Annotated in this window: 221 protein-coding genes, 1 other RNA gene and 4 pseudogenes (1 of these 226 running past the window's edge); 103 read left to right on the top strand and 123 right to left on the bottom strand. The window is 61.2% G+C overall.

All coding sequences use genetic code 11. From position 1 onward, the window contains the following. On the top strand, nt 1–819 hold the 3' portion of the coding sequence (locus tag HU762_RS05970) for a LysR substrate-binding domain-containing protein (protein WP_186634135.1). 96 nt of this gene lie to the left of the window's left edge; only the last 819 of its 915 coding nucleotides appear in the window; its start codon lies beyond the left edge, outside the window; the stop codon is at nt 817–819. A 52-nt stretch (nt 820–871) separates the two neighbouring features. Here the strand turns inward: HU762_RS05970 and madM are convergent, their stop codons facing one another. The 9 genes from madM to mdcA form a co-directional block, all read right to left on the bottom strand. Continuing rightward, nucleotides 872–1636 (bottom strand): malonate transporter subunit MadM, encoded by a 765-nt coding sequence (gene madM, locus HU762_RS05965; RefSeq protein WP_186634132.1) that lies wholly within the window; start codon nt 1634–1636, stop codon nt 872–874. Between the two features lie 5 nt (nt 1637–1641). Then, complete coding sequence (madL, locus tag HU762_RS05960) at nt 1642–2034, bottom strand: malonate transporter subunit MadL (protein WP_186612042.1); 393 nt, start codon at nt 2032–2034, stop codon at nt 1642–1644. 66 nt (nt 2035–2100) lie between these two features. Continuing rightward, nucleotides 2101–3021, bottom strand: a complete 921-nt coding sequence (mdcH, locus tag HU762_RS05955; RefSeq protein ID WP_186634129.1) for a malonate decarboxylase subunit epsilon — start codon at nt 3019–3021, stop codon at nt 2101–2103. Then, a complete protein-coding gene (locus HU762_RS05950; RefSeq protein WP_186634127.1) occupies nt 3018–3641 on the bottom strand; it encodes a malonate decarboxylase holo-ACP synthase in 624 nt (207 codons plus the stop codon). The genes mdcH and HU762_RS05950 overlap by 4 nt, the downstream gene beginning before the upstream one ends. Continuing rightward, complete coding sequence (gene mdcE / locus HU762_RS05945) at nt 3635–4438, bottom strand: biotin-independent malonate decarboxylase subunit gamma (RefSeq protein ID WP_186634124.1); 804 nt, start codon at nt 4436–4438, stop codon at nt 3635–3637. Before mdcE ends, HU762_RS05950 begins: the two co-directional genes overlap by 7 nt. Next, nucleotides 4435–5286, bottom strand: a complete 852-nt coding sequence (locus tag HU762_RS05940) for a biotin-independent malonate decarboxylase subunit beta (RefSeq protein ID WP_186634121.1) — start codon at nt 5284–5286, stop codon at nt 4435–4437. The genes mdcE and HU762_RS05940 overlap by 4 nt, the downstream gene beginning before the upstream one ends. Then, the gene (locus HU762_RS05935) at nt 5279–5578 is read right to left on the bottom strand and encodes a malonate decarboxylase subunit delta (RefSeq protein WP_186634118.1); all 300 of its coding nucleotides are present in this window, start codon (nt 5576–5578) and stop codon (nt 5279–5281) included. Before HU762_RS05935 ends, HU762_RS05940 begins: the two co-directional genes overlap by 8 nt. Beyond that, entirely contained in the window at nt 5578–6453 is an 876-nt protein-coding gene (locus HU762_RS05930) for a triphosphoribosyl-dephospho-CoA synthase (RefSeq protein ID WP_186634115.1), read from the bottom strand. Before HU762_RS05930 ends, HU762_RS05935 begins: the two co-directional genes overlap by 1 nt. After that, nucleotides 6454–8124, bottom strand: a complete 1671-nt coding sequence (mdcA, locus tag HU762_RS05925; RefSeq protein WP_095962440.1) for a malonate decarboxylase subunit alpha — start codon at nt 8122–8124, stop codon at nt 6454–6456. Between the two features lie 237 nt (nt 8125–8361). Here mdcA and HU762_RS05920 point away from each other — a divergent pair, with 237 nt between their 5' ends. Beyond that, entirely contained in the window at nt 8362–8850 is a 489-nt protein-coding gene (locus HU762_RS05920; protein ID WP_186634112.1) for a hypothetical protein, read from the top strand. A 63-nt stretch (nt 8851–8913) separates the two neighbouring features. Here HU762_RS05920 and HU762_RS05915 read toward each other — a convergent pair whose 3' ends face one another. The 6 genes from HU762_RS05915 to HU762_RS05890 all read right to left on the bottom strand — a co-directional run bounded on the left by HU762_RS05915 (nt 8914) and on the right by HU762_RS05890 (nt 18989). Beyond that, a complete protein-coding gene (locus tag HU762_RS05915) occupies nt 8914–9384 on the bottom strand; it encodes a chemotaxis protein CheW (protein WP_186634110.1) in 471 nt (156 codons plus the stop codon). Next, entirely contained in the window at nt 9377–15304 is a 5928-nt protein-coding gene (locus HU762_RS05910) for an Hpt domain-containing protein (RefSeq protein WP_186634107.1), read from the bottom strand. The genes HU762_RS05915 and HU762_RS05910 overlap by 8 nt, the downstream gene beginning before the upstream one ends. Nucleotides 15305–15489: 185 nt before the next feature. Next, a complete protein-coding gene (locus tag HU762_RS05905; RefSeq protein ID WP_186634104.1) occupies nt 15490–17550 on the bottom strand; it encodes a methyl-accepting chemotaxis protein in 2061 nt (686 codons plus the stop codon). 49 nt (nt 17551–17599) lie between these two features. After that, nucleotides 17600–18139 carry a chemotaxis protein CheW gene (locus HU762_RS05900; protein WP_186634101.1) on the bottom strand — a complete coding sequence of 180 codons (540 nt, stop codon included), beginning with the start codon at nt 18137–18139 and terminating at the stop codon, nt 17600–17602. Nucleotides 18140–18149: 10 nt separating this feature from the next. Continuing rightward, nucleotides 18150–18515: a twitching motility response regulator PilH gene (gene pilH, locus HU762_RS05895; protein WP_186634098.1), complete on the bottom strand. Its 366-nt coding sequence runs from the start codon at nt 18513–18515 to the stop codon at nt 18150–18152. A 45-nt stretch (nt 18516–18560) separates the two neighbouring features. After that, nucleotides 18561–18989, bottom strand: coding sequence for a response regulator (locus tag HU762_RS05890; protein WP_186612057.1), 429 nt, complete (start codon nt 18987–18989; stop codon nt 18561–18563). 224 nt (nt 18990–19213) lie between these two features. Between HU762_RS05890 and gshB the strand changes: the two genes are divergently transcribed. From gshB to HU762_RS05855, 7 genes are all read left to right on the top strand, one after another. After that, entirely contained in the window at nt 19214–20185 is a 972-nt protein-coding gene (gene gshB, locus HU762_RS05885) for a glutathione synthase (RefSeq protein ID WP_186634095.1), read from the top strand. 96 nt (nt 20186–20281) lie between these two features. After that, nucleotides 20282–21178 (top strand): energy transducer TonB, encoded by an 897-nt coding sequence (locus tag HU762_RS05880; protein WP_186634092.1) that lies wholly within the window; start codon nt 20282–20284, stop codon nt 21176–21178. 88 nt (nt 21179–21266) lie between these two features. Next, nucleotides 21267–21836, top strand: coding sequence for a YqgE/AlgH family protein (locus tag HU762_RS05875; RefSeq protein ID WP_186612059.1), 570 nt, complete (start codon nt 21267–21269; stop codon nt 21834–21836). Beyond that, nucleotides 21836–22273, top strand: coding sequence for a Holliday junction resolvase RuvX (gene ruvX, locus HU762_RS05870; RefSeq protein WP_003177497.1), 438 nt, complete (start codon nt 21836–21838; stop codon nt 22271–22273). Before HU762_RS05875 ends, ruvX begins: the two co-directional genes overlap by 1 nt. An 83-nt stretch (nt 22274–22356) precedes the next feature. Beyond that, a complete protein-coding gene (pyrR, locus tag HU762_RS05865) occupies nt 22357–22863 on the top strand; it encodes a bifunctional pyr operon transcriptional regulator/uracil phosphoribosyltransferase PyrR (protein ID WP_186612060.1) in 507 nt (168 codons plus the stop codon). 24 nt (nt 22864–22887) lie between these two features. After that, the gene (locus HU762_RS05860) at nt 22888–23892 is read left to right on the top strand and encodes an aspartate carbamoyltransferase catalytic subunit (protein ID WP_186634089.1); all 1005 of its coding nucleotides are present in this window, start codon (nt 22888–22890) and stop codon (nt 23890–23892) included. Further along, the gene (locus HU762_RS05855; protein WP_186634087.1) at nt 23889–25160 is read left to right on the top strand and encodes a dihydroorotase; all 1272 of its coding nucleotides are present in this window, start codon (nt 23889–23891) and stop codon (nt 25158–25160) included. The genes HU762_RS05860 and HU762_RS05855 overlap by 4 nt, the downstream gene beginning before the upstream one ends. A gap of 51 nt (nt 25161–25211) precedes the next feature. Here the strand turns inward: HU762_RS05855 and HU762_RS05850 are convergent, their stop codons facing one another. Continuing rightward, nucleotides 25212–25640 (bottom strand): TM2 domain-containing protein, encoded by a 429-nt coding sequence (locus HU762_RS05850; RefSeq protein WP_186634084.1) that lies wholly within the window; start codon nt 25638–25640, stop codon nt 25212–25214. 248 nt (nt 25641–25888) lie between these two features. Between HU762_RS05850 and HU762_RS05845 the strand changes: the two genes are divergently transcribed. Then, complete coding sequence (locus HU762_RS05845) at nt 25889–26500, top strand: C40 family peptidase (protein WP_186634081.1); 612 nt, start codon at nt 25889–25891, stop codon at nt 26498–26500. Nucleotides 26501–26639: 139 nt separating this feature from the next. Here the strand turns inward: HU762_RS05845 and HU762_RS05840 are convergent, their stop codons facing one another. Next, complete coding sequence (locus tag HU762_RS05840) at nt 26640–27674, bottom strand: type IV pilus twitching motility protein PilT (protein ID WP_186634078.1); 1035 nt, start codon at nt 27672–27674, stop codon at nt 26640–26642. A gap of 55 nt (nt 27675–27729) precedes the next feature. On the opposite strand from HU762_RS05840, the gene HU762_RS05835 reads away from it, so the two are divergent. The 9 genes from HU762_RS05835 (at nt 27730) to HU762_RS05795 (ending at nt 34424) form a co-directional block, all read left to right on the top strand. Further along, nucleotides 27730–28422 carry a YggS family pyridoxal phosphate-dependent enzyme gene (locus tag HU762_RS05835; protein WP_186634075.1) on the top strand — a complete coding sequence of 231 codons (693 nt, stop codon included), beginning with the start codon at nt 27730–27732 and terminating at the stop codon, nt 28420–28422. A 28-nt stretch (nt 28423–28450) separates the two neighbouring features. After that, nucleotides 28451–29269 carry a pyrroline-5-carboxylate reductase gene (proC, locus tag HU762_RS05830; protein WP_186634072.1) on the top strand — a complete coding sequence of 273 codons (819 nt, stop codon included), beginning with the start codon at nt 28451–28453 and terminating at the stop codon, nt 29267–29269. Between the two features lie 10 nt (nt 29270–29279). Continuing rightward, nucleotides 29280–29870 (top strand): YggT family protein, encoded by a 591-nt coding sequence (locus HU762_RS05825; protein WP_186634069.1) that lies wholly within the window; start codon nt 29280–29282, stop codon nt 29868–29870. A 196-nt stretch (nt 29871–30066) separates the two neighbouring features. Beyond that, entirely contained in the window at nt 30067–31206 is a 1140-nt protein-coding gene (locus HU762_RS05820) for a homoserine O-acetyltransferase (protein ID WP_186634066.1), read from the top strand. A gap of 7 nt (nt 31207–31213) precedes the next feature. Beyond that, a complete protein-coding gene (metW, locus tag HU762_RS05815) occupies nt 31214–31834 on the top strand; it encodes a methionine biosynthesis protein MetW (RefSeq protein ID WP_186634064.1) in 621 nt (206 codons plus the stop codon). A 25-nt stretch (nt 31835–31859) separates the two neighbouring features. Continuing rightward, entirely contained in the window at nt 31860–32294 is a 435-nt protein-coding gene (locus HU762_RS05810) for a DUF4426 domain-containing protein (protein WP_186634061.1), read from the top strand. Continuing rightward, nucleotides 32291–32887, top strand: a complete 597-nt coding sequence (gene rdgB / locus HU762_RS05805; RefSeq protein ID WP_186634058.1) for an RdgB/HAM1 family non-canonical purine NTP pyrophosphatase — start codon at nt 32291–32293, stop codon at nt 32885–32887. Before HU762_RS05810 ends, rdgB begins: the two co-directional genes overlap by 4 nt. Then, the gene (gene hemW, locus HU762_RS05800; RefSeq protein ID WP_238340353.1) at nt 32884–34083 is read left to right on the top strand and encodes a radical SAM family heme chaperone HemW; all 1200 of its coding nucleotides are present in this window, start codon (nt 32884–32886) and stop codon (nt 34081–34083) included. Before rdgB ends, hemW begins: the two co-directional genes overlap by 4 nt. Nucleotides 34084–34100: 17 nt before the next feature. Beyond that, the gene (locus HU762_RS05795; protein ID WP_014340681.1) at nt 34101–34424 is read left to right on the top strand and encodes a DUF3392 domain-containing protein; all 324 of its coding nucleotides are present in this window, start codon (nt 34101–34103) and stop codon (nt 34422–34424) included. Nucleotides 34425–34480: 56 nt separating this feature from the next. On the opposite strand, the gene trmB is transcribed toward HU762_RS05795, so the two are convergent. The 3 genes from trmB to thiS are packed head-to-tail and all read right to left on the bottom strand — an operon-like array spanning nt 34481 to nt 36265. After that, nucleotides 34481–35206, bottom strand: coding sequence for a tRNA (guanosine(46)-N7)-methyltransferase TrmB (gene trmB, locus HU762_RS05790; protein WP_186634055.1), 726 nt, complete (start codon nt 35204–35206; stop codon nt 34481–34483). Between the two features lie 9 nt (nt 35207–35215). Beyond that, nucleotides 35216–36010, bottom strand: coding sequence for a thiazole synthase (locus HU762_RS05785; RefSeq protein WP_003177480.1), 795 nt, complete (start codon nt 36008–36010; stop codon nt 35216–35218). Between the two features lie 54 nt (nt 36011–36064). Next, the gene (gene thiS, locus HU762_RS05780) at nt 36065–36265 is read right to left on the bottom strand and encodes a sulfur carrier protein ThiS (protein ID WP_186634052.1); all 201 of its coding nucleotides are present in this window, start codon (nt 36263–36265) and stop codon (nt 36065–36067) included. Nucleotides 36266–36526: 261 nt separating this feature from the next. On the opposite strand from thiS, the gene HU762_RS05775 reads away from it, so the two are divergent. Next, the gene (locus HU762_RS05775; protein ID WP_186634456.1) at nt 36527–38497 is read left to right on the top strand and encodes an acyltransferase family protein; all 1971 of its coding nucleotides are present in this window, start codon (nt 36527–36529) and stop codon (nt 38495–38497) included. A gap of 3 nt (nt 38498–38500) precedes the next feature. Here HU762_RS05775 and HU762_RS05770 read toward each other — a convergent pair whose 3' ends face one another. Beyond that, nucleotides 38501–38872: a DUF423 domain-containing protein gene (locus tag HU762_RS05770; protein WP_186634050.1), complete on the bottom strand. Its 372-nt coding sequence runs from the start codon at nt 38870–38872 to the stop codon at nt 38501–38503. Between the two features lie 73 nt (nt 38873–38945). Between HU762_RS05770 and mtgA the strand changes: the two genes are divergently transcribed. Further along, nucleotides 38946–39668, top strand: a complete 723-nt coding sequence (gene mtgA, locus HU762_RS05765) for a monofunctional biosynthetic peptidoglycan transglycosylase (protein WP_186634047.1) — start codon at nt 38946–38948, stop codon at nt 39666–39668. Nucleotides 39669–39794: 126 nt separating this feature from the next. On the opposite strand, the gene rpoH is transcribed toward mtgA, so the two are convergent. The 4 genes from rpoH to ftsY form a co-directional block, all read right to left on the bottom strand. Further along, the gene (gene rpoH, locus HU762_RS05760; protein WP_092395442.1) at nt 39795–40649 is read right to left on the bottom strand and encodes an RNA polymerase sigma factor RpoH; all 855 of its coding nucleotides are present in this window, start codon (nt 40647–40649) and stop codon (nt 39795–39797) included. Between the two features lie 112 nt (nt 40650–40761). Continuing rightward, a complete protein-coding gene (gene ftsX / locus HU762_RS05755) occupies nt 40762–41784 on the bottom strand; it encodes a permease-like cell division protein FtsX (protein ID WP_186634044.1) in 1023 nt (340 codons plus the stop codon). Next, nucleotides 41781–42452 carry a cell division ATP-binding protein FtsE gene (gene ftsE, locus HU762_RS05750; protein ID WP_025215982.1) on the bottom strand — a complete coding sequence of 224 codons (672 nt, stop codon included), beginning with the start codon at nt 42450–42452 and terminating at the stop codon, nt 41781–41783. Before ftsE ends, ftsX begins: the two co-directional genes overlap by 4 nt. Further along, on the bottom strand, nt 42449–43879 hold the full coding sequence (gene ftsY, locus HU762_RS05745) for a signal recognition particle-docking protein FtsY (protein WP_186634041.1): 1431 nt from the start codon (nt 43877–43879) through the stop codon (nt 42449–42451). The genes ftsE and ftsY overlap by 4 nt, the downstream gene beginning before the upstream one ends. Nucleotides 43880–44222: 343 nt before the next feature. On the opposite strand from ftsY, the gene HU762_RS05735 reads away from it, so the two are divergent. The 6 genes from HU762_RS05735 to HU762_RS05710 all read left to right on the top strand — a co-directional run bounded on the left by HU762_RS05735 (nt 44223) and on the right by HU762_RS05710 (nt 51696). After that, entirely contained in the window at nt 44223–45578 is a 1356-nt protein-coding gene (locus HU762_RS05735) for a pitrilysin family protein (protein ID WP_186634035.1), read from the top strand. After that, the gene (locus tag HU762_RS05730; protein ID WP_186634032.1) at nt 45571–47064 is read left to right on the top strand and encodes a pitrilysin family protein; all 1494 of its coding nucleotides are present in this window, start codon (nt 45571–45573) and stop codon (nt 47062–47064) included. The genes HU762_RS05735 and HU762_RS05730 overlap by 8 nt, the downstream gene beginning before the upstream one ends. Continuing rightward, complete coding sequence (gene rsmD, locus HU762_RS05725; protein WP_186612081.1) at nt 47064–47681, top strand: 16S rRNA (guanine(966)-N(2))-methyltransferase RsmD; 618 nt, start codon at nt 47064–47066, stop codon at nt 47679–47681. Before HU762_RS05730 ends, rsmD begins: the two co-directional genes overlap by 1 nt. 107 nt (nt 47682–47788) lie before the next feature. Next, on the top strand, nt 47789–49126 hold the full coding sequence (locus HU762_RS05720; protein WP_186634029.1) for a pitrilysin family protein: 1338 nt from the start codon (nt 47789–47791) through the stop codon (nt 49124–49126). After that, nucleotides 49119–50585 carry a pitrilysin family protein gene (locus HU762_RS05715; protein WP_186634026.1) on the top strand — a complete coding sequence of 489 codons (1467 nt, stop codon included), beginning with the start codon at nt 49119–49121 and terminating at the stop codon, nt 50583–50585. The genes HU762_RS05720 and HU762_RS05715 overlap by 8 nt, the downstream gene beginning before the upstream one ends. 79 nt (nt 50586–50664) lie before the next feature. Next, nucleotides 50665–51696, top strand: a complete 1032-nt coding sequence (locus HU762_RS05710) for a hydrolase (protein ID WP_186634023.1) — start codon at nt 50665–50667, stop codon at nt 51694–51696. On the opposite strand, the gene HU762_RS05705 is transcribed toward HU762_RS05710, so the two are convergent. Both HU762_RS05705 and HU762_RS05700 read right to left on the bottom strand, forming a co-directional pair. Then, nucleotides 51659–52513 (bottom strand): sulfurtransferase, encoded by an 855-nt coding sequence (locus HU762_RS05705; protein WP_186634020.1) that lies wholly within the window; start codon nt 52511–52513, stop codon nt 51659–51661. The genes HU762_RS05710 and HU762_RS05705 overlap by 38 nt on opposite strands. A 35-nt stretch (nt 52514–52548) precedes the next feature. Further along, complete coding sequence (locus HU762_RS05700) at nt 52549–53220, bottom strand: TetR/AcrR family transcriptional regulator (protein WP_186634454.1); 672 nt, start codon at nt 53218–53220, stop codon at nt 52549–52551. Between the two features lie 148 nt (nt 53221–53368). On the opposite strand from HU762_RS05700, the gene HU762_RS05695 reads away from it, so the two are divergent. From HU762_RS05695 to HU762_RS05675, 5 genes are all read left to right on the top strand, one after another. After that, nucleotides 53369–54799 (top strand): coniferyl aldehyde dehydrogenase, encoded by a 1431-nt coding sequence (locus HU762_RS05695; protein WP_186634017.1) that lies wholly within the window; start codon nt 53369–53371, stop codon nt 54797–54799. A gap of 26 nt (nt 54800–54825) precedes the next feature. Continuing rightward, nucleotides 54826–55371 carry a twin-arginine translocation pathway signal protein gene (locus tag HU762_RS05690; protein WP_186634014.1) on the top strand — a complete coding sequence of 182 codons (546 nt, stop codon included), beginning with the start codon at nt 54826–54828 and terminating at the stop codon, nt 55369–55371. A 69-nt stretch (nt 55372–55440) separates the two neighbouring features. Further along, complete coding sequence (locus HU762_RS05685) at nt 55441–57036, top strand: GMC family oxidoreductase (RefSeq protein ID WP_186634011.1); 1596 nt, start codon at nt 55441–55443, stop codon at nt 57034–57036. Nucleotides 57037–57151: 115 nt separating this feature from the next. Then, on the top strand, nt 57152–57631 hold the full coding sequence (coaD, locus tag HU762_RS05680) for a pantetheine-phosphate adenylyltransferase (protein ID WP_007897855.1): 480 nt from the start codon (nt 57152–57154) through the stop codon (nt 57629–57631). A gap of 145 nt (nt 57632–57776) precedes the next feature. Next, complete coding sequence (locus tag HU762_RS05675; RefSeq protein ID WP_003206534.1) at nt 57777–58028, top strand: YfhL family 4Fe-4S dicluster ferredoxin; 252 nt, start codon at nt 57777–57779, stop codon at nt 58026–58028. Nucleotides 58029–58051: 23 nt separating this feature from the next. On the opposite strand, the gene HU762_RS05670 is transcribed toward HU762_RS05675, so the two are convergent. Genes HU762_RS05670 through HU762_RS05660 form a run of 3 tightly spaced genes read right to left on the bottom strand, consistent with a single transcriptional unit; the run spans nt 58052 to nt 60082 of the window. Beyond that, a complete protein-coding gene (locus HU762_RS05670; protein WP_186634008.1) occupies nt 58052–58372 on the bottom strand; it encodes a multidrug transporter in 321 nt (106 codons plus the stop codon). 55 nt (nt 58373–58427) lie between these two features. Continuing rightward, on the bottom strand, nt 58428–59240 hold the full coding sequence (gene mutM / locus HU762_RS05665; RefSeq protein ID WP_186634005.1) for a bifunctional DNA-formamidopyrimidine glycosylase/DNA-(apurinic or apyrimidinic site) lyase: 813 nt from the start codon (nt 59238–59240) through the stop codon (nt 58428–58430). A 26-nt stretch (nt 59241–59266) separates the two neighbouring features. Further along, nucleotides 59267–60082, bottom strand: coding sequence for an HDOD domain-containing protein (locus tag HU762_RS05660; protein ID WP_186634451.1), 816 nt, complete (start codon nt 60080–60082; stop codon nt 59267–59269). A gap of 191 nt (nt 60083–60273) precedes the next feature. Here HU762_RS05660 and HU762_RS05655 point away from each other — a divergent pair, with 191 nt between their 5' ends. The 3 genes from HU762_RS05655 to ilvD all read left to right on the top strand — a co-directional run bounded on the left by HU762_RS05655 (nt 60274) and on the right by ilvD (nt 64991). Beyond that, nucleotides 60274–61470 carry a class I SAM-dependent rRNA methyltransferase gene (locus HU762_RS05655; RefSeq protein ID WP_186634002.1) on the top strand — a complete coding sequence of 399 codons (1197 nt, stop codon included), beginning with the start codon at nt 60274–60276 and terminating at the stop codon, nt 61468–61470. A 206-nt stretch (nt 61471–61676) separates the two neighbouring features. Beyond that, complete coding sequence (locus tag HU762_RS05650) at nt 61677–62882, top strand: MFS transporter (protein WP_186633999.1); 1206 nt, start codon at nt 61677–61679, stop codon at nt 62880–62882. Between the two features lie 267 nt (nt 62883–63149). After that, the gene (ilvD, locus tag HU762_RS05645) at nt 63150–64991 is read left to right on the top strand and encodes a dihydroxy-acid dehydratase (protein WP_186633994.1); all 1842 of its coding nucleotides are present in this window, start codon (nt 63150–63152) and stop codon (nt 64989–64991) included. Between the two features lie 163 nt (nt 64992–65154). Here the strand turns inward: ilvD and HU762_RS05640 are convergent, their stop codons facing one another. Further along, the gene (locus tag HU762_RS05640; protein ID WP_186633992.1) at nt 65155–66210 is read right to left on the bottom strand and encodes a haloacid dehalogenase-like hydrolase; all 1056 of its coding nucleotides are present in this window, start codon (nt 66208–66210) and stop codon (nt 65155–65157) included. 241 nt (nt 66211–66451) lie between these two features. Here HU762_RS05640 and HU762_RS05635 point away from each other — a divergent pair, with 241 nt between their 5' ends. Then, the gene (locus HU762_RS05635; RefSeq protein ID WP_186633989.1) at nt 66452–67843 is read left to right on the top strand and encodes an L-cystine transporter; all 1392 of its coding nucleotides are present in this window, start codon (nt 66452–66454) and stop codon (nt 67841–67843) included. A 136-nt stretch (nt 67844–67979) separates the two neighbouring features. Here HU762_RS05635 and HU762_RS05630 read toward each other — a convergent pair whose 3' ends face one another. Beyond that, nucleotides 67980–68492: a dihydrofolate reductase gene (locus HU762_RS05630; protein ID WP_186633986.1), complete on the bottom strand. Its 513-nt coding sequence runs from the start codon at nt 68490–68492 to the stop codon at nt 67980–67982. A gap of 77 nt (nt 68493–68569) precedes the next feature. Here HU762_RS05630 and HU762_RS05625 point away from each other — a divergent pair, with 77 nt between their 5' ends. Further along, on the top strand, nt 68570–69937 hold the full coding sequence (locus HU762_RS05625) for a DUF2868 domain-containing protein (RefSeq protein WP_186633983.1): 1368 nt from the start codon (nt 68570–68572) through the stop codon (nt 69935–69937). Beyond that, nucleotides 69930–71303, top strand: coding sequence for a GTPase/DUF3482 domain-containing protein (locus HU762_RS05620; RefSeq protein ID WP_186633980.1), 1374 nt, complete (start codon nt 69930–69932; stop codon nt 71301–71303). The genes HU762_RS05625 and HU762_RS05620 overlap by 8 nt, the downstream gene beginning before the upstream one ends. Before the next feature lie 155 nt (nt 71304–71458). On the opposite strand, the gene HU762_RS05615 is transcribed toward HU762_RS05620, so the two are convergent. Together HU762_RS05615 and HU762_RS05610 are read right to left on the bottom strand one after the other, a co-directional pair. After that, entirely contained in the window at nt 71459–71950 is a 492-nt protein-coding gene (locus HU762_RS05615) for a DUF523 domain-containing protein (RefSeq protein ID WP_186633976.1), read from the bottom strand. Between the two features lie 2 nt (nt 71951–71952). Next, complete coding sequence (locus HU762_RS05610) at nt 71953–72585, bottom strand: 2OG-Fe(II) oxygenase (protein WP_186633973.1); 633 nt, start codon at nt 72583–72585, stop codon at nt 71953–71955. Between the two features lie 140 nt (nt 72586–72725). Between HU762_RS05610 and HU762_RS05605 the strand changes: the two genes are divergently transcribed. Beyond that, nucleotides 72726–73469, top strand: coding sequence for a DUF2059 domain-containing protein (locus HU762_RS05605; protein ID WP_186633970.1), 744 nt, complete (start codon nt 72726–72728; stop codon nt 73467–73469). Nucleotides 73470–73473: 4 nt separating this feature from the next. On the opposite strand, the gene HU762_RS05600 is transcribed toward HU762_RS05605, so the two are convergent. Continuing rightward, nucleotides 73474–74424 (bottom strand): alpha/beta hydrolase, encoded by a 951-nt coding sequence (locus tag HU762_RS05600; protein WP_186633967.1) that lies wholly within the window; start codon nt 74422–74424, stop codon nt 73474–73476. A gap of 108 nt (nt 74425–74532) precedes the next feature. Between HU762_RS05600 and HU762_RS05595 the strand changes: the two genes are divergently transcribed. Beyond that, nucleotides 74533–75111: a DUF6436 domain-containing protein gene (locus HU762_RS05595; RefSeq protein WP_186633964.1), complete on the top strand. Its 579-nt coding sequence runs from the start codon at nt 74533–74535 to the stop codon at nt 75109–75111. Between the two features lie 43 nt (nt 75112–75154). On the opposite strand, the gene serS is transcribed toward HU762_RS05595, so the two are convergent. Next, entirely contained in the window at nt 75155–76456 is a 1302-nt protein-coding gene (gene serS / locus HU762_RS05590) for a serine--tRNA ligase (protein ID WP_186633961.1), read from the bottom strand. Nucleotides 76457–76719: 263 nt separating this feature from the next. Between serS and HU762_RS05585 the strand changes: the two genes are divergently transcribed. Next, nucleotides 76720–79125, top strand: a complete 2406-nt coding sequence (locus HU762_RS05585) for a penicillin acylase family protein (protein WP_186633958.1) — start codon at nt 76720–76722, stop codon at nt 79123–79125. Nucleotides 79126–79212: 87 nt separating this feature from the next. After that, nucleotides 79213–79554 carry a carboxymuconolactone decarboxylase family protein gene (locus tag HU762_RS05580; protein ID WP_186633955.1) on the top strand — a complete coding sequence of 114 codons (342 nt, stop codon included), beginning with the start codon at nt 79213–79215 and terminating at the stop codon, nt 79552–79554. Between the two features lie 66 nt (nt 79555–79620). Here the strand turns inward: HU762_RS05580 and HU762_RS05575 are convergent, their stop codons facing one another. The 8 genes from HU762_RS05575 to HU762_RS05540 form a co-directional block, all read right to left on the bottom strand. After that, nucleotides 79621–80508 (bottom strand): ABC transporter permease subunit, encoded by an 888-nt coding sequence (locus HU762_RS05575; RefSeq protein WP_186633952.1) that lies wholly within the window; start codon nt 80506–80508, stop codon nt 79621–79623. Further along, nucleotides 80505–81425 (bottom strand): ABC transporter permease subunit, encoded by a 921-nt coding sequence (locus HU762_RS05570; protein WP_186633949.1) that lies wholly within the window; start codon nt 81423–81425, stop codon nt 80505–80507. Before HU762_RS05570 ends, HU762_RS05575 begins: the two co-directional genes overlap by 4 nt. Then, a complete protein-coding gene (potA, locus tag HU762_RS05565; protein WP_186633947.1) occupies nt 81422–82564 on the bottom strand; it encodes a polyamine ABC transporter ATP-binding protein in 1143 nt (380 codons plus the stop codon). Before potA ends, HU762_RS05570 begins: the two co-directional genes overlap by 4 nt. 70 nt (nt 82565–82634) lie before the next feature. Continuing rightward, nucleotides 82635–83732: a polyamine ABC transporter substrate-binding protein gene (locus HU762_RS05560; protein WP_186633944.1), complete on the bottom strand. Its 1098-nt coding sequence runs from the start codon at nt 83730–83732 to the stop codon at nt 82635–82637. Nucleotides 83733–83916: 184 nt separating this feature from the next. Beyond that, the gene (locus tag HU762_RS05555; protein WP_186633941.1) at nt 83917–85029 is read right to left on the bottom strand and encodes a polyamine ABC transporter substrate-binding protein; all 1113 of its coding nucleotides are present in this window, start codon (nt 85027–85029) and stop codon (nt 83917–83919) included. A gap of 165 nt (nt 85030–85194) precedes the next feature. After that, nucleotides 85195–86559 (bottom strand): aspartate aminotransferase family protein, encoded by a 1365-nt coding sequence (locus tag HU762_RS05550; protein ID WP_186633939.1) that lies wholly within the window; start codon nt 86557–86559, stop codon nt 85195–85197. Between the two features lie 57 nt (nt 86560–86616). Next, nucleotides 86617–87975 (bottom strand): glutamine synthetase family protein, encoded by a 1359-nt coding sequence (locus HU762_RS05545; protein ID WP_186612110.1) that lies wholly within the window; start codon nt 87973–87975, stop codon nt 86617–86619. A 40-nt stretch (nt 87976–88015) separates the two neighbouring features. After that, a complete protein-coding gene (locus HU762_RS05540) occupies nt 88016–88792 on the bottom strand; it encodes a gamma-glutamyl-gamma-aminobutyrate hydrolase family protein (RefSeq protein ID WP_186633936.1) in 777 nt (258 codons plus the stop codon). 278 nt (nt 88793–89070) lie between these two features. Here HU762_RS05540 and HU762_RS05535 point away from each other — a divergent pair, with 278 nt between their 5' ends. Together HU762_RS05535 and HU762_RS05530 are read left to right on the top strand one after the other, a co-directional pair. After that, on the top strand, nt 89071–90447 hold the full coding sequence (locus tag HU762_RS05535) for a glutamine synthetase family protein (protein ID WP_186633933.1): 1377 nt from the start codon (nt 89071–89073) through the stop codon (nt 90445–90447). A 140-nt stretch (nt 90448–90587) separates the two neighbouring features. Next, on the top strand, nt 90588–91220 hold the full coding sequence (locus HU762_RS05530) for a TetR/AcrR family transcriptional regulator (protein ID WP_186633930.1): 633 nt from the start codon (nt 90588–90590) through the stop codon (nt 91218–91220). Between the two features lie 119 nt (nt 91221–91339). Here HU762_RS05530 and HU762_RS05525 read toward each other — a convergent pair whose 3' ends face one another. The 10 genes and pseudogenes from HU762_RS05525 to argE all read right to left on the bottom strand — a co-directional run bounded on the left by HU762_RS05525 (nt 91340) and on the right by argE (nt 101646). Then, nucleotides 91340–91555: a TOBE domain-containing protein gene (locus HU762_RS05525; protein ID WP_003177394.1), complete on the bottom strand. Its 216-nt coding sequence runs from the start codon at nt 91553–91555 to the stop codon at nt 91340–91342. Nucleotides 91556–91580: 25 nt separating this feature from the next. Continuing rightward, complete coding sequence (gene ssuB / locus HU762_RS05520; protein WP_186633927.1) at nt 91581–92387, bottom strand: aliphatic sulfonates ABC transporter ATP-binding protein; 807 nt, start codon at nt 92385–92387, stop codon at nt 91581–91583. Continuing rightward, nucleotides 92384–93166 carry an aliphatic sulfonate ABC transporter permease SsuC gene (ssuC, locus tag HU762_RS05515; RefSeq protein ID WP_186633924.1) on the bottom strand — a complete coding sequence of 261 codons (783 nt, stop codon included), beginning with the start codon at nt 93164–93166 and terminating at the stop codon, nt 92384–92386. Before ssuC ends, ssuB begins: the two co-directional genes overlap by 4 nt. A gap of 7 nt (nt 93167–93173) precedes the next feature. After that, a complete protein-coding gene (gene ssuD / locus HU762_RS05510) occupies nt 93174–94322 on the bottom strand; it encodes an FMNH2-dependent alkanesulfonate monooxygenase (protein ID WP_186633922.1) in 1149 nt (382 codons plus the stop codon). A 24-nt stretch (nt 94323–94346) separates the two neighbouring features. Next, the gene (locus tag HU762_RS05505) at nt 94347–95312 is read right to left on the bottom strand and encodes a sulfonate ABC transporter substrate-binding protein (protein ID WP_186633919.1); all 966 of its coding nucleotides are present in this window, start codon (nt 95310–95312) and stop codon (nt 94347–94349) included. A 91-nt stretch (nt 95313–95403) separates the two neighbouring features. Further along, nucleotides 95404–95997 carry an NADPH-dependent FMN reductase gene (gene ssuE, locus HU762_RS05500; protein ID WP_186633916.1) on the bottom strand — a complete coding sequence of 198 codons (594 nt, stop codon included), beginning with the start codon at nt 95995–95997 and terminating at the stop codon, nt 95404–95406. 337 nt (nt 95998–96334) lie between these two features. Further along, nucleotides 96335–96972: pseudogene (locus tag HU762_RS05495) on the bottom strand (peroxiredoxin). 279 nt (nt 96973–97251) lie between these two features. Beyond that, entirely contained in the window at nt 97252–98580 is a 1329-nt protein-coding gene (locus HU762_RS05490) for an OprD family outer membrane porin (RefSeq protein ID WP_186633913.1), read from the bottom strand. A 470-nt stretch (nt 98581–99050) separates the two neighbouring features. After that, nucleotides 99051–100349: an amino-acid N-acetyltransferase gene (argA, locus tag HU762_RS05485; protein ID WP_186633910.1), complete on the bottom strand. Its 1299-nt coding sequence runs from the start codon at nt 100347–100349 to the stop codon at nt 99051–99053. 139 nt (nt 100350–100488) lie between these two features. Next, complete coding sequence (gene argE, locus HU762_RS05480) at nt 100489–101646, bottom strand: acetylornithine deacetylase (RefSeq protein WP_186633907.1); 1158 nt, start codon at nt 101644–101646, stop codon at nt 100489–100491. Between the two features lie 160 nt (nt 101647–101806). On the opposite strand from argE, the gene HU762_RS05475 reads away from it, so the two are divergent. Further along, nucleotides 101807–103174 carry a CYTH domain-containing protein gene (locus HU762_RS05475; protein ID WP_186633904.1) on the top strand — a complete coding sequence of 456 codons (1368 nt, stop codon included), beginning with the start codon at nt 101807–101809 and terminating at the stop codon, nt 103172–103174. Nucleotides 103175–103227: 53 nt separating this feature from the next. Here HU762_RS05475 and HU762_RS05470 read toward each other — a convergent pair whose 3' ends face one another. Then, on the bottom strand, nt 103228–103698 hold the full coding sequence (locus HU762_RS05470) for an Lrp/AsnC family transcriptional regulator (RefSeq protein WP_186633901.1): 471 nt from the start codon (nt 103696–103698) through the stop codon (nt 103228–103230). 126 nt (nt 103699–103824) lie between these two features. Here HU762_RS05470 and HU762_RS05465 point away from each other — a divergent pair, with 126 nt between their 5' ends. The 5 genes from HU762_RS05465 (at nt 103825) to HU762_RS05445 (ending at nt 107988) form a co-directional block, all read left to right on the top strand. Then, on the top strand, nt 103825–104163 hold the full coding sequence (locus HU762_RS05465) for a hypothetical protein (RefSeq protein WP_186633898.1): 339 nt from the start codon (nt 103825–103827) through the stop codon (nt 104161–104163). A 150-nt stretch (nt 104164–104313) separates the two neighbouring features. After that, nucleotides 104314–106098, top strand: coding sequence for a GspE/PulE family protein (locus HU762_RS05460; RefSeq protein ID WP_186633895.1), 1785 nt, complete (start codon nt 104314–104316; stop codon nt 106096–106098). Nucleotides 106099–106222: 124 nt separating this feature from the next. Next, nucleotides 106223–107143 carry an SPFH domain-containing protein gene (locus tag HU762_RS05455; protein ID WP_186612132.1) on the top strand — a complete coding sequence of 307 codons (921 nt, stop codon included), beginning with the start codon at nt 106223–106225 and terminating at the stop codon, nt 107141–107143. Nucleotides 107144–107152: 9 nt separating this feature from the next. Continuing rightward, nucleotides 107153–107602 (top strand): NfeD family protein, encoded by a 450-nt coding sequence (locus HU762_RS05450; RefSeq protein ID WP_186633892.1) that lies wholly within the window; start codon nt 107153–107155, stop codon nt 107600–107602. Nucleotides 107603–107670: 68 nt separating this feature from the next. Next, nucleotides 107671–107988, top strand: a complete 318-nt coding sequence (locus HU762_RS05445) for a DUF2388 domain-containing protein (RefSeq protein WP_186633889.1) — start codon at nt 107671–107673, stop codon at nt 107986–107988. 87 nt (nt 107989–108075) lie between these two features. Here the strand turns inward: HU762_RS05445 and gcvH are convergent, their stop codons facing one another. The 8 genes from gcvH to HU762_RS05405 form a co-directional block, all read right to left on the bottom strand. Next, nucleotides 108076–108459, bottom strand: a complete 384-nt coding sequence (gcvH, locus tag HU762_RS05440) for a glycine cleavage system protein GcvH (protein WP_186633887.1) — start codon at nt 108457–108459, stop codon at nt 108076–108078. A gap of 52 nt (nt 108460–108511) precedes the next feature. Next, entirely contained in the window at nt 108512–109594 is a 1083-nt protein-coding gene (gcvT, locus tag HU762_RS05435) for a glycine cleavage system aminomethyltransferase GcvT (protein ID WP_186633884.1), read from the bottom strand. Nucleotides 109595–109764: 170 nt separating this feature from the next. Then, entirely contained in the window at nt 109765–111387 is a 1623-nt protein-coding gene (locus HU762_RS05430) for an iron ABC transporter permease (protein WP_186633881.1), read from the bottom strand. Between the two features lie 100 nt (nt 111388–111487). After that, nucleotides 111488–112492, bottom strand: coding sequence for an extracellular solute-binding protein (locus tag HU762_RS05425; RefSeq protein WP_186612812.1), 1005 nt, complete (start codon nt 112490–112492; stop codon nt 111488–111490). Nucleotides 112493–112605: 113 nt separating this feature from the next. After that, nucleotides 112606–113823 (bottom strand): 2-octaprenyl-3-methyl-6-methoxy-1,4-benzoquinol hydroxylase, encoded by a 1218-nt coding sequence (locus HU762_RS05420; protein ID WP_186634448.1) that lies wholly within the window; start codon nt 113821–113823, stop codon nt 112606–112608. Nucleotides 113824–113884: 61 nt separating this feature from the next. Continuing rightward, a complete protein-coding gene (gene ubiH, locus HU762_RS05415) occupies nt 113885–115072 on the bottom strand; it encodes a 2-octaprenyl-6-methoxyphenyl hydroxylase (protein WP_186633878.1) in 1188 nt (395 codons plus the stop codon). After that, a complete protein-coding gene (pepP, locus tag HU762_RS05410) occupies nt 115069–116403 on the bottom strand; it encodes a Xaa-Pro aminopeptidase (RefSeq protein WP_186633875.1) in 1335 nt (444 codons plus the stop codon). The genes ubiH and pepP overlap by 4 nt, the downstream gene beginning before the upstream one ends. Nucleotides 116404–116428: 25 nt before the next feature. Then, on the bottom strand, nt 116429–116983 hold the full coding sequence (locus tag HU762_RS05405; protein ID WP_058542287.1) for a YecA family protein: 555 nt from the start codon (nt 116981–116983) through the stop codon (nt 116429–116431). A gap of 129 nt (nt 116984–117112) precedes the next feature. Between HU762_RS05405 and HU762_RS05400 the strand changes: the two genes are divergently transcribed. From HU762_RS05400 to HU762_RS05385, 4 genes are all read left to right on the top strand, one after another. Next, a complete protein-coding gene (locus HU762_RS05400; RefSeq protein WP_003177365.1) occupies nt 117113–117322 on the top strand; it encodes a TIGR02449 family protein in 210 nt (69 codons plus the stop codon). Continuing rightward, nucleotides 117319–117636, top strand: a complete 318-nt coding sequence (locus tag HU762_RS05395) for a cell division protein ZapA (RefSeq protein ID WP_039590276.1) — start codon at nt 117319–117321, stop codon at nt 117634–117636. The genes HU762_RS05400 and HU762_RS05395 overlap by 4 nt, the downstream gene beginning before the upstream one ends. Before the next feature lie 30 nt (nt 117637–117666). Continuing rightward, nucleotides 117667–117846, top strand: a non-coding RNA gene (gene ssrS, locus HU762_RS05390) — 6S RNA. A gap of 118 nt (nt 117847–117964) precedes the next feature. Next, entirely contained in the window at nt 117965–118585 is a 621-nt protein-coding gene (locus HU762_RS05385) for a 5-formyltetrahydrofolate cyclo-ligase (protein ID WP_186633872.1), read from the top strand. A gap of 20 nt (nt 118586–118605) precedes the next feature. On the opposite strand, the gene HU762_RS05380 is transcribed toward HU762_RS05385, so the two are convergent. Then, entirely contained in the window at nt 118606–118752 is a 147-nt protein-coding gene (locus tag HU762_RS05380) for a hypothetical protein (RefSeq protein WP_186633869.1), read from the bottom strand. Between the two features lie 196 nt (nt 118753–118948). On the opposite strand from HU762_RS05380, the gene HU762_RS05375 reads away from it, so the two are divergent. Then, nucleotides 118949–119401, top strand: coding sequence for an EVE domain-containing protein (locus HU762_RS05375; protein ID WP_186633866.1), 453 nt, complete (start codon nt 118949–118951; stop codon nt 119399–119401). A gap of 30 nt (nt 119402–119431) precedes the next feature. Here the strand turns inward: HU762_RS05375 and HU762_RS05370 are convergent, their stop codons facing one another. Then, nucleotides 119432–119842 carry a flagellar basal body-associated protein FliL gene (locus HU762_RS05370; RefSeq protein ID WP_186612798.1) on the bottom strand — a complete coding sequence of 137 codons (411 nt, stop codon included), beginning with the start codon at nt 119840–119842 and terminating at the stop codon, nt 119432–119434. 150 nt (nt 119843–119992) lie between these two features. Here HU762_RS05370 and HU762_RS05365 point away from each other — a divergent pair, with 150 nt between their 5' ends. Together HU762_RS05365 and glpT are read left to right on the top strand one after the other, a co-directional pair. Next, on the top strand, nt 119993–120970 hold the full coding sequence (locus HU762_RS05365) for an NADPH:quinone oxidoreductase family protein (protein ID WP_186633864.1): 978 nt from the start codon (nt 119993–119995) through the stop codon (nt 120968–120970). A 227-nt stretch (nt 120971–121197) separates the two neighbouring features. After that, nucleotides 121198–122547 (top strand): glycerol-3-phosphate transporter, encoded by a 1350-nt coding sequence (glpT, locus tag HU762_RS05360; protein WP_186633861.1) that lies wholly within the window; start codon nt 121198–121200, stop codon nt 122545–122547. Here glpT and HU762_RS05355 read toward each other — a convergent pair. From HU762_RS05355 to HU762_RS05330, 6 genes are all read right to left on the bottom strand, one after another. Next, entirely contained in the window at nt 122523–123191 is a 669-nt protein-coding gene (locus HU762_RS05355; protein WP_186633857.1) for a gamma-glutamylcyclotransferase, read from the bottom strand. The genes glpT and HU762_RS05355 overlap by 25 nt on opposite strands. 355 nt (nt 123192–123546) lie before the next feature. After that, a complete protein-coding gene (locus tag HU762_RS05350; RefSeq protein ID WP_186633854.1) occupies nt 123547–124515 on the bottom strand; it encodes a CDP-6-deoxy-delta-3,4-glucoseen reductase in 969 nt (322 codons plus the stop codon). Further along, nucleotides 124515–125981 (bottom strand): 4-hydroxy-3-polyprenylbenzoate decarboxylase, encoded by a 1467-nt coding sequence (ubiD, locus tag HU762_RS05345; RefSeq protein WP_186612786.1) that lies wholly within the window; start codon nt 125979–125981, stop codon nt 124515–124517. Before ubiD ends, HU762_RS05350 begins: the two co-directional genes overlap by 1 nt. Before the next feature lie 120 nt (nt 125982–126101). Further along, nucleotides 126102–127361, bottom strand: a complete 1260-nt coding sequence (gene rho / locus HU762_RS05340) for a transcription termination factor Rho (RefSeq protein ID WP_017845130.1) — start codon at nt 127359–127361, stop codon at nt 126102–126104. Nucleotides 127362–127602: 241 nt separating this feature from the next. Then, nucleotides 127603–127932 (bottom strand): thioredoxin TrxA, encoded by a 330-nt coding sequence (gene trxA, locus HU762_RS05335; protein ID WP_003206727.1) that lies wholly within the window; start codon nt 127930–127932, stop codon nt 127603–127605. Between the two features lie 121 nt (nt 127933–128053). Further along, entirely contained in the window at nt 128054–128761 is a 708-nt protein-coding gene (locus HU762_RS05330; protein WP_186633852.1) for an FCD domain-containing protein, read from the bottom strand. Between the two features lie 253 nt (nt 128762–129014). Between HU762_RS05330 and HU762_RS05325 the strand changes: the two genes are divergently transcribed. The 5 genes from HU762_RS05325 (at nt 129015) to ppx (ending at nt 133544) form a co-directional block, all read left to right on the top strand. After that, on the top strand, nt 129015–129800 hold the full coding sequence (locus tag HU762_RS05325; RefSeq protein ID WP_186633849.1) for a transporter substrate-binding domain-containing protein: 786 nt from the start codon (nt 129015–129017) through the stop codon (nt 129798–129800). 21 nt (nt 129801–129821) lie between these two features. Continuing rightward, the gene (locus tag HU762_RS05320; protein ID WP_186633846.1) at nt 129822–130490 is read left to right on the top strand and encodes an amino acid ABC transporter permease; all 669 of its coding nucleotides are present in this window, start codon (nt 129822–129824) and stop codon (nt 130488–130490) included. Then, nucleotides 130487–131137, top strand: a complete 651-nt coding sequence (locus tag HU762_RS05315; protein WP_186633843.1) for an amino acid ABC transporter permease — start codon at nt 130487–130489, stop codon at nt 131135–131137. The genes HU762_RS05320 and HU762_RS05315 overlap by 4 nt, the downstream gene beginning before the upstream one ends. Further along, the gene (locus HU762_RS05310; protein WP_030138144.1) at nt 131124–131858 is read left to right on the top strand and encodes an amino acid ABC transporter ATP-binding protein; all 735 of its coding nucleotides are present in this window, start codon (nt 131124–131126) and stop codon (nt 131856–131858) included. Before HU762_RS05315 ends, HU762_RS05310 begins: the two co-directional genes overlap by 14 nt. A 183-nt stretch (nt 131859–132041) precedes the next feature. Then, a complete protein-coding gene (gene ppx, locus HU762_RS05305) occupies nt 132042–133544 on the top strand; it encodes an exopolyphosphatase (RefSeq protein ID WP_186633840.1) in 1503 nt (500 codons plus the stop codon). A gap of 225 nt (nt 133545–133769) precedes the next feature. Here ppx and ppk1 read toward each other — a convergent pair whose 3' ends face one another. Together ppk1 and hemB are read right to left on the bottom strand one after the other, a co-directional pair. Beyond that, nucleotides 133770–135986 (bottom strand): polyphosphate kinase 1, encoded by a 2217-nt coding sequence (gene ppk1, locus HU762_RS05300; RefSeq protein ID WP_186633836.1) that lies wholly within the window; start codon nt 135984–135986, stop codon nt 133770–133772. A gap of 17 nt (nt 135987–136003) precedes the next feature. Further along, nucleotides 136004–137017, bottom strand: a complete 1014-nt coding sequence (gene hemB / locus HU762_RS05295; RefSeq protein WP_186633833.1) for a porphobilinogen synthase — start codon at nt 137015–137017, stop codon at nt 136004–136006. A gap of 204 nt (nt 137018–137221) precedes the next feature. On the opposite strand from hemB, the gene HU762_RS05290 reads away from it, so the two are divergent. Then, nucleotides 137222–137845, top strand: a complete 624-nt coding sequence (locus tag HU762_RS05290) for a DedA family protein (protein ID WP_186633830.1) — start codon at nt 137222–137224, stop codon at nt 137843–137845. Here HU762_RS05290 and HU762_RS05285 read toward each other — a convergent pair. Further along, nucleotides 137826–139061, bottom strand: a complete 1236-nt coding sequence (locus HU762_RS05285; RefSeq protein ID WP_186633827.1) for a sterol desaturase family protein — start codon at nt 139059–139061, stop codon at nt 137826–137828. The genes HU762_RS05290 and HU762_RS05285 overlap by 20 nt on opposite strands. Before the next feature lie 122 nt (nt 139062–139183). On the opposite strand from HU762_RS05285, the gene elbB reads away from it, so the two are divergent. Further along, entirely contained in the window at nt 139184–139852 is a 669-nt protein-coding gene (elbB, locus tag HU762_RS05280; protein ID WP_186612767.1) for an isoprenoid biosynthesis glyoxalase ElbB, read from the top strand. A 24-nt stretch (nt 139853–139876) separates the two neighbouring features. Here elbB and HU762_RS05275 read toward each other — a convergent pair whose 3' ends face one another. Both HU762_RS05275 and HU762_RS05270 read right to left on the bottom strand, forming a co-directional pair. Further along, nucleotides 139877–140332, bottom strand: a complete 456-nt coding sequence (locus HU762_RS05275) for a YaiI/YqxD family protein (protein ID WP_186633824.1) — start codon at nt 140330–140332, stop codon at nt 139877–139879. A 24-nt stretch (nt 140333–140356) separates the two neighbouring features. Further along, the gene (locus HU762_RS05270) at nt 140357–142255 is read right to left on the bottom strand and encodes an FTR1 family protein (protein WP_186633821.1); all 1899 of its coding nucleotides are present in this window, start codon (nt 142253–142255) and stop codon (nt 140357–140359) included. A gap of 312 nt (nt 142256–142567) precedes the next feature. Between HU762_RS05270 and HU762_RS05265 the strand changes: the two genes are divergently transcribed. From HU762_RS05265 to HU762_RS05250, 4 genes are read left to right on the top strand one after another with little or no spacing between them, the layout of a single operon-like run. Beyond that, nucleotides 142568–143962: a hypothetical protein gene (locus tag HU762_RS05265; RefSeq protein WP_186633818.1), complete on the top strand. Its 1395-nt coding sequence runs from the start codon at nt 142568–142570 to the stop codon at nt 143960–143962. A gap of 18 nt (nt 143963–143980) precedes the next feature. Beyond that, nucleotides 143981–144349 carry a YcfL family protein gene (locus tag HU762_RS05260; RefSeq protein ID WP_186633815.1) on the top strand — a complete coding sequence of 123 codons (369 nt, stop codon included), beginning with the start codon at nt 143981–143983 and terminating at the stop codon, nt 144347–144349. Between the two features lie 48 nt (nt 144350–144397). Further along, entirely contained in the window at nt 144398–144985 is a 588-nt protein-coding gene (gene lpoB / locus HU762_RS05255; RefSeq protein ID WP_186612758.1) for a penicillin-binding protein activator LpoB, read from the top strand. A gap of 3 nt (nt 144986–144988) precedes the next feature. After that, complete coding sequence (locus HU762_RS05250; RefSeq protein ID WP_186633812.1) at nt 144989–145732, top strand: penicillin-binding protein activator LpoB; 744 nt, start codon at nt 144989–144991, stop codon at nt 145730–145732. Between the two features lie 160 nt (nt 145733–145892). On the opposite strand, the gene HU762_RS05245 is transcribed toward HU762_RS05250, so the two are convergent. From HU762_RS05245 to HU762_RS05235, 3 genes are all read right to left on the bottom strand, one after another. Then, nucleotides 145893–146525 (bottom strand): LysE family transporter, encoded by a 633-nt coding sequence (locus HU762_RS05245; RefSeq protein WP_186633809.1) that lies wholly within the window; start codon nt 146523–146525, stop codon nt 145893–145895. Between the two features lie 93 nt (nt 146526–146618). Continuing rightward, nucleotides 146619–147200, bottom strand: coding sequence for a mechanosensitive ion channel family protein (locus tag HU762_RS05240; protein ID WP_186633808.1), 582 nt, complete (start codon nt 147198–147200; stop codon nt 146619–146621). Beyond that, nucleotides 147200–149110: an ATP-binding cassette domain-containing protein gene (locus HU762_RS05235; protein WP_186633805.1), complete on the bottom strand. Its 1911-nt coding sequence runs from the start codon at nt 149108–149110 to the stop codon at nt 147200–147202. Before HU762_RS05235 ends, HU762_RS05240 begins: the two co-directional genes overlap by 1 nt. 50 nt (nt 149111–149160) lie before the next feature. On the opposite strand from HU762_RS05235, the gene HU762_RS05230 reads away from it, so the two are divergent. Continuing rightward, nucleotides 149161–149625, top strand: a complete 465-nt coding sequence (locus tag HU762_RS05230) for a TIGR02444 family protein (RefSeq protein WP_186633802.1) — start codon at nt 149161–149163, stop codon at nt 149623–149625. On the opposite strand, the gene HU762_RS05225 is transcribed toward HU762_RS05230, so the two are convergent. Further along, complete coding sequence (locus HU762_RS05225) at nt 149622–150788, bottom strand: AlgP family protein (protein ID WP_186633799.1); 1167 nt, start codon at nt 150786–150788, stop codon at nt 149622–149624. The genes HU762_RS05230 and HU762_RS05225 overlap by 4 nt on opposite strands. Nucleotides 150789–150981: 193 nt before the next feature. Between HU762_RS05225 and HU762_RS05220 the strand changes: the two genes are divergently transcribed. Continuing rightward, a complete protein-coding gene (locus HU762_RS05220; protein ID WP_186633796.1) occupies nt 150982–151647 on the top strand; it encodes an FKBP-type peptidyl-prolyl cis-trans isomerase in 666 nt (221 codons plus the stop codon). 56 nt (nt 151648–151703) lie between these two features. Here the strand turns inward: HU762_RS05220 and HU762_RS05215 are convergent, their stop codons facing one another. From HU762_RS05215 to HU762_RS26685, 8 genes and pseudogenes are all read right to left on the bottom strand, one after another. Next, the gene (locus tag HU762_RS05215; protein WP_039590209.1) at nt 151704–152162 is read right to left on the bottom strand and encodes an Rsd/AlgQ family anti-sigma factor; all 459 of its coding nucleotides are present in this window, start codon (nt 152160–152162) and stop codon (nt 151704–151706) included. 176 nt (nt 152163–152338) lie between these two features. Continuing rightward, on the bottom strand, nt 152339–152881 hold the full coding sequence (locus HU762_RS05210; RefSeq protein ID WP_186633794.1) for a disulfide bond formation protein B: 543 nt from the start codon (nt 152879–152881) through the stop codon (nt 152339–152341). A gap of 237 nt (nt 152882–153118) precedes the next feature. Continuing rightward, nucleotides 153119–154366 (bottom strand): heme biosynthesis protein HemY, encoded by a 1248-nt coding sequence (locus HU762_RS05205; RefSeq protein WP_186633791.1) that lies wholly within the window; start codon nt 154364–154366, stop codon nt 153119–153121. Then, entirely contained in the window at nt 154363–155493 is a 1131-nt protein-coding gene (locus HU762_RS26695; RefSeq protein ID WP_346656837.1) for a uroporphyrinogen-III C-methyltransferase, read from the bottom strand. The genes HU762_RS05205 and HU762_RS26695 overlap by 4 nt, the downstream gene beginning before the upstream one ends. Before the next feature lie 36 nt (nt 155494–155529). After that, nucleotides 155530–156276 (bottom strand): annotated as a pseudogene (locus HU762_RS26690) (uroporphyrinogen-III synthase); the annotation flags it as partial. Then, nucleotides 156273–157214 carry a hydroxymethylbilane synthase gene (gene hemC / locus HU762_RS05195; RefSeq protein WP_186633784.1) on the bottom strand — a complete coding sequence of 314 codons (942 nt, stop codon included), beginning with the start codon at nt 157212–157214 and terminating at the stop codon, nt 156273–156275. The gene hemC and the pseudogene HU762_RS26690, both read right to left, overlap by 4 nt. A gap of 125 nt (nt 157215–157339) precedes the next feature. Further along, a complete protein-coding gene (locus HU762_RS05190; protein ID WP_186612734.1) occupies nt 157340–158086 on the bottom strand; it encodes a LytTR family DNA-binding domain-containing protein in 747 nt (248 codons plus the stop codon). Next, nucleotides 158083–158250 (bottom strand): annotated as a pseudogene (locus HU762_RS26685) (sensor histidine kinase); the annotation flags it as partial. The pseudogene HU762_RS26685 and the gene HU762_RS05190, both read right to left, overlap by 4 nt. Nucleotides 158251–158541: 291 nt before the next feature. Here HU762_RS26685 and argH point away from each other — a divergent pair. Beyond that, a complete protein-coding gene (gene argH / locus HU762_RS05185; protein ID WP_186633781.1) occupies nt 158542–159936 on the top strand; it encodes an argininosuccinate lyase in 1395 nt (464 codons plus the stop codon). Between the two features lie 106 nt (nt 159937–160042). Here argH and HU762_RS05180 read toward each other — a convergent pair whose 3' ends face one another. Then, nucleotides 160043–160702 carry a glutathione S-transferase gene (locus tag HU762_RS05180; protein WP_186633778.1) on the bottom strand — a complete coding sequence of 220 codons (660 nt, stop codon included), beginning with the start codon at nt 160700–160702 and terminating at the stop codon, nt 160043–160045. A gap of 124 nt (nt 160703–160826) precedes the next feature. On the opposite strand from HU762_RS05180, the gene HU762_RS05175 reads away from it, so the two are divergent. The 3 genes from HU762_RS05175 to HU762_RS05165 all read left to right on the top strand — a co-directional run bounded on the left by HU762_RS05175 (nt 160827) and on the right by HU762_RS05165 (nt 164651). Beyond that, nucleotides 160827–161111, top strand: coding sequence for a hypothetical protein (locus HU762_RS05175; protein ID WP_186633775.1), 285 nt, complete (start codon nt 160827–160829; stop codon nt 161109–161111). A 270-nt stretch (nt 161112–161381) separates the two neighbouring features. After that, nucleotides 161382–161627, top strand: coding sequence for a TIGR02647 family protein (locus HU762_RS05170; RefSeq protein WP_150724924.1), 246 nt, complete (start codon nt 161382–161384; stop codon nt 161625–161627). A 180-nt stretch (nt 161628–161807) separates the two neighbouring features. Further along, a complete protein-coding gene (locus HU762_RS05165; RefSeq protein ID WP_186633772.1) occupies nt 161808–164651 on the top strand; it encodes a class I adenylate cyclase in 2844 nt (947 codons plus the stop codon). Between the two features lie 7 nt (nt 164652–164658). Here the strand turns inward: HU762_RS05165 and rnk are convergent, their stop codons facing one another. The 3 genes from rnk to cyaY form a co-directional block, all read right to left on the bottom strand. After that, on the bottom strand, nt 164659–165069 hold the full coding sequence (rnk, locus tag HU762_RS05160; protein ID WP_186633769.1) for a nucleoside diphosphate kinase regulator: 411 nt from the start codon (nt 165067–165069) through the stop codon (nt 164659–164661). Between the two features lie 110 nt (nt 165070–165179). Beyond that, nucleotides 165180–165410 carry a DUF1289 domain-containing protein gene (locus tag HU762_RS05155; protein WP_186633765.1) on the bottom strand — a complete coding sequence of 77 codons (231 nt, stop codon included), beginning with the start codon at nt 165408–165410 and terminating at the stop codon, nt 165180–165182. 4 nt (nt 165411–165414) lie between these two features. Next, a complete protein-coding gene (gene cyaY / locus HU762_RS05150) occupies nt 165415–165747 on the bottom strand; it encodes an iron donor protein CyaY (protein WP_186633762.1) in 333 nt (110 codons plus the stop codon). Between the two features lie 184 nt (nt 165748–165931). Here cyaY and HU762_RS05145 point away from each other — a divergent pair, with 184 nt between their 5' ends. Genes HU762_RS05145 through HU762_RS05120 form a run of 6 tightly spaced genes read left to right on the top strand, consistent with a single transcriptional unit; the run spans nt 165932 to nt 170544 of the window. Further along, nucleotides 165932–166111 carry a lipoprotein gene (locus HU762_RS05145; RefSeq protein ID WP_186612719.1) on the top strand — a complete coding sequence of 60 codons (180 nt, stop codon included), beginning with the start codon at nt 165932–165934 and terminating at the stop codon, nt 166109–166111. Between the two features lie 9 nt (nt 166112–166120). Next, nucleotides 166121–167368: a diaminopimelate decarboxylase gene (gene lysA, locus HU762_RS05140; RefSeq protein ID WP_186633759.1), complete on the top strand. Its 1248-nt coding sequence runs from the start codon at nt 166121–166123 to the stop codon at nt 167366–167368. A gap of 4 nt (nt 167369–167372) precedes the next feature. Further along, a complete protein-coding gene (dapF, locus tag HU762_RS05135; protein WP_186633756.1) occupies nt 167373–168203 on the top strand; it encodes a diaminopimelate epimerase in 831 nt (276 codons plus the stop codon). A gap of 13 nt (nt 168204–168216) precedes the next feature. Beyond that, nucleotides 168217–168942 carry a DUF484 family protein gene (locus HU762_RS05130; protein WP_186633754.1) on the top strand — a complete coding sequence of 242 codons (726 nt, stop codon included), beginning with the start codon at nt 168217–168219 and terminating at the stop codon, nt 168940–168942. A 1-nt stretch (nt 168943) separates the two neighbouring features. After that, nucleotides 168944–169843 (top strand): tyrosine recombinase XerC, encoded by a 900-nt coding sequence (gene xerC / locus HU762_RS05125; RefSeq protein ID WP_186633750.1) that lies wholly within the window; start codon nt 168944–168946, stop codon nt 169841–169843. Then, nucleotides 169840–170544: an HAD-IA family hydrolase gene (locus HU762_RS05120; protein WP_186633747.1), complete on the top strand. Its 705-nt coding sequence runs from the start codon at nt 169840–169842 to the stop codon at nt 170542–170544. Before xerC ends, HU762_RS05120 begins: the two co-directional genes overlap by 4 nt. Nucleotides 170545–170645: 101 nt before the next feature. Here the strand turns inward: HU762_RS05120 and sutA are convergent, their stop codons facing one another. From sutA to glnK, 4 genes are all read right to left on the bottom strand, one after another. After that, the gene (gene sutA, locus HU762_RS05115; RefSeq protein WP_186612706.1) at nt 170646–170969 is read right to left on the bottom strand and encodes a transcriptional regulator SutA; all 324 of its coding nucleotides are present in this window, start codon (nt 170967–170969) and stop codon (nt 170646–170648) included. 101 nt (nt 170970–171070) lie between these two features. Continuing rightward, on the bottom strand, nt 171071–171496 hold the full coding sequence (locus HU762_RS05110) for a secondary thiamine-phosphate synthase enzyme YjbQ (RefSeq protein WP_030138180.1): 426 nt from the start codon (nt 171494–171496) through the stop codon (nt 171071–171073). A gap of 212 nt (nt 171497–171708) precedes the next feature. Then, a complete protein-coding gene (locus HU762_RS05105; protein ID WP_186633744.1) occupies nt 171709–173043 on the bottom strand; it encodes an ammonium transporter in 1335 nt (444 codons plus the stop codon). Between the two features lie 33 nt (nt 173044–173076). Further along, a complete protein-coding gene (gene glnK, locus HU762_RS05100; RefSeq protein ID WP_002555808.1) occupies nt 173077–173415 on the bottom strand; it encodes a P-II family nitrogen regulator in 339 nt (112 codons plus the stop codon). 414 nt (nt 173416–173829) lie between these two features. Between glnK and HU762_RS05095 the strand changes: the two genes are divergently transcribed. Further along, nucleotides 173830–174090, top strand: coding sequence for an accessory factor UbiK family protein (locus HU762_RS05095; protein ID WP_186633741.1), 261 nt, complete (start codon nt 173830–173832; stop codon nt 174088–174090). A gap of 94 nt (nt 174091–174184) precedes the next feature. Here HU762_RS05095 and HU762_RS05090 read toward each other — a convergent pair whose 3' ends face one another. Both HU762_RS05090 and HU762_RS05085 read right to left on the bottom strand, forming a co-directional pair. Further along, the gene (locus tag HU762_RS05090; protein WP_186633738.1) at nt 174185–174490 is read right to left on the bottom strand and encodes a HigA family addiction module antitoxin; all 306 of its coding nucleotides are present in this window, start codon (nt 174488–174490) and stop codon (nt 174185–174187) included. An 8-nt stretch (nt 174491–174498) separates the two neighbouring features. Then, entirely contained in the window at nt 174499–174777 is a 279-nt protein-coding gene (locus HU762_RS05085) for a type II toxin-antitoxin system RelE/ParE family toxin (protein ID WP_186633735.1), read from the bottom strand. Nucleotides 174778–175118: 341 nt separating this feature from the next. On the opposite strand from HU762_RS05085, the gene HU762_RS05080 reads away from it, so the two are divergent. Beyond that, the gene (locus tag HU762_RS05080; protein WP_186633732.1) at nt 175119–176612 is read left to right on the top strand and encodes a YifB family Mg chelatase-like AAA ATPase; all 1494 of its coding nucleotides are present in this window, start codon (nt 175119–175121) and stop codon (nt 176610–176612) included. A gap of 6 nt (nt 176613–176618) precedes the next feature. Here HU762_RS05080 and HU762_RS05075 read toward each other — a convergent pair whose 3' ends face one another. From HU762_RS05075 to HU762_RS05065, 3 genes are all read right to left on the bottom strand, one after another. Beyond that, entirely contained in the window at nt 176619–177833 is a 1215-nt protein-coding gene (locus HU762_RS05075; RefSeq protein WP_186633729.1) for an aldose 1-epimerase family protein, read from the bottom strand. A 241-nt stretch (nt 177834–178074) separates the two neighbouring features. After that, nucleotides 178075–180051, bottom strand: a complete 1977-nt coding sequence (locus tag HU762_RS05070) for a methyl-accepting chemotaxis protein (protein WP_186633725.1) — start codon at nt 180049–180051, stop codon at nt 178075–178077. 189 nt (nt 180052–180240) lie between these two features. Further along, nucleotides 180241–181161, bottom strand: coding sequence for a LysR substrate-binding domain-containing protein (locus HU762_RS05065; protein WP_186633722.1), 921 nt, complete (start codon nt 181159–181161; stop codon nt 180241–180243). A gap of 158 nt (nt 181162–181319) precedes the next feature. On the opposite strand from HU762_RS05065, the gene HU762_RS05060 reads away from it, so the two are divergent. Then, a complete protein-coding gene (locus HU762_RS05060; protein ID WP_186634445.1) occupies nt 181320–182714 on the top strand; it encodes a NorM family multidrug efflux MATE transporter in 1395 nt (464 codons plus the stop codon). Between the two features lie 18 nt (nt 182715–182732). Here the strand turns inward: HU762_RS05060 and HU762_RS05055 are convergent, their stop codons facing one another. Continuing rightward, a complete protein-coding gene (locus HU762_RS05055; protein WP_186633719.1) occupies nt 182733–184403 on the bottom strand; it encodes a bifunctional diguanylate cyclase/phosphodiesterase in 1671 nt (556 codons plus the stop codon). 275 nt (nt 184404–184678) lie between these two features. On the opposite strand from HU762_RS05055, the gene rep reads away from it, so the two are divergent. Both rep and HU762_RS05045 read left to right on the top strand, forming a co-directional pair. Then, nucleotides 184679–186688: a DNA helicase Rep gene (gene rep, locus HU762_RS05050; protein WP_186633716.1), complete on the top strand. Its 2010-nt coding sequence runs from the start codon at nt 184679–184681 to the stop codon at nt 186686–186688. A gap of 54 nt (nt 186689–186742) precedes the next feature. Beyond that, a complete protein-coding gene (locus HU762_RS05045) occupies nt 186743–187315 on the top strand; it encodes a xanthine phosphoribosyltransferase (RefSeq protein ID WP_186612685.1) in 573 nt (190 codons plus the stop codon). Here the strand turns inward: HU762_RS05045 and HU762_RS05040 are convergent. The 6 genes from HU762_RS05040 to dadA all read right to left on the bottom strand — a co-directional run bounded on the left by HU762_RS05040 (nt 187305) and on the right by dadA (nt 193456). Continuing rightward, nucleotides 187305–189245, bottom strand: coding sequence for an acetyl-CoA hydrolase/transferase family protein (locus HU762_RS05040; protein WP_186633713.1), 1941 nt, complete (start codon nt 189243–189245; stop codon nt 187305–187307). The two genes, HU762_RS05045 and HU762_RS05040, sit on opposite strands and share 11 nt — an antisense overlap. Nucleotides 189246–189382: 137 nt before the next feature. Next, entirely contained in the window at nt 189383–189796 is a 414-nt protein-coding gene (locus HU762_RS05035; protein WP_186634442.1) for a c-type cytochrome, read from the bottom strand. Between the two features lie 183 nt (nt 189797–189979). Beyond that, on the bottom strand, nt 189980–190528 hold the full coding sequence (locus HU762_RS05030) for a cupin domain-containing protein (protein WP_047226150.1): 549 nt from the start codon (nt 190526–190528) through the stop codon (nt 189980–189982). Nucleotides 190529–190656: 128 nt separating this feature from the next. After that, the gene (alr, locus tag HU762_RS05025; protein ID WP_186634439.1) at nt 190657–191730 is read right to left on the bottom strand and encodes an alanine racemase; all 1074 of its coding nucleotides are present in this window, start codon (nt 191728–191730) and stop codon (nt 190657–190659) included. A gap of 96 nt (nt 191731–191826) precedes the next feature. Beyond that, nucleotides 191827–192180 (bottom strand): RidA family protein, encoded by a 354-nt coding sequence (locus HU762_RS05020; RefSeq protein WP_186633710.1) that lies wholly within the window; start codon nt 192178–192180, stop codon nt 191827–191829. Next, nucleotides 192152–193456, bottom strand: coding sequence for a D-amino acid dehydrogenase (dadA, locus tag HU762_RS05015; protein WP_186633708.1), 1305 nt, complete (start codon nt 193454–193456; stop codon nt 192152–192154). Before dadA ends, HU762_RS05020 begins: the two co-directional genes overlap by 29 nt. A 155-nt stretch (nt 193457–193611) precedes the next feature. Between dadA and HU762_RS05010 the strand changes: the two genes are divergently transcribed. Then, nucleotides 193612–194100: an Lrp/AsnC ligand binding domain-containing protein gene (locus tag HU762_RS05010; RefSeq protein ID WP_003206849.1), complete on the top strand. Its 489-nt coding sequence runs from the start codon at nt 193612–193614 to the stop codon at nt 194098–194100. Between the two features lie 6 nt (nt 194101–194106). On the opposite strand, the gene HU762_RS05005 is transcribed toward HU762_RS05010, so the two are convergent. Further along, nucleotides 194107–194460 (bottom strand): YkgJ family cysteine cluster protein, encoded by a 354-nt coding sequence (locus HU762_RS05005; protein WP_186612826.1) that lies wholly within the window; start codon nt 194458–194460, stop codon nt 194107–194109. A 145-nt stretch (nt 194461–194605) separates the two neighbouring features. Between HU762_RS05005 and HU762_RS05000 the strand changes: the two genes are divergently transcribed. After that, nucleotides 194606–195919, top strand: a complete 1314-nt coding sequence (locus tag HU762_RS05000; RefSeq protein WP_186633705.1) for an FAD-binding oxidoreductase — start codon at nt 194606–194608, stop codon at nt 195917–195919. Nucleotides 195920–195986: 67 nt separating this feature from the next. Here HU762_RS05000 and HU762_RS04995 read toward each other — a convergent pair whose 3' ends face one another. Beyond that, entirely contained in the window at nt 195987–196232 is a 246-nt protein-coding gene (locus HU762_RS04995; protein ID WP_186612674.1) for a DUF1127 domain-containing protein, read from the bottom strand. Between the two features lie 179 nt (nt 196233–196411). Here HU762_RS04995 and HU762_RS04990 point away from each other — a divergent pair, with 179 nt between their 5' ends. Next, nucleotides 196412–197842 (top strand): PLP-dependent aminotransferase family protein, encoded by a 1431-nt coding sequence (locus tag HU762_RS04990; RefSeq protein WP_186612672.1) that lies wholly within the window; start codon nt 196412–196414, stop codon nt 197840–197842. Between the two features lie 37 nt (nt 197843–197879). Here HU762_RS04990 and HU762_RS04985 read toward each other — a convergent pair whose 3' ends face one another. The 3 genes from HU762_RS04985 to HU762_RS04975 all read right to left on the bottom strand — a co-directional run bounded on the left by HU762_RS04985 (nt 197880) and on the right by HU762_RS04975 (nt 201786). After that, on the bottom strand, nt 197880–200279 hold the full coding sequence (locus HU762_RS04985) for a fimbria/pilus outer membrane usher protein (RefSeq protein ID WP_238340352.1): 2400 nt from the start codon (nt 200277–200279) through the stop codon (nt 197880–197882). 17 nt (nt 200280–200296) lie between these two features. Next, nucleotides 200297–201001, bottom strand: a complete 705-nt coding sequence (locus HU762_RS04980; protein WP_238340351.1) for a fimbria/pilus chaperone family protein — start codon at nt 200999–201001, stop codon at nt 200297–200299. 137 nt (nt 201002–201138) lie between these two features. Beyond that, nucleotides 201139–201786: a DUF1120 domain-containing protein gene (locus tag HU762_RS04975; RefSeq protein ID WP_186633702.1), complete on the bottom strand. Its 648-nt coding sequence runs from the start codon at nt 201784–201786 to the stop codon at nt 201139–201141. A gap of 308 nt (nt 201787–202094) precedes the next feature. Here HU762_RS04975 and HU762_RS04970 point away from each other — a divergent pair, with 308 nt between their 5' ends. Next, a complete protein-coding gene (locus HU762_RS04970; protein ID WP_186634430.1) occupies nt 202095–203621 on the top strand; it encodes a phospholipase D family protein in 1527 nt (508 codons plus the stop codon). Nucleotides 203622–203649: 28 nt separating this feature from the next. Here the strand turns inward: HU762_RS04970 and HU762_RS04965 are convergent, their stop codons facing one another. Continuing rightward, complete coding sequence (locus HU762_RS04965; RefSeq protein WP_186633699.1) at nt 203650–204798, bottom strand: MFS transporter; 1149 nt, start codon at nt 204796–204798, stop codon at nt 203650–203652. Nucleotides 204799–204947: 149 nt separating this feature from the next. Continuing rightward, nucleotides 204948–206441: an aldehyde dehydrogenase gene (locus HU762_RS04960; RefSeq protein ID WP_186633695.1), complete on the bottom strand. Its 1494-nt coding sequence runs from the start codon at nt 206439–206441 to the stop codon at nt 204948–204950. 226 nt (nt 206442–206667) lie between these two features. On the opposite strand from HU762_RS04960, the gene HU762_RS04955 reads away from it, so the two are divergent. Next, the gene (locus HU762_RS04955) at nt 206668–207030 is read left to right on the top strand and encodes a cupin domain-containing protein (protein ID WP_186633691.1); all 363 of its coding nucleotides are present in this window, start codon (nt 206668–206670) and stop codon (nt 207028–207030) included. 77 nt (nt 207031–207107) lie between these two features. On the opposite strand, the gene rpmG is transcribed toward HU762_RS04955, so the two are convergent. Further along, nucleotides 207108–207263, bottom strand: coding sequence for a 50S ribosomal protein L33 (rpmG, locus tag HU762_RS04950; protein ID WP_007894709.1), 156 nt, complete (start codon nt 207261–207263; stop codon nt 207108–207110). Nucleotides 207264–207274: 11 nt separating this feature from the next. Then, complete coding sequence (gene rpmB, locus HU762_RS04945; protein ID WP_003177273.1) at nt 207275–207508, bottom strand: 50S ribosomal protein L28; 234 nt, start codon at nt 207506–207508, stop codon at nt 207275–207277. Between the two features lie 447 nt (nt 207509–207955). Between rpmB and HU762_RS04940 the strand changes: the two genes are divergently transcribed. Beyond that, nucleotides 207956–209545, top strand: a complete 1590-nt coding sequence (locus HU762_RS04940) for an ABC transporter substrate-binding protein (protein ID WP_186633688.1) — start codon at nt 207956–207958, stop codon at nt 209543–209545. Between the two features lie 6 nt (nt 209546–209551). On the opposite strand, the gene radC is transcribed toward HU762_RS04940, so the two are convergent. Continuing rightward, complete coding sequence (radC, locus tag HU762_RS04935; protein ID WP_186633685.1) at nt 209552–210226, bottom strand: DNA repair protein RadC; 675 nt, start codon at nt 210224–210226, stop codon at nt 209552–209554. Nucleotides 210227–210371: 145 nt separating this feature from the next. On the opposite strand from radC, the gene coaBC reads away from it, so the two are divergent. The 4 genes and pseudogenes from coaBC to argB all read left to right on the top strand — a co-directional run bounded on the left by coaBC (nt 210372) and on the right by argB (nt 214620). Beyond that, the gene (coaBC, locus tag HU762_RS04930) at nt 210372–211580 is read left to right on the top strand and encodes a bifunctional phosphopantothenoylcysteine decarboxylase/phosphopantothenate--cysteine ligase CoaBC (protein WP_186633682.1); all 1209 of its coding nucleotides are present in this window, start codon (nt 210372–210374) and stop codon (nt 211578–211580) included. Between the two features lie 4 nt (nt 211581–211584). Beyond that, the gene (gene dut / locus HU762_RS04925) at nt 211585–212040 is read left to right on the top strand and encodes a dUTP diphosphatase (RefSeq protein WP_186633679.1); all 456 of its coding nucleotides are present in this window, start codon (nt 211585–211587) and stop codon (nt 212038–212040) included. A gap of 251 nt (nt 212041–212291) precedes the next feature. Then, nucleotides 212292–213695, top strand: a pseudogene (locus tag HU762_RS04920) (phosphomannomutase/phosphoglucomutase); the annotation flags it as partial. Nucleotides 213696–213714: 19 nt separating this feature from the next. Further along, the gene (gene argB, locus HU762_RS04915; protein WP_123426174.1) at nt 213715–214620 is read left to right on the top strand and encodes an acetylglutamate kinase; all 906 of its coding nucleotides are present in this window, start codon (nt 213715–213717) and stop codon (nt 214618–214620) included. Nucleotides 214621–214812: 192 nt separating this feature from the next. Here argB and pyrE read toward each other — a convergent pair whose 3' ends face one another. Continuing rightward, the gene (pyrE, locus tag HU762_RS04910; protein ID WP_186612653.1) at nt 214813–215457 is read right to left on the bottom strand and encodes an orotate phosphoribosyltransferase; all 645 of its coding nucleotides are present in this window, start codon (nt 215455–215457) and stop codon (nt 214813–214815) included. Between the two features lie 82 nt (nt 215458–215539). Between pyrE and HU762_RS04905 the strand changes: the two genes are divergently transcribed. Beyond that, the gene (locus HU762_RS04905; RefSeq protein ID WP_003177265.1) at nt 215540–216319 is read left to right on the top strand and encodes an exodeoxyribonuclease III; all 780 of its coding nucleotides are present in this window, start codon (nt 215540–215542) and stop codon (nt 216317–216319) included. 109 nt (nt 216320–216428) lie between these two features. Here HU762_RS04905 and HU762_RS04900 read toward each other — a convergent pair whose 3' ends face one another. Together HU762_RS04900 and rph are read right to left on the bottom strand one after the other, a co-directional pair. Further along, nucleotides 216429–216797 (bottom strand): DUF4870 domain-containing protein, encoded by a 369-nt coding sequence (locus HU762_RS04900; RefSeq protein WP_186615200.1) that lies wholly within the window; start codon nt 216795–216797, stop codon nt 216429–216431. Between the two features lie 30 nt (nt 216798–216827). Beyond that, the gene (rph, locus tag HU762_RS04895) at nt 216828–217550 is read right to left on the bottom strand and encodes a ribonuclease PH (protein ID WP_186633673.1); all 723 of its coding nucleotides are present in this window, start codon (nt 217548–217550) and stop codon (nt 216828–216830) included. Between the two features lie 269 nt (nt 217551–217819). Between rph and HU762_RS04890 the strand changes: the two genes are divergently transcribed. From HU762_RS04890 to HU762_RS04865, 6 genes are all read left to right on the top strand, one after another. Next, complete coding sequence (locus HU762_RS04890) at nt 217820–218683, top strand: YicC/YloC family endoribonuclease (RefSeq protein ID WP_186633670.1); 864 nt, start codon at nt 217820–217822, stop codon at nt 218681–218683. Between the two features lie 12 nt (nt 218684–218695). Then, nucleotides 218696–219316, top strand: a complete 621-nt coding sequence (gene gmk, locus HU762_RS04885; RefSeq protein WP_047735756.1) for a guanylate kinase — start codon at nt 218696–218698, stop codon at nt 219314–219316. Nucleotides 219317–219482: 166 nt separating this feature from the next. After that, entirely contained in the window at nt 219483–219746 is a 264-nt protein-coding gene (rpoZ, locus tag HU762_RS04880; protein WP_003177259.1) for a DNA-directed RNA polymerase subunit omega, read from the top strand. A gap of 60 nt (nt 219747–219806) precedes the next feature. Then, nucleotides 219807–221912 carry a bifunctional GTP diphosphokinase/guanosine-3',5'-bis pyrophosphate 3'-pyrophosphohydrolase gene (spoT, locus tag HU762_RS04875; protein WP_186615195.1) on the top strand — a complete coding sequence of 702 codons (2106 nt, stop codon included), beginning with the start codon at nt 219807–219809 and terminating at the stop codon, nt 221910–221912. A gap of 36 nt (nt 221913–221948) precedes the next feature. Then, entirely contained in the window at nt 221949–222329 is a 381-nt protein-coding gene (locus HU762_RS04870; RefSeq protein ID WP_085685905.1) for a RidA family protein, read from the top strand. A 56-nt stretch (nt 222330–222385) separates the two neighbouring features. Further along, nucleotides 222386–223126 (top strand): hypothetical protein, encoded by a 741-nt coding sequence (locus tag HU762_RS04865; RefSeq protein WP_186633667.1) that lies wholly within the window; start codon nt 222386–222388, stop codon nt 223124–223126. A gap of 220 nt (nt 223127–223346) precedes the next feature. Here HU762_RS04865 and HU762_RS04860 read toward each other — a convergent pair whose 3' ends face one another. Continuing rightward, nucleotides 223347–224042: a DUF1963 domain-containing protein gene (locus HU762_RS04860; protein WP_186633664.1), complete on the bottom strand. Its 696-nt coding sequence runs from the start codon at nt 224040–224042 to the stop codon at nt 223347–223349. A gap of 399 nt (nt 224043–224441) precedes the next feature. Between HU762_RS04860 and HU762_RS04855 the strand changes: the two genes are divergently transcribed. Continuing rightward, on the top strand, nt 224442–224807 hold the full coding sequence (locus tag HU762_RS04855; protein ID WP_072390746.1) for a hypothetical protein: 366 nt from the start codon (nt 224442–224444) through the stop codon (nt 224805–224807). Between the two features lie 74 nt (nt 224808–224881). Here the strand turns inward: HU762_RS04855 and HU762_RS04850 are convergent, their stop codons facing one another. Next, nucleotides 224882–225739, bottom strand: coding sequence for an NAD-dependent epimerase/dehydratase family protein (locus HU762_RS04850; protein ID WP_186633661.1), 858 nt, complete (start codon nt 225737–225739; stop codon nt 224882–224884). Nucleotides 225740–225809: the final 70 nt, after the last annotated feature.

Below are 225809 nucleotides of genomic sequence, written 5' to 3'. Positions count from 1 at the left end.
ACCAGCAACGTCAGCGTGCACCGGGCCATTCATTCGCTGGAGAGCGCCCTGCGTTGCCCGCTGTTCAAGCACGAAGGCCGCAACCTCACGCCGCTGGAGAGCGCCTATGTGTTGGAAGAGCGCGCGCAGAAGCTGATCCAGGACGTGGTCGAAAGCGTGCGCCTGACCCGCGAGGCGGCCGGGTTTTCCGCCGAGCGTTTCAAACTGGGCTCGCTGTATTCGTTGACGGTCAAGACCGTGCCACAACTGATCATGGGCCTGAAGATCCGCCGCAGCGAACTCAATATCGACCTGATCATGGGCTCCAACATCGACCTGTTGTACAAGCTCAAGAACATGGAAGTCGATGCGATCCTGGTGTCCCTGGACGACAGCGTCAACGATCCGGATTGCGAGCAGATCGCGCTGTTTTCCGATGATATTTTCCTGGCCACTCCAGCCGACTCGCCGTTTGCCCAACGCAGGGAAGTGGATCTCGCCGAAGTGCGCAACGAAACCTTCATTACCTTGACCCAGGGCTTCGCCACGCATCAGGACGGTAACCGGGTGTTCAAGCAAGCGGGGTTCGAGCCGAAGGTGGCGATGCAGGTCAACGACATTTTCACCCTGCTGAGCATGGTCAGCTCAGGGGTGGGCTACGCCCTCCTGCCAGGCAGGATTGCGGCGGTGTATGAGAACCGGGTGAAGCTGATCCCGTTGCAGGAAAAGTACCGGTTGCAGCAGCACATCGGCGTGGTCTTCCTGAAGGCCAAGGAGCGTGATCCAAACTTGCTGGCGCTATTGGCTGAATGCCGGATGTACGCCAACCGCCAGGCCTGAAACCGAGCCTGTCATGATCGTTCCCACGTTCGTGGGAACGATCACTCAAGCCTTAGCCCATCAATCCCCGCATGATCAGAAACAACAACGAAGGCCCGAGCAAACAGCCCAGCGCGGTGTAGAACGCCGCCGTCAGGCAGCCATAGGGCACCAACTTCGGATCGGTCGCCGCAAGGCCGCCAGCCACACCGCTGGATGTGCCCATCAATCCACCGAAGATCACTGCGCTGCGGGGATTATTGAGGCCGATATAGGGCGCCACGAACGGTGTCGCCACCATCACCAGAATCGCCTTGATCAACCCCGCGGCAATCGACAACGCCATGACCTCGGAGGTGGCGCCAATCGCCGCGCCAGTCACCGGACCGACGATATAAGTCACGGCACCGGCACCAATCGTCGTCAGGCTCACCACGTCGGTATACCCGAAGGCCATCGCGACCCCGACCCCGGCGATGAACGACGTTCCGACCCCAACGAACAATGCCAGCACCCCAACAAAACCAGCACGCTTGAGCTCATCGACGCTGACGCCAAATGCCGTGGCGACAATGGCAAAATCCCGCAGCATGGCACCGCCGAGCAAACCGATGCCGGAGAGCAGCGGGATGTCCACGACGCCTTTCTGCCCACCGGTCATCGCACCGCCAATGTACGAGAGCACCAGCCCCAGCAGAATCGCAATGGCCGAGCCGTGCAACCGCCCCTTGGTGAACGTGTCGCTGATCCAGTACGACACCCACATGGTGATGCCGACGATGGCAAAACCACTGATCAGGCCGTAGCCGGTAATCACCTTCATCATCGATTCGTACATGGCGATCACCCTACGGTCTTGGCGGAAACATCGGCTTCAGGCGTCTTGTTGCCGATGCGCACCAGCACCGGAACGAGCGCAAAAGCGATAACCACCGCCAAGGTCCCGGCCAGGATCGCCATCGGCCCGCCCTTGAGCGCACCGTAGACGTTTTGCTGGGCGGCCATCGCAACTACGATGGGGATGTAGATCGCGCTCCAAAACTCCACGCCGGCCTCGGACTTGCCCTTGAACAGGCCGCGCTTGTTCAGGTAACTGCCCAAGCCAATCAACAGTAGCATCGCAATACCGACGCCGCCGACGTTGGCCGGAACGCCTATCAGTTTGCCCAGCAGCTCACCGATGAAAATACCCGCCAGGGTACAAAAAGCCAGAAACGCCACACCGTAAATAATCATTGTTGTCATCCTCAAATTGCATCGTCGAAGTTGTTGTTTTTGTGCTTCGCCAGCTTGAGTCGGTGTCTAGGGTTGGCGGCGTCCCTCCTCATGCAACAGCGCTTGCAGGGTATCGGGTCGCGCGCCATCAAACGCCATGACCGTACCCTGCTCGAATACACGGCGCGCCAGCCCGGTCAGCACCGCGCCGGGCGGCAATTCGATCTGCAAACGCACGCCTCGCTCGTAGGCGCTTTGCACCGTGCCACGCCAATCGACCACGCGGCACATGTTGAACGCCAGGTCATCGCGCAAGGCATCGGTCTTGATGATCGGTCGAGCGCGGCTGCCGCTGAGATAGCCCAAGGTTGGCGCTTTCAACGGTACAGCGGTAAACGCCTCGACCAATGTCCGGGCCGGTGCCTCCAGCAGCGGGCAATGAGACGGCACGCTGACCGCCAATCGGCAGGCCTTGCCAGCGCCCTGGCTGCGAGCTTTTTCGGCGACAAGCCCCATGGCTTGGTCGCTGCCGGCGATGACCACTTGGTTGTCGGCGTTGATATTGGCCAGGTAGACCGGTGTGGTTTCGCTGTGCATCTGGGCCAGCAAAGCTTCCACCGCCGCGAGATCCAGGCCGATGATCGCCGTCATGCCGTAGCCTTGCGGATACGCCTGCTGCATCAACTCGCCGCGCAGGCTGACCAGTCGCAACGCATCCTCGAACGCCAGCGCCCCGGCCACCACCGCCGCCGGATACGCGCCGATGGACAGCCCCGCCACGTAGTCCGGCGCGGGGGCTTGTTCCAGCAGCCGACGAGAAGCCGCCACGCCAGCGATCAGCAAACACAGTTGCACCGCACGAGTCGATCGCAGCGCCACGGCAGTGTCCAGTTGCAAGACATCTTCACCGAGTACCTCGCCCGCTTCGTCCAGGGTCTGCTGCGCCAAGCCATGGAGCATGCCCACGCGCTGCGCACCCTGGCCGGGAAAGACGAAGAGGCTGCTCACGCGACCTGCTCCAGTGAAGGCTGCCAAGGGTCGCTCACCAGCCGGGCCTGAACGTTATCCTTGAGCAACACCCGAGGCGACGAGCCCGCCCATTCGCGCAGCGCGACGGCGCCCAAAGGCGTCTGCAACTGCATATCGACGACGCACATCGAGGCATCCAGTTGCGCCAACAGCTCCCTGGCCTGGAGACGGTCCAAAAAGCGCGGCGTGCGCAGAATCAAATCCAGATCGCTGCCCTCATGCAGCGCCTCGACGCCTGTGGCGAGTTCGAACCCGGCGCTACCGCTCACGCCCCAGGTCCAGCCGCTGGCGTCGAGGATCGGGCGCAGGCGGGACAGCGCTTGCAGGGCTGGCAAATCGCGCCTCGACAGGACGTGACAAAGCGCTTCCGGCCTGACGCGACGGGAAATCGCCGCGACCGCCATCGACGTTGCGTAACGCTGCTCACGCAAGCGTCCACGCACTCCTACGGCGATTTGATCCGGTGCCGTCAGTGAACGCCGAACCACCACGGGTTGACCGCCGGCAATCGATTCGACAACCCATGCCGGCGCACCTGCTGGCAGCTGCTGCGGGGTCATCCCCCAAAGCAGATCATGAGCGAGGAACCCGTTCACCACTGCGCTCTCAACAATTGGCGAACCGTACTGGAGGCCGCCCGGTGGGTCGCACCGAGGCGCCCGCTTAAATCCCGAGACGCCCCGGCCACGTCATTGATCGCCTGTTGCAGACAATCAGTGATCCGAGCCAGGTCCGTGGCCGTAGGTTGCTCGATCCGTTCCACCGACAAGGACTCCCACAGCAGCCCCAGGCTGGCGAAACTGTCGATGTCATAAGCCATCGGCGGCACACTCGCGGCCAAGGCTTCAAGCTCTTCGACACTGCGCAAGGTCACCCGGGCCGCCGAGGCCTTGCCCATGGCATGGACCATGACGCCCGGATCGCGCAGGGCGATCAGTCGGTTGGCCTGGTAGCCGTGGGCCAGGAATGCGCCGGACATGGCCTTGCCCACCAACAAGCCGATCACCGGGTGCCCGGCCAATCGTGCGCGGGCGTAACTGTCCGCTGCGCCGGCCAGTGCCTGGTGAATGCCGAGGGCTTCTTCGCGCCGGCCGTAAGCCTGGCTAGGCACATCGACGATGGCGATCAACGCTCGCTTGGCCGCGGCATTGCGGTCGGCCTCGATGGCGTCGTCCACGGCTTTGGCCAGGCCCCACCCTTCGAGCAACCCGACTTCGCCGTTGCGAGCCCGAGGAAAACGGTTGGCCGAATCGGCCACGACGGCCAGCAGCCGCGCCGGCTGCCCGCCCAGTTGGACATCGGCGACTTTCAGCGAAGCGGGCAAGCCGTCCAACGGCGCGGCACCGCCGCTCAGGGCCTCGAACCAACGCAAGCCCCTCAACGAATACGCACTCATGGACGTTCTCCCTGATACAACTGGCGAACCGTCGCCGGTTCGATTTGCACATCGGTATCCAAGCGAGCCAGGCGCTGGAGGAACAGCTCGGCCTGAGCGCTGCGGTGCTCGGTGGGCACGCCCAGGTGCAGCAGTTCGGCGACCTGTTGGCGAATCCGTGCCACGTCATCGGCGACGTAACGGTCCACCAGCCCAGTGGCGAAACGCTGTTCGCCGCCAGTCAGGCTCCAGATGAAAGGGCGGTCGCGGGAATCGTATTCATCGATACCGGCCTCCTGCTCGATCACCTGCGGGCCGTTCAGCCCCAGTCGCGCCTCTTGGGTGACCAGCAAATAACTGCACAACCCGGCGGCGATCGACATGCCGCCAAAGCAGCCGACGCTGCCGGCCACCACGCCGACTACCGGTTGGTACTGGCGCAGGTCGACAATCGCCGAATGAATCTCGGCAATCGCCGCGAGCCCGAGGTTGGCTTCCTGCAACCGCACGCCACCGGTTTCCAGCAGCAGCACGGCGCGGGTGGGAGTGCCGTTGCGATTGTCTTCGGCGGCCAACTCCAGCGCACCGGCAATCTTTGCCCCGCCGACTTCGCCAAGGCTGCCGCCCTGGAATGCGCCTTCGATAGCCGCCACAACGACCGGCAAACCATCGAGGGTGCCCTTGGCGATCACCACGCCGTCATCGCTTTGCGGCACCACGCCCTGGCGCAGCAGCCAGGGCGACATGACACGCTGGAACGGGTCGAGCAATTCGCGGAACGTACCCTCATCGAGCAGGGCCTTGGCCCGCTGCCGGGCACCGAGTTCGACGAAGCTATGCTTGTTGAGCAACGCGGCGCTGTCAGTCATGGCCGATCTCCTCGAAGCCTTGTTCCAGGCGCAAGCGCACCACGCCGGGGGTGGCGCCAAAATCGTGGATATCGATGATCATCGCAGGCGGCGTCTGGCCGTCGAACATGCGCGCGAACAGATGCCGCCAGCGTTGCTCGCTGCCATTGACCGACGTCTGCACTTGAATCGCAAGCGTGCCCGCCAAGCCTGGTTCGATCAGCACTTCCAGGTCGCCCGAGCCGACGCAGCCCACCAGCGCCCGGCCCCGTGGCGGCTGCCCGGCGGGAAATTCAAAGGATAAGGTTTCCATCAGCACACTCCAGGGACGAGGCCATCGCCGCGTTCGAGACGGTCGAGGAACAGGCAGGCGGCAAGCAGGTCGGCAGCGCCGCCGGGCGAGGCGTTCAAGGCAATCAGTTGTTGGTCCAGCGCGTGCAATTGGCGGCGACCCGCCAAAGTCGCGCTGCCACCGGCAGCCAGCACGGCTTGGGCGCCTTGCTGCATGGCGTGCAGACCCGCTTCGCCGGCGCGGTAGAGCACGCAGGTGTCGGCCAGGGTCGTCATGATCGCCAGCAAGGCATCGAGCCGGGCGTTCTGTTCGCCCGCGTCCGCCGCGCGACTGCGCTTGAGTTGCGGCAGGCCCAGGCCGGTGATGGCCGGGAACGCCAGTTGCGCTTCCTCCCGGGCACCGCGCGCACCGTAGCGCTGGGCGACTTGGGCGCCGTGGCTCAAGGGTTGGGGCGCATAACGGTCGTTGAGCAAGGCCAGGCGGGCAGCACGCAGGGTGACGGCGCCGGCGACGTTGGATTCAGGTTCCAGCGCCGCCGCCGCCACGAGCAGGCCCAAGGCCCAGATCGCACCCCGGTGGGTATTCACCCCGCCCGTGGTCGCCAGCATCGCGGCTTCGCCTTCACGACCGATCCGACCGAGGGCTTCGCGCAGCGGCAGGCTGATCTCGCCGCAGACCAACGCGGCTTCGGCCATCTCCTTGAAGGCCGGCCACAACGACAATGCCGAAGCGTGCATCAGGCCCAGGTGCAAATCGGTGTGGGCACCGCTGCCGCGACGGTCTACCAGGGCCGGCTTGGGCGACAAGTCGGCTTCGTCGATCAGCGCGTCCACCGCCAGGTCGGCCAAGCGCTCAGCGAGGGGTAATGTTTGGGGTTGCAGGTTTAGGGCGCGCATTTACCAGCTCCTGAACTTGGCGGGCGGGTTGTAGAGGCCACCGGACCACTCCACCAGGTCAGCGACGCTCTTGGCCGCGAGCAGCTCGCGGGTGGCGTCGGTACGGCGGATGCCGAGGTCTTCGGGCAAGGCAATCAACCCTTCGCGGCGCATGCGCGCGGTGTCTTTCGGGTCATGGCGCAAGCCGATGGCGGTGACCCCGGCCACGGCGGCGATCATCGCCTGGCGCTCTTCCAGCGAGCGGGCCTTGTACAGGTAGGCGATGCCCTCTTCGGTGAGCAGATGGGTGACGTCATCGCCGTAGATCATGATCGGCGCCAGGGGCATGCCGGCTTTCTTTGCCACGTCCACCGCGTCGAGGGTCTCGACGAAAGTGGGTTTGCCGCCCTCCTGGAACGTCTCGACCATCTGCACCACCAGTTTCTTGCCGCGCTCGAGCAACGGCGCCTCGCCATCGCCGTGGCGCATGTCGAGCCACGCCGGCGTACCGTGACGGCGACCGCGCGGGTCATGGCCCATGTTCGGCGCTCCGCCGAAACCGGCCAAGCGGCCCCGCGTCACGGTGGAGGAATGGCCGTCGCCGTCCACTTGCAGGGTGGCGCCGATGAACAGGTCCACCGCGTACTGCCCGGCCAGTTGGCAGACCATGCGATTGGAGCGCAGCGAGCCGTCGTGCCCGGTAAAGAACACGTCGGGGCGGGCGGCGATGTAGTTTTCCATGCCCAGCTCGGTGCCGAAGCAATGCACACTTTCGACCCATCCACTTTCGATGGCGGGGATCAGGGTCGGGTGCGGATTGAGGGTCCAGTTGCGGCAGATCTTGCCCTTCAAACCAAGGGATTCGCCGTAGGTCGGCAGGATCAATTCGATGGCGGCGGTGTTGAAGCCAATGCCGTGATTGAGGGATTGGACGTTGTGTTTTTCGTAGATCCCACGGATCGCCATCATCGCCATCAGCACATGCACCGGCTTGATGTGGCGCGGATCGCGGGTGAACAGCGGCTCGATGTAGAACGGCTTGTCGGCCACCACCACGAAATCGACCCAGGACGCCGGGATATCCACCCGCGGCAGGTCGCTGACGTCGTCTACCAATTGATTGACCTGGACGATGACGATGCCATCGCTGAACGCCGCCGGTTCGATCAGCGCCGGGGTGTCTTCGGTGCTGGGGCCGGTGTAGATATTGCCGGCGCGGTCGGCCATGAAACCGGCCGAGAGCACCACGTTGGGGATCAGGTCCACCACCAGCCGGGCATAGAGTTCGATGTAGGTGTGGATCGCGCCGATTTCCAGCAAGCCATCTTCAAGCAGTTGGCTGATACGCAGGCTCTGGGTGCCGGCGAAGGAGAAATCGAGCTTGCGGGCGATGCCGCGCTCAAACAGGTCCAAGTGCTCGGACCGGCCAACGCTGGGCATGATCATGTGCAGATCGTGCAGTTTTGAAGGGTCGACTTTCGCCAGCGACCGCGACAGGAAATCCGCCTGCTTCTGGTTATTGCCCTCCAGCACCACACGGTCGCCGGGCAGGATCAACGCCTCCAGCGCGGCAATGATCTTGTCGGTGGGCAGCACCACACCGTCGGCCAGCCCCTTCACCAGCCCGAGACGCCGCTGCTTTTCGCTGCGCCGCCGCGTCCAGCGCGAGTCGGGGGATATTGTTGTTGTCATGATCACTCCACGGTTTCGCTGTCGTGGGGGTCACATTAGGAGGGTTGGGGCGAGGGTATCAATCAAGCTGGGTGGCGGATCGTTACGGTTGGGGTAATGGTTCGGCGCACCCAATGTCCACCTGTCGGTTAAAGACACCGACCTGTCAACTCTGACAGTAGCAAATGTGCCGGTTGCAGAGCCAAATCAACCGACCGCGTTCTTGGAACGCTGTCACTCGATGGACAGGAGAGCATCATGAGTTATCAGCCTTGCACAACATTTGAGGGCGCTACCGAAGTAATTAAGCGAAATGGATGGGAGAACGGACCCGGAGCATCAAAAGGTGAACTGAAGACAGATGGGAAAAATGGGTATTGGTCTGGTCAGGCAAACATGTACGTCGCCGAAAAAGTCATGCCAGCTCTTCACAAAGTATTCGACATGGTCCCCGGCACGCCCTATTGGTTTTCTTTTGACTATCGTATCGTTAGCGCCCCGTCGGAATTTTTCTATATCAAAGTCACAGATCCCAATAGATGGGTTATGGCCTCTACGCCAGTAGAGACTAATACGCCGGTCAATCAATGGCTAACAGGACGTGAATTTGGCTCCAACATGGTCCCCAGTGCGGAACTTTGGATTGGGCTCAGCGGGCCTCGCCATTTGGAACCGTTTTTAATTGAGTTTGACAATATTTGTGTCAGAGAAAGACCCATGGACTCTTGGCCTACTGCCACCCGATAGTGAGCACGCTCTCATCCACGATCGTACCCACACGGGTACGATCAACCTGATATCGGACTCGATTCAACTGACGAAGTGCTGAACCAGCCCAGCAGCAACCACCAACTCTTCCAACGCCAACAAATCCGGCACTTTCGCCACATGTTCCCCCACTTGCACCGCCGCTTGTTCCAGCCCGCACAGCGGCACGTCGACGTAGCTCAACTGGGTGTCGAGCTTGCAGGAGCGCGGAATGCCTTGCACCAGCAGCGCGATGAAGCGCAGCTGCGGCCGACCGCCCAGGGCGTTGAGCACGACGATGCGCACGCGCTCGCCCATCACGGTTTTCTGGCCGCAGGCCGACTCGAAGCTCAGCAGCGGGATTTGCCGTTCACGCCAGCTCACCCAGCCCAGGAACCACGGCGGGGTGTCCAGATCGAACGCGCTGCTCTGGTAACCGATCAGTTCGGCCACCGCCACGTTGGGCAGGATCAGGTGCCGGTCCGCCAAGGGCAGCAATAGCCCAGTGAGATGACTGGCGCGAGAGTCATGCATGGTTTTTGCTCCAGTACGCAATGCTGTCGAGCAACACCGACTCTTGGTAAGGCTTGCCCAGGTAGTCGTTGACACCGATTGCCGTGGCGCGGTCGCGGTGTTTCTGGCCGGTGCGGGAGGTGATCATGATGATCGGCAGATGTGCCAGGCGCGGATCGTTGCGCACTTGCGCCGCCACTTCGAAGCCATCCATGCGCGGCATCTCGATGTCCAGCAGCATCAGGTCCGGAGAGTGCTCGGCCAGCAACGCCATGGCGTCCACACCGTCCTTGGCGGTGAGCACGTGCATGCCATGGCGCTCCAGCAGGCGGCTGGTGACCTTGCGCACGGTCACAGAGTCGTCCACCACCAAAACCAACAGCGGACGTTGAGGTTCACTCTCGCCTTGCGCGCGTCCATCGCGACGCGGGACCTGGTGTGGCAAAGCGCGGATCGGCGCCAGCAGGTCAAGGATCAGTACCACCCGGCCGTCCCCCAGGATCGTCGCTCCCGACAGGCCCCGGACCGCCGAAAATTGCGGACCAAGGCTCTTGACCACGATTTCCCGGGTCCCGGTGGTGGCGTCCACCTGCACGGCAATATGCCGCTCATTGCACTGCACCAGCAGCACCGGCAAGGGTTGGCTCTGGCCCAGCAATTTCGGGCGAGCGCCGGTTTTCAGCAGCTCGCCGAGGTAGCACAACTCATAACGCTGCCCGGCATAGGTGTAGACCGGCGGGTCGAGCTGGTAATAGCCGTCCAGCTCGGCGGGCAGCACCCGGACGATGCTTTCAATGGTGTTCAGCGGAATGGCGTACTGGTCTTCGTAACACTGCACCATCAAGGCCCGGTTAACCGCCACGGTGAATGGCAGGCGAATGCGAAAATGCACGCCCTGCCCCGGCGTGGAGTCGATGGCCATGCTGCCGCCCAACTGCCGCACCTCTTCATGGACAACGTCCATGCCGACGCCACGCCCGGATATCTGGGTGATTTTTTCGGCGGTGGAGAACCCGGGTTGCAAGATGAATTGCAACACGTCGCGATCGCTCATGTCGCTGTCTGGCGACAGCAAGCCACGCTTGATCGCCTTGCGCCGCACCGCGTCCAGCGGCACCCCGGCACCGTCGTCACGTATGTCGAAAATGATGTCGCCGCCCTCCCGGGACAGGTCGAGGCTGATTCGTCCCCGGGCGGGTTTGCCCGCGGCGATCCGCACATCGGCCGGCTCGAGGCCATGGTCAACAGCGTTACGCAGCATATGCTCCAGCGGTGCGGCCATGCGCTCGAGCACGTTACGGTCCATCTCGCCCTCGGCGTTGCCGACCACGAACTCAACGTCCTTGCCCAGCTCCTGCGCCACTTGCCGCACGATGCGTTTGAGGCGCGGCAGCATTCGCTCGAACGGCACCATGCGCGTACGCATAAGGCCCTCTTGGAGTTCGGTGTTGATGCGCCCTTGCTGTTGCAACAGGTTTTCCGCGTCGTGGTTGCTGCGATCAAGGGTTTCCTTGAGGTCAACCAGGTCCGAGGCGGACTCGAACAGCGCCCGGGACAATTGCTGCAACTGGGAGTGGCGATCCATTTCCAGCGGGTCGAACTCTTCGTAGCCCAACCGTTCGGCTTCCACCTGTTGGCGACTGAGAATCCGCCCCTGGGTTTCGGTATCCAGGCGGCGCAACTGGTCGCGCATGCGCTCGATGGTGGTTTCCATCTCGCTCAGGGCGGTGCGGGCATCGTTGACCTGCTGTTCGATGCGGCCACGGAAAATCGAGGTTTCACCGGCCAGATTCACCAGATCGTCGAGCAATTCGGCGGAGACCTTGACCATGTCCGCACTGTCGCTTGACGCGACGGGCTCGGCTCGCGTCAGCAAAGGCGCCGGGGCCTGGAGCAACGCCGGCTCCGCAGCCGCAACGGTCGCGGGGGCCTCGCCGCCCTGCGGATGGTTCACGGCCTGGATCCGCGCAATCAATCGATCGCCCGGCGGACACGGCTGGCCGGCGCGAACCGCGTCGAGCATTTGCGCCAGCCGGTCATGGCTGCCCTGCAGCAAGCTGAAGAGCGCCGGGCTTGGCTGCAACAGGCCTGCCGACAAACCTTCATAAAGGTTTTCAAGCTCGTGGGCGAGATCGCCGATGGGCGCGATTTCCACCATCCGCGCTCCACCCTTGAGCGTGTGCAAATCTCGCAGCAGTGTTTCCACGGCCTGGCGGTTCGCCGGATCTTCCTGCCAACGCAGCAACGCCGCGCCGGAACTCTCGAGGATGTCGAACCCCTCCTCAAGGAAGATTTCCAGCAGCTCCGGATCGTGCCCGGCCGCATCGCTCAAACCCGAGCCTGGCGTCTCGATGGCGTTAGGCCTGTCCTGACGGAACCGGTGGATCGCGTCGATCAGCGCAACCGGATCCCCCAACGGCTGACCTTGCTGCAACTGCCCAAGCAACAGATCGAGGCGTTCGTGGCTGCTGTTGAGCAACTGCGCCAGCTCCGCGCTGTAGCTGTAGCGGCGGTCCACCAGCCCTTCGTAGAGATTCTCCAGCTCTTGGGCGAGGTCGCTTACCGGCCGGATATCCGCCATGCGCGCGCCACCCTTGAGGGTATGCAAGTCGCGTTGCAGCGATGACAACGGTGCGCCGTTGTCCGGGTCGGCGAGCCAGCGCTGCAAGGCTTGAGCGGCACTTTCGAGAATATCCTGGGCCTCTTCGAGAAAAATAGCCGCGATGTCATCGTCCACCGAAGTGTCGGCGGGGGCGCTGCGCTCCATTTCGGCCGTCGCGTGGCTCAGTTCGCGGATGCTCAGGGTGCGACTGCCATCGCTGCGGATCAGTCCCGTGGCGGCCGGGTCGAGACTCTCTTCAAGCAGGCTGCGCAGGGCCTGGACGCGTGCGGGTTGCGGATTCACATTCTGCCCGGCCGCCAGCTCATCAAGCATGTCGATCAGCGCTTCATGGGCCCGTTGCGCCTCTTGAAAAAAGGCCTCGCTGACCGCCAGGCTGCTTTCCTCCACCGCACCATAGAGATCGAGCAAGGCTTCGCAGAGCTCGTCCACCGGGTGCAGGTCGGCCAGGTGCGCGCCTTCGCCAAGGGTGGTCAGCTCATCGAGCAGCGCACTCAATTCCTGGCTTTCGGCGGGGTGTTGCTGCCACCGCTGCAGCAGGCTTTCGGCGTCCAGCAGGATGTCCATGCCTTGGGCGAGGAAGTTATTGATCAACTGCGTATCGCGCTTGGTTCGCACGCCTTGGTCCGGCGAGCCGTGGGCCGCCTGCAGGCGCTCGGCCAATAGCGCCCGGGCGCGCTGGATCAGGTCGACGGCACCGGGGATCGGCGCCAGCGGTTCGCTGTGCAACTGGCGCAGGCCACGTCGCAGCAGCCCTTCGCCTTCCAGCAACAGCTCAACCTCGTCCAGGTCGAGGGCCAACAGATGCGCCCTGTATTCCCGGGCCATTTCGTCCATCACCCCGGCGAGCTCGGCGATCGGCGCTACACCGGCCATCGATGCGCTGCCCTTGAGCGTATGCAAGGCCCGTTGCAGTTCGTCGCCGGCTTGCAACGGCAACTGCTCGGCGGCTTGGTCGAGAAAGCGATTGAGCGTGGCGAGGTGGGCCTGGGCTTCATTGTCGAAAATTTTCAGCAGCAAAGGATCGAGCGCAGCCACGTCCTGTTCGTCGTCATCCTCTTCATCACTGCCTTTGGCAAGCGCATGGGCACGGGCGGCCAAGCGGTCGACATCGTCGCGCTGGCGTTGGTGAGAGGCCGCGAAATCGGCGACCAGCTCAGGCAGCAATTGCACCGTTTCTTCAACCAACTGCCGGACCGAAGTACCCGGCTCGACGCTACGTTCCAATACGCGATTGAGCAGGTTCTCCACAGCCCAGGCCAGCTCGCCCAGGATCAGCGCCCGGACCATCCGACCGCTGCCCTTGAGGGTGTGGAAGGCTCGGCGCAGTTCAGTCAGGGCAACGTGGTCATCCGAGTGAGCAGCCCAGCGCGGCAGGTACTCATGCAGGACTTCCAGGACCTCGGCGGTTTCCTCGAGGAACACTTCGCGCAGCTCGTCGTCCACCGGGCTTTCATCCAGCGGCGGCGGCAGCAGGCTGGCCGGCATGTTCCTCGCCGGCGGGTTGAGCGCCGAGACCGGGCTGGCCAGGACTTCGGCGAGCGATTGCACGGTTTGCGGATCGTCCAGTTCCTGCAAGTCCTGCATGACCTGGGCCTCGTTGGGGCTCAGCACATCATCGAGCACCGGCACGCGGGCTTCGTCTGGGGAATAGCCCAGGGCGCCGAGGCTGCGTTCGACCTCATCCAGCAGACCTTCAGCGGGCTTATGGGGGTCTTCGCTCAAACGCTCCAGGTAATATTCCAGGCCAGTAATCACATCGGCCAGATGATCGAGTTCTTCCCAGCCCGGCTGGGCATGATCGAGCAGCAGATGCTCGTGGATGGAACCGTTGCAAGCCTCCACGAGACTGGCGGCACGGCTCAACGGAATCATCGCCAGCGCGCCACGCACCTGGGTCAGCAACCCCGGCAACGCCTCGAGCTGCTCGCTGTTCCAGTCGGCGTCGATGTAATCGACGATCATGTCCTTGGCCTGTTGCAGGCAGGTGTGGGCTTCCTTGATGACGATCTGGTGGATCTGGGTCAGGTCAGTCGTTGGCAGAGGATTGTCGTCGCGGCTTTCAGGCTCGACGGTGCCGACCATGCCGGCCAGCGTTGCCTCGACATAGAGCAAGGCCCCCGCGACATCCATGAGCGTCGCGTCATCCGGGTCGCGTTGACCCTGGGCGAGGCTCAGCACTACCGCCAATTGGTCGATGATCACTTTGCGCGGCTGGCCGAAACCGAGCACCGCCAAGGTGTCGGCGATCTGCCGCAGGGGCGCCAACAGGCTGTCCAGTTCCGAGGCGTGCTGGCGGTCGCTGCGCACGAACAGGTCCAGGCGCTCCTTGACCCGCACCAATTCTTCGCAAAGCGCCGCCAGCACCGAGCGCATGGCATCGCGGTCGGGCCCGGCCAGCCGCGCCCGTTCTTCATCGACCATCGCGCCGTCGGGCAGCGCGTCGTCCAGTGAGTAGCGTTCTTTCATGATCTGCATCTGCCCGCTGGGGTGTTCGGCCTTGGCAATATAGAACAACAAGCTTTTGACCAAGTGAGGTGGGGCCGGTTGATTGATGCCGGCGATGCCCTGCTCCAGCAGGCGCTTGAGTTCTTTGTCGGCGTCCTTGAACAGGCTGCGCAGCGCCGGGCTGTTGCCGATGCGTGCGTCGCGCATGCCTTCGACCAGCGCCGAAGCGACTTGCCACAGCACGTTGAGCGGCGCGCCGGCACACAAGGTTTCCAAACGGTGAAAGACTTTGGCCAGGTAACCGAGATGGGTGGCGTCGTCCTGTTCGCGCAACAGCCCCACCAGGGCCACTTGCAGGGTCTGGCGCAACTTGCGCAAGGTGCCTGGCAGGTCGGCCGGCTCGAGCCGTTTCAAGGCGTCCTCGCCGAGCGGGGCGATATCGGGTAATTGCGGACTGAAAAGGCTGGTCTCCGACAACAGGCTCTCGCCCCGGGCACTGCGCAAGTCATTGATCAATGGCAGCACCACTAACGGCAGGTCGCGACGAGCGCCCTGGACCCGATCAAGATAGATCGGCAACTGGCCCAAGGCTTGGCGCAACAGGCTGATGGCCTCGTCGCGATGGGCGATTCGATCGCTCTGCAAGGCGCCGCACAGCTGCTCCATTTCCTCGGCCAGCAACGCCGCGCCGTAGAACTCGACCATCTGCAGGCTGCCATGGACCTGATGGATGCAGGCCAGGCATTGGGCAAGGGCATCCGACGCCTGCGGGTCGTCCACCAGGCGATTAAGGGCCAGGTGGGCCTGCTTCAGCGTTTCGGCAATCTCGCCCTTGACCCATTCCAGGGCCACGTAGTCGTGCCGATCACCCATAACCACTCCAAATCAACAGGCGCATGCCTGTGGTACGGCCGAGGACTCCGTGGCGAGGGAGCTTGCTCCCGCTTGAGTGCGCAGCGCTCACAAAATCTTTGGGGCGGCTACGCCCCCCAGCGGGAGCAAGCTCCCTCGCCACAAAAGCGTCCTTGTCTCAGGTACAGCCCCTCCCAGCACGTTAATCACGCCTTGCCCTCGTCCGCCACAGGCGCCGCCGGCAAGGTGAACCCCGACACCGAGCGGCGCAGCTGGCTGGCCATTTTCGCCAGGTTGCCAATGCTCTCGGCGGTGGCAGTGGAGCCGGACGAGGTCTGGCTGGTGATCTGCTGGATCACGTTCATGGTCAAGGATATCTGCCCCGCCGAGGTGGTCTGTTGCTGCGCCGCGTTGGAAATGCTCTGGATCAGCGCCGCCAAGGTCTTGGAAACCCCTTCGATTTCTTCCAGCGCGACCCCGGCATCCTGTGCCAGCCGGGCGCCGCGGACCACTTCGGTGGTGGTCTGCTCCATGGAGATCACCGCTTCGTTGGTGTCGGCCTGGATCGCTCGCACCAGCGTCTCGATCTGCCGGGTCGCCGCCGAGGAGCGTTCCGCCAACCGCTGCACTTCATCGGCCACCACCGCAAAGCCACGACCGGCATCGCCCGCCATGGACGCCTGGATCGCCGCGTTGAGCGCGAGGATGTTGGTCTGGTCGGCAATATCGTCGATCAGGCTGACGATATCGCCGATTTCCTGGGACGACTCCCCCAGGCGCTTGATGCGCTTGGCAGTGTCCTGGATCTGTTCGCGAATGTTGTCCATGCCATGAATGGTGTTGTGCACCACCTCGTTGCCCTTGTTGGCGATTTCCACGGAACGCTCGGCCACGGCCGACGACTCGGCGGCATTGGCGGACACCTGGTCGATGGACTGGGCCATTTCATTGATTGAAGTCGAAGCTTCGCTGATCTGCTGGGCCTGGTGCTCGGACGCCTGGGCCAGATGCATGGCGGTGGCCTGGGTTTCCTGCACGGCGGCAGCCACCTGGCCGGCGGTCAGGTTGATCGTCGCCACCAGGTCGCGCAGTTGATCCACCGAATAGTTGATCGAGTCGGCGATGGTCCCGGTGAAGTCTTCGGTGACCGAAGCCGTCACGGTCAGGTCGCCGTCGGCCAGATCCTCGATTTCATCCAGCAGACGCATGATCGCGTTCTGGTTGCGCTCGTTCTTTTCCGCGGTTTCACGCAACTGGCGATTGGTCTCGCGGACCATCACCAGCCCGATCAGGATGATCGACATCAGCGCCAGCAGGCCCAACACATAACCGCCGATGCTGTTCACGGAACGCCCGCCGGCCAGGTTTTCGAAAGCCGTGGCCAGGTGCGAGGCCTCGTCGAGCAAGGTCTGCGACAGGTTGAAGATGTTGCCCGCCGACTCGCGGACCTTGAACAGCTCCGGAGAAGTTTCGAGAATTTCATCCACCGAGCCTGAGACAAATTCGAACAGCTCACTGATTTCAGTCAGGCGCGCACGGGCATCGCGGTCCTGTACCTGGGAAATTTTCAAGGTCGCGTCGCCCTGCAACATGCCGTTGAGCACCTGGCCGAAGCGCGCGGCGTCGCGGCCAAACGTGTCAGCCGCCTGGCTGGCGTTCTCGTCGCCGGCCAACACCGTATTCACCGCGCCAAGAATCCGCTCGGCCAGCAATGACTGGCGCTGGGCCATGGCCACTTGGGCGGCCGGCGCGCCGCGTTGCAGGAGGATTTCAACGACTTTCTCGTATTCGACCTGCAGTTGCGGCACGGTTTCGGCCAGGGTCGCCGCGACCTGATGCAACGACAGGACGGTCTGCTCGCTGGACAGGATGGCATCGGTGTTCTTCAGCAGGCGCTCCCAGTCCAGTTGCACAGCGCGCATCTGCGGGCGCAGGGTGGCAGGCGCCGGCGGCAAGCCAGTCACCGGGTCGCCTTGTTTCAGATAGCCCCAGCGCTGGGCGAAATCGTTGCGCGCATCGCTCAGCAGCTTGAAGGCTGCGGCTTTGCCGGCCGCGGCCTCGGTGGCGTTCTTGGCGATGCGCTGGGACAACACTCGCAACTCACCGGCATGGCCGATGTACTGCTTGTCGTACGTAGACTGGGTGTTGAGGTAAGCGAAGTTGGCAAATAACAGCATGATGAAGACGATCAGCGCGACGAACAGCACGATGATCTGCGAACGACTGCGCGACGCCTCCAGTGTCTTGCCTGTTTGAGTTTTGATCATCGGTCCTCGCCTGTCCTGCTCGCTTCCACAGGGGCCGCGCTAAGTCTCGTTAAACCGCCACATCCATGAATCCTGGCGAGCGCGCCAGTGCAAACGGGCTGAACACCAGCCATTGCCGCTCTGCGCCAAAACGGCCCTGGACGAAGGCCGATTCCGGGCCATCGAGGTCGTTCGTCAAAATCGATTCGAGGCTGCCCTGGGGGAAATGCTGCAACCCCTGGACCTCGTCCACCAGCAAGCCGGCAAACACCTCGTCATGATCCACCACCAGCACCCGCCGCTGCTTGCGCACGCTGGACAGTTCATGGCCGAAGAAACCGCACAGGTCCATCAATGGCAACAAACGCCCGCGCAGGTTAGCCACGCCGCGAACCCATGGCTTGACCCCGGGCAAAGGCGTGTGGCGCGGCTCGTGCAGCACCTCGCTGACTTCGCCCATGGGCGCCACGTACCAATGATCGCCCAGGCGAAAGCCGATGCCGCTCCAGCTATCGCGGTGGATCGGTTGGGACGGCAAGTCCGCGCCCAATAGCCGACAGCGCCGATCGATCTGCAGCAACAGCTCGAATGCGGTCAGGGATTGGCTCATGGCCGCGCTTTCAACCCGCCAGTACTTTGTTCAGGGTCGCGATCAGGGTTTCCTCGTCCACCGGCTTGGTCAGGTAGTCCTTCGCCCCTTGACGCGTCCCCCAGACCTTGTCGGTTTCCTGGTCCTTGGTGGTGATGATGATGACCGGGATACGACCGGTGTCCGGGTCCTTGGTCAGTTGGCGCGTGGCCTGGAACCCGTTGAGGCCGGGCATGACGATGTCCATCAACACCGCGTCGGGCTTTTCCTGGCGCGCCAGTGCCACACCATCGGCGCCGTTCTCGGCCTTCAGGACCTGATGGCCATGCTTTTCCAGCATGCCGGTCAACTTGTACATTTCAGTCGGCGAATCATCGACGATCAGAACTCGTGCCATGGTATTCCCCATTCTTCTAGACCTCAGGCCCGAGGCCGAGCGTCATTAATGTGCCTGGTGCAACTGGGCTGCGGCAAAACCCGGGACATGGGCCTGTATCGCACCCAGCAACTCTTCCTTGCTGAAAGGCTTGGTCAGAAACTGATCGGAACCGACGATGCGTCCCTTGGCCTTGTCGAACAAACCATCGCGGGACGACAGCATGATCACTGGCGTGGCCTTGAAAGCGCTGTTGTTCTTGATCAGGGCGCACGTCTGGTAACCGTCCAGGCGCGGCATCATGATGTCGACAAAGATAATGCCTGGGTGATGGTCGACGATCTTGGCCAGGGCATCGAAGCCGTCGATCGCCGTGATCACCTCGCAACCGGCGTTGCGCAGCAAGGTTTCGGCGGTGCGGCGGATGGTCTTCGAGTCGTCGATGACCATGACCTTCAAGGCGCTGGGTTGCTGCTGCGTAAGATGCTCTGCCATTGCCACTGCAAACCGGTTTTTTAACGCATAAGAGTGATCGACAGCGCAAACCCTTGATGTTCAAGGCCCGCACGTCACATGGCAGCCTTTTTAGCACAGTCTCCAGCGCCGATCTATCAGCCGCTCGGTACGGCGGTTTTTCCTTGACCGCCAATCTTGGGGGCGCCACTCTGACGCCACTTTTTCACGCCCTTCGTGCCCACCCAATTTCGAGGAACCAAGCCATGAGCGTACGCGTCGGCATTGTCATGGACCCTATCGCCAGCATTTCCTATAAGAAGGATAGCTCGCTGGCCATGTTGCTGGCCGCTCAGAAGCGCGGCTGGGAGCTGTTCTATATGGAACAGCGCGATCTCTACCAGGCGCAAGGCCAGGCCCGGGCGCGGATGAAGCCGCTGAAGGTCTTCGCCAATCCCGAGAAGTGGTTCGAACTGGGCGAGGAAAGCGATGCGCTGCTCAGCGACCTGGACGTGATCCTGATGCGCAAGGATCCGCCGTTCGACATGGAATTCGTTTACTCCACTTATCTGCTGGAACAGGCTGAAAGCGCTGGCGTACTGGTGGTCAACAAGCCGCAGAGCCTGCGCGATTGCAACGAAAAGCTCTTCGCCACGCTGTTCCCGCAGTGCACGCCGCCGACCATCGTCAGCCGTCGCCCGGACGTGTTGCGCGAGTTCGCCGACCATCACGGCGACGTGATCCTCAAGCCCCTGGACGGCATGGGCGGTTCCTCGATCTTCCGTCATACCGCCGGTCACCCGAACCTGTCGGTGATCCTTGAAACCCTGACCTTGCACGGCAAGCAGCAGATCATGATCCAGGGTTACCTGCCGGCCATCGTCGATGGCGACAAACGCATCCTGATGATCGACGGCGAACCCGTCGATTATTGCCTGGCGCGTATCCCGGCCGCTGGTGAAACCCGGGGCAACCTGGCGGCCGGCGGTCGCGGCGAAGCCCGCCCGCTGACCGAGAAGGATCGGTGGATCGCCGCCCAGATCGGCCCGACCCTGCGCGAGAAAGGCCTGCTGTTCGTCGGCCTGGATGTGATCGGCGAGCACCTGACGGAGATCAACGTCACCAGCCCGACCTGTATCCGCGAAATCGACAATGCCTTCGGTACGGACATCGGCGGGATGTTGATGGAGGCCATCGAGAAGCAGCTACAAGCGGCAAGCTTCAAGCGGCAAGTTTGATGCAGCTTGTCGCTTGCAGCTTGAGGCTTGAAGCAAAAAACCAACATTGCGTTATCATGCCCGGCCTGTGAAACCCACGATGTTGGTTTTTTTGTCATGACACGCCCGCCCGATCTGCCCCAAGAGCTCGCCCATCGCGGTGTGCGCCCGGCTGATCGTCTCGGTTTTACCTTGTTCCTGGCGGCATTGATCCACTTGGCCGTGCTGCTGGGCGTTGGCTTTGCCACGGTCGAACCCAAGCAGATCAGCCAGACCCTGGAAATTACCCTGGCCACCTTCAAGAGTGAAACCAAGCCACAGAAGGCGGACTTCCTGGCCCAGGAAAACCAGCAAGGCAGCGGTACCCTGGAAAAGAAAGCGATTCCCAAGACCACCGAGATCGCGCCGTTCCAGGACAACAAGGTACAAAAGATCACCCCGCCGCCGGCCGCCAAGCCGGAGGTGCAGGAAACAGCGCCAAAAGCCGCCGTTACTACTACGGCACCGAAGCCCAAAAAGGCCCCGGTCAAGGAAGAGGTCAAGCCTGATCCGAAACCCAAGGCCCCCGAGCCAACCTTCGACAGCTCGCAGCTGTCCAGCGACATCGCCAGCCTGGAAGCCGAATTGGCCCAGGAGCAGCAGTTGTACGCCAAGCGTCCGCGCATCCATCGCCTGAGCGCTGCGTCGACCATGCGCGACAAGGGCGCCTGGTACAAGGACGAGTGGCGCAAGAAGGTCGAGCGCATCGGCAACCTCAACTACCCCGAGGAAGCCCGGCGCAAGCAGATTTACGGCAATCTGCGATTGATGGTCTCGATCAACCGCGACGGTTCGCTGTATGAGGTGCTGGTACTGGAATCCTCCGGCCAGCCCTTGCTGGACCAGGCGGCCCAGCGAATCGTGCGCCTGGCCGCGCCGTTCGCGCCGTTCACCGGGGATCTGTCGGACATCGACCGCCTGGAAATCATCCGTACCTGGAAGTTTGCCCGCGGCGATCGGCTTTCCAGCAACTGAGCCTGCCGTGGATGAAGGTGGCTGTGATCAGCGCTTCCTGCACATCCCCGGCTTGTCAGTTCGCGCCTGCGCCGCCACACTAGCGCCTATGAAAAACGTCAGCCCCACCTACCTCAAGCATCACTTCCTGATTGCCATGCCGCACATGGCTGATCCGAATTTTGCCCACACCTTGACCTACATCGTCGAGCACACGGCCAATGGGGCCATGGGACTGGTGGTCAATCGTCCGCAGGAACTGAACCTGGCGGATATCCTTGAGCAACTGCGTCCCGAGGTCGAGCCGCCACTCTTGTGCCAGCACGTACCGATTTTCATCGGCGGCCCGGTGCAGACCGACCGGGGTTTCGTACTTCATCCGTCGGGTCCAAAATTCCAGGCCACCGTCGACCTGAATGGCGTGTCGCTGTCCACCTCCCAGGATGTGTTATTCGCTATCGCCGACGGCGTCGGCCCGGAGAAAAGCCTGATCGCCCTCGGCTACGCCGGTTGGGAACCGGGGCAACTGGAAGCCGAACTGGCCGACAACGCCTGGCTGACCTGCCCATTCGACGCCGATATCCTGTTCAACACCAGCAGCGAACTGCGCCTGGAAGCGGCGGCCAGCCGGCTGGGTGTCAACCTCAGCCTGCTCACCAGCCAGGCAGGACACGCCTGATGGCGCTGCGCTTGCTGCTGGGCTTCGATTACGGCACCAAACAGATCGGCGTCGCGGTCGGCCAGGTCATTACCGGCCAGGCCCGCGAGTTGTGCACACTGAAGGCACAGAACGGCGTCCCGGACTGGAACCAGGTCGAAGCGCTGATCAAGGAGTGGAAACCCGACGCCGTGGTGGTCGGCCTGCCGCTGAACATGGACGGCACGCCCAGCGACATGTGCCTGCGCGCCGAAAAATTCGCGCGCCGGCTCAACGGCCGCTACAACCTGCCCTTCTATACCCATGACGAGCGCCTGACCACCTTCGAGGCCAAGGGCGAGCGCCTGGTACGCGGCGGGCAGAAAGGCAGTTACCGCGACAACCCGGTGGACGCCATCGCCGCCGCCCTGCTGTTGCAAGGCTGGCTCGACGCCAACGCCGCCCTGTTCGAAACCTGATTTTTTGAAAGCGCCGCCAAGGCGCTTTCTTTTAGCGATAAACCGAGTCAAAAGCACCGACCCGGGAACCTGAAGGAGCCAGCATGAGCCTGCCCAATCCTGCCGAACTGATCAGCCAGATGGCGATCCGTCTCACGGCGCACCTGGAACAACGCGGCATCAGCGAGCCGCGCTATATCGGCATTCGCACCGGCGGCGTCTGGGTCGCCCAGGCCTTGCTCGATGAACTGGGCAGCGACTCGCCGCTGGGCACCCTGGACGTATCTTTCTACCGTGATGATTTCAGCCAGAACGGCCTGCACCCGCAAGTACGCCCCTCGGCGCTGCCGTTCGAGATCGAAGGCCAGCACCTGGTGTTGATCGATGACGTGCTGATGAGCGGCCGGACCATCCGCGCCGCCATGAACGAACTGTTCGACTACGGTCGCCCGGCCAGCGTGACCCTGGTGTGCCTGCTGGACCTGGATGCCGCCGAGCTGCCGATCCGACCGAACGTGGTCGGCGCGACGCTGACACTGGCCGCCGATGAGCGAGTCAAGCTCTCCGGCCCGTCGCCGCTGCAACTCGAACTGCAAGACCTTGCCCTTTAACTGCCCTTGTAAGAGTCCATCGCGATGACGCCTCTCGAAACCAAGCGCCCGCTGCAGCTCAACGATCAGGGCCAACTGCGGCATTTCCTGTCCCTCGATGGCCTGCGCCGCGAGCTGCTGACGGAAATCCTCGACACCGCCGACTCCTTCCTTGAAGTCGGTGCCCGGGCTGTGAAGAAAGTCCCGTTGCTGCGCGGCAAGACCGTGTGCAACGTGTTCTTCGAAAACTCCACCCGCACCCGCACCACCTTCGAACTGGCGGCCCAGCGACTCTCGGCGGACGTGATCACGTTGAACGTGTCCACGTCCTCGGCGAGCAAGGGCGAAACCCTGCTCGACACCCTGCGCAACCTCGAAGCCATGGCCGCTGACATGTTCGTCGTCCGTCACGGTGATTCCGGGGCGGCGCACTTCATTGCCGAACACGTCTGCCCCCAGGTGGCGATCATCAACGGCGGCGACGGCCGTCACGCGCACCCGACCCAGGGCATGCTCGACATGCTGACCATCCGTCGGCACAAGGGCAGCTTCGAAAACCTGTCGGTGGCCATCGTCGGCGACATCCTGCATTCGCGAGTGGCCCGCTCCAACATGCTGGCACTCAAGACCCTCGGCTGCCCGGACATCCGCGTGATCGCGCCGAAAACCCTGCTGCCCATCGGCGTCGAGCAATACGGCGTGAAGGTCTACACCGACATGACCGAAGGCCTCAAGGATGTCGACGTGGTGATCATGCTGCGCCTGCAACGCGAGCGGATGACCGGCGGCCTGCTGCCCAGCGAAGGCGAGTTCTACCGCTTGTTCGGCCTGACCACGGCGCGCCTGTCCGGGGCCAAGCCGGACGCCATCGTCATGCACCCGGGGCCGATCAACCGCGGCGTGGAAATCGAATCGGCGGTGGCCGACGGACCGCATTCGGTGATCCTCAATCAAGTGACCTACGGCATCGCCATCCGCATGGCGGTGCTGTCCATGGCCATGAGCGGGCAAACGGCCCAGCGCCAATTCGACCAGGAGAACGCCCAGTGAAGCTCAGCATTCTCGGCGCACGCGTGATCGATCCAGCCAGTGGCCTGGATCAAGTGACTGACATCCATATAGATGCCTGCAAGATCGTCGCCCTTGGCGCGGCGCCGGTCGGTTTCGTCGCGGTCGAGATCCTCGACGCCCAAGGCCTGGTGGCCGCTCCCGGCCTGGTGGACCTGAACGTCGCCTTGCGCGAGCCCGGCTACAGCCGCAAAGGCAGCATTATCAGCGAGACCCGGGCCGCCGCCGCTGGTGGCGTAACCAGCCTGTGTTGCCCGCCGCAGACCAAGCCGGTGCTGGACACTTCGGCGGTGGCCGAACTGATCCTCGACCGCGCCCGGGAAGCCGGCAACACCAAGGTCTTCCCGATCGGGGCGTTGAGCAAAGGCCTGGAGGGCGAGCAACTGGCTGAGTTGATCGCCTTGCGCGACGCCGGTTGCGTGGCGTTCGGCAACGGCTTGAACAGTTTCCGCAACGCCCGCACCCTCTGCCGTGCACTGGAGTACGCCGCGACGTTCGGGCTGACAGTGGTTTTCAACTCACAGGATCATGACTTGGCCGAAGGTGGCCTGGCCCACGAGGGCCCGACCGCCAGCTTCCTGGGCCTGCCGGGAATTCCGGAAACCGCCGAGACCGTGGCCCTGGCCCGCGACCTGCTGCTGGTGGAGCAAAGCGGCGTGCGTGCCCATTTCAGCCAACTGACCAGTGCCCGCGGCGCGGCGTTGATCGCCCAGGCCCAGGCCCGCGGCTTGCCGGTGACCGCCGATGTGGCGCTGTACCAGTTGATCCTGACCGACGAAGCGCTGATCGATTTCAACAGCGTCTACCATGTCCAGCCGCCACTGCGCACCCGCGCCGACCGCGATGGCTTGCGCGAGGCGGTGAAGTCCGGCGTCATCTCGGCCATCTCCAGCCATCACCAGCCCCACGAGCGCGATGCCAAGCTGGCCCCGTTCGGCGCCACCGAGCCGGGCATCAGCAGCGTCGAACTGCTGCTGCCGCTGGCCCTGACGCTGGTGGAAGACGGCTTGCTCGACCTGCCAACCCTGCTGGCACGCCTGAGCGCCGGCCCGGCCCAGGCGCTGCAACTTCCAGCCGGGAAACTGGCCGTGGGCGCGCCGGCGGATCTGGTGCTGTTCGACCCTGCCACCTCCACCGTGGCCGGTGAAGCCTGGCGTTCCAAGGGCGACAACTGCCCGTTCCTCGGCCACAGCCTGCCGGGTGTGGTGCGCTACACCCTGATGGATGGGCGGATCACCCACCAAGCCTGAAAAAAAATCGAGTCGCCTGCTGCGCGAATGCAGGCGACTCGATCTGCCGTCTTACTGGAAAGCCCCGCGTTTCTGAGCATTGCGGATCGAAACCTGATCGTTCAGCGTCCAGAAGTCATACAGCACGCCCAGGAAAAACACCCCGCCGGTCAGCAGATAGAGGATGCCGCTGAGCCATTTGCCCTGATACATGCGATGCACGCCCAGCACCCCGAGAAACGTCAGCAGTATCCACGCCACGCTGTACTCGATCGGACCCGGGGTAAAACGCAGGTCCGCTTCGCGGTCCATGGCTGGAATCAGGAACAAGTCGATCAGCCAACCGATGCCCAGCAGCCCGAAGGTGAAGAACCAGATCGTGCCGGTTACCGGCTTGCCGTAATAGAAGCGGTGAGCACCGGTAAAACCCAAAATCCACAGCAGATACCCGATGACTTTGCTGTGGGTATCGCGGATTGCATCCTGCTGATAGCTGTTCATTAATGCCTCTTTTGCCTCGATAGAAAAATTTGTTCGGACTTTTTGTGACTTTTTTGTGTCTCGCCGACAAGCGGTCCTGAGCGACTCGCGTCGCGCAAAAGCCCGTGATACGGGGGCTCTGTCGGACAATCGGGTCAAATTGTCGCAATTTTGCCGGGTTTACGCTGGGTTTCGAATCGACAAACGGCCTCGGAATGGCGAAAAAAGCTGTTATAAAGTTGCGCGCTAACCTTCAAGAGCCCTGCCTAATGCGTCCATTTTTCAAGACATGGCTAACCATTTGCCTATTATTGCCACTGGCCGCCCACGCCACCAATCGTGAGCAACGTCTTCCCAACGTCAACGGCTATACCCCTAAATCCCATGTTTCTGCTCCTTCGAGCAAGAACAAGCAAAGCGTCCAGCGTGTGAGCACCGCCCACAGCCGACTGGTGCCACCCATGGCGACCAAGACGACCAGCAATGTCCTGAGCCGCGCCGTGAATGTACTCGGCACACCTTACCGTTGGGGCGGAAGCAGCCCAAGCAAAGGTTTCGATTGCAGTGGTTTGGTGAAGTACGCTTTCAATGACGCCACGTTCGACCTCCCACGCACCTCCAACGCCATGGCAGCCGGCCACGGCGAGAAAGTCGAGCGCAAGGACCTCAAGCCTGGCGATCTGATTTTCTTCAAGCTCAAGAGCCGCCGCGTCAACCACGTGGCCATCTACCTGGGCAACGACCGGTTTATCCACGCTCCGCGCCGAGGCAAGTCGGTGACCATCGACACGCTGAACAAGCCGTATTGGAACACCCACTACGTGGTTGCCAAGCGCGTGCTGCCGAAAGAACCGGGGGCGATGCGCGTGGTTCAGCGCTGATCCAGCATGATCGTTCCCACGCTCCGCGTGGGAATGTCTCTACGGACGCTCTGCGTTCGGCTTTTGAGGGGACGCAGAGCGTCCCGAGCTGCATTCCCACGCAGAGCGTGGGAACGATCAGCCTCCTAGCTGCACATCTCTAAAAATTATCCGGCGTACGCGCCCGCTCCCGGGCATGCTCGCGGCTGATCAGCCCCTTGGTCACCAAGTCTTTCAAGCACATGTCCAGCGTTTGCATCCCCAGCGAGCCGCCAGTCTGGATCGACGAATACATCTGCGCGATCTTGTCTTCCCGAATGAGGTTTCGGATCGCCGAGGTTCCCAGCATGATTTCGTGGGCCGCGACCCGGCCGCCGCCGATCTTCTTGACCAGCGTCTGGGAGATCACCGCCTGCAACGACTCCGACAACATCGAACGAACCATCGACTTTTCATCGCCCGGGAACACGTCCACAACCCGGTCAATGGTCTTGGCCGCCGACGTGGTGTGCAGGGTGCCGAACACCAGGTGCCCGGTTTCGGCGGCAGTCAGCGCCAGGCGGATGGTCTCCAGGTCGCGCATTTCCCCCACCAGGATCACGTCCGGGTCTTCTCGCAGCGCCGAGCGCAGGGCCGTGGAGAAACTTTGAGTGTCGCGGTGCACCTCGCGCTGGTTGATCAGGCATTTGCGCGGTTCATGGACGAATTCGATCGGGTCTTCGATGGTGAGGATGTGATGGTGCTTGTGGCTGTTCAAGTAATCGATCATCGCCGCCAGGGTGGTGGACTTGCCTGAACCGGTCGGCCCGGTCACCAGCACCAGCCCACGAGGGGCCTCGGTCACTTTGCGAAACACCTCGCCCATCCCGAGGTCTTCCATGGTCAGGACTTTCGACGGAATGGTCCGGAATACTGCCCCCGCGCCACGATTCTGGTTGAAGGCATTGACCCGAAACCGCGCCACGCCGGGCACATCGAAGGAAAAATCGGTTTCCAGGAACTTCTCGTAATCCACTCGCTGGCGGTCGTTCATGATGTCGAAGATCAGCTCATGAACCTGCTTGTGGTCCAGTGCCGGCAGGTTGATCCGCCGCACGTCGCCATCAACACGGATCATCGGCGGCAGCCCGGCGGACAGGTGCAGGTCCGATGCGCCCTGTTTGGCGCTGAACGCCAGTAATTCAGTGATATCCATAGCGCTCCTCAATTCCAGTAGAATGCCGCGAACCTCAGACCGCTGGCCTTTCTTTATGACCACGATAGCAGACAACATTGCTCAGGTTAGATCGCGCATCCATGCCGCGGAACAGGCCGCCCAACGCGCCGGACACAGCGTCCAGCTATTGGCGGTGAGCAAGACCAAGCCCGCCCAGGCCCTTCGCGAGGCCTATGCCGCCGGCCTGCGGGACTTCGGCGAGAATTACCTGCAAGAAGCGCTGGGCAAACAGGCCGAACTCACCGACCTGCCCTTGATCTGGCACTTCATCGGCCCCATTCAATCGAACAAGACGCGCGCTATCGCCGAACATTTCGACTGGGTGCACTCCGTGGATCGCCTGAAAATTGCCCAACGCCTGTCCGAGCAGCGCCCGGCCGACCTGCCGCCGCTGAATATCTGCATCCAGGTCAACGTCAGCGGCGAAGCCAGCAAATCCGGCTGCACGCCAGCGGACCTGCCCGCCCTCGCCAGCGCCATCAATGCGTTGCCACGCCTCAAGTTACGCGGGCTGATGGCCATTCCCGAGCCAACCGACGATCGCGCCGAACAGGATGCAGCTTTTGCCGCCGTCCAGCGTTTGCAAGCCAGCCTGGACCTGCCGCTGGACACATTGTCCATGGGCATGAGCCATGACCTCGAATCCGCCATCGCCCAAGGCGCCACCTGGGTGCGCATCGGCACGGCCCTGTTTGGGGCTCGCGACTATGGTCAATCGCCCAGCTGACTCACTCATCTCTTTATAAGGACCCGTCATGAGCAACACGCGTATTGCCTTTATCGGCGCCGGCAACATGGCCGCCAGCCTGATCGGCGGCCTTCGGGCCAAGGGCCTGGATGCTTCTTGGATTCGCGCCAGCGATCCGGGTGAAGAGACCCGCAAGCGGGTGAGCACCGAGCACGGCATCGAAACCTTCGCCGACAACGCCCAGGCCATCGACGGCGTGGACGTCATCGTCCTGGCGGTCAAGCCGCAAGCGATGAAAGTCGTGTGCGAGGCGCTTCGTCCGGCCCTCAAGCCCCATCAACTGGTGGTGTCGATTGCCGCGGGTATTACTTGCGCGAGCATGAATAAATGGCTCGGCGCCCAGCCGATCGTGCGCTGCATGCCCAACACCCCCGCGCTGCTGCGCCAGGGCGTCAGCGGCCTGTTCGCCACCGAACAGGTGACCGCCGAGCAACGCCAGCAGGCGCAAGAGCTGCTATCGGCCGTCGGCCTTGCGCTGTGGCTGGACACCGAGCAGCAACTGGACGCGGTCACTGCGGTCTCAGGCTCGGGCCCGGCGTATTTCTTCCTGCTGATCGAAGCCATGACGGCCGCAGGCGAGAAGCTCGGCCTGCCCCGCGAAGTCGCCGCCCAGCTGACGCTGCAGACCGCTCTCGGCGCCGCGCACATGGCGGTGTCCAGCGATGTCGATGCCGCTGAGTTGCGTCGTCGCGTAACCTCTCCGGCCGGTACCACTGAAGCCGCCATCAAATCGTTCCAGGCCGGGGGCTTCGAAGCCCTGGTGGAAAAAGCACTCGGCGCCGCCGCGCACCGCTCGGCCGAAATGGCCGAACAACTGGGCCAATAAGGAGCCATTCATGATTGGATTGAACACTGCAGCGGTCTACGTACTGCAAACCCTTGGTAGCTTGTACCTGCTGATCGTGCTGATGCGTTTCGTGCTGCAACTGGTGCGCGCCAACTTCTACAACCCGCTGTGTCAGTTCATCGTCAAGGCGACCCAGCCACTGCTCAAGCCGCTGCGCCGGATAATCCCTAGCCTGTTCGGCCTGGACATGTCGTCGCTGGTCCTGGCGATCCTTATTCAACTGGCGCTGATGGCCCTGACCCTGCTGCTGACCTACGGCACCACCGGCAACCCACTGCAACTGCTGATCTGGTCGCTCATTGGCGTGACCGCGCTGTTCCTGAAGATATTCTTCTTCGCCCTGATCATCAGCGTGATCCTGTCGTGGGTCGCGCCGAGCAGCCACAACCCGGGCGCCGAGCTGGTGAACCAGATCTGCGAGCCGGCCCTGGCACCGTTCCGCCGCATCGTGCCGAACCTCGGCGGCCTGGATATCTCGCCGATCCTGGCGTTCATGGTGCTCAAGCTGATCGACATGCTGGTGATCAACAACCTGGCGGCGATGACCATGATGCCGGAGATTCTGCGGTTGCTGATCTAAAGCAAGCTGCAGCTTGATCGTTCCCACGCTCCGCGTGGGAATGCATCCCGTGACGCTCCGCGTCACCTCCAAAGCGGAACGCGGAGCGTCCCAGGCAGCGTTACTACGCAGAGCGTGGGAACGATCGCCGCCCTTTGCTTGCCGCTTGCCACAGCGGTCTTTAGACTTACGCCTCATTTCAACGAGAGCAGGGTCGATGCCAGCTGCCTTTCCCCCCGATTCCGTTGGTCTGGTGACGCCGCAAATGGCGCATTTCAGCGAGCCCCTGGCCCTGGCCTGCGGTCGTTCGCTGCCAGCCTATGACCTGATCTACGAAACCTACGGCACCCTCAATGCCACGGCGAGCAACGCCGTGCTGATTTGCCACGCCCTGTCCGGGCACCACCACGCCGCCGGCTACCATAGCGCCGACGACCGCAAGCCCGGTTGGTGGGACAGTTGCATCGGCCCCGGCAAGCCCATCGACACCAGCAAGTTCTTCGTGGTCAGCCTGAACAACCTCGGCGGCTGCAACGGCTCTACCGGCCCCAGCAGCCTCAATCTGGACACCGGCAAGCCGTTCGGCGCCGATTTCCCGGTGCTGACCGTGGAAGACTGGGTGCACAGCCAGGCACACCTGGCCGACCGCCTCGGCATTGGCCAGTGGGCAGCGGTGATCGGCGGCAGCCTCGGCGGCATGCAAGCGCTGCAATGGACCATCACCTACCCGGACCGCGTGCGCCACTGCCTGGCAATCGCCTCGGCCCCCAAGCTGTCGGCACAGAACATCGCCTTCAACGAAGTGGCGCGCCAGGCCATCCTCACCGACCCGGAGTTCCATGGCGGTTCGTTCCAGGAACACGGCGTGATCCCCAAGCGCGGGCTGATGCTGGCGCGGATGGTTGGGCACATCACCTACCTGTCCGACGATTCCATGGGCGAAAAATTCGGCCGTGGCCTCAAGAGCGAAAAGCTCAACTACGACTTCCACAGCGTCGAGTTCCAGGTCGAGAGCTACCTGCGTTATCAAGGTGAAGAGTTCTCCGGGCGTTTCGACGCTAACACCTACCTGCTGATGACCAAGGCGCTCGACTACTTCGACCCGGCGGCGAATTTCGACGATAACCTGGCGAAAACCTTCGCCAATGCCACGGCCAAATTCTGCGTGATGTCATTCACCACCGACTGGCGCTTCTCTCCGGCCCGCTCCCGGGAACTGGTGGATGCGCTGATGGCCGCGCGCAAAGACGTCTGCTACCTGGAAATCGACGCGCCCCAAGGCCACGACGCCTTCCTGATTCCGATCCCGCGTTATTTGCAGGCGTTCGGCAACTATATGAACCGTATTACGCTGTGAGGACGCCATGAGAGCCGATCTGGACATCATCCAGGAATGGATCCCCGCCGGCAGCCGCGTGCTCGACCTGGGCTGCGGCAACGGCGAATTGCTGACCTGGCTGCGGGACAACAAGCAAGTGACCGGCTACGGCCTGGAAAACGACCCGGACAACATCGCCGAATGCGTGGCCAAGGGCATCAACGTCATCGAACAGGACCTGGACAAGGGCCTGGGCAATTTCGCCAGCAACAGCTTCGACATCGTGGTCATGACCCAGGCCCTGCAAGCCGTGCATTACCCCGATAAAATTCTCGACGAAATGCTGCGGGTCGGCCGCCAGTGCATCATCACCTTCCCCAACTTCGGGCATTGGCGCTGCCGTTGGTACCTGGCGAGCAAAGGGCGCATGCCTGTCTCGGAATTCCTGCCCTATACCTGGTACAACACGCCGAACATCCACTTCTGCACCTTCGAGGATTTCGAAGCGCTGTGCCGTGAGCGCGAAGCCCGGGTCATCAATCGCCTGGCGGTGGACCAGCAGCACCGGCACGGGTGGGCAAGCAAGCTATGGCCTAATCTGTTAGGTGAAATTGGCATCTATCGAGTCAGCAGCCCAGGCCTGGCCGATCATCAGGTCGCCGTCTGAACACCGGCCTTTTCAGGAGCACGACATGAAACGCTTAGCGTTGTTCTTAATCACCGCCTGCCTGAGCGCGGGCGCCATGGCGGCCGACGTCATCAAGGCCGAGCGCAAGGAAGTGTTCGGTGACGTCACCGTGCACTACAACACATTCAATTCCACCTTCCTGACGCCCGACATCGCCAACGCCGCCGAGCTGATCCGCAGCAAGAACCAAGGCGTGATCAATGTCACGGTGATCAAGGGCGGCAAGCCATTGATGGCCCAGGTCAGCGGCACGGTGAAGGACCTGACCAGCAAGACAGTCACCCTCACCTTCCGTCAGGTCACTGAACCAGGCGCGATCTATTACATCGCCCAGTACCCGGTGGACCAGCAGGAAACCCGCACCTTTGAAATCAAGGTGCAGACGGGCGACAAGATCAACACGATCAACTTCAACCAGGAACTCTTCCCGGGGCAATGATGAACCTCACCCAACTCGTGCTCGCCAGCCACAACGCCGGCAAACTCAAGGAACTCCAGGCCATGCTTGGCGGGTCGGTGCAACTGCGCTCGATCGGCGAATTCAGCCAGGTGGAGCCGGAAGAGACCGGCCTGTCGTTCGTCGAGAACGCCATTCTCAAAGCTCGCAATGCCGCGCGTATCTCGGGTTTGCCGGCGCTGGCCGACGATTCCGGGCTGGCCGTGGATTTCCTTGGCGGCGCGCCGGGCATTTACTCGGCCCGTTACGCTGATGGCAAAGGTGACGCGGCGAACAACGCCAAGCTGCTCGAAGCTCTCAAGGACGTGCCCGAAGCCGAGCGCGGGGCGCAGTTCGTGTGTGTCCTGGCCTTGGTGCGGCATGTCGACGATCCGCTACCGATCCTCTGCGAAGGCTTGTGGCACGGGCGCATCCTCACCGAAGCCAGCGGAGAACACGGTTTCGGCTACGACCCGCTGTTCTGGGTGCCGGAACGCAATTGCTCCAGCGCTGAGTTGGGCCCCGTGGAAAAGAATCAACTGAGCCACCGCGCCCGCGCCATGGCCCTGCTGCGTCAACGCCTGGGCCTGCAATGATCGATGACGCTCCCGCACCGCTGATCCATGGCGGTGCCCAAACGCCTCGGGCACCACTGCCGGTGCTGCCGCCCCTGGCGTTGTACGTCCACATCCCGTGGTGCGTGCGCAAATGCCCGTATTGCGACTTCAACTCCCACACCGCCAGCCCGCAGTTGCCGGAAGAGGAATACGTCGATGCCCTGCTGGCCGACCTCGACCAGGATCTGCATGCGGTTTATGGTCGCCCGCTGAGCTCGATCTTTTTCGGTGGCGGCACCCCGAGCCTGTTCAGCGCCCAGGCCTTGGGCCGCTTGCTCAAGGGTGTCGAGGCGCGGATACCGTTCGCCCAGGACATTGAAATCACCCTGGAAGCCAACCCCGGCACGTTCGAGCAGGAAAAATTCGTCGCCTACCGGGCCTTGGGCATCAATCGCCTGTCCATCGGCATCCAGAGTTTCCAGCAGGCCAAGCTCGAAGCCTTGGGCCGGATCCACAATGGCGACGAAGCGGTACGCGCCGCCGGCATGGCCCGCCAGGCCGGGTTCGACAACTTCAACCTGGACCTGATGCACGGCCTGCCGGATCAGTCCCTGGACGATGCCTTGAGCGACTTGCGCCAGGCCATCGCCTTGAAGCCGACGCATTTGTCCTGGTACCAGCTGACGCTGGAGCCGAACACGGTGTTCTGGAACCAGCCGCCGACCTTGCCGGAAGACGACACCTTGTGGGATATCCAGGAGGCCGGGCAAGCGCTGCTCGCCGAACACGGCTACGCCCAGTACGAAGTCTCGGCGTATGCCCAGCCTGGGCGCGCGGCACGGCACAATCTCAACTATTGGAGTTTCGGCGATTTCATCGGCATCGGCGCCGGCGCCCACGGCAAGCTCAGTCATCCGGACGGGCGCATCGTGCGAACCTGGAAGACCCGTTTGCCCAAGGACTATCTCAACCCGGCCAAACGTTTCCTCGCCGGTGAAAAACAGCTCGCCAACGAAGAGCTGCCCTTCGAGTTCCTGATGAACGCGCTGCGCCTCACCGATGGCGTCGACGCGCAGCTTTATCCGCAACGCACCGGGCTGTTCCTGGACACCTTGGCCGAAGGCCGGCGCGAGGCCGAACAAAGTGGCCTGTTGCAGGTCGAACCGTCACGTCTGGCGGCGACCGAGCGCGGACAACTGTTTCTCAATGACTTGCTGCAAAAATTTCTGAGCTGATCAAACAAGGAAAACGAATGGATCTGGTACTCGACCTGCTCGCCACCGTGTCCCGCTGGAGCCGCAGCAATCTGTCGGAAATATCCCTGGCACTGGTTGGCTGCCTGCTGGTGCTGTTTGGTGCTGACATCAAGGGCTGGGTCGAGCAACGCTTGGGCAGCATCGCCGGCGCCTTGCGCGTCCCGCTGATCGCCCTGTTGTGCATGATCGGCAGCGGCGCCGCACTGATCTACGCCACGCCGTGGATCGTCCGAGGCTTGAGCCAGTTCAACAACTACAGCCTGGCGCCGGTATTGCTGGTGGTGCTGGTGCTGATTGGCGTGGTGGCGGACCGTCGATAGACCGTGAAACGAAATGTGGGAGCACACCGGCTCCCACATTGTTTAACGCGCGATGCTTACGCCAACTTCTCGAACTTCAAATCCCAAACCCCATGCCCGAGCCGTTCGCCACGGCGTTCGAACTTGGTGATCGGCCGTTCGGCCGGGCGCGGTACGCACTTGCCGTCTTCGGCCAGGTTGCGGTAGCCCGGCGCGACATTCATGACTTCCAGCATGTACTCGGCATAAGGTTCCCAGTCGGTGGCCATGTGCAGCACACCGCCGATCTTCAACTTGCTGCGCACCAACTCAGCGAACGACGCCTGGACGATACGGCGCTTGTGGTGACGACTCTTGTGCCACGGATCCGGGAAGAACAGCATCAACCGATCGAGGCTGTTGTCGGCCACGCAGCGGTTGAGCACTTCGATGGCGTCGCAATCGTAGACCCGCAGGTTGGTCAGCCCTTGGGTCAACACACCGTTAAGCAGCGCGCCCACGCCCGGACGATGGACTTCCACACCGATGAAATCCTGTTCCGGCGAAGCAGCGGCCATTTCCAGCAGTGAGTGGCCCATGCCGAAGCCAATCTCCAACGAGCGCGGCGCCGAGCGGCCGAACACCTGGTCGAAATCCACCGGCGCATCGGCCAGCGGCAGGACATAAAGCGGCGCGCCCTGCTCCAGGCCGCGTTGCTGGCCTTCAGTCATGCGCCCGGCGCGCATCACGAAACTCTTGATGCGGCGGTGTTGGCGCTCTTCGCCTTCTTCCGGCAGGACTGGCGTGTCGTTCGATTCAGTCATCAATGGCTCTTACTTGATCAGACCATCCAGCGGCGAGGACGCGCTGGCGTAGAGTTTTTTCGGCATGCGGCCGGCGAGGTAAGCGAGGCGACCGGCGACAATCGCGTGCTTCATCGCTTCGGCCATCAGGATCGGCTGCTGGGCGTGGGCGATGGCGGAGTTCATCAACACCGCTTCGCAACCCAGCTCCATGGCGATGGTGGCGTCGGACGCAGTGCCGACACCAGCATCTACCAACACCGGGATCTTGGCTTCTTCCAGGATGATCTGCAGGTTGTACGGGTTGCAGATCCCCAGGCCGGTGCCGATCAAGCCGGCCAGCGGCATGACCGCAATGCAGCCGATTTCCGCCAACTGACGGGCGATGATCGGGTCATCGCTGGTGTAGACCATCACGTCGAAACCTTCCTTGACCAGGGTCTCGGCGGCCTTGAGGGTTTCGATCACGTTGGGAAACAGGGTTTTCTGGTCCGCCAGCACTTCCAGCTTCACCAGGTTGTGGCCGTCGAGCAGCTCACGGGCCAGGCGGCAGGTGCGCACGGCTTCGATGGCGTCGAAGCAACCGGCAGTGTTCGGCAAAATGGTGTAGCGATCCGGTGGCAGGATATCCAGCAGGTTCGGTTCACCCGGGTTCTGGCCGATATTGGTCCGGCGCACGGCGACGGTCACGATCTCGGCGCCCGAGGCTTCGATGGCCAGGCGGGTTTCTTCCATGTCGCGGTATTTGCCGGTGCCTACCAGCAAACGCGACTGGTAGGTACGACCGGCCAGGACGAAGGGCTTGTCGCTACGAACGATGCTCATGGGAAATCCTCTGTTGGGGTGAGGTTCTTGCGAAATGCTGCGAAACCGAGACGACTAGCCGCCGCCAATGGCGTGGACCACTTCGACCAAATCACCGTCGTTCAACGTGGTTTCGGCGTGCTGGCTGCGCGGGACGATATCCAGATTGAGCTCCACCGCGACGCGGCGTCCGGTGAGTTCCAGACGGGTCAGCAGGGCCGCAACGGTTTCACCGTCGGGCAGTTCAAGGGATTCGCCGTTCAACTGAATGCGCATGCCGGATGCCGCCATCATTTTTAGGGGCTGGCATTCTAGCCCGATCAGTCTGGGTGACCCAAGCCATTCGTCATGAAATGGACCAGCCGGTCAGCCCGGCCGCCAGGCGGCGTCCGCGAAAAGGCTCCGGGGCATTTGGATGCCTCGGACTGATCCTGCAACAAATGCAACGCCCAAGCAGCACCGGCCCCGTCTATATTTCTGGTCCCGCATGGACGCATCTATCAAGCACAAGGAGGACCTGTGTCCAGCGTCCATGCAATGCCAAACATCCCTGCCATCGATGGCCTGCGCGCCGTCGCCGTCCTGAGCGTGATCATTTTCCACGCCGACTTCCTGAACATGCTGCCCGGCGGCTTCACTGGGGTCGACATGTTCTTCGTCATCTCGGGCTACGTCATCAGCCAGTCGCTGTACACCCGCTCCGACATGAGCTTTACGGCGTACCTGGCGGATTTTTACCGTCGACGATTCCTGCGCATCGTGCCTGCCCTGCTATTGGTTCTCCTGGCCTGTGCCCTGGTCTCGGCGATGTTCGTACCACAGGCCTGGCTCAGCATGCAGAATGATCGAACCGGACTGGCGGCCTACTTCGGCCTGAGCAACTTCATGCTGGCCTGGAACACCGACACCTACTTCTCGCCTTCCACCCAGCTCAATCCCTATACCCACACCTGGACGCTGGCCGTAGAAGAGCAGTTCTACCTGGTTTTTCCCCTCGTCTACTTCATCTGGCTGCGCTTTCGACAACGGCATCGCCTCGCCTGGGCCTTGCTGCCCCTTCTGGCGCTGGCGTCATTGGTATCCAGCGTTGTGCAAACACAGCAAAGCCCTCTCGAAACGTTTTATCTGTTACCCAGTCGATTCTGGGAGCTGGCATCCGGGGCGATCCTCTTCCAGCTCGTGGCGACAAAACGCCTGGTGCTGCCCTCTGCGGTGACCCCAGCCGTACTGTTCGGTGGATTCGCATTGGTGTCGGGCGGGTTGATTTTCGCCGACGCGAAGCACTTTCCGTTTCCCTGGGCCCTCTTGACCGTATCTGGCACCCTGTTGATCCTGGCTGCCGTGATACAGAAGACCGATACCCCGTCGCCGCTCCTGCGTCTTCTGCGTTCATCACCGGCCACCTATGTCGGCCGATTGTCCTACTCGCTTTACCTCTGGCATTGGCCAGTGCTGGTATTCCTGCGCTGGACCACCGGCCTGGAGCAATTCGCCATACAGCTGGCCTACCCGGTGATCGTCGCGGCGCTCGCTGCTGCCTCCTATCACTGGATCGAGACACCGCTGCGCACCGGCCGGTCGCATTTTCAACGCCACGCCTGGGTCGCCATCGCCGCATGCCTTGCGGCGGTCGGCCTGTCTTGGTCAGGGGCTCGCTGGGTGAGTGAAAACCCTGAGGCCCTGTCGCTGAGCCAGACCAGCGACGCCTACATCTGGTTTTCCCGCAGGCTGCCGCAAGGTCCGGCAAACGAGCCAATCGGCGACCTATCGCTGCAGGGCCGCCAATTGTTCGTGTTCGGCGATTCGCATGCCGCGGCCTATCGCACTCTGCTGAGCCTCGTCTCGCGACGGCTGGGTATCAGTGTTGTGGAACATGAGCGCGGCGGCTGCGCGGTGGCCAGCCTTATAGCGCCCGACCCGCAAGGCGCCTGCACCCAAGCCAGGAACGAAGCTCTGCGTGATATCGAGGCGCGGGCAAAACCCGGTGATATCGTTTTCCTCGCCTCTCTGCGAATGCCGGAGCTTGCAGGCCGCGATTGGGTGCGTGGCGATGAAACCGTGCTCAACGAGGCCCTCGCCGAATTGAATCCCGAGCAGCTCGATGGAGCCTGCAGTAGCGCAGAAGCAACACTGACGCGGCTGATGAACGCCAAGGTGCGGGTGCTGATCGATGCCCCCATGCCACTGTTCAAGGCGCCAGCGTACCGCTGCTCAGATTGGTTCAACCGGATGAACCCGATCTGCGCGCCTGGCTTCACCGTGGAGCGGGATCAAATCGAGCAGCTGCGAGCGCCACAAATGGCATTGCTGGAGCATTTAACCCAGGAGTACCCGATGCTTCGCGTTTGGGATCCGCTACCGCTGCTGTGCCCAGGCTCCACTTGCTCGGCCTATGACGACGGCAAACCGCTTTTTCGCGACGGCGATCACCTGAGCGGATACGGCAACCGCCTCCTCACGCCATCGTTCATCCAGGTTCTGCTCAACGGTTGGAGGCGCACTTCGTGACCGTCAGGCCAGACGCCAGGCCGCGAGCCCCAGGCAGAGCCAGCCAATCAGAAACGCCAGGCCACCGAACGGGGTGATGATGCCGAGTTTGCCGATACCGGTCATGGTCAGTAAGTAAAGGCTGCCGGAAAACAGAATGATGCCGATCACAAAGGAAATGCCGGCCCACGTCACGATGCGCCCGGGAATGTGCGTGGCCAGCAACGCAACACACAGCAATGCCAGGGTGTGGACCAGTTGGTAGGTCACGCCGGTGTGGAATATCGCCAGGTAATCGGCACTCAGGCGGTTTTTCAGGCCATGGGCGGCGAATGCCCCCAGCGCCACGCCCGTGAAGCCGAAAAACGCCGCCAGCATCAGAAAGCTACGCAACATGGGAACTCCAATCAGACTCGGTGGACAGGGTCTGTATAATGGCCCGCTCGACGGGTTCGGCCAAGCCATCTCTATGCTGCGTACATTGTTTCGACGATTCGTTAAAACCCTGCTCTGGTTCGCCGTCGGCAGCGTTGTGCTGGTGCTGCTGTTTCGCGTGGTGCCGCCACCGTTCACCGCGCTGATGATCGAGCGCAAGGTTGAATCCTGGTTCGGCGGCGAGCCGATCGACCTGCAGCGTGACTGGCAGCCTTGGGACCAGATTTCCGACAGTCTCAAAGTGGCGGTGATTGCCGGTGAGGACCAGAAATTCCCTGAGCACTGGGGCTTCGACATCAGCGCGATCCAGGCCGCATTTGCCCATAACGGGCGCGGCGGTTCGATCCGTGGCGCGAGCACCCTCAGCCAGCAAGTGTCCAAGAACCTGTTCCTGTGGTCGGGACGCAGCTGGCTGCGAAAAGGCCTGGAAGCCTGGTTCACCGCGCTGATCGAGGTGTTTTGGCCCAAGCAGCGGATCCTTGAGGTGTACCTCAACAGCGTCGAGTGGGACGACGGTGTGTTTGGGGCGGAAGCGGCCGCGCGGCATCACTTCCGTGTAAGCGCCGACGCCTTGTCCCGTCAACAGGCCAGCCTGCTGGCGGCAGTGCTGCCCAACCCGCGGGTATGGAACGCCAGCCGACCGAGCCCGTATGTACTGCGGCGAGCGAGCTGGATTCGCCAGCAGATGAGTCAGTTGGGCGGCGACAGCTATTTGCTGGGGCTCGATCATGCACGGCGGGCGCCTTGGGCGCAGTAACTAGACGCTGAAGCCTCTCCCTATATGATCGAGCGAGGGAACGATCAGAGCAGGGGTTTGCATCGCACAAACAAAAACGCCCCGATCATCACTGATCGGGGCGTTTTTTATTGCCGCTGTCGCAGGTCAAGCTGCGATGGACGTCTTGAGCTTGTTCATCGCGCTTTTCTCGAGCTGACGAATCCGCTCGGCCGACACGTTGTACTTCTGCGCCAGGTCGTGCAGCGTGGCTTTTTCCTCGGCCAGCCAGCGCTGGTAAAGGATGTCGCGGCTACGTTCGTCCAGCACTTCCAACGCTTCGTGCAGGTTGGTGTTGGAGTTGTCGCTCCAGTCGGCATCTTCCAGTTGACGGGCCGGGTCGTACCGGTGGTCTTCCAGATAGTTGGCCGGCGATTGGAAAGCGCTGTCGTCGTCCGCTTCGGCGGCCGGGTCGAAAGCCATGTCATGGCCGGTCAGGCGGCTTTCCATCTCGCGAACTTCCCGAGGCTCCACGCCGAGGCTTTCCGCCACGCGGTGGACTTCTTCATTGTTCAGCCAGGCCAGACGCTTTTTCTGGCTGCGCAGGTTGAAGAACAGCTTGCGCTGGGCCTTGGTGGTCGCGACTTTCACGATGCGCCAGTTGCGCAGGATGAACTCGTGGATTTCCGCCTTGATCCAGTGCACCGCAAAGGACACCAGGCGTACACCCATTTCCGGGTTGAAACGCTTGACCGCCTTCATCAGGCCAACGTTGCCTTCCTGGATCAGGTCGGCCTGGGCCAGCCCGTAGCCGGAATAGCTGCGGGCGATATGTACGACAAAACGCAGGTGGGCGAGCACCATCTGCCGAGCCGCCTCAAGATCCTGCTCATAATAGAGACTCTCGGCCAGTTCACGCTCCTGCTCGGGCGTCAGCAATGGAATGCTGTTCACCGTGTGCACATAGGCCTCGAGGTTCGCACCCGGGACCAGGGCATAAGCAGGTTGCAAAGAAGTGGTCATACGAAAAAACCTCCGACTCACATAACTCGTGCAGTTCAGCACTGCGAAAATTGACCGGGAACCGTAGGACAAGTTCCCACAAAAACTGAAAGGTCAATACGCGCAAAAAACACTATTTTGGAGCAAGCTCACGCAGGTGGCGTGCTACCGCAATCCATGCACCGATATAACCCAACAGCACCGCGCCAAGCAAGAGCGACAGACCGTCGGCGACTGGCACACCGGCCAGTGCGAAATCACTGCCGTACAAACCGGCCAGTCCCACAACCGCATCATTCAGCCAATCCAGGCCGAACGCCAATACACCCCAGGACAGAATGCCGGCACCGAAGCCATACAGCGCCCCCATGTAAAGAAAGGGCCTGCGTACATAACTGTCCGTACCGCCGACGAGTTTAATCACTTCTATCTCGGTGCGGCGGTTTTCAATATGAAGACGAATGGTATTACCTATCACCAAAAGTAATGCAGACACCAGAAGCACCGTCAGACCGAAGACAAACCGGTCGCCGAGCTTGAGTATCGCCGCCAGACGCTCGACCCAGACTAGATCAAGTTGCGCCTGCTGTACCTTCGGCAACTCGGAAAGTCTTTGTCTTAATGCTTCAAGAGTGGGCTTGTCGACCTCATTCGGCGTCACCAGCACCACGCCCGGCAATGGGTTCTCCGGCAGTTCCTTGAGGGCTTCGCCCAGGCCGGACTGTTGCTGGAACTCTTCAAGCGCCTGCTCGCGCCCCACGTATTCGGCATCGGCTACGCCCGGCATGGCCTTGATCTGTTCGCGCAATGCATGGCCTTCGCCCGATGTCGCGTCCAGTTGCAAATAAAGGGAAATCTGCGCCGCACGCTGCCAGGAACCACCAAGCCGCTCGACGTTATTCAGCAGAAGTGACAGGCCCATCGGCAAGCTCAACGCCACCGCCATGACCATGCATGTAAAAAAGCTGCCGATGGGCTGCTTGCCCAGGCGCCGCAGGCTGTCGAGCAGGCTGGCGCGATGGCTTTCTACCCAGGCGCGCAACAGCGTGGCGAAATCCGGGCCGTCGTCATCGTCGCGCTTTTTTTTCTGCGGCTGCGGATCGGTGCCCTTGGGGGCCACGCGTTCGGCCACTTTCGGGCTGCGAGTCGCACTCATACGCCGGCCTCCCCATCACCGATCAATCGACCGCGCTGCAAGGTGAGCATTCGGTGACGCATACGTGCGATCAATGCCAGGTCATGACTGGCGATCAGCACACTGGTGCCTAAGCGGTTGATGTCTTCGAATACGCCCATGATTTCCGCCGCCAATCGCGGGTCGAGGTTACCGGTGGGTTCATCCGCCAACAGCAAGGCCGGGCGGTGGACAATGGCGCGGGCGATGCCGACGCGTTGTTGCTGGCCGGTGGACAGATCGCCCGGGTACAGGTCGGTCTTGTCCGACAGGGCCACGCGCTCCAGGGCCGAATCCACGCGCTTGACGATCTCGGCCTTGGACAGGCCAAGGATCTGCAGCGGCAACGCCACGTTGTTGAACACCGTGCGATCGAACAACAACTGGTGGTTCTGGAACACCACGCCGATCTGACGCCGCAGATAGGGGATCTGCGCGTTGCTGATGGTGCTCAGGTCCTGCCCGGCCAGCAGCAGTTTTCCGGTGGAAGGCCGCTCCATCGCCAGCAGCAGGCGTAGCAAGGTACTTTTACCGGCGCCGGAATGGCCGGTGACAAATAGAAACTCGCCCCGACGGACCCGAAAGCTCAGCTCATGCAAGCCGACGTGACCGTTCGGATAGCGCTTACCGACCTGTTCGAAACGAATCATGAATGCTCCCGCTCGGCAAACAACGCCTGGACAAAGGGCTCGGCTTCAAAGGTGCGCAAGTCATCGATGCCCTCGCCCACGCCAATGTATCGAATAGGCAGGCCAAACTGCTTGGCCAGCGCAAAGATCACCCCGCCCTTGGCGGTGCCGTCGAGCTTGGTCAGGGCCAGTCCCGTCAGCTCGACGGTCTGGTTGAACTGCTTGGCCTGGTTGATGGCGTTCTGGCCAGTACCGGCGTCCAGCACCAGCAGGACTTCGTGAGGCGCGTCGGCGTCGAGCTTGCCGATCACCCGGCGGACCTTCTTCAGTTCTTCCATCAGATTGTCTTTGGTGTGCAAGCGACCGGCCGTGTCGGCGATCAGCACGTCGATGCCGCGAGCCTTGGCCGCTTGTACGGCGTCGAAGATCACCGAAGCGGAGTCGGCGCCGGTGTGCTGGGCGATCACCGGGATCTTGTTGCGCTCGCCCCATACTTGCAGTTGTTCGACCGCGGCGGCGCGGAAGGTGTCGCCCGCGGCGAGCATGACTTTCTTGCCTTCGAGCTGCAGCTTCTTGGCCAGTTTGCCGATGGTGGTGGTCTTGCCGGCGCCGTTGACGCCGACAACCAGGATCACGAACGGTTTGTTCTGGGAGGCGATCACCAGCGGTTTTTCCACTGGCTTGAGCAGGCTGGTCAGCTCGCCTTGCAAGGATTTGTACAGGGCATCGGCGTCAGTCAGCTGTTTACGCGCAACCTTCTGGGTCAGGCTCTGGATGATCACCGAAGTGGCCTCGACGCCAACATCGGCGGTCAGCAGGCGGGTCTCGATGTCTTCCAGCAATTCGTCATCGATGACTTTCTTGCCCAGGAACAGACTGGCCATGCCTTCGCCAATGCTGGCGCTGGTCTTGGACAGGCCTTGCTTGAGACGGGCGAAAAAGCCGACTTTGTTCTCTTCGGCGCGGGGCTCAGGCTCGGCCGGGGTTTGCTCCTCAGCCAGTGCAGGCGCTGGGGCGATCTCGGCCGGAGCAGGCGCAATGACGACCGGCGGTGCCTCGGCAGTCGGTGCCTCGACCGGCTGCGTCGAGGCCGGAATCGGTGGCGTGACCTGCGCGGCCTGGGCATCCTCGACCAGCGCGACGGGCTCCTCCGCGACCGGCAAGGCCGGCCAGAGTGTCTGTCCGGCGGGCGGGGTCAACGGTTGCTCGGCCACCGGTTCGGCTTCAGACGCGGATTCAGGCGCGGATTCAGGCTGGGCCGGTTGCAGCACCGGCTCGGCGATCGGCAGGACAATGGGCGCAGCCTCTTCAACCACCGACTCGTCGGCAGACTCAGGTTGCGGCTGTTCGACAACGGGTTCCTGCGGCTTCTTGCGCAGCCATCCGAACAGGCTTTTTTTCTCGCCAGCCTCAGCTGGGGTCTTCTTGTCGTCGTTGGAACCAAACATGGAGGACGGCTATCTCACGGTAGCGACGCGCCTTGAGGGCGCCTCGGTGATAAATATTCGATGCTGAACAGACTGCGTTTCATCCAGCTTGTTCACGCGCAACAGATTGTCGAAATGTCTCCAGGACACTTCAACCTCGATTTTTCGAAGGACTGGCAAGACATAATCGGCGAAAACGCGGGCATCCCCGAACAAACCCAACGCTTTTGCACGGAACTCAAACAACCCTGGGCCGATAAAAGACCCGATAGGCGTGGCCGCCAGTAAAACGGACCGTTATCCTAGCACCTCCTCGCCTGCTGAGGCTAAGACCCGGCAGGCAGCCCAACAGGTTTAAACACGAATGAATGCTCTTGCCCGCTGCGCCGCAGGCCTGCTGCTCTGCACGGTTTGTCTGCCCTTTCCAGTCTTGGCTGCCGATCCCCAACCCACCCACGAATTTACCCTCGATAACGGCCTCAAGGTCGTGGTGCGTGAAGACCATCGCGCACCGGTGGTCGTTTCCCAGGTCTGGTACAAGGTCGGATCCAGCTACGAAACGCCGGGCCAGACCGGTTTGTCCCATGCGCTGGAACACATGATGTTCAAGGGCAGCGACAAGATCGGCCCCGGCGAGGCATCGCTGATCCTGCGTGACCTCGGCGCGGAGGAAAACGCCTTCACCAGCGACGACTTCACTGCTTATTACCAAGTGCTGGCCCGGGATCGCCTGGCCGTGGCCTTCGAACTGGAAGCCGACCGCATGGCGAGCCTGCGCCTGCCGCCAGAGGAGTTCAGCCGCGAGATCGAGGTAATCAAGGAAGAGCGCCGCATGCGCACCGACGACAAGCCCATGTCCAAGGCCTATGAGCGCTTCAAGGCCATGGCTTATCCGGCCAGCGGCTACCACACGCCCACCATCGGCTGGATGGCCGACCTGGAGCGGATGAAGGTCGAGGAACTGCGCCACTGGTACGAATCCTGGTACGTCCCGAACAACGCCACCCTGGTGGTGGTCGGCGACGTGACGCCGGAAGAGATCAAGACCCTGGCCCAGCGCTACTTCGGCCCGATTGCCCGGCGCGCCGTGCCGTCGGCGAAGATTCCCCTGGAGCTGGCCGAGCCTGGCGAGCGCAAGATCACCCTGCATGTGCAGACCCAACTGCCGAGTGTCATGCTCGCCTTCAATGTGCCAAGCATCGCCACCGCCACGGACAAGGCTTCGGTCAACGCGCTGCGGCTGATCTCGGCCCTGTTGGACGGCGGCTACAGCGGACGGATTCCGGCACAGCTGGAGCGTGGCGAAGAGCTGGTCTCCGGCGGCTCGTCGAATTACGACGCCTTCACCCGTGGCGATACGCTGTTCACCTTGTCGGCAACGCCCAACACCCAGAAGAACAAGACCCTGGCCCAGGCCGAAGCCGGTTTGTGGCGCTTGCTCGAACAATTGAAAACCACCGCCCCGACCGCCGCAGAACTGGAGCGCGTGCGCGCCCAGGTCATCGCCGGCCTGGTGTACGAGCGTGATTCGATCACCAGCCAGGCCACTGCCATCGGCCAGCTGGAAACAGTCGGTCTGTCCTGGAAGCTGATGGACACCGAACTCGCCGAACTGCAAAGCGTGACCCCGCAGGATATCCAGAAGGCAGCCCAGCTGTATTTCACCCGCTCGCGCCTGAGCGTCGCGCACGTCCTGCCCGAGGAGAAAACTCATGAATGAGCGCAATTTATCGCGCCGGGGACCACTGATCGCCCTGGTATTCATCGCGGTGGCTGGAGCGCTGGCGTTCTATCTGCTGCCGGCCACTGACGTCACCGCCAGCCAGGCCTTGGACAACGCCAAGTCCGGTAAAAAGCTGCAATCACTGGCCGAGCTGGACGGCAAGGCGCCCAGCCGTCGCCAGCTCAACGTACAAACCTGGAAAACCGCTGACGGCGCCAAGGTGCTGTTCGTCGAGGCCCGCGAGTTGCCGATGTTCGACCTGCGGCTGACCTTCGCCGCCGGCAGCAGCCAGGACGGCGACGTTCCCGGGCTGGCGCAATTGACCAACGCCATGCTCAACGAAGGCGTGGCTGGCAAGGACGTCAGCGCCATCGCCGAAGGGTTCGAAAGCCTTGGCGCGGATTTTGGCAACGGTGCCTTTCGGGACATGGCCGTGGCCTCGCTGCGCAGCCTCAGCGCGGCGGACAAGCGTGAGCCGGCGTTGAAACTGTTTGCCGAAGTGGTCGGCAAGCCGACTTTCCCCGCCGATTCCTTCGCGCGTATCAAGAACCAGATGCTCGCCGGCTTCGAGTACCAGAAGCAGAACCCCGGCAAACTGGCGGGCCTGGAATTGATGAAGCGCTTGTATGGCGATCATCCCTACGCCCACTCCAGCGACGGCACCGCGCAAAGCATTCCGCCGATCACCCTGGCCCAGGCCCGGGCTTTCCACGCCAGGGCCTACGCGGCTGGCAACGCCGTGATCGCGTTGGTGGGGGACCTGTCCCGTGCCGAGGCCGAAGCCATTGCCAACCAGGTGTCCGGCGCGCTGCCCAAGGGCCCCGCCCTGGCGAAAACACCACCACCGGTGGAGCCGAAAGCGAGCGTCCACCACATCGAGTTCCCATCCAAGCAGACCAACCTGATGCTCGCGCAACTGGGCATCGATCGGGACGATCCAGACTATGCAGCCGTGTCCCTGGGCAACCAGATCCTCGGTGGCGGCGGATTCGGTACGCGGTTGATGACCGAAGTTCGTGAAAAACGCGGCCTGACCTATGGCGTCTATTCCGGCTTCACCGCCATGCAGGCCCGCGGCCCGTTCATGATCAATCTGCAAACCCGTGCGCAGATGAGCGAAGGCACGCTCAAGCTGGTGCAGGACGTATTCGCCGATTACCTCGAGAACGGCCCGACCCAAAAGGAACTCGACGATGCCAAGCGCGAGCTGGCCGGCAGCTTTCCGTTATCCACCGCCAGTAACGCCGACATCGTTGGCCAGCTCGGCGCCATGGGTTTCTACGATTTGCCGCTGAGCTACCTGGAAGATTTCATGCGCCAGTCGCAGGAGCTGACCGTCGAGCAAGTCAAGGCCGCACTGAACAAACACCTGAGCACGGACAAGATGGTCATCGTCACCGCTGGCCCGACCGTGCCGCAAGAGCCGTTGCCGGCCCCCACTGACAAACCTGCCGAGCAGCCGCTCGGGGTCCCGGAGCACTAATGGCCCGTCCATCCAATTCCAGCAAGAAACCCGTGCACAACGGTGTGAACCAACTGCGCATCATCGGCGGCGAATGGCGCAGCCGACGCTTGAGCTTCCCGGATGCCCCAGGCTTGCGCCCGACCCCGGACCGGGTTCGCGAAACCTTGTTCAACTGGCTCGCGCCCTACGTAGCAGGTGCCAGGGTGCTCGACCCTTTCGCCGGCAGCGGCGCGCTGTTTCTCGAGGCGCTGTCCCGTGGCGCCGCCATGGGCCAGGCGCTGGACGCCAGCAGCCTGGCGGTGTCCAGCCTGAAAGAACACCTGGGTACCCTGCGTTGCACCGTCGGCCAAGTGCAGACGGCCGATGCGCTGCGCTATCTGGAAGGTCAACCGTCGACGCCCTTCGACCTCGTCTTCCTCGATCCGCCCTTCAATCAGAATCTGTTGCCTGCCGTGTGCGCCTTGCTTGAAGACCGACAATGGCTGGCGGACGACGCATGGGTCTACACCGAAAGCGAAACAGCGCCCTCGACACTCGGTATGCCGAGCAACTGGCGCCTGCATCGCGAGCAGAAATCCGGCCGGGTCTTCTACGCGCTCTGGCAACGCACCGCTGGAGCAGTCGCACCTGCGTGAACCGAAAAACGCTTGGAAGGTGCGGTACTTATTTACCGCACGCCGCCATCCTGGAAACGCCACAGTGAGTGACACAATTTTGTGAACCACTGAGGACGATTTTACCCATGGACGTTTTTCGCAGCAGGATGCTGCTTTTCTTCTGGTTGGCACCGCTAGTGGCGGTAGCCGATTCTCCCCCCACCCACGAGTTCACCCTGGACAATGGCCTGAAAGTGGTCGTGCGCGAAGATCATCGTGCCCCACTGGTCAGCTCGCAACTCTGGTTCAAAGTCGGTTCGGCCGACGAAGCGCCGAGCCGCTCAGGACTGTCTCACGCGCTGGAACATATGGTTTACAAAGGTAGCCACAAGAGTTGTGCGGGCGAGGCCATGAAAACCCTGGATACCCTGGGCGCCCAATACAATGCCTTTACCGGGGAAGATTTCACCGTACATCATCAAACCCTTGAGCCTCGTCACTTGGGTGTCGCGTTCGAACTGATGGCAGACCTCATGTCGACCGCTCACCTGCGCGCCGAAGACTGGTTGCCGGAAATTGCCGTCATCCAGGAAGAACGGCGCGAGAACCAGGACCACCCCGGAGAGCTGGCCCTGGAACGTTTTCTTAGCCTGGCCCATCTTTCAAGTGGCTACCGCACGCCCACCATCGGCTGGATGCACGACCTGCAGCGACTCGACATTGCTGACTTGCGCGACTGGTATCAAACCCGCTATGCGCCCGGCAATGCCGTGTTGGTCGTGGTTGGCGATGTCACGCTTGAGCAGGTCAAGCTGCTGGCACAAACTTACTTTGGGCCGGTAGCCGCCCGTCCTTTCACCGTGTCGCGGGCACCGCTGGAGCTGGACCGACCCGGCGAACGCAGGCTCATCCTTGACGTACCCGACTCCGCTACGCAATTTCTCATGGCATTCAATGTCCCGGTGCTGGTGACCGCCGAGCCTCCTCGGACCGTGTACGCCTTGCGCTTGCTCCAAATGCTACTGGCAGGCTCAAGCAGCGCCCGACTGCAATCGCAGCTTCAATTCAAGACGCCGCTGTTCTCCGCCCTATCCTCCGATTACAACTGGCTGGGACGTGGCGACGCTCTTCTGTTGATCGACGGCCGTATCTCCAATGCCTACACCGGCTCGCTCAATGACGTCGAGGCGCGCGTGTGGCAAGAACTTGACAAGCTACGAACCGATCCCCCCGCGCCTGATGAGCTGGAACGTGCCCGCACGCAACTGATCGCACAAAACATTTACGGCCAGGACTCAATAGAGGGCCAGGGCCATTTCCTCGGCTCCTTGGTGAGCAACGGGCTGTCCTGGCGATTGATGAACGACGAAATTGCCGAGCTGAAAAAAGTAACCCCGGATGACATCCGACAAGCCGCCGCGACCTATCTGACCCGTGATCGCCTGACCATAGCGCACATCCAAGGGGAGCAAACCCATGAATAAATCAGCTCAGGCTGGCTGTCTTGCGATGTTGGGGATCGCACTGTTGGGTTGCTGCGCGCAAGCCTTGGCCGATACCGTTTCGAATGGCTCCACGGTGCGCCTGCAATCGCTGCTTGAGCCAGACATCGTCGCACCAAAGCCGCGCCCCCTGGCCGTCAAGGGCTGGAAGACAACAGCTGGCAGCAAGGTCTTGTTCGTCCGTACGACGGCATCGCCGATGTTCGATGTCCATGTCAGCTTCGAGGCGGGAAGCGCCCGGAGCAATATCCCCGGCCTCGCCGGCGTAACCTACAGCATGCTCAACGAAGGCGTGCCAGGCATGGAAAGCCATCAAGCGATCATCGACACCTTTCAGAGCCTGGGGGCAAGGCTCGGCATGGGGATAGATCCGCAACGCAGCGCATTTTCCTTGCGCAGTTTGAGCGAAATGGAAAAGCGCACCCCAGCCCTACGGTTGTTTTCGCAAATATTGGGCAACCCATTGCTCAGTGATGAAGCATTGGCAAGGGTGAAAAACGAGGCGAAAGACATACTTCTGCGTGACCGACAGAACCCGACGGACATCGCGCACCAACACCTCAAGGACCAACTGGCCCCCAAGCACCCCTATGCCCAACCGATGTTCGGCACGAACGAGGCGCTGGACGCTCTGACACGCCAAGCGGTACAGGACTTCCATCGGCAAGCCTACTCGGCTGCGACGGCGCAGATCACCTTGGTCGGCGACCTCACGCTCGAACAGGCCCAACTGATCAGCCAACAGATCAGCAGCGCCTTGCCCGGCACCAGCCAGGCCGCTAGTCCCGACGATCCCTCCTCGGTTGGCACGCCAACGAACAGCCATCTGGAACGGGCGCAGCAACAAACCCAACTTCTGCTCGCCCAGCCCAGCGTGCCGCGCACGCATGCCGACTATCTTGCGCTGGATGCGGCGAACCGGATTTTCAAGAACCGGTTAATGACGGAGCTGAGGGAAAAGCGCGGCCTGGTGTATGGCACCAGGATCCTGCACTGGGACTGGGCCGATGGCGCCCTGGCGATTATGTCGCTTCGGACCAGTCCACACTTCAACCAAGGCACTCTGGCGTTGGTGCGTTCGATGTTCACCGACTATCTGCGCGACGGGCCAACGCAACAGGAAGTTGACCAACTGAAAGGCCGGATGCGGAGTTCGATTGCTCATGACAGCGCCAACAATGCACAGATTCTCGATCAATTGGTCAGGATAAATCGAGATGACCTGCCGCTTGACCTGGACTACACCGTCCAACAGATGCAGACACTGACCCCCAGGCAAATAAAGGACACACTGAACCGCCATTTCGAAGCCGACGCCTGGCACGTTGTGACGGTGGGTCCCACGGTCGAGCAGCAACCCTTGCCAGCGCCAGTGGCACCGTCGACCGATGCCCTTGCACAGGACAGATGTCGCGCCGCGCAGGCCTTTATGGCAATTTAAAGCTGCCGCGCCAGGCGCACCTCCACGCCTGGCGCCTATGCTTGAAATGACGAGACCCGACGTGCCTGTAGACTCCCCTATGTCCAGCCAACGATTTACACCGGCCTTCGGCCTGGCTAATCCACACCTGCAGACGCTATGGGGACCGCTTTGGCGCAAGACTGTCCACATCGAACGCGAGCGCGAACGGCTGTGGCTCGAAGACGGTGACTTCCTGGATCTCGACTGGCACGGCCCGCACAGTGCCGATGCACCATTAGTGTTGGTACTGCATGGGCTGACCGGCTCTTCCAACTCACCCTATGTGGCCGGCCTGCAGCGAGCGCTCGACGCTAAGGGTTGGGCCAGCGTCGCCTTGAACTGGCGCGGGTGCTCGGGAGAACCCAACCTGTTGCCCCGTAGCTATCATTCGGGCGTCAGCGAAGACCTGGCCGCCGCTATCGCTCACCTTCGGGCCCGGCGGCCGTTGGCACCGTTGTTCGCGGTGGGTTATTCACTCGGCGGCAACGTGTTGCTCAAGCACTTGGGGGAAACCGGCAGCGACAGCCAATTGCAGGGAGCAGTGGCGGTTTCAGTGCCGTTCCGCCTGGATCAATGCGCCGACCGCATCGGGCAAGGGTTCTCCAGGTTCTACCAGGCCCATTTCATGCGCGAAATGCTCGCCTATGTGCGCAACAAACAGCGTCAATTCCAGCATGACGGGCGTCATGACGGGCTTGCCGCCCTGGCCGCGCTGGGCTCGCTGGACAACATGCGCACGCTCTGGGATTTCGATGGCCGGGTGACCGCGCCGCTGCACGGTTACTCGGATGCGGCCGATTATTATCGTCGCGCCTCCAGCCGCTATTTCATCACCGGGATAAGAACCCCAACCCTGCTTATCCAGGCCGCCGACGATCCGTTCGTGTTTCCCCACAGCTTGCCCGAACCGGCGGAGCTGTCAGGCTCCACCCAACTCGAATTGCATGCCCAGGGCGGCCATGTCGGGTTTGTCGACGGAACATTGCGGCGCCCGGGCTACTATCTCGAACGACGCGTACCCGAATGGCTGGCCAGCTTGGCCTCGCATGGCATTACTCGCCCTTCGCCACGCCCCGCTGCGGATCATTGATCCACTCGCTCCAGGATCCCGCATATAACTTGCCCAACGGATGCCCCGCCAAGCACAAGGCAAACAGGTTATGGCAGGCCGTCACGCCGGAGCCGCAATAGGCCACCAGCCCGCTCGGCGGGCGATCGCCCAACTTTTCAGCGAAGCGCAGCTTGAGCTGGCCTGCAGGCAGGAATCGTCCATCGGCGCCCAGGTTGTCGGTGAAAGCTGCGCACTGCGCGCCAGGGATGTGCCCGGCCACCGGGTCGATCGGCTCGACATCGCCCTTGAAACGGGGCAATGCCCGCGCATCCAGCAACGTCATGTCCGACTGGCCGAGGCGCTGTTGCAACGTTTCGGCGTCGAGCAGCAGATTCGCGTCCGCCGAACCGCTGAACGTCCCAGGCTGATGTGCAGGTGGATCGAGACTCAGCGGCAAGCCCGCCGAGTGCCAGGCCTTGAGACCACCATCCAGGATGTAGACACCGTCACGCTTGCCCAGCCACACCAGCAGCCACCAAGCCCGGGCGGCATAGGCGCCGGGACCATCGTCGTACAGCACGATGGTGCTGTCGTTGCCGATGCCCCAGGCATGCAGGCGCGCGATCAAGGCCTCCGGATCGGGCAGCGGATGGCGCCCGGTCACACCCTTGATCACCGGCCCGCTCAGATCCCGCTCAAGGTCCGCGAACGACGCTCCGGCAATATGGCCTTCGGCGTAGCTGCGTTGGCCGTAGTCCGGATCCTCCAAGGCAAAACGACAATCAAGAATCACCAGCCCGGGATCTGTTCGCCTCTGTTCAAGGCCTTGGGGACTGATGAGTTGAGCGATGGGCATGGTGAGCTCCTGTAACGGGTTCAGGGGGTCCGATCCTACTGCCCTTCCTCCAGGGTCTGGGCCAGGGGGACATAATATTCTTTGAACAGTGCATTCACCGCTTCGCGGGCTTGATCGGTGACGAAACCCGCCTCCAGCACGAGCACTTGATACACGCCACGCTTGATGGCCTGTTCGCTCAGATGGCTGGAGTTTTCCCGCGTAGTGCAGAGGAACCGTACCCAGGAGGTCAGGATGATCCAGGCGTTGAGCGTCAGCGACTCGATCTGCACACGGTCCATCTCCAGGATGCCGGCGGCAACAAAGCCCTCATAGATAGCGGTGCCATGGATCAGGCAGCGCTGGGAAAACCGTCGGTAGCGCGCCGCAAGTTCCGGGTCACTGTCGAGCAGATGTTCCAGATCTCGATGCAGGAAGCGGTAGCGCCACATTGCCGATAGCAATTCCTGCAGGTAGAAACGCTTGTCGTCCACCGTGGCTGGCCGCCCCTGAGGCGGGCGCAGGAAGCTGTCCACCAGGTTTTCGTATTCACTGAACAGCACGGCGATAATCGCCTGCTTGTTGGGGAAGTGGTAATAGAGATTCCCCGGGGACATGTCCATGTGGGCGGCGATGTGATTGGTGCTGATGCTGCGCTCGCCCTGCCGGTTGAACAACTCCAGGCTGTTCTGCACGATGCGCTCGCTGGTTTTTATTCGTGGGGCCATGGCTTGGGCTTTAATGAAAAAGTAATTGAAGGGCATCTTACGACCTATCGGTCACAGGATAAAACCCAAGCCATTTTCCACCGCTCATTTGACTTTTTAGAGCATAAGCTCTAGAAAGCATCGACTATAACAATTATCCGGTGCCGCCATGCCTGCCGACGTTGCTTATTTGCACGAGTCCCAACAGCAGCTGGACGAACTCCAGGCACTCTTTGCCGCCCAGCGCCAAGCCTACGCCGCTCACCCGATGCCGCCGGCCGAACAGCGCCTGCAATGGCTCAAGGCATTGCGTGAACTGTTGAGCAACGAACGACAGGCGCTGATCAATGCCATCAGCGACGATTTCAGCCACCGCAGCGCAGACGAAACGTTGCTGGCCGAGCTGATGCCGAGCCTGCACGGCATTCATTACGCCAGCCGACACCTCAAGGGTTGGATGAAGCCTTCCCGGCGCAAGGTCGGCATCGCCTTCCAGCCGGCGTCGGCGAAAGTGGTCTATCAGCCGCTGGGCGTGGTCGGGGTCATCGTGCCGTGGAACTATCCGCTTTTCCTGGCCATCGGTCCCTTGGTGGGGGCGTTGTCGGCGGGTAACCGGGTGATGCTCAAACTCAGCGAATCGACCCCCACCACTGGTTTGTTGCTCAAGCAATTGCTGGCGCGGATCTTTCCTCAGGATCTGGTGTGCGTCGTGCTTGGCGAGGCGGATGTCGGCGTCGCGTTCTCCAGGTTGCCGTTCGATCACCTGCTGTTCACCGGCGCCACCAGCATCGGCAAGCACGTGATGCGTGCCGCCGCTGAAAACCTGACCCCCGTCACCCTTGAGCTCGGCGGCAAATCTCCCGCCATCGTTTCAGACGACGTACCACTCAAGGACGCCGCCGAGCGCATCGCCTTCGGCAAGACCCTCAATGCCGGGCAAACCTGTGTGGCGCCGGATTATGTGCTGGTCCCCCAGAATCGGGTCGGGGCGTTCGTCGAGGCATATCGCGAGGCCGTGCGCGGGTTCTATCCGACGCTGAGCGACAATCCGGACTACACCGCGATTATCAATGAACGACAACTGGCGCGACTCAACGGCTATATCAGCGATGCCACCAGCAAGGGCGCGCTGTTGATCGAGTTGTTCGACCAGGGCCAGGGCCGACGCATGGCCCACAGCCTTTTGCTTAACGTCACCGATGACATGACCGTCATGCAGGACGAAATCTTCGGGCCACTGCTACCCATCGTGCCTTACGAGCACCTCGACCAGGCGTTTGCCTACATTAACCAGCGGCCACGTCCGCTGGCGCTCTATTACTTCGGCTACAACAAGGCTGAACAGAATCGCGTGCTCGAACAAACCCATTCCGGCGGCGTATGCCTGAATGACACCTTGTTGCACGTGGCCCAGGACGACATGCCGTTTGGCGGCATTGGCGCCTCGGGGATGGGGCACTATCACGGCCACGAGGGATTCCTGACCTTCAGCAAGGCCAAGAGCGTGCTGACCAAACAACGATTCAACGCCGCAAAGCTGATTTATCCGCCCTATGGCAAGCCGCTGCAGACGCTGATCCAAAAGCTGTTTATCCGCTAACGATGGTCTCCCGGGTAATAACAATAATGAACCCAAGCCTGACCGATACGCCCGCCCTGTCACGACGCGGCCTGCTGCAATTGAGCCTGGGCGCCAGCGTTTTTTTGGCAACCGTTGGTGTGGGCGCCAGCCTGAGCGGTTGCTCGTCCAGTCAACCGGCCAATGGATTGTTGGCGCTACGCGATAGCGACCTGCCATTTTTGCACGCCGTCATTCCGGTGATGCTGAACGCCGCCGTGGCGGGTGAAACAATCCCCGCCGCCGCTGGTGCCACGCTGCAAAGCCTGGATCGTGGCCTGGCGCATCTGTCGCCGTCCATGCTCAAGCTCACGCGCCAGTTGTTCGACGTGCTCACGCTGGGAGTAACCCGCGGACCGCTGACTGGAGTCTGGGGCGCGTGGGAAAACGCCAGCGCCCATGACATCCAAGAGTTTCTGTCGCGCTGGGAAAACAGCTCGCTGAGCCTGCTGCGCCAAGGCCACAGCTCGTTGCTGCAAATGGTCATGATGGCCTGGTACAGCCGGCCCGAGTCCTGGGCCCATTGCGGGTATCCGGGGCCGCCAGCGATCTGAAAGCCAGGCACGCCCCTCCTGAAAGTACCCCATCGCAACCCCATGCCACCAAGAGAAGAGAGCCCGAGCATGCCCGTACTCGACCCGTTCCGCGAAGGCCTCGCCCGTGGCTGGACCACCTACAACGGCGCGCAATTGTCCGAGGACCTGACGCTGGAAGCGGACGTGGCAATTATCGGCAGCGGCGCCGGCGGTGGCACCACGGCGGAAATTCTCAGCGCCGCCGGCTTCAACGTTTTGCTGATCGAGGAAGGCCCGCTCAAGACCAGCCATGACTTCACGCTGCTCGAAGACCAGGCCTATACCAGCCTGTACCAAGAAGGCCTCGGGCGCATGAGCAAGGACGGCGCCATTACCATTCTCCAAGGCCGGGCGGTGGGCGGCACGACGTTGATCAACTGGACTTCCAGCTTTCGCACGCCGGCGCAAACCCTCGACCACTGGGCGGCCGAGCACAACGTCAAGGGGCACGACCCGGCCCAGATGGCGCCCTGGTTCGAGCGGATGGAACAGCGCCTCGGCGTGGCGCCGTGGTTGATCCCGCCCAACGCCAACAACGACGTGATCCGCAAAGGCTGCGAACGCTTGGGCTATAGCTGGCACGTCATCCCGCGCAACGTGCGCGGCTGCTGGAACCTGGGTTACTGCGGCATGGGCTGCCCGACCAACGCCAAGCAATCAATGCTTGTCACCACCATACCCGCCACGCTGGACAAGGGCGGCGCGCTGCTTTACCTGGCGCGGGCTGAGCGCCTCGTCATCAAGAACAATGCGATCGCCAGCCTGGAGTGCCAAGCCATGGACGGGCGCTGCGTAGCGCCCACCGGGCGGCGCATCACCGTCAGGGCCAGGCATTACGTACTGGCCGGCGGTGGCATCAACAGCCCGGCCCTGCTGCTGCGCTCCGATGCGCCGGACCCGCACAAATGCCTTGGCAAACGCACCTTCCTGCATCTGGTGAACATGTCCGCCGGGCAATTCGACGAAGTCATCAACCCGTTCTACGGCGCGCCGCAGTCGATTTACTCGGATCATTTCCAATGGCAGGACGGCGTCTCCGGCAAAATGTCCTACAAGCTCGAAGTCCCACCCCTGCACCCGGCCCTTGCCGCCACGCTGCTGGGCGGGTTCGGCGGCGAGAACGCCCTGCACATGGCGCAACTGCCTCATACCCATGCCATGCTGGCGCTGCTGCGCGATGGTTTTCATCCGGACAGCACTGGCGGCAGCGTCGAATTGCGCAGCGACGGCACGCCTGTGCTCGACTACCACGTTTCGCCGTATGCCTGGGACGGCTTGCGCCGGGCATTCCACAGCATGGCCGAAATCCAGTTCGCCGGCGGGGCCCGGGCAGTCATGCCAATGCACAGCGATGCGCGGTATGTGAAAACCCTGGCCGAAGCTCGCACGCAGATCGACCAACTCGACCTTGCCTTGTACCGCACCCGCCTGGGCAGCGCCCATGTCATGGGCGGGTGCGCAATGGGCGAAGATCCAAAGACCGCTGTGACCGACAGCCTCGGACGTCATCATCAACTGGACAATCTTTCGATCCACGACGGCTCGCTGTTCCCCACCAGCATTGGCGCCAATCCGCAGTTGTCGGTCTATGGATTGACCGCGCAACTGGCGACTGCCCTGGCCGAACGTTTGGGAAAAACATGAAAATATCGAATATTCGCAACGTCTATAGTGCGTTCTTACCCAACAGCCGACTTGGCCGACCGAGAAGGCTGCGATACCATCCGACTCCCCAACGGACTCCCGCCAGGACGACGCGATGAACCGAGTGTTGTACCCAGGTACCTTCGACCCTATTACCAAGGGCCATGGCGATCTGGTCGAACGCGCCTCGCGCCTGTTCGACCATGTGATCATTGCCGTCGCCGCCAGCCCGAAGAAAAACCCGCTGTTCCCGTTGGAACAACGTGTGGAGCTGGCTCGTGAGGTCACCAAGCATCTGCCCAACGTGGAAGTGGTTGGCTTTTCGACGCTGCTGGCGCATTTCGCCAAGGAAAAGAACGCGAACGTGTTCCTGCGGGGCCTGCGCGCGGTATCGGACTTCGAATATGAATTCCAACTGGCCAACATGAACCGACAGTTGGCGCCGGACGTCGAGAGTCTGTTCCTGACGCCGTCGGAGCGTTATTCCTTCATTTCTTCGACCCTGGTGCGTGAAATCGCGGCCTTGGGCGGCGACATCACCAAGTTCGTGCACCCAGCGGTGGCCGATGCGCTGACCCTGCGCTTCAAGAAATAGCCCTCTCTGGTCGCGACTCACTTCGCGGCCAGACCGCCAAGCAGGCGCAGTCCATCGCGCCCGCGTGCACTGCGCTCTTGATTGCGGCACAATTGCGCCTATTCGTTTTCAACTGCCCGGGCCCAACGCCCCGGCCGGAGTCTGCATGTCCCTGATCATCACCGACGACTGCATCAATTGCGACGTCTGCGAACCCGAGTGCCCGAACGAAGCCATTTCCCAGGGCGAAGAAATCTACGTCATCGACCCGAACCTGTGCACCCAGTGCGTCGGCCATTACGACGAACCCCAGTGCCAGCAAGTCTGCCCGGTGGATTGCATCCCGCTGGACGAGGCTCATCCGGAGACTGAAGAACAGTTGATGGCGAAATACCGCAAGATTACCGGCAAGGCTTGAGTTTTCGGGCGAGCCTCCAGGCCTCACTCCTGCCGCTCAAACCCTTCCCCAATACACCCCAGGCAGCGCACGAAGGTGGCTTTCGCCGGGTCGACCACCAACGCCTTCCCCGCGTCGCCTACACCGCCCCCCAACGCGGTGAACGGCAACGATACGACGAACGCCCCGGCACCGATCACGGTGGCCGCGAGTAGCAACGGACGGGCAATCAGCAAGTCGCCGATCATGGCGAAGGCAGGCGGATTCTGGATGGTATAGCGCGGGTCACCGCTCTCAGTGTTTGCCAGGACAGGCAAACCGACACTCAGCGAGAGTGCCAGAACAAAAGGTCGAAGCTGATTCATGGGGGCGATCCTTCGGCTAGGCAGTATGACTACTGACTATAGACCGTAGGACGAATCAGCTCTGGCAGCGTGGGCACCAGACGCTCGCACGCTGGCCCAGACGGATTTCCCGCAGCCCCGTGCCGCAAACCTTGCACGATTGTCCGCCCCGCCCGTACACGAACAATTCCTGCTGGAAATAACCGGGCTGGCCATCGCCGCCAATGAAGTCCCGCAACGTGGTCCCGCCACGCTCGATGGCATGGGCGAGGATGCGTTTGATCTCGATCGCCAACTTCAGGTAACGCGCCCGAGAGATGCCGCCCGCCTCGCGACGCGGGTCGATCCCGGCAGCAAACAGCGCTTCTGTCGCATAGATGTTGCCGACGCCAACCACCACCGCGTTGTCCATGATGAACGGCTTGACCGCCATCGAACGCCCACGGGAGAGTTGGAAAAGCCGTTCGCCGTCAAAAAGATCGGTCAGCGGCTCCGGCCCCAGGCGAATCAGCAATTGGTGATTGAGCGGATCGAGGCTCCAGAGCATCGCCCCAAAGCGCCGAGGGTCGGTGTAGCGCAAGGCCAGGCCGGACTCCAACTCGATGTCGACATGCTCATGCTTGGCGGCGGGCATGCCGATTTCAACCAGCCGAAGGTTGCCGGACATGCCCAGGTGACTGATCAGCGTGCCGACCTCGGCATTGATCAACAGGTACTTCGCGCGCCGCTCCACCTGAACGATGCGCTGCCCCGAAAGCCGCACGTCGAGATCTTCCGGAATAGGCCAGCGCAAGCGGCCGTCGCGCACCAGCACGCGGCTGACCCGCTGCCCCTCAAGGTGCGGTGCAATTCCGCGACGGGTGGTTTCGACTTCCGGCAGTTCTGGCATGGGGTTCTCGAATCAGGCGACGGCACTCAACGAGTGGCCAGGTCGCGAATTTCCTGTTTCTGGGTCTGGAAGTCGTACTCCGACAACCCTATGTAATCGAGCACCAGCGGCCCGACGCACTGCCACTCGCGGTCTTCGGCCTGATTGCCCAATACCCGATGGGACGCGCAGATGTTTTCGGACATCTTCAGGATCGCCAAGAGGTTCTTCAGCGGGCTGTTATTGCGCGAAGACTCGTCACTGAAAATCGCCAGCGCATTGTGATGATTGGCGATGGCCTGGCTGACATGATCCGGCAGGCGCCAGGACTTGGATGTGTAATAGCCGACCACCGCATGGTTGGTGTTGAACACACGGTTTTCGGTATCCACCACGCGGCATTCGGCGCTGGCGTTGGCATAGGCCTCCTCCAGCACGCCCATGTACGTGGGGAACTGCTTGAGCATCAGTGGCACGCCGCAATCGTGGAACAACCCCAGCGCGTAGGCTTCGTCACCGTTCTGCAGACCGACGCGCTTGGCGAGGGTCAGGCAGGTCATGGCCACGTCCTGGGCGGTGTCCCAAAAGCGATTCAGGACCACGATCGCGTCATCGTGCAACGCGCCCTTGATCGATTGCGCGTTGATCAGGTTGATGATCGAGCGGCTGCCCAGCAGGTTCACGGCGCGCTGGATCGAGGTGATCTTGTTGCTCAAGCCGTAATAGGGTGAATTGACGATCTTGAGCAAGGCACCCGAGAGTCCCGGGTCCTGGGAAATCAGCTTGGCGATGGTCTCCAGGTCCGGATCGGGCATGTACTGCTCCATTTGCAAATCCACCATGATTTGCGGCTGGGGCGGCACACTGATGCCTTGAAGGGACTGTTGGATCTGTTCGGCGGTAAGCTCTTTGGACATGGGTACGCACTCTGGGCCAGGCAGGGATTCTAACCCTTAAAGATGGATCCGATACACCGCCAGGCCACCGATCGTCCTCTAAGCCCGCCAATCCCCGCAACACGGTATACTCCCGCTCTTTTTTCCGGAGCGACGTCATGTCCCTGCCTAGCCTGCGCCTCAAAGCCAACGCCGACCGTCGCCTGCGCGCCGGCCACCTGTGGGTCTACAGTAACGAAATCGACGTGGCCGCCACCCCGCTGCACGGCTTCAAGGCCGGCGACCAGGCAATCCTCGAGGCCGCAGGCGGCAAGCCGCTGGGCATCGTTGCGATGAGCCCCAACAACCTGATCTGCGCGCGCCTGCTGTCACGCGATGTGAAGCTGCCACTGGACAAGTCGCTGCTGGTGCATCGTATCAACGTAGCGTTGTCCCTGCGCGAGCGGCTGTTCGACAAGCCATTCTATCGCCTGGTCTATGGTGATTCCGACCTGCTGCCGGGCCTGGTGGTCGACCGTTTCGGCGACATCCTGGTAGTGCAGATCGCCTCCGCGACCATGGAAGCCCATAAGGACGACGTGATCGCCGCCCTCACCCAGGTGCTGAAACCCAGCGGCATCCTGTTCAAGAACGACTCCGCTGCCCGTGACGCCGAAGGCCTGAACCGCTACGTCGAGACCGTGTTCGGCCTCGTGCCGGAGTGGGTGGCGCTGGAAGAGAACGGGGTGAAATTCGAAGCGCCGGTCATGGAAGGCCAGAAGACCGGCTGGTTCTACGATCACCGCATGAACCGCGCACGCCTGGCGCCGTATGCCAAGGGCAAGCGCGTACTGGATCTGTTCAGCTACATCGGCGGCTGGGGCGTGCAAGCCGCGGCATTCGGTGCCAGTGAAGTATTCTGTGTCGATGCTTCAGCCTTCGCCCTCGACGGCGTTGAGCGCAACGCCGCGTTGAACGGCTTCGCCGAGAAGCTGACCTGCATCGAAGGCGACGTGTTCGAGGCCCTGAAGGAACTCAAGGCCAGCGAAGAACGTTTCGATGTCATCGTTGCCGACCCACCCGCCTTCATCAAGCGCAAGAAAGACCTGAAGAACGGCGAAGGCGCCTACCGCCGCCTCAACGAGCAGGCCATGCGCCTGCTCAGCAAGGACGGCATCCTGATCAGCGCGTCGTGCTCGATGCACCTCCCCGAAGATGATCTGCAGAACATCCTGCTGACCAGCGCCCGTCACCTGGACCGCAACATCCAACTGCTCGAACGCGGCGGCCAGGGACCAGACCATCCGGTGCACCCGGCAATCGCCGAAACCCGCTACATCAAGAGCATCACTTGCCGGTTGTTGCCTAACAGCTGAGGCCGGGCGGGGCCAGTGCCGTAGCGCTGTGCCCCCGACTGGCAACCAGATCGCAGCCTTGGCTGCGATTTTTTTGCGCGTCTGAACAAGTGTGTAGGAACGCCCCCACGCGATTATCAGAACCGTCCTACTCAATCTCCCCGTAACTGGCGGCCATGACGCATTAGGATTGAAAGCGACCCTCAGGTACGCCCTTGGAACGCCTCATGACTGATCCGCAAAACCGCCTGGCGGCCCGCAAACCGGCCACCGTCGGCTTGTTGCTGACGCTGACGCTGCTCGGTGTCTTTCCAATCGATGTCGTGCTGCCCTCGTTCCCCGCCCTGTCCGGGCATTTCGAACGTCCATCATCGGACATTGCCCTGTCCGTCAGCCTGTTCGCGGTGGGTATCGCCCTTTCGCAACTGCTGGTCGGGCCGCTTTCCGACGTCATGGGACGAAAAAACCTGCTGCTGATCGGGATTACCGTTTCAGCCGTTGGAGCAACAGGTTGCGTGCTTGCCGACGGTTACTGGTCTTTTTTGCTGTCGCGTATTGTCCAGGCCTTGGGGTGTGGCTTTTTCGTGCTGTCCCAAGCGCTGATCCAGGACCTGTTCACCGGTCAGGAACAGCAGCGACTGCGGATCTTCCTGGTCACCTGCGGGGGGATTTTCATTTCCGTTTCGCCACTGGCCGGCACCGGGTTGCAAAGCTGGATGGGCTGGCGTGGCAGCTTCCTGGTGTTCATCGCCCTGGCAATTGGTGCATTCATCGGCGCCAGTCGTCTACTTCAACACGGCGTGGCGGGCAGCCAACCCAGGCGCCTGGATTTCATCGCCGCCTATCGAAAGGTCTGCGGCGACTTCAGCTTCATGGCCTATTGGCTAACCTCGGCCCTGGCGTTTTCCTGTCATTTCTCGTTCATCGTCATTTCACCGCTGGTCCTGATCGACCAGTTGCACCTCTCTCCCGAGGCTTTTTCGTTGGCCCTGCTGGGCTATGGGCTGGCCTATATCGGCGGCGGCGCCGTCGCGACCGTGCTGAGCCATCGAATCGATCCACAGGCACAAATCATTACGGGCCTGGGCCTGATTCTCGGCGCAGGCCTGCTGATGCTGGGGCTCACCCACTCCCTGGGCTTGTCAGTCACCACGCTGTTAGTGCCCATGATCGTCTGCACCACCGGAACGACCATTGCCCGCGCCGCCGCCCATACCCAAGCCATGAATCGATTTCCCGGGCAGGCCGGCACATCCGCTTCGGCCGGCAGCGTAATGATATTCACCGTCGGCGGGCTGACCAGCGCCGCGATCAGCCTCACCCCGCTGGACTTGCAGCTCACCCTGGCCCTCTGCCTGGTCCTGCTCAGCCTGCTGGGGCTGGCCCTCAATGCCCTGGTCCGCCAGCATGGCAAGGGATTGTTGGCTGGCTGAACCCTGCCAGTCGTCATCCCGCGCACGACATTGGCGCCCGATCAGCGCTTTGCGTCATTTCATCCTGGCGCCAGCGGTGTAGAATCACGGCATTCATCGCCATTCATCCCCGGCGGGTTTATGAGCTCATGCTGAGGCGCGCAGCGATCCTGCACAGTTGTCGGCCACTTCCGGACACACCGCCAATCCCGAGTGTTCCGGACGTCAACAGAAGCTCACTTCCCATTGATACCTGATAAGTACCTGATTAGCCGCCCGGAGTGCTCCATGCCTGATTACCGCTCGAAAACATCCACCCATGGCCGCAACATGGCCGGCGCCCGTGCCTTGTGGCGCGCCACGGGGATGAAGGATGACGACTTCAAGAAGCCGATCATCGCCATTGCCAACTCCTTCACCCAGTTCGTACCGGGCCACGTGCATCTCAAGGATCTGGGACAGCTGGTCGCCCGTGAAATCGAACGCGCCGGCGGCGTCGCCAAGGAATTCAACACCATCGCCGTGGACGACGGCATCGCCATGGGCCACGACGGCATGCTGTATTCGTTGCCGAGCCGCGAGATCATCGCCGACTCGGTCGAATACATGGTCAACGCCCATTGCGCCGACGCCATTGTCTGCATTTCCAACTGCGACAAGATCACCCCCGGCATGCTCATGGCTGCGCTGCGCCTGAATATCCCGGTGATCTTCGTCTCTGGCGGCCCGATGGAAGCCGGCAAGACCAAGCTCGCCAGCCATGGCCTGGACCTGGTCGACGCCATGGTAATCGCCGCCGACTCCAGCGCCTCTGACGAGAAGGTCGCCGAGTACGAGCGCAGCGCCTGCCCGACCTGCGGTTCGTGCTCCGGCATGTTCACCGCCAACTCGATGAACTGCCTGACCGAGGCCCTGGGCCTGGCGTTGCCGGGCAACGGTTCGACACTGGCCACCCACAGCGATCGCGAACAGTTGTTCCTGCAGGCTGGCCGGACCATCGTCGAATTGTGCAAGCGCTACTACGGCGAGAACGATGAGTCGGTATTGCCGCGCAATGTCGCCAATTTCAAGGCGTTTGAAAACGCCATGACCCTGGACATCGCCATGGGCGGTTCCACCAACACTATCCTGCACCTGCTGGCCGCCGCCCAGGAAGCCGAGATCGATTTCGACCTGCGCGACATCGATCGCTTGTCTCGCAGCGTGCCGCAATTGTGCAAGGTCGCGCCGAACATCCAGAAGTACCACATGGAAGACGTGCACCGCGCTGGCGGGATCTTCAGCATCCTCGGGTCGCTGGCCCGTGGCGGCCTGTTGCATACAGACCTGCCGACCGTGCACAGCAAGACCATGGCCGAAGCCATCGCCAAGTGGGACATCACGCAGACCACCGACGAGGCCGTGCATCACTTCTTCAAGGCCGGCCCGGCGGGCATCCCGACGCAAACCGCATTCAGCCAGTCGACCCGCTGGGAGACCCTGGACGACGACCGTGAAAACGGCTGCATCCGCAGCGTCGAGCACGCGTACTCCAAGGAAGGCGGCTTGGCCGTGCTGTACGGCAACATCGCCCTGGACGGCTGCGTGGTGAAGACCGCCGGCGTCGACGAGTCGATCCATGTGTTCGAAGGCAACGCCAAGATCTTTGAAAGCCAGGACAGCGCCGTGCGCGGCATCCTCGCCGATGAAGTGAAGGCTGGCGATATCGTGATCATCCGCTACGAAGGCCCGAAGGGCGGCCCGGGCATGCAGGAAATGCTCTACCCGACCTCCTACCTGAAGTCCAAGGGCTTGGGCAAAGACTGCGCATTGCTCACCGACGGCCGTTTCTCCGGTGGCACGTCGGGCCTGTCCATCGGCCACGCCTCGCCGGAAGCCGCTGCGGGCGGCGCCATTGGCCTCGTGCGCGATGGTGACAAGGTGCTGATCGACATTCCGAACCGTTCGATCAACCTGTTGATCAGCGATGAAGAACTGGCCGAACGCCGGGCCGAGCAGGACAAGAAAGGCTGGAAGCCGGTGGAAGTGCGTCCGCGCAAAGTCACCACCGCCCTCAAGGCCTATGCCCTGCTCGCCACCAGCGCCGACAAAGGCGCGGTGCGCAACAAGGCGATGCTCGACGGGCTGTAAGCGTCGACAGCGACAATAAAAATGCCCCGCCAAGTGCGGGGCATTTTTTTTGATCGTTCCCACGCTCCGCGTGGAAATGCCTCAAGGGACGCTTCGCGTCCAGTGACGCGGAGCGTCACGGCATGCGTTCCCACGCAGAGCGTGGGAACGATCATTGCCAGGCTTACTGGATATCTTCAGGCTTGACGATCACCCAGTTCTTGTCCGCCGTCACCGGCAACCCTTCCTTGGCCTGGGCGGCCGCGTGCTTGGCCATCATGCCGTTTATCTGCGTCATGTATTTATCCTTGCGATTGACCCACAAGTGGATGCCGCCCTTGGCCACGTCCACATCGTGGAACAGCATGTAGCCGTCGCTGCTCGGCGTGTCGCCAGCCACCAGCACTGGTTTTTTCCATTCGTCGATGTAGGTCAGGATCGCCGCGTGCTTGCCGGCCATCCACGTCGCCGGGGTCCACAGGTAAGGCGTGTATTCCAGGCCAAGATTGGCCTTTTCGTCATATTTGCCGTTGGTGATTTGCTTGCGGGCGGTGGTCAGCTCGCCAGTCTTGCGGTCCTTGAGCAGCGTGGTCACGCCGATCACGTTCTGCGGCTTGAGGTTGTAGCCATACTTGGGATCCGAAGCGACCATGCGCACCAGTTCCTCGGAAGCGGCGGTCATGACATAGACCTCGATGCCGTTTTCCATCAGTTTGTTGTATAGCTCGGCCTGGCCGGTGAAGATTTTCGGCGGGTTGACGTTGTACTGGACCACCTTGTCGCCATCGTAATAGGTGGTCGGCACCGGTTTGCCGGAGGCCATCAACTCATCGACATAGCCCTTGAGTTCCTTGAGCGTGAAGCCTGAGAACACTTGGGCTACCCACGGGTAGCAGACCATGTCGTCCACTTCGCACAAACGGTAGTAATAGCTAAACAGGCTTTCCTTGTGGTCGGCCGTGTCCTTGAACGGCATCAACTTCAAGGACGGGTCCAAGGTCTCCCGGGTGATGAGGCCCTTGTTTTCCATGAACGGCAACAACGACTCTTCAAGGTCGTAGCGATAGCTGGTGTTGTCCATGTCGAACACCGCGTAGTTACCCTTGTTGGCATTGGCCGCGATCATCGCGTCCAAAGCCTTGGCCTGCTCCGCCGGCCAGTGCTTGAGTTCGGTGGCGAGGACCTGGCCGGCGAGGCCAAGACTCAAGACGACAGCGAGAAAACGAGGTGCGCGCTTCATCGGCATTTCTCCCAGGTTCAAAGACTCGACGCTAACAAATGCGTGTGACAGTCCTCGCCCAGCCGCGACCGCTTGCGTCCTGATCACGCCAGCGGCATACCCGCAAACGCCAAGTCCTTATTCCATAAACGACAATCAACATGCCTTTTTAGTATTAATTCATTAGATATCAGGCTGTTAGGCTTCCCGGCTCACAGTCGCGGCTTCGGGCGACTGGCACGTCTTATCGGAGTCTCTTTTGATGAATCTGCCGCTGATCCTCAATCTGCTGGTGTTCCTCGCCTTGCTGTTCGGCCTGGCGCAAACCCGTCACCGCACCTGGAGCCTGGCCAGGAAAGTGCTGTTGGCCCTGGTGCTGGGCGTGGTGTTCGGTATCGCCCTGCACACGATCTATGGCGCCGGCAACCCGGTGCTCAAGGCCTCGATCGGCTGGTTCGACCTGGTGGGCAACGGCTACGTGCAGTTACTGCAAATGATCGTAATCCCGCTGGTCTTCGCCTCGATCCTCAGCGCCGTGGCCCGCCTGCATAACGCTTCGTCCCTGGGCAAGATCAGCTTCCTGACCATTGGCACGCTGCTGTTCACTACCGCCATCGCCGCGTTGATCGGCATCGGCCTGACCAACCTGTTCGGCCTCACCGCCGAGGGCCTGGTGGCCGGCACCCAGGAACTGGCGCGCCTGCAAGTGATCCAGAGCGAGTACGCCGGCAAGGTCGCCGACCTGAACATCCCGCAATTGCTGCTTTCGTTCATTCCGCAAAACCCCTTTGCCGACCTGGCTCGGGCCAAGCCGACGTCGATCATCAGCGTAGTGATTTTCGCCGCGTTCCTCGGTGTCGCGGCGTTGCAACTGCTCAAGGATGACGCCGAGAAAGGCCAGAAAGTGATCAACGCCATCGACACCTTGCAAAGCTGGGTGACGCGCCTGGTGCGTCTGGTGATGAAGCTGACCCCGTACGGCGTGCTCGCGCTGATGACTAAAGTGGTGGCCGGTTCCAACCTGCAGGACATCATTAAGCTTGGCAGCTTCGTTGTGGTCTCGTATCTGGGACTGGGCTTGATGTTCGTGGTCCATGGCTTGCTGGTGTCCGCCGCCGGGATCAACCCGCTGCGTTTCTTCCGCAAGATCTGGCCGGTGCTGACCTTCGCCTTCACCAGCCGCTCCAGTGCCGCGACCATTCCCCTGAGCATCGAAGCCCAGACCAGCCGCCTCGGCATTCCCAGGGCGATTGCCAGCTTCAGCGCATCGTTCGGCGCCACCATCGGCCAGAACGGTTGCGCCGGGCTCTATCCGGCGATGCTGGCGGTGATGGTCGCGCCGACCGTGGGCATCAACCCCTTGGACCCGGTATGGATCGCGACGCTGGTTGCCATCGTGACCTTGAGCTCGGCTGGGGTGGCCGGTGTCGGCGGCGGCGCGACGTTTGCCGCGCTGATCGTGCTGCCGGCCATGGGCCTGCCGGTCTCGCTGGTGGCGCTGCTGATTTCAGTCGAGCCGCTGATCGATATGGGTCGCACGGCGTTGAACGTCAGCGGTTCGATCACCGCCGGGGCGATTACCAGCCAGGTGATGCAGCAGACCGACAAGGCGCTGTTGGACGCCGATGCGCATGGAGAGCTGGTGCACGCTTGACCGGCGGCACCGGAGATTGATCGTTCCCACGCTCTGCGTGGAAATGCCTCAAGGGACGCTCCGCGTCCAGTGACGCGGAGCGTCACGGGCTGCATTCCCACGCAGAGCGTGGGAACGATCCACATCTACGCTTGAATCAGAATTTTTCCCACACTTCAAAGCTATAGGCCGGCTTGTCTCCATCGGCCGGGTTCGGCTGGTTCGAGACCAGTCTCCACTGGCTCGGATCGAACTCCGGAAACCATGCGTCCCCTTCCGGGCTCAGCGCCACGCGAGTCAGGTAAAGCCGATCCGCCTGTGCCAATGCCTGCCCGTAGAGTTGGGCACCGCCGATCAGCATCAGCTCATCGGCGCCCTGTTCCCGCGCCCAGGCTTCGGCCCGCGCCACCGCTGCCTCCAGCGTGGAAAACACTTCCGCCCCCTCAAGCATCAGGTCCGGCTGGCGGCTGACTACGATGTTCAAGCGCCCCGGCAACGGTCGGCCAAGGGAATCCCAGGTCTTGCGTCCCATGATGATCGGCTTGCCCAAGGTGGTGGCCTTGAAGTATTTGAAGTCCCCCGGCAAGTGCCAGGGCATGCTGTTGTCGATGCCGATCACCCGGTTATTACCGAGGGCTGCGATCAGGCTTAAGGGAAGAGTTTTTTTCATGACGGCGAGAATACCAGAGGCCCGGACAAGCGCCACAGCGGTTATGCTGATTCCTCATTCGAGCAACGGAAGCCCTCGTGACTGAACTGCAAAACCTCTGGTTGACCGAGACGATACGCCTGCGTGAAGAACACGCCGGCCCGCTTGAGGACCAGGAAGCCAATCGCCTGGCCCGCGCGGCGGGAGGCGATCTGTCCACCCGTATCCACCACCGCGCGCACTCGCTGGCCGAACGCGATGGCCTCACCCAAGCCTTGCGCCACTGGCTGCAAGGCGCGCGCCTGGCCCTAGTGGTGCTGGCGGTGCTCGCCACGGTCAGCGGCGCCGGCCTGGGGTTCGCAGCCCTTGGCGATGGACGCGCGCCGGTCAACGTGTTCTGGGCCCTCGGCAGTCTGTTGGGATTGAATCTGATCCTGCTCATCGGTTGGGTGCTGGGCCTGATATTCGCGGGGGAACAAGGTGCTGCGCTGGGGCGCCTGTGGTTGTGGCTCAGCGAAAAACTCGCCCGCGACGCCAAGGCTGCCCAACTGGCGCCGGCCCTGCTGCTGTTGCTGCAACGGCACAAACTCAATCGCTGGGCGCTCGGTGTGTTGGTCAACGGTTTGTGGTTGCTGGCCATGGTCAGCGCAATGGTGATCGTCTTGATGTTGATGGCGACCCGGCGTTACGGCTTCGTCTGGGAAACCACCCTTCTGGGCGGCGAAACCTTCATCGTCCTGACCCAGTCCCTCGGAGCGCTGCCTGCCCTCCTTGGGTTCAGCGTGCCGACCGTCGAGATGATCCGCGCCAGTGGCGACGCCGCGTTGAACATCGAGAGCGCCCGCCAGGCCTGGGCTGCGTGGCTGGTCGGCATTCTGCTGGTCTACGGCGTGCTGCCGCGCCTGTGCCTGGCCCTGCTGTGCCTGTGGCGCTGGCGCTGTGGTCGCGCCGGGCTGCGCCTGGACCTGAACCTGCCGGGCTACGCTCAGTTGCGCGAGCGACTGATGCCCAGCAGCGAACGCCTGGGGGTCAATGACGCCGCACCCGCGCAATTGCATCAGGTCGAGCGCACAGTCGATGCGATGGAGAGCGACGGCGCATTGCTGGTGGCCATAGAGCTGGACGAACGCCCGTGGCCGCCGAAGCTGCCCGACTCGGTGAAAAACGCCGGTATTCTCGACAGCCGCGAGTCTCGCCACAAACTCCTCGAACAACTGTCGCGTTTTCCCCCCGCGCGCCTGGCGATTGCCTGTGATCCCCGGCGCTCGCCTGACCGCGGCAGCCTGGCGTTGATCGCCGAACTGGCTCGCAGCGCCAGCGCCACCCGCGTCTGGCTGCTGCAGGCGCCGCCCGGCGAAGCGCTGGATGGCGAGCGCCTGGGGGACTGGCACAACGCGCTGCAACAATTGCAATTGCCGTTCGCCGACTGTGCGCCGTTGAACTGGCTGGAGACTGGCCATGACTGACTCCATCAAGCCATTGAAACTCGCCGTCGTCGGCCACACCAATGTCGGCAAGACGTCCCTGCTGCGAACCTTGACGCGGGACGTTGGCTTCGGCGAGGTGTCCCACCGGCCGAGCACGACCCGGCACGTCGAAGGGGCTCGCTTGTCAGTGGACGGCCAAGCGTTGCTGGAACTGTACGACACGCCGGGGCTGGAAGACGCCATCGCCCTGCTTGATTACCTCGAACGCCTGGAGCGGCCGGGTGAGCGCTTGGATGGCCCGGCGCGCCTGGCGCGTTTCCTTGAGGGCAGCGAGGCGCGGCAGCGCTTCGAGCAGGAAGCCAAGGTCCTGCGGCAACTGCTCGCCAGCGATGCCGGGCTCTACGTGATCGATGCCCGCGAGCCTGTGCTGGCCAAATATCGCGATGAATTGGAAGTCCTCGCCAGTTGCGGCAAACCGTTACTGCCGGTGCTCAACTTCGTCAGCAGCGCCCACCACCGCGAACCCGACTGGCGCGAAGCCCTGGCACGGTTGGGCCTGCATGCGCTGGTGCGCTTCGACAGCGTAGCCCCGCCGGAGGACGGCGAACGCCGGCTCTATGAAAGCCTCGCGCTGCTGCTGGAAAGCGCCCGCGAACCCTTGGAGCGCCTGATCGTCGATCAACAGGCCCAGCGCCTGGCTCGCCAGCAGAGCGCGAAGCGATTGATCGCCGAACTGCTGATCGACTGCGCCGCCTGCCGACGTAGCGTCGCCAGCGAAGCCGACCTGGAACGCGAGGCCATCGGTCAATTGCGCAACGCCGTGCGTCAGCGGGAGCAGCGCTGCGTCGAGGCCTTGCTCAAGCTCTATGCCTTCCGCCCGCAAGATGCAGCCGCCAGCGATTTACCGCTGCTGGACGGCCGCTGGGGCGATGATCTATTCAATCCCGACACGCTCAAGCAGTTGGGCGTGCGGGTCGGTGGCGGGATCGCGGCGGGCGCGGCGGCGGGTGCTGGCGTGGACTTGCTGGTCGGTGGCCTGACCCTTGGCGCCGCCGCCCTGGCCGGGGCGATTGCCGGCGGCGCGCTGCAAACGGCCCGCAGCTATGGCAACCGATTGATGGGCAAGCTCAAGGGCCAGCGGGAGTTGACGGTGGACGACAACGTGCTGCGCCTGCTGGCCTTGCGTCAGCGGCAATTGCTGCAAGCGATCAATCAGCGCGGCCATGCGGCGATGGACAGCATCCGCATCGACGCGCCCCAGGACAAGACCTGGCGCGAAGGCAAGCTGCCCGAGGCGTTGAGCAAGGCTCGGGCGTATCCGCAATGGTCGTCGCTCAATCCCCAGCCAAAATTGAGCCAGGCTGAACGGCAGGAGCAGATCGAGCAATTGGCCGAGGAGTTATAGACGCCACAAATCCTGTGGCGAGGGAGCTTGCTCCCGCTGGGCTGCGCAGCAGCCCCAAACCAGGCACTGCGGTGGGTCAGGATAAAATGCTGGGGGCCACTGCGTGGCCCAGCGGGAGCAAGCTCCCTCGCCACGAAGAGCGGTCGTGCGCGCCTTTACGTTTTGCTCAACGCATCGAGCGCCAACGCCGCGTCAACCAACTCCAACTCGCTGAACACCTGGACGCCATGGCGCCTTAGCAACGCCGCCGTCACGCCCTCGCCATGCACTTTCACACCACTGAACGTCCCGTCATAGGTCAGCTGGTTTCCGCACGACGGACTGTTGGCCTTGAGCACGGCGATCCGGATGCCGTGTTCCCGCACCAGGTCCAACGCCTGATGCGCACCCGAGAGAAACTGCGCGCTGACATCCTCGCCGTCGGTCGTGATCACCGCCGCATCGCCATCAAGCACCTCCGCGCCCTGTCCGCCGGGAATCTCCGCCGCCGCCCGAGGCGTGGGCAAGCCGCCGGCGACTTCCGGGCACAGCGGCACGACCCGGCCTTCGTCGAGCCATTGCTGGAGCCGGTCGAACGGGCCACTGGCGCCACCGTCGTAGCGCACGCGGTGGCCGAGCAGGCAGCGACTGACGAGAATCTTTTCCATGTTCAGAACAGCTCGTTGCCGCGGCGTCGGAACCAACCGGTCAAAGACAGGCGGTCACGCGTGGCCGGCAGGACTTCATGGGGGATGTCCCCCGACAGGAACACCACCAGGCAGCCGCCCGTGGGCACCACGTCATGTTCCACACCTTCGTCCAGGTACATGCGCAATTGGCCGCCATGCTCCGGCAGCCAAGCGTCATTGAGGTAGAGCACCGCCGAGACCATGCGTCGATCATCGTCACGGAAGCGGTCGACGTGCTTGAGATAAAACGCTCCCGGTGGATACAGGGCAAAGTGGCTTTCAAAATCCTCCAGGCCCAGGAACAGCCCACGGTTCAAGGCCTCACGCAGGCTGTCCATCAGCGCCAAGTAACGATCGCAGGCTTGCACCTGGCCGGGCTCGATCCATTGGATGCGATCGCCCCGGATTCCTTCACGGATCTCCAAAAACGGCCCGCGCCCAACGGCGGCTGGCGCCAGTTCGCCCTCGGCGGCGCGCTGACGGCACTCGGCCGCCAGGGCGCGCGTCAGCGCATCGGGCAGGAAGATATTCTGCTGCGACCAACCGTGCTCGGCCAGGTCGTCGACGATACGTAACAGCAACGGATGATCAGAAGGTATTTGCATGGCGCGCATAGTATTCCTGTGCCTGAAAAACCGACAGCGCCGCGCAGCAGGTTGGCCGACCGAAGTAGCACCGCCGTACGAACTTGATACGAATTCTCGACAAGTTCCCGCCCCCCACGGAGAATAGTCGGCTGCTGACAGGAGTCCCTATGCGCCGTTTGCTTTTCTCACTGTTGATGTTCTGCGTGTTGCCCGCCTGGGCAGACAGCTACGACCAGTTGTACAAGGTCGCCGGCTGGCCGGAACAACGGGCGCATTTCAATGACGCCTTGAACGCCGCGCAGCAGCGATACCAGAGCAGCCTGCCGCCCGCCGTCTTCCAGGCGCTGGTGAACAACAGCAATCAACGTTTCGCCCCCCAGGCCATGGATCAACGGGCCGAGGCTCAGTTGCGCAAGAACCTATCCGACCCGAACCCGGCCCTGACCTTTTTCCAGTCACCGCTGGGTCGCAAGGTTGTCGCGGCCGAACTGCTCGCCACCCGCCGCGATCAATTGGCGAAGAACGCCAAGGGCCTGCCCAAGATGCAGGCCAGCGACAATCGCTTGCTGATCATCGGCCATTTGGCCCAGGCCCTGCCCGCCCGCGAAGCCGGCGCCGAGGTCAGCCTGGCCATCGCCGGTGTGGCGGCCGACAGCCTGAGCTCGATGATTCCCGGCCTGCTCGGCGGCGGCCAGGCCCAAGGCATGTTGAATGGCCAACGCCAGCGCCTGATGGACCAGATCGGCACGGACCTGAACAACACGCTGCTGTACGTCTACCGCGACTTGAGCGATACCGAGCTGGAAGAGTTCGCGACCTTCGCCGAATCGGCTGAGGGCCAGGCTTATTACAAAGCGGCCCTGGAGGCGATTCGGGCGGGGTTGGCGGTGGGGCAAAGCCTGGGGCAGTAGAACTTCAGCTTCGCCCGTTCACACTCATCCGCTGGGTCAAGAACCCGAACATCTCTTCGCGCATCGCCAGCGTTTCATTTGCCAGGTGATGCCGCCCCTCAGGCAACATCATGACCTGTGGCCGATCAAACTTGCCGCGCAGCACTTGCAGGTTATGCCGCCAATCCACCGTCATGTCAGCCTGCCCCTGCACGATCAAGGGCTGGCGCGAACTGCTCGGCGCTGCCTCGATGCGCTTGATCCATTGCCCTAGCGCACCGACCCACGCGGTGGGCAAGCGCAGCGGTTGCAGCGGATCGGCCTGCAGGAACGGCAGGAAATCCGGATCGCTGGAGTTCTCGCTGAAACGCCGGGCGATGCCAGTCACAAAAGGCTTGAGCAAGTAATAGCTCAGGCGCGACCAGCCCCAGGCTCGTGGCCGAACCAGCGGCGACAGCAGGATGACCTGACCCTGGGCCGGACTGTCCACGCCATGGTTGAGGACATGGTCCACCACGATGGCTCCGCCGGTGCTCTGTCCGCACAGGTGCCAGGGTTGCGGCAAACCCAGTGTCTGGGCTTCACTCAGCAGACCTTGCAACGTCGCTTGGTAATCAGCGAAATCGCCGATGCTGGCGCGTTCGCCGCTGGACAGGCCATGCCCTGGCAAATCGCAGCTGATCACCACAAACTGCTGTTCCAGCGCCCATTCGATCAGGTGCCGATACAGTCCCATGTGATCGTAGTAACCATGAAAGACGAACAACGTCGCCACGGCCTTTTCCGGCCACCAGACCTGGCTAACCAGCTCGAATCCCGGTATTTCGAAACGGCCCAGGCCCCTGCGCAAGGTGCGCGTCGCAAAGTCGAGTCCATAGAAATGCTGGTAGGCCTGCGCTTGTGCAGACAACGGCTGCCAATGCGCCAAGGGTTGCAGGCTGGCGCGCAGGTAATCAGGGTCGAAAGAGGCGGGCATCAATAGTCCAGGCAAATGCGCATCGCGCGAAAACAGGCTTTATAGGTGTGTGATATTCATCTGTCGCGCCGGGCATGGCAAGCTACGCGGCTTCAGAGGATCGACTCCATGCGCCCGTCCCACCGCCCGACCTTGCTTGCCTGCTTCCTCGCCCTAGGGTGCGCCGTCATGCTGTGGTTCGCCTACGACTGGTTCCAGGGACGTTTCCTGCGGGCGTTCAGCCAACATACGGCGGTCTTTTCCGGTGACCCTCTAAGCCTGCCCGCCGACCTGGCCGGCCCGGGCGCGATCCGCCTGGTGCATTTCTGGGATCCGGCCTGTCCATGCAATGTCGGCAACCAGCAACACCTGTCCGAACTGGTCGACAAATATGCACCGCAAGGCGTCGAGTTTTATACGGTACAAAAAACGGGCAGCCAAGGTCGGCTGCCCGCCACGTTGAGCAACTTGAAAACCCTCCCGGCGCTTCCCGGATCGAGCCAGATTCCCGCCAGCCCGGCCGTAGCAATCTGGGACCGCAGCGGCAAGCTGGCGTATTTCGGTCCTTACAGCGAAGGCCTGACTTGCAACTCCAGCAACAGCTTTATCGAACCGATTCTCGAAGCCCTTAGCGTCGGCCGGGCGGTCGATGCGACGCACACGATGGCGGTGGGTTGTTATTGTCCTTGGGCTGAGTCGAGCAAATGAGCAAACCCACCTCAAGTAAAAGATGGGTTTGCTCCGCCCAGGCTTATGCTCTATGGGAGTCGTTGACCACTGGCGCAATCTGGTCAAAGTCAAGGTAACGCTTCAGCGCTTCAGGCATTTTCACCGAACCATCAGCACACTGATAATTTTCTAAAATGGCCACCATCGTTCTGCCCAACGCAGATGCAGTACCGTTAAGAGTATGAACATACCGATTAGTTTTTGAAGCAGAATCTCTGTACTTGATATTCAGTCGCCGAGCCTGATAGTCGGTACAGTTACTGGCGGAAGTAATCTCACCGTACTCCCCGGCGATACCTTTCCCTGGCATCCAAGCTTCAATATCATACTTTTTATATGCTGGCGCCCCTAAATCTCCAGTGCAGTTTATTACGACCTTATAGGGAATACCCAATTCACCATAGATCTCCTCTTGCAGCTCAAGAATCTTGTCATGATATTTAGCACTGTCCTCCGGCTTACATATGACAAACAGCTCCAACTTCTCAAACTGATGGACTCTATAAAGCCCTTTACTTAATCTCCCGGAAGCGCCAGCTTCACGCCTAAAACAATGACTTTCAGCGATGTAGAGCAGAGGCAATCTAGATTCGTCAATAATCTCCCCTGCATGCATCCCGGCAACGCAAATCTCAGCAGTAGCAATAAGACTTTTATCCAGGCCTTCAAGACCATAAGTATTACTTTCGTCACCTTTTGGAGCGAAGCCAACACCTTCCAAAATATGATTAAAAGAGACATCCGGAGTTTGCAATGGCGTGAATCCAGCTCTCAATGCCTTATTAAAAATAAAACTCTTAAGTGCGTGCTGGAGAAATACAGCCTGATTCTTCAAAAAATAAAACTTTGAACCAGCTACTTTCGTACCCGAATCAAAATCGATTAGATCTAATTCCTGACCTAACTGAACATGGTTCTTATGAGAAAAATCGAATCCTGGAATCTGCCCCTTATATTTGATGGTTAAATTATCATCATCAGTTTTCCCCACAGGTACGTCTGGGGAGGTCCAATTGGGCAGTTGCCGCGAAAGCAAATCAAACTCCTCAATTAGCAAGTTATAAGACTCCTTGGCGCGCAGGATATAGCCCTTCAGTACTGACGCGTCGGAGAGCATCGACTGAGAGTCATCCTTCCATAGACCATCTTTTATAATCTTAGAAACTGCATTCAGCTTGCACTGCATTTCCTCTAGCTTCTGTTTATGCGACTTCACATCGTCATACAAAGAAAGAAACCGATCCAAATCAAAGCTTAGCCCCCTTGCGGATAAGTTAGCCTTCATTCTTCCTACGTCTTCCCTTATCTCTTTGACACTTATCATCTGACTTCCACCACTATCACTAACCTGCGCCCCAAATCGCCGACCAGAATGCATTGAAAAACCATTTATCTTTTATAGATTAGATATGAAAGCACCGGCAACACTATTCTTGTAGTGCAATTCCGATAGACATGCGGGATGCTTCCTAAGACAAGTTTTGCTCTTGTAGGAATCTAGTCACTTAACGGGCTATTGTTTGTTTTAGATCAATGCTCTACGGTTGTTTATCGAGAACCTTCGGCAATTAGGAAATGGAATTTTTCATGAAACGCACCCTCATCGCCTTCCTGTCATTGCTCGTCACCGCGATCATCGTCGCGGGCGGCTACCTCTACAGCAAGCAGCCCACCCGCCAGGGCACGGTACAACTGCAGGGGCTGCAGGGCTCGGTGACGGTGCGCTACGACGAGCGCGGCGTGCCGCATATCCGCGCCGAGAACGAAACTGACCTGTATCGCGCCCTCGGTTATGTCCATGCCCAGGACCGGCTGTTCCAGATGGAAATCATGCGTCGCCTCGCCCGCGGTGAACTGGCGGAGATCCTCGGGCCGAAGCTGCTCGACACCGACAAGCTGATGCGCAGCCTGCGCATTCGTGAGCGCGCCGCCAGCTACGTTGCCGAGCAGGATCGCCAGTCCCCGGCCTGGATCGCGACCCAGGCGTACCTGGACGGCATCAACACTTATCAGCAAACCCATGCCCGGCCGCTGGAGTTCGATGTACTGGGCATTCCCAAGCGCCCGTTCACCGCTGAAGATACCGCCAGCATCGTCGGCTACATGGCGTACAGCTTTGCCGCCGCCTTTCGCACCGAACCCCTGCTGACTTACGTGCGCGACAAGCTCGGCGCCGACTACCTGAATATTTTCGACCTCGACTGGCAGCCCAACGGCGTGCTCGCCCCTGACGCGCAAACCGCTCCGTCGTTGTCCGCTTCCGACTGGACAGGCCTCAACGCCCTGGCGCGCCTGAGCGAGCAAGCCTTGGCCGATAATGGGCTGCCGCAGTTCGAGGGCAGCAATGCCTGGGCGGTCTCCGGCAGCCGCACCCACAGCGCCAAGCCCTTGTTGGCCGGCGACCCGCACATCCGTTTTTCCGCCCCGTCGGTGTGGTACGAAGCGCACCTGTCGGCGCCGGGCTTTGAACTCTACGGCCAGTATCAGGCGCTGATGCCGTTTGCCTCGTTGGGCATGAACAAGGATTTCGGCTGGAGCATCACCATGTTCCAGAACGACGACCTGGACCTGATCGCCGAGAAGATCAACCCCGACAACCCAGAGCAAGTCTGGTACCGCGATCAATGGGTAGACATGACCCGCAGCGAACAGCAGATCGCCGTCAAGGGCCAGGCCCCCGTAACCTTGGTGCTGCGCCAGTCGCCCCATGGCCCGATCGTCAATGACGCCCTCGGCGCGAATGCCGGCAAGACGCCGATTGCCATGTGGTGGGGGTTCCTGGAAAGCCGCAATCCGATCCTCGAAGCGTTCTACGAGCTCAACCGCGCCGACACCCTCGCCAAGGCCCGCGGCGCATCGGCCAAGATCCATGCGCCGGGGCTGAATGTGGTCTGGGCCAATGCCAAGGGCGATATCGGCTGGTGGGCCGCGGCGCAATTGCCCAAGCGCCAGGCTGGCGTGAAGCCCGGTTTCATCCTCGGTGGCAGCGGCGCAGAAGCGGAAAAAGACGGTTTCCATCCTTTCAGCAGCAATCCCCAGGAAGAAAATCCGGCCCGAGGCTACGTTCTCTCGGCGAATTTCCAGCCGGTGCCGGCCAGCGGGATCGAGATTCCGGGTTACTACAATCTTCCCGACCGTGGCCAGCAACTTGACCAGCAGTTGGGCGACAAGCAGGCCAAGTGGGATCTCCAGACCACCCAAAAACTGCAACTGGGCACCACCACCGCCTATGGCCCGCGCCTGCTCGCGCCATTGTTGCCGATCCTGCGCGAAACCGTCAGCGACCCGCAGGAACGTAAATGGCTTGAACAACTGGGTGCATGGAAAGGCAATTACCCGCTGGACTCCATCAGCGCCACGCTGTTCAACCAGTTCCTGTTCGAGCTGGCCAACGCTGCGCTGCGCGATGAGCTGGGCGATGGTTTCTTCGAAACCGCGCTGTCGACTCGCGTGATCGACGCCGCGTTGCCACGCTTGGCTGAGGCGAAGGATTCGCCGTGGTGGGACGACCGTTCGACATTGGGCACCGAAACCCGCGCCGACACGGTGATCAAGGCCTGGACCAAGACCCTGGTACACCTGAAGGCCACATTGGGCGAAGACGCCAGCCAATGGCAGTGGGGCAAGGCCCACACCCTGGCCCACGGCCATCCATTGGGCCAGCAAAAACCCCTGGACCGGATCTTCAATGTCGGCCCGTTCGCGGCGCCCGGCACCCATGAAGTGCCCAACAACCTTTCGGCCAAGATCGGCCCGGCGCCCTGGCCAGTGACCTACGGCCCGTCCACGCGACGCATCATCGACTTCGGCGACCCGACCCACAGCCTCACCATCAACCCTGTCGGCCAGAGCGGCGTGCCGTTCGACAAGCATTACGAGGACCAGGCCGAAGCCTACATCGAGGGTTTGTATCACCAGGCGCACCTGGCCGAGGAAGAAGTCACGGCCAATAGCCGCGGCACTTTGAAACTGCTACCCGCCGGGGCGCAGTGAATCTTTTGACCATCAACCGGCTCGCTCGCCATTGATGGTCAAGACTACGAGGGCCCAAGCCCTTTCATCGCAATGGAGTCCACCGCAATGTTCAATAACTGGTCCGAGCTGCTCCCCACCATCAAAAGCGCGTTTGGCGCCTTGGGCAAAAGCAATCCGAAAATGGTCAAGGCCTACATGGCCCTGGATGAAGCCGCCGCCGATAACAACGTGCTCGATGCCAAGACCCGCGAGCTGATCTCCATCGCCGTCGCGATTACCACCCGCTGCGACGGCTGCATTGGCGTGCACACCGACGCCGCCATCAAGGCCGGCGCTACCCGCGAAGAAATTGCCGCGACCCTGGCCACCGCGGTTTCGCTGAACGCCGGGGCGGCCTATATCTATTCCTTGCGGGCGCTGGAGGCTCATGATGCGCTGAAGAAGTGAAGGTGGGAATGATCGAACAGACCACTGCGGGAGCAAGTCCGCTCCCACAGTAAGTCCTACGCCGGGTCAGACCGGCGCGGTATCGGCCCGGCGCGCCTGCGGTTGTTTCCAGGAATCGGCAGCGCTTTCCTCGATGGCTTGCTGGATCGCCCGCTTGCGGTTCTCTTCGGCGCGACGGCTGAAGTACCAGACCAGGAAGGTCACCAGGGAAACCGCCAGCAGGATCAGGCTCGCCACGGCGTTGATTTCCGGTTTCACACCCAGGCGCACCGCCGAGAACACTTCCATCGGCAAGGTCGTCGACCCAGGACCGGAAACGAAGCTCGCCAGCACCAGGTCGTCCAGGGACAACGCGAACGACATCATGCCGCCCGCTGCCAGTGACGGCGCGATCATCGGGATGGTGATCAGGAAGAACACCTTCCACGGCCGCGCCCCGAGGTCCATCGCCGCCTCTTCGATGGACAGGTCCAGCTCACGCAAGCGCGCCGAGACCACCACCGCCACATAAGCCGCGCAGAACGTCGTGTGGGCGATCCAGATCGTGACGATGCCACGTTCCTGCGGCCAGCCGATCATCTGCGCCATGGCCACGAACAGCAGCAACAGCGACAGACCGGTGATCACTTCCGGCATCACCAGCGGCGCGGTGACCAGGCCACCGAACAGCGTGCGCCCCTTGAAGTGGGTGATGCGGGTCAGCACGAAGGCCGCCAGCGTCCCCAGGGCCACCGCGGCAATCGCCGTGTAGCAGGCGATTTCCAGCGAGCGCATCACCGAGCCCATCAACTGGCTGTTGTCCAGCAGGCCGACGTACCATTTGATCGACCAGCCGCCCCACACCGTCACCAGCTTCGAGGCGTTGAACGAGTAGATCACCAGGATCAGCATCGGTGCGTAGATGAACAGCAAACCCAGCACCAGCATCAGGCTTGAAAAACGGAAGCGCTTCATTCCTTGCCCTCCATTTCTTTGGCCTGGCTACGGTTGAACAGGATGATGGGCACGATCAGGATCGCCAGCATCACCACCGCCAGGGCGGACGCCACCGGCCAGTCTCGGTTATTGAAGAATTCCTGCCACAGCACTTTGCCGATCATCAGGGTTTCCGGGCCACCCAGCAGTTCCGGGATCACGAACTCGCCCACCACGGGGATGAACACCAGCATGCAGCCCGCGATAATGCCGTTCTTGGACAGCGGCACGGTGATTTTCCAGAAGCTGTTGAAGGTACTCGAACCCAGGTCCGACGCGGCTTCCAACAGGCTGGCGTCATGCTTCACCAGGTTGGCGTACAACGGCAGGATCATGAACGGCAAATAGGAATAGACGACGCCTATGTACACCGCCAGGTTGGTGTTGAGGATCTGCAAGGGTTCGCTGATCCAGCCCATGCTCATCAGGAAGCCATTGAGCAAACCGTTGTTGCTGAGGATGCCCATCCACGCGTAGACGCGGATCAGGATCGCGGTCCAGGTCGGCATCATGATCAGCAACACCAGCACCGTCTGCATCTCTTTACGGGCGTTGGCGATGGCGTAGGCCATCGGGTAGCCGATCAACAGGCAAAGCACCGTGCTGATCAGGGCCATTTTCAGCGAGCCGAGGTAGGCGGCGATGTACAGCTCGTCCTCGCTGAGCATCACATAGTTGCCGAGGTTGAGCAGCACCTGCAGCTTCTGGTCGATGTAGCTGTAGATCTCGGTGTACGGCGGGATGGCGACATCGGCTTCGGCGAAACTGATCTTCAATACGATGAAGAACGGCAACATGAAGAACAGGAACAGCCAGATGAAGGGCACCCCGATGACCAATTGACGGCCACCGGGCGTTATTCGGGCGAGTCGGCGTTTGAGTTTGCGCATGTTCATGAGCGAAGCACCACGCCGCTGTCGTCTTCCCACCAGACGAACACCTGGTCGCCCCAGGTCGGACGCTGGCCACGTCGCTCGGCGTTGGCGACGAACGACTGCACCAGTTTGCCGCTCGGCAATTCGACGTAGAACACTGAGTGACCGCCCAGGTAGGCGATGTCGTGGACCTTGCCGCTGGACCAGTTGTGCTCACAGGTCGGCTGCTCTGGGGTGACCAGGAGTTTTTCCGGGCGGATGGCGTAGGTCACGGACTTGTCCTGCACCGAGGTGCTGATGCCGTGGCCCACGTAGATGTTGCGGTCCAGGTCCTTGCAGGTCAGCACCGCATGGCCCTCGGCGTCTTCCACCACTTCGGTCTCGAAGATGTTGACGTTGCCGATGAACTCGCAGACCAGCCGGCTGGTCGGGGTCTCGTAGATGTCGATCGGGCTGCCGATCTGGGCGATCCAACCCAGGTGCATGATCGCGATGCGCTCGGCCATGGTCATGGCCTCTTCCTGGTCGTGGGTCACCATGACGCAGGTCACGCCCACGCGCTCGATGATCTCCACCAGCTCAAGCTGCATTTGCGAGCGCAGCTTCTTGTCCAGGGCGCCCATCGGCTCGTCGAGCAGTAGAAGTTTCGGTCGTTTGGCCAAGGAACGGGCCAGGGCCACGCGCTGGCGCTGGCCACCGGAGAGCTGGTGCGGCTTGCGCTTGGCATACTGGCTCATCTGCACCAGCTTGAGCATTTCGGCCACGCGGGCGTCGATCTCGGATTTCGAGATCTTGTCCTGTTGCAGACCGAAGGCGATGTTCTGCGCCACGGTCATGTGGGGAAACAAGGCGTAGGACTGGAACATCATGTTGATCGGCCGCTCATAGGGCGGCAGGTCGGTGATGTCCACGCCATCGAGGAAAATTCGCCCCTCCGTGGGCCGCTCGAAACCTGCCAGCATGCGCAGCAAAGTGGATTTGCCCGATCCCGAACCGCCGAGCAAGGCGAAAATTTCACCTTTCTTGATTTCCAGGGACACGTCGTCCACGGCAATCGTCTCGTCGAACTTCTTCGTGACCCGGTCGATCTTGACCAACACCTGCTTGGGTGTCTGGTCGCCCTCGAGGGCTTTCTTATAGGCGCCGGAGGCAACTGCCATTTACGAAACTCCCACAGAATTTGCAGCCCGCCCCATGCGGACGAGCTTGGAATAGTTAGAGCGCTAAACGCTATTTACCCGACTTGACCTTGGTCCAGCTGCGGGTCATGAGTCGTTGGATCTTGGGCGGCAACTCGGAGTTGACGTAGAGCTTGTCGACGACCGCTTGCGGTGGATAGACCGCCTCGTCGGTGCGTACTTCCTGGTTCATCAGTTCACCCGCCTTGGGATTCGGGTTGGCGTAACCGACGTAGTCGCTGACCTGGGCGATGACCTCAGGCTTGAGCAGGTAGTTGATGAACGCGTGGGCCTCCTTGACGTTGGTGGCGTCGCGCGGGATCGCCAGCATGTCGAACCAGAGGTTGCCGCCTTCCTTGGGAATCACGTAGGCGATATCGACGCCCTTGCCGGCCTCGCTGGCACGTTCGCGGGCCTGGAAAATGTCGCCGGAGAAACCGGCAGCCACGCAGATCTCGCCGTTGGCCAGGTCGGAGATGTACTTGGAAGAATTGAAATAGGTCACGTAAGGCCGGATCTTGAGCAACTGGGCCTCGGCCTTCTTGTAGTCATCAGGGTTCTGGCTGTTGGGGTCCAGGCCCAGGTAGTTGAGCATCGCCGGGATCATCTCATCGCCCGAGTCGAGGAACGACACACCGCAACTGGACAGCTTCTTGATGTTTTCCGGCTCGAACAGCATGGCCCACGAATCGATTTTATCGACGCCCAGGACGGCCTTGATCTTCTCGACGTTGTAGCCGATGCCGTTGGTACCCCACAGGTAAGGCACGGCGTACTGGTTGCCCGGGTCGTTCTTGTCCAGGCGCTTGAGCAGCGCAGGGTCGAGGTTGGCATAGTTGGACAACTGTGCCTTGTCGAGTTTCTGGAACGCCCCGGCCTTGATCTGCTTGCCGAGGAAGTGGTTGGACGGCACCACCACGTCGTAACCGGTACGACCGGCCAGCAACTTGCCTTCCAGGGTTTCGTTGGAATCGAACACGTCGTAGACCGGCTTGATCCCGGTAGTTTTCTCGAAATCCGCCAGGGTGGATTCGCCGATGTAGTCCGACCAGTTATAAATATGCACGGTGGAAGCCGCCTGGACACTGACAGCGAGGGTCAGGCCGGCACCGACCAGCAAGGCGTTGCGTAACAAAGAAAAGACAGGCACGTGGAGGTCCTCTTAAATAGTTGGGCCCAAGTTGCCCCCGTTACCGGACCACGATGTGCCCTGCAACAAAACCGGCGCGCAACTTACCCTCGATAAACCGATCCAGCAAAACTTTTAGTTATTTAATTGCTCCCGTTGCCGCCGTCGCGATGACCGCGACAACGGGAGACTGCTTCAAGCCGGCTTATTTACCGGATTTGATCTTGGTCCAGCTGCGGGTCAGCAGCCGTTGGGTCGCCGACGGCAGGTCAGCGATGGCGTACAGCTTGGCCTTCACTTCGTCCGACGGATAAATGCTCGGGTCACCCGAAATTTCCTTGTCCACCAAAGGCGTGGCGGCCTTGTTGCCGTTAGGGAAACGTACGTTGTCGGTGATCTCAGCCATGATTTCCGGCTGCATGATGAAGTTCATCCACTTATAAGCGGCCTCGACATTTTCGGCATCCTTGGGAATGGCGACCATGTCGTAGAACGAACCGGCACCTTCCTTCGGAATGGTGTAGGCCACTTTCACCTTGCCACCCGCTTCGGCAGCACGGCTCTTGGATTGTTCGATATCACCCGAGTAGCCCACGGCGACGCAGATGTTGCCGTTGGCCAGGTCCGAAATGTATTTGGAGGAGTGGAAGTAACCGATCGACGGACGCAGCTTGAGGAACAGCGCTTCGGCCTCGGCCAGTTGCTTCTTGTCCTGGCTGTCGGTCGGGTAGCCGAGGTAGTGCAACGCCACCGGAATCATTTCGGTCGGCGAATCGAGGAAGCTCACACCGCAGCCCTTGAGCTTGGCGATGTTCTCGGGCTTGAGCAGGGTGTCCCAGGAATCGATCTTGTCGACACCCAGTGCAGCCTTGACCTTCTCCGGGTTGTAGCCGATGCCGATGGTGCCCCACATGTAGGGGAAGGCATGCTTGTTGCCCTGGTCGCTGGCATCGCCAACGGCCTTGAGCAGGTCAGTGTCGAGGTTCTTCCAGTTAGGCAGCTTGGACTTGTCCAGCTCCTGATAGACGCCGGCCTTGATCTGCTTGGCCAGGAAATTGTTCGACGGCACCACTACGTCATAGCCGGACTTGCCCGCCAGCAGCTTGGCCTCGAGAGTCTCGTTGCTGTCGAAGACGTCGTAGACGACCTTGATCCCCGTCTCCTTCTCGAACTTGGCGACCGTGTCCGGCGCAATGTAGTCGGACCAGTTGTAGACGTGCAGCACTTTGTCGTCCGCCTGGACGGCGCCCGCCATCATGCCCATCAGGGACATGGCGAGGAGGGTCTTGCCAGCTATCTTCATACCTAATGCCTTCATGGATGATGCTCCAGTTATTCTTTTTAGCCACGTTCAGTAGCCGGCTCGCGGGCAACTTGAACAGTCGGTAGTCTGGCAAGTTACAGGGCAGGCTTTCAACCAAAGCCCAGCCTTTTGTTTCCACCGGGCGAGGCCCATGCCGGCACCTCGCTCAGAGCCTAGCACTTAGCCCTGCAAAGCACTGAGGGTCAGGTCCAGGCATTGCCGCGCCTTGGCCACCAGCTCATCGATCTCGGCCTTGCTGATCACCAGCGGCGGCGCAATGATCATGGTGTCGCCCACCGCGCGCATGATCAGCCCGTTATCGAAGCAGAACTGCCGGCAGATCATGCCCACGCCCTTGCCTTCGTAGCGTTTGCGCGTGGCCTTGTCCTGGACCAGTTCGATCGCCCCCAGCAAACCGACGCCGCGCACTTCACCTACCAACGGATGATCGTTCAGTTCCCGCAAGCGTTGCTGCAAATAGGGTGCCGTTTCGCTGTGGACACGCTCGATGATCTTCTCGTCGCGCAGGATGCGGATGTTTTCCAAGGCCACCGCCGCGGCCACCGGGTGACCCGAGTAGGTGAACCCATGGTTGAAGTCGCCGCCTTCGTTGAGCACCGCGACCACGTCGTCGCGAACGATCAGGCCGCCCATGGGGATGTAGCCCGAGGTCAGGCCCTTGGCGATGGTCATCATGTGCGGTTTCAACCCGTAATGGTCGGTACCGAACCACTCACCGGTGCGCCCGAAACCGCAGATCACTTCGTCGGCCACGAACAGGATGTCGTACTTGGCGAGGATTTCCTTCATGCGCGGCCAGTAACTGTCCGGCGGCACGATCACGCCGCCGGCGCCCTGGATCGGCTCGGCAATAAAAGCGCCGACGTTGTCCACGCCGATCTCGAGGATCTTTTCTTCCAGTTGGTTGGCGGCCCAGATTCCGAACGCTTCGGGGCTCATGTCGCCGCCTTCGCCGAACCAGTATGGCTGGGCGATGTGGACGATGCCCGGGATCGGCAGGTCGCCTTGCTCGTGCATGTAGGTCATGCCGCCCAGGCTCGCGCCGGCCACGGTTGAGCCGTGATAGCCATTCTTGCGGCTGATAATGACTTTCTTGTTCGGCTGGCCCTTGATCGCCCAGTAGTGGCGGACCATGCGCAACATGGTGTCGTTGCCTTCGGAGCCGGAGCCGGTGAAGAACACGTGGTTCATGCCTTCCGGGGCGATGTCGGCGATGGCCTTCGACAGTTCCAGTACCGGCGGGTGGGCGGTCTGGAAAAACAGGTTGTAATAGGGCAGTTCGCGCATCTGTTGGCTGGCGGCGTCCGCCAGTTCATCGCGACCGTAGCCGACGGCCACGCACCAGAGGCCGGCCATGCCGTCGAGGATCTTGTTGCCTTCGCTGTCCCAGAGGTACACGCCCTTAGCGTGGGTGATGATGCGCGGGCCTTTCTCTTTGAGCTGCTTGAAGTCGCTGAACGGTGCCAGGTGATGATCGCTGCTCAGGGCCTGCCATTCACGGGTTTGCGGATTGTTGCGAGTCATGCGAATTCTCCTTTTATTCCATTGGGGGCGGGGCCCATGGCAGCCCCGCCCGGCGCATCAGACGGCAAAGAGCAGGAATTCCCGCTCCCACGAACTGATGACGCGCTTGAAGTTTTCATGCTCGGCCCGCTTGACCGCGACGTAGCCCGTGATGAATTTCTTGCCCAGGTACTTCTCGATGGTGGTGCTGTTTTCCATGCGCTCCAAGGCATCTTCAATGGTCAGCGGCAGGCGCAGGTTGCGGCGCTCGTAGCCGCGGCCCACCACCGGCGCGCTCGGGTTGATGCCTTCGACCATGCCGATGTAGCCGCACAGCAGGCTGGCGGCAATCGCCAGGTACGGGTTGGCGTCGGCGCCCGGCAAGCGGTTTTCCACCCGGCGGTTCTGCGGCCCGGCATCCGGCACGCGCAGGCCCACGGTGCGGTTCTCTTCACCCCATTCCACGTTCACCGGCGCCGAGGTGTCGGGGAGGAAGCGGCGGAACGAATTGACGTTCGGCGCGAACAGCGGCAACAACTCGGGGATGAACTTCTGCAAGCCACCGATGTGGTTCAGGAACAGTTCGCTCATGGTTCCGTCTTCATTGGAAAAGACGTTCTTGCCAGTGTCCTTGTCGATGATGCTCTGGTGCAGGTGCATGGCGCTGCCCGGCTCGCCAGTCATGGGCTTGGCCATGAAGGTGGCGGCCACGTCGTGCTTGAGCGCCGCTTCGCGCATGGTGCGCTTGAACACCAGGATCTGGTCGGCCAGGGACAGCGCGTCACCGTGACGGAAGTTGATTTCCATCTGCGCGGTGCCGTCCTCGTGGATCAAGGTATCGAGGTCCAGTTCCTGCAATTCGCACCAGTCGTACACGTCTTCGAACAGCGGGTCGAATTCGTTGGCGGCTTCGATGGAGAACGACTGGCGACCCGTTTCCGGCCGGCCGGAGCGGCCGATGGGTGGCTGCAGAGGGAAATCGGGGTCGTCGCTGCGCTTGGTCAGGTAGAACTCCATTTCCGGCGCGACAATCGGCTGCCAGCCCTTGTCCGCATAGAGCTTGAGCACCTTCTTGAGCACGTTGCGCGGCGACAGCTCGATGGGGTTGCCTTGCTTGTCGTAGGAGTCATGGATGACCTGGGCGGTGGGCTCGATGGCCCAGGGCACAAGGAACACGGCGTTCTCATCCGGGCGACAGATCATGTCGATGTCGGCCGGGTCGAGCAGTTCGTAATAGATGTCGTCTTCGACATAGTCGCCCGTCACGGTCTGGAGCAGAACGCTCTCGGGCAGGCGCATGCCTTTTTCGGCAATGAACTTGTTGGTCGGCGAGATCTTGCCCCGGGTAATGCCGGTGAGGTCGCCAATCATGCATTCGACTTCTGTGATCTTGTGGTCTTTCAACCAATCGGTGAGCTGGTCGAGGTTGTTACTCATAAATGCCTCTAGGCGTGAGTTTCCTGGCTGCTATTAGTAGTCAGGCGTTGTTTGACGCATCGGCGTCGCGTTGTGTTGCCCTTGCTCGGCAGGCATCGCCAAATGCCTGGAAAATCGCAAGGTAGTACGGATTAGCGCCTACCGCCCATTCAGGATGCCATTGCACACCCAAAGCAAAAGCCTTGCCTTGTGCAACCGAGAGCGCCTCGATCAGGCCATCCGGCGCCAGTGCTTCGGCCCGCAGCCCCGGTGCCAAACGCTCGATGCCCTGGCTGTGGATCGAGTTGACATCGATCATCGGCGGCAAGCCCAGGCCCGCGAGAACGCCGCCGGGCTGGATATGCACAGCATGGGCAGGACCATACTGGACCTCAACTGGCTGGGTGTCGTCTTCACGATGATCGATAAAGGTTCCGACTTCATGAACTTTCTGATGCAGGCTGCCGCCAAAGGCAACGTTCATTTCCTGGAAACCGCGGCAGATGCCGAGCACCGGGACGCCCGCATCGACAGCGGCACGGATCAACGGCAGGGTGATGGCGTCCCGTGCAGGATCATGAGCAGTGCCTGGCGCGCTGGCCGGGCCCTGATAGTGAAAAGGTTCTACATTGGAAGGGGAGCCGGTAAAGAGAATACCGTCCAGGGCGTCCAGAATATCGGACGGTGAAAACAGGTCTGCCATCGAGGGGATCAGCACGGGCAGGCCCTTGGCGGCCGTTGCCACGGCCCGGGCATATTTGTCGCCGGTGGTGTGATACGCATGCAAACCAATCTGCTTGGAACAGGTGGTGACGCCGATTAACGGCAGGCGAGACATGAAGCACCCCGGTATTATTGCTGTTATGGGTTTGAATCGAGCTTAGCCTTGTTCATTTTTTTACACAACACCCCCGTAAAAAATACAACACGGCCCGCTCAAGCCTGCGGGCGGCAAGCCGCTTGAAGGGCAAAAAACGCCCCAAATTGCCCCAAAAAACCCCTACAGGTGCTTTTTTAGGGCAAAAACGGCCCCGCTTGACTTCGGCATGCCGTTCGGGTTGACTGGCTTTCAAAGCAATCAATGATTGATATTTTTAACAACAAAGGTGTTGCATCATGTCGGTACCCCCGCGTGCCGTTCAGCTTAACGAAGCGAACGCGTTCCTTAAGGAACATCCTGAGGTTCTGTACGTTGACCTTCTGATTGCGGATATGAATGGTGTGGTGCGCGGCAAGCGCATCGAACGCACCAGCCTCCACAAGGTTTACGAGAAAGGCATCAACCTGCCGGCCTCTTTATTTGCCCTGGATATCAATGGCTCTACGGTGGAAAGCACCGGCCTGGGCCTGGACATCGGCGATGCCGACCGGATCTGTTATCCAATCCCTGACACCCTGTGCAACGAGCCTTGGCAGAAGCGCCCGACTGCGCAACTGTTGATGACCATGCACGAACTCGAAGGCGAACCTTTCTTCGCCGACCCGCGTGAAGTGCTACGCCAGGTCGTGGCCAAGTTCGATGAGATGGGCCTGACCATCTGCGCGGCGTTCGAGCTGGAGTTCTACCTGATCGACCAGGAGAACGTGAATGGCCGCCCGCAACCGCCTCGCTCGCCGATCTCCGGCAAGCGCCCGCATTCGACCCAGGTCTACCTGATCGACGACCTCGACGAATACGTCGATTGCCTCCAGGACATCCTCGAAGGTGCCAAGGAGCAAGGCATTCCCGCCGACGCCATCGTCAAGGAAAGTGCCCCGGCGCAGTTCGAAGTGAACCTGCACCACGTCGCCGACCCGATCAAGGCCTGCGACTACGCGGTCCTGCTCAAGCGCCTGATCAAGAACATCGCCTACGACCATGAAATGGACACCACCTTCATGGCCAAGCCGTATCCGGGCCAGGCGGGCAACGGTCTGCACGTCCACATCTCGATCCTGGACAAAGAAGGCAACAATATCTTTGCCAGCGAGGATCCCGAGCAGAACGCCGCGCTGCGTCACGCGATCGGCGGTGTGCTCGAGACCCTGCCCGCGCAGATGGCTTTCCTCTGCCCGAACGTCAACTCCTACCGTCGTTTCGGTGCACAGTTCTATGTGCCGAACTCGCCGACCTGGGGCCTGGACAACCGCACCGTGGCCCTGCGCGTACCCACCGGTTCTTCCGATGCCGTGCGCCTGGAACACCGTGTCGCCGGCGCCGACGCCAACCCTTATCTGCTGATGGCGGCGGTATTGGCGGGCGTGCACCATGGCCTGGTCAACAAGATCGAGCCCGGCGCGCCGGTGGAAGGCAACAGCTACGAGCAGAACGAGCAAAGCCTGCCGAACAACCTGCGCGATGCCCTGCGCGAGCTGGACGACAGCGAAGTCATGGCCAAGTACATCGATCCGAAATACATCGATATCTTCGTGGCCTGCAAGGAAAGCGAGCTGGAGGAATTCGAACACTCCATCTCCGACCTTGAATACAACTGGTACCTGCATACCGTGTAAGTGGTTGCAGTAAAAAGAAACGCCGCAGGCCTTCGGGACTGCGGCGTTTTTTTTGGCTGCACAGAAAATCCTTTCAGCACAAGATATGGACCAGCCTCCCGCTCTGCGTACAATGCCCGGCAGCCCCGCAGGAGACCTCCATGACGCGCATCGCCACCCCTCGCAAACCTCGCGCCCGCAGCCAGGCCCGGATCGACTCGATTCTCGACGCCGCCCGTACGCTGCTCGCCGCCGAAGGCGTGGCCAGCCTGTCGATCTACAGCGTCGCCGAGCGCGCCGGGATCCCGCCCTCCTCCGTGTATCACTTTTTCGCCAGCGTCCCGGCCCTGCTCGAAGCCCTCACCGCCGATGTACACGCAGCCTTCCGCGCCTGCCTGCAAGCGCCGATCGACCACGCCGCGCTGAACCACTGGCACGACTTGTCGCGGCTGGTGGAGCAGCGGATGCTGATGATCTACAGCGACGACGCCGCCGCGCGGCAGTTGATCCTGGCCCAGCATGGCCTGACCGAAGTCACCCAGGCCGACCGTCAGCACGACCTCGAGCTGAGCGACTTGATGCATAAGCTTTTCGACCGCCACTTCGCATTGCCGGCCCTGCCCGACGACGTCGATGTGTTCGCCCTGGCGATGGAACTGGGCGACCGCGTCTACGCCCGCTCGGTGCAGCAACACGGGCAGATCACCCCGCGCATGGCCGAGGAAGGCATGCGCGTGTTCGATGCGTACCTGGGGCTGTATCTGCCACCGTATTTGCCCAAGCGCTCTGAATGATCGTTAGCACGCGCCCAAGAACCGAACGCGGAGCGTCCGTAGAGGCGTTACCACGCAGAGCGTGGGAACGATCAGCCCCGAAGGGCTCACGCCGTCCGGGGCTGTGGGAGAAGCATCGCTTACAACTTGGCGATAGACACCTCGGTGGATTTGACGAAGGCAATCACTTCGCTGCCAATCGCCAGTTCCAGCTCCTTGACCGAGCGGGTGGTGATGACCGAGGTAACGATGCCCGAAGCGGTCTGCACGTCGATTTCCGACAACACATCGCCTTCGACGATTTCCTTGATGGTGCCTTTGAACTGGTTGCGTACGTTGATGGCTTTGATAGTCATGGTGTCGATTCCTGTCTGGATGAAGTTATTGCGCCCAACGCAACTGCGTGGGCAAGGGTGAAACGGGTTCGGGCTCCGGCGGTTGGCCGGGCAAGGACAACACGCGATTGAGCACTTCGGTTTCCAGGCTCGCCAGCCGATGGGAGCCGCGAGCACGTGGCCGTGGCAGGTCAATGGCCAAGTCGAGGCTGATCTGGCCGTCTTCGATCAGGATCACCCGGTCGGCAATTGCCACCGCTTCACTGACGTCATGAGTCACCAGCAGTACGGTGAAACCGTGTTGCTGCCACAGGCGTTCGATCAATTGCTGCATCTCGATCCGAGTCAGCGCATCGAGCGCGCCCAAGGGCTCATCGAGCAGCAACAGGCGCGGTTGATGGATAAGCGCGCGGGCCAAGGCCACCCGCTGCTTCTGCCCGCCGGACAACGCCGCCGGCCACTCATGGGCGCGATCAGCCAACCCTACGGCCTCCAGCGCCTGCAAGGCTTGCGGCCGCCAGTTGCCTTTGAGCCCAAGGCCAACGTTATCGATGATCTTTTTCCACGGCAGCAGACGCGCTTCCTGGAACATCAGCCGCGTGTCCTGCCGTGCAGCATCCAGCGACGCCGAACCGGCCAACAGCTGGCCGCCCGTTGGTTGATCGAGGCCTGCCAGCAATCGCAGTAACGTACTCTTGCCGCAGCCGCTGCGACCGACCACCGCGACGAACTGCCCAGCCGGAACGTGCAAATCAATGTCACGCAGCACTTGGCGCGAGCCAAACGTCTTCTGCAGATTGCGCACCGCCAGCGGAATACCCCGCAGCAGGCGCGGCGGTTGTTGGGCGGTCATGCGACACCTCCCTTGTTCACTTGGTACGCCGGGTGCCAGCGCAGCCAGACCCGTTCGAGGCCACGGGCAGCAAGGTCGGCCAATTTGCCGAGTACGGCGTACAGGAGAATCGCCAGCACCACCACGTCGGTCTGCAGGAATTCCCGGGCATTCATCGCCAGATAGCCGATGCCGGAACTGGCCGAGATGGTTTCCGCCACGATCAACGTCAGCCACATGAAACCCAGGGCAAACCGCACGCCCACCAGGATCGAAGGCAAGGCGCCCGGCAGGATCACTTGGCGAAACAGACTGAAGCCGGACAAGCCGTAGCTGCGCGACATCTCCACCAGCGCCGGATCGACGTTACGGATGCCGTGGTAAGTGTTGAGGTAGATGGGGAACAGCGTGCCCAGCGCGACCAGGAAAATCTTCGCTGACTCATCGATGCCGAACCACAGGATCACCAGTGGAATCAGCGCCAGGTGCGGGACATTCCGGACCATCTGCACGGAGCTGTCCAACAGTCGTTCGCCCCATTTCGACAGGCCGGTGATAAAGCCCAGCGCCAAGCCGAGGCCGCCGCCAATCAAAAAGCCGACTGTGGCTCGCCAGCCGCTGATTGCCAGGTGCGTCCAGATTTCGCCGCTGCGCACCAGGCTCGCTCCGGCCTCGATCACCGCTGACGGCGCCGGCAGGATTCGCGTGGATAACCAGCCCGCCGATACCGACAATTGCCACACCGCCAGCAACAGGAGCGGCACCACCCAGGGCGCGAGGTTGTGGATGATTTTCTTCATGGCCGCCTCAGCTCTGGGACGCGGCTTTGGGCAGGATGTCGTTGGCGACCATTTCACCGAACGGGCTCACGTAGCCTTGGCTCTTTGGCAGCTCGGGACGCTCGACGTCCAGGTGCGGGAACAGCAGCTCCGCCACCCGATAGGATTCTTCCAGATGTGGATAACCGGAGAAGATGAAGGTGTCGATGCCCAGGTCCGCGTACTCCTTGACCCGCGCGGCCACGGTCGGGCCATCGCCCACCAGCGCCGTGCCGGCACCGCCGCGAACCAGGCCGACGCCGGCCCACAGGTTGGGGCTGACTTCCAATTTGTCGCGCCGGCCACCGTGCAGCGCGGCCATGCGTTGCTGGCCCACCGAGTCGAAACGCGCCAGGGACGCTTGGGCGCGGGCGATGGTTTCGTCGTCCAGGTGAGAGATCAACCGATCCGCCGCTTGCCAGGCTTCGGCGTTGGTTTCACGCACGATCACATGCAGGCGGATGCCGAAGCGCACGGTGCGCCCCAGCTTCGCCGCCTTCGCTCGCACCTGGGCAATTTTTTCCGCGACGGCGGCCGGTGGCTCGCCCCAGGTAAGGGCCATTTCCACCTGCTCGGCGGCCAGGTCCTGGGCAGCTTCGGACGAGCCGCCAAAATACAGCGGCGGACGCGGTTGCTGGATCGGCGGATAGAGCAATTTTGCGCCCTTCACACTGATGTGCTCACCGTCGTAGTCCACGGTCTCGCCTTCCAGCACTCTCCGCCAGATGCGGGTGAATTCCACCGATGCCTGATAGCGCTGTTCGTGATCAAGGAAAAGCCCATCGCCGGCCAGTTCGTCCGGGTCGCCACCGGTGACCAGGTTGAACAGCGCCCGCCCGCCGGACAACCGGTCGAGGGTCGCGGCCTGCCGCGCCGCTACCGTCGGGGAAATGATCCCGGGGCGCAGGGCAACGAGGAACTTCAGGCGCTGGGTCACCGGGATCAACGAAGCGGCCACCAGCCAGGAGTCTTCGCAGGAACGACCAGTGGGGATCAATACTCCGCCGAAACCCAGCCGATCCGCCGCTTGGGCGATTTGTTGCAGATAACCGTGATCAACAGCGCGAGCGCCTTCAGCGGTGCCAAGGTAATGGCCATCGCCGTGGGTGGGCAGGAACCAGAAAATATTGAGGCTCATGGAGTGGTCTCCTAAGGGATCGAATTACTGCGCGTTCGCAACGGCTGCTGGCGGCGTCCAGATCACGTCCTTGATGTTCAAGGGCTTGGGAATCAATTTGAGCTGGTAGAAGCTGTCGGCGATTTTCTGTTGCGCCGCCACCACCTCCGGGGTGAGAAACAGCGCCCCGTAGCCTTGGCGCTTGACGGAAGTGAGCGTGATGTCGGCAGGCAGGCCGAGCAGCGGCGAGACCTGCTGGGTCACCTCTTCAGGATTGGCCTGGGACCACTCCCCCACCGCGCGCACTTCTTCCACCAGCGTCGTGATCACCTGGGGATTTTTCTGCGCATAGAGTTTGGTGGCCAGGTAGAACTGGTGGTTGTCGACGATGCCCTTGCCGTCGCGCAGGGTGCGCGCTTGCAACTGTTGTTCGGCGGCAGCCTGGTACGGATCCCAGATGACCCAGGCGTCCACGCTGCCGCGCTCGAACGCGGCACGGGCGTCGGCCGGCGGCAGGAAAACGGTCTGGATATCGGTGTACTTGAGGCCGGCATCTTCGAGTGCACGAACCAGCAGGTAATGCACGTTGGAGCCTTTGTTCAGCGCGACTTTCTTGCCTTTGAGGTCCTGCACCGACTGGATGGGCGAACCCTTTGGCACCAGGATCGCCTCGCTGTTTGGCGCCGGGGGCTCGTAAGCGACATAGAGCAGGTCGGCGCCCGCGGCCTGGGCGAACACCGGCGGGGTTTCGCCGGTCACGCCAAAATCGATGGAGCCGACGTTCAAGCCTTCAAGCAGCTGCGGACCGCCGGGAAACTCGGTCCATTGCACATCTACGCCAAGGGCTGTGAGGCGTTTTTCCAATGAACCCTTGGCCTTGAGCAGCACCAGCGTGCCGTATTTCTGGTAACCGATCCGCAAGGTCTCGGCTTGAGCCTGGGTGATGACGCCGAGGGACACAGCCGCAGCAAACAGAGCGACCAGCCCGCGACGCAAAATGACAGTGCGCATGGCGCCTCTCCTTTTTGCTGTGGGGTTTTGGCTGCACCTGCTTGGCCGTTGACGGCTGAGTAAGGTGAGTTGAATCAGGGGTGTTTCGGGTTCAAATGCTCCAGCGAGCACTCCGCAAACGTTCGTTCAATACATGCGGGTCCAACGGCCTGGGCCGACGGGCCATGGCGCTGAAAAACTGTTCCAGTGCCTCATCCAAGCGCTGTTGCAGGGCCGGCGCCAATTGCGCCTGGGCACTGCCTTCGCCGTAAGCGATCTGACTGTCTTCGGCAAAAATCCCGTGAAGCATTTCCTGGGCCTTGAGCGCTGACAACACCGGCTTGAGGGCGTAATCCACCGCCAGCATGTGGGCGATGCTACCGCCCGTGGCCATGGGCAATACCACCTTATGGGCCAGGGCCCGTTCTGGCAGAAGGTCCAGCACCGTCTTCAATGCGCCGGAAAAAGATGCCTTGTAAACCGGCGTTGCGATCAACAGCCCATCGGCGTTTTCAATCTGGGCAAGCAGGTCCACCACCTTGGGGCTGTCGAAGCGGGCATGGAGCAGATCTTCGGCCGGAAAATCCCGCACCTGGTAGCTCACCACCTCCACACCCTGCTGCTGCAACCAACGTTGCGAGCGCTCCAACAGCACACCTGAACGGGAGCGCTGGCTGGGACTGCCACCGAGCGAGACAACCAACATGCCAATCCTTCCTTAAATCTCACTTGCGATTCGCGGTGGGCGATCTCGCTGTATGGAGCAAACCATAACAGTGGATTTATATATCTTTAAATCATATTTATTCATTTGGTTATGCGATTTGGAGCTATGCGGTTTACTTCCTTGATGCAATAAAAAAGGCCGTAGAAACGGCCAAAACCCTTGGTGCACAGTAAAGATCAAACTGCTGTGATCGTCCCCACTCTCTGCGTGGGAATGCAGCCAGGGACGCTCTGCGTCCCAAAGCCGAACGCGGAGCGTCCGTTGAGGCGTTCCCACGCAGAGCGTTGGAACGATCATCATCGGGGAATCCGAAGCTCTACTTGTTGGGCTGCGGTGTGAGACGCAGGTAAGGCTTCACGGCGCGATAGCCCTTGGGAAAGCGCCGCTTGAGTTCTTCTTCATCCTTGAGCGACGGCACGATTACCACTTCGTCGCCGTCCTGCCAGTTGGCCGGCGTGGCAACTTTGTAGTTGTCAGTCAGTTGCAAGGAGTCGATCACGCGCAGGATTTCATTGAAGTTGCGGCCGGTGCTGGCCGGGTAGGTGATGGTCAGCCGAATTTTCTTGTTCGGGTCGATCACGAACAGCGAACGCACGGTCAACGTGTCACTGGCGTTGGGGTGGATCAGGTCGTACAGGTCCGACACCTTGCGGTCGGCATCGGCCAGGATCGGAAAATTGACCACGGCATTCTGAGTTTCGTTGATGTCGTCGATCCACTTGTGGTGCGAGTCCACCGGGTCTACCGAGAGAGCGATGGCCTTGACCCCACGCTTGGCGAATTCGTCCTTGAGCTTGGCGGTCAGGCCCAGTTCGGTGGTGCACACCGGCGTGAAGTCCGCCGGATGGGAAAACAGCACGCCCCAGCTGTCGCCAAGCCATTCGTGGAAGCGAATCGTGCCGGCGCTGGAATCCTGTTCGAATCGGGGGCGATGTCGCCAAGTCTGAGGCTCATGGTTCGGCTCCTGGTTGGTTTTGTGAGCCCAACTGTGCACCGGTTTTGATTTTTTGAAAAAGAATGAATACTCAGTTCTTTATACTTTTAGCGAATATAAAAAACTGTTCACTGGCGTCATTGCGCATAGCAGCCGAAGATCACCCCGAGGTTCGAGAAGGCCTCGAGTTGCTGAAAAGAGGAGAAGGTTCGGGGAAGGCTACAGGGGTGGGCCAGACCCGAAACGCAAAAGCCCCGCCCGGCGTGATGCCGGGCGGGGCTTTTTTACTTCGCTACGTCTTACATGAAGTTGTAAGTGTAGTTGAAGATCAGGCGGGTCTGATCCTGGTCGTCAATACCGGTGCTGCTGCCACGGTAAGAGCCATGACGCAGGGTAGCGCCGAAGCCCTTGAGCGAACCTTGCTGGACAACGTAGTCCAGACGCATGTCGCGTTCCCACTCGGAAGTTTCGCTTCCGCCGGTGGCGGACTTGATGTCATCGCCGTGCAGATAGGCAATCGCTGCCTTCAGGCCAGGAACGCCCAAGCCAGTGAAGTCGTACGAGTACTGACCAAACGTGGTGTTCTCACCTGCACGAACGAACTGATGGATCATGCTGTCGGTGAACAGGTAGAAGCTTGAACCACCCGCGCCTTCGTTGCGACCGTTGTCGTTAAGCAGGCTGCCTTGGTTCATGTAGACGAAGCCACCGTCATCGCCCACTTGCTGGTGACCCAACAGGAACGCGCTACCGCCCAGGGTGTACGTGAACATGGCGCTCCAGGTCTTGTTATCGACCTCGCCCGGGGTCTTGGCATAGCCACCGTTGTTGTTGAAGCTGTAGCCCGCGTCGCCGTTGCGGCCGTCCGAGCTGCTGTCGAAGTAACGCAGGTCAGTCTTGAACGACTGGCCTTCGCTGATCGGGAACACGTGTACTGCGCCCAGGAAGTGTTGCTTGTAGTAATCCTGCAGGTTGGCGTAGTAGTACTGCAGGGTCAGGTCTTTGGTGACCTTCCAATCAGCACCGGCATAACGGAACTGGTTACTTTCTTCAGTACCACCGTTGACCGCCAAGCCGGTGCTGTTAGTCCCGGCACGGCCAACGGCGTGTTCCAGTTGACCGGCATTGAACGTCACGTTGTCCAAGTCCTTGGAGGTGATGGTGCCACCTTCAAAGGTTTGCGGCAGCAGGCGGCCATCGTTGGCGACCAGGATCGGCAGGTTAGGCTGCAGAGCCCCCCCCAGGTGTGCCTCGGTCTTGGAGAAGAGCGCCTTCACATTGCCCGACGCACGGCTCCAGCTGTGTTCCGCCGAACCGTCGGAATCGCTAGGCGAGAAAGAGTTGTTGTCTGCTGGGCGCTGGCCTTTACCGCCATCCAAGTGAAGACCAACCAACGCTTGGGCATCGATACCAAAACCAACGACACCTTGAGTGAAGCCGGACTTGTAATCGAACTTCAGGCCGGTCGCCGCCTCACGCTGATCTTCGGCGCCTTCACGGTTATCGTTGTCAAAATACATGGTACGAGAACTAACAGACGCCTTGCTGTCTTCGATAAAACCGGCGGCGCCTGCTTGCTGCGCCAATACCCCAACGGCCACTGCCATGGCCAAGGTGGACTTCTTCATGTTTCGCTCCTCTCGTTTTCTAATTCTTGTGTGTCGTTGGTTCCGGTTCGAACGCCCGGAATCCGCGGATGCGCGATTAGCGCCAGACCGTGACTGGCAAGTCAACCGCAACCCTTTCGGACTACGACCATGGTCTAACCCCGCGACACCGGCCCGAAGAATAATGGATTCTTTATAAATCCAAAAAGAATTGTTTCAACAGTTTTCAGCTCGTTTCGACATATGGATGCCATCAAAGCGTCATCAAGCCGTGACAAGGCTTATCGGCGACGTCGAGGAATACTGAATGGTGTTTTATGGGCATTTGCGAGGTCCGCGAATCCTGGCGGCGAGATAGGCTCCGACGCCTCCAATGGCGCCGATCAGGATCACGACGGCTCGGCATGCCGCGATCTTGACGTGTTCCAGACTAGCTGCTCATTGTCTGAAATCAAGAAGACCGCGGCTGCACGCAAGTTTGGGACGATCGGCTACAGGGTTTTTTCGAAGATTTTCGAGTTGCGCTGGTAGTTGTAAAGCGACGCTCGCGCCGCTGGCAGGCGCTCGACGCTACTGGGTTCAAAGCCCCGCTCACGGAACCAGTGGGCGGTTCGGGTCGTGAGTACGAACAGGGTCTTGAGCCCCTTGGCACGGGCCCGGGTTTCGATCCGCTCCAGCAATTCATCGCCCCGGCCACCGTGGCGGTATTCCGGGTTCACCGCCAGGCAGGCCAACTCCCCGGCGTCAGAATCGGCGATCTGGTACAGCGCCGCGCAGGCGATGATCATGCCTTCGCGCTCGACCACGCTGAACTGTTCGATTTCACGCTCCAGCACTTCGCGAGAGCGACGCACCAGGATTCCTTGCTCCTCCAGCGGGCTGATCAGGTCGAGCAAGCCGCCGACGTCCTCGATGGCCGCTTCGCGCACCACTTCGAATTGCTCTTGGGCAACCAGCGTGCCGCTACCGTCCCGAGTGAACAGCTCAGCCAGCAACGCGCCGTTTTCGGCATAGCTGACGATATGGCTGCGCGCGACACCGCCACGGCAAGACTGGGCGGCCGCGTCCAGCAGTTCGGCCTGATAGTCGCTGCCCAGGCGCTGCATGTGGGCCGGGACCTGCTGCGGCCGTAACTCGCGAACCAGCCGGCCATCTTCACCGATCAATCCCTGTTCGGCACCGAACAGCAGCAGTTTATCGGCCGCCAGATCAATGGCCGCCCGGGTGGCGACGTCTTCGCAGGCCAGATTGAAGATTTCGCCGGTGGGCGAATAGCCCAACGGCGACAGCAGCACGATGGAGCGCTCGTCCAGCAGGCGATTGATGCCCTTGCGGTCGACCCGACGCACCTCGCCGGTGTGGTGATAATCCACCCCTTCAAGCACGCCGATCGGCCGCGCGGTGACCAGGTTGCCGCTGGCGACCCGCAGCCGCGATCCCTGCATCGGCGAGGACGCCATGTCCATGGACAAGCGCGCCTCGATAGCAATGCGCAACTGCCCGACTGCGTCGATCACGCACTCCAGCGTGGCGGCATCGGTGATGCGCATGCCGTGATGATAATGCGGTGTCAGGCCCCGGGCAGCGAGGCGGGTTTCGATCTGCGGGCGCGAACCATGAACCAGCACCAGGCGTACGCCGAGGCTGTGCAGCAGCACCAGGTCATGGACAATGTTGCCGAAGTTGGGATGCTCCACCCCATCGCCGGGCAGCATGACGATGAAGGTGCAATCGCGGTGGGCATTGATATAGGGCGAAGCGTGACGAAGCCAATTGACGTATTCGGGCATGAACCTGGGCCTGTAATAAATAACAGCCGAAATAAAGACGAAGCGGAACGCACAGCGGGCTGGTGGTTATCGTCGGAACAGGCTTGGCGACACGCGCGCTCTCCTCATGAGATGAAATACGGGCCCGCAGGCGGGCAATTTAATCGGCCGTGGCCGGTGTCAGGCAATAATGCCCGATCAACTGGCGCAACAACTCTACGGTAGGTTGCAAACGTGACATTTCAAGGTATTCGCCGGGCTGGTGGGCACAGGCAATATCGCCGGGACCCAACACCAGGGTTTCGCAGCCAAGACGGTGAAGATAAGGCGCTTCGGTAGCGAACGCCACTGCTTCGGCGCGATAACCGGTGAGCCGTTCGGCGACCCGGACCAATTCCGCATCCTCGGCCTGCTCGAATGGCGGCACTTCGGGAAACAGCGGCGCATAGTCGATCCTGACCTTGTGACGCTCGGCAATCGGATCGAGCTTCTGCTGGATCGCCGCCCGTAGAACTTGCGGGTCCATGCCCGGCAAGGGCCGCAGGTCGAATTCCATGGAGCACTGGCCGCAAATCCGATTGGGGTTGTCACCGCCGTGGATGCAGCCGAAATTCAGGGTCGGCTGTGGCACGGTGAACTGAGGGTTACGGAATTCCCGCTGCCATTGCAGGCGCAAACCGCGCAGCTCGCCCATGGCGTCGTGCATCGCTTCGAGGGCGCTATGGCCCAGGCTCGGGTCGGAGGAATGGCCGCTGCGCCCGAGGATGTCGATGCGCTCCATCATCACCCCCTTGTGCAGGCGGATTGGCCTGAGACCCGTGGGCTCGCCGATCACCGCCGCGCGCCCCAGCGGGCGTCCTGCGTCGGCCAGGGCACGGGCGCCAGCCATGGAGCTTTCTTCGTCGCATGTGGCAAGGATCAGCAACGGTTGCTTGAACGGTTGATCCAGCAAAGGCCTGACCGCTTCGATGGCCAAGGCAAAGAAGCCCTTCATGTCGCAACTGCCCAGGCCCACCCAACGCCCATCGACCTCGGTGAGCTTCAAGGGATCGGTCTGCCACAGCGCGCCATCGAACGGCACCGTGTCGCTGTGCCCGGCCAACACCAGCCCGCCGGGGCCGGTACCGAAACTGGCCAGGAGATTGAACTTGCCGGGGCTGACCTGCTGGATATCACAGGAAAATCCAAGCTCGGTGAGCCAGCCCGCCAACAGTTCGATCACGGCAGCATTGGACTGGTCCAGCGCTGGCTGGGTACAACTGACCGAAGGCGCGGCGATCAGGGCAGCGAACTGATCTTTCATGGATGGCAAAGGCATCGCTGGCTCCGGGGCATACCAATTTGACGTCCATCATAGAACCATCGGGAGTCAGGAAGGAACCGTCGCGGCGCGTAGGACGGACGAGTCCTGTACACTGCACGACCTTGGCAGCCACACCTTCCCCCGGCTGCGCACCTGATCCCTGGATTTTCCGGCCATGCAGAAAGAAACCGAAATCAAACTCCGCGTCAGCCGCGAGACCCTGGCAGCGCTGCGCGAGCATCCGCTGCTGAAAAAGCGCAACAAGAGTGGCTGGGAACGCCACGAACTGATGAACCAGTACTTCGACACGCCGGAGCGTGAGCTGGCCCGGGCCAAAGTCGCCCTGCGCCTGCGTCGCGACGGCGAAGAGGTGATCCAGACCCTCAAGACCCGCGGCCAGAGCATCGCCGGCCTGTCCGAGCGTAACGAATACGACTGGCACCTGCCCAAGGCCAAGCTCGACATCAAGAAGCTGGAAGGCGAATGCTGGCCAGAGGCGCTGGCCGAACTGGACAAGAAGACCCTCAAGCCGATCTTCACCACGGATTTCGTCCGCGAACGCGCCGAGATCGCCTGGGGCCGTGGCAAAAGCAAAGTCGTCATCGAAGCCGCGCTGGACCTGGGTCACGTCGTAGTCGGCAAGCAAAAGGAAGAAATCTGCGAGCTTGAGCTGGAATTGCGCGAAGGTGAGCCGGCTGCCCTGCTGGAACTCGCCGCCGAGCTGGCCGCCACCCTGCCCTTGATGCCTTGCGACATCAGCAAGGCCGAACGTGGCTATCGCCTGCATGACGCCAGCAGTTACGCCCTGAGCCTGCCTGCCCCGCAACTGGCCGGCGAGACACCGCTGGACGACGCCTTCGCCGCGTTGAGCTGGCATTTGCTCGGCAGCAGCCAGCGCCTGGCCGAGCAATATCGCTTCAACGGCCATTGGCGACTGTTGCAGGACTGGGTGGAGAACCTCGCCGAACTGCGCGCCTTGCTCAGCAGCCTTGGCCAGGCCGCGCCGCGCCAATCGACCCACGACTTGCGCGTCGCCCTGGATGCGCTGTTGGAAGATTGGCGTCCGCTGGTCCAGGCTGGGCTGGATGACGAAGACGTGCGCAAGGCAGCGCCGGAACAGTTCCTCGAAGAGCTGCAAGACCCACGTTGGGGCCTCTTTTCGCTGAACGCTTCACGCTGGCTGCTGGCCCGTAGCTGGACCACCGGCCGCAACACCCGTGGCGATCGCCAGGGCGCCGCGCAACTGGCCAGCTGGCTGCCACGCCTGCTGAGCGAGGAGGCCTCGTCGCTGCAACTGCAACGTTACCAGCAGCAACCGGAAGACCTCGCGGAGCAATTGCCACGCATCGAGCGCATCCAGGCCTGGCTTCACCATGCTCGCCAAGTGTTGGAAATCCCGGAGATGGACCGCCTCTATGGCGAACTGAACAAATTGGCGCAACTGGCCAACGAGCCGATCACCGACGAAACCCTGGATGCGCGCAAGCAGCAGGCTATTGCGGTGTATCAGAATCGGGCCTGGAAGACTTTGTTGCGCCTGTGATGCGCTGAAACTGCGGCGAGGGAGCGTGCTTCCCTCGCCACAAAAACGGCCGGTCAGCGCATAACCGGCAAGCTCGTCGTCGATTTGATCTCCGACAGCGCCACGATCGAATTCACTTCCTGAATCCCCGGCACCATCGACAGTTTCTCGAAAAAGAATCGCTCATAGGCCTCGATATCCGCCGTGACAATTCTTAGCAGGAAATCCACCGATCCCATCAGCACGTAGCATTCCAGCACCTCGGGAAAGCCACGGATCGCCTCGGTGAACTCGGTGAAATTCGAGCGGCCATGGGCGTTGAGCTTGATCTCGGCGAAAATCTGCGTGTTCAGGCCAATTTTCTTGCGATCCAGAAGCGTCACTTGCCCACGTATGACCCCCTCCTCCTTCATCCGCTGAATCCGCCGCCAACAAGGTGATTGGGACAAACCTACCTGCTCGGCGATCTGCGCGCTGGACAGGGATGCATCCTCTTGCAGCAGCGCCAATATCCTGCGGTCGTAGGCGTCCAGCTCAATTTGCATAGATAAACCCGTAATTATCCAACTATGGACTTGGCCAATTCATAATTTTAGGAATCTTACGCATCTTAGATAAGAAATACCCCGCCGCGCATGTAAACATTTCTTCCGCACTTCAGGAGATCGCACATGCCTTCATTCGAAACCGTCGCAACAGCCCCGACCCGCGCCGATGTCTGGCACACCGCCAACGCGCATTGTCGCGTTCAATTTCAGCTGCAGGGCGAAGCCGAGCCGGACTTGCCGTGCCGGGTGCTAAACCTGTTTGCCTTGCAGGGCCTGACGCTTGAGGCTGCGCAGATCCAGCGTCACGACGACTTGCTGTCCATGGAAGTTCTTCTGGGCGGCCTGAGCTGGCACCGTGCCCAAGTGCTGGCTGAAAAATTGCGTAACTTAATCAGCATCTGTTCGGTGGACGTACAAGACGCCGAGATTGCGCTGGGCGGACCGGTTCAAGCGGTCGGTTGAGGGCCTCGGGGCAAAAATTGGAAACGCATTGGTCGGGTAGTGGCCCAACGGTCCATAGGGTCGGGACTATTCTTTTGCAGAACAAGCCGGAATGCCGAAGCGTCTGCTTCGCGGCTTTGCTGCAATTGTCCAATAGGAACTCGAACGCTCATGTCCACCAAACACGCCACTCAGGATCGCTGGCTGGACCTCAACGATCTGCTGCGCCAACTGGTCGCCCAGGGCATCATCAGCCAGGATTCAGCCGAAACAGCGCTTAACGCCCGCCGGCGCCATAACGCCAACAGCCAGTTGCACCCGTTAGAATTCATTGCCAACCAGCACCTCGACGACCTTAGTCGCCCCGGTAAGCGCCTGGACCTGGAAAACCTGACCCTGTGGCTGGCCCAGCAGGCCGACCAGCCCTACATGCGCATCGATCCGTTGAAAATCAACGTGGCGGCCGTTACGCCGCTGATGTCCTATGCCTTTGCGCAACGTCACAAGATCCTCGCCGTGGCGGTCGATCGCGACGCCGTCACCGTCGCCAGTGCCCAGCCCTATGTCAGCAGTTGGGAATCGGACCTGACCCACGTGCTCAAGCTACCGGTCAAGCGGGTGGTCGCCAACCCGGTGGATATCCAGCGCCTGAGCGTAGAGTTCTATCGCCTGGCCAAATCGGTCAGCGGCGCCACCACGGTCGACCAGCAACCGAGCAACCTGAGCAATTTCGAACAGTTGCTCAACCTGGGCGCCAGCGATCAGGAGCCGGACGCCAACGACGCGCATATCGTCAATATCGTCGACTGGCTGTTCCAGTACGCCTTCCAGCAACGCGCCAGCGATATCCACATCGAACCGCGCCGCGAGCAAGGCACCGTGCGCTTTCGCATCGACGGGGTGCTGCACACTGTCTACCAGTTCCCGCCACAGGTGACGATGGCCATCATCAGCCGACTCAAGAGCCTGGGCCGAATGAACGTCGCTGAGAAACGCAAGCCGCAGGACGGCCGCGTCAAGACCAAGACCCCGGACGGCGGTGAAGTGGAGTTGCGACTGTCGACCCTGCCGACAGCGTTCGGCGAGAAAATGGTCATGCGGATTTTCGATCCGGAAGTGCTGCTCAAGGATTTCGACCAGTTGGGTTTTTCCGCCGACGACCTGCGGCGCTGGCAGGACATGACCCGCCAGCCCAACGGCATCATCCTGGTAACGGGCCCCACCGGGTCCGGCAAGACCACCACTCTCTACACCACGCTGAAGAAACTGGCGACGCCGGAGGTGAATCTCTGCACCATCGAAGATCCGATTGAAATGGTCGAGTCGTCCTTCAACCAGATGCAGGTGCAGCACAATATCGAGTTGTCCTTTGCCGCGGGCGTGCGCGCGCTGATGCGACAAGACCCGGACATCATCATGATCGGTGAGATTCGTGACCTCGAAACCGCGGAAATGGCGATCCAGGCAGCACTCACCGGGCACCTCGTGCTATCGACGTTGCACACCAACGATGCGCCGAGTGCCATAAGCCGCCTGCTGGAGCTCGGCGTGCCGCATTACCTGATCAAGGCCACGGTGCTCGGGGTCATGGCCCAGCGCCTGGTCCGCACCTTGTGCCCGCATTGCAAGTCGCCCTTGACCCTGGACGAAGACGACTGGCAAACCCTGACGCGTCCCTGGCAGGCTCCCCTGCCCACCAACGCCCATCAAGCCGTCGGTTGTTCGGAATGTCGCGACACCGGCTATCGCGGGCGCGCCGGGGTGTACGAAATCATGCAACTGACAGACAGCGTCAAAGGTTTGATCCACCCCGACACCGACCTGCTGGCCGTGCGCCGCCAGGCATTCAAGGAAGGCATGCGCAGCCTGCGACTTTCAGGGGCGCAAAAAGTCGCGGCGGGCTTGACCACCGTCGAGGAAGTGTTGCGGGTAACGCCGCAGAGCGAGCAGAAGTAGGCACCGTCCGGCGAAGGAACGGAAAGGTCCCACAAACAAACCGGAAAGGACCATGGCAAAGATAATGGCTGTTTGCCCTACACTGGGAGCTTCGCAGGTCCATTAATTCGCACAGGGAACAGTCATGCAAATCGGTAGCGTACTTCTACTTTTTATCGGCCTCGTGGTCGCCATCCTGTTCATGGGATTCAAGGTCGTGCCGCAAGGCTACCAATGGACAGTCGAGCGGTTCGGCCGCTACACCAACACGCTCAAGCCCGGCCTGAACATCATCATTCCCGTGATGGATCGCATCGGTCGCAAGATCAACGTCATGGAAAGCGTGCTGGACATCCCGCCACAAGAAGTCATCACCGCCGACAACGCCACGGTACAGATCGACGCCGTGTGCTTTTTCCAGGTGGTCAATACGGCTCAGGCCGCCTACGAGGTCAACAACCTCGAACACGCCATCCGCAACCTGCTGCAAACCAATATTCGCACGGTGCTCGGATCCATGGAGCTGGATGCCATGCTGAGCCAACGCGACGGTATCAATGAAAAACTGCTGCGCACCGTCGATGAAGCCACGGCGCCGTGGGGCATCAAGATCACGCGTATCGAGATCAAGGACATCAGCCCACCGGCCGACCTGATGGCCGCCATGTCCGGGCAGATGAAAGCCGAACGGATCAAGCGCGCCCAGATCCTCGAAGCCGAGGGCTTGCGAGCGGCGGCGATTCTGACCGCCGAAGGCAAGAAGCAGGCGCAGATCCTCGAGGCAGAGGGCAGCCGCCAGGCTGCGTTCCTTGAGTCGGAAGCCCGCGAACGCCAGGCGCAAGCCGAAGCCCTGGCCACCCAGGTGGTGTCCCAGGCCATCGCCGACGGTAACGTCCAGGCGGTGAATTACTTCGTCGCGCAAAAATACATCGACGCCTTGGGCCGCCTGGCCTCGGCCAACAACAGCAAGGTGATCCTGATGCCACTGGAAGCCAGCCAGGTCATCGGCGCAGTGGGCGGCATCGGCGAAATCGTCAGGGCCACTTTCGACAGCAAGAAAGCCTGAGGCGCGCGTATGTGGGTATTCCTGCAGCAAATGTCGTACTGGGACTGGCTGGCGCTGGGCGTCATCCTGCTGATCCTGGAAGTGTTTGGCGCCGGCGGTTACCTGCTGTGGATCGGCATGGCAGCCGCCGCCGTCGGGGTGCTCACGTTCGTCCTGCCGCAGCTGCCCTGGGAAATGCAATTCCTGCTGTTCGGCCTGTTCGCCATCGCGACAGCCTTGTACTGGTGGCGACGCCAGCGCAGCGCTGTTCGTCAAAGCGATCAGCCGCACCTGAACCTGCGTGGCCAGGAACTCATCGGCAAGGCCTTCCTGGTGCATGAAGCGATTGTCGACGGCCGCGGCAAGATCAAGGTGGCCGACGGCGTCTGGCTGGCCAAGGGGCCCGATTCGCCCGTTGGCGCCCGGGTCAAGGTAATTGCCCAGGAAGGCGCGATATTGACAGTCGAACGGACGGACTGACATGTCACGGAACTGAATCAGTGCGTGGGTAATCCAACGTCATAGTTAACCCTGTGGAGTCACCTATCATGCGTCTCAAACTTGCTGTCGCGACCCTGGCCTTGCTTTCTCTTCCCGTTGGCTCGGCAATGGCCGACACGTTTTGGCGTAACGTCATCTCGTCCGGTGCGACCACCGGTTCCACCTACCTGACCTTCAAGGATAACAAGCTGATCGTTGCCGCCCAGGACGACGCCGGCAGCTTCGTCGCCAGCGACGGCGGTATTCGTGGCCCTTATCTGGAAGCCGCGATGCAGAAAGTCCGTGCCGACAACCCAGGCCTGCAGGCCACCGACATGGAACTGGCCAACGCGATCCTGGCGAAAAACGCCATCGCCCAGGAGTGATTCCAGGTCGATGAAAAATGCCGCTCGGTTGAGCGGCATTTTTTTGCCTGAAGATATTCCAAGGCTGAGCTGAATAACCTGTGTGGGTTATTCGCCGATAGCAGCCTTGTAGCCTGCCGCATCGAGTAACTTGTCCAGCTCGGCCTTGTCGCTTGGCTTGAGCTTGAAGATCCAGGCGCCGTAGGGATCGGAGTTCAGCTGTTCCGGCGAACCACCCAAGTCTTCGTTGATCGCGGTCACTTCGCCTGAAATCGGCGAATAGATATCAGAAGCCGCTTTAACCGATTCGACCACACCGGCCTGATCGCCCGCAGCAAAAACCTTACCGACTTCAGTCAACTCGACAAACACCACATCGCCCAAGGCTTCCTGCGCATGATCGCTGATGCCCACGGTGACAGTACCGTCGGCTTCCAGGCGCGCCCACTCATGGCTTTCGGCAAAACGCAGTTCGGCAGGGATATCACTCATATTCTGTGTCCTCAAGAGAAAGTGTCAGCGGCCAGCGGCCCGCCGCAAAAGGTTAGATCAAGGTTTTGCCATGGCGGACGAAGGTCGGCTTGACCACTCGTACCGGGTACCACTTGCCACGAATTTCCACCTCGGCACGGTCGGCGGTAGCCATCGGAACACGTGCCAAGGCAATCGACTTGCTAAGCGTAGGAGAAAAACTACCACTGGTGATCTCCCCTTCGCCAATATCGGCGATGCGGACCACTTGATGGGCGCGTAGAACACCGCGCTCCTCAAGCACCAACCCGACCAGTTTGTGCTGCACGCCGGCAGCGAGCTCTGCTTCCAGGGCGCTGCGGCCGATGAACTGGCGGCTTGCAGGTTCCCACGCGATGCTCCAGGCCATGTTCGATGCCAAGGGTGAAACATCCTGGTGAATGTCCTGGCCGTAGAGGTTCATGCCAGCTTCCAGGCGCAAGGTATCCCGGGCGCCGAGACCGATGGGCGGAATGCCGGCGCCCACCAGATCGTTGAAAAAACTCGGGGCTTCATGGGCCGGCAGAACGATTTCCAAACCGTCTTCACCGGTATAGCCGGTACGGGCGATGAACCAGTCACCGTCGGCGCGGCCTTCGAAGGGTTTGAGCTGCTGGATCAACTGGCCGCGTGATTGGGTAACCAGTTCGGCAATCTTGTGCCGGGCTTGCGGCCCCTGGATGGCCAGCATCGCCAATTCGGGGCGCTCGTGCAGTTGCACGGCGTACTCGCCAAGTTGCGCCTGCATCCAGGCCAGATCCTGGTCGCGGGTGGAAGCATTGAACACCAGCCGGTAACCCTCCTCGACCCGGTAGATGATCATGTCGTCGACGATTCCGCCACGCTCGTTGAGCATAGTGCTGTACAACGCGCGGCCAGTGTCCTGCAAGCGATCGACATCATTGGCCAGCAAGCGCTGCAACCAGGCCTTGGCCTGGGGACCGGCAACGTCGATCACGGTCATGTGGGATACATCGAACACGCCGCAGTCACGACGCACCTGATGGTGCTCCTCAACCTGCGAGCCGTAGTGCAAGGGCATATCCCAACCGCCAAAATCGACCATCTTCGCGCCAAGGGCGAGATGAAGGTCATACAGAGGCGTACGCTGTCCCATGGGTTTCTCCTTCCGGGCTTGGCGAAGGTGCGGACGGGTACAACCACAGCCCAAACGTCTGAAAAAGATTTTTCTGACGTTCTTGGCTACCCGATCCGACAGACGGACCGCACCGAATGCCGCGCATTGTATCCGCATGCTGTTGGACTGACACCTAGGCGTGCTCTCAATTAGTTGAGAACGCGTCGATGGGCCGAACGCCGTATCAATCCGATGACCGGCAACAGCCCCACCAGCACCAAGGTCAGCGCCGGCAGTGCAGCCCGCGCCCATTCCCCTTCGCTGGTCATTTCAAAGATCCGTACCGCCAGCGTGTCCCAGCCGAACGGGCGCATCAGTAGCGTCGCCGGCATTTCCTTGAGTACATCGACGAACACCAGCAGTGCCGCGCTCAACGTGCCGGGCAGCAGCAACGGCAGATACACGTTGAAAAACAGTCGCGGCCCACTGACCCCGAGACTACGTGCTGCTTCGGGCAATGACGGGCGAATACGCGCCAAGCTGCTTTCTAAAGGACCGTAGGCCACGGCCAGGAAACGCACCAGATACGCCAACAACAGCGCTGACAGGCTGCCCAGCAGCAACGGCTTGCCTGCGCCGCCGAGCAGGACCGACAGGGGAATGACCAGCTCACGGTCCAGATAGCTGAACGCAAGCATGATCGACACCGCCAGCACCGATCCGGGCAAGGCATAGCCCAGGTTCGCCAGGCCGACACCCGCGCGGATGGGCCGGCTTGGCGCCAGACGTCGAGCGAAAGCCAGCAATAATGCGACACAAACGGTGACCAGGGCCGCGAGGGCGCCCAGGTAGAGGGTGTGAATGATCAAGCCGGCATAACGCTCGTCCAGGTCGAAACGACCGCGCTGCCAGAACCACACCACCAACTGCAGCACCGGAATGACAAACGCGCAGGCGAATACCAAAAGACACCAGCCGCTGGCAGCCACCGCCTTGAGCCCTCGCAAATGATACAGCGCCTTGGCCCGCGGTCGCTCGTTGCCGGCCCGTTGGGCGCCCCGGGCGCGACGTTCGCCGTAAAGCACCACCATGACCGCCAGCAGCAGGAGGCTGGCCAGTTGGGCAGCGCTGGAGAGGCTGAAAAAGCCGTACCAGGTTTTGTAGATGGCCGTGGTAAAGGTGTCGAAATTGAACACCGACACCGCCCCGAAATCTGCCAGGGTCTCCATCAAGGCCAGGGCCACGCCGGCACCGATTGCCGGCCTGGCCATCGGCAGCGCCACTCGCCAGAACGCCTGCCATGGCGATTGGCCGAGCACCCGGGCGGCTTCCATCAAGCCCTTGCCCTGGGCCAGGAAAGCACTGCGCGCAAGCAAGTAGACGTACGGGTAGAAAACCAGCACCAACACCAGGATCACACCGCCGGTCGAACGTACCCGGGGCAGGCGCAAGCCGCTGCCGAACCACTCACGCATCAGCGTTTGTACCGGGCCGGCAAAATCCAACAGGCCAACGAAGACAAACGCCAGCACATAGGCGGGAATCGCGAACGGCAGCATCAGCGCCCAGTCCAGCCAACGGCGGCCGGGGAATTCGCACAGGCTGGTGAGCCAGGCGAGGCTGACACCCAACATTGTCACGCCGATGCCGACGCCTACGATCAGCGTCAACGTGTTGCCCAACAGACGCGGCATTTGCGTATCCCACAGGTGGGACCATATCTGCTGGTCGACGCTCTGCCAGGAAAGCAGCAAGACACTCAGGGGCAACAGGACCAGCCCGGCAACGGCGAAGACCAGGGGATACCAACGGCGTTGGGCGGGGTGGGTCAAGGAGAGTTCTCGGTTGAAGGTCGTCGCTGACAAATGGCTTATGTGGCGAGGGAGCAGGCCCCCTCGCCACATATCATCAACGAACTGAAGCGGACTTGTATCAGTTCCAGCCAGCGCGATCCATCAGGCGAATGGCTTCGGCCTGGCGTTTGCCCGCCACTTCCACCGGCAGGGAATCGGCCTTGAACTTGCCCCACGCCGCGACTTCCTTGGACGGCTCCACTTTCGGGTTAGCGGGGAATTCCTGGTTCACGTCGGCGAAGATATTCTGCGCTTCTGGGGTGGTCATCCATTCCACCAGTTTCTTCGCGGCTTCCGGATGCGGGGCATGCTTGGTCAGGCCGATGCCCGAGAGGTTGATGTGCACGCCTCGGTCGGCCTGGTTAGGCCAGAACAGCTTAACTTTCAAGTCTGGCTTCTGCTGGTGCAGGCGACCGTAGTAATAGGTATTGATGATGCCAACGTCGCATTGGCCGGCGTTGATCGCTTCAAGCAATGCGGTGTCGTCGGAAAACACATCGGTGGATAGGTTCTTGACCCAGCCCTTGATGATTTCCTCGGTTTTTTCCGCGCCATGCGTTTCGATCAGGGTGGCGGTCAGCGACTGGTTGTAGACCTTTTTCGAGGTGCGCAGGCACAAGCGGCCTTCCCACTCTTTACCGGCAAGCGCCTCGTAGGTGGTCAGTTCGCCCGGCTTGACCCGGTCGGTCGAGTAGGCAATGGTCCGCGCCCGCAGGCTCAGGCCGGTCCAGGCGTGGGAAGAGGCGCGGTACTGAGGCGGGATGTTGGCATCGATCACCGGGGAGGTGAACGGCTGGAGAATGCCCATCTGCTCAGCCTGCCAGAGGTTGCCGGCATCGACGGTCAGCAGCAGGTCGGCAGTGGCGTTGGCGCCTTCAGCCTTGATCCGCTGCATCAATGGCGCTTCCTTGTCGGTGATGAACTTCACCGATACGCCGGTCTTCTTGGTGTAGGCGTCAAAAACCGGTTTGATCAGTTCATCGATGCGCGAGGAATAAACCACTACCTCATCGGCGGCCTGAGCGACAGAAGTGCCAATCAGGGTCAGTGCGAGGGCGGACAGCAGGCGTCTGGTTGCCAACATGGTAGCGGTCTCTCGATTGTGAACGAGCGCAAATGATAAGGACTCACATTTAGCACCACAATCGAACAGTGGGCAGACACATTTCCAAATGTTGCAAGAGTGGAGATCCGGACTTAAACCTTGGCCAGATCCGGCAAGTCTCCAGTCAACCCCAGCGCCTCGCGCACGAACAAGGCCTTGGCCTCGGGCATGCGGTTTACCAGCTTCAGACCAGTGTTACGCAGCCAGCGCACCGGCAATGGGTCGGCCTGGAACAATCGCTCGAAGCCTTCCATTGCCGCCATCAATGCGAGGTTATGCGGCATGCGCCGCCGCTCGTAGCGACTCAGTACCTTGGCGTCCGCCAGGCGCTCGCCGCGCCCGGATGCTTGCAACAGCACCTCGGCCAACACCGCGGCATCGAGAAACCCCAGGTTCACGCCCTGCCCGGCCAGCGGATGGATGGTGTGGGCCGCATCGCCGATCAGCGCCAGCCCTTCGGCCACGTAACGCTTGGCATGACGTTGCCGCAGCGGTACGCACAGACGCGGGTCGGCATTCAAGACAGTGCCTAGCTGGCCCTCGAAAGCCCGCTCCAGTTCGGCACAGAAACTGCCGTCATCAAGCGCCATCAAGCGCTGCGCTTGACCCGGTGTCGTCGACCAGACGATCGAGCACCAGTCGTGTTGACCGTCGCGTTCCAGCGGCAGGAATGCCAGCGGACCGTCGTCGGTAAAGCGTTGCCACGCGGTGTGACGATGAGGCCGGGCGCTGCGTACGCTGGTGACGATAGCGTGGTGCAAGTAATCCCACTCACGCGTGGCGATCCCCGTCAGTCGACGCACGGCGGAATTCGCCCCGTCGGCGGCAATCACCAGGGGCGCGCGCAAGGTGCGGCCATCGGCCAGGGTCAGCAGCCAATCATCGCCGGAGCGACGCATCTGCTCCAGCCGCGCATTGGCCAGCAGGCCCAGGTCGCAATCGTGCAATCGGTCCAGCAAGGCGTCCTGCACGACACGGTTTTCAACGATATGCCCCAGGACTTCGGCATGCAGGCTGGCGGCTGAAAAGTGAATCTGCCCAGTGCCGCTGCCGTCCCACACATGCATGTCGGAGTAAGGGCTCGCACGTCGGGCGGTGATGCCGTCCCAGACGCCCAGACGCTCGAGGATCCGCTGGCTGGCGGCCGACAAGGCACTTACCCGGGGCTCGAACGCCGCATGGGGATCAAAGGGCTTGACGCTCATCGGACTGCCGTCGAGCAACAGCACTTGCAAGCCACTGCCCTGCAACGCCAGCGCCAGGGCGCTGCCGACCATACCGGCACCGACAATCAGCAGATCTGCACGCAATTCCATGCTTTAAGCCTGTGTTGCTGGCGACATCGGTCGCCCGTGAAAAGAATGAGCCGGATCACGCATCGGGACGCGTCCCCAATCCCATGGCCTGGCGGGCGAACCAGCGCTTGGCCGGTGGCAGCAGGTCAAGCCCCAGCAGACCGAGGTTGCGCCCGAGGGAGACCAGGGGCAGGTCGCTGCTGAACAGGCGCGTCACTTGGTCGGAGAAGCCCACGGTGAGGGCCTGGTCCAGCCGCTGACGCTCGCGGTAGGCTTGCAATACAGCAAAATCGCCTGGCGCGCTGTCACTCTCGAGCAATGCATCGGCCAAGGCCTGCGCATCACGCAAGGACAGGTTGAATCCCTGCCCGGCAATCGGGTGCAGGCTGTGGGCCGCATTGCCGAGGATCGCCAGGTGCGATCGGACTTGCTCCTCGGCCTCCACCAGCGCCAGCGGATACAGATGCCGCGCGCCCACTTGTTTCAACGTGCCCAGCCGGTAGCCGAACACATGCTGCAATTCAGCGAGGAAGCTGCGCTCGTCGAGGGAGGCCAGCCGTTGCGCGTCCATGCCTTGGCGCGTCCAGACCAATGCACAACGATTTTCCGGCAATGGCAACAAGGCCATCGGGCCGTCATCGGTGAAGCGCTCGAACGCCACGCCGTTGTGGGCCTCACCAGGCGTGACGTTGGCAATCAAGGCGCTCTGGTCGTAGGGTCGATTTCGCACACCGACGCCCAACTGCTCTCGCAATCCGGAGCGACCGCCATCGGCCAATACCGCAAGTTCGCATTCCACGGTGGTTTCGTCGTCGAGGGTCAGTCGATACCCAGCGACTTGCGGCTCCATTCGGGTGACTTGCGCCGGACACCGCCAACTGACAACGTCTTTATCCAGGCCTTGCCACAGGCACTGGCCGAGCCAAGCGTTTTCCACCACGTAGCCCAGGGCCGGCACGCCCTCCTCCATGGCGGACAACCGCGCCGTGGAAAACCGCCCACGGTCGGAGACGTGAATCTGCTTGATCGGCTCGGCGCGACGGGAAATTTCCTGCCACAGGCCCAAGCGTTGATAAATTTGCCGCGCGCCGAATGAGAGCGCCGATGAACGCGCATCGTAGCTTGGCTGCCAGGCATCACCAGGCGCAAAGGGCTCGATCAGCATGATCGTCCAGCCCCGGGCCTTGGCCCCGGCCTGCAAGGCCAGCGCCAGGCTTGCGCCAACCAGGCCGCCCCCGATGATTGCCACATTGACCCGGCTCATGCCGCCTGGGTCCGCGCATCGGCCATCAGGGCCTCGATTTCGGCGACCGTTTTCGGCACGCCACGGGTCAGGATTTCACAACCGGTCTTGGTTACCACCACGTCATCCTCGATGCGCACGCCAATGCCGCGCCATTTTTTCGCGACGCGGCGGTCGTTCGGGCCGATGTAGATGCCCGGTTCCACCGTCAGGGTCATCCCGACCTCCAGCACTCGCCACTCGCCGCCGACCCGGTATTCGCCCACGTCGTGCACGTCCATGCCCAGCCAATGACCGGCGCGGTGCATGTAGAACGCCCGGTACGCTTCACTGGCGATCAATTCATCCACCTCGCCCTCCAACAGCCCGAGCTGCACCAGACCTTCGGTAATGACCCTGACTGTTGCTTCGTGGGCCTGGTTCCAGTGTTTCTCCGGCGCGATTTCGGCGAATGCGGCTTCCTGGGCGGCCAGCACTATTTCGTAGATCGCCTTCTGCTCGGGCGAGAACTTGCCGCTGACCGGCCAGGTCCGGGTGATGTCGCTGGCGTAGCAGTCAATTTCACAACCGGCATCGATCAGCACCAGGTCACCGTCCTTGAGCAGCGCATCGTTCTGCTGGTAATGCAGCACGCAGCTGTTGCGCCCGGCCGCGACGATGGAACCGTAGGCCGGCATTTTTGCGCCGCCCTTGCGAAACTCATAGTCTAGCTCCGCTTCCAGGCTGTATTCGTAAAGACCCGGACGCGCCGCTTGCATAGCGCGGATGTGCGCCTGGGCGGAAATCCGCGCCGCTTCGCGCATGACTTTTATTTCCGCCGCCGTTTTATACAGGCGCATGTCGTGCAGCAAATGATCCAGGGCAACGAATTCGTTCGGCGGCTGGGCGCCAAGGTGGGCCTTGGACCGGATCACGTTGATCCATTCCATCAGGTGCCGGTCGAACTCCGGGTTACTGCCCATGGCCGAGTACACCCGGTCGCGGCCTTCGATCAGGCCCGGCAGGATGTCGTCGATGTCAGTGATGGGAAAGGCGTCGTCGGCACCGTAGTCATGGATCGCACCTTCCTGGCCCGCGCGCAGGCCGTCCCACAACTCTCGTTCGGCGTTGCGCTCGCGACAAAAGAGGATGTATTCGCCATGGGCGCGGCCGGGCATCAGCACCAGCACCGCTTGCGGCTCGGGAAAGCCGCTGAGGTATTGGAAGTCACTGTCCTGGCGGTAGACGTGCTCGACGTCGCGGTTGCGGATCGCAACGGCGGCGGCGGGCAGGATTGCGATGCTGTTGGGTTCCATCTGCGCCATCAGGGCCTTGCGGCGACGGCTGTATTCCGATTTCGGGATATGAATCATGGGCAGACGGGGTTCCCTCTAAAAATTAATGCAAGGACGGCTTGGGGGCCGCTGCATCGGTTTTCTTGGTCTCGGTGAACAGCAGCAATGGCGCGACCCGCAGGTACTCCATCACTTCCATGTAGTCGCTTTCGCCGTCATCGGACTCTTCCAGGGCATCCTGGACCTGGGAGATCGCGGCCAAGTCCTGCAACACTTCCTTCGCTTCTTCGCTCAGCGCGTATTCGCGGCGGGTCAGGCCGAAACCGGCGAGGAAGCCCTGGCACCACTGGCCCAGCGCCGCGGCGCGTTCGGCCAAGGGGGCGTCGTCAGTGGGCAATAGCAGGACGACGGTCATGTCGTCGCTGGTCAACTCGCCCTTGACCATTTCCTGCAGGCCGATCAACGCGTTACGGACGTTGTCCGCCGGCTCGCCTTCCAGCAGCTCGGCGGCGTCGGCCAACCAGCCGTCGGCTTCGAAACCGGCGCCGGCGCAACTGCGACCGAGCAACAAGCCATGCAGCTCTGCAGGCGAGACAGGATGACCGCTGGTGCTCAGCAGGGTGGCGAACGCTTGGTACGGGGAATTCTGAATGGGCATGGGCAGCTAGGCGCCAGACGGCGCTATGTCTAGAATGGAGGCCTTGTATCCTACATCGACAGACTCGCCAAGACCATTAAAGGCTGTGCGACCCTTATCCCCCATCAGACACAATCTTCAGTGGACACAATGGAAGACACCGACCTGCAAGCGCTGATGGCCAGACTCGAGTTGCTAATTGACCGGGTCGAGCAACTTAAGAGCCAAAACGGACTCCTATTAGCTCAGGAAAAAACCTGGCGCGAGGAACGCGCGCACCTCATTGAAAAAAACGAAATCGCCCGGCGTAAGGTCGAATCGATGATTTCGCGCCTCAAGGCCCTGGAGCAAGACTCATGAGTTCAAGCAATAGCGTTACCGTGCAGATCCTCGATAAAGAGTATTCGATCATCTGTCCCCAGGAAGAGCGCAGCAACCTGGTGAGCGCCGCCCGTTACCTGGATGGCAAGATGCGCGAGATCCGCAGCAGCGGCAAAGTCATCGGCGCTGATCGCATCGCCGTGATGGCCGCCTTGAACATCACCCACGACCTGCTGCATCGCCAGGATACGCCGGACGTACAGGTCAGTGGCTCGACCCGTGAACAGGTTCGCGACCTGCTTGATCGGGTGGATCTGGTACTCGCCACCGATCCGGACGTCAGCAAGGGCTGATTCGCGCGACTGCCTGGGGTATACTGACGTCACTCCCTGGGGTGCTTGCCAGTTGGTGATGTCCCTGAGCCGATACGCACAACCACGGGGGTTGCACGTTGGGGCCGGTGTGCATGTCCGCTTGACGGAAAGCCTTAACGCCTCCTGCAACTTCCACCTTGAACTTTCGGGTTCAAGGGCTAAGCCGACAGCGGTTCATCCGGGGAGCCTGATTCTCGAAACAATGCCAGTCATTCATGACTGGCATTGTCGTTTCTGGCGTTTGGCATTTCTGGTCGCATCGTTTGCGGTTACGCTGTCCGATGTCGCCGACTCGTGAAGCATCGATATGACTGAACCTGCGCTGCTGTCTCGCCCGCAACTTCGACGCCTGCTGCGCCAGGCCCGTCGCGCCCTGACACCTGCCCAACAGCGGCAAGCCGCTCACGGGCTTTATCGGCAACTGGCCCAGCATCCGCTGTTTCGCCGCGCCAGACACATCGCCCTGTACCTGCCCAACGACGGCGAGATCGATCCGCGCCTGCTACTGCGCGCTGCCCAACGCCGGGGCAAGGCCGTCTACCTGCCGGTACTCAGCCCATGGCCGCAAACCAAGATGGTCTTCCAGCGAATCCATCCCGGCGAGAAAATGCAGCCCAATCGCTTTCGTATCCCTGAACCGCGCAAGAATATCGCCCGGCAACGCAAGGTCTGGACACTGGACTTGGTATTGTTGCCGCTGGTCGGATTTGACGACGCGGGAGGTCGGCTAGGCATGGGTGGCGGCTTTTATGACCGCAGCCTGGCGTACCTGTCGCGACGCAGACAATGGCGTAAGCCGACATTGCTGGGCTTGGCCCACGAGTGTCAGAAAGTCGAACGATTGGCACAGGCAAGTTGGGATGTACCGCTACAGGGAACGGTCAGCGACAGGCGTTGGTACTTTGCACGAGAGACGCCGCGAGAATAGCGGCGTCTTGGAAAACAAGCTCAGCGCTTGAGCGAAGGCGCTGGTTGGGTGATTTCTACCGGAGCATCGGTCTTGTTGCTCCATAAACTCTGGGCGTAACCCGTGGTTACGACCCCGAGGCCGAACAGGATGACCAGTATCCACAACAAATCCGGTTTGCGTTTCATCGATTGCCCCCCTCAAGGCAGATCACACACGATGACAGCAGCGGTTTTCTTATTGGCCGTGCAGCAGCGTCAAGCTTGGAAGGCCGGCATTTTGCGGCAACCTGAACCCACACGCAAACTCTGGCGTCAACCGACTGTCGGTTTGTCATAAAATCGCTGAACTTTTTTAACTCAACACCCCCCAGGAGTAGAAATCATGGCCTATTGGCTGATGAAATCCGAGCCCGACGAATTGTCCATCCAGGGCCTGGAAAAGCTCGGCCAAGCGCGCTGGGACGGGGTTCGCAACTATCAGGCGCGCAACTTTCTGCGAACCATGACAGTCGGCGACTCATTTTTTTTCTACCACTCCAGCTGCCCCGAGCCCGGCATCGCCGGGATCGGCAAAATCATCAAGGCCGCCTATCCCGACCCAACGGCCCTGGAACCTGACGGCCATTACTTCGACGCCAAGGCCAGCCTGGAGAAAAATCCCTGGACCGCGATCGACGTGGCCCATGTCGAGACGTTCTCACGCGTCCTGAAGCTCGACTATCTAAAACAGCAGGCCGCCCTGGCCGAGATGCCGCTGGTGCAAAAAGGCTCACGGTTGTCGGTGATGCCGGTGACGGCCGAACAGTGGGCGGCGGTCATTGCATTGAAATCTTGAACGATAGGCGGCTGACCCGCTTGATCGGGCTTACTGGATGATCAGGTTGTTGAACAACAGATCTTCAACCATCGGCTTGCCGGTCTCGTCGTTCATGACCTGCTGGGTCTGCTTCAACGCTTCCTGACGGAGCTTTTCCTTGGCTTCGAGGTTATTCATGGTCTCGCTGGTCTGCTGGGCAAACAGCGCCACCAATTGATTGCGAATCAACGGCTCGTTTGCCTTCACCGCTGCAGCGGCGGCATCGCCGGTCACGCGCAAGGCAACGTCGGCCTTGTAGACCTTCAGCTTCGTCGTACCGTCCAGCCCATAATTGCCCACGAACGGTGGGCTCAGGGTGATGTAGCTGACCTTCGGCGGCGCCTCGCCCTCTTTGGCTTCTTCGGCCATCGCAGCCACAGGCAACGACAGGGCCAGCAACAACATGATCCACGCTTTCACATTCCACTCCTCATCCGATTTGCGGCCCAGCATACCGACCCGCCGTCCAAGCACAAGCTTATGAACAGCTATCAGGGCGGGGCATGCTCGTTGACCCCTTGACTCTCACACCTACACTTATCGGCCATCACTCCCAAAGGAATAGCCCTGATGAAAGCCGTGCTGTGCAAAGAGTTCGGTCCCGCCGAATCGCTGGTGCTGGAAGACGTCGCCAGTCCAGTCATAAAGAAGAATGAAGTGCTGCTGGACGTGCACGCCGCCGGGGTGAATTTTCCTGACACCTTGATCATCGAGGGCAAATACCAGTTCAAGCCACCCTTCCCGTTTTCCCCGGGCGGCGAAGCGGCGGGCGTCGTCCGTGAAGTGGGAGAAAAGGTCAGCCACCTGAAAGTCGGCGACCGGGTCATGGCGCTCACCGGTTGGGGCAGCTTCGCCGAGCAGGTGGCGGTACCGGGCTACAACGTATTGTCGATTCCTTCGACCATGGACTTCAACACCGCTGCCGCCTTCAGCATGACCTACGGCACCTCGATGCACGCCCTCAAGCAGCGAGCCAACTTGCAGCCCGGTGAAACCCTGCTGGTGCTCGGCGCCTCCGGCGGAGTCGGCCTGGCGGCGGTGGAAATCGGCAAGGCCATGGGCGCCAGGGTCATTGCCGCCGCCAGCAGCGCGGAGAAACTCGCCGTGGCCAAGGCCGCCGGTGCCGACGAATTGATCAACTACAGCGAAAACAGCCTCAAGGATGAAATCAAGCGCCTGACCGACGGCCAGGGCGCCGATGTGATCTACGATCCGGTGGGCGGAGACCTGTTCGACCAGGCCATCCGCGCCATCGCCTGGAACGGCCGGTTGCTGGTCGTCGGCTTCGCCAGCGGACGCATCCCCGAACTGCCGGTGAACCTGGCCCTGCTCAAGGGCGCCGCCGTAGTCGGCGTGTTCTGGGGCTCATTTGCCCAGCGCCAGCCCCAAGACAACGCTGCCAACTTCCAGCAATTGTTCGGCTGGTTCGCCGAAGGAAAGCTGAAGCCGCTGGTATCGCAAGTGTACCCACTGAGCAACGCCGCCCAGGCGATCAATGACCTTGGGCAGCGCAAGGCTGTGGGGAAGGTGGTTGTGCAGGTGCGTTGAAACCAGACGGACAAAAAAGGCCAGAACCGCTGATAAGGCGGTTCTGGCCTTTTTTTCTGCGTACGACGATTCCCACAGCGCCGTCAGTTTATACGCACGCGACATGTTCGCTTAAGAACATGATCAATCGAATTTTCCACTATTTATGCGACAACGAGCGGTGCTATTTTCGGTAACGAAACTGTAACATTCGCATCCGCCGTTATAACAAGAACTGGAGCACTTGAATGTTTGCCTTCTTCCGACCAGCCGTACACCAGGCAGTCCTGCCTGAAGAAAAAATAGACAGCACCTACCGACGCCTTCGCTGGCAGATTTTCGCCGGGATTTTCATTGGCTATGCGGGTTACTACCTGCTGCGCAAAAACTTCTCCCTGGCCATGCCATACCTCATCGACGAGGGTTACACCCGCGGCCAATTGGGCTTGGCCATGTCGGCCATTGCCATTGCCTACGGATTGTCGAAATTCTTGATGGGCCTGGTGTCCGATCGCTCCAATCCACGCTACTTCCTGCCATTTGGCTTGTTGGTGTCAGCCGGTGTGATGTTCGTTTTCGGTTTTGCGCCGTGGGCAACGTCCAGCGTAACCATCATGTTCATCCTCCTGTTCATCAACGGCTGGGCCCAAGGCATGGGCTGGCCGCCGAGCGGACGGACCATGGTGCACTGGTGGTCGCAGAAGGAACGTGGCGGCGTGGTGTCGGTGTGGAACGTGGCGCACAACGTCGGCGGCGGCCTGATCGGCCCGCTGTTCCTGCTGGGCATGGCCTGGTTCAATGATTGGCACGCGGCATTCTATGTGCCGGCCACGGTGGCGCTGTTCGTCGCGGTATTTGCCTTCGCGACCATGCGCGACACCCCGCAATCGGTGGGCCTGCCGCCAATCGAGAAATACAAGAACGACTACCCTGAAGGCTACGACGCCAGCCACGAGAACGAATTCAGCGCCAAGGAAATTTTCGTCAAGTACGTGCTGCGCAACAAGATGCTGTGGTACATCGCCATGGCCAACGTCTTCGTCTACTTGTTGCGCTACGGCGTGCTGGACTGGGCGCCGACCTACCTCAAGGAAGCCAAGGGCTTCACGGTGGACAAGAGCTCCTGGGCTTACTTCTTCTACGAATGGGCAGGTATTCCGGGCACGCTGTTGTGTGGCTGGATGTCCGACAAGATCTTCCGTGGCAATCGTGGCCTGACCGGCATGGTATTCATGGCGTTGGTAACCGTGGCGACCCTGGTGTACTGGCTGAACCCGGCCGGCAACCCGACCGTCGACATGATCGCCCTGGTTTCCATCGGCTTCCTGATCTACGGCCCGGTCATGCTGATCGGCTTGCAAGCGCTTGAGCTGGCGCCGAAGAAAGCCGCCGGTACCGCCGCGGGCTTCACTGGGTTATTCGGTTACCTGGGCGGCTCGGTCGCGGCCAGCGCCGCCATGGGCTACACCGTGGACCACTTCGGCTGGGACGGCGGCTTCGTACTGTTGATCGGTGCCTGCCTATTGGCAATGGCATTCCTCGCGCCCACCCTGTGGCACAAGCAAATCGCCAGTCAGAGCCGCGAAGCGGTCGTCTGATCCAGCGTTGATTTGCAGCGCCTGAGCCGCGCCTCCAGATTCCGGTCTGGCATGGCGTGGCTGCGCAGGGCGTGGATGGTCTGCTCGACATAATCGCGAGTCGTGCCATAACGCCCGCAGGCACTTTCGAACACTTGGCTCAGCACATGATCCGGCAGGTTGCCGGCATAGCTGGGCAAGTGTCGCTCCAACACGAAACCCAAGGCTTGAACCCGGTTGCCATCCTCAAGACGGCACGTGAGCCAGTGCGGGCGGTAGGACGGGACCGGCATTTCGCGCTGCCACAGGGCAAACAACGAATCCTCAAGGTTCTCTTGTGGCAATCGGTAAGCGAAACCGCTGCAAGAGCCGCCGCGATCCAGCCCGAACACCAAGCCCGGCAGTTCCGGCGTACCGCGATGCTCATGGGACCATAGATACAATCCACGATGATAACCGTGGACCCGACCGCGCAATCGCTCCGCTGCCGTGCACTCCGGCCGCCAGATCAACGAGCCGTAGGCGAACAACCAGACCGGGCCGCCTTGATGAAGACTCATGGTCGACTGCATGGAGGCGAGCAATTGTTCGCGGGTCAGCTGTGGACCCAACTCGAGTCGTGGCGGGTACAGGGCGCAGGTTATGGCGGATTCGATAGCGGTCATGGCCGGTAGCGGTTGGCTCCTCGCGGGGCGAAAAGTGGTCGGTGTGCCGTCATGGCATTGACGGTCAGGGGAATTCAGGCAAGTTAAATGCCATTGCGTACCCTATATACGTTATCGGTATCTAGCCCCGAGACTAAATATCGAAACGAAATATATAAAGTTATATCGACGGGAAGGTAGTACCCATTCCTGTGGCGAGGGGATTTATCCCCGCTGGGCTGCGCAGCAACCCTAATACAGTGAACTCAATCTTCCTGGCAGACTGAGGTGCCTGGTTTGGGGCTGCTTCACAGCCCAGCGGGGATAAATCCCCTCGCCACAAAAAGCTCATTGAACCCAGGTTGATGAACGCGGTTCAAGCCCGCGGCGCATACGCAAACACATCGGCACGCATCTGATGAGCGTCCATTCCAGCGCCCACGAGCGCATCGAGCGTGGCGTAGATCATCGCCGGCGAACCGCTGGCGTAGACATAGACCCCCGAAAGATCAGCGATATCCTCGCAGACGGCTTCGTGGAGCATGCCGCAGCGCCCTTCCCAGCCGCACAAATCGCTGACGACTTTGTGCAGGTACAGATTGGGCAGCGACTTCCATTCGTCCCAATGCTCGATCTCATAGAAATCTTCCGGACGCCGCACACCCCAATACAGATGCACCGGGTGCTTGAACCCCTGCGCGCGGCAGTGCTCGATCAGGCTGTGCATCTGCGCCATGCCGGTCCCGGCAGCGATCAAGACCAGCGGGCCATCCGGCAGCTCGGACAGATGCGTGTCACCAAAAGGCATCTCGATGCGCACGTTGGGGTTGCGCTGCAGCTGGTCCAAAAGGCTCTGCGCACTGCTTTCGCGCACCAATACATGCAATTGCAGGTCGCGCCCCGAATGCGGTGCAGAAGCCAGGGAGAACGCTGACTTCTCACCGTTCTCCCGCTCAATCATCAAATACTGCCCCGCGTGGTAGCGCGGCGGCTTGCCCGCTGGCGCACGCAGGCGTACCCGCCAGACATCGCCGCCCACTTCGGCGCACTCGGTAACCTGGCATGCCAGGCTGCGTACCGGCAACTCACCCGGCGCCAGCACGCCATCCCATAGCAGCACGCAATCCTCCAAGGGCTCGGCGATGCACGTAAAGATCTCACCGTGATCACGCACCTCTCCGGCCTGCTCCACGCGGCCCTCCACCAGCAACGCGCCACACACGTGACAGTTGCCATTGCGGCAGCTTTGCGGGCATTCGTAGCCCAGGCGCCGGGCGCCATCGAGAATCCGCTCGGCCGGCTGTATCTCCAGCACCGCGCCGGAAGGCTGCAACGTTACACGCATCAATCTATTCCTAACTGATTCCAGATGGCATCGATCCGTTGGGTAACGGCTTCATCCTTGACGATAACCCGGCCCCATTCACGCGTGGTCTCACCGGGCCATTTATGCGTGGCATCGAGCCCCATCTTCGACCCCAGGCCGGACACCGGCGAGGCGAAGTCGAGATAATCGATCGGTGTGTTCTCGATCATTACCGTGTCGCGCTTGGGGTCCATGCGCGTGGTGATGGCCCAGATCACATCGTTCCAGTCTCGTGCGTTGATATCGTCGTCAGTGACAATAACGAACTTGGTATACATGAATTGTCGTAAAAACGACCAAACGCCCAACATGACTCGCTTGGCATGCCCTGGATACGACTTCTTCATGGTCACCACGGCCATGCGATACGAGCAGCCTTCCGGTGGCAGGTAGAAATCGGTGATCTCCGGGAATTGCTTCTGCAGGATCGGCACGAACACTTCGTTCAGCGCCAGGCCGAGGATCGCCGGCTCATCGGGTGGACGACCCGTGTAGGTGCTGTGATAAATCGGCTTGATCCGGTGGGTGATGCGCTCGACGGTGAACACCGGGAAGCTGTCGACTTCGTTGTAATAGCCGGTGTGATCGCCGTAAGGACCTTCGTCAGCCATTTCGCCCGGGTGGATCACGCCCTCGAGAATGATCTCGGCCGTGGCCGGTACTTGCAGATCGTTGCCACGGCATTTCACCAGTTCGGTGCGATTGCCCCGCAGCAGGCCGGCGAATGCATATTCGGAGAGGCTGTCGGGCACGGGCGTGACGGCGCCAAGAATGGTCGCCGGGTCTGCACCCAGGGCCACCGATACCGGGAAGGGCTGGCCGGGGTGCTTTTCGCACCATTCGCGGTAATCCAGCGCACCACCGCGGTGACTCAGCCAACGCATGATGACCTTGTTGCGGCCAATCACTTGCTGACGGTAGATACCGAGATTCTGGCGGTCCTTGTTTGGCCCCTTGGTGACGGTCAGGCCCCAGGTGATCAGCGGCCCGACGTCGCCCGGCCAGCAGGTCTGCACCGGAAGCATGGCCAGGTCGACATCGTCGCCTTCGATTACCACTTCCTGGCAGATTGCGTCCTTGACGACTTTCGGCGCCATGGAAATGATCTTGCGGAAAATCGGCAGCTTCGACCAGGCGTCCTTCAGCCCCTTCGGCGGCTCGGGTTCCTTGAGGAATGCCAACAGCTTGCCGATTTCGCGCAATTCGCTGACCGCCTCGGCGCCCATGCCCAGGGCCACGCGCTCCGGCGTGCCAAACAGGTTGCCCAATACTGGAATGTCGTAGCCGGTCGGGTTCTCGAACAGCAGCGCCGGGCCTTTTGCGCGCAAGGTGCGGTCGCAGACCTCGGTCATTTCCAGCACAGGGGACACGGGCACCTGGATGCGCTTGAGCTCGCCGCGCTGTTCCAGACCGCTGATAAAGTCGCGCAAGTCGCGATACTGCATGCAAAGCCTCATGGTGACCGTGACGTTCGGGGGCCCCGAGTTTAACGCCGCCCGTTCAGAATAGTGAATGCACAGATAGCAAAAAGCCGGGTTTCCCCGGCTCTTGCTGGCCTGTTCGACTTACTTGCGTTTCATCGACAGGAAGAACTCATCGTTGGTCTTGGTCGTCTTCAGCTTGTCGATCAAGAACTCGATGGCTGCCACCTCATCCATTGGATGCAGCAGCTTGCGCAAGATCCACATGCGCTGCAACTCGTCATCGGCGGTCAGCAATTCTTCGCGACGGGTGCCGGAACGGTTGATGTTGATGGCCGGGAACACACGTTTCTCGGCGATGCGACGGTCCAGGGGCAGTTCCATGTTGCCGGTACCCTTGAACTCCTCGTAGATCACTTCGTCCATCTTCGAGCCGGTTTCAACCAGCGCGGTGGCGATGATGGTCAACGAGCCGCCTTCTTCGATGTTCCGCGCGGCACCGAAGAAACGCTTCGGTTTCTCCAGGGCATGGGCATCGACACCACCGGTCAGCACTTTGCCGGAGCTCGGGATCACAGTGTTGTAGGCACGGGCCAGACGAGTGATGGAGTCGAGCAGGATCACCACGTCCTTCTTGTGCTCGACCAGGCGCTTGGCCTTCTCGATCACCATCTCAGCTACCTGCACGTGGCGGGTCGGCGGCTCGTCGAAGGTCGAGGCAACCACTTCGCCGCGCACGGTGCGCTGCATCTCGGTCACTTCTTCCGGACGTTCGTCGATCAGCAGCACGATCAGGTGAACTTCAGGGTTGTTACGGGCAATGTTGGCTGCGATGTTCTGCAGCATGATCGTCTTGCCCGCTTTCGGCGGTGCCACGATCAGGCCGCGCTGGCCTTTGCCGATGGGTGCGCACAGGTCGATGACACGACCGGTGAGGTCTTCAGTGGAACCGTTGCCGGCTTCCATCTTCATGCGCACGGTCGGGAACAGCGGCGTCAGGTTCTCGAAGAGAATCTTGTTCTTTGCGTTTTCCGGACGGTCGAAGTTGATCGTGTCGACCTTGAGCAGGGCGAAATAACGCTCGCCTTCCTTCGGAGGTCGGATCTTGCCAACGATGGTGTCACCGGTGCGCAAGTTGAAGCGACGGATCTGGCTCGGCGAGACGTAGATATCGTCTGGGCCGGCAAGGTAGGAAGCGTCTGCGGAGCGGAGAAAGCCGAAGCCGTCCTGGAGAATCTCCAGCACGCCATCACCGGAGATTTCCTCGCCGCTTTTCGCGTGCTTCTTGAGCAGGGAGAAAATCACGTCCTGCTTGCGCGAACGGGCCATATTTTCTATGCCCATCTGTTCGGCCAATTCGAGCAGTTCGGTAATCGGCTTTTGCTTGAGTTCAGTCAGATTCATATAGGAATGACGTAATCATTTATGGAGGGGGGAAATTAAGCTTTTGGCTTAATGAGGCCGCGCCGCGGAGAAGGCGACAGGATCGCGTACTTATTCGAAAGGAGAGCGTCGGCGACGGCTTGCAGGGGGCACTGGAGAAACCAGTGCGGGGCCGAATGTACCACCTGGGTTTGCCAGCGTCTAGCCCCGGATAACGAAAAAGCCCCGCGATTTGCGGGGCTTTTCCAGTGGCATTCGGCGCTTAGATGTTGGCGTCGAGGAAAGCAGCCAGTTGTGACTTCGACAGCGCGCCGACCTTGGTGGCCTCGACGTTGCCGTTCTTGAACAGCATCAGCGTCGGGATACCGCGCACGCCGTGCTTGGCCGGGGTTTCCTGGTTCTCGTCGATGTTCAGCTTGGCAACGGTCAGCTTGCCTTTGTAGGTCTCGGCAATCTCGTCCAGGACCGGAGCGATCATTTTGCAAGGACCGCACCACTCAGCCCAATAGTCGACCAGTACCGCGCCTTCGGCCTTGAGTACGTCAGCTTCGAAGCTAGCGTCGCTAACGTGTTTGATCAGATCGCTGCTCATGGAAATCTCCGGGGTCATCAGCAAAAAAACGTGGCCCATCATAGCTGCCCTTCCCGGGTTCAGGAAGCCGCAGTTGATTGAGTCTCGCTATGACGCTTGATGGCTTTAGGTATGGCTCGCCTCACGAAGCGGCAGGCGCAACGAAAGAAATACCGGTACGCAGGGCAGCGTTACGTACATGTTCCTGCATGGCTTTTTGCGCGGCGCCCGAAGCGCGACGAGCCAGGGCGCGAAGGATCTTGCGATGCTCCTGCCAGGTCTCCATCGCCCGCTCCGCCCTGATGAACGGTAGCTTCTGACTTTCCAGGAAGATCTCGGCGCTGGCGGTAAGAATGCTCAGCATCGCCTGATTGCCACTGGCCAGGAGGATCTGTCGATGAAAGTCGAAATCCAGCCGCGCTGCGGCGTCGAAGTCCCCCGCCTTCAACTCCCGGCGCATGGCTTGGAGATTGTCATCCAGCGTATCGAGGTCATCGGCGCTCAACGTCACCGCCGCCAAACCGGCCGCAAACCCCTCCAGGGCATAACGCAGTTGGAAGATATCCACAGGCGAAACCTGGGACGCGAACGGCCAGCCAGGCGCCGAGTTACTGACGAGCACCGTTGCCGGTGATTGCACGAACACCCCTTTGCCCGGTTGGACACTGATCATCCCCAGCGCACTCAACGACGAAAGCGCCTCGCGCAACGACGCTCGACTCACGCCCAACTGCAGCGCCAGGTCCCGTTGCGAAGGCAGCGAATCCCCCGGACCGAAGCCTTGGTCGGCGATCAATTTGCGAATGGCTTGCAGCGCCACTTCAGGAACGGCACGGGAGATGGAATTCATGTTTTTCAGACGAACCAGGCCAGTGAGCGGCTAGTTGTAAAGCTATTCACAGCGCCCGGCAAGTCGTGCCCCAGCGGGGTTCGGCGGTCAATACCAACGCCCGATAAAGGTGCAAAACCCTGCGCAACTGTTCAGACCAGTAAGACCGCGCCCCACCAGCAAACTCGTGGCTTTTGGAGGACAAACGGCTGCTTGGCATGGCCTGTGCTCTGTCCGAACGCAGAAATCACATCACCGATTGCGGAGATTCGCCATGATTCAGCGTTGCAGCGTTCTGCTCACTGCCCTGTTTGCCAGCCTGATGCTCACCCAGCTGCCTGCCCACGCCGATGGCCTGGAGGACGTGGTCAAGCGCGGCACGCTCAAGGTCGCGGTGCCGCAGGACTTCCCGCCATTCGGCTCCGTAGGGCCGGACATGAAGCCCCGCGGCCTGGACATCGACACCGCTAAATTGCTGGCCGACCAACTCAAGGTCAAGCTTGAACTGACCCCGGTCAACAGCACCAACCGCATTCCGTTCCTGACCACTGGCAAAGTCGACCTGGTGATATCCAGCCTGGGCAAGAACCCGGAGCGAGAAAAAGTCATCGACTTCTCCAGCGCCTATGCGCCGTTCTACCTGGCTGTGTTCGGCCCGCCTGATGCCGCAATCAATGGCCTGGATGACCTCAAGGGCAAGACCATCAGCGTCACCCGTGGCGCCATCGAAGACATCGAGCTGAGCAAAGTCGCCCCCGAAGGCACCACCATCAAGCGCTTCGAAGACAACAACTCGACCATCGCCGCCTACCTGGCCGGTCAGGTGGACCTGATCGCCAGCGGCAACGTGGTCATGGTCGCGATCAGCGAACGCAACCCCAAGCGCGTCCCGGCGTTGAAAGTCAAACTCAAGGATTCACCGGTGTACGTGGGCGTGAACAAGAACGAGCCGGCGCTGTTGGACAAGGTCAACCAGATCCTCGCCACCGCCAAGACCGATGGCAGCCTGGAGAAAAATTCCCAGACCTGGCTCAAGCAGCCGCTGCCGGCCGACCTTTGATCGTCGCTTGAGAGGCTGAGCATGGCTTATCAGTTCGATTTCCTGCCGGTGGTGCAAAACACCGAGCTGCTGTTGCGCGGCGCGCTGTTCACCCTGGAGCTGACGGCCATCGGCGCGTTGCTCGGGGTCGGCCTGGGCATCGTCGGGGCGGTGGTGCGGGCCTGGAATATCCGTCCGTTCGCGGCGATCTTCGGCGCGTACGTGGAATTGATCCGCAACACGCCATTCCTGGTTCAACTGTTTTTCATCTTCTTCGGCTTGCCGTCCCTGGGCTTGCAGATTTCCGAATGGCAGGCCGCGGTGTTGGCGATGGTAATCAACCTTGGCGCGTATTCCACCGAGATCATCCGCGCCGGCATCCAGGCCATCCCACGGGGTCAACTGGAGGCCGCGGCAGCCTTGGCGATGAGCCGCTTCGAAGCCTTTCGCCACGTAGTCCTGTTGCCGGCGCTGGGCAAGGTCTGGCCCGCGTTGAGCAGCCAGATCATCATCGTGATGCTCGGCTCCGCCGTCTGCTCGCAGATCGCCACCGAAGAGTTGAGCTTTGCCGCCAACTTCATTCAATCGCGCAATTTCCGCGCCTTTGAAACCTATGCGCTGACGACGCTGATCTACCTGTGCATGGCGCTGCTGATCCGCCAGTTCCTCAATTGGGTCGGGCGTCGCTACATCGCCAGGAGCAACCAATGAGCGATTTCACTTTCTGGGACGTGGTGCGCAACCTGCTCACCGGCCTGCAATGGACCCTGGCGCTGTCGCTGGTGGCGTTTATCGGCGGTGGCGTGATCGGCTTGCTGGTGATGGTGATGCGCATCTCCAAGCGCGCCCTGCCCCGTAATATCGCTCGTACCTACATCGAGCTGTTCCAAGGCACACCGCTGTTGATGCAGCTGTTCCTGGTGTTCTTCGGCGTGGCGCTGGCCGGGGTGGAAATTTCACCGTGGATGGCGGCGGCCATCGCCTTGACGCTGTTTACCAGCGCCTACCTGGCTGAGATCTGGCGCGGTTGTGTTGACTCGATTGCCAACGGCCAGTGGGAAGCCTCCGCGAGCCTGGCCCTCAACCCACTGGAGCAGTTGCGCTACGTAATCCTGCCTCAAGCCCTGCGTATCGCGGTGGCGCCGACCGTGGGCTTTTCCGTGCAAGTGGTCAAAGGCACGGCGGTGACGTCGATCATCGGCTTTACCGAGCTGACCAAGACCGGCGGCATGTTGGCCAACGCCACGTTCGAACCGTTCATGGTCTATGGCCTGGTCGCCCTCGGTTACTTCCTGCTCTGCTACCCCTTGTCCCTCAGTGCGCGCTACCTGGAAAGGAGACTGCATGCCTCTGCTTAGAATTACCGCCCTGCATAAATACTACGGCGATCATCACGTACTCAAAGGCATCGACCTGAGCGTCGAGGAAGGTCAGGTGGTGGCGATCATCGGCCGCAGCGGCTCGGGCAAATCCACCTTGCTGCGCACTCTCAATGGGCTGGAATCGATCAACGACGGCGTGATCGAAGTCGACGGCGAATACCTCGATGCCGCCCGCGCCGATTTGCGCAGCCTGCGGCAGAAAGTCGGGATGGTGTTCCAGCAGTTCAACCTGTTCCCGCACCTGACGGTCGGCGAAAACGTCATGCTGGCGCCGCAGGTTGTGCAAAAAGTGCCCAAGGCCAAGGCGGCCGAGCTGGCGCGGCAGATGCTGGAACGGGTCGGGCTCGGCGAGAAATTCGATGCCTTCCCGGACCGCTTGTCCGGCGGCCAGCAGCAACGGGTGGCGATTGCCCGCGCCCTGGCGATGTCGCCGAAGGTGCTGTTGTGTGACGAAATCACCTCCGCCCTGGACCCGGAACTGGTCAACGAAGTCCTCAGCGTCGTGCGACAGCTGGCCAAGGAAGGCATGACGCTGATCATGGTCACCCACGAAATGCGTTTCGCCCGGGAAGTCGGCGACAAACTGGTGTTCATGCATCAGGGCAAGGTGCACGAGGTGGGCGATCCCAAGGTGCTGTTCGCCGATCCGCAGACGGCGGAACTGGCGAACTTTATCGGAACGGTCGAGCCTGCCTGATCTCGAGGCCAAGCGCGGATTGAATGGATTTTGGGGCTGCTGCGCAGCCCAGCGGGAGCAAGCTCCCTCGCCACTGGGAGGCCACGCCAGCACTGCTCTGGCTCAAGGGTTTGGATCAGGTGCGTTGGCGTAAGCGGTCGATCGTGGCAGGATGGCAAGGTTATCGACCGAGACTTTTTGACCATGCCGCCATCCCAAGCCAAGAATCTGTCCCTGATTGCCGCCATCGACCTGGGTTCCAACAGCTTTCACATGGTCGTCGCCAAGGCCCAGAACGGGGAAATCCGCATTCTTGAGCGACTCGGCGAGAAGGTCCAGCTGGCCGCCGGCATCGATGAAGAGCGAAAGCTCAGCGAAGAATCGATGCAGCGCGGGCTTGATTGCCTGAAACGATTCGCCCAACTGATCAACGGCATGCCCCTGGGCGCGGTGCGGATCGTTGGCACCAACGCCCTGCGCGAGGCGCGCAACCGTGGCGAGTTCATCCGTCGCGCCGAGGAAATCCTCGGCCATCCAGTTGAAGTCATTTCCGGCCGTGAAGAAGCCCGCCTGATCTACCTGGGCGTTTCCCACACGCTGGCGGACACCCCGGGCAAGCGCCTGGTGGCGGATATCGGCGGCGGCAGTACCGAGTTCATCATCGGCCAGCGCTTCGAGCCGCTGCTGCGCGAAAGCCTGCAGATGGGCTGCGTCAGCTACACCCAGCGCTACTTCCGCGACGGCAAGATCACCCCGGCCCGCTATGCACAGGCTTATACAGCGGCGCGCCTGGAGATCATGAGCATCGAACACGCCCTGCACCGCCTTACCTGGGATGAAGCCATAGGCTCGTCAGGGACCATCCGCGCCATCGGCCTGGCGCTCAAGGCGGGCGGGCATGGTTCCGGCGAGGTCAATGCCGAGGGGCTGGCCTGGCTCAAGCGCAAGGTGTTCAAGCTCGGTGATGCGGACAAAATCGATTTCGAAGGCATCAAGCCCGACCGCAGGGCGATCTTCCCGGCGGGCCTGGCGATTCTCGAGGCGATTTTCGATGCCCTCGAACTGCAACGCATGGACCATTGCGAAGGCGCCCTGCGTGAAGGCGTGCTGTATGACCTGCTGGGCCGCCATCATCACGAAGACGTCCGCGAGCGCACCTTGGGCTCGCTCATGGAGCGTTATCACGTCGATCAGGAACAGGCAGCCCGAGTCGAGCGCAAGGCGCTGCATGCCTTCGACCAGGTGGCCGAGGACTGGGACCTGAACGACGGCATCTGGCGCGAGTTGCTGGGTTGGGCCGCCAAGGTCCATGAGGTGGGCCTCGATATCGCCCACTATCACTACCACAAACACGGCGCGTACCTGATCGAGCACTCGGACCTGGCGGGTTTCTCCCGGGAAGACCAGCAAATGCTCGCGTTATTGGTTCGCGGTCACCGGCGCAATATTCCCAAGGATAAATTTGCCGAGTTCGGCGATGACGGCATCAAGCTGATTCGCCTGTGCGTGTTGCTGCGCTTCGCAATCCTGTTCCACCACATCCGCGGTACTCAGGAAATGCCTCAGGTGGTCCTGCGGGCCGATGGCGATGAACTGGACGTGCTGTTTCCTGAAGGCTGGCTGGAAGAGAACCAACTGACCCAGGCCGACTTCGCCCAGGAGGCGGAATGGCTGACCCGGGTTGGGATTGGGCTGAACATTCACTGATTGCTCGCTGGAATCGTGGCTTAGCTGCAATCCATTGTGGCGAGGGGATTTAGCGAAACGTCGCACCGCCCCGCTGGGCTGCGAAGCAGCCCTAAAACCTGGCAGCGCGGTGCATCAGATCCACTGAGCCCAACCTCTCAGGGGCTGCTGCGCAGCCCAGCGGGGATAAATCCCCTCGCCACAGCAAGCTCCCTCGCCACAAAAGCCAAGCGCGTCTCCGAGCGTTTAACGAACCGCCAACACCGGGCTGCTCAGGCGATCCAGCAAGGTCGCCTGGGCGCTGCGCGGGTTCTGGTTGCCGGTCGGCGTGTTGCGGATGTAGCGGCCATCCGACTGCAGGCTCCAGCTGTGGGTATTGTCGGTGAGGTAGCTTTCCAACTCTTTCTTGACCCGCAGGATCAGCTTCTTGCCTTCCACCGGGAAGCAGGTCTCGACACGCTTGTCGAGGTTGCGCTCCATCCAGTCGGCGCTTGAGAGGAACATCTGCTCCTCGCCGCCGTTGAGGAAGTAGAACACCCGCGTATGCTCCAGGAATCGCCCGATGATCGAGCGCACGTGGATGTTGTGGGAAACCCCTGGGATGCCCGGTCGCAGGCAGCACATGCCGCGCACCACCAAATCGATACGCACGCCCGACTGGCTGGCCTTGTACAACGCACGGATGATCTTCGGATCGGTCAGCGAATTGAACTTGGCGATGATGTGCGCCGGCTTGCCCTCCAGGGCGAACTGCGTCTCCCGGGCGATCATGTCGAGCATGCCTTTTTTCAGGGTGAACGGTGCGTGCAGCAGCTTCTTCATACGCAAGGTCTTGCCCATGCCAATCAACTGGCTGAACAACTTGCCGACGTCTTCGCACAAGGCATCGTCGGAGGTCAGCAGGCTGTAGTCGGTGTACAGGCGGGCGTTGGCGGCGTGGTAGTTGCCGGTGCCCAAGTGGGCGTAACGCACGATTTCACCGGCTTCACGGCGCAGGATGAGCATCATCTTGGCATGGGTCTTGTAGCCGACCACGCCATAGATCACCACCGCACCGGCCGCTTGCAGACGGCTGGCCAGCTGCAGATTGGATTCCTCGTCGAAGCGCGCCCGCAATTCGATCACCGCCGTGACTTCCTTGCCGTTTCGCGCGGCGTCCACCAGGGCATCGACGATTTCCGAATTGGCGCCGCTGCGGTACAGGGTCTGGCGCACCGCCAACACATGGGGATCCTTGGCGGCCTGGCGCAGCAAGTCGACCACGGGCGTGAACGACTCGAAAGGGTGCAGCAGCAGAATGTCCTGCTTGCTGATCACGCTGAAAATGTTTTCGCTGTTCTGCAGCAGTTTCGGGATCTGCGGCGTGAACGGCAGGTATTGCAGTTCCGGATGGCTGTCCAGGCCGGTGATGCTGAACAGTCGGGTCAGGTTGACCGGGCCGTTGACCTGGTACAACTCGGTTTCATGCAGGTTGAACTGCTTGAGCAGATAGTCGGACAGGTGTTTCGGGCAGGTGTCGGCCACTTCCAGGCGCACCGCATCGCCGTAGCGACGGGAGAACAGCTCGCCGCGCAGGGCGCGGGCCAGGTCTTCGACGTCCTCGGTGTCCACCGACAGGTCGGCGTTTCGGGTCAGGCGGAACTGATAGCAACCCTTGACCTTCATGCCTTGGAACAGGTCATCGGCATGGGCATGGATCATTGACGACAGGAACACATAATTGTCGCCTGGGCCGCCGACGTCTTCCGGCACGCGGATGATGCGCGGCAGCAGGCGCGGCGCTGGAATGATCGCCAGGCCGGAATCGCGACCAAAGGCGTCGATGCCTTCCAGCTCGACGATGAAGTTCAGGCTCTTGTTGACCAGCAACGGGAACGGGTGCGTCGGGTCGAGACCGATCGGGGTGATGATCGGCGCGATCTCGTCGCGGAAATAACGGCGCACCCAAGTCTTGATCTTGGTATTCCAGTTGCGGCGACGGATGAAGCGCACCTGATGCTTTTCCAGCTCCGGCAACAGGATGTCATTGAGAATCGCGTACTGCCGGTCCACATGACCATGGACCAGTTCGCTGATGCGCGCCAAGGCCTGATGCGGTTGCAGGCCGTCGGCGCCGGCCTGTTCACGGGCGAAGGTGATCTGCTTCTTCAGGCCGGCGACGCGGATTTCGAAGAACTCGTCCAGGTTGCTGGAAAAAATCAGCAGGAACTTCAGCCGCTCCAGCAACGGATAGGACTCATCCAGCGCCTGCTCCAGCACACGGATGTTGAATTGCAGTTGCGACAGCTCGCGATGGATGTACAGGCTGCTGTCATCCAGGTTCGGGATGGCAATCGCCGGTGCCGGGGCCGGCTCGGTGACGGCCGGGGGAGCGGGCTCCAGCTCCGGCGGGGTCTCGGCGATCTGCTCGACCACGGGTTGAGCGTCTTTTACGGCAACTTCAGAGAGTCCTTCGGTATTCATCGCAAGTTCCTGGGAGGCTATTTCTGCTCTCGTAACAATTGGGCGGCGCGCACGGCAAAGTAAGTCAGGATGCCATCAGCACCGGCGCGTTTGAAAGCGGTCAGGGATTCGAGAATCACCCCTTCGCTCAACCAGCCGTTCTGGATCGCCGCCATGTGCATGGCGTACTCGCCGCTGACCTGATAAACAAAGGTCGGCACTTTGAATTCTTCTTTGACCCGGCAAAGAATGTCGAGGTAAGGCATGCCAGGCTTGACCATGACCATGTCTGCCCCTTCTGACAAGTCAGCGGCCACTTCGTGCAGGGCTTCATGGGCATTGGCCGGGTCCATCTGATAAGAGGCCTTGTTGGCCTTGCCCAGGTTCAGGGCCGAGCCCACCGCGTCGCGGAACGGGCCGTAATAGGCACTGGCGTACTTGGCCGAGTAGGCCATGATGCGCACGTTGACGTGGCCTGCGACTTCCAGGGCCTCGCGGATCGCCTGGATGCGCCCGTCCATCATGTCCGACGGCGCCACCACCTGAGCACCGGCCTCGGCGTGGGACAGCGCCTGCCTGGCCAGTGCATCGACGGTGATGTCGTTCTGCACGTAGCCTTCTTCGTCGAGGATGCCGTCCTGTCCGTGGGTGGTGAACGGGTCCAGCGCCACGTCGGTGATCACGCCCAGTTCCGGGAAGCGCTCGCGCAGGGCACGGGTCGCGCGCTGGGCAATACCTTCCGGATTCCAGGCTTCGGCGGCGTCCAGCGACTTGAGGCCCGGCGGCGTGACCGGGAACAGCGCCAGCGCCGGGATACCCAGCTCGACCCACTCGGCCGCCGCTTCGAGCAGCAGGTCGATCGTCAGGCGCTCGACGCCGGGCATCGAGGCCACCGCTTCGCGACGATTCTCCCCGTCGAGCACAAATACCGGCAGGATCAGGTCATCGGTAGTCAGCACGTTTTCACGCACCAGCCGACGAGAGAACTCATCACGACGGTTGCGACGCAGCCGGGTGGCGGGGAACAGACGATTGGCGGGGGTAAAGCTCACGGCAGACTCCTGAGCCCGCAAACGGGCGAGCGTGACAGTTATAGGCGCACATTATGACGAACGTATGACAGTTGTGCTAAAGCGCGACCGGTAGTCGCAGGCATTGTCTTCTGTAGGAAATGTTCACGTCGAGACACATTTCGATACTTTCCTGAATGTGTCCGAAGGGTTAGGCTGCGCGTTCATTTCGCCAGCACCCAGACGATGCTCCAACAATTTCTGCATGACTTCGGCTACTTTGCCCTTTTTATCGGGACGTTCTTCGAAGGCGAAACCATCCTTGTGCTCGCAGGTTTCCTGGCGTTCCGTGGCTACATGGACATCAACCTTGTAGTGGTCGTGGCGTTTTGCGGCAGCTACGCGGGCGATCAGCTGTGGTATTTCCTGGGCCGCAAGCATGGGCGCAAGTTGTTGGCACGCAAGCCGCGCTGGCAACTGATGGGTGATCGCGCTCTGGAGCACATCCGCAAGCATCCGGACATCTGGGTCCTGAGCTTTCGCTTCGTCTATGGTTTGCGCACGGTGATGCCGGTTGCGATCGGCCTATCGGGCTATCCGCCGGGCCGCTACCTGCTGCTTAACGGCATCGGCGCGGCAATCTGGGCGACAGCGCTGGCCGCCGCTGCCTATCACTTCGGCGCGGTGCTCGAAGGCATGCTGGGCAGCATCAAGAAATACGAGCTGTGGGTTTTGGGTGCCTTGTTGTTGCTGGGCTTGGGCTTGTGGCTGCGTCGGCGCATCAAGAATGCGCGATTGGCCAAGAAAGTCCTTGAGGCCGAGCGCCTCGAACAAGCCAAGGCCGGCGAACCTACGACGCCAATCGAGTAAACCGGCTGCGGCAGCAGTACAGCCCGATGCCACTCACCAGGCTATAGCTAAGCAGCCCGACCCAAGCCACCGGGCTGGCCGGCCATAACCCGGCCAGCGGCGCCAGCCACACCAGTGGCAGGGCCAAAGCCAACCGCAGCAGCTCCAGCTTCAGTGCCCACGGGCGATTCTCCAGGGCCACGCCCAACACGAACAGACCGAACGCCACCGCGCCCCAACCCAGCACCAGGGCGCTGGCCGGCAGGCTGTTTTCCAGGTTCATCAAGTAACTGCCCAGGGCAATGTAGACGCAAAACTGCAGCGCTACGTACCACTGCTGACGCCCGTCCAAAGGCACGTCGAATTTGCGGAACTGGCTCAGGTCGGGCTTGTTCAGCGGGTACCTGGCCGCCACGTCCGCTGGCCGCCAGCCGGTGGGCATGAACCAGATCCGCAGCTTGTCCCACCAGCGTTCGGCGCGACGGGCATCGGCCCATAACTGCGCATAGAACTGCAGGTTTGCCCATAGAGGGTTCCAGCTCGCCAGCGGCGTGGTCACGCCAAAAATCACCGGCTCGCGATCGTCTTCTTCCTGAAAGGTACCGAACAGACGGTCCCAAATAATGAACACACCGCCGTAGTTGCGATCCATGTAGAGAGGGTTCTGTGCATGGTGGGCACGATGATTGGACGGCGTGACAAAGCACCACTCCAGCCAGCCGAGCTTGGGAATGTGCTGGGTGTGAACCCAGAACTGGTACAGCAGGTTCAGCGCGGCGACGCTGACGAACACCGTCAGCGGCACGCCCAGCACCGCCAGCGGCAGGTAGAAAATCCAGCTCAGCAAAAAACCGGTGCTGGTCTGGCGCAATGCGGTGGAGAGGTTGTAGTCCTCGCTCTGGTGGTGCACCGAATGAGCCGCCCAGAGAACGTTGCGCTCGTGGCCCAGGCGATGCAGCCAGTAATAGCAAAAGTCGTAGAACACAAAGGCGAAAACCCAGGCCCAGGCCTGATCGGGCGGCAACTCAAGGATCGCCAGGTGCTCCAAGGCAAAGGCGTAGGTCACCAGTCCCAGGCCTTTGGTCAGCAAGCCCGTGGTAGTCGACAGCACACCGGTGCTGAGGCTGTTGATGGCATCCGCTACGCGATAGTGACTCATGCCACGCCAGCGGTCGGCCAGCCACTCGACGGCGATCAACACGAAGAAAAACGGCACGGCATACAGGATGAAATTCATGATGCGACCCGGGCATGCACAGCAAGGAGAGAGTGGCAGATTAGGTGTAGCTGCCAGATCCACCTATGGCAACGAGTGACAAATTAGTGGACATTTAACGCCATGAATCTGGAGAAAAGCCCATGAGCAAAAAAGTAGCAGTGATCCTTTCCGGCTGTGGCGTGTATGACGGCGCCGAGATCCACGAAAGCGTGATTACCCTGCTGCGCCTCGACCAGCGTGGCGCGCAGGTCCAGTGCTTCGCCCCCAACATTGCCCAACTGCACGTGATCAATCACCTGACCGGCGAAGAGATGCCCGAGAGCCGCAACGTCTTGGTGGAGTCGGCGCGTATCGCCCGGGGCAACGTGAAAGACCTGCGCGAAGCCAGGGTCGAGGATTTTGATGCGCTGATCGTGCCCGGCGGCTTTGGCTCGGCAAAGAACCTGTCCAATTTCGCCGTCGAAGGCGCTGGATGCAGCGTCCAACCAGAAGTCCTGGCACTGACCGAGGCCTTTGCCGAGGCCGGGAAGCCGGTGGGGCTGATCTGCATTTCACCCGCCCTGGCGGCAAAGATCTATGGCCCGGGAGTAACCTGCACCATCGGCACGGATGCCGACACAGCCGCGGCCGTGACCAAGATGGGCGGAACGCACGAGGAATGCCTGGTCACCGACATCGTTGAAGACACCGCGCGCAAACTGGTCAGCACGCCCGCCTACATGTTGGCGCAGAACATCAGCGAAGCTGCTTCAGGCATCAACAAGCTGGTGGACCGGGTGTTGGAACTGACGCACGAAAACGACGCCTGACACCATCCGACCCGGTGGGGAGACTCAGGACAAGCGGGCCAAACGCGTCAGTATCCGGTCCAGCGCATTGGCAAACCCCTGCTTGTCCCGTTCGCTGTAAGCCGCCGGGCCGCCGCCCATATGGCCTTGTTCACGCAGATCGGTGAACAGGTTGCGCACCGCCAGTCGATCGCCCATGTTCTGCGCGTCGAACTCCTTGCCGCGAGGATCCAGGGCAGCGACGCCGTTCTTCACGAGACGGTCGGCCAGCGGCACGTCGCTGCAAATCACCAGTTCGCCAGGCACGGCATGTTCCACCAGATAGTCATCCGCCGCGTCAGGACCACTGGGCACCACGATCAGCTTCACCAGCGCCAGGCCCGGCTTGGTCTGCGGTTGCCCGGCGACCAGCACCACCTCGAACTGGCGCTTCAAGGCGAACTTGACCACCAGCTCCTTCGCCGCCTTCGGGCAGGCATCGGCGTCGATCCATACACGCATTGTGTTGTTTCCTCATGTTGATGTTCAGGAAACCTGAACTCGACGCTTCTCCGCCACCCAGCTACGCCCGTACAACACAATGATGGCCGTGATCGCCACGGCCTGGGCCGCCAGTGAATATGCATCGGCATGGATGCCCAGCCAATCGAAGTCGAAAAAGGCCACCGGGTGCGTGCCGAAGATCCCGGCTTCCTGCAAGGCCTTCACCCCATGCCCGGCGAACACCACCGACAACGCGCATAGCAATGCAGCGTTGATGCTGAAGAACAGCGCCAGCGGCAGTTTCGCCGAACCTCGCAAAATCACCCAGGCCAACCCTACCAGCAGGACCAGCGCCGTCGCGCCGCCCGCCAGCACGGCGTCATGCCCGGCAGGACCTGCCTGCAGCCATAGGGTTTCGTAAAACAGGATCACTTCGAACAGCTCCCGATAGACCGAGAAGAACGCCAGGATCGCAAAACCGAAACGGCCACCGCCGCCCACCAGGCTGCTCTTGATGTAATCCTGCCAGGCCGCCGCGTGGCGCCGGTCGTGCATCCACACGCCCAGCCACAGCACCATCACACTGGCGAACAACGCGGTTGCACCTTCAAGCAGCTCCCGCTGCGCGCCGCTGACGTCGATCACATACGCGGCCAGCCCCCAGGTCGCCAGGCCGGCAAGCAGTGCCAGGCCCCAACCAACGTTGACGCTGCGAACCGCCGATTGCTGCCCGGTGTTGCGCAGGAACGCCAGGATAGCCGCCAGAACCAGAATCGCCTCCAGGCCTTCGCGCAACAAGATCAGCAAGCCCGAGATGTAGCTCAGCGACCAGCTCAAGCCATCGCCACCCAGCAGGCCCGCGGATTCCTTCAACTTGGCCTTGGCCATGTCCAGACGCTGTTCGGCCTGCTCGATTGGCAAGCCATCCTGCAAGGACTGACGGAACGCCATCAAGGCCTTTTCGGTGTCCTTGCGCACGTTGGCGTCGACGTTATCCAGGGAGCTTTCCACCAGCTCGAAGCCTTCCAGATACGCCGCTACCGATAAGTCGTAGGCTTGGTCATGATCACCGGCACGATACGCCGCGATGCTTTTATCCAATGTCGCGGCGGTATAGTCGAGCAACTGCGCCGGACCGCGCTGCACTTGTGGTGGCTGGGCCCGCTGGGCCCGGAATGTCGCCGCTGCCGCAGGCCCCTGGGCGGCGAGGATTTCGGCCGGGGTCTGGCGGGCCAGATCGGCAAGGTTGAAGGTCTGCTCGCCCTTGGCTGCAGCCGGGTCGGCGCTGAAGCTGGCAATGTAGGTCGCCAGGTCCCAGCGCTGACGGTCATCGAGCTGGTCGGCGAAGGCCGGCATGTCGGTGCCTTCGACGCCCATGCCCAATGTGTTGTAGATCGCATAGAGGCTCAGCCGATCCAGGCGTTGACCGTCGCGCAGGTTCGCGGGCGGCGGCTCCAGGCCGACGCCCGCCGGGCCGTCGCCGGCGCCGGTGTCACCATGGCAGACCGAGCAGTGCTGGGCGTACAGCGGCGCACCGCGGGTCGGATCCGGGGTGATGATCGGCGCCTGGCTGACTTCATACGCCACGGCCAGCCTTGCGCCCAACTGCCGCGCCAGGTGGGAAACGTCAACGCCGTCCTGGCGCTCGGTGATCGCCTTGCGCAAGGAATTGATGCCTTGACTCAACTCGGCCTTTTCCGGCTTGGCCGGCAGTGCGCCGACCAGCCCTTCCAACGCCCCGGTAAATTCAAGTTGCTCACGGTACTCAGCCTCGTCGATGACCTTTCCGGCCTCGACAGTCGCCGGGTAATCCGCCCCGATGTAATCCAACAAATGCAGGGCCTGAGGCGCACCTTCAACAGGGTCAGCCAGCAAGTTGGCACTGCACAGCGCAAGCAAGGGCAACGCCAACCAGGCCAGAAAACGAAACGGGGCAGTCATGAATGACTCTCGATCGGAAATAAGAAGTAACACATTGTTCACTTCCAATGCGCTTGGCTCAAGCACCGATGTGTTTTGCCCAAGCATTTTCATCGGATCTTCATGCTTTGAAGATGACATCACAAAAACATCATTTAGAAATCAAAAAGCCACTACGCAAACAAATCCACTGCTTATAATGCGCCGCCTTCTTATTAGAAGACGGCATAACAGCTCCTCTGGATTTGAGGAACCGACGGCGCACAAGCGCCTGTCCGTGGATCGCCCCAGCCCGACCCGCACACCCGGCTGATACTCAGGGAAGAAGTGTTCATGGCATCCCGTGCCCTTTTCTCGGTCGCCCTCGGCGCGATCACCTTGCTGTCCGGCTGCTCGGCGTTTCGCAACTACGACAGCGAACTGGCCCAGACCAATCAGCAACTTGCCTCTGGCAACGTCGACGCGGCGTTGACCCTGCTGGAAAAAAACAACACCAGCAAAGACAAAGACCTGCTCTATTTCTTCGAAAAGGGTGAGCTGCTGCGCGCCAAGGGCGACCTCTCTGGCAGCCAGGCCGCCTGGGGCAGCGCCGACCAGCAAGTCGGGCAGTGGGAAGACGCCGTCAAGCTCGATACCGCCAAGTACCTGGCGCAGTTCGGCAGTTTTCTGGTCAACGACAAAGTCCGGCGCTACGAGGGCTACGACTATGAAAAAGTCATGCTCACCACGCAGATGGCCTTGAACTTGCTGGCCGTGAACGATTTCGACGGCGCCCGGACGCAGATCAAGAAGACCCACGAGCGCGAAGCCGTGATCGCCGACTTGCGCGACAAGGAATATCTCAAGCGCGAGGAGGACGCCGAGAAGCAAGGGGTCAGGACCGAATACAAGGACCTGCGAGGTTATCCAGTGGCGAGCCTGGACGCCCCGGAAGTGGTGAGCCTGAAAAACAGTTATCAGAGCGCGTTCAGCCACTACCTGGCCGGTTTCGTCTACGAAGCCCTGGGTGAAAAAGACCTGGCCGCCCCAGGTTATCGCAAAGCCGCCGAACTGCGCCCCAACACACCGCTGCTGGAGCAGGCGCTGCTCAACCTCGACAAGCCTGCCGCCAAGGACGACGACAGCGATATTCTGATCGTGGTGCAGAGCGGCCTGGCGCCGTCCCGGGATTCAATCCGCATCCCGCTGCCCTTGCCCATCAGTGGAAATCTGGTCATCACGCCGTTGTCGTTCCCGCTGATCAAGCCAGACACGTCCACCGCTACCTTTACCCAGATCGGCGTCGACGGTCGCCAGCTGGACCTGACCCAGCTCAACAGCACCACCGCCATGTCGCGCCGGGCCCTGCGCGATGACATGCCGGGGATCATCCTGCGCACTTCCGTGCGGGCGATTACCCGTGGCGTGGCGCAAAAACAGATCAACGAAACCAACCCCCTGGCCGGCCTGGCCGTGGGCATTACCTCGGCCGTGCTCGAAGGCGCCGACACCCGGACCTGGCGCACCCTGCCGGATTACACCCAAGTGGTGCGCCTGCGCCTGAAGAGGGGCGAGCACCAAGTCACCCTGCCCAGTGCGGTAGGCGGCTCGGTGGTCAAGGTCAAGATCGACCAGCGTTACCAAGTCATCAGCCTGCGGGCGGTGGGCAACCAGGTCTTCGCCGGCGGCCTCGCGGCCCAGGTGATCCCCAGCGCCAACCCGACCGCCATCGCTCTCAAGCAACCTTAAGAACGGAGTCTTGTTCACATGCGTTTAAAACTGATCGCCGTCGGCATCCTGGCCTTGCTGGCCGGTTGCGCCACCCCGCCGCCGGAACCCGGCAGCGCCGCCAGCAAGGTCGTGGCGATGGGCAAGACCAAGAATATCGTGGTCGGCGCCATGCGCGTGGCCCGGGAAAACGGCTACATGACCGTCAACGTGCAGTTGAGCAACACCAGCTACAACAACAAGACCCTGTACTACCGCTTTGCCTGGCTGGGGCCGGAAGGGTTCCCGATCGCTGAAGAGGAAAGCTGGAAAACCCTGACGCTATACGGTGAACAGACGCGCTTCTTGCCGGCCATCGCGCCAACACCCAAGGCGGTGGATTTCCGTTTGGAAATCAATACCCCGTAAGGCTTGCCGGACAAAAAACCTTTTTTGCAGTTATTTGAGAGCACCCACATGTTTGTACGCATTTCATCCCTTGCCCTCGTCGCCCTGCTCGTTAGCGGCTGCGCCAACAATTCACCGGTCCTGGGCAACAAGAACATCAGCTATGGCGACACCAAGGCCGTGGAAACCGTCACCAACGAGTTCGGCTCCACCGACCTGCAGATGATCGCCGAATCCATGACCCGCTCCCTCGCCCAGTCCGGCGTCTTGCAGGGCCGTCCGGTGGTCCAGGTCTATGACGTGAAGAACAAGACCAGCGAGTACATCGATACCCGCGAAATCACAACCAGCATCAAGACCCAACTGATGAAGACCGGCGCCGCACGCTTTGCCAGCGACAACAACGCCATGGACAGCCAGGTCGACCAGCTCAAGCTGCAAAACCAGAGCGGCCTGTACAAGAAGAGCACCGTGGCCAAGACCGGCAACATGATCGCCGCCAAATATCGCATCGAGGGTTCCATCAGCTCGATCGTCAAGCGCAGCGAAGACTACAAGGACGTCTTCTACAAATTCAGCCTGCAATTGATCGACGTTGAAAGCGGTCTGGCCGAATGGATGGACGAGAAAGAAATCCGCAAGACGACGGAGCGCTAAGCCATGCGCACATGGATCGGCATAATGGCCCTGGCTTGCGCATTCAGCGCGCAGGCGGCCCCAAAAGTGGCGGTGACTGACCTGGCGTATCAGGAACGCGTGGAGGAATACATCCATACGGTTTCGGCCCAGAGCAATTTCCAGGCGAACGGCTACAGCGCCAGCGCTTCGTCGAGCTACGACGAGATGGAAGCCACCAGCAGCTACATCGAGCAAGGTGAACTGCGCAAGTTTACCGGTGACATCAAGGGTGAAATCCTGCGCAGCGGGATGTTTCAGCTGGTGCAGGGCACGCCGTATACCGCATCGTCCAAGGGCGACGTCTACGACGTGATCAAGCGAATCAAGGCGGGTAACTTCAAGGGCGCCGACTACGTGCTGTTCGGCACCGTGTCGGACATCGACTTCACCCGTGACATCAACGAACTCGGCACTGCAGACAGTTACTCGGCTGTGCTTGCGCTGACGCTGGTGGCCGATTTCAGCTTGATCAATACCAAGACCTTTGAAATCACCTCGGCTTTCACCGCCATGGGCGAAGGCCAGGACACCAAGCTGTTGAACCATCGGGACGTGCGCATAAGCCTCAATCGTCCGCGGGTGGTACGTGAGGCGTCCAAGGCCCTGGGAGAGGACGTGGCGCGGCAGATGAGCGAGCAGCTCGGCGGCCCGAGCCATGAACAGGCTGGCGAGCCGGTGCAGCGTAATAACCTGCCGAGGGATACCGTTCCGGTGATCCTGCGCTGAATCGCATTGCCAGATAACTGCTTTTCGTGGCGAGGGAGCTTGCTCCCGCTGGGCTGGTCCGACGCCTCGGGCGACGCAGCCCCAAGATCTTGCGAGCGCTGCGCACTCGAGCGGGGATAAATCCCCTCGCCACAAGGCGCTCTCGCCACAGTTGGTTGGTCTACACCGAAGCCTTGCGAATCGTCGCCAGCAGACCCGCTGCGCCGATGAACAGTCCGGCAAAGGTTCGGTTCATCCGCCGTTGCTGTTTCGGCGTGCGCAACAGGCGCAGGACCTTGGACGCCAGTCCGGTGTACCCGGCCATGACGACGAGGTCGACGCAGATCATGGTCAGGCCCAGGATCAGGTATTGCTTGATCAAGGGTACGTGGGGATCGATGAACTGCGGCAGCACCGCAAGCATGAACACCAAGGCCTTGGGGTTGCTGATGTTCACCAGGAAGCCTCGGAACACCAGCGCCAGCGGCTTGCCGATGGGCCGCACGGCCGCATCGTCGCTGAGGTCAGCGGGAATGGCCCGCCACTGCTTGACGCCCAGATAGACCAAGTACGCAACGCCAAACCATTTGATCGCGTAGAACGCGGTGGCGGACGCGGTGAGGATCGCGCCAACACCCGCCGCGACGATCACGATTTGCAGCGCCAGGCCCAATTGCAAGCCCAGGGCGTTCCAGTATCCGCGCCAGAAGCCGTATTGCAGGCCGCTGGACATCGATGCAATCGCACCCGCGCCCGGCGAAAGGCTGATAACCCAACAAGCGGCGAAGAACGCCAGCCACGTTTCCAGCAACATCGCACACCTCGGCTCAGACTCGTCGAAACGAATAAGCTAATGCGCCGCCGTGCGGATCACCACCGTTTTTTTCAGAAACCCAAGGGAATCGGTCTACTCGACGAAACCGCCGACCGGAAAGGCCTCGCTGCCACGCCAGCGGCGGACCGAACGCTGGAAGAACAGACTATTGGGCACTTGCACCATGGAACTACCGGTACCCAGTTCTTCGGGTTCGATCAGTGTGGTGTAGAGCAGATTGATGGCCACGACCCGCCCCTTGATGCCGGGTTTGTCGGTGGACTCTACCAGCTCGACCACATCACCGAGGCGGAACGGCCCGACGGTGTAGATCAGGATGGCGCACAGCAGGTTCGACAGCACGCTCCAGATCGCGAAGAACGCCACCGCCGCCACCGCGACGAACCCCGACAACGCGGTCCACAGCACCGTGGCAGACACGCCCAGGCGCTCCAGGGCCACCAGCACCGCGCTGCCCATGATCAGCCAGCGCAGCACGCCGCGCAGGATGATCACCAACTGGGTCGGCAATGGGTAGCGTTCGCCAAGGCCCGTCAGCGCGCGCGCCACGAAACGTTGGGCAACATATCCTGACAACAGGATCAGCAGGATTTGCACGCCGAGCCAGATCGGCTCGATCCACATGACGGGTATGGGCAAGGACAACGCTTCCATCAGGACAACGCCTCCAGCTCCGCTTGCAGGTTTTCGAGCAATTCCAGGGCTAGCATCCACGCCTCCTCAAGTTCCGCTTCCTTGACCTTCAGCCGGGCCTGTTCAGCCAGCAGATCACGCAGCTCATCCTTGCGTGCTGCCTCGTAAAGACCGCTATCGCCAAGGCTGGTTTCGATTTTCTGCAGTTTTTCATGCAGCTTGCCCAGCTCGGCTTCGAGCTTGTCGGCCTCGCGCTTGTGCGGTGCCAATTGTTGACGCAACGCCGCGGCGGCTTGGCGCTGGGCTTTCTTGTCGGTCTTGTCGGGGTTCACCGGCGTGTTGCTGACCGGTGCGTTGCGCTGGCGATATTCCACCAGCCAGCGCGCATAGTCTTCGAGGTCGCCATCGAACTCTTCGACTTTGCCGTCGGCCACCAGGAAAAAGTTGTCCGTGGTGCTCTTGAGCAAGTGCCGATCGTGGGACACCACCAGCACCGCGCCGCTGAATTCCTGCAACGCCATGGTCAGGGCCAGGCGCATTTCCAGGTCCAGGTGGTTGGTCGGTTCGTCGAGCAGTAGCAGGTTGGGTCGGTCCCAGGCGATCAACGCCAGCGCCAGTCGAGCCTTCTCGCCACCGGAGAAGTTCAGCACCGGTTCGTCGATCCGCGCGCCGCGGAAGTCAAAACCGCCAAGGAAATCCCGCAGTGTCTGCTCGCGTTCGGTCGGCGCCAGGCGTTGCAGATGCAGCAGCGGGCTGGCCTTGGCATCCAGGGAATCCAATTGATGCTGGGCGAAATAACCGACCACGGTGTTTTCACCCCGCGTCAGGCGTCCGGCCAACGGCTGCAGCTCACCGGAAAGGTTTTTGATCAGGGTCGATTTGCCCGCACCGTTAGGCCCCAGCAGACCGATTCGCGCACCGGGGGTCAATTGCAACTTGACCTTCTCCAGAACGGTTTTGTCACCATAGCCCAATCGCGCGTCGGACAGATCGATCAGCGGACTGGATATCTTGGACGATTCGCGGAAGACAAAATCGAACGGCGAATCGACATGGGCCGCCGACAGCTCTTCCATCCGCTCCAGGGCCTTGATCCGGCTCTGGGCCTGGCGGGCCTTGGTGGCCTGGGCCTTGAAACGCGCGATGTAGCTCTCCATGTGCGCACGCTGCGCCTGCTGCTTCTCGTACGCCTGCTGCTGCTGCGCCAGGCGCTCGGCGCGGGCACGCTCGAAGGCACTGTAACCGCCGCGGTACAAGGTGATCTTGCGCTGGTCGACGTGCGCCACGTGATCCACCACAGCGTCGAGGAAGTCGCGGTCGTGGGAAATCAGCAGCAGCGTGCCAGGATAATTCTTGAGCCAGTCCTCAAGCCAAATGATGGCGTCGAGGTCCAAGTGGTTGGTCGGCTCATCGAGCAGCAGCAAGTCCGACGGGCACATGAGGGCTTGTGCGAGGTTCAGGCGCATCCGCCAGCCGCCGGAGAAATCGCCGACCTGGCGATCCATCTGCTCGTTGGTAAAACCCAGCCCGGCCAGCAACTTCCGCGCACGGGCATCGGCGGTGTAGCCATCGGCGCTATCGAGCTCGGAATGCAGGCGGGCCTGGGCGGCGCCATCATGGGCCGCTTCGGCGGCTTCAAGGTCGCGCTGAACCTGACGCAGACGCAAGTCGCCGTCGAGCACATAATCCACCGCCAGGCGTTCGAGCGTATCGACCTCCTGACGCATATGGGCGATGCGCCAATCGGCCGGCAGGAAGCAATCGCCGGAATCGGGGTGCAACTCGCCGCGCAACAAAGCGAACAGGCTTGATTTGCCGGCGCCGTTGGCGCCGATGAGGCCGGCTTTGTGGCCGGCGTGCAGGGTCAGCTCGGCGTCTTCTAGCAGACGTTGCGGGCCACGCTGTAAAGTCAGGTTCTGAAGTCGAATCATAATGGCGGCGGAGTCTACCAGCTTCGCTCGCAACTGGCGCGAGTAGCACGATGTCCTCTGATCTATGGAGCTTTGCGGTCAACCTTTACGCCAAGCCTGGCGTGGAGCCTGCATGCCTGGCGCTGCAGGCGTGCGGCGGGAACGTCTGCCTGATGCTTTGTGGGCTGTGGCTGGAACGACGCGGTGTGGTGTGCAACGAACAGCGGCTGCAACAGCTGCGACAGCTGGCCGAGCCTTGGGACGCAGCGGTCGTCCAACCGTTGCGCACGTTGCGTACCCGATGGAAAGAGCACGCCCTCCGGGACACAGGGCTGAGTGATCTTCGCGAACAGGTCAAGAGGCTGGAACTGGAAGCCGAACGGCAATTGCTCGAACGATTGGAGGCAGCGGCCGAGGACTGGCCAGAAGGACAACAGCGAGATGCAGCGCAATGGCTGCCCAGGCTGGCGGCGAGCACCGACCTAGCCAACCACGACGCGCTGCATCAGCTGCGCGTCGCGGTATCGGGTACTTAAGAAGCGCTGGGTGTCGTGGTGCTCGATGCCGTGGCGACGCTTGGATTCAGCGCCGGTGCTGGCGTGCTCGCCGCAGGAGCGGGTGTCGCTGCTGGCGTGGTTGCTGGAGCCGCAGGCTTGGCAGCTGGAGCAGCCGCCGGTTTTGCCGCAACGGGCTTCTTCACGGCCGGCTTCGCAGCGGGCTTGGCAGCAGGTTTTGCAGCGGCCGGCTTGGTCGCGGCGGGTTTCGCAGCAGGCTTGGCAGCGGGTTTAGCCGCAGCCTTGGCCGCAGCCTTGGCAGCAGTTGGCTTGGCCGCAGGCTTGGCAACTGACTTGGCCGCGGCGGGTTTCGCAGCAGCAGTCTTGGTTGCCGCAGGCTTGGTTGCCGGTTTGGCAGCGGCAGGTTTTGCAGTTGCTTTGGCAGCAGGTTTGGCAGCAGGTTTGGCAGCAGCAGTTTTCGTCGCAGCGGGTTTGGCGGCGACGGTCTTAGCGGCAGGCTTGGCAACCGGTTTGGCGGTTGCTTTTGCAGCAGGCTTGACGGCAGCAGGTTTGGCGGCCGCGGTTTTTGCCGCAGGCTTGGCGGCAACCTTGGTGGAGGCCGTTTTCGCGACAGGTTTCACAGCGCTGGCGGCAGCGGTTTTTTTCGCGGCAGGTTTGGCCGCCGGCTTGCCAGGCGCTTTTGCCACAGCCTTGACGGCCGGCTTGGCAACCACCTTGGCTGCGGGTTTTGCCGCGACAGGTTTAGCGGCCGGTTTTTTGGCCGATACAGCGGCAGGCTTGGCAGCACGAAGACTCAGCGCCTTGCTCGCAGCTTCCTGGACGCGACCGACACCTTGGGCCAGCTTCAGGCTTTCCTGGGCATCACGTTTGAGCTGGAGGATGTACGCGCGGGTTTCGGATTGACGATCCTTCAAGGCATCGAGCAGGTTTTCGAGTTCTTTCACGCCGTCCTTGGCCTTGGCTTGTGCCTTGGCCTTGCCGGCGGTTGCAGCGTCTTGCAGCTTGGTGCGCGACTTGTGCAGTTTTTCCTGCGCCTTACCGCGTTGCTTTTCCAGTTTGGCGAGCAGTTTTTCAGCATCAGCCAGGGCTTGGGAGCAGGCATTTTCCAGATGTTCGAGCAAGCTTCCCGAGAGTTGTTGGAGCAAGTGCAACGGAGTATTTACAGGCTTCTTGGTGGCCGACATGGTTTACCTCCTGACTGACGTGAGTGCGGCTCATACTAGACCTCTGCTGCAACCGCCGCTAGGGCATGTTGACACTACTCATGGCGTTGCGTTGCACGAGACAAAAAATCTTCTGCGCCGTCGCCTGGGCAACTCGCTTTTATTGATATCGGCACTGGCATAATCCCTCGAATCGAGGCCGGAGAAAGTACACATGTCGCGTCACCTTTTTTTACTCCTTTGCATGGTTTGCTCCACGGCTCAGGCCGCCGAAAAAACCAACGCAAACGATGCCCGCGACCTGGCCTACAGTCTCGGCGCAAGCCTGGGCGAACGCCTGCGCCAAGACGTGCCCGACCTCCAGATACAGGCTCTGGTCGAAGGTCTGCAACAAGCCTACCTCGGCAAGCCATTGGCCTTGAAGGATGAACGCATCGAACGAATCCTGGCCGAACACCAGGCGCAATTGACGGCGCAGTCGGCAACACCGCAAGAAGCAATGGCGCTGAAGACAGAGCAGAAATTTCTCAGCGAGGAAAAAAACCGGCCAGGCGTCCAGCAACTGCCGGACGGCATTCTGCTGACCGAACTCAAGTCAGGCAGCGGCGCGAAAGCCGGACTCCACGGCAAGGTCCAGGTGCGGTATGTCGGTAAATTGCCTGACGGCACCGTATTCGATTCCAACCATCAAGCGCAGTGGTTCAATCTCGACAGCGTGATTGATGGTTGGCGCAGTGCGCTGCCACAGATGCCGGTGGGCGCGAAGTGGCGGTTGGTGATTCCTTCCACCCTGGCCTATGGCGCCGAAGGTGCCGGGGACCTGATTCCGCCGTTCACGCCACTGGTGTTTGAAATCGAGTTGCTCGGCGCGACGACCTGAAGCTTGAAACGAAAAACGGTGCGCAATGCGCACCGTTTCCTGTTACCGCGATTCCCTCAAGCCTGGACCGCAGCCTCTTCCTTGTGGGCGTTGTGCAGCACTTCGATCAGGCAGTCTTCCAGTTCGAAACGCTCATGCAGCAAGCCGCCCAGTTCCTTGAATTTTTCCGCTACGCATTTGCCTTCATCGCAGAGGTCATTGAAAGCCAACAGCTTCTCGGTGATGACGTCGATGCGTGGATAAATCGTATCGGCCAGTTCCAGGCCACGCTTGTCGTTGAAGGCCTTGGCCTCGCCCGTCAGTTGCTCGTAAATCTCGAAATGACCAGCTGATACATAGTCCACCAGCACACCGCAAAATTCTTGCAGCGGCTTGCGACTTTCACTCAGTGCTTCAGGCTTGTCGCCAAGAGCATCATAGGCTCGAACCAGTTCGTGACGCTCCTGCAACCAGCGGTCGATTAGCAGATGCACTCCACCCCAGCGTTCCTGAGCATTCTGACAACTTTCGAGCATGGTGATTTCTTCCCTTCTGAGTCATGCCCCTCGCAGTCTGAAACACGCCTGTATGACCAGGGGCAAGCCAGACACAACATGATCGAGTGGCATGATTCCAATGATACGTGCGAGCCAGATTATGCCCGCACGACAGCTGCTTCAAGGTACGCAGGAGATAAAGTTCATACAAGTGTTTAATCCAGCGCCCGGACCAACTGCGACGTCTTGCCGCTAAAGGGCCGTAGCAGGGCATTCCAGGCCAGGCGCAACAGCAGGTAGGTCATCGAAACAGATACAGCGAGAAAAAACAGCAGGCTCCATTCGGGAACGCTCAGATCGAACAACGTCCAGGTGATGTTCGTGCAGTCGGACGCACCATTGGCAACGTGACGCATGGCGTGCCACCAGGAATCTGCCCCCCTCAAGTGGGTAATGCAGTCAGGCAAAAGCTCATCGGAATCGGTCTGCGCCAGAACATTTCGCCACGCCAGGGCCAGCCCTGCCGACGCAAAAATCACCGCCGTTGCTGCATAAACCATGCTACCCCTTCGCCCTGGGCCATGTACGCATGCACCAAGGCAATTAATCAGGAACAGCATCAGGCATAACCGCTGCAGAATGCACAGGCTGCAGGGGGAAAGGCCGACCGCGTATTCCAGATAACTGGAAACGCCCAAAGCCAAGGCTGCTGCGATGGAAGCCATGAGAAACAAGAAGCGTGAGCTGGCCAAAGACATGGCGGTTCCGTAACAGGAGAGACAAGCTGTTACGGTAGAGGAAAGCCCTCAGGCCTTTCAAGGCAGGCTGTTGCGGAGAGTTCGCCAGGAGTGTAGGGAATTCCCGACAGACATCATGGGACATAGCGTCATCAGCCGTAGGACTTTGCTGAAGGCCCGCCGGGAGCCCCTAAATCGGACGAAATTCACGCTTCCCCGCTAACGCTAACAGTGCCTTCGCCACAAACAACATCCGTCTCAAGTGCCCAGGACTTGGGACGAAACCGGCAAGGGTGCCGCCAGCAAGCGTTCATCCAGCAATCCCAAGCCCTCCTGGAACAACTGATTACTGCGCTCGGCATCCCCCAGCTGTGCCAGCAACCGGGCCAGCTCCGCACACGCCTCGGGATTGCGCTGGGCCCGCAGGCTGCTTTCGAGATAATCCCTGGCCTTGCCCCACAAACTGTTTTGCAGGCACAGGCGCCCCAACGTCAGGAGCAGGCTCGGATCGTTCGGATGGTCCTTGAGCCAACCCTCGGCCGCTTGCAGTTGCCGGATCGGATCACCACCACGAACCAAACCGTACAAACGCGCCAGGTGGCTGTCGTAATGGCGCTTGAGCGCGGCCCGCAACACCTCTTCGGCTTCCACTTGGGCTCCCAGTTGCCGAAGTTGCTCGGCGTAGGCCAATACCAGTGCCGGCTCCTGGCGCTGGGCGGAGGTCAGCTGTTGCCAGGCGCGGCTGAGCGATTGCAAGCCGACGCTGCCATCGGTTTCGCGTTGAGCCGCCAGGGTGAGGTTCTCGCCCCAAGCCCGACGCTCCAGTTCCGCCAGTTCGGCCGCTGGCAGGACCTTGTCCTTGCGCAACTCCGGCAACAGCCGGATCACCGCCGACCAATCCCCGCGTTGCTGGTGCAGTCGCTGGAGTTGGCGCAAGGTCTGGGCGTTATGGGGATGGCGTTCGTGCATGGCTTGCAGCGTGCTCAGCGCACCGTCGGTGTCGCCCCGATCCGTCTGCAGTTGCGCATGCGTCAAAGCAATGGCCAGCTCAGCCTGGGGCTGGCGCTCCAGGGCACGCTCCAGCAGACTGTCGCTTTGCTCGTAGAGGCCTTGCTCATTGGCCGCACGGGCGGCACCGAGGTAATACAGCAGGGGTTGGCGCTCGGCTTCGGCGGCACGATGCAAATGTCGCTGGGCGCTGGCCCAGCGCCCTTCGGCCAAATCCAACTGGCCGTGTTCGATCGCCACTTGCACGCGACGGCTGCGGTTGCGTCGCGACCATGGGTTGACCACTCCGGTGGAAGTGGTTACCAGCCCGATCAACGCACTCACGCCCCGCCACACCAGCCAGAGCACCGCCACCAACGCCAGGGTGACCCAGAGTCCGGCTTCGTAACGGAAATTCTTGTACGCCACCAGCACGTAACCCGAATGCTCGGCAATCGCCATGCCGAGCACGGCGGCAACGGCAATGACGACGAACAGAATCACGTAGAGGCGTTTCATGGCGTGGTCTCCTGCTCGCCCGCCTTGGGCATCGGCTTGACCGATTCCTCGGCATTCACATTGCGGCGTTCAAGATAGGCCTGGACGGCGCTCAGGGTGCCGGTCAGGTCCGGCGTGACCACCGTCACTGGCGACTTGCTCAGTTCAACGACTCGCTCAAGCATGACTTTGCTCTGCGGGTTGTCCTGATTGAAATTGTTCTTGAGCACGTCACGAGCTTCGGCCAGCGCCTGGGTATACACCGCTGCCTGGCCGTTGAGGGCGGCCCATTGCGCCTGCTCCAGCGCCAGGCTCAAGGCCAGGCGCACCTGCATCAGGCTCTGCCCGGCCAGGAGCGGGCGGACGTTTTCGTCGGCATTGAAATCGATGCGGATGTAACGCGAGATTCGATCCCACCACTGCGCCCACCGGCTGGCGCCATCGCCATCGGCAGTCAGGCCCAACAGCGATTCACCGCGATCCTTATATTCGGGAGCCACCTCCGAAAGCTGCAGCACCTGGTCACGCAGGGCGCCCAGTTGCAGGAACAGCCCGGTGCGATCCGGTTGTTCGGTACTGCGCAGCGCGGCAAGGGTCTTGGCCAACTGCTCGCGAGCAGCGAACGAGCCCGGGTCGTTCTGTTCGCGCAGGATTTCGTCCGCGCCCTGAACCAGCGCCTGAGCGCTGCTGATGTCCTGCAGGGCGGAAAGACGCAGGCTGGCCAGGCGCAACAAATGCTCGGCTTCGGCCAGGCGCCAATCCTTGCGGCTGGCACCGAGCACGGTTTCCAGGCGCTGATTGAGGCGTTGCTGGTCGCCTTGCAGCTGGGCGACCTGGCGCCGCCGCTCTTCCAGCTCTTGGGCCGGTGGCAGTTGCTCCAGGCGCTCACTCAGGCGTTGATCATTGAGCTTCAGGCTCTGAGCCTGGTCATTGAGCGCCTGGACCTGGGCGGATTGCTGTTGGGTGTTGGCTTGCAAGTGACGCACTTGCCAGATGCCCCAACCACCCACGGCTACGCCAGCGGCGCCCAACAACAACGCGACAATTGCCAGCCCGTTGCCGCGACGCGGCGCCATAGGGGCCGGCGTTTCAATCGAAGCTTCGATCGCTGGCTGGTCTTGATCTTTTGGCAAGGCTGTTTCGCTCACGTATCCATCCTTTGCATTAGAAAACGGCACGGACTGTTCCCGTAAAGCCGCCAGCAAAGCCGCGGCGCTGGCGCCACGGCAATCCACAACTGTCCGGGCCCCGGCGGCACGCGCCAACTCGGCGACCCTGGGGCTTGGAACAAACAATGGTAGCCGCGCCAGGGCGGGCCACGCTTCACCGGCAAGCCGGTGTAGATGCTCGAAGCTCTGCCCACTGCTGACCACCAGCGCGTTCAGGCGTTCCGCTTCAACCTTCGACGGCAACTCACCTTCGTGGTAATGCGGCAGGCCGCGCCGGTACAGCTCCAGATAATCGACACTAGCACCTTGCTCGCGCAAACGCTCCGCCAGCAAGCCGCGCCCGCCTTCACCACGCACGATCAAGACACGGGGCCCGGGCCGTTCGATAGCCTTCCGCAACGCTGCAAGTTCAAGCAAGGCTTCGCTGTCATCGCCATTATCAGGATAAGAAACGCTAAGGCCGGCGTCGGCAAGAATTTGCCCCGTCGCGGCCCCTACGCTGAACCATGGCAGCTGCGGCGGATGCGCCCCGTGTTGGCGCAACAGCTCCACGCACAGACGCGCGGCGGGTTTGCTGACCACAATCACCGCACAATACTGATCCAGCGCCTTGAGCATGGCGAGCCCGGACTCGGACACGGGGATCGGCTCGATATCCAATAACGGCAGGCTGCTGCTATAGACTCCCGCTTGCGCCAACACAGCCGCCAGGGCCGAAGACTCGTCCGCCGGCCGGGTGAGCAGCAGCCGCCACCCCGTCACGCGTGGCCTGCCTCGCCGTAGACTTTCTTGAGGATTTCGTCGGCGCCCTGGCTCAACAGGTCTTCGGCGACCCGCACACCCAAAGCTTCGGCGTCGCGGCGCGGCGCCCGTGCCTCGGCGCTGAGCAGTTGCTCACCGCTCGGATCGCCCACCAGGCCGCGCAACCAGACCTGTTCTCCTTCAAGCACGGCGTAGCAGGCAATCGGTACCTGGCAACCGCCGTTCAGATGCTTGTTCAGGGCTCGCTCAGCGAAGACTCGCACCGCGGTGTCTTCATGGTGCAGCGGCGCCAGCAGGGCATGGATTTCGCTGTCCGCGCCGCGGCACTCGATACCCACCGCACCCTGTCCACCGGCGGGCAGGCTGTCATCGACGCTGATGGCTGAGGTGATGCGGTCCTCGAAGCCCAGGCGTATCAAGCCGGCGGCGGCCAAGATGATCGCGTCATACTCGCCGGCATCGAGCTTGGCCAGGCGCGTGTTGACGTTGCCTCGCAGGAAACGGATCTGCAGGTCGGGACGACGGCTCAGCAATTGCGCCTGGCGACGCAGGCTGGACGTGCCCACCACGCTCCCGGCAGGCAGCGCTTCCAGGCTGGGAAATGTATTGGAGACGAATGCATCGCGCGGATCTTCCCGCTCGCAAATACAGAAAAGGCCCAGGCCTTCAGGGAAGTCCATGGGCACATCTTTCATGGAATGCACGGCAATGTCGGCTTCGTTGTCCAACAAGGCGGTCTCAAGCTCCTTGACGAACAGGCCCTTGCCACCGATTTTCGACAGCGGCGAGTCCAGCAGCTTGTCGCCGCGACTGACCATGGGCACCAGCGTCACGGTCAGGCCTGGATGGGCGCTCTCGAGGCGGGCTTTGACGTATTCGGCCTGCCAGAGGGCCAGGGCACTTTTACGGGTGGCGATGCGGATCTCGCGAGGGGACATGGATCAATCCGTACTTAAAAGATACGGCAGATAATAACAGCTCAACCAAATCCGCTTTGACTTGAATCACGACGCTGATGCCTCCCTGGCCGCCGGTCCCGAAAACGCATCGCTTTGGAAAGATACTAGAGCTGCTGCATCATTTTGCGGACGCCCGCCACATGTCGTCGGCTGACAATCAACGCATCGCCGTTGAGCCCCTTTAGATAAAGCTGGAAATGTCCCAGGGGGGTGCGCTGCAAACGTTCGATACGTTCACGAGCCACCAAGGCATTGCGGTGGATGCGCACGAATCGCTCACCGAACTCATCCTCAAGTGCCTTGAGTGGCTCGTCCAGCAGCACTTCGCCGCTTTCATGACGCAAGGTCACGTATTTATGGTCCGCGATGAAATAGACCACCTGGTTCAAGGGGATCAGCTCGATCCCCTTGCGAGTCCGCGCGCTGATATGGCTGCGCGGACCGCTGCCGCTTTCCGCAGCCGGACGCGTGAGCGCTGCCAGTTGCGTGCGGTTAGGCCGCTCTGCCTTGCGCAGCGCCTCTTCCAGCGCCTCGGCAGAAACCGGCTTGATCAAATAACCCACGGCACCGGCCTGCAACACCTCAGGAGGAAAATCGTCCCGAGTGGTACAGAACACCACCGCAGGCGGTGACTCTCGTTCGCACAGCTTTGCCGCGACCTGCAAGCCGTCCAAGCCAGGCATGCGAATGTCGAGCAGCACGATATCCGGTTTGTGGCTGTCGATAAGGGCCAATGCCTCTTCGCCATTGGTGGCGCTCGGCTCCAGGACACTGTAACCCTCGAGTTCACCGAGCGTTCGGCTCAGGCGCTCGCGGGCCAGTGGTTCGTCGTCAACGATCAGGACATTCATATTGCGCTGGATTCCTGCGTGAGTCTCGCACAAGGATAGCGTAGACAGGGGAAGTGACATCCGTCACCGCGATCCACGCTAAGACTCGTTCGAGGGCCAAAAAGTGCCGCGAGGCGGTTGCCTATCTTTACCAGCGCTTGCCGACCGATGCTCGAGGCCTGTTGTCGCACAGCGTCGCCACAGGGATTGTGATCGCTCGATCTGACCAATATGAGTACCCCCCTTCTTTATGGGTGCGTCCGATGCGTCCTGGATGAAAAAGCAAAACCCCTACCGTCCACTGTAGACGGTTGCCAAGACGATATTGCTCAATCGAAAAATAACCTTGTGCAAAAAACCCGCTGGAAGCCGGCAAAAAACCTGCCGACCAGTGCCAGCGCCAGCCCCGGCAACCCTGTTATCATCCGCCGCAGCCTTCAACCGCTAATTTTTTCCAGCCGATCACGAGCGAATTCATGAGCACTGACAAGACCAATCAGTCCTGGGGCGGCCGCTTCAGTGAACCCGTCGACGCCTTCGTCGCCCGCTTCACCGCCTCCGTCAACTTCGACCAGCGCCTGTATCGCCACGACATCATGGGCTCGATCGCCCACGCCACCATGCTGGCCAAGGTCGGCGTGCTCACCGATGCCGAGCGCGACAGCATCATCGATGGCCTGAAGACCATCCAGGGCGAAATCGAGGCCGGCCAGTTCGACTGGCGTGTCGACCTTGAAGACGTGCACATGAACATCGAGGCGCGCCTGACCGACCGCATCGGCGTAACCGGCAAGAAGCTGCATACCGGTCGCAGCCGCAACGACCAGGTCGCCACCGACATCCGCCTGTGGTTGCGCGATGAAATCGACCTGATCCTGGCTGAGATCACTCGCCTGCAAAAAGGCCTGCTGGAGCAAGCCGAGCGCGAGGCCGAGAGCATCATGCCGGGCTTCACGCACCTGCAAACCGCACAACCTGTAACGTTTGGGCATCACATGCTCGCCTGGTTCGAAATGCTCAGCCGCGACTACGAGCGCCTGCAGGATTGCCGCAAGCGCACCAACCGCATGCCCCTGGGCAGCGCCGCGCTGGCCGGCACGACCTACCCGATCGACCGTGAATACACCGCGCAGCTGCTGGGCTTCGACGCCGTGGGCGGCAACTCGCTGGATAATGTCTCGGACCGCGATTTCGCCATTGAATTCTGCGCCGCGGCGAGCATCGCCATGATGCATCTGTCGCGGTTCTCCGAAGAGCTGGTGCTCTGGACCAGCGCACAATTCCAGTTCATCGATTTGCCTGATCGCTTCTGCACCGGCAGCTCGATCATGCCGCAAAAGAAAAACCCCGACGTGCCGGAACTGGTAAGGGGCAAGAGCGGCCGAGTGTTCGGCGCTCTGATGGGCCTGCTGACCCTGATGAAAGGCCAGCCGTTGGCCTACAACAAGGACAACCAGGAAGACAAGGAACCGCTGTTCGACGCCGCCGATACGCTGCGCGATTCGCTGCGAGCCTTTGCCGATATGATCCCGGCCATCAAGCCCAAGCATGCGATCATGCGTGAAGCGGCCCTGCGCGGGTTCTCCACCGCCACCGACCTGGCTGACTACCTGGTGCGCCGTGGCCTGCCGTTCCGTGATTGCCATGAAATCGTCGGCCACGCCGTGAAGTACGGCGTGGACAATGGCAAGGACTTGGCGGAGATGAGCCTGGACGAGCTGCGCCAGTTCAGCGATCAGATCGAGCAGGACGTGTTTGCGGTGTTGACCCTGGAAGGTTCGGTCAACGCCCGTGACCACATCGGTGGTACCGCACCCGCCCAAGTGAAAGCCGCAGTCGTTCGAGGCCAGGCGCTGCTCGCCAGCCGCTAACGCCTGAAAGCTTGCGGGCAAGCCCGCCCTCACATTGGATCTTTGGTGAACAAAGGTCTGGTTGGGGGCGGGTTTGTCTTGCCGGATCCTTCAGAACAGCAAGAAATCACTTCCGGGCGGAAATCTTCGCCAAGAACGCTGGCATCTCTGCGTCCCGATCCGCTGCGATCCGTTGCACGTGCGGATTCTCTCCCAACAGCTCCATCAAGGCCCTGGCAGCGGGCATATCCGCCAGCAGGTCGACATCGAACACCTTCTTGCCCACCTGCAAGACCAGCGAAAGGCTGTAGTAAAAATACAGATCAGCGATGCTCAAGCTGTCGCCCGCCACGTAGGGGGCGAACTTGCCGTGCCGGCCGAGCGAAGCAAACCCAAGCAACAGCTCGCCCTTGGATTTTTCCTTGATCGCGTCGGGCACCGACATGCCGAAAAACGCCTCGGGGTAACAGACACGCCCGGGCAGCTCGATGTACAGCTCGATTTCCCGGCACAACGCCAACGCCTGGGCGCGCTCGAATGGATCGGCGGGCAACAGGGCCTTGCCCGGCTGGGTCTGCTCGATGTATTCCAGGATTACGCTGGTCTCGTTGATAAATCCCTGTTCGGTCTTGAGCACCGGCACCTTGCCCCGAGGGCTGATGGCCAGCGCTTCAGGGGTCTGGCCGCCGTAGAACTGAACCTCTTCGAAGGGAAGCCCCTTCTCCAGCAGCGCCAGCTTGACCATGTTGTAATAATTGCTGACGGAAAAACCATAGAGCTTGAGCATGACATAGCCTCCAGGCCGTGCGGGGTTGGCAGCCTTGCGTTATAGACTGCCGGCGCGTTTCGTGCCAGGCGCATCACGCCGCTGAATGCAGGTAAACTGGCGGCCTTTCCTACAGGAGCCTGCCATGAGCGAGCCAACCGATATCGACAACGACGAAGAAGAGTTCGTCGAGAACACACTGATCCAGGCCATCGAGAACCAGATCGAAAGCGACAACCCGCCAGCGGCCAAGGCTACGTTCAACAAGTTGACCCTGGTGGGTTATGAGCGCGACGATATCCTCAACCTGATGGCCCATGTGTTGGCGGTGGAAATCGACGCGATCCTGGAAGAAGACCGCCCGTTCAATACCGAATGGTACGAAACTGCCTTGCGCGCATTGCCTGAGTTGCCGCCGGAAAAGAACTGAACCGACAGGCAAAGTTGCTTCTGTGGCAAGCCTCCTGTGGCGAGGGGATTTATCCCCGCCGGGGCGCGAAGCGGCCCAAAAAAAGTGGACTCATTACGATTCTGGGCCTGCTGCGCAGTCCAGCGGGGATAAATCCCCTCGCCACAAGGAACCTGCCTGGACTCACTACAAAAAAACAAAAAAAGCATGACACTGATACTGGACAGCTCGGCCGAGTGCGCTCACCTTAGTGGCGCTGTCGACCCAATTCCTAGAAAGTCTGGAGTCCTTATGTCGCTTACCCCTGAGCTGGTTGCCGAACTGGAAATCCTTGCACTCTTCAACCTGGACAGTTCCCAGGAAGGCCTGAAAATTCATCAGACCGCTGCCCCCAAAGCCATCGCCGCTGCCAAGCGCCTGTTTGAAAAAGACCTGATAGACCAACCCGATGGCGGTTATCTGACCAGCCTGGGACGTGATGCCGCGCAAAATGTGCAAACGGTCTTGACGATACTCCGCGCCGAAGAAACCGCCTGAACTTTTTCCCCTCGCCCACGGAAATCCCTTTGCATCGGGATTTCCGCAGGCGCTTAGGCTTCGCTCGTAAAAAATTCTGACGCCACATCATTTTTCAGCTTAAGAATTCCGGGGACCGGGCGCTAACCTGCCATCACCTGTGTTTTCCCACGTCGACGCCGCGAGCCGGTTTGAGCTGACATGACCCGTAACCACGAGATACGCCCCGATCTGGACGAGGGAATCGACCGCAAGGTCCTGAGCCAATTGCGCGCGCGTTTTCTCAAGCTCAATACCGGCCGGATGGAGCGTGCCCTGGAAGGATTGTCGACCCGCCAGCAAGGCGTGCTGACGCTGCTCCCGCTGTTTTTCCACGTCAATCATCCGCTGCTGCCCGGCTACGTCTCGGGCAGCACGCCCGCCGGCATGTCCAATTACGAGCCCGACGCCAACGTCCTCACCGAGGCGCAACGGCTGACCCGTTCGTTTTCCTACAAGCCGCGCCACGGCAGCAACCCACCGCGACCCATTCTCGGCCTGTTCCTGATGGGCAGCCTCGGCACCCTGGCCCAGGCCGACCAGAGCGACATGGACGTATGGGTATGCCACGGGCCGGACCTGAGCGACGATGAATTGGCCGAGCTGCGCAAAAAATGCCAGCTCCTGGAAATCTGGGCCGCTACCCAAGGCGCCGAAGCCCATTTTTTCCTCATCGACCCGGCACGGTTCGTCCGCGGCGAGCGGGACAACCAACTCAGTTCGGACGACTGCGGCACCACCCAACACTATTTGTTGCTGGACGAGTTCTACCGCACGGCGATCTGGCTAGCTGGCCGTACGCCGATCTGGTGGCTGGTGCCGGTCTACGAAGAGGAAAACTACGAGCAATACACCCATACGCTGGTCTCCAAGCGCTTCATTCGCACGGACGAAACGCTGGATCTGGGGCATCTGGCCTACATCCCGCCTGGAGAATTCATCGGCGCCGGGCTCTGGCAGCTGTTCAAGGGCATCGAATCGCCCTACAAATCGGTGCTCAAACTGCTGCTGACCGAGGTCTACGCCAGCGAGCACCCCGACGTGCGCTGCCTGAGCCTGCGTTTCAAGCAGGCGGTGTTCGCCAATCGCCTGGACCTGGACGAGCTCGACCCGTACATGGTGGTTTACCGCCGCCTTGAGGAATACCTCATCGCCCGCGGCGAACCGGAGCGCCTGGAGCTGATACGCCGAGCGCTGTACCTGAAAGTCAATCGCAAGCTCACCGGCCAAGCTCGCAGCAGCGGCTGGCAACGCAACCTGCTGGAGCGACTGGCCCGTGAATGGGGCTGGGACCAGCGGCAGTTGGCGCTGCTGGACAGCCGCAGCCAGTGGAAAGTGCGCCAGGTCAGCCATGAGCGACGAGCGCTGGTGAATGAGCTGACCTACAGTTATCGCTTCCTGACGCAGTTCGCCCGCACCGAGAAAACCGTCAGCCTGATCAACAAGCGCGACCTCAACGTCCTTGGCCGGCGGCTGTATGCGGCGTTCGAGCGCAAGGCCGACAAAGTCGAGTTCATCAACCCAGGCATTGCCCCGGACTTGGCCGAAGATACCCTCACGCTGGTGCAGGCACCGAACAAGAAAGAGCCGGGACAGAACCAGTGGGGCTTGTACAACGGCAGCCTGAACGCCCTGGAATGGGAAAATTTCGCGCCGATCAAGCGCAGCCGCGAACTGCTCGAGTTGCTCACCTGGTGCCATCGCAACGGCGTGATCGACAGCAGCACACGCCTGGCGCTGCACCCCGGCGACAGCGACCTGAGCGAGTTCGAACTGTTCAACCTGCTGGGCAGCCTGCAACAATCCATCGCCCTGCCCCTGGCCACGGTGGACGAAGAACCGCTGCTACGCGCCAGCGTACCCAGTGAAGTGCTGATTCTGGTCAACGTCGGTGTCGACCCGCTCAAGCATCACCGCGACCTGAACATCCTGATGACCACCGAGCGCACCGATTCCCTGAGCTATGCCGGGGTTCGGGAAAACCTCGTGCTGACCCTCGACCAGGTCACGCTCAATAGCTGGAACGAAGTGCTGGTCACCCGTTTCGACGGCGAACACGCCCTGCTCGACTGCTTGCGCGATTACCTCAATGACCTGCCTGCCGCACAACCCCAGCCACGCTTGCAGGTACGCTGCTTCTGTCACAACCGTGCGCAATTCATCGCGCGACGGGTCGAAGAAGTCATCGAGACCGCCCAGACCCTGCTGCTGAGCAAGCTCAACTATCGCTATCTGCTCAAGGTCCAGCAGCACTTTCACGTGTTGGAGCTGGTTCCGGGCCAAGTCAATCACGTGGCGCTGGGCAGTCTGTCAGCACTGATGGATTACCTGGGCGAAGAACTGACCGCCTACAGCCCGCTGCACCTGGACTCGATGGCGCTGGAAGATCACGACGTGGCCCTCATCCTGCCCATGGGCCAGCCCGAGTGCATCCAGGTATTCTACCGGGTCCATGAGGAAGAAGCCGAGCTGTACGTGCTTGATGAACTCAACGCCTTATGGCAGCAGCGCTTGCCTTATCACGATGAACAAAGCCTGCTGGTGCCGCTGCAACGCTTCCTGCAATCGGTGCTCTATCGCCGCGACGCGTTGCTGCCAATGGATGCCTCCCAGCCCCCGACGCTGGAGATCCTGCATTACCAGCTACTGCCTTCGGGCACCGGACGCGCCCGACGTGTCGAAGCGCGGCAAGCGCCGCAGACACCGGTCAACAAGCCTTTTTATGACGTACAAGCGATCATCGGCAAAGCGGCGCACGGTCAGGTGCACGTCACCCTTTATTGCGATCAACGGGAGTTTTCAGAGTTGGAGCATGGCGACCAACTGTTCCGCGTGGTCGCCAGGGAGATCGTCGGCCAGCGCCGCGAGGCCGAGCGCTATCGTTGCTACATCACCGACCTGGACCTCTCGGGCCTGGTGGGCGACGGCGCCTGCTCAAGTATCTTGTTCTTGCGCTACAAGGCCGACCTGGAGCGGGCGTTGAACGAGGCATTGAATCAAGTCTGAGACCGATTCAGAACGCGCAGTGGCCGCCATTGATCGGCTGCGACTCGACTTCCAGCAGCGTCAGCTTCAGCGTCTTGCCACCCGGCGCCGGCCAGTCGATATGCTGGCCTACCTTCAGCCCCAGCAGGGCACTACCCACCGGAGCCAGAATCGAAATCTTGCCCTCGTCGGCGTTGGCGTCCTGTGGATAAACCAACGTCAGGTGGTAATCCTTGCCGCTGCTTTCCTCGCGGCAGTGCACACGCGAGTTCATGGTCACGACATCGGCGGGCACTTCATCGTGGCCGACTAGTGTATCGGCACGATCCAGTTCGGTTTGCAACGCGATCACACCCGGAAGCGTTTCATCCAGGCTGTCGATCAAGCGCTCCAGACGTTGTACATCCAGGCGAGTAAGGGTGATGGAAGGTGCGGTCATGATCCAGGCAGACTCCTTTCTTCTGCACGAAAAAAGCAAAACCCCGCCACATAACGACGGGGTTTTCACGGGCCTCGATGAGTTGAGGCGTTGCTGGACACTACCACAGCTCAATAAATATACAACCCAAGGGATCTGCGCTTGGCCGCCTCGGCACAGATCACCCGCCGACGCTCGTCATCAGCCGAGCGCCATTCACGGATATCCTCCACGTGCCGGAAACAACCGAGGCAGACTTTGTGCTCATCCAGCTTGCACACGCTGGTGCAAGGCGACGGGACGGCGGGGCTCACGTTGCTATAGAGCGGCTTGGGTGGCCGCGCCGGGGTTGGCTGAGTCACGAAATCACAGGCCTTCGAAATCGAGTTCCGCGCCAGCCTGCTGCATGACGATACGCTCGAGCATCTCGCCCAACTGCTCTTCGCTCTTGTCGCACATCCAGCGCTCGCTTTCCTCGTCGTAATCGAAATGAAAGCCGCCGGAGACCGCCGCCAGCCACAACTGCCGCAATGGCTCCTGGCGACTGAAGATCAGCTGGCTGCCGTTTTCGAACTTGACGGTCAGCACACCGGCGGAGCTTTCCAGGTCGATGTCCAGGCCACTGTCATCGAACACATCCTCCAGCGTTTGCTGGGTCGCATCGACCAGGTCGTGGAAACGGGCTTCAGTCAAACTCATTGCGGCAACCTCGAAAATGTCTGCTCATGCTCAAGCGCCGCAAGATACGGACGCTTCCCGATGATTGCAAAGGATATACCGATTGACGACAGCAGCGCCGCCGGACGGGCGCCCCGTTGCATAGGCAAGCTGACGGGTGGCCGGTATACTCCGGCGCAATTAAAGCATTTTCAAGGATTTCGCCATGAAGCGCCTGATCTCTTCCCTTGCTGCGCTCGTCGCGGTTGCCTGCCTCGTGACAGCCTGTGGTCAAAAAGGTCCGCTGTACCTGCCTGATGACAGCAAGTCTCCTGAAGAACAGGCAGAACAGGCCAAGTCGTCGCAATCCAAGTCACATTCGCACGACACTCAAACTACCTACTAAGGGACCGCCATGGACGCTTTTAACTACCGTGGCGGGGAGCTGTTCGCGGAAGGGGTTGCCCTGTCCGCGATCGCCGAGCGTTTCGGCACGCCGACCTACGTCTATTCCCGTGCCCATATCGAAGCCCAGTACCGCACGTTCGCCGATGCGCTGACAGGCATGCCGCACCTGGTGTGCTTCGCGGTGAAAGCCAACTCGAACCTGGGCGTGCTCAACGTCCTGGCTCGCCTTGGCGCCGGCTTCGACATTGTTTCCGGCGGCGAGCTGGAACGCGTTCTGGCCGCTGGCGGCAGCCCCGACAAGATCGTCTTCTCCGGTGTCGGCAAGACCCGCGAAGACATGCGCCGCGCCCTGGAAATCGGCGTGCACTGCTTCAACATCGAATCCACCGATGAGCTCGAGCGCCTGCAAGTCGTCGCTGCCGAGCTGGGCGTCCGCGCGCCGATTTCCCTGCGCGTGAATCCAGACGTCGATGCCGGAACCCATCCGTACATTTCCACCGGCCTGAAGGAAAACAAGTTCGGCATCGCCATTGCCGATGCCGAAGACGTGTACGTGCGCGCCGCCCAACTGCCGAACCTGGAAGTGTTGGGCGTCGATTGCCATATCGGCTCGCAGCTGACCACCCTCGAACCGTTCATCGACGCCCTCGACCGCCTGCTGGCCCTGGTCGATCGCCTCGGTGATTGCGGCATCTACCTGCGTCACATCGACCTGGGCGGCGGTGTCGGCGTGCGCTATCGCGACGAAGAGCCGCCACTCGTGGCCGACTACATCAAGACCGTGCGTGAGCGCCTCGAAGGCCGGGACCTGGCGTTGATGTTCGAGCCGGGTCGCTACATCGTCGCCAACGCCGGCGTGTTGTTGACCCAGGTCGAGTACCTCAAGCACACCGAGCACAAGGATTTCGCCATCGTCGACGCGGCCATGAACGACCTGATCCGCCCGGCGCTGTACCAGGCCTGGATGGACGTCACCGCCGTGCGCCCTCGCGAAACCGCATCCCGCAACTACGACATCGTCGGACCGATTTGTGAAACCGGCGATTTTCTGGCCAAGGGTCGGGAGCTGGCGCTGGAAGAAGGCGACCTGCTGGCCGTGCATTCGGCCGGTGCCTATGGGTTTGTCATGAGTTCCAACTACAACACCCGCGGGCGCTGCGCCGAGGTGCTGGTGGACGGTGATCAGGCATTCGAAGTGCGTCGCCGCGAGACGGTAGCCGAGTTGTTTGCTGGCGAAAGCCTGCTGCCGGAGTAAAACCATGCTGCTGCGTTTTACCAAGATGCACGGCCTGGGCAATGACTTCATGGTCCTCGACCTGGTCAGCCAGCACGCGCACATCCTGCCCAAGCACGCCAAGCAATGGGGTGACCGGCACACCGGTATCGGCTTCGATCAATTGCTGATCGTCGAAGCGCCGAATAACCCGGACGTGGATTTCCGTTATCGGATCTTCAACGCCGACGGTTCGGAAGTCGAGCAATGCGGCAACGGTGCGCGCTGCTTCGCCCGCTTCGTGCTGGACAAGCGCCTGACCGCCAAGCGGCAGATTCGCGTCGAGACCAAAAGCGGCATCATCGAACTGGATGTTCGCAGCGACGGCCAGATCGGCGTCAACATGGGCGCTCCACGCCTGGTACCGGCGGACATTCCCTTCCAGGCACCGAGCCAGGCCCTGAGCTATCAGGTGGACGTCGACGGTACCTCGGTGGAATTGGCGGCGGTGTCCATGGGCAACCCTCATGCCGTACTGCGCGTAGACGATATCAACAGCGCGCCAGTGCATGAGCTGGGGCCGAAGATCGAGCATCACCCGCGTTTCCCTGCCCGGGTCAACGTGGGCTTCCTGCAGGTCATCGACCGCCACCGCGCGCAACTGCGCGTCTGGGAACGCGGGGCCGGGGAAACCCAGGCTTGCGGCACCGGCGCCTGCGCCGCCGCCGTCGCCGCGATCAGCCAAGGCTGGATGGATTCACCGCTGCTGATCGACCTGCCCGGCGGGCGTTTGTCCATCGAATGGGCAGGCCCAGGCCAACCGGTGCTGATGACCGGCCCGGCCGTACGCGTATACGAAGGACAAGTTCGTCTTTGAGTGAGTCAAACCCATGACCGACAAGCCACAGGTTCCAGCCCCGCAGCCCGACGAATCCCCGAGCCAGAACCCTGAAGCCGCGGCAGTGGCCGCGTATCTGGAGGCTCATCCGGACTTCTTCGTCGAGCATGAAGATCTGCTCGCAACGATGCGCATCCCCCATCGGCGCGGCGACACCGTGTCGCTGGTCGAGCACCAGATGAAAATCCTGCGCGAGCGCAATATCGAAATGCGCCATCGCCTTTCGCACCTGATGGACGTTGCTCGCGACAATGACCGACTCTTCGACAAGACCCGTCGCCTGATCCTGACCTTGATGGACGCCAGCACCCTCGAAGACGTGGTGATGGGTGTCGAGGACAGCCTGCGGCAGGATTTCCAGGTGCCTTTTGTCAGCCTGATCCTGTTTGGCGACAACGCCATGCCGGTGGGCCGGTGGGTGACCCACGCTGAAGCGCAGACGGCCATCGGCGGCCTGCTCACGGAAGACAAAAGCGTCAGCGGCAGCCTGCGCGAGCATGAGCTGGACTTCCTGTTTGGCGAAGAACAACGCAAGCAGATCGGCTCCACTGCCGTCGTCGCCATCGCCCACCAGGGCGTGCACGGCGTGCTGGCCATCGCCAGCCGCGATCCGCAGCACTATAAAAGCTCGGTGGGCACGCTGTTCCTGAGCTACATCGCCGAAGTGACCGGCCGGGTGCTCCCACGGGTGGCCGGTTCGCTGCGTTCGGTACGCTGAGATGGAGCGGCAACTGGAGGCCTACTGCGAACACCTGCGCAGTGAGCGCCAGGTGTCGCCTCATACGTTGTCGGCCTATCGCCGCGACCTGGAGAAAGTGCTGGGCTGGTGCCAGAAACAGAACATCGGCAGTTGGTCAGCCCTGGATATCCAACGCCTGCGCAGCCTGATCGCTCGCTTGCATCAACAGGGGCAATCGTCCCGCAGCCTGGCACGGCTGCTATCGGCGGTGCGCGGTTTGTATCAGTACCTCAATCGCGAAGGCCTGTGCGATCACGACCCTGCCACCGGCTTGGCACCGCCCAAGGGCGAACGCCGCCTGCCGAAGACCCTCGATACCGACCGCGCCCTGCAGCTACTGGAAGGTGCCGTCGAGGATGACTTCATGGCGCGACGGGACCAGGCAATTCTCGAGCTGTTCTATTCCTCCGGGTTGCGGCTTTCAGAGCTGACGGGGCTGAACCTGGATCAACTGGACCTGGCCGATGGCATGGTCCAGGTGCTCGGCAAGGGCAGCAAGACGCGCCTGCTGCCCATCGGCCGCAAGGCCCGCGAAGCCCTGGAGCTGTGGCTGCCGCTGCGGGCGCTGACCAACCCGGCCGACGACGCGGTTTTTGTTGGCTTGCAGGGCCGGCGCCTCGGCCCGCGGGCCATCCAACTCCGCGTCAAGGCCGCCGGCGAGCGTGAACTGGGGCAGAACCTGCACCCACACATGCTCAGGCATTCATTCGCCAGCCACCTGTTGGAATCCTCCCAGGACCTGCGTGCCGTCCAGGAACTGCTCGGCCACTCGGACATCAAGACCACCCAGATCTACACCCACCTGGATTTCCAGCACCTGGCGACGGTCTATGACAGTGCCCATCCCCGGGCCAAACGCATCAAGGGCGACGAATCATGACCATCGAGCTCATCACTTTCGACCTGGACGACACGCTATGGGACACCGCCCCGGTGATCGCCAGCGCCGAAGCGGTCCTGCGCCAGTGGCTGACCGACAACGCGCCGGACCTGGGCGATTTTCCGGTGGAGCGCTTGTGGGCGATCCGCACGCAAGTACTCAGCGAAGAACCGGACCTCAAGCACCGCATCAGCGCACTGCGTCGGCGAGTACTGTTCCGGGCGCTGCAAGATGCCGGTTACGACCAGTGGCGTGCCTCGGAGCTGGCAGACCAGGGTTTCGAGGCGTTCCTGCATGCACGGCATCAGCTGGAGGTCTTCCCCGACGTGCAGCCGACCCTGGAAATCCTGGCCAATCATTTCGCTCTTGGCGTCGTCACTAACGGCAACGCCGACGTGCGTCGCCTGGGGCTGGCGGACTACTTCAAGTTCGCCCTGTGCGCCGAAGACATCGGCATCGCCAAGCCAGACGCGCGGCTGTTTCACGAGGCCCTGCAACGGGGTGGCGCCACGGCGCAGACGGCCGTGCATGTCGGCGATCATCCGGGTGATGACATCTCCGGCGCCCAACAAGCCGGCCTGCGCGCCGTGTGGTTCAACCCGGCGGGCAAAGCCTGGGACGCCGATCACGCCCCGGACGCGGAGATCCGCAGCCTGACCGAACTGCCGGGATTACTGGCAGGGTGGCATAGCCAGCGCTGAACCCGCGCTGGGTCCACTTCTGTAGCAGTCTGCCCGAAAACTTCAGTCCATGAAAAAGCCCGCAGCGACGGCGGGCTTTTTCAGCAAGCAAGGGCAGATACTCAGATAGGGCGGCTACCGTACTTGTTGTCAGGCTTCTTGGGCGGATCAGCGACCACGTTGGCCTCCACTTCCTGCACCTTTCCGCCCCTGGCCAGGAATTCCTCCATGGCCTTGGCGAGCGCGTCACGCTCCTTGTTCTTGGCCTCTACGCTCGGCAACTCGTCAATCGATACCGCCGCCTTGGCCTTGCCTTTGGCGGTCGGAACCGGGACATCGGCACCGTCGTCTTCAACGACGTCTTCAGCCGCCGCTTCCAGGCCTTCTTCGGCCTCGTCTTCGTCACCTACTTCGAGGTCGTCGTTTTCCAGATCATCGTCGCTCATGTTCTACCTCATGACTTGCGAAAAGCAGATTAGTTATAGCCCAGCTTCGCCATCTGTCGAAGGCTGCCAGAAAAAATTCAACATCCGCCGGCAATCAGCGGTCATGCCCCTTCACCGTGCAAGGTGGCGAGGACTTTACGGGCACCGCCATGATCACGGTGCTCGCCCAGATAAACACCTTGCCAGGTACCCAACGCCAACCGTCCCGCCGTCACCGGAAGACTGAGCTGACATCCCAGCACGCTGGCCTTGAAGTGCGCCGGGAGGTCGTCCAGGCCTTCGTCGTTGTGCTCATAGTCGGCGGTTCCTTGTGGGATCAGCCGATTGAAAAATCGTTCGAAGTCTCGACGTACCGCCGGATCGGCGTTCTCGTTGATGGTCAACGAGGCCGAGGTATGCTGCAGCCACAGATGCAACAGACCGACACGACATGCCTTGAGTTCAGGCAGGCCGGCGAGCAACTCGTCCGTCACCAGATGAAAGCCCCGGGGCCTTGCCCGCAGGGTTATCAGCGTCTGTTGCCACATACAGATCTCCGCACGTTCGGCGCGCATTCTAGCGCGCTCTGGGAAAAAACAAAGGGCCTAATATTCCTGCCTCCATGTAAGTCTTTGGCGGTAGAAAAACTCAAGTCGCATACGCAACAAAAGGCGTCGGAAAAACCAGCACGCCTTGTGAGCAATGACAAACTCCAGACAAAAAAATGCCCGGCGAACCGGGCATTTTTTTTAGCTGTCGATTACAGGTTGTAACCACGCTCGTTGTGCTGGGCCAAGTCCAGGCCCACGGCTTCTTCTTCCTCGGAGACACGCAGACCCATGACGGCGTCCAGTACCTTGAGAATGATGAAGGTGACGATGCCGGTGTAGACCACAGTGAAGCCTACGCCCTTGAATTGAATCCACACTTGCGCACCGATATCGGTCACGGTGCCGAAGCCACCCAGGGCCGGCGCTGCGAACACACCGGTCAGGATCGCGCCGAGGATACCGCCGATACCGTGCACGCCAAAGGCGTCGAGGGAATCGTCATAACCGAGCTTGCGCTTGAGGGTGGTCGCGCAGAAGAAGCACACCACGCCCGCCGCCAGGCCGATGACCAGGGCGCCCATCGGGCCCACGGTGCCAGCTGCAGGCGTGATCGCGACCAGGCCCGCCACCACACCCGAGGCGATGCCCAGTGCGCTTGGCTTGCCGTGGGTGATCCACTCGGCGAACATCCAGCCCAGCGCTGCGGCAGCGGTGGCGATCTGGGTTACCAGCATCGCCATGCCGGCGGTGCCGTTGGCCGCGACGGCGGAACCGGCGTTGAAACCGAACCAGCCCACCCACAGCATGGCCGCGCCCATCAGGGTGTAACCCAGGTTATGCGGCGCCATTGGCGTAGTCGGGAAGCCTTTGCGCTTGCCCAATACCAGGCAGGCTACCAGGCCGGCGATACCGGCGTTGATGTGCACCACGGTGCCGCCGGCGAAGTCCAGCACACCCCAGTCCCACATCAGGCCGCCGTTGCCGGACCAGACCATGTGCGCAATCGGCGCATACACCAGGGTGAACCACACGCCCATGAAGATCAGCATGGCGGAGAACTTCATCCGCTCGGCGAAAGCGCCGACGATCAGGGCTGGAGTGATGATCGCGAAAGTCATCTGGAAGGTGATGAACACCGCTTCAGGGAACAACGCCGCCGGGCCGGTGATGCTAGCCGGAGTGACGCCCGCCAGGAATGCCTTGCCCAAGCCGCCGATGAAGGAGTTGAAGTTGACGACGCCCTGCTCCATGCCGGTGGTGTCGAACGCGATGCTGTAGCCATAGATGACCCACAGGACGCTGATCAGACCGGTAATGGCGAAGCACTGCATCATCACGGAAAGAATGTTTTTCGACCGAACCATGCCGCCGTAGAACAGCGCCAGGCCAGGAATGGTCATGAACAGAACAAGAATCGTGGCCGTCAGCATCCAGGCGGTGTCGCCGGAGTTGAGGACGGGGGCTGCCGCTTCTTCTGCCATGGCCAGGCCAGGCATTACGAAGGACAACAGGGCTCCTAGCCCTGCGAATTTACGCAGAGTCATATTGTTTTCTCCTGGGGCGTTGGGTTTGACGGCTTAGATAGCGTCGGTATCGGTTTCGCCGGTACGGATGCGAATGGCCTGTTCCAGATTGACCACAAAGATCTTTCCGTCACCAATCTTGCCGGTGTTGGCGGCCTTGGTAATCGCCTCGATGACCCGGTCCAGATCCTTGTCGTCGATAGCGACGTCGATCTTCACCTTGGGCAGGAAGTCGACCACGTATTCCGCGCCACGATACAGCTCGGTGTGACCTTTCTGCCGCCCGAAGCCTTTGACTTCAGTAACGGTAATGCCCTGCACGCCGATCTCGGACAACGACTCGCGTACGTCGTCCAACTTGAACGGCTTGATGATGGCAGTGACTAGCTTCATGAAACTCTCTCCCGAATTGGTGGACTTGCCCCAGGAAAACAAACCCGACTCAAGTCTAAGCGCAGTGCCTGGCTTTGTAACGCGTCGTCGGCCCGAGTTGCCCGACTGGCGCCAGCTGACTACTCCTGACGAAACTCCCCGCTCCGCCTTTGCACTGCATTTCGTCACAGCGACTGCATCAGTGCATGGGTCACCAGCCTCTAAGCAGAAAGCTTGCCATCTGTGCCCAACCCCCCTGATTTCAACCCTTTGCCCGCTACGCCGGCCTGCACCGCGCTACGAACCGCAGCGATACGCACAACAACGGTGCGACAGCGCCCGGCACCGTGCGCGAAAAGCGTGCATCCGGGCCTGGCGAATTGACTATAGACGGTGCGTGATACACTGCCCGCCATCGTTTCCAGGACACCTGCCATGCTTGCGCCCAAAGACCTCCTCGACGCCCTCAGCGGCCACGCCTCCCGCCTCTTGAGCGGCGACACTCCCCTGCCGAAAAGCGAAATCGAAAGCCAGTTCAAGGCGCTGCTGCAAAGCGGCTTCAGCAAGCTGGACCTGGTGAGCCGGGAAGAATTCGACAGCCAGATGGTTGTGCTGGCCCGGACCCGGGCGCGGTTGGAGAGTCTGGAGGCGAAGGTGGCTGAGTTGGAGGCGAGGCTCGGCGCCGACGCAGGATGATTTCGATACGCTGCGAATTCCTGGACGTCTCTGCCCGCTTCGGTTTTGAGCTATAAACCCTCGCTACAAGCGCGGGGTTCAACCAGCCCTCGAATCAAGCGCACTGAGGGAGGCGCTTGACCTGATCACGGATTACGGAACCCCGCTCGATTTCAGCCTTGCGCAGGTCGTATGTGGACTGCAAATTCAGCCAGAACTCTGCGGTAGTATTCAGGCAGATCGATAACCTGAGGGCCATATCGGCGCTCACACCTCGACGCTGCAGCACAATGTCGTTCACCGTTGGTGTCGAGACATTCAACGCCCTCGCCAGGGCCGCCGCTGTAACACCCGAAGGCTCCAAGTATTCTTCCTTGAGAATTTCGCCGGGGTGAACCGGACGCATACCGTTTTTAGTCATTACTCACCTCAGTGATAGTCGACGATTTCTATGTTTTCCGGTCCGTTAGGACTCCAAACAAAACAAATCCGCCATTGTGCGTTGATGCGGACACTGTGCTGCCCTTTGCGATTTCCCTCCAGAGCCTCCAGCCGATTACCGGGTGGAGATTTCAGGTCCGTCAGCACGACAGCCGCATCAAGCATCGCTAGCTTGCGCTCCACCACACTTAAAATACCTGACCACTTGCGAGTTTTACCGTTGCGAAACAGAAACTCGGTTTCCGAACACCTGAAGCTAACGATCATAGATTAAAGCTTAACGTTATGCATTAATCCTGAGTATAGAAACGCGAATTGGAAAATCAAACAGGCCTTCTCCGTAAATAGCTGCGCTTACAAAAATCTCGGAAAAAGACCACCTCGCAAAATTTCTCCTACAATCGTTCCCGCTTTTTCCTCACCAACACCCGAACAATTCCGATTGATTCCCACAGAAATGGCTGTATATCTCCCCGTTCACGCTTGAATGGCGTATCCGTAACATCCTGCCAACATTTCTCCCTTCAACTGCCGCACCCAAGTCCTCACCCAGGACTAGTCTTCAAGAGCCGCAGGACGCGGCTCTTTATTCATTCAAGGAACGCTTCATGTCGCTTGCCATCGTCCACAGCCGCGCCCAGGTGGGGGTGGAGGCTCCTGCCGTTACCGTTGAAGTTCACCTGGCCAATGGCTTGCCGTCACTGACCATGGTCGGCCTGCCAGAAGCCGCCGTGAAGGAAAGCAAGGATCGAGTGCGCAGCGCGATCATCAATTCGGGGCTGAACTTCCCGGCGCGGCGCATCACCCTGAACCTGGCGCCGGCGGATCTTCCAAAGGACGGCGGCCGCTTCGACCTGGCCATTGCCTTGGGAATTCTCTCCGCCAGCGTGCAAGTGCCGACACTGATGCTGGACGACGTTGAATGCCTCGGGGAACTGGCCTTGTCCGGCGCCGTTCGGCCGGTGCGCGGGGTGCTGCCCGCGGCGCTGGCGGCGCGCAAGGCCGGGCGCATGCTGGTGGTGCCGCGAGCGAACGCCGAGGAAGCGTGCCTGGCGTCGGGGTTGAAGGTGATCGCCGTGGATCATCTGCTCGAAGCGGTGGCGCACTTCAATGGCCACACGCCCGTCGAGCCGTTTGTTTCCAACGGGCTGCTTTCGGCCAGCAAGCCTTATCCGGACCTGAGCGAAGTACAAGGCCAGACCGGCGCCAAGCGCGCACTGCTGATCGCTGCGGCGGGGGCTCATAACTTGTTGTTCAGCGGCCCACCTGGCACTGGCAAGACGCTGTTGGCAAGTCGTTTGCCGGGGTTATTGCCACCGTTGGCGGAAAGCGAAGCCCTGGAGGTCGCGGCGATACAGTCTGTCGCCAGTTGCGTGCCGTTGAGCCATTGGCCGCAACGCCCGTTTCGCCAGCCTCATCATTCGGCGTCCGGGCCGGCGCTGGTGGGAGGCGGGTCCAAGCCGCAGCCGGGGGAAATCACCCTCGCCCACCATGGCGTGCTGTTCCTCGATGAACTGCCGGAGTTCGACCGCAAGGTGCTGGAAGTCTTGAGAGAGCCGCTGGAGTCAGGTTTCATCGTGGTTTCGCGGGCCCGAGACCGGGTGCGCTTTCCGGCACGCTTTCAACTGGTGGCAGCGATGAACCCCTGCCCTTGTGGATATCTCGGCGAGCCCAGCGGCCGATGTTCCTGCACGCCGGACATGGTGCAGCGTTACCGCAACAAGCTGTCCGGTCCTTTGCTGGACCGCATCGACCTGCACCTGACTGTCGCCCGGGAAGCCACGGCTCTGACCCCAAGGAGCGAACCGGGTGACGACACGGCCACCGCAGCCGAACGGGTGGCCGAAGCCCGTGAACGCCAGCAAGCACGACAGGGTTGTGCCAATGCGTTCCTCGACCTGCCGGGCCTGCGTCGGCATTGCAAATTGTCGGCAACCGATGAAGCCTGGCTGGAGACCGCCTGCGAACGGTTGACCCTGTCGCTACGAGCCGCCCATCGCTTGCTCAAGGTCGCCCGGACCTTGGCCGACCTCGAGCAGGTTGAACGAATCAGTCGAGAACACCTGGCCGAAGCCCTGCAATATCGGCCGGCTACGCCTTGAAAAGGCTCACGGTTTGCTCAGGTCCACCAACGGTGTCTCCCGCACCTCGATTTTTTGATCGCCCTGGATGTCGTCGATGCGCTTGAGGGCCTTGTCCACGGCAACCTTGTCTGCCAGAAGGCTGTAGTGGATCTGGAATTGCTTGCGCTCTTTCGGTGCAATGGTCGGCACCAGGCCCAATGGACGCTGGTAGCGGCGGTTATAGGAGAAACTGGTGCCCGGCTCCAGGCCGGTCACATAGCCCTGGCCTTGGGTATCGGTGTTTTTCCACAGGGAAAAAACCGGAAGCGTCCCGGTGTTGAAGCCCACCGCAACGCCGAGGCTGCCGGCCTTGTTGTGCAATACGGTCAGCGTATCGCCCTTGGCATCGGCGTATGGCACGACGTTATAGACCGTTTCATCGTAGTCCTTGGTGGGGGCTCGATAGGTTTGCCAGTCTTTCAGGTCGCCCTTGGCCTTGTCGTTGAATGGCGAGACTTGCTTGACCGGCGCTGCGAAGCGAGCACCCTGCTCCAGGAACGGGGTGCTGAAATTACTGTGGTAGAGCGCCTGGTATTCCTTTGGGTAATCGCCATTGTTGGTCAGCGTGTCATTGAGCGAGAACGTCACGCTGCCGGGTTCAGTGACGAGTTCGGTCTGCACCGAGAAATCGACTTTCTTGAACGCCTGTTCCTTCAGCTCGCCTCGCAGGGTGATCGCGTAGGGAGGTTTTTCGTCAATGTGCAGCGTGACCTTGTTCGCCGGGATATTGGCCGCGCGACCGTGCAATGTCAGCAGCTCTCCGTTATCCATACCCGGATGGCCGACCCATTCGTAGCCGCAACGGGTCACCAGCTCATTGAAACCTTCAAGCCAGCCCAGGCCGCCTCGCCCGTTGAGCTCGATGAATGCCGGGTTGACCACTTCCTTGACCGGCGAATCCCAGCCCATGCGCACATCACCAACCGAGGCTTGCAGCACATTCATGCCTCGAGTCGGGACGACCGAGAGCTTCAGGGAGCCGTTATCGATGTCGACAACGCTGACGCCTTCCTGGCGACCGCCGTGCAGGGTGCGCATCGTCACGGAAAACGGCTTGTCGGTCTTGACGCCCAACTGCTGGCTGGTGATTTGCCACGGCTGGGCGGCCTTGTCGGTATCGAGCAAAACGTAATCCCAAGCCATCGCATGGGAGGCAGCACCCAAGGCGCTGAGGGCAACGAGGAGTTTGAGCGAATTCATGAACGGAGCCTTTTCTTGGAGTTGTGCGGTTTTTATAGACTTGAAGAAACGTTTCAGCAAGCCAAAAAACAGCAACTAACCTAAAAAGGGCCTAAGCGGGAGAGTGGAGCTTTTGTGGGAGCGAGCTTGCTCGCGAACGCGATGGGTCAGGGTGAGATGAGGGTGGCCGGACTGCCGCCATCACGCGAGCAAGCTCGCTCCAGCAAACCGTGCTGGAGGCGCTTGCTCGGTACGGAACGCCTCAGCGGAACCGATCAACCTCTTTGCGCAGGTCCTGCGCCAGGGTTTCCAGTTCCTTGGCGGTGATCGCCAGGTTGGAGACCACTTCGCGCTGCTCGGTGTTGGCCATGGCAATGCTTTGCAGGTTGCTGCTAAGCAGGGTCGCGGTGCTGCTCTGTTCCTGGGTGGCCGTGGTGATCGCAGAGAATTGCTGGCCGGCCGAGCGACTTTGTTCATCGATGCGCGCCAGGGCCGTGGCCACATTGGCGTTGCGCGACAAGCCTTCCTGCATCAGCAGGTTGCCCTTCTCCATCGTACTGATGGCATTGCCGGTTTCCTGCTGGATGCTGTTGATCATGCCGGAAATTTCATCAGTGGCCTGACGGGTACGCGACGCCAGGCTGCGCACTTCATCGGCCACCACGGCAAAACCACGGCCCTGCTCGCCCGCGCGGGCAGCTTCGATGGCGGCGTTCAGCGCCAGCAGGTTGGTTTGTTCCGCGATAGACGTAATCACGCCCACGATGCCGCCGATTTCCTGGGAACGCTGGCCCAGGGTGTTGATGACCGTAGCCGTACTGTTCAGCGCGCCAGCTATCTGCTCCAGGGACGATGAAGCTTCGTCCATGGACGTGCGACCAATCTGGGTTTGCTGTGCGTTCTCTTGGGCCAGGCGCTGGGTATTGCCCATGTTGTCGGCAATGTTCAGGGAGGTGGCGCTGAATTCTTCAACCGCGCCGGCCATGCTGGTGATCTCGCCGGACTGCTGCTCCATGCCTTCATAGGCACCGCTGGACAACCCGGACAGGGCCTGGGCACGGCTGTTGACCTCTTGCGAGGCTTTGCGGATGTGCTCGACCATGGTCGACAAGGCTTGGCTCATCTGGTTGAACGCGCGGGCCAGTTGGCCGATCTCGTCATGGCTCGACACGTTCAGGCGCACGCTCAAATCACCGGCACCCAATGCTTCGGCCTGACGCACCAGGTCGCCCAACGGGGCCAGTTTACTGCGCAGCAGCCACATCGCTGACCCAACGGCCAGCAGCATCGCCAGCAAGCTGCCGATAGCCAGTTGCGTACCGACACTCCAGGTCACGGCACTGATTTCAGCTTTCGGCATGCTCGCCACGACGGCCCACGGCCCGCCTTCGAACGGCACGGCGACGCTGTAGAACGCTTCTGCGGTGTCGTCCCAGAACGCCCCTTTACCTGGCTTCTTGACGAGGTTCGTGATGGTTACGGCAGCCTTGTCCAACGCCTGCACGCCTGCTGGCGGCACCAGCCATTTGCTTTGCTCATCCAGCAAGGCCAGCGAACCGGTCTTGCCGATGCGGAAGCGCTTGAGGTTCTCGAACTGCGCGTTCTGCGCATCGGTGTAATCGAAGCCTACGTACAACACGGCAATGATCTTGCCACTGCTGTCGCGCACCGGCGTGTACTGCGACATATAGAAACGCCCGAACAGCAGCGCCCGGCCGATATAGCTCTGGCCACTGATCACCGGGCCATAAGCCGGGCCGGCGCGGTCGAGCACGGTGCCGATGGCTCGCGTGCCGTCCTGTTTGCTGACCGAAGTGCTGACCCGGATGAAATCGTCGCCGCTGCGCACGAAAATCGTGGCCACCCCGGCGGTCATCGTCTTGAAGTCATCGACTTCCTTGAAATTGTTGTTCAGCACTTCGCTGCCCAGGCTCAAGCCAGGGGTTTGTACGCCCGCCACAGCCACCGGTTGGTCAGGATGCACGCTCAGGCCCGCGCTGAAGCGCTTTTCGAACAGACCGGCCAGCCGCTGAGTGCTCTCGCGCAAAGTGCCATGGAACGTATTGAGCTGATCGGCCATCAGGCGAGCTTCGCTGGCCAGGTGCTCTTCACGGGTGGCAAGGTTGGCGGTGTCCAGCGAGCGCAAGGCGAAGACGGTACTGCCGGTGATCACTATCGCCAGTATCACAGCGAGGGCAAGGCCAAGCTGAGAGGCGATCCGGGCGCGAGGTTGAGACATGACGGCTCCTGGCCGAGAGACTGGGATCGTCCTGATCACGTCACGCGCTCGGCTATTTTTTGGGTGATGGGTGTAGGCAGTCCCTTTCTGATACGAAAGTACTACCTCCACACCTTCGGCGGCGAAACCAAATACTTGAGCGATTCGGAAGGATTAATATCAAGTGGCTAGCACTGGCACTGCAACGGTTCAGCCAAGACGCTTCACGTCGGGAAGGCGCATGGCCGTGACCTCGCTTTGCAAAAAATCGCTGAGCCGGCGCAAACGTTCACCACCGGGACGAGTCTTCGGCCAGACGAGGTAATAGTGCTCACCGCTGGCGACCGCAGTTGGCCACGGCAGGCTCAAGCGCCCCTGGGCGACGTCCTCGGCGACCATCAGCAAATCCCCCATGGACACGCCGTAGCCGCGCGCCGCAGCGATCATGCCCAGTTCCAGCGTGTCGAACACTTGCCCGCCCTTGAGCGAAACCTTGTCGGCCAACCCCATGCGCTGCAGCCAGTTGCGCCAGTCACGGCGATCCGGTGTGGGATGCAGCAGTTCGGCACTGGCCAACCGCGCCAGATCCCAAGGTTGGTCGTTCAACAGGTTCGGCGCGCCGACCGGAATCAGCTCCTCGGGGAATAACAGGCTGGCTTCCCAATCCGCCGGAAAATGCCCATTGCCCAGCAGTACCGCGCAATCGAAAGGCTCGGTATTGAAGTCCACCGAGTCGATGTCCATCCAGGCGCTGGTCAATTGCACCTCGTTGCCGGGCTGCAAGTGCCGAAAACGGCTCAGCCGCGCCAACAGCCAACGCATGGTCAGGGTCGAGGGTGCTTTCATGCGCAGGATGTCGTCTTCCCCGTGCAAGGTATGACAGGCGCGCTCCAGCGCCATGAACCCTTCTCGCACGCCCGGCAACAGCAAACGCGCCGACTCGGTCAACTGCACGTTGCGGCCGCTGCGCTGGAACAGCCGACAGGCGAAGTGATCCTCCAGCGTGCGGATGTGCCGGCTGACCGCGCTTTGCGTGATCGACAACTCTTCAGCAGCCCGGGTGAACGAGCTGTACCGCGCCGCCGCTTCGAATGCACGTAGCGCATAAAGAGGAGGAAGACGACGAGACATGGCGAAGCTCCATGAGGGTGATACCGGCACCCTAGCAGAATGTGCTCCAGCATGAGTTTTAATCATGCCAGCAATCGTATTTATCCTTTTGTGCAAACCTCCGCGAGCGCCGAGAATCGACGTTTTACTGCCTTGTTTGAACATGGAGCGTGATGATCATGCAGCATCCGGCGCGTACCGAACTCTGGGCCATCCTGCGGCTGGCGGGGCCGTTGATTGCCTCGCAGTTGGCGCACATGCTGATGGTGCTGACCGACACCCTGATGATGGCGCGCCTGAGTCCCGAAGCCCTGGCCGGCGGCGGGCTCGGGGCGGCCACTTATTCGTTCGTATCGATTTTCTGCATCGGCGTGATCGCGGCGGTGGGTACATTGGTCGCGATTCGCCAAGGCGCCGGCGATATTGAAGGGGCCACCCGGCTGACCCAGGCCGGATTATGGCTGGCCTGGTTGATGGCGCTGGTGGCGGGTTTGCTGCTGTGGAACCTCAAGCCGGTGCTGCTGATGTTCGGCCAGACCGAAACCAACGTGCTGTCCGCCGGCCAGTTCCTGCTGGCGCTGCCGTTCGCCCTGCCCGGCTACTTGAGCTTCATGGCGTTGCGCGGCTTCACCAGTGCCATCGGCCGGGCCACACCGGTCATGGTTATCAGCCTCGGCGGCACGGTGGCCAACTTCCTGCTCAACTACGCGCTGATTACCGGCATGTTCGGCCTGCCAAGGCTCGGCTTGATGGGAATCGGCCTGGTAACGGCCATCGTCGCCAACTGCATGGCCCTGGCGCTCGCCTGGCACATCCATCGCCACTCGGCCTACCGTGCCTATCCGTTGCTCAAAGGCCTGTCGCGGCCCAATCGCCAGTACCTCAAGGAGCTGTGGCGCCTGGGCCTGCCGATTGGCGGCACCTACGCGGTCGAAGTCGGTTTGTTCGCGTTCGCCGCGCTGTGCATGGGCACAATGGGCAGCACGCAATTGGCGGCGCACCAGATCGCTCTGCAGATCGTCTCGGTGGCGTTCATGGTCCCGGCGGGTATGTCCTACGCCATCACCATGCGCATCGGCCAGCACTACGGCGCCGGACAGTTGCCAATGGCGCGCCTGGCCGGGCGAGTCGGGATCGGCTTTGGCGCGGCCGTCATGCTGGCCTTTGCCATGGTGTTCTGGCTGTTGCCGAACCAGCTGATTGGCCTGTTCCTGGACCACAACGACCCGGCCTTCCGAGCGGTCATCGACCTGGCGGTCAGCCTGCTGGCCGTGGCGGCGTGGTTCGAGCTGTTCGACGGCGCGCAAACCATTGCCATGGGCTGTATCCGTGGTTTGAAGGATGCCAAGACCACGTTCCTGGTGGGTTTGGGTTGCTATTGGCTGATCGGCGCACCGGCCGCCTGGTGGATGGCCTTTCATCTGCATTGGGGACCGACCGGCGTTTGGTGGGGCCTGGCCCTGGGGCTGGCCTGCGCGGCGGTGAGCCTGACGTTGGCGTTCGAGTGGAAGATGAAGCGGATGATGCGCAGTGAGCCTGGGCAGCAGGATTTCGAGGCCATCCAGGCCAAGTGAAATCCAACGAAGATTGCTTCAGCTTCCGGCTTCCTGGACTGCCTGGCCACCTTCGAACGTCAGGTACTCGACCAATTCGGGTAACGGCAACGGTTTGCTGATCAAGAAGCCCTGCACCTGATCGCAACCGAAACCCCGGAGCAAGTCCAGTTGCTCCGGGGTTTCGACGCCTTCGGCCACCACCTCCAGGTTGAGGTTATGGGCCAGGTTGATCATCGCGTGCACCAGTTTGCGATTCTCTTCGCGCTGTTCCATGCCGCCGACGAAGCTCTTGTCGATCTTGAGCAAGGCGATGGGCAGGCTATTGAGGTGCACGAACGAGGAGAACCCGGTACCGAAGTCGTCCAAGGAAAAACGCACCCCCAAGCGACCTAGGGCGTCCATGGTCTGCTTGACCAGGTCGCTGCGGCGCATGACCGCGGTTTCGGTGAGTTCGAACTCCAGCCACTGGGCCTCGACGCCCCGCTCGGCGATCAATCGGCTGAGGGTCGGCAACAGCTGGCTGTCCTGGAACTGTCGGAACGACAGGTTTATCGCCATGTGCAACGGCGCCAATCCTCGCTCGCGCAGCGCCTGCATGTCCCGCAACGCCCGGGAGATCACCCAGTAACCCAACGGCACGATCAAGCCGCTCTGCTCGGCCAGCGGCACGAACTCGCTCGGCGGCAATAATCCGCGCTCACCATGACGCCAGCGCACCAGGGCCTCAAGACCTACGATCGTCCCGTCCGCAAGATTCAACCGGGGTTGGTAATGCAACTCCAGCTCGTCGCGGCGCAGCGCCCGGCGCAACTCGCTTTCCAGATCGGCGAGGCTGCGGGCATTGCGGTTGATGCGCTCGTTGAAGATATGAAAGGTGCAGCCTTGCGTGCTCTTGGCCTGTTGCATGGCGATATGGGCATGCCACATCAATGGGTCCGCACCGGCCTGTGCGCGGGCGTGGGCGATACCCAGGCTGCAACCGATCAACAGGCTTTCGCCGTCCACCCAATAGGGTTCCGCCATGGCTTCGGTGATGCGCTCGGCCATCCACTCCGCTCGCTGAGGCGCGCGACGGGTGTCGATCAGCAACGCAAACTCATCGCTGCCTAGCCGCGCCAACTGATCACCGGCTTCCAGCGCGCCCTTGAGACGCGAGACCACTTGCAGGATCAGACGGTCGCCGGCCTGGTGGCCGAGTGCGTCGTTGGCGTGACGGAAATTGTCGAGGTCCAGATGCCCCAGCGCCAGGCCACGGCCTTCGTTTTCAGCCAGGCGTGCCGCCAGCAAGGTCTGGAAGCCCTGGCGGTTGGCGATGCCCGTCAGCGGGTCCTGCGCGGCAAGCCGTTGTAGGGTATTTTCCAGCACGCCACGCTCTCGCACGTGTCGCAGGCAACGACGCAACGTCGCCTCATCCAGCACATCACGCACCAGCCAGTCGCTGACACCGTCCGGAGAGGTCGAAGGCTCGTGCTCAAGCAAGAGGACCGTTGGCAGACGGCAGCGACCGGGCGCGGGCTGCAAGCTCGCCACAGTCAGCAGCACCGCGTTGCGGTTGTCTTCAAACAGGCTGCTGACCGACTCCCAGCTCGGGGCGCTGATCAACACGACCGAGGGCCCCATGGGCGCCAGGCACTTGCGCAATACCGCTGACCACTCAGGCGTTTCGGCCAACAACAGCAAACGCAAGGGTTCGACAGGCGTAGACAAGCTGACTCCCTAGACTCTGCAAGGTGGTAGGCGCGGGGCATTATGACTCGCCAATGGGCAATCACCAATGCCAATGGTTCTCAAACACAAGCTTTTAACGTTTTTCACAACTGTAAAACGAACGTTAGACCTAAATCCCGTCCGCATCCTGAGCGAAAGTAACAAAAGCGGCAAATAGAGATGACGTTCAGCGTCACAAGTCGGACAGAGCAGCACAATTCTGCGAGCCTGTTAAAATGCCGGCCCATTTCGCAAACGACTCCCTGAACCCTGTCATGTCCCGACTCAATCCCCGGCAGCAAGAAGCCGTGAACTATGTCGGCGGCCCTCTTTTGGTGCTCGCCGGTGCAGGCTCCGGCAAGACCAGCGTGATCACTCGCAAGATCGCGCACCTGATCCAGAATTGTGGCATCCGCGCCCAGTACATCGTCGCCATGACGTTCACCAACAAGGCCGCCCGGGAAATGAAGGAGCGGGTCGGTGGCCTGTTGCGCGCCGGCGAAGGCCGCGGCCTGACGGTCTGCACCTTCCACAACCTGGGCCTGAACATCATCCGCAAGGAACACGCGCGACTGGGCTACAAACCGGGCTTCTCGATTTTCGACGAGACTGACGTCAAGGCCTTGATGACGGACATCATGCAGAAGGAATACTCGGGCGACGACGGCGTCGACGAGATCAAGAACATGATCGGGTCCTGGAAAAATGACTTGATCCTGCCGCCCGAAGCCCTGGAGAACGCCCGCAACCCCAAGGAACAGACCGCCGCCATCGTCTACGCCCACTACCAGCGCACCCTCAAGGCGTTCAACGCGGTGGACTTCGACGATCTCATCCTGTTGCCGGTCAAGCTGTTCCAGGATCACGCCGACATCCTCGAGAAATGGCAGAACAAAGTCCGCTACCTGCTGGTGGACGAATACCAGGACACCAACGCCAGCCAGTATTTGCTGGTGAAGCTGCTGATCGGTAAGCGCAACCAGTTCACCGTGGTAGGCGACGATGACCAGTCGATCTATGCCTGGCGCGGCGCACGTCCGGAAAACCTGATGCTGCTCAAGGACGACTATCCGTCGCTCAAAGTGGTAATGCTGGAGCAGAACTACCGCTCCACCAGCCGCATCCTGCGCTGCGCCAACGTGCTGATCTCCAACAACCCCCACGAATTCGAAAAGCAGCTGTGGAGCGAAATGGGCCACGGCGACGAGATCCGCGTGATCCGTTGCCGCAACGAAGACGCCGAAGCCGAGCGCGTGGCCATGGAAATCCTCAGCCTGCACCTGCGTACGGACCGGCCATACAGCGACTTTGCGATCCTCTATCGCGGCAACTACCAGGCCAAGCTGATCGAGCTGAAGTTGCAGCATCACCAGATCCCCTATCGCCTGTCGGGGGGCAACAGCTTCTTCGGACGCCAGGAAGTGAAGGACCTGATGGCCTACTTCCGCCTGATCGTGAACCCGGACGACGATAACGCCTTCCTGCGAGTGATCAACGTGCCACGGCGGGAGATCGGTTCGACCACGCTGGAAAAACTCGGCAACTACGCCACCGAGCGCAAGATCTCGATGTACGCCGCCACGGATGAAATCGGCCTCGGCGAGCACCTTGATAGCCGCTTCACCGACCGCCTGGCGCGCTTCAAGCGCTTCATGGACAAGGTCCGCGAACAGTGCGCCGGGGAAGATCCGATTTCAGCGCTGCGCAGCATGGTCATGGACATTGACTACGAGAACTGGCTGCGCACCAACAGCTCCAGCGACAAGGCCGCCGACTACCGCATGAGCAACGTCTGGTTTTTGATCGAGGCGTTGAAGAACACTTTGGAAAAAGATGAAGACGGCGACATGACCGTCGAAGACGCCATCGGCAAATTGGTGCTGCGGGACATGCTCGAGCGCCAGCAGGAAGAGGAAGAAGGCGCTGAAGGCGTGCAGATGATGACCCTTCACGCGTCCAAGGGCCTGGAATTCCCTTACGTGTTCATCATGGGCATGGAAGAGGAAATCCTGCCGCACCGTTCCAGCATCGAGGCCGACACCATCGAAGAAGAACGGCGCCTGGCCTATGTCGGGATTACCCGGGCACGCCAGACGCTGGCCTTCACCTTTGCCGCCAAGCGCAAGCAGTACGGCGAAGTGATCGACTGCGCGCCGAGCCGCTTTCTCGATGAGCTGCCGCCGGACGACCTCGCCTGGGAAGGCAACGACGACACGCCGACGGAAGTCAAAGTCGTTCGCGGCAACAGTGCCCTGGCGGATATACGCGCGATGTTGAAGCGCTAGAATCGATTATTTTTCACTGACTTCAGGCGCTGACGCGTCATCAGAGGAGGCTTCATGGAAGCCCTGCAGCAGAAAATTCGTGAACAAGGCATCGTGCTTTCCGATCAGGTCCTGAAAGTCGACGCTTTCCTGAACCACCAGATCGACCCGCAATTGATGAAGCTGATCGGCGACGAATTTGCCGCGCTGTTCAAGGATTCGGGCATCACCAAGATCGTCACCATCGAAGCCTCGGGCATTGCCCCGGCGATCATGACCGGCCTGAACCTCGGCGTACCGGTAATCTTTGCTCGCAAGCAGCACTCCCTGACCCTGACGGAGAACCTGCTCTCGGCCACCGTGTACTCATTCACCAAGAGAACCGAAAGCACGGTAGCCATCAGCCCGCGGCACCTGACCAGCAGCGACCGCGTGCTGATCATCGATGACTTCCTGGCCAACGGCAAAGCCTCCCAGGCGTTGATTTCCATCATCAAACAGGCCGGCGCGACCGTCGCCGGACTGGGCATCGTGATCGAGAAATCGTTTCAGGGAGGCCGCGCGGAACTCGATGCCCAAGGCTATCGCGTCGAGTCCCTGGCGCGGGTGAAATCGCTGGCGGGTGGGGTCGTGACCTTTATCGAATAATCCCTGGTGACTGAACGGTCGCCTTGAGCCCCGCAAGCAACAAGCGCTGGGACAGCTCCTCCTTCAGGCCCTCAGGGTTCGTCAACTGCATCCGCTCCAGATGCCCGGCATACTCCCATGGCTCCGGCGCATCGAGCGCGGCTTTGCCCAGTTCCAGGATTTCGGTGAGCTTGAACTTGCTTTTAAGCCAGTTCAGCGCCCGCAGCAAATCGCGCTCCAGCCCATCGAAATCGCAGCCCAACGGGTACTCCGGAAACAGATTCGGATGCCGCGCCTGGATCGCCTGCAAACGCTCCGACGTGTTGTCGGCGAAACGCGGATCGAGACGAAAGTCCTTCGGCAGTTTGCCGGCGCTTTGTGCCTGCTCGATCAGCCCAGGCTGGAAGCGGGAATCGCTGATGTTCAGCAACGCTTCGATCACGGCGGCGTCGGTCTTGCCGCGCAGGTCGGCGATGCCGTACTCGGTCACCACGATGTCTCGCAGGTGCCGGGGGATTGTGCAGTGGCCGTACTCCCAGACGATGTTCGAACTGACCACGCCCCCGGATTCGCGCCAGCTGCGCAAGAGCAGGATCGAGCGGGCCCCTTCCAGCGCATGCCCCTGGGCAACGAAGTTGTACTGGCCGCCCACACCACTGAGCACCCGCCCGTCCTCCAACTGGTCAGCCACTGCGGCGCCCATGAGCGTCATGGTGAAGACGGTGTTGATGAAACGCGCATCGAGTCGCTGCAAGCGCTTGAGTTGCTCTTGGCCGTACAGCTCGTTGATGTAGCTGATGCGGGTCATGTTGAATTCGAAGCGCCGGCTCTGCGGCAGTTCGCGCAAGCGCTCATAGAAGCTGCTCGGGCCGAGGAAAAACCCGCCATGAATGCAAATGCCGTCAGGTTGCGCCGCCTCGTCGAGAGTCCCTGCGTTGGCCTGTTCCTGGGTCGGTTCGTCGGGATAGACCTTGCGCCGGATGATCCCGGCCTCCGCCAACACCAGCAGGCCGTTGACGAACATTTCGCTGCAACCGTACAACCCCTTGGCAAACGGCTCGACCCCACCCTCGCGCTCGATCAACTGCGCCCACTGGCTCAGGTTCACGTCCGCCAGCAGGGCCTGGTATCCGGCGTTATCAGCCTGACGCGCCAGCAATGCCGCCGTCAGCGCATCGCCCATCGAGCCGATGCCGATCTGCAGCGTACCGCCGTCGCGCACCAGAGTGCTGGCGTGCAGGCCGATCAAATGATCCTGGAACCCCACCGGCATGTTCGGCGTGGAGAACAGCGTGTGGCTGTCCTTTTCATCGATCAGCAGGTCGAAGCCGTCGATGCCGATTTCCGCGTCGCCCGGCATGTAGGGCAAATCGCTGTGGACCTGACCCACCATGAGAATGGTTTCCCCCGCCTCGCGCCGCTTGGCGATCATTGGCAAGAGGTCCAGGGTAATGTCCGGGTTGCAGCTCAGGCTCAGGCGATCCGGATGCTCCGGGTCGCTGGCCACCAGCTGCGCGATCAGGTTCAGGCCAGCCGCGTTGATGTCCCGGGCCGCGTGGCTGTAGTTGCTGCTGACGTAGTCCTGCTGGGCGGATGCACTGTGCAACAGACTGCCCGGTTGCATGAAGAACTGCTGGACGCGGACGTTCGCCGGCAGGCTGTCGCGCTGCAGGTCGGCAAGGTAATCGAGCTCGGGATAATCGCCGAAGACCCGTTCGACAAAGGGCTCGAGGAAGCGCTTCTGCAACCCGTCGCCCAGGTTCGGCCGGCCCAGGCTCAGCGCCGTATAGATGGTCAGCTGCCGCTCGGGCAGTTGCGCGATGCGCCGGTACAGCGCGTTGGCGAACAGATTGGGCTTGCCCAGCCCGAGGGGCATGCCGAGGTGGATATGCGCGGGAAGGCGCTCGAGCACATCATCCACCGCCTGTTCGATTGAACACAACTGAACCATCCGACCCTCCGGGACATTCCATGAATGTGGGTTGGACCGAGCTTGCCGGGTCTTGGTTGCGATGAACAGCCTGGAAAAAAGACCCAGGCGCAAAAAAGCCGCTCGTAAGCGGCTTTTTCGTGAAAGATCCCGGAGGGTTACAGACCGGACATCTCTTTGATAGCACCCTTGAGTTCTTCATCGGTGCAATCGGCGCAGGTGCCTTTAGGCGGCATGGCGTTCACGCCGGTGATGGCCTTGGCCAAAATGCCGTCGAGGCCGCCTTGATGGTCGGCACGCTCTTTCCAGGCCGCCTTGTCACCGACTTTCGGCGCGCCCAGCAGGCCGGTACCGTGGCAAGCATTGCAGTGTTTGGCGATGACGTCCTTCGGCGCCTTGGCACCGCCAGCCCCACCCGCCGAAGCCACGACCTCCATACCCTTGCATTCCTTGCCCTGAACGCAAACCTGGCCAACGGGTTCGAGGCGCTTGGCGATTTCGTCGTTGGGCGCCGCTTGAGCGCTCGCAGCCCATAGGGCCAATACGGTTGCTGGTGCAGCCAGCATTTTCATAATTAGGTTCACGCGTACACCCTCAATGGTGGCTAGTCACGCCTGCGGCCACGGTTTGCAGGCGGGCGCAAGTATAGCGGTAAGCCTGTCACTCTGAAACAACCCCAAAGTCGCAAGGGTCTTGTTCGTCACGACAGCCCAACGTGCGGGCGCCTTTGCCATCCGGGCTTGGCGCCTCTTCGATTAGAAATTGGCCGGTGTGGCTGCGCTGATCAGTCGCGCCGGCGCATCGAACGGATTGCGAAAACGGTGAGGCTTGGTGCTTTCAAAATAGTAGCTGTCGCCTGCCTCGAGCACGAAAGTTTCGGCACCAACCACCAGCTCCAGCCGACCTTCCACCAGAATCCCGGTTTCCTCGCCTTCATGGGTGAGCATCTCGTCACCGGTGTCGGCGCCTGGCGGATAGATTTCGTTCAAAAAGGCAATCGCCCGGCTTGGATGTGCCCTGCCCACCAATTTCATGGTCACGGCGCCGTCGGAGATGTCGATCAGTTCGTTGGCTTTATAGACGATCTGGGTCGGTTTCTCCTGGAGGATTTCTTCGGAGAAAAACTCGACCATGGACATGGGAATCCCGCCAAGGACCTTGCGCAGCGAGCTGATCGAGGGGCTCACGCTGTTTTTCTCGATCATCGAAATGGTGCTGTTGGTGACGCCCGCGCGCTTGGCGAGTTCACGCTGGGAAAGGCCTTTGAGTTTACGAATGGATTGCAGTCGTTCACCGACGTCCAATGCTGGAGCCTCCAGGGAATCAGGTTGTGTGGAAAGTGAGCGTTATCATGGCGACAGCGTTCAGTATTTACAACACCTTGGCCCGAATCCTGTGCGGCGAAGCGACTTTCGGTAGGCTGCGTTTTGCCTCAGGTCCCGGAATAGAGCCGTGGCACCCGTCGCAGGTTGCAGAAAATCTGATAGGGAATGGTGTCGGCGGCCTTCGCGACATCGCTGGCGAGGATGTTTTTGCCCCACAGCTCCACGGTCGAGCCAAGCCCGACCTGGGGAATATGGGTCAGGTCCACGCACAGCATGTCCATCGACACTCGTCCGACCAGTTGGCTGCGCTGGCCATCCACCAGGACCGGCGTACCGTTCGGCGCCTGGCGCGGGTAGCCGTCGGCATAGCCCATGGCAACCACGCCGACCCGGGTCGGTTGCGCCGTCACAAAGCGAGCACCGTAGCCCACCGGCTCGCCGGCGGGAAGCTCGCGCACGCTGATGATCCTCGATTCCAGTGTCATGACCGGTTGCAGGCGCGAAGCCACGGCATTGGCCTCCTCGAACGGCGTCGCACCGTACAGCATGATGCCTGGCCTTACCCAATCGCTCGGTATTTGCGGCCAACCCAGAACCGCCGGCGAATTGCGCAGGCTGACCTCGGCCGCCAAGCCCTGGCGGGTCTGCTCGAATACTGCCAGTTGTTGCAGGCTGCTGGGGTCATGCAGCTCGTCAGCGCGGGCGAAGTGGCTCATCAGTACGATCTTCGCCACCTTGCCGCTCGCCAACAGGCGACGATACGCCGCCTGATAGTCGGTCGGGTGCAATCCAACCCTATGCATTCCCGAATCGAGCTTGAGCCAGACCGTGATCGGCGCGCCCAATGTTGCGCGTTCAATCGCTTCGAGCTGCCACAACGAATGCACCACGCACCAGAAATCGTGCTCAACGATCAATGGCAGTTCATCGGCCTCGAAGAATCCCTCCAACAGCAGGATCGGCCCGGCAATCCCACCGGCCCGCAGCTCCAGGGCTTCTTCGATGCAGGCCACGGCGAACCCGTCGGCCGTTTCCTGCAAGGCCTCGGCGCAGCGCACCGCGCCATGCCCATAGGCGTCCGCCTTGATCACCGCAAGGGCCTTGGCCCCGGTAACTTCGCGGGCCAGTTGGTAGTTGTGACGCAAGGCTTGTAGATCAATCAGGGCGCGGGCAGGACGCATGGCGGCAGGCTTCCAGGCGGTCATGAATTAAAAAACCGGCGCGGGCTGGCAGGGTGGACCACCCACAGCGCCGGGAGAGGGATCGTTTGGCCGGTATTAAGGCAGCGCAGCCACGACGGACAGCTCCACCAGGATATCTGGCTCACACAGCTTGGCCTCCACCGTGGCCCGGGCCGGGGCGACGCCTTTGGGTAACCATTGGTCCCACACCGCGTTCATCCCTGCGAAGTGGGCGTCGATGTCCTTCAGGTAAATGGTCACCGACAACAGTTGGCTCTTGTCAGTCCCAGCCAGGTCAAGCAGACGCTCGATATTGGCCAGCGTCTCGCGGGTTTGCTGCTCGATACCGGCGCTCATGTCGTCGCCGACCTGTCCGGCCAGGTAAACGGTGCCGTTGTGCAGGACGACCTGACTCATGCGGTCATTGGTGAGCTGGCGCTGGATTGCCATGTTTCGCGGACTCCTGAGGTTTGCTGCCATAACGGGAAATATCGAGGCCTTCGGCGCTGATCTGCGGCTTTTTCTTCGCCATCAGATCCGCCAGCAAGCGACCGGAACCGCACGCCATGGTCCATCCGAGGGTGCCGTGGCCGGTATTGAGGAACAGGTTCTTGAACGGTGTGGCGCCGACGATCGGCGTGCCGTCCGGGGTGGTCGGACGCAGGCCGGTCCAGAAGCTGGCCTGGGCCAGATCGCCGCCCAGAGGATAAAGGTCGTTGACGATCATCTCCAGGGTTTCACGCCGGCGCGGATTGAGCGAGAGGTCAAAACCAGCAATTTCCGCCATGCCGCCGACGCGAATGCGGTTGTCGAAACGGGTGATAGCGACCTTGTAGGTTTCGTCGAGAATGGTCGAGGTCGGTGCCATCGCCGGGTCGGTGATCGGCACGGTCAGCGAATACCCCTTGAGCGGGTATACCGGCGCACGAATACCCAGCGGCTTGAGCAATTGCGGCGAGTAGCTGCCCAGGGCGAGGACGTAACGGTCGGCGGTTTCCAGCTTGCCGTCGATCCAGACGCCGTTGATGCGATCACCGGCAAAATCCAGGCGCTCGATGTTCTGGTCGAAGCGGAACTGCACGCCGAGCTTCACAGCCATTTCCGCCAGGCGCGTGGTAAACATCTGGCAATCGCCGGTCTGATCGTTAGGGAGGCGCAAAGCACCGGCCAGAATGTCGGTGACGTTGGCGAGGGCCGGTTCGACCCGGGCGATACCTTCACGATCGAGCACTTCGAACGGCACGCCGGACTCTTTCAACACGGAGATATCTTTTGCCGCGCCATCGAGCTGGGCCTGGGTGCGGAACAACTGCGTAGTCCCGAGGCTACGGCCTTCGTAGGCGATGCCGGTTTCGGCACGCAGTTCGTCGAGGCAGTCGCGGCTGTACTCGGACAGGCGGACCATGCGCTCCTTGTTGATTGCATAACGATTGGCGGTGCAGTTGCGCAGCATCTGCGCCATCCACAGGTATTGGTCGATGTCGGCGGTGGCCTTGATCGCCAGCGGCGCGTGGCGCTGCAACAGCCATTTGATCGCCTTGAGCGGCACGCCCGGCGCGGCCCACGGAGAGGCGTAACCCGGCGATACCTGGCCGGCGTTGGCGAAACTGGTTTCCATGGCAGGCGCCGGCTGACGGTCGACCACCACTACTTCAAACCCGGCACGGGCCAGATAGTAAGCACTGACGGTACCGATGACGCCGCTACCCAAGACCAGAACGCGCATGTTGAAGCCCTCATCGCGGATAACCGCTGACGTTTGTTATACAAAGCCGTAATGAGCGCAGTGTAAAAAAGATCAGGCAGTGCTTTTCACTATATAAATGCCTATATTTGGCGAGAATTCTCGGCAAAAACCCTTTTCACGGAGGCGCATCACCTGTGCGTACCAATACCCAGACCAAACGCGAGCTGGACAAGATCGACCGCAATATCCTGCGCATCCTCCAGGCGGACGGGCGAATCTCCTTCACCGAGTTGGGCGAGAAGGTCGGCCTCTCCACCACGCCCTGTACCGAGCGGGTGCGACGCCTTGAGCGCGAAGGGATCATCATGGGCTACAACGCCCGGCTCAACCCGCAGCACTTGAAGGGTAGCTTGCTGGTGTTCGTCGAGATCAGCCTGGACTACAAGTCTGGCGACACTTTCGAAGAGTTCCGACGCGCAGTGCTGAAGCTGCCTCACGTGCTGGAATGTCACTTGGTGTCGGGGGATTTTGATTATCTGGTGAAAGCGCGGATTTCCGAAATGGCCTCGTACCGCAAGCTGCTGGGCGACATCCTGCTCAAGTTGCCCCACGTTCGAGAGTCCAAGAGCTACATCGTGATGGAGGAAGTGAAGGAGAGCCTGAACCTGCCGATTCCGGACTGAGCGCGTCTAGACCAACACCTGCCGGGTGCTCGCCATGTATTCGTGGATCTGCTTCTCGATCCGCGGATGAATCAATTCCACCGGCCTGCGCCCATTGGGGCACGGCAAGGTCGCCGTAGTGCCGAACAGCCGGCAGATCAAGGGTCGCTCGTCGTACACCGTGCAACCGTTCGGCCCCAGGTGCACACAGTCGAGCGCTTCCATGGCGGCGTCCTGTTCGGCGCGGGTCTTGCGCGGCAGGCGAGCCATTTCCTCAGGCGAGGTGGTCACCGGTCCGCAACAGTCATGGCAGCCCGGCACGCACTCGAACGTAGGAATCTGCTGACGTAGCGTGCGGATTTTTTGACTGTTGCAGCTCATCGAGGCGTTACCGAGTCGGGACAGCCCTGGATTCTGCCTTAAAAGCCACAGGCCAGACAGCGCCAGGCGACCGGTGTTGCCCACGATCGAATCCACGGCTTATGCTCCGTAAAATTTCTCAAACACAACAATCAGGATTACGCACATGAACGCCCGTGTTCAGCAACCTGTCCCGAACCACGCGCACGCCGCCTCTTACTACGCCGCCAGCAGCCTGCCGCAACCGGACCATCCGGTGCTGCAAGGCGAGTTGGTGGCGGATGTCTGCGTGGTGGGCGGCGGGTTTTCCGGGTTGAACACCGCGATCGAATTGGCCGAACGCGGCATGAGCGTTGTCCTGCTGGAAGCACACAAGATCGGCTGGGGCGCCAGCGGGCGCAACGGCGGCCAGCTGATTCGCGGTGTGGGCCATGGCCTCGATCAGTTCGCCCCGGTCGTTGGCGCCGACGGCGTCCGCCAAATGAAACTGATGGGGCTTGAAGCGGTGGAAATCGTCCGCCAACGAGTCGAGCGCTTTCAGATTGCCTGCGACCTCACCTGGGGTTACTGCGACCTCGCCAACAAACCCGACGACTTGCAAGGCTTCGCCGAAGAGGCCGAGGAACTGCGCAGCCTGGGTTATCGCTACGAAACCCGACTGCTGCGAGCCGATGAAATGCACAGCGTGGTGGGCTCGGATCGCTACGTTGGCGGCCTGATCGACATGGGCTCGGGTCACCTGCATCCGCTTAATCTGGCGTTGGGCGAAGCGGCCGCGGCGCAGCAATTGGGCGCCCGGCTGTTCGAACGATCGGCCGTCGTACGCATCGACTATGGTCCGCAGGTCAACGTGCACACCGAGCAAGGCTCGGTCCGCGCCAAGACGCTGGTGCTGGGCTGCAACGCCTACCTCAACGGCTTGAACCCGCAACTGAGTGGCAAAGTGTTGCCCGCCGGCAGCTACATCATTGCCACCGAACCCTTGAGCGAAGCCCAGGCACAGGCGCTATTGCCGCAAAACATGGCGGTCTGCGACCAGCGGGTAGCCCTGGATTACTACCGGCTTTCGGCAGACCGCCGCTTGTTGTTCGGCGGCGCCTGTCACTATTCCGGTCGCGACCCGCAGGACATTGGCGCTTATATGCGTCCGAAGATGCTCAAGGTATTCCCGCAACTGGCGGACGTGAAGATCGACTACCAATGGGGCGGGATGATCGGCATCGGCGCCAACCGTTTGCCGCAGATTGGCCGGTTGAAGGATCAACCGAATGTGTATTACGCCCAGGCCTACTCTGGCCACGGCGTAAACGCCACACACCTTGCCGGCAAGTTATTGGCCGAGGCCATCAGCGGGCAGCAAGGCGGGGGATTCGACTTGTTTGCCCAAGTGCCGCACATGACTTTTCCTGGCGGCAAGTACCTGCGCTCCCCTTTGTTGGCACTGGGGATGTTGTGGCATCGGCTGAAAGAACTGGTTTAACCAAAAACCGTGGCGAGGGAGCAAAGCTTCCTCGCCACAGGGTTTCGTACTCATTTTTCATCTAGCTTCAAAGCCGCCAGAACGGCTTGAGGCCTTCTGCCCGGGCCTGCTCCCGGGTCAGCCCGATGTCTTGCAACTGTTCGGGTGTGAGCTCCAACAAGGCTTTGCGTGTATGCAGGCGATGCCAGAACAGGCCCCAGCGACTCAGGCCGGACGGAGCATTGCGCAACATTGCCTCACGCAGCCCCTTTTCCTGCCCTGCCACCAGTTCCTGACTGTGTAACGTCAGCCGCACATCGCTCAAGCCGTTCATTTTTGATCGCTCCTGTTTACTTGGGTAGCCAGAGCTTTCATGATGCGCGGACAGACAAAAGCAATACAGATTCAAAGAATGTCTTTTATAAGCATACAGAACCGACATTTTTACGACTGAATTGTAATTTTGTGCCCCATCTGTATCGGTTCCGTCTTCTATTTCATCGGGATTGCACCATGACCCTCTACGTGAACCTCGCCGAACTGCTCGGTACTCGCATCGAACAGGGCTTCTACCGCCCAGGCGACCGGCTGCCGTCGGTGCGCGCCTTGAGCACGGAACATGGAGTCAGCCTGAGCACCGTCCAGCAGGCCTATCGCGTGCTGGAGGACAGCGGGCTAGCGACGCCGAAACCCAAATCTGGCTATTTCGTCCCGGTCAGCCGTGAATTGCCGGACCTGCCGGCGGTAGGTCGTCCGGCCCAGCGCCCGGTGGACATCTCCCAATGGGACCAGGTCCTGGAACTGATACGCGCCGTACCGCGCAAGGACGTGGTGCAACTCGGGCGCGGCATGCCCGACATCCATTCACCGACGCTTAAACCGTTGCTACGCAGCCTGGCGCAGATCAGTCGACGGCAAGACATGCCCGGCCTGTATTACGACAATATCTATGGCAACCTCGAGTTACGTGAACAGATCGCCCGGCTGTCCCTGGACTCCGGCTGCCAGCTGGGCGCCAACGACCTGATCGTCACCACCGGCTGTCACGAAGCATTGTCAGTGAGCGTACGCGCCACTTGCGAACAGGGCGATATCGTCGCAGTGGATTCGCCAAGCTTTCACGGCGCCATGCAAACATTGAAGGGCCTGGGCATGAAAGCCCTGGAAATTCCCACCGACCCGCTCACCGGTATCAGCCTGGAAGCATTGGAGCTGGCACTGGAGCAATGGCCGATCAAGGCCATACAGTTGACGCCCAGCTGCAATAACCCGCTGGGCTACATCATGCCCGAGGCCAACAAGCGCGCCCTGCTGACCCTGGCGCAACGCTTCGATGTGGCGATTATCGAAGACGATGTGTATGGCGAATTGGCCTACACGTACCCCCGTCCGCGCACGATCAAATCCTTCGACGATGACGGCCGCGTCCTGCTCTGCAGTTCTTTTTCCAAGACCCTTGCACCGGGCCTTCGAATTGGCTGGGTTGCACCGGGTCGATACTTGGAGCGGGTGCTGCACATGAAATACATCAGCACCGGCTCCACCGCCCCGCAACCGCAGATTGCAATCGCGGAGTTTCTCAAGGGTGGGCATTTCGAACCCCATCTGCGCCGCATGCGCACCCAATACCAGCGCAATCGCGACGTCATGATGGATTGGGTCAGCCGCTATTTTCCCCAAGGCACCCGCGCGAGCAGACCCCGGGGCAGCTTCATGCTCTGGGTCGAATTACCCGAGGGTTTCGATACGCTGAAGCTCAATCGCCTGCTCCATGACCAGGGTGTGCAGATCGCTGTCGGCAGCATCTTTTCGGCGTCAGGCAAATACCGCAATTGCCTGCGCATGAACTACGCCGCCAGGCCGACCCCGCAAATTGAAGAAGCCGTGCGCAAGGTAGGGGCCGCGGCTATCAGGTTGCTGGACGACACCCCTGCACTTTCATGAATGTCGTTCAGCCCGGCGTCTTGGATGATTTGGCGCGTCACCCCGTCTGACAGACCACGTCGGCGCTGTCATAGGGTCCTGAAGACACTGGCAAGCGTCCAGTGTCCAGCTCCAGGCTGCAAGCACGGTCATCGGGCAGCATCACCCGCAGCTGAACCACGGCAGGCGCGTCGTCAAGATACACCAGGCCCGTATCGACTACCGTGGTCAGGTACTGACTGTGCTGGTCATACACGCCAAAGCCCTTGGTCACCGGCGCCCCATCCTCGGTGCGAATATTCAGCATCAGGCGACGTACCGAGCCAGCCTGGAAGTCGAGGCGTGGCACCGCTCCGCGTGCGACCTGTACTTCCTGAAAACCGTTGGGGACATCAAGGTTGCGCGGCAGGCTCGTCGTGTCGATTTCAACCCGACTGACCCGGTAGGCGGGCAAACTGGACGCCACCGCGCGACCCGCGGCGTCGGTCCAGACGGGACCGTGGGGCGTGCCGATCTTGACCCCCGCGTCATCGCCGACCTTGATCAGGCCAAAGGTGTCTCGCAACGGATAAGGCGAAGGCGTCACGCCGTCCTCGTGCAAGGCCAAGCCACCACGCAGGGCCATATCATAATGACGGCCCCCAGCGTCGCCGCGAGAGAAGCCGAGATCAATGCTGGTATAACGGGGCAAGCCGCTGAGCCTGGCGTTGAGATCGTCTCGACCAGTGGCCGAGCGGTCGACGCCGATGCTGTAGCCCAGGCCATCGCTGACCTGCTCTGCGTAACGGGCTCCGGTACGCAACCCTCGGACATCATCCTGGCGGGCAAAAGTGCTGATCCTCCGATTGCGCCCCAAGGGCAAGCTGAGGTTGGCGGACACACCGGTGTTGCGTGTTTGTCCGACCCGATCATGTTGTGCGCTCAATGATAAAGTCGTCCTGTCGAATGTTTGCGACCAGGCTGTGCTGATCCGTGCAGCATCCCGCCCCGCGACCCCGGAATAGCGCGTCAGCGATCCGCTGAGCGCTCCCCATCGCGGATCCGCGTGTCTCAAGGAAATTGCCCAATGACGCTCTGCCCAGGCGAGCCGATCATCGGCCCTGGAGGTCAGCCCCGTCTCTGCCAGATGCTGGAAACCTTTACTGCGTCGCCCCGTGGTCAACCCGACGGACAGCCCCTCCCCCAAAACCGTACTGACCGCCGCCTGCAAGTCGTGTCCCTGGGTACCCCGGGCCGTTCTCGAACCCAGCTGCTGGAACCGCGCGGTCATGTTCCGCGTCAGTGCCTGGTCAATTCCCCAACCCACGGAGCGATATTCGTCAGCGCCCATCAGCCCCGCGCTCAGCTGCGTTATCGGCCCCAACCGCCAGTCCCGGCTCAGGGCAAGAAATGACGGCGTATCGCGCCCATCCTGGTTGAGTCGCCGTACCTTACCGGCCGCCAGCGCATAACTGGGCACGGCTCCCAGGCTCACGGGACGCAGATTGGCTGCGGGCACACGGAAATCGCGGCGCTCGCCGTTTTCTTCCAGAACGCTGACCTCCAGATCCAGACGCTCGCTGAGCAGCGGCAAATCGTTCAGAGTGAAAGGCCCGGCGGGGACCAGCGTGTTATAGATCACCACGCCGCTCTGCCGGACTTCAATTCGTGCTGTCGAGTAGGCCAACCCCTGCACCAACGCCCCGCTGCCCAGGCCGTTTGCGACCTGCGACAGCGCCGTTTCAGGCAAGATCTGCACGCCTAGAAACGGTTCTCCCGCAAACAACGCTGAACGCATATTCAATTGGCCCAATTGAACCTGCGCTCCGTAGCGCTCCCACGTCTTTGACGCCTGGGTGTACAGCGTTTCGAAGCGCGCCACCCCATCAAACGAGGTGTAGTTCTGGCGACTGCGCACCACCCAATCACCGGCGTTGAATCCCAACTCGGTGCCTAAGCTGCGGTACTGGCTGGATTGCCCGTCGGCGGTACCCGCCACCATCAGCGCATCGTAATTGAGGACCCCGGCCATCCCGCCCGAAGTCCAGGCTTTCGGCTGGGTCGCCGGCGCAAGCAACCAATCGGTGGGTACCAGCAGGCGGACCAGGTTCTGCCCCGGTTCAAGCCATACCTGAGCGCCGGCCAGCCCTTCGGCGATCGGCAAGCACTGTGTTTCTACAGACTCAGGATACAAGCCTGATGGTGCGGCTATCCCCGCCCGCTCAAGCAGACGCGCATCCAGGCATGGCTGTCCTGACTCATCAAAAATGGCCGATGCTTGCACCGCCGAGGCCCCGTTGATGCTCAAGGAAATCCGATTGCGTCCAGCCGGAAATCGCGGTGCATGGCGAAAATACTCGGCAATCTGTGGATCGACTCCCCGAGCCTCCAGTACCGAACGATCGAACCCGGCATAGGCCTGGGCCATGCTTTCGGCTTGTATCGCCCCAAGCAGGGCCATGCCGACGGCCAGGCGCAAACAGGCCTCAAGATGCACTATTGCAAACTCAAGTGTGCGTCGTAACTGTCAGTTGCAAAACCGTAGGTGGTTGCCGGAACCAGCCGGACGTGAGTACCCAGGCTTGAAGTCGTGCTCAGGGTCAGTGTCTCTCCGGGCAGAATATAAGTGCGTCCCAGGTCCAGCATCGCACCACCGGGAACCAGGCTCACCGAGCCAGCCAGCCGGACCACATACGGGCTGGGATTGTTCACGCGGACCATGCCACCCTTGGCGCTCCAGACCAGCCGCCGCCAGGGTGCTCGATCTACCGCGAGCCCGGCCGGGCGAAGAATTACCGGGATGTTCTGCCGCACGCCCATGGTGATCTGCGCACCACTGGCCGCCGGACGCGACTGGATACCCTCGAACACCACGCGCTTGAGCCGCTCCGTCTTCAGGGGAGCGGCACTGTGCAGGATAAAACGCACTTGCTGGCTCTGGCCCGGTTCGACCCGGGCCACTGGCGGACTCACTACCAGCAAGTGCTCTTCATCCTCTGGAAGATGAATGACCGAGCTATGCAGCAATGCCGGCTGAGCATCGGTGTTCCTGACAGTCAATGTCGCCTCGCCCTTGCCTTCGTCGACGATCACGACTGGCGTTTCCGGGACCATTCCGGCTCCCTGGGCGCTTTGGACGGTAAATGCCAGGCACAGCACCGCGACCGCGCTGAGCATCGGGGAAGGTGTTGGAAAAAACATGGGAATCTCCAGAGGGCATCGGTCAGGCCAGCAGTACAAACGGCTTCGCCTAGACCCCGCCGTCCCGCAGGAGCGTGGCCCTTTCAGGCGAACAGGCGGTTTTCAGGCGCCTGTCACGCTCCGTCATATGTCAGGACTCAGAGGTAGAACACATCGAACGTCACCGAGCCGTCGAGATCGAACTCGTCGTTGGTCGGCGGCAGATCGGAGGTCGGGCGAATGGCCGCGACGACCTGCATCGGGAAGGCATGCAGACGGGCAGCGGCTGGGCCAGCCAGGGCATTGGGCCCCCACGAATAAGTCGGCGTATTGGCGACCAAGCCGTTGCTGGACACCTGCCAGGCCGGGTTGGCGGCCGTTCGCATCAGCAAGCTCTGCGGGTTTCCATCAGCCATCGGCTGACCGGACAACAGACCGAAACCACCGATACCCTCGCCTTGGGTGCTGCCCAGGCCAAAGTAAAGATCGTTATCGCGACGACTATTGAAAACCAACCCCGGCACCTTGCTAGGGCCGCGGTTATCGGTGACGGCAATTTCCAACGCTGCCGGTGCGTCACAGGAAATTTGCAGCATGATGTCCCGAGGTGGCAGATCGTTTTGCTGGTTAGGGTCCAGGGTCGAGGAGAAGATCCGTCCCAGGTTGACCTCGCTGCCGCCGGCAAATGCCGGGATGCAAGAGGTCGGGATAACCCGGCCAGTCACGTTCAAGTCGACATTGGCCGCTTGGGCGGCGAACGGGATCAACGTGGCGGCCAGCGTGCTGGCGAAAATAATAGTTTTCATACTCACGTACCTGTGAAATGGCTGGAAGACCTCGGTGCAGCAACTTCGGACTTCGCCGCTGCAAACGCCGGCGCATAGTTACCTGTCGCACAGGATTTTTCTGTAGGAAAAAGCTCCATTCAGGAAGGTACTTTTCAACCAGGCTCGTAGCCTTCTCAGCCTATGAGGGCACTGGGACTTCCCGAGCTGCGTCTTAGGGTTGGGATGGACGTGAGAAATCAGAAGCCGTGCCATACTTCGCTCTCCACGATGCCGGGTGACTCCATTTGAGACAGAATTTTGTCCTGCCCCTCACGCTGTTGCTCGCCATGTTGCTCAATGGCTGCGCGAGCCTTGATGGAGCGCGCGAGCCCAGCCAGGCGTTGCCGGCGATGGGTTCTGCCTTTGGCCGTTCGGTTCAGGCCCAGGCTGCGCCACATGAGGGTCGCTCGGGCTTCCGCCTGCTTTCCGACAGCACCGATGCCTTCATCGCCCGGGCCGAGCTGATCCGCCATGCGCAAAGCAGCCTCGACTTGCAGTACTACATCGTTCACGACGGCATCAGCACGCGGATGTTGATCGATGAGCTGCTCAAGGCCGCTGACCGGGGCGTGCGGATCCGGATTCTGCTGGATGACACCACCAGCGATGGCCAGGACCAGACTATCGCAACCCTCGCCGCTCACCCCCAGATACAGATCCGCCTGTTCAATCCGCTGCACCTGGGGCGCGCCACTGGCGTCACCCGCAGCCTTGGACGTCTGTTCAACCTGTCACTGCAACACCGCCGCATGCACAACAAGCTGTGGCTGGCGGACAACAGCATGGCCATCGTCGGCGGCCGCAATTTGGGGGATGAGTATTTCGACGCCGAACCAAACCTGAACTTCACCGACATCGACTTGCTCGGCGTCGGGCCGGTGGCCGAGCAACTGGGGAATAGCTTCGACCAATACTGGAATAGCGCACTGAGCAAGCCCATCGAACAATTCTTGTCCCATCAGCCTACTGCCAAGGACTTGGCCAACAGCCGCTTGCGCCTGCAACAATCGTTGGAGCAAACGCACAAGGAGAATCACGCGCTTTATCAGCAGTTGACCGCCTACAAGACCCAGCCCCGCCTGGACACGTGGCGCAAGCAATTGACCTGGGCCTGGAACCAGGCACTGTGGGACGCGCCCAGCAAAGTGCTGGCCAAGGATGAGCCAGACCCGCAGCTCTTGCTGACCACCCAACTGGCGCCGGAGCTGACCGGCGTCAGCAAAGAACTGATCATGATCTCGGCCTACTTCGTCCCCGGCCAGCCAGGCTTGGTGTACCTGACCAGCCGCGCCGATGCCGGCGTGTCGGTGAGCCTGCTGACCAACTCCCTGGAAGCCACTGATGTGCCCGCCGTGCATGGCGGCTATGCACCGTATCGAAAAGCCCTGTTGCAACACGGCGTGCGCCTGTTCGAACTGCGACGGCAGCCTGGCGACAGCGGCAGCAGCCCGCACCTGTTCTACAGCAAGTCCTACGGCGAGTCGGACTCCAGCCTGCACAGCAAGGCGATCATCTTTGATCGGCAGAAATCGTTCATCGGCTCGTTCAACTTCGACCCTCGTTCTGTGCTATGGAATACCGAAGTCGGCGTGCTGGTGGACAGCCCTGAGCTTGCCGGCCAAGTGCGCGAACTGGCCTTGCAGGGCATGGCGCCGACCCTGAGTTATCAGGCCCGGCTCGATGATGCGGGTGAGCTGGTTTGGACCACCGAAGACAACGGCAAGCTGCACGACCTGGATCGCGAGCCAGGCAGCTGGTGGCGCCGGTTCAACGCGTGGTTCGCCACGACGATCGGGTTGGAGCAGATGCTTTAGACGCCGATCGTTTTCATGGCAAGCGAATTTATGAGCGGGCCGCTTGTGTCGCGCCGAACGCACCTTGGCGCAACAACAGCATGACCAACCCGAACGCGCCCGCCGCCATGAACAAGGGCAGCGCATGCCCGCTGACCCACTGGCTACCCGCCCCCGCCACCAGTGGACCGACCAGGCATCCGATCCCCCATAGCTGGGCAATATGGGCGTTGGCCCGGACCAGCGCATCGTCGCGGTAACGCTCGCCGATCAGGATCAGCGACAAGGTGAACAATCCTCCCGAGCTGGCACCAAACAGCACCCACAACGGCCAGATGAACACCGTGTCGATCAGCAACGGAACCGCCAGGCTCGATAACATCAGCGCGACCGCACAACCGGTGAACAACGACCGACGCGACAGGCGATCAGCGAGCGCACCAATGGGCAGCTGCAACAAAGCATCACCCACCACCACCGTACTGACCATGGCCAGCGCAATATCGGCGCTAAAGCCTTGGCGCAGGCAATAGACCGGCAACAACGTCAAGATCATCGCCTCGAACGCCGCGAACAATGACACGGCCCAGCCAATCGCCGGCAACCCTCGGCAAAAGCCCCAGAGATCCTTGAACGTGACACCGCTGGACTCGCTGGTGGGCGCACCCGTGCGGCCGAGCAACAGCAACGGCGAAACCAGGAGCAGGCCGACGCCCACCCAAAAACCGTAGTCATGGTCAGTCCCCAGCGCGCCGAGCAACAAGGGGCCGGACAGTTGGCTCAGGGCATAACTGCTGCCATACAGCGCCACCAATCGCCCGCGCCATTGCTCGATGACCAACTGATTGATCCAGCTTTCACCCAGGATGAACACCAGAGTCAGGACCACGCCAATCAGTAGCCGCAGAAGCAACCAGACCGGATAGCTCGGCAAGAGCGCGAGCAGACCGATGGACAACGCCCCACCCCACAGGCAGAGGCGCATCAATGCGGCCGTGCCGAAACGCGCCGCCAACCGGCTCGAAACCTTCGCCCCTACCAGCACGCCAATCGCCGGCATGGCGGCCATGACGCCAATGGCGAACGAGCCGTAACCCCAGCCCTCCAGGCGCAGCGACACCAGCGGCATGCTCACGCCCAGGGCCAGGCCGACACTCAGGACCGACGCCAATACGGCGAAATAGGTCGCCCAACGCATTTCCACGCTCCTGTGGACAATTGACTTCCAACCCTGCACAAAACGAATGTGAGAGCGGGCCTGTTCACGAAGACGGCTTCCCATTCAACAGCCAGGTTGAGTGAGGCTCCGCCTTCGCGAGCAAGCCCGCTCCCACAAGGTTTTTACAGTTACAGCTTGATCCAGGTCGCCTTCAGTTCAGTGTACTTGTCGAACGCATGCAGCGATTTGTCGCGACCGTTGCCCGACTGCTTGAAGCCACCGAACGGCGCCGTCATGTCGCCGCCGTCGTACTGGTTGACCCACACGCTGCCGGCGCGCAGTGCCTTGGCGGTCAGGTGAGCCTTGGAAATGTCCTTGGTCCATACTGCCGCAGCCAGGCCGTATGGCGTGTCGTTGGCGATCTGGATGGCCTCTTCGGCGCTATCGAAGGCAATAACCGACAACACCGGGCCGAAAATTTCTTCCTGGGCGATTTTCATCGCGTTGCTCACGCCGTCAAAAATCGTCGGCTCGACGTAGGTGCCGCCGGATTCTTCGAGAATCCGCTTGCCGCCGGCCACCAGCTTGGCGCCGTCGCTGTGACCGGCCTCGATGTAGGACAGCACGGTATTCATTTGCTGGGTATCGACCAGGGCGCCGACGTTGGTCGCCGGATCCAGGGGATTTCCAGGCTTCCAACCCTTGAGGGCTTCGATCACCAACGGCAGGAACGTGTCCTTGATGGATCGCTCCACCAACAGACGTGAGCCGGCAGTGCAGACCTCGCCCTGGTTGAAGGCAATGGCGCTGGCGGCGGATTCGGCGGCGGCCTGCAAGTCGGGGGCATCGGCGAACACGATGTTCGGGCTCTTGCCGCCGGCTTCCAGCCAAACGCGCTTCATGTTGGATTCACCAGAGTAAATCATCAATTGCTTGGCGATTCGGGTGGAGCCGGTGAACACCAGCGTATCGACGTCCATGTGCAACGCCAGGGCCTTGCCGACGGTGTGACCGTAGCCCGGCAGGACGTTCAGCACACCTTTCGGGATACCGGCCTCGATAGCGAGGGCCGCAATGCGGATCGCAGTCAGCGGGGATTTTTCCGATGGTTTCAGTACCACGGAGTTACCGGTGGACAATGCCGGGCCGAGCTTCCAGCAGGCCATCATCAGCGGGAAGTTCCATGGAACAATGGCGCCGACCACACCGACCGGTTCACGAGTCACCAGACCCAACTGGTCGTGGGGAGTCGCTGCCACTTCATCGTAGAGTTTGTCGATCGCCTCACCGCTCCAGCTCAAGGCTTGGGCAGCACCGGGCACATCGATGTTCAGCGAGTCGCTGATCGGCTTGCCCATGTCCAGGGTTTCCAGCAGGGCCAGCTCTTCGGCGTTCTGTTTGAGCAGGCCTGCGAAGCGAATCATGGTGGCTTTGCGCTTGCTCGGCGCCAGGCGCGACCAGACGCCGGAATCGAACGTGGCGCGAGCATTTTCGACAGCACGCTGGGCGTCGGCCACGTCGCAGCTGGCGATTTTGCCCAGCAGGCGGCCATCGACCGGACTGAGGCAATCAAAGGTTTCGCCGGACACCGCATCGGTGTATTCACCGTTGATGAAGGCGCGGCCTTCGATCTTCAGGTCGCGGGCGCGCTGTTCCCAGTCGGCACGAGTCAGGGTGGTCATGCGAGTGTCCTCCTCTTGTTGGATACGAACGCCGCGTCATGCGCAGCGCTCAAGAATTCTGCTCGGCGCTATTTTCGGCACAGGGCACCCACCACCCTAAACCAGCCGCCGCTAATGTTTCAATATATTTGACACAACACCCGCAAACGGCCTTGCGATGTTCGTTTTAATAAACATAGACTTTGCCTTACCAGCCATTCGCGCCGCACAGACCGGGGACTACCGCATGAGCATTCAGGACATCGTCGATTTCAGCCAGGCCAATACCACCGCCGACCGCTATCGCCCGGACCCGGCCAAGGTGCTCAAGGGTGATCCCGAACAAACCGTCTTCAATCATTACAACAGCCCATGCGGACAGATGAACGCCGGGGTCTGGGAAGGCGCGGTCGGCCAGTGGACGGTCAACTACACCGAACACGAGTACTGCGAAATCGTCCAGGGCGTTTCCGTGCTGCGGGACAACGATGGCAACGCCAAGACCCTGCGGGCCGGCGACCGCTTCGTGATCCCAGCCGGGTTCAAGGGCACCTGGGAAGTGCTGGAGCCGTGCCGCAAGATTTATGTGGTGTTTGAGCATAAAGCCTGAAATCCACCCTCAGGAACCGGCAACAAAAAAGGCCCGTATCTCGCGATACGGGCCTTTTTTGTAAGAGGGAAAATCAATTACTTGATTTTGCCTTCCTTGTAGATCACGTGCTTGCGAACAACCGGATCAAATTTCTTGATCTCGATTTTGTCCGGGGTAGTACGCTTGTTTTTGTCGGTAGTGTAGAAGTGACCAGTACCGGCGCTCGAGATCAAACGAATCAATTCACGCATGATTAGCTCCCTTAAACCTTGCCATCGCGACGAAGTTCGGCCAGCACGACACTGATGCCACGCTTGTCGATGATACGCATGCCCTTGGCAGATACGCGCAGACGCACAAAACGTTTCTCTTCTTCAACCCAGAAGCGGTGATGCTGCAGGTTCGGCAGGAAACGACGACGGGTTTTGTTGTTTGCGTGGGAAATGTTATTCCCAGTCACCGGACCCTTACCGGTAACTTGACAGACTCTCGACATGCCTCAGCCCTCTAAAACCACATGCCCAACCCGGCATGGGTTGGCCGCTTAATCTCTCAGTCATTTGGCGCCAGGCGCCGCGTTTCTTTAAGGGTCTTACCGGCTACACCTACAGTGAAGGAACCGGGCCCCTAGAAAAGAGCGCTGCTTTATACCAGAAAGACCCAGGCACAACAACAGCCGGTGTGATTTGTCTTGCTGGGAAAACCTCGCCCGGCAGCCCCAGGCGGCTGGCGCAAGGGCCGGCGGCGTCCTGACCGCTCGTCGCGGCATGCAGATTTTTTTCGGCCGACGGTAAGTCCAGGCCGCTCACGCACCGGCAAGCCGCAGCAAAGAGTGCCGGAAAATGCAAAAGGGGGATAGTCATTTGCGAGCGAGCCCACTAGGGTAGACCTTTTCCAGACTGCACTCGCAGATGGGCCTCCGACCTGCACAGGAAATCAAATCATGCGCCTCGCTGCCCTATCACTGATGCTCGCCCCTCTGCTGATCAGCCCGCTGGCCCAGGCCGCCGCACTGAGTGTGTGTACCGAGGCCAGCCCGGAAGGATTCGATGTCGTCCAATACAACTCGCTGACCACCACCAACGCCTCAGCCGACGTGCTGATGAACCGCCTGGTGGACTTCGACACGGCCAGCGGCAAAGTGGTCCCGAGCCTGGCCGAAAGCTGGGAAGTCTCGTCCGATGGCCTGGCGTATGTCTTCAAGCTGCGCCCACGGGTCAAGTTCCACCACACCGACTACTTCACGCCGCGCCGCGACCTGACCGCCGAAGACGTCAAGTTCAGCTTCGACCGCATGCTGGATCCGGCCAACCCTTGGCACAAGGTCGCGCAAAGCGGCTTCCCTCACGCCCAATCCATGCAACTGCCGGCGCTGATCACGAAGATCGATGCGCTGGATCCATTGACGGTGCGCTTCACCCTCGACCATGCGGATTCAACTTTCCTGGCGACATTGAGCATGGGTTTCGCGTCGATCTATTCAGCCGAATATGCCGACCAGTTGATGAAAGCCGGCAAGCCGGAACAACTCAACAACCAGCCCATCGGCACTGGCCCGTTCATATTCAACCGGTTCCAGAAGGACGCCTCGATTCGCTACAAGGCCAACGGCGACTACTTTGGCGGCAAACCCCAAGTGGATCCGCTGATCTTCGCCATCACGCCGGACGCCAACGTTCGCTTGCAGAAATTGCGGCGTAACGAGTGCCAGATCGCCTTGTCGCCCAAGCCGCTGGACGTACAGGCCGCCAAGCAAGAGCCTACGCTGAAAGTGGAACAGACCGAGGCCTTCATGACCGCGTTCCTGGCGATCAACAGCCAGCATCCACCATTGGACAAGCCCGAAGTCCGACAAGCCATCAACCTGGCCTTTGACAAGCCCAGCTACCTGAAGACCGTTTTCGAGGGCACCGCCGAAGCTGCCAACGGCCCTTACCCGCCCAATACCTGGAGCTACGCCAAAAACCTGCCTGGCTATGCCCATGACCCGGCCAAGGCTCGTGAGCTGCTGGCCAAGGCCGGACTGAAGGAAGGCTTCAAGACCACCATCTGGACCCGCCCCTCCGGCAGCCTGCTCAACCCCAATCCGAGCCTTGGCGCGCAGTTGCTGCAATCGGACCTGGCGCAAATCGGCATCCAGGCGGAAATCCGCGTGATCGAATGGGGCGAACTGATCCGCCGCGCCAAGGCCGGCGAACACGACCTGCTGTTCATGGGCTGGGCAGGCGACAACGGCGACCCGGACAACTTCCTCACCCCGCAGTTTTCCTGCGCGGCGGTGAAATCCGGCACCAACTTCGCCCGTTACTGCAATCCAGACCTGGACAAGCTGATCGGCGCCGGCAAGACCACCAGCGAACAAGGCGTGCGCTCCAAGCTCTATGAGCAGGCCCAGGCTCAGATCCAGCAACAGGCCCTGTGGCTGCCCTTGGCGCACCCCACGGCGTTTGCCCTGACCCGCAAGGATGTCCAGGGTTACTCGGTGAGCCCGTTTGGTCGCCAGGATTATTCGAAGGTCAGCCTCAAGCCGTAAGCTGCTTCACATCCACCCATACTCCGCCATGGACAGCGGCTCCCCATCGCCAACGATAAAATGGTCGAGCACCCGCACATCGATCAGCTCCAGTGCTTCCTGGAGCCGTTCGGTGAGCATCCGGTCGGCCTGGCTGGGCTCGGTGTTGCCGGAGGGGTGGTTATGGCACAGGATCACAGCGGCGGCGTTATTGGCCAGGGCGCGCTTGACCACTTGCCGGGGGTGAACGCTTGCGCTGTCGATAGAGCCTCGAAACAGCGCCTCGAAAGCCAGCACCTGATGCTTGGAATTGAGAAACAGGCAACCAAACACCTCGTGAGGCTCGTGGCGCAGCATCGACTTCAGGTATTCACGAACCGCATATGGGCTTTCCAGCGTGGTCTTTTCCCGCGCCCGTTCGGCCAGATGCCGACGACTCATTTCCTGAGCCGCTTGCAACTGGGCAAACTTCGCCGGACCGAGTCCCATGTGCTTGCTGAAAGTGATCTGATCCGCTTCAAGCAGCGCGCGCAGGCTGCCGAATTGAATCAATAGTTGTCGCGCCAGATCCACCGCGCTTTTGCCGGACACTCCGGTTCGCAAGAAAATCGCCAGCAACTCGGCGTCTGAAAGACTCCCCGCCCCCAGCGCCAACAACCTTTCCCGCGGCCGCTCGGCTGCGGGCCAATCCCGAATACTCATGGTATCTCCCTGATAGTGGGCGCCGCTGTTCCGTAGCGGGCGCTGTGATATCTTAGCCCATCTTTTTTGCAGGCGATTTGCACCCTGGCAGGCTGTTGCCAAGGGGTTCGCCTTGCACTGACCACTGAAATCGAAAGGCAGGCCTATGCAGCGGCTGTATCGGAAACGCATCGTTCTGGGCGTCGGCGGCGGCATCGCCGCCTACAAGAGCGCCGAGCTGGTTCGCAGGCTTATCGACCAGGGCGCGGAAGTGCGGGTCGTCATGACCCGCGGCGGCAGTGAATTCATCACGCCGCTGACCATGCAGGCATTGTCCGGACACCCGGTCCACCTGGATTTGCTCGACCCCGCAGCCGAGGCTGCCATGGGCCACATCGAACTGGCCAAATGGGCCGACCTGGTCTTGATTGCCCCGGCCACCGCCGACCTGATCGCCCGTTTGGCCCAAGGTATCGCCAATGATCTGCTGACTACGCTCGTACTTGCCACCGACGCCGTGGTCGCCGTGGCACCAGCAATGAACCAGGCCATGTGGCGCGACCCGGCCACCCAGGCCAACCTGCAATTGCTCGAAAGTCGTGACCTCAAGGTTTTTGGCCCAGCCTCGGGCAGCCAGGCGTGTGGCGATGTCGGCATGGGCCGGATGCTGGAGGCTACCGATCTGGCCCAATGCGCCGCCGACAGCTTCAAGCGCGAGGCCCTGACCGGCAAGCATGTGCTGATAACCGCCGGACCGACCCAGGAAAACATCGACCCGGTGCGCTACATCACCAACCACAGCTCGGGGAAAATGGGCTTCGCCCTGGCCGAAGCAGCCGTCGAGGCGGGCGCCCGAGTGACGTTGATCACCGGCCCGGTGCATCTGCCAACCCCGGACCGGGTCACGCGTATCGACGTGGTCAGCGCCCGGGACATGCTCGCGGCCTGCGAAGCGGCCATCCCGTGCGACCTGTTCATCGCCTCGGCAGCCGTCGCGGACTACCGCCCCGAAGTCGTCGCCCCGCAAAAATTGAAGAAAGATCCTACCAGCGGCGATGGCCTGCTCCTGCAAATGGTGCGCAACCCTGACATCCTGGCCACCATCGCCACTCGCCCCGATCGTCCGTTCAGTGTGGGTTTTGCCGCCGAAACCGAACATTTGCTCGACTACGCCGCGCGCAAGCTCAAGGACAAGAACCTCGACTTGATCGTCGCCAATGACGTCGCCAACCCGAGCATCGGCTTCAACAGCGAAGAAAACGCCTGCAGCGTGATCGACCGCCAGTTGCACGCCACACTTTTCGCCCAGACCAGCAAGGGCAAGATTGCCCGCCAACTGATCACTTTTATCGCCGACCGGCTGAACCAGGTTTAACTTCATGCACGCTCTACAAGCCAAAATCCTCGACCCACGCATTGGTAACGAATTCCCGCTACCGCAATACGCCACACCGGGCTCCGCAGGCCTTGACCTGCGGGCGATGCTCAAGCAGGACACGATCCTGGAACCGGGCCAGACCCTGCTGATTCCTACCGGCCTGTCGGTCTACATTGGCGATCCCGGCCTGGCCGCGCTGATCCTGCCGCGCTCGGGCCTGGGCCATAAGCACGGCATCGTGCTGGGCAACCTGGTCGGCCTGATCGACTCCGATTACCAAGGCGAATTGATGGTGTCGTGCTGGAATCGCGGCCAGACCGCTTTCAATATCCAGGTGGGCGAGCGTATTGCCCAATTGGTATTGGTGCCGGTGGTCCAGGCACACTTCGAGCTGGTCCAGGAATTCGACGAGAGCCAGCGCGGCGCCGGCGGTTTCGGACATTCCGGCAGCCACTGATCCGCCGTTCCAGGCCGGGCGTCGTGCGCGGCCGCTTTATTAAGCTTCTGTTTCAGGACGAAAAATGCGCAACGGGTCCCGACGACGTTTCCCATCCGGAATCAACGTTTTAGACCGTTCAGGCTGGGGTAACGCTATCTCATGGCACTTTCCCACCGCGAACTCTCTGTCAAAAACGCCGTCATACCCTTCAGCTTGAGCCTGCCGACGCCCGTCGTCGGCCTGTCCAGTCACTTTCCTGATAGAGCGCCCCGCCCATGAACACCCCAGCCGCAATCGCCCCAATCTTCCCTGACAGCATCTTTCGCGCCTACGACATCCGTGGCGTGGTGCCGGAAACCCTGACGGCTGAAACCGCCTACTGGATCGGCCGGGCCATCGGCTCCCAAAGCCTGGCCCAGGGCGAACCCAACGTGAACGTTGGCCGTGACGGCCGCTTGTCCGGCCCGGAGCTGGTCGAGCAGTTGATCAAAGGCATCGCCGACAGCGGCTGCCACGTCACCGACGTTGGCCTGGTACCGACACCGGCACTGTATTACGCCGCCAACGTACTGGCCGGCAAATCCGGCGTGATGCTCACTGGCAGCCACAACCCGTCGAACTACAACGGCTTCAAGATCGTCATCGCCGGCGACACCCTCGCCAACGAGCAGATCCAGGCCCTGCACACTCGCCTCAAGACCAACGACCTGAGCAGCGGCCAGGGCAGCGTGACCAAGGTCGATATCCTGGAGCGCTACAACGACGAAATCGTCAAGGACGTGAAGCTCGCCCGCCGCTTGAAAGTGGTGGTCGACTGCGGCAACGGCGCGGCCGGCGTGATCGCCCCACAACTGATCGAAGCGCTGAACTGTGAAGTCATCCCACTGTTCTGCGACGTGGACGGCAACTTCCCCAACCACCACCCGGATCCGGGCAAGTTGGAAAACCTGCAGGACCTGATCGCCAAGGTCAAGGAAACCAATGCCGACCTGGGCCTGGCCTTCGACGGCGACGGCGACCGCGTGGGCGTGGTGACCAACACCGGCAGCGTCGTGTTCCCGGACCGCCTGCTGATGCTGTTCGCCAAGGACGTCGTAGCACGCAACCCTGATGCGCAAATCATCTTCGACGTGAAATGCACCCGTCGCCTGATCCCGCTGATCAAGGAATATGGAGGTCGTCCGCTGATGTGGAAAACCGGCCATTCGTTGATCAAGAAAAAAATGAAACAAAGCGGCGCCCTGCTGGCCGGCGAAATGAGCGGCCACATCTTCTTCAAGGAGCGCTGGTTCGGTTTTGATGACGGTATCTACAGCGCGGCACGCCTGCTGGAGATCCTCAGCAAGGAGAAATCGACCGCCGAAGAGCTGTTCGCGACCTTCCCGAACGATATTTCCACGCCGGAAATCAATATCCATGTGACCGAAGAGAGCAAATTCAGCATCATTGATGCACTGCACGACGCCCAGTGGGGCGAAGGCGCCGAACTGACCACCATCGACGGTGTGCGGGTCGACTACCCACAAGGCTGGGGCCTGGTTCGCGCCTCCAACACCACCCCGGTGCTGGTGCTGCGTTTCGAGGCTGACAACGAGGCCGAACTGCAGCGCATCAAGGACGTGTTCCACACCCAACTCAAACGTGTTGCACCTGATCTCCAACTACCGTTTTGATTCACCACCGGAGCCCTGAATGACCCTCGAACGCGAAGCCGCCGCCAACACCGCCAAGGTCCTGTCCGAAGCGTTGCCTTATATCCGACGCTACGTCGGCAAGACCCTGGTGATCAAATACGGCGGCAACGCGATGGAAAGCGAGGAGCTGAAAACCGGCTTCGCCCGCGACATCGTGCTGATGAAGGCCGTGGGGATCAACCCGGTGGTGGTGCATGGCGGTGGCCCGCAGATCGGTGACCTGCTCAAGCGCCTGTCGATCGAGAGTCACTTCATCGATGGCATGCGCGTTACCGACGCGCAGACCATGGATGTGGTGGAGATGGTCCTGGGCGGCCAGGTGAACAAGGACATCGTCAACCTGATCAACCGCCACGGCGGCAGCGCCATTGGCCTGACGGGCAAGGACGCCGAACTGATCCGGGCGAAGAAGCTCACCGTGACCCGCCAGACCCCAGAGATGACCCAACCGGAAATCATCGACATTGGCCAGGTAGGCGAAGTGGTCGGCATCAACACCGACCTGTTGAACCTGCTGGTCAAGGGCGATTTCATCCCGGTCATTGCACCGATCGGCGTGGGCGCCAACGGGGAGTCGTACAACATCAACGCCGACCTGGTGGCCGGCAAAGTCGCCGAAGCACTGAAGGCCGAGAAGTTGATGCTGCTGACCAACATTGCCGGCCTTATGGACAAGACCGGCAAGGTCCTGACCGGGCTGTCGACCCAGCAAGTCGACGAGTTGATCGCCGACGGCACCATCTACGGCGGCATGCTGCCGAAGATTCGTTGTGCGCTGGAAGCGGTACAGGGCGGCGTTGGCAGCTCGCTGATCATCGACGGCCGGGTTCCGAACGCGATCCTGCTGGAGATCTTCACCGATACGGGTGTGGGTACGTTGATCAGTAATCGCAAGCGTCCATAAGCGACACCGGTAAAAAAAGACCCCGCTCAACCTGGTTGAGCGGGGTCTTTTTCATCACTTATTCAGATGATGCTTGTGTGGCGAGGGAGCTTGCTCCCGCTCGATTGTGCAGCGATCGCCAAAATGTTGGGGCCGCTGCGCGGCCCAGCGGGAGCAAGCTCCCTCGCCACCAGATCAAAATCAGGGGTCATTTCAAACGCCGAACTGCGCCCGATAAGCCTCAACCGCTGGTAAATGCTGCTTGAGCTGCGGATCGTCGGCCAAGAACTCCAGTACCTGGTTCAGCGACACAATGCTGATCACCGGGATGCCGAAGTCGCGCTCCACTTCCTGGATCGCCGACAGCTCACCGTTGCCGCGCTCCTGGCGGTTCAGGGCGATCAGCACGCCGGCGGCCTTGGCGCCTTCCTGGGAAGCGATGATCTGCATCACTTCACGAATAGCGGTACCGGCGGTGATCACGTCGTCAATGATCAAGACTTCGCCAGTCAACGGCGCGCCAACCAGGCTACCGCCTTCGCCGTGGGCCTTGGCTTCCTTGCGATTGAAGCACCAGGGCAGGTCGCGGTCGTGATGTTCGGCCAGGGCGACAGCAGTGGTGGCAGCCAGCGGGATGCCTTTGTAGGCCGGGCCGAACAATACGTCGAACGGGATGCCGCTCTCGACAATCGCCGCTGCATAGAACCGGCCCAACTGTGCCAGGGCGGTTCCGCTGTTGAACAGGCCAGCGTTGAAGAAGTACGGGCTGGTGCGCCCGGACTTGAGGGTGAATTCACCGAAGCGCAAAACGCCGCGATCGATGGCAAAGCGAATGAAATCGCGCTGATACGCCTGCATGAAAAAAGCCTCAAATACCGCGGATTTAGCTAAATAGGTACACGGCGTGTATCATACACGCACGTGATTTTTGGGGCCATTTATGCGGATCATCAGTGTGAACGTCAATGGTATTCAGGCTGCAGTCGAGCGTGGTTTGCTCAGTTGGCTGCAAGCACAGAATGCCGACGTCATCTGCCTGCAGGACACCCGCGCCTCCGCCTTTGAACTGGACGATGCAGCCTTCCAACTGGATGGTTACTTCCTTTATGCCTGCGATGCCGAAGTCCCCGCCCAGGGTGGCGTGGCTTTGTATTCGCGGCTGCAACCGAAGGCTGTCATCAACGGTCTCGGTTTCGAGACGGCGGACCGCTACGGGCGCTACCTGCAAGCCGATTTCGACAAGGTCAGCATCGCGACCTTACTGCTCCCTTCGGGGCAGAACGGCGATGAAGATTTGAACCAGAAATTCAAGTTGATGGACGACTTCGCCCGTTACCTTGATAAACAGCGGCGCAAACGTCGCGAGTACATTTATTGTGGCTCGCTGTACGTGGCGCAACAGAAGCTGGATATCAAGAACTGGCGCGACAGCCAACAATCTCCAGGATTCCTGGCGCCGGAACGCGCTTGGATGGACGAGATCGTTGGCAACATGGGTTATGTCGACGCCCTGCGTGAAGTCAGCCGCGAAGGCGACCAGTACAGCTGGTGGCCGGACAACGAACAGGCCGAAATGCTCAACCTCGGCTGGCGTTTCGACTACCAGTTGCTGACGCCTGGCCTGCGCCGCTTCGTACGCAGCGCTCGCCTGCCGCGCCAGCCACGGTTCTCGCAGCATGCGCCGCTGATCGTGGATTACGACTGGACGCTGACGATCTAAGCGCCATTCGTGCCTACAAAAAAAACCGACAGCGATGTCGGTTTTTTTATGGGCGCTGAAAAATCAACTGCGGGAGCGAGCTTGCTCCCACGAATACTCTTACTGATCGTTATTTAACCAACCGCCAGGTAAACGGATACCGATACGGCTGGCCTTCATTGGCCTTCACGCCACCAATGATGGTCAGCACCAACGCACCAATCGCCACCAGCCCAAACAGGAAGAAGCCGATAACCACGATCATCAGCAGCAGGCTGATCGCCGCGGCGATCGCCACGGTGATCTGGAAGTTCAGCGCTTCCTTGCCCTGGGCATCGATGAACGGGTCGGATTCACGCTTGAGCTGCCAGATGACCAGCGGCCCGATCAGCGAACCGAACGGAATAAAAATCCCCAATAGTGCGGACAGGTGACAGAACATTGCCCATTGACGCGCCTCTTTGCTCGGCTGGGGCAGCAGGACTTGCTCATCACTCATGACACTCTCCTTGTCTGAAGCGCAAAACGATCAGTCGGCCAACGCGGCCTTTTGCAATTCGAAGATTTCGTTCATGCCTTTCTTCGCCAGCTCCAGCATAGCGTTCAAATCTTGCGGCTGGAACGGTGCGCCTTCAGCGGTGCCCTGGACTTCGATGAAGCCGCCAGCGCTGGTCATGACCACGTTCAGGTCAGTCTCGGCGGCGGAGTCTTCCAGGTAGTCCAGGTCCAGCACCGGCTCGCCTTGGTACATGCCGACGGAAACCGCGGCGATCATCTGCTTGAGCGGGTCGCCGCCCTTGAGACCGCCACGCTTCTTGATCACTTTCAAGGCATCCACCAGCGCGACCATGGCACCGGTAATGGACGCGGTGCGGGTGCCACCGTCAGCCTGGATGACGTCGCAATCGACGTAGAGCGTCACGTCGCCCAGCTTCGACATGTCCAGCGCGGCACGCAGCGAGCGGCCGATCAAACGTTGGATTTCCAAGGTCCGGCCACCCTGCTTGCCACGACTGGCCTCGCGCTGGTTCCGTTCGCCAGTGGCGCGCGGCAGCATGCCGTATTCGGCGGTCAGCCAGCCCTGGCCCTGGCCTTTAAGGAAGCGAGGCACGCCGTTTTCGACGCTGACGGTACAGATGACTTTGGTATCACCGAATTCGACCAGTACAGATCCCTCGGCGTGTTTGGTGTAGTTGCGGGTAATGCGGATCGAGCGAAGCTGATCGGCAGCGCGACCACTTGGACGTTTCATAGGGGACACCTGTACAGAGGACGGAAAACTGCCGAGCATTATAGAGCCGCGAATCGCCATAGGGGCAGTTCTAAAAAGCTGACGCGACGAGTGAGGACGCTCAAAGCCCAGCCGACGGGCTGCAGCGCTTTGTTACCGGAGCTGTTTGGGCGCTTGCGTCGCACTGCGCTACAATCCTGCGCCTTTGCTGTCCTTCAGCATTTACCCACAGATCCCAGGCCTCACGACCACCGACCGGTCGTGGCCGGCCTGCATTGCGAGGAACCCCCATGGTGCACAGCATGACCGCCTTCGCCCGTGTCGAAAAGGCCGGCGCCCAAGGCACGCTGAGCTGGGAGCTGCGCTCGGTCAACAGCCGTTACCTGGAGCCGCACCTGCGCCTGCCCGAGTCCTTCCGCGATCTGGAAGGCGCCGTGCGCGAAGCGCTGCGCCAGGGCCTGTCCCGGGGCAAGCTGGAGTGCACCCTGCGTTTCACCGAAGAAACCACGGGCAAAGCCCTGCAAGTAGACCGTGAGCGCGCCGCGCAATTGGTCGCCGCCGCAGAAACCGTCGCCAGCCTGATCAACAATCCCGCCGCCCTGAATCCGCTGGAAGTCCTGGCCTGGCCCGGCGTGCTGGTGGGCGACGCGAGCGACCCGCAAGCACTGAATGCCGAAGCACTGGCGCTGTTCAATCAAGGTTTGAAAGAACTCAAGGCCGGTCGCGAGCGTGAAGGCTCGGAGCTGGCCCGGCTGATCAATGAACGCCTGACCTCCATCGAGGAAGACGTCGTCACCCTGCGCGAACTGGTCCCGCAGATGCTCGCCACCCAGCGCCAGAAAGTCCTCGACCGCTTCACCGACATGAAGGCCGAACTGGACCCGCAGCGCCTGGAACAGGAAATGGTCATGCTCGCGCAAAAGAGCGACGTGGCAGAAGAACTGGATCGCCTGAGCACCCACATCATCGAAGTCCGCCGGGTGCTCAAGTCCGGCGGCGCGGCCGGCCGCCGCCTCGACTTCCTGATGCAGGAACTCAACCGCGAAGCCAACACACTGGGCTCCAAAGCCTTCGACCCGCGCAGCACCCAGGCTGCGGTCAACCTCAAGGTGTTGATCGAGCAGATGCGCGAACAAGTGCAGAACATTGAGTAAGGCTAACCCGACATGACCCACAGCACCGGCACCCTCTACATCATTTCCGCGCCCTCGGGCGCTGGCAAGACCAGCCTGGTCAAGGCATTGATCGATGCCGAGCCGCAGATCCGCGTCTCGGTCTCCCACACCACTCGCGCCATGCGCCCGGGCGAAGTGAACGGCGTGAACTATCACTTCGTCGACCGGGAAGAGTTCGTGAGAATGGCCGAGCACGGCGACTTCCTCGAGCGCGCCGAAGTCTTTGGCAATCTCTACGGCACGTCGCAAAGCTACCTGCAGCAGACCCTCGACGAAGGTCACGACCTGATCCTCGAAATCGACTGGCAAGGCGCCGAGCAGGTGCGCAAGCTGATGCCCCAGGCCCGTTCGATCTTCATCCTCCCGCCGAGCCAGCAGGCCCTGCGCCAGCGCTTGACCAACCGTGGCCAGGACAGCGACGAGATCATCGAGGGCCGGATGCGCGAAGCGGTCAGCGAAATGAGCCATTACGTCGATTACGATTACCTGATCATCAACGACGATTTCGCCCATGCACTGGACGACCTCAAGGCCATTTTCCGCGCCAGCCAGCTCCAGCAGAAACGCCAGCAGCAACGTTTCGGTAAATTATTGGCCGAACTGCTGGGCTGAACCGCTCTTCCCAAAACCGCTGCGAGGGCTTTACATTGGTACTCGCAGCGCGCCGAGGGGCTGGTCAAAAAATCAGCGCTTCCCTAAACGCTGGTGTTTTTTTAAACTGTCGAGTCCGCTCGCCCAACCGGGCAGCGCGCATATTGCATTCGCTCCGAGGAATACCATGGCCCGCGTAACCGTTGAAGACTGCCTAGAACACGTGGAAAACCGCTTTGAGCTGGTCATGCTCTCTACCAAGCGTGCCCGTCAACTGGCCACCGGCGGCAAAGAGCCATTGGTCCAGTGGGAAAACGACAAGCCTACCGTGGTAGCGCTGCGTGAAATCGCCGAAGGCCTGATGAGCTACGAGTTCATTGCCAACGCTGAAATCGTTGAAGACGAACCGCTGTTCGCAGCGTTCGAGGACGAGTCCAACGAGGCGGTCTAAGCCTATGCCTGGTCGACGTAGCACGGCGCGGGGTCACAGCAAACGGCAGGAGTCATCATCATGCCGAGCATAGACGCCCTCGCCGATCGCTTATCGGCCTACCTCGGCACGGACCAGGTCAATCTGGTCCGCCGAGCCTATTTCTACGCCGAACAAGCCCACGACGGCCAGCGCCGCCGCAGCGGCGAAGCGTACGTCACGCACCCGCTTGCAGTGGCGAACATTCTTGCCGACATGCACATGGACCATCAGAGCCTGATGGCCGCCATGCTGCACGACGTGATCGAAGACACCGGCATTGCCAAGGAAGCGCTACAAGCGCAATTTGGCGAAACCGTGGCCGAACTGGTCGATGGGGTCAGCAAACTGACCCAGATGAACTTCGAGACCAAGGCCGAGGCCCAGGCTGAAAACTTCCAGAAGATGGCCATGGCCATGGCGCGCGATATCCGCGTGATCCTGGTCAAGCTCGCCGACCGCCTGCACAACATGCGCACCCTGGAAGTGCTGTCCGGCGAAAAACGCCGGCGCATCGCCAAGGAAACCCTGGAGATCTACGCACCCATCGCCAATCGCCTGGGCATGCACGCGATCCGCATCGAGTTCGAAGACCTCGGCTTCAAGGCCATGCATCCGATGCGTTCGGCGCGGATCAACCAGGCCGTCAAGCGCGCCCGGGGCAATCGCAAGGAAATCGTCAACAAGATCGAAGAGTCCCTGAGCCATTGCCTCGCGATCGACGGCATCGAAGGCGAAGTCAGCGGACGACAGAAACACCTCTACGGCATCTACAAGAAAATGCGCGGCAAGCGTCGGGCCTTCAACGAGATCATGGACGTCTACGCGTTCCGGATCATCGTCGACAAGGTCGACACCTGCTACCGCGTGTTGGGCGCTGTACATAATTTGTACAAACCACTGCCGGGGCGCTTCAAGGACTACATCGCGATTCCCAAGGCCAACGGCTATCAGTCGCTGCACACCACGCTGTTCGGCATGCACGGCGTACCGATCGAAATCCAGATCCGCACCCGTGAAATGGAAGAAATGGCCAACAACGGCATCGCCGCCCATTGGCTGTACAAATCCAGCGGCGACGAACAGCCCAAGAGCACTCATGCCCGCGCCCGGCAATGGGTCAAGGGCGTGCTGGAAATGCAGCAGCGGGCCGGCAACTCCCTGGAATTCATCGAGAGCGTGAAGATCGACCTGTTCCCGGACGAGGTCTACGTCTTTACGCCCAAGGGCCGGATCATGGAGCTGCCCAAAGGCTCCACCGCAGTGGATTTTGCCTACGCCGTGCACACCGACGTCGGCAACAGTTGCATCGCCTGTCGCATCAACCGCCGCCTGGCGCCGTTGTCCGAACCGCTGCAAAGCGGCTCCACCGTCGAGATCGTCAGCGCTCCCGGCGCACGGCCAAACCCGGCGTGGCTCAACTTCGTGGTCACAGGCAAGGCCCGCACCCACATCCGTCATGCGCTGAAACTGCAACGTCGCTCCGAATCCATCAGCCTCGGCGAACGCCTGCTGAACAAAGTGCTGAACGGGTTCGACAGCTCGCTGGACAAGATCCCGGCCGAGCGCGTGCAGATCATGCTCAACGAATACCGCCTCGAACTGATCGAAGACCTGCTCGAAGACATTGGCCTGGGCAATCGCATGGCCTACGTCGTCGCCCGTCGCCTGCTGGGCGAAGGCGAACAGCTGCCAAGCCCTGAAGGTCCCCTGGCGATTCGCGGGACCGAAGGCCTGGTGCTCAGCTATGCCAAGTGCTGCACGCCGATTCCAGGCGACCCGATTGTCGGTCATCTGTCCGCCGGCAAAGGGATGGTGGTGCACCTGGACAACTGCCGCAACATCAGCGAAATCCGCCACAACCCGGAAAAATGCATCCAGCTCTCCTGGGCCAAGGATGTCACCGGCGAATTCAACGTCGAGCTGCGGGTCGAGCTGGAGCATCAGCGCGGCCTGATCGCCTTGCTGGCCAGTAGCGTCAACGCCGCCGACGGCAACATCGAGAAGATCAGCATGGACGAACGCGATGGCCGCATCAGCGTCGTCCAACTGGTGGTCAGCGTGCACGACCGCGTGCACCTGGCCCGCGTGATCAAGAAACTGCGCGCCTTGACCGGCGTCATCCGCATCACCCGGATGCGCGCATAGCGCCTCAACAGCCGCCCCCATTACAAGGAGTCATCCATGACCAAGACCGTTATTTCCAGCGACAAGGCCCCGGCCGCCATCGGCACTTATTCCCAGGCGATCAAGGCCGGCAACACGGTCTACATGTCGGGCCAGATCCCACTGGACCCGAAAACCATGGAGCTGGTCGAGGGCTTCGAAGCCCAGACCGTGCAGGTATTCGAGAACCTGAAGGCCGTGGCCGAGGCTGCGGGGGGTTCGTTCAAGGACATCGTCAAGCTCAACATCTTTCTCACCGACCTGAGCCACTTCGCCAAGGTCAACGAGATCATGGGCAAATATTTCGACCAGCCTTACCCTGCCCGCGCCGCCATTGGCGTGGCCGCCCTGCCAAAGGGCTCGCAGGTCGAGATGGATGCCATCCTGGTCATCGAGTAATACAGGTCGGCGCAGCGTCCCCCGCTGCGCCGTTTTCGTTCTGAAAGGAATCCACCATGCGCAAAGCGCTTGCTCTCTCGCTGCTCGCCCTACTTCTCGGCGGCTGCGCCAGCGACCCTGCCGACCGTGACATCAGCGGCACCTGGATCAACCAGGCGGCCATCGACGCTGCCGCCAAGGGCGGCCCGCTTCGCGAAGCGCTGCAGGGCTACGGCCCGAACCTGGAGTGGGACGTCAACACTCGGGCCGGCCAGGCGCGCTACACCAACGGCTTCGAAAACGTCGAAGGCAAGTTGCTCGGCGAACAGGACGGCGCTTGGAAGGTCGACTTCTACGGCAGCTCGGCCAGCGAACTCAAGCGCGACGGCAACCAGTTGAGCCAGGCCGCCACCGAGAACGAACCGCAGCAGGTGTTCGACCGAGCGCAAGTCCAAGTACCGGAAGGCGCACCGATCGGCGCCAGCTTCGAGCGCGCATTATATGCCGCCTACCTGGGTGGCACTTGGAACATCAGCGAAGGTCCCGGCCAAGGCGCCACGGTGCAATTTCAACCCGACGGCCAGGTCAGCGGCCTGCCCGGCGCTGATCGCTACGCATTGTGCCTGGCCGGCGATTGCGCCTCCATGAGCGGCGGCAACGACAACATCTGGCTGCAACAGAACGGCCAGGGCAACACCTGGATCTTTGCCCGTGACGGCAAGAAACTGGAAATCTTCCAGACCGTGAATGCGGCACTGGCCGATGAGATGCCGTCGTTCACGCCGGGTGATCGCAAATGGGTGCTTGAAAAGCAGTAAGTTAGATCTGAGCCTTCAGACCGACCCCCATGCTCATGATAGTGCGGTGGATGCACCGTAGCTGTCGTGAGCAATCGGTTTTCGCCAGCCCCCTAAGATCCCCTGCATCACATCGATTTCACCCGTATGTGGCGCTCTAGAAATTGCCCTTTATATACATGCCATTGCGAGGAAGTCGGGCGCCCTGAGTGTGACAGCCAACCTTAGGCTGCCAAGACCCTCAATAAAAATTGTAATACATTACCCAATCACCAGTAAGCGGGTTTTTCCAGAACATAAGGCTTCCGCTGTCCACCACATTGAGGTTTATCTTTGCATCTGACGATATCTGGAACATGAACTCGTAACCCTCATCAGCTTCAACCCCCGACTGGCAAAACGAGGGATATCCACCAATCTTGTGTTCGTAGGCATGAGTCACCAAGTCGTAATAGCTCTCTAACTTGCCCTCACGCTCCAGCTTGAGCACCTCATCCTCAAGGTCAGCCGGCACGCCACCTCCATCCCACAGTGGGTAATCTTCTGCGACAAATTCGGCCTTCAAGGGAAAGGGCTTGAGGTGAGACGCGGCAACGCACAGGTCCTTGCGGACCAGCACATCCCCAGGACCATATTCCCTGATCAACCAATTGCGCCCCATGGGCTCGAACGCTTCCGGTAAAGGCTCGGAAACGAAAACTGTCAGGACGCGGGTGTTCTTCAGCGCAGGGCTGCAAAACGGCAGATTGGGCAGATGGAACTGCGCATAAGGCAGCATCTCGCCCCCGACCTCATTTCGCGGTATGCCCTCATCGGGCCGAAAAAGAAATACCTTCCCAAGCCAGCTTTCCTCATCGTTGTAGGTGGGCCTGAATCCACCCGCAAAGAACCTTGTAGCTGGACGAGCCAGGCGGCTCTTGATTTCTTCCTTATCCATGCTGATTTCCATTTAATTCGGGTAAATGCGTGTCAGGCACCTTGGATGAAAAAGCCGATGCGACGCATCGGTTTTTTTTAAGTATTTTTCCAGGGTTTCGGTGAGGCTAGCGAGCAGGCATCCGTCATCGACGGTTTCTGACAACGATGAACGACTGATGAAACCGCGGCAGGAAGACAATAGGCCCCGAGGACAGGGCACACAAGCCGGCGGATTCTGGCTCAGTTGTAGGCAAAGACGCCAGGCGGCGTGGCTTGCTGGAAGCTTGGCAGTCAGGGGATAAAGTGCACTGCGTGAACGTCTGGTTTGTCCTAGCTGCCAAGCTTTACTCTAAGGCGTTGAATCGCTCTGCTCGCCGAACCAACGGCGCAACCTACCACCCCGTTTGGAAGAGAAACGATGCTATTCAAAACCGATGACGAGTTGATCGCCGAGCGCTACTTTCGCTCCTCCCAGGACATTGGCGCCTTGTTTGGCATCAGCGCTGGCTTCACTTGCTTGCAGTTCCCCGATCCTCGTCCCTTCGCAATGATCGTCACCGCGCTGTTTTTCCTATGGGGTTATCTGTCGGGCGACGGTTACCGTCGGGTCGCCAAGGCCTACTTGAAACAATACCCCGGCCCCTTGGGCGGCATCCGGTTCGCCTTTACCAAACTTCCCCTCGTGGTGCTCTGCCTGGGGTTTCTCACCTTAATTATGATGGGCGCCGTGACCGCCGAACGGATTTCAGCATGGGGACGATTCTTGCCGCCGTCGCCTTTTTGAGAGTGCATGGTTGGCCGACGCGGCAGGGCTCGCCTGCCTGCGGCGGATGATCTATTCGTCACCGGGATAACGAATCAGCAACGCCCTTCGAGAATCGCCGCATACCCCTCACGAAAACTCGGATAACGCGGCGTCCAGCCCAAGGCCTTGGCCCTGGCGTTGCTGCAACGCTTGCTGCCGGCACGGCGCACACTGGCGTCTTCAGCCCACTCGGTAATGCCCATGTATTCCCGCAGCCAGCCCACCACCTCCGCCAACGACGCGGGCGCATCGTCGACGCCGATGTAACAGTCGTCCAGCGCCTGGCCCTGGCGATCGGCTTCCAGCAGGAACGCCAGCAGGCCGGCGGCATCGTCGGCGTGGATGCGATTGGCATACAGCGGCGGCTCGGTCACTACGCGATAACCCTGGCGCACCTGGCTCAGCAACCACTCACGGCCTGGACCATAGATGCCGGTCAAGCGCACGCGACTCGCCGGGATACCACTGTCCAAGGCCACTTGTTCGGCTTCGAGCATCAGCCGACCGGAATAGCCGCCGGCTACGGTAGGCGAGGTTTCATCCACCCATTCGCCCTGCTGCTGTCCATAAACGCTGCTGCTGGACACAAAAAGCAGGCGCTTGGGCTGCTGGCCATGCTGTTTCAACCAGCTCAACACATGCTGCAGTCCTTCGACATAAGCCTTGCGATAGCCCGCTTCGTCATGGTCGGTGGCGGCGGCGCTGTACACCAGATAATCCAACGGATCCGTGGGCCAATCGGCGGGGCACTGCTCGCTGAACAAATCCCCCGCCACCCCAATGACCCCGGCTGGCAGGTTCGAAACCGTGCGCCGCAAGCCATGGACCCGCCAATGCCCAGCCACTAATTGGCTGGCCAGGCGGCCGCCGATATCACCGCAGCCGGCGATCAAAACAGAAGGCGCGGACATCAAGAACTCCTCTGGTAAAGCCGCAGACTAGCCTCCGTGGGAGACGAGCGGCTAGCCATGTGAGAAAAAA

Origin of the sequence: Pseudomonas sp. SWRI92, assembly GCF_014268685.1 — a bacterium.
In the GTDB taxonomy this organism is placed as follows: domain Bacteria; phylum Pseudomonadota; class Gammaproteobacteria; order Pseudomonadales; family Pseudomonadaceae; genus Aquipseudomonas; species Aquipseudomonas marvdashtae.
Note: the sequence above shows the minus strand (reverse complement) of the source record. Positions and strands in the feature narration are given on the sequence as shown.

Coding starts and splice junctions, on each gene's coding strand:
- madM (WP_186634132.1), bottom strand. CDS start 1,636: ATGTACGAATCGATGATGAAGGTGATTACCGGCTACGGCCTGATCAGT.
- madL (WP_186612042.1), bottom strand. CDS start 2,034: ATGATTATTTACGGTGTGGCGTTTCTGGCTTTTTGTACCCTGGCGGGT.
- mdcE (WP_186634124.1), bottom strand. CDS start 4,438: ATGAGTGCGTATTCGTTGAGGGGCTTGCGTTGGTTCGAGGCCCTGAGC.
- HU762_RS05940 (WP_186634121.1), bottom strand. CDS start 5,286: ATGACTGACAGCGCCGCGTTGCTCAACAAGCATAGCTTCGTCGAACTC.
- HU762_RS05935 (WP_186634118.1), bottom strand. CDS start 5,578: ATGGAAACCTTATCCTTTGAATTTCCCGCCGGGCAGCCGCCACGGGGC.
- HU762_RS05930 (WP_186634115.1), bottom strand. CDS start 6,453: ATGCGCGCCCTAAACCTGCAACCCCAAACATTACCCCTCGCTGAGCGC.
- mdcA (WP_095962440.1), bottom strand. CDS start 8,124: ATGACAACAACAATATCCCCCGACTCGCGCTGGACGCGGCGGCGCAGC.
- HU762_RS05920 (WP_186634112.1), top strand. CDS start 8,362: ATGAGTTATCAGCCTTGCACAACATTTGAGGGCGCTACCGAAGTAATT.
- HU762_RS05915 (WP_186634110.1), bottom strand. CDS start 9,384: ATGCATGACTCTCGCGCCAGTCATCTCACTGGGCTATTGCTGCCCTTG.
- HU762_RS05910 (WP_186634107.1), bottom strand. CDS start 15,304: ATGGGTGATCGGCACGACTACGTGGCCCTGGAATGGGTCAAGGGCGAG.
- HU762_RS05905 (WP_186634104.1), bottom strand. CDS start 17,550: ATGATCAAAACTCAAACAGGCAAGACACTGGAGGCGTCGCGCAGTCGT.
- HU762_RS05900 (WP_186634101.1), bottom strand. CDS start 18,139: ATGAGCCAATCCCTGACCGCATTCGAGCTGTTGCTGCAGATCGATCGG.
- pilH (WP_186634098.1), bottom strand. CDS start 18,515: ATGGCACGAGTTCTGATCGTCGATGATTCGCCGACTGAAATGTACAAG.
- HU762_RS05890 (WP_186612057.1), bottom strand. CDS start 18,989: ATGGCAGAGCATCTTACGCAGCAGCAACCCAGCGCCTTGAAGGTCATG.
- gshB (WP_186634095.1), top strand. CDS start 19,214: ATGAGCGTACGCGTCGGCATTGTCATGGACCCTATCGCCAGCATTTCC.
- HU762_RS05880 (WP_186634092.1), top strand. CDS start 20,282: ATGACACGCCCGCCCGATCTGCCCCAAGAGCTCGCCCATCGCGGTGTG.
- HU762_RS05875 (WP_186612059.1), top strand. CDS start 21,267: ATGAAAAACGTCAGCCCCACCTACCTCAAGCATCACTTCCTGATTGCC.
- ruvX (WP_003177497.1), top strand. CDS start 21,836: ATGGCGCTGCGCTTGCTGCTGGGCTTCGATTACGGCACCAAACAGATC.
- pyrR (WP_186612060.1), top strand. CDS start 22,357: ATGAGCCTGCCCAATCCTGCCGAACTGATCAGCCAGATGGCGATCCGT.
- HU762_RS05860 (WP_186634089.1), top strand. CDS start 22,888: ATGACGCCTCTCGAAACCAAGCGCCCGCTGCAGCTCAACGATCAGGGC.
- HU762_RS05850 (WP_186634084.1), bottom strand. CDS start 25,640: ATGAACAGCTATCAGCAGGATGCAATCCGCGATACCCACAGCAAAGTC.
- HU762_RS05845 (WP_186634081.1), top strand. CDS start 25,889: ATGCGTCCATTTTTCAAGACATGGCTAACCATTTGCCTATTATTGCCA.
- HU762_RS05840 (WP_186634078.1), bottom strand. CDS start 27,674: ATGGATATCACTGAATTACTGGCGTTCAGCGCCAAACAGGGCGCATCG.
- HU762_RS05835 (WP_186634075.1), top strand. CDS start 27,730: ATGACCACGATAGCAGACAACATTGCTCAGGTTAGATCGCGCATCCAT.
- proC (WP_186634072.1), top strand. CDS start 28,451: ATGAGCAACACGCGTATTGCCTTTATCGGCGCCGGCAACATGGCCGCC.
- HU762_RS05825 (WP_186634069.1), top strand. CDS start 29,280: ATGATTGGATTGAACACTGCAGCGGTCTACGTACTGCAAACCCTTGGT.
- HU762_RS05820 (WP_186634066.1), top strand. CDS start 30,067: ATGCCAGCTGCCTTTCCCCCCGATTCCGTTGGTCTGGTGACGCCGCAA.
- metW (WP_186634064.1), top strand. CDS start 31,214: ATGAGAGCCGATCTGGACATCATCCAGGAATGGATCCCCGCCGGCAGC.
- HU762_RS05810 (WP_186634061.1), top strand. CDS start 31,860: ATGAAACGCTTAGCGTTGTTCTTAATCACCGCCTGCCTGAGCGCGGGC.
- rdgB (WP_186634058.1), top strand. CDS start 32,291: ATGATGAACCTCACCCAACTCGTGCTCGCCAGCCACAACGCCGGCAAA.
- hemW (WP_238340353.1), top strand. CDS start 32,884: ATGATCGATGACGCTCCCGCACCGCTGATCCATGGCGGTGCCCAAACG.
- HU762_RS05795 (WP_014340681.1), top strand. CDS start 34,101: ATGGATCTGGTACTCGACCTGCTCGCCACCGTGTCCCGCTGGAGCCGC.
- trmB (WP_186634055.1), bottom strand. CDS start 35,206: ATGACTGAATCGAACGACACGCCAGTCCTGCCGGAAGAAGGCGAAGAG.
- HU762_RS05785 (WP_003177480.1), bottom strand. CDS start 36,010: ATGAGCATCGTTCGTAGCGACAAGCCCTTCGTCCTGGCCGGTCGTACC.
- thiS (WP_186634052.1), bottom strand. CDS start 36,265: ATGCGCATTCAGTTGAACGGCGAATCCCTTGAACTGCCCGACGGTGAA.
- HU762_RS05775 (WP_186634456.1), top strand. CDS start 36,527: ATGCCAAACATCCCTGCCATCGATGGCCTGCGCGCCGTCGCCGTCCTG.
- HU762_RS05770 (WP_186634050.1), bottom strand. CDS start 38,872: ATGTTGCGTAGCTTTCTGATGCTGGCGGCGTTTTTCGGCTTCACGGGC.
- mtgA (WP_186634047.1), top strand. CDS start 38,946: ATGCTGCGTACATTGTTTCGACGATTCGTTAAAACCCTGCTCTGGTTC.
- rpoH (WP_092395442.1), bottom strand. CDS start 40,649: ATGACCACTTCTTTGCAACCTGCTTATGCCCTGGTCCCGGGTGCGAAC.
- ftsX (WP_186634044.1), bottom strand. CDS start 41,784: ATGAGTGCGACTCGCAGCCCGAAAGTGGCCGAACGCGTGGCCCCCAAG.
- ftsE (WP_025215982.1), bottom strand. CDS start 42,452: ATGATTCGTTTCGAACAGGTCGGTAAGCGCTATCCGAACGGTCACGTC.
- ftsY (WP_186634041.1), bottom strand. CDS start 43,879: ATGTTTGGTTCCAACGACGACAAGAAGACCCCAGCTGAGGCTGGCGAG.
- HU762_RS05735 (WP_186634035.1), top strand. CDS start 44,223: ATGAATGCTCTTGCCCGCTGCGCCGCAGGCCTGCTGCTCTGCACGGTT.
- HU762_RS05730 (WP_186634032.1), top strand. CDS start 45,571: ATGAATGAGCGCAATTTATCGCGCCGGGGACCACTGATCGCCCTGGTA.
- rsmD (WP_186612081.1), top strand. CDS start 47,064: ATGGCCCGTCCATCCAATTCCAGCAAGAAACCCGTGCACAACGGTGTG.
- HU762_RS05720 (WP_186634029.1), top strand. CDS start 47,789: ATGGACGTTTTTCGCAGCAGGATGCTGCTTTTCTTCTGGTTGGCACCG.
- HU762_RS05715 (WP_186634026.1), top strand. CDS start 49,119: ATGAATAAATCAGCTCAGGCTGGCTGTCTTGCGATGTTGGGGATCGCA.
- HU762_RS05710 (WP_186634023.1), top strand. CDS start 50,665: ATGTCCAGCCAACGATTTACACCGGCCTTCGGCCTGGCTAATCCACAC.
- HU762_RS05705 (WP_186634020.1), bottom strand. CDS start 52,513: ATGCCCATCGCTCAACTCATCAGTCCCCAAGGCCTTGAACAGAGGCGA.
- HU762_RS05700 (WP_186634454.1), bottom strand. CDS start 53,220: ATGGCCCCACGAATAAAAACCAGCGAGCGCATCGTGCAGAACAGCCTG.
- HU762_RS05695 (WP_186634017.1), top strand. CDS start 53,369: ATGCCTGCCGACGTTGCTTATTTGCACGAGTCCCAACAGCAGCTGGAC.
- HU762_RS05690 (WP_186634014.1), top strand. CDS start 54,826: ATGAACCCAAGCCTGACCGATACGCCCGCCCTGTCACGACGCGGCCTG.
- HU762_RS05685 (WP_186634011.1), top strand. CDS start 55,441: ATGCCCGTACTCGACCCGTTCCGCGAAGGCCTCGCCCGTGGCTGGACC.
- coaD (WP_007897855.1), top strand. CDS start 57,152: ATGAACCGAGTGTTGTACCCAGGTACCTTCGACCCTATTACCAAGGGC.
- HU762_RS05675 (WP_003206534.1), top strand. CDS start 57,777: ATGTCCCTGATCATCACCGACGACTGCATCAATTGCGACGTCTGCGAA.
- HU762_RS05670 (WP_186634008.1), bottom strand. CDS start 58,372: ATGAATCAGCTTCGACCTTTTGTTCTGGCACTCTCGCTGAGTGTCGGT.
- mutM (WP_186634005.1), bottom strand. CDS start 59,240: ATGCCAGAACTGCCGGAAGTCGAAACCACCCGTCGCGGAATTGCACCG.
- HU762_RS05655 (WP_186634002.1), top strand. CDS start 60,274: ATGTCCCTGCCTAGCCTGCGCCTCAAAGCCAACGCCGACCGTCGCCTG.
- HU762_RS05650 (WP_186633999.1), top strand. CDS start 61,677: ATGACTGATCCGCAAAACCGCCTGGCGGCCCGCAAACCGGCCACCGTC.
- ilvD (WP_186633994.1), top strand. CDS start 63,150: ATGCCTGATTACCGCTCGAAAACATCCACCCATGGCCGCAACATGGCC.
- HU762_RS05640 (WP_186633992.1), bottom strand. CDS start 66,210: ATGAAGCGCGCACCTCGTTTTCTCGCTGTCGTCTTGAGTCTTGGCCTC.
- HU762_RS05635 (WP_186633989.1), top strand. CDS start 66,452: ATGAATCTGCCGCTGATCCTCAATCTGCTGGTGTTCCTCGCCTTGCTG.
- HU762_RS05630 (WP_186633986.1), bottom strand. CDS start 68,492: ATGAAAAAAACTCTTCCCTTAAGCCTGATCGCAGCCCTCGGTAATAAC.
- HU762_RS05620 (WP_186633980.1), top strand. CDS start 69,930: ATGACTGACTCCATCAAGCCATTGAAACTCGCCGTCGTCGGCCACACC.
- HU762_RS05615 (WP_186633976.1), bottom strand. CDS start 71,950: ATGGAAAAGATTCTCGTCAGTCGCTGCCTGCTCGGCCACCGCGTGCGC.
- HU762_RS05610 (WP_186633973.1), bottom strand. CDS start 72,585: ATGCGCGCCATGCAAATACCTTCTGATCATCCGTTGCTGTTACGTATC.
- HU762_RS05605 (WP_186633970.1), top strand. CDS start 72,726: ATGCGCCGTTTGCTTTTCTCACTGTTGATGTTCTGCGTGTTGCCCGCC.
- HU762_RS05600 (WP_186633967.1), bottom strand. CDS start 74,424: ATGCCCGCCTCTTTCGACCCTGATTACCTGCGCGCCAGCCTGCAACCC.
- HU762_RS05595 (WP_186633964.1), top strand. CDS start 74,533: ATGCGCCCGTCCCACCGCCCGACCTTGCTTGCCTGCTTCCTCGCCCTA.
- serS (WP_186633961.1), bottom strand. CDS start 76,456: ATGATAAGTGTCAAAGAGATAAGGGAAGACGTAGGAAGAATGAAGGCT.
- HU762_RS05585 (WP_186633958.1), top strand. CDS start 76,720: ATGAAACGCACCCTCATCGCCTTCCTGTCATTGCTCGTCACCGCGATC.
- HU762_RS05580 (WP_186633955.1), top strand. CDS start 79,213: ATGTTCAATAACTGGTCCGAGCTGCTCCCCACCATCAAAAGCGCGTTT.
- HU762_RS05575 (WP_186633952.1), bottom strand. CDS start 80,508: ATGAAGCGCTTCCGTTTTTCAAGCCTGATGCTGGTGCTGGGTTTGCTG.
- HU762_RS05570 (WP_186633949.1), bottom strand. CDS start 81,425: ATGAACATGCGCAAACTCAAACGCCGACTCGCCCGAATAACGCCCGGT.
- potA (WP_186633947.1), bottom strand. CDS start 82,564: ATGGCAGTTGCCTCCGGCGCCTATAAGAAAGCCCTCGAGGGCGACCAG.
- HU762_RS05555 (WP_186633941.1), bottom strand. CDS start 85,029: ATGAAGGCATTAGGTATGAAGATAGCTGGCAAGACCCTCCTCGCCATG.
- HU762_RS05550 (WP_186633939.1), bottom strand. CDS start 86,559: ATGACTCGCAACAATCCGCAAACCCGTGAATGGCAGGCCCTGAGCAGC.
- HU762_RS05545 (WP_186612110.1), bottom strand. CDS start 87,975: ATGAGTAACAACCTCGACCAGCTCACCGATTGGTTGAAAGACCACAAG.
- HU762_RS05540 (WP_186633936.1), bottom strand. CDS start 88,792: ATGTCTCGCCTGCCGTTAATCGGCGTCACCACCTGTTCCAAGCAGATT.
- HU762_RS05535 (WP_186633933.1), top strand. CDS start 89,071: ATGTCGGTACCCCCGCGTGCCGTTCAGCTTAACGAAGCGAACGCGTTC.
- HU762_RS05530 (WP_186633930.1), top strand. CDS start 90,588: ATGACGCGCATCGCCACCCCTCGCAAACCTCGCGCCCGCAGCCAGGCC.
- HU762_RS05525 (WP_003177394.1), bottom strand. CDS start 91,555: ATGACTATCAAAGCCATCAACGTACGCAACCAGTTCAAAGGCACCATC.
- ssuB (WP_186633927.1), bottom strand. CDS start 92,387: ATGACCGCCCAACAACCGCCGCGCCTGCTGCGGGGTATTCCGCTGGCG.
- ssuC (WP_186633924.1), bottom strand. CDS start 93,166: ATGAAGAAAATCATCCACAACCTCGCGCCCTGGGTGGTGCCGCTCCTG.
- ssuD (WP_186633922.1), bottom strand. CDS start 94,322: ATGAGCCTCAATATTTTCTGGTTCCTGCCCACCCACGGCGATGGCCAT.
- HU762_RS05505 (WP_186633919.1), bottom strand. CDS start 95,312: ATGCGCACTGTCATTTTGCGTCGCGGGCTGGTCGCTCTGTTTGCTGCG.
- ssuE (WP_186633916.1), bottom strand. CDS start 95,997: ATGTTGGTTGTCTCGCTCGGTGGCAGTCCCAGCCAGCGCTCCCGTTCA.
- HU762_RS05490 (WP_186633913.1), bottom strand. CDS start 98,580: ATGAAGAAGTCCACCTTGGCCATGGCAGTGGCCGTTGGGGTATTGGCG.
- argA (WP_186633910.1), bottom strand. CDS start 100,349: ATGCCCGAATACGTCAATTGGCTTCGTCACGCTTCGCCCTATATCAAT.
- argE (WP_186633907.1), bottom strand. CDS start 101,646: ATGCCTTTGCCATCCATGAAAGATCAGTTCGCTGCCCTGATCGCCGCG.
- HU762_RS05475 (WP_186633904.1), top strand. CDS start 101,807: ATGCAGAAAGAAACCGAAATCAAACTCCGCGTCAGCCGCGAGACCCTG.
- HU762_RS05470 (WP_186633901.1), bottom strand. CDS start 103,698: ATGCAAATTGAGCTGGACGCCTACGACCGCAGGATATTGGCGCTGCTG.
- HU762_RS05465 (WP_186633898.1), top strand. CDS start 103,825: ATGCCTTCATTCGAAACCGTCGCAACAGCCCCGACCCGCGCCGATGTC.
- HU762_RS05460 (WP_186633895.1), top strand. CDS start 104,314: ATGTCCACCAAACACGCCACTCAGGATCGCTGGCTGGACCTCAACGAT.
- HU762_RS05455 (WP_186612132.1), top strand. CDS start 106,223: ATGCAAATCGGTAGCGTACTTCTACTTTTTATCGGCCTCGTGGTCGCC.
- HU762_RS05450 (WP_186633892.1), top strand. CDS start 107,153: ATGTGGGTATTCCTGCAGCAAATGTCGTACTGGGACTGGCTGGCGCTG.
- HU762_RS05445 (WP_186633889.1), top strand. CDS start 107,671: ATGCGTCTCAAACTTGCTGTCGCGACCCTGGCCTTGCTTTCTCTTCCC.
- gcvH (WP_186633887.1), bottom strand. CDS start 108,459: ATGAGTGATATCCCTGCCGAACTGCGTTTTGCCGAAAGCCATGAGTGG.
- gcvT (WP_186633884.1), bottom strand. CDS start 109,594: ATGGGACAGCGTACGCCTCTGTATGACCTTCATCTCGCCCTTGGCGCG.
- HU762_RS05425 (WP_186612812.1), bottom strand. CDS start 112,492: ATGTTGGCAACCAGACGCCTGCTGTCCGCCCTCGCACTGACCCTGATT.
- ubiH (WP_186633878.1), bottom strand. CDS start 115,072: ATGAGCCGGGTCAATGTGGCAATCATCGGGGGCGGCCTGGTTGGCGCA.
- pepP (WP_186633875.1), bottom strand. CDS start 116,403: ATGATTCATATCCCGAAATCGGAATACAGCCGTCGCCGCAAGGCCCTG.
- HU762_RS05405 (WP_058542287.1), bottom strand. CDS start 116,983: ATGCCCATTCAGAATTCCCCGTACCAAGCGTTCGCCACCCTGCTGAGC.
- HU762_RS05400 (WP_003177365.1), top strand. CDS start 117,113: ATGGAAGACACCGACCTGCAAGCGCTGATGGCCAGACTCGAGTTGCTA.
- HU762_RS05395 (WP_039590276.1), top strand. CDS start 117,319: ATGAGTTCAAGCAATAGCGTTACCGTGCAGATCCTCGATAAAGAGTAT.
- HU762_RS05385 (WP_186633872.1), top strand. CDS start 117,965: ATGACTGAACCTGCGCTGCTGTCTCGCCCGCAACTTCGACGCCTGCTG.
- HU762_RS05380 (WP_186633869.1), bottom strand. CDS start 118,752: ATGAAACGCAAACCGGATTTGTTGTGGATACTGGTCATCCTGTTCGGC.
- HU762_RS05375 (WP_186633866.1), top strand. CDS start 118,949: ATGGCCTATTGGCTGATGAAATCCGAGCCCGACGAATTGTCCATCCAG.
- HU762_RS05365 (WP_186633864.1), top strand. CDS start 119,993: ATGAAAGCCGTGCTGTGCAAAGAGTTCGGTCCCGCCGAATCGCTGGTG.
- glpT (WP_186633861.1), top strand. CDS start 121,198: ATGTTTGCCTTCTTCCGACCAGCCGTACACCAGGCAGTCCTGCCTGAA.
- HU762_RS05355 (WP_186633857.1), bottom strand. CDS start 123,191: ATGACCGCTATCGAATCCGCCATAACCTGCGCCCTGTACCCGCCACGA.
- HU762_RS05350 (WP_186633854.1), bottom strand. CDS start 124,515: ATGCGTGTAACGTTGCAGCCTTCCGGCGCGGTGCTGGAGATACAGCCG.
- ubiD (WP_186612786.1), bottom strand. CDS start 125,981: ATGCAGTATCGCGACTTGCGCGACTTTATCAGCGGTCTGGAACAGCGC.
- rho (WP_017845130.1), bottom strand. CDS start 127,361: ATGAATCTGACTGAACTCAAGCAAAAGCCGATTACCGAACTGCTCGAA.
- trxA (WP_003206727.1), bottom strand. CDS start 127,932: ATGAGCAGCGATCTGATCAAACACGTTAGCGACGCTAGCTTCGAAGCT.
- HU762_RS05330 (WP_186633852.1), bottom strand. CDS start 128,761: ATGAATTCCATCTCCCGTGCCGTTCCTGAAGTGGCGCTGCAAGCCATT.
- HU762_RS05325 (WP_186633849.1), top strand. CDS start 129,015: ATGATTCAGCGTTGCAGCGTTCTGCTCACTGCCCTGTTTGCCAGCCTG.
- HU762_RS05320 (WP_186633846.1), top strand. CDS start 129,822: ATGGCTTATCAGTTCGATTTCCTGCCGGTGGTGCAAAACACCGAGCTG.
- HU762_RS05315 (WP_186633843.1), top strand. CDS start 130,487: ATGAGCGATTTCACTTTCTGGGACGTGGTGCGCAACCTGCTCACCGGC.
- HU762_RS05310 (WP_030138144.1), top strand. CDS start 131,124: ATGCCTCTGCTTAGAATTACCGCCCTGCATAAATACTACGGCGATCAT.
- ppx (WP_186633840.1), top strand. CDS start 132,042: ATGCCGCCATCCCAAGCCAAGAATCTGTCCCTGATTGCCGCCATCGAC.
- ppk1 (WP_186633836.1), bottom strand. CDS start 135,986: ATGAATACCGAAGGACTCTCTGAAGTTGCCGTAAAAGACGCTCAACCC.
- HU762_RS05290 (WP_186633830.1), top strand. CDS start 137,222: ATGCTCCAACAATTTCTGCATGACTTCGGCTACTTTGCCCTTTTTATC.
- HU762_RS05285 (WP_186633827.1), bottom strand. CDS start 139,061: ATGAATTTCATCCTGTATGCCGTGCCGTTTTTCTTCGTGTTGATCGCC.
- elbB (WP_186612767.1), top strand. CDS start 139,184: ATGAGCAAAAAAGTAGCAGTGATCCTTTCCGGCTGTGGCGTGTATGAC.
- HU762_RS05275 (WP_186633824.1), bottom strand. CDS start 140,332: ATGCGTGTATGGATCGACGCCGATGCCTGCCCGAAGGCGGCGAAGGAG.
- HU762_RS05270 (WP_186633821.1), bottom strand. CDS start 142,255: ATGACTGCCCCGTTTCGTTTTCTGGCCTGGTTGGCGTTGCCCTTGCTT.
- HU762_RS05265 (WP_186633818.1), top strand. CDS start 142,568: ATGGCATCCCGTGCCCTTTTCTCGGTCGCCCTCGGCGCGATCACCTTG.
- HU762_RS05260 (WP_186633815.1), top strand. CDS start 143,981: ATGCGTTTAAAACTGATCGCCGTCGGCATCCTGGCCTTGCTGGCCGGT.
- lpoB (WP_186612758.1), top strand. CDS start 144,398: ATGTTTGTACGCATTTCATCCCTTGCCCTCGTCGCCCTGCTCGTTAGC.
- HU762_RS05250 (WP_186633812.1), top strand. CDS start 144,989: ATGCGCACATGGATCGGCATAATGGCCCTGGCTTGCGCATTCAGCGCG.
- HU762_RS05245 (WP_186633809.1), bottom strand. CDS start 146,525: ATGTTGCTGGAAACGTGGCTGGCGTTCTTCGCCGCTTGTTGGGTTATC.
- HU762_RS05240 (WP_186633808.1), bottom strand. CDS start 147,200: ATGGAAGCGTTGTCCTTGCCCATACCCGTCATGTGGATCGAGCCGATC.
- HU762_RS05235 (WP_186633805.1), bottom strand. CDS start 149,110: ATGATTCGACTTCAGAACCTGACTTTACAGCGTGGCCCGCAACGTCTG.
- HU762_RS05230 (WP_186633802.1), top strand. CDS start 149,161: ATGTCCTCTGATCTATGGAGCTTTGCGGTCAACCTTTACGCCAAGCCT.
- HU762_RS05225 (WP_186633799.1), bottom strand. CDS start 150,788: ATGTCGGCCACCAAGAAGCCTGTAAATACTCCGTTGCACTTGCTCCAA.
- HU762_RS05220 (WP_186633796.1), top strand. CDS start 150,982: ATGTCGCGTCACCTTTTTTTACTCCTTTGCATGGTTTGCTCCACGGCT.
- HU762_RS05215 (WP_039590209.1), bottom strand. CDS start 152,162: ATGCTCGAAAGTTGTCAGAATGCTCAGGAACGCTGGGGTGGAGTGCAT.
- HU762_RS05210 (WP_186633794.1), bottom strand. CDS start 152,881: ATGTCTTTGGCCAGCTCACGCTTCTTGTTTCTCATGGCTTCCATCGCA.
- HU762_RS05205 (WP_186633791.1), bottom strand. CDS start 154,366: ATGAAACGCCTCTACGTGATTCTGTTCGTCGTCATTGCCGTTGCCGCC.
- hemC (WP_186633784.1), bottom strand. CDS start 157,214: ATGTCCCCTCGCGAGATCCGCATCGCCACCCGTAAAAGTGCCCTGGCC.
- HU762_RS05190 (WP_186612734.1), bottom strand. CDS start 158,086: ATGAATGTCCTGATCGTTGACGACGAACCACTGGCCCGCGAGCGCCTG.
- argH (WP_186633781.1), top strand. CDS start 158,542: ATGAGCACTGACAAGACCAATCAGTCCTGGGGCGGCCGCTTCAGTGAA.
- HU762_RS05180 (WP_186633778.1), bottom strand. CDS start 160,702: ATGCTCAAGCTCTATGGTTTTTCCGTCAGCAATTATTACAACATGGTC.
- HU762_RS05175 (WP_186633775.1), top strand. CDS start 160,827: ATGAGCGAGCCAACCGATATCGACAACGACGAAGAAGAGTTCGTCGAG.
- HU762_RS05170 (WP_150724924.1), top strand. CDS start 161,382: ATGTCGCTTACCCCTGAGCTGGTTGCCGAACTGGAAATCCTTGCACTC.
- HU762_RS05165 (WP_186633772.1), top strand. CDS start 161,808: ATGACCCGTAACCACGAGATACGCCCCGATCTGGACGAGGGAATCGAC.
- rnk (WP_186633769.1), bottom strand. CDS start 165,069: ATGACCGCACCTTCCATCACCCTTACTCGCCTGGATGTACAACGTCTG.
- cyaY (WP_186633762.1), bottom strand. CDS start 165,747: ATGAGTTTGACTGAAGCCCGTTTCCACGACCTGGTCGATGCGACCCAG.
- HU762_RS05145 (WP_186612719.1), top strand. CDS start 165,932: ATGAAGCGCCTGATCTCTTCCCTTGCTGCGCTCGTCGCGGTTGCCTGC.
- lysA (WP_186633759.1), top strand. CDS start 166,121: ATGGACGCTTTTAACTACCGTGGCGGGGAGCTGTTCGCGGAAGGGGTT.
- dapF (WP_186633756.1), top strand. CDS start 167,373: ATGCTGCTGCGTTTTACCAAGATGCACGGCCTGGGCAATGACTTCATG.
- HU762_RS05130 (WP_186633754.1), top strand. CDS start 168,217: ATGACCGACAAGCCACAGGTTCCAGCCCCGCAGCCCGACGAATCCCCG.
- xerC (WP_186633750.1), top strand. CDS start 168,944: ATGGAGCGGCAACTGGAGGCCTACTGCGAACACCTGCGCAGTGAGCGC.
- HU762_RS05120 (WP_186633747.1), top strand. CDS start 169,840: ATGACCATCGAGCTCATCACTTTCGACCTGGACGACACGCTATGGGAC.
- sutA (WP_186612706.1), bottom strand. CDS start 170,969: ATGAGCGACGATGATCTGGAAAACGACGACCTCGAAGTAGGTGACGAA.
- HU762_RS05110 (WP_030138180.1), bottom strand. CDS start 171,496: ATGTGGCAACAGACGCTGATAACCCTGCGGGCAAGGCCCCGGGGCTTT.
- HU762_RS05105 (WP_186633744.1), bottom strand. CDS start 173,043: ATGACTCTGCGTAAATTCGCAGGGCTAGGAGCCCTGTTGTCCTTCGTA.
- glnK (WP_002555808.1), bottom strand. CDS start 173,415: ATGAAGCTAGTCACTGCCATCATCAAGCCGTTCAAGTTGGACGACGTA.
- HU762_RS05095 (WP_186633741.1), top strand. CDS start 173,830: ATGCTTGCGCCCAAAGACCTCCTCGACGCCCTCAGCGGCCACGCCTCC.
- HU762_RS05090 (WP_186633738.1), bottom strand. CDS start 174,490: ATGACTAAAAACGGTATGCGTCCGGTTCACCCCGGCGAAATTCTCAAG.
- HU762_RS05085 (WP_186633735.1), bottom strand. CDS start 174,777: ATGATCGTTAGCTTCAGGTGTTCGGAAACCGAGTTTCTGTTTCGCAAC.
- HU762_RS05080 (WP_186633732.1), top strand. CDS start 175,119: ATGTCGCTTGCCATCGTCCACAGCCGCGCCCAGGTGGGGGTGGAGGCT.
- HU762_RS05075 (WP_186633729.1), bottom strand. CDS start 177,833: ATGAATTCGCTCAAACTCCTCGTTGCCCTCAGCGCCTTGGGTGCTGCC.
- HU762_RS05070 (WP_186633725.1), bottom strand. CDS start 180,051: ATGTCTCAACCTCGCGCCCGGATCGCCTCTCAGCTTGGCCTTGCCCTC.
- HU762_RS05065 (WP_186633722.1), bottom strand. CDS start 181,161: ATGTCTCGTCGTCTTCCTCCTCTTTATGCGCTACGTGCATTCGAAGCG.
- HU762_RS05060 (WP_186634445.1), top strand. CDS start 181,320: ATGCAGCATCCGGCGCGTACCGAACTCTGGGCCATCCTGCGGCTGGCG.
- rep (WP_186633716.1), top strand. CDS start 184,679: ATGTCCCGACTCAATCCCCGGCAGCAAGAAGCCGTGAACTATGTCGGC.
- HU762_RS05045 (WP_186612685.1), top strand. CDS start 186,743: ATGGAAGCCCTGCAGCAGAAAATTCGTGAACAAGGCATCGTGCTTTCC.
- HU762_RS05040 (WP_186633713.1), bottom strand. CDS start 189,245: ATGGTTCAGTTGTGTTCAATCGAACAGGCGGTGGATGATGTGCTCGAG.
- HU762_RS05035 (WP_186634442.1), bottom strand. CDS start 189,796: ATGAAAATGCTGGCTGCACCAGCAACCGTATTGGCCCTATGGGCTGCG.
- alr (WP_186634439.1), bottom strand. CDS start 191,730: ATGCGTCCTGCCCGCGCCCTGATTGATCTACAAGCCTTGCGTCACAAC.
- HU762_RS05020 (WP_186633710.1), bottom strand. CDS start 192,180: ATGGCAATCCAGCGCCAGCTCACCAATGACCGCATGAGTCAGGTCGTC.
- dadA (WP_186633708.1), bottom strand. CDS start 193,456: ATGCGCGTTCTGGTCTTGGGTAGCGGCGTCATCGGTACCGTCAGTGCT.
- HU762_RS05005 (WP_186612826.1), bottom strand. CDS start 194,460: ATGAGCTGCAACAGTCAAAAAATCCGCACGCTACGTCAGCAGATTCCT.
- HU762_RS05000 (WP_186633705.1), top strand. CDS start 194,606: ATGAACGCCCGTGTTCAGCAACCTGTCCCGAACCACGCGCACGCCGCC.
- HU762_RS04995 (WP_186612674.1), bottom strand. CDS start 196,232: ATGAACGGCTTGAGCGATGTGCGGCTGACGTTACACAGTCAGGAACTG.
- HU762_RS04990 (WP_186612672.1), top strand. CDS start 196,412: ATGACCCTCTACGTGAACCTCGCCGAACTGCTCGGTACTCGCATCGAA.
- HU762_RS04980 (WP_238340351.1), bottom strand. CDS start 201,001: ATGTTTTTTCCAACACCTTCCCCGATGCTCAGCGCGGTCGCGGTGCTG.
- HU762_RS04975 (WP_186633702.1), bottom strand. CDS start 201,786: ATGAAAACTATTATTTTCGCCAGCACGCTGGCCGCCACGTTGATCCCG.
- HU762_RS04970 (WP_186634430.1), top strand. CDS start 202,095: ATGTTGCTCAATGGCTGCGCGAGCCTTGATGGAGCGCGCGAGCCCAGC.
- HU762_RS04965 (WP_186633699.1), bottom strand. CDS start 204,798: ATGCGTTGGGCGACCTATTTCGCCGTATTGGCGTCGGTCCTGAGTGTC.
- HU762_RS04960 (WP_186633695.1), bottom strand. CDS start 206,441: ATGACCACCCTGACTCGTGCCGACTGGGAACAGCGCGCCCGCGACCTG.
- HU762_RS04955 (WP_186633691.1), top strand. CDS start 206,668: ATGAGCATTCAGGACATCGTCGATTTCAGCCAGGCCAATACCACCGCC.
- rpmG (WP_007894709.1), bottom strand. CDS start 207,263: ATGCGTGAATTGATTCGTTTGATCTCGAGCGCCGGTACTGGTCACTTC.
- rpmB (WP_003177273.1), bottom strand. CDS start 207,508: ATGTCGAGAGTCTGTCAAGTTACCGGTAAGGGTCCGGTGACTGGGAAT.
- HU762_RS04940 (WP_186633688.1), top strand. CDS start 207,956: ATGCGCCTCGCTGCCCTATCACTGATGCTCGCCCCTCTGCTGATCAGC.
- radC (WP_186633685.1), bottom strand. CDS start 210,226: ATGAGTATTCGGGATTGGCCCGCAGCCGAGCGGCCGCGGGAAAGGTTG.
- coaBC (WP_186633682.1), top strand. CDS start 210,372: ATGCAGCGGCTGTATCGGAAACGCATCGTTCTGGGCGTCGGCGGCGGC.
- dut (WP_186633679.1), top strand. CDS start 211,585: ATGCACGCTCTACAAGCCAAAATCCTCGACCCACGCATTGGTAACGAA.
- argB (WP_123426174.1), top strand. CDS start 213,715: ATGACCCTCGAACGCGAAGCCGCCGCCAACACCGCCAAGGTCCTGTCC.
- pyrE (WP_186612653.1), bottom strand. CDS start 215,457: ATGCAGGCGTATCAGCGCGATTTCATTCGCTTTGCCATCGATCGCGGC.
- HU762_RS04905 (WP_003177265.1), top strand. CDS start 215,540: ATGCGGATCATCAGTGTGAACGTCAATGGTATTCAGGCTGCAGTCGAG.
- HU762_RS04900 (WP_186615200.1), bottom strand. CDS start 216,797: ATGAGTGATGAGCAAGTCCTGCTGCCCCAGCCGAGCAAAGAGGCGCGT.
- rph (WP_186633673.1), bottom strand. CDS start 217,550: ATGAAACGTCCAAGTGGTCGCGCTGCCGATCAGCTTCGCTCGATCCGC.
- HU762_RS04890 (WP_186633670.1), top strand. CDS start 217,820: ATGGTGCACAGCATGACCGCCTTCGCCCGTGTCGAAAAGGCCGGCGCC.
- gmk (WP_047735756.1), top strand. CDS start 218,696: ATGACCCACAGCACCGGCACCCTCTACATCATTTCCGCGCCCTCGGGC.
- rpoZ (WP_003177259.1), top strand. CDS start 219,483: ATGGCCCGCGTAACCGTTGAAGACTGCCTAGAACACGTGGAAAACCGC.
- spoT (WP_186615195.1), top strand. CDS start 219,807: ATGCCGAGCATAGACGCCCTCGCCGATCGCTTATCGGCCTACCTCGGC.
- HU762_RS04870 (WP_085685905.1), top strand. CDS start 221,949: ATGACCAAGACCGTTATTTCCAGCGACAAGGCCCCGGCCGCCATCGGC.
- HU762_RS04865 (WP_186633667.1), top strand. CDS start 222,386: ATGCGCAAAGCGCTTGCTCTCTCGCTGCTCGCCCTACTTCTCGGCGGC.
- HU762_RS04860 (WP_186633664.1), bottom strand. CDS start 224,042: ATGGATAAGGAAGAAATCAAGAGCCGCCTGGCTCGTCCAGCTACAAGG.
- HU762_RS04855 (WP_072390746.1), top strand. CDS start 224,442: ATGCTATTCAAAACCGATGACGAGTTGATCGCCGAGCGCTACTTTCGC.
- HU762_RS04850 (WP_186633661.1), bottom strand. CDS start 225,739: ATGTCCGCGCCTTCTGTTTTGATCGCCGGCTGCGGTGATATCGGCGGC.